This is a genomic window from Aeromonas sp. 603404, from assembly GCF_049171775.1.
GTDB lineage: Bacteria > Pseudomonadota > Gammaproteobacteria > Enterobacterales > Aeromonadaceae > Aeromonas > Aeromonas veronii_A.
Genome location: NZ_JAAKPE010000001.1, coordinates 346,030 through 576,715, shown reverse-complemented (window position 1 = coordinate 576,715; position 230,686 = coordinate 346,030). Strand labels below are relative to the sequence as shown.

204 protein-coding genes, 1 tRNA gene, 2 other RNA genes, 1 pseudogene and 1 riboswitch (1 of these 209 cut by a window edge) are annotated in these 230,686 nt (G+C 58.7%); of the genes and pseudogenes, 119 read left to right on the top strand and 89 right to left on the bottom strand.

Annotated features, from left to right (window positions below; all coding sequences use genetic code 11):
- Positions 1 to 13: 13 nt before the first annotated feature.
- A pseudogene (locus G5306_RS02520) lies at positions 14 to 1,053 on the top strand (IS481 family transposase).
- A gap of 115 nt (positions 1,054 to 1,168) precedes the next feature.
- Here G5306_RS02520 and G5306_RS02515 read toward each other — a convergent pair.
- Both G5306_RS02515 and G5306_RS02510 read right to left on the bottom strand, forming a co-directional pair.
- Positions 1,169 to 1,831: a site-specific integrase gene (locus G5306_RS02515; RefSeq protein ID WP_421312299.1), complete on the bottom strand. Its 663-nt coding sequence runs from the start codon at positions 1,829 to 1,831 to the stop codon at positions 1,169 to 1,171.
- The gene (locus tag G5306_RS02510; protein ID WP_421312297.1) at positions 1,828 to 2,175 is read right to left on the bottom strand and encodes a hypothetical protein; all 348 of its coding nucleotides are present in this window, start codon (positions 2,173 to 2,175) and stop codon (positions 1,828 to 1,830) included. Before G5306_RS02510 ends, G5306_RS02515 begins: the two co-directional genes overlap by 4 nt.
- A 366-nt stretch (positions 2,176 to 2,541) precedes the next feature.
- Between G5306_RS02510 and sbcB the strand changes: the two genes are divergently transcribed.
- Entirely contained in the window at positions 2,542 to 3,969 is a 1,428-nt protein-coding gene (gene sbcB / locus G5306_RS02505; protein ID WP_421309797.1) for an exodeoxyribonuclease I, read from the top strand.
- Positions 3,970 to 4,124: 155 nt separating this feature from the next.
- Entirely contained in the window at positions 4,125 to 4,625 is a 501-nt protein-coding gene (locus tag G5306_RS02500) for a hypothetical protein (protein WP_005360277.1), read from the top strand.
- A 90-nt stretch (positions 4,626 to 4,715) separates the two neighbouring features.
- On the opposite strand, the gene G5306_RS02495 is transcribed toward G5306_RS02500, so the two are convergent.
- Positions 4,716 to 6,425, bottom strand: a complete 1,710-nt coding sequence (locus G5306_RS02495) for a glycoside hydrolase family 36 protein (RefSeq protein ID WP_421312295.1) — start codon at positions 6,423 to 6,425, stop codon at positions 4,716 to 4,718.
- Positions 6,426 to 6,589: 164 nt separating this feature from the next.
- On the opposite strand from G5306_RS02495, the gene G5306_RS02490 reads away from it, so the two are divergent.
- From G5306_RS02490 to cdd, 3 genes are all read left to right on the top strand, one after another.
- Complete coding sequence (locus tag G5306_RS02490; protein WP_005333279.1) at positions 6,590 to 6,946, top strand: CidA/LrgA family protein; 357 nt, start codon at positions 6,590 to 6,592, stop codon at positions 6,944 to 6,946.
- Positions 6,943 to 7,629, top strand: a complete 687-nt coding sequence (locus tag G5306_RS02485; protein ID WP_108572843.1) for an LrgB family protein — start codon at positions 6,943 to 6,945, stop codon at positions 7,627 to 7,629. The genes G5306_RS02490 and G5306_RS02485 overlap by 4 nt, the downstream gene beginning before the upstream one ends.
- Positions 7,630 to 7,814: 185 nt before the next feature.
- Positions 7,815 to 8,699 (top strand): cytidine deaminase, encoded by an 885-nt coding sequence (gene cdd / locus G5306_RS02480; protein ID WP_005333283.1) that lies wholly within the window; start codon positions 7,815 to 7,817, stop codon positions 8,697 to 8,699.
- A gap of 144 nt (positions 8,700 to 8,843) precedes the next feature.
- On the opposite strand, the gene G5306_RS02475 is transcribed toward cdd, so the two are convergent.
- A complete protein-coding gene (locus tag G5306_RS02475) occupies positions 8,844 to 10,229 on the bottom strand; it encodes a tryptophanase (protein ID WP_374996716.1) in 1,386 nt (461 codons plus the stop codon).
- 460 nt (positions 10,230 to 10,689) lie between these two features.
- Between G5306_RS02475 and G5306_RS02470 the strand changes: the two genes are divergently transcribed.
- The 4 genes from G5306_RS02470 to asd all read left to right on the top strand — a co-directional run bounded on the left by G5306_RS02470 (position 10,690) and on the right by asd (position 15,314).
- Positions 10,690 to 10,854, top strand: a complete 165-nt coding sequence (locus G5306_RS02470; RefSeq protein ID WP_080741246.1) for a DUF2256 domain-containing protein — start codon at positions 10,690 to 10,692, stop codon at positions 10,852 to 10,854.
- Positions 10,854 to 12,374: a cryptochrome/photolyase family protein gene (locus G5306_RS02465; RefSeq protein ID WP_421312293.1), complete on the top strand. Its 1,521-nt coding sequence runs from the start codon at positions 10,854 to 10,856 to the stop codon at positions 12,372 to 12,374. The genes G5306_RS02470 and G5306_RS02465 overlap by 1 nt, the downstream gene beginning before the upstream one ends.
- A 157-nt stretch (positions 12,375 to 12,531) precedes the next feature.
- Positions 12,532 to 13,839, top strand: coding sequence for a D-amino acid dehydrogenase (locus G5306_RS02460; protein ID WP_421312423.1), 1,308 nt, complete (start codon positions 12,532 to 12,534; stop codon positions 13,837 to 13,839).
- 362 nt (positions 13,840 to 14,201) lie between these two features.
- Entirely contained in the window at positions 14,202 to 15,314 is a 1,113-nt protein-coding gene (gene asd / locus G5306_RS02455) for an aspartate-semialdehyde dehydrogenase (RefSeq protein WP_376896633.1), read from the top strand.
- A 105-nt stretch (positions 15,315 to 15,419) separates the two neighbouring features.
- Here asd and fdhD read toward each other — a convergent pair whose 3' ends face one another.
- The 5 genes from fdhD to G5306_RS02430 all read right to left on the bottom strand — a co-directional run bounded on the left by fdhD (position 15,420) and on the right by G5306_RS02430 (position 22,109).
- Positions 15,420 to 16,277, bottom strand: a complete 858-nt coding sequence (gene fdhD / locus G5306_RS02450) for a formate dehydrogenase accessory sulfurtransferase FdhD (RefSeq protein WP_421312291.1) — start codon at positions 16,275 to 16,277, stop codon at positions 15,420 to 15,422.
- A complete protein-coding gene (locus G5306_RS02445; RefSeq protein WP_421312289.1) occupies positions 16,274 to 18,406 on the bottom strand; it encodes a sigma 54-interacting transcriptional regulator in 2,133 nt (710 codons plus the stop codon). Before G5306_RS02445 ends, fdhD begins: the two co-directional genes overlap by 4 nt.
- Before the next feature lie 417 nt (positions 18,407 to 18,823).
- Positions 18,824 to 19,066 (bottom strand): hypothetical protein, encoded by a 243-nt coding sequence (locus G5306_RS02440; protein WP_234784138.1) that lies wholly within the window; start codon positions 19,064 to 19,066, stop codon positions 18,824 to 18,826.
- 252 nt (positions 19,067 to 19,318) lie between these two features.
- Positions 19,319 to 21,463, bottom strand: coding sequence for a formate dehydrogenase subunit alpha (fdhF, locus tag G5306_RS02435; RefSeq protein ID WP_421312288.1), 2,145 nt, complete (start codon positions 21,461 to 21,463; stop codon positions 19,319 to 19,321).
- Between the two features lie 46 nt (positions 21,464 to 21,509).
- Positions 21,510 to 22,109: a 4Fe-4S dicluster domain-containing protein gene (locus tag G5306_RS02430; RefSeq protein ID WP_421312286.1), complete on the bottom strand. Its 600-nt coding sequence runs from the start codon at positions 22,107 to 22,109 to the stop codon at positions 21,510 to 21,512.
- Between the two features lie 777 nt (positions 22,110 to 22,886).
- Between G5306_RS02430 and G5306_RS02425 the strand changes: the two genes are divergently transcribed.
- The 20 genes from G5306_RS02425 (at position 22,887) to hypA (ending at position 44,927) form a co-directional block, all read left to right on the top strand.
- Entirely contained in the window at positions 22,887 to 23,795 is a 909-nt protein-coding gene (locus G5306_RS02425; RefSeq protein ID WP_338454819.1) for a hypothetical protein, read from the top strand.
- Between the two features lie 189 nt (positions 23,796 to 23,984).
- Complete coding sequence (locus G5306_RS02420; RefSeq protein ID WP_124929552.1) at positions 23,985 to 24,371, top strand: hypothetical protein; 387 nt, start codon at positions 23,985 to 23,987, stop codon at positions 24,369 to 24,371.
- A gap of 168 nt (positions 24,372 to 24,539) precedes the next feature.
- Complete coding sequence (locus G5306_RS02415; RefSeq protein ID WP_376900277.1) at positions 24,540 to 25,121, top strand: hypothetical protein; 582 nt, start codon at positions 24,540 to 24,542, stop codon at positions 25,119 to 25,121.
- A 546-nt stretch (positions 25,122 to 25,667) separates the two neighbouring features.
- The gene (gene kup / locus G5306_RS02410) at positions 25,668 to 27,536 is read left to right on the top strand and encodes a low affinity potassium transporter Kup (RefSeq protein WP_139407696.1); all 1,869 of its coding nucleotides are present in this window, start codon (positions 25,668 to 25,670) and stop codon (positions 27,534 to 27,536) included.
- A 611-nt stretch (positions 27,537 to 28,147) separates the two neighbouring features.
- Positions 28,148 to 28,813, top strand: coding sequence for a 4Fe-4S dicluster domain-containing protein (locus G5306_RS02405; RefSeq protein WP_139411686.1), 666 nt, complete (start codon positions 28,148 to 28,150; stop codon positions 28,811 to 28,813).
- Positions 28,813 to 30,684 (top strand): hydrogenase 4 subunit B, encoded by a 1,872-nt coding sequence (gene hyfB / locus G5306_RS02400; protein ID WP_421312283.1) that lies wholly within the window; start codon positions 28,813 to 28,815, stop codon positions 30,682 to 30,684. The genes G5306_RS02405 and hyfB overlap by 1 nt, the downstream gene beginning before the upstream one ends.
- Position 30,685: 1 nt before the next feature.
- The gene (locus tag G5306_RS02395; protein ID WP_019446885.1) at positions 30,686 to 31,639 is read left to right on the top strand and encodes a respiratory chain complex I subunit 1 family protein; all 954 of its coding nucleotides are present in this window, start codon (positions 30,686 to 30,688) and stop codon (positions 31,637 to 31,639) included.
- Positions 31,640 to 31,719: 80 nt separating this feature from the next.
- Positions 31,720 to 33,438 carry an NADH-quinone oxidoreductase subunit C gene (locus G5306_RS02390; protein WP_085734896.1) on the top strand — a complete coding sequence of 573 codons (1,719 nt, stop codon included), beginning with the start codon at positions 31,720 to 31,722 and terminating at the stop codon, positions 33,436 to 33,438.
- Between the two features lie 9 nt (positions 33,439 to 33,447).
- Positions 33,448 to 34,005 carry a formate hydrogenlyase complex iron-sulfur subunit gene (locus tag G5306_RS02385; protein WP_005345227.1) on the top strand — a complete coding sequence of 186 codons (558 nt, stop codon included), beginning with the start codon at positions 33,448 to 33,450 and terminating at the stop codon, positions 34,003 to 34,005.
- A complete protein-coding gene (locus tag G5306_RS02380) occupies positions 34,005 to 34,820 on the top strand; it encodes an NADH-quinone oxidoreductase subunit B family protein (RefSeq protein ID WP_263083733.1) in 816 nt (271 codons plus the stop codon). Before G5306_RS02385 ends, G5306_RS02380 begins: the two co-directional genes overlap by 1 nt.
- The gene (locus G5306_RS02375; protein WP_263083735.1) at positions 34,813 to 35,226 is read left to right on the top strand and encodes a formate hydrogenlyase maturation HycH family protein; all 414 of its coding nucleotides are present in this window, start codon (positions 34,813 to 34,815) and stop codon (positions 35,224 to 35,226) included. Before G5306_RS02380 ends, G5306_RS02375 begins: the two co-directional genes overlap by 8 nt.
- Entirely contained in the window at positions 35,226 to 35,717 is a 492-nt protein-coding gene (gene hycI / locus G5306_RS02370) for a hydrogenase maturation peptidase HycI (protein WP_263083737.1), read from the top strand. Before G5306_RS02375 ends, hycI begins: the two co-directional genes overlap by 1 nt.
- A 213-nt stretch (positions 35,718 to 35,930) precedes the next feature.
- A tRNA-Sec gene (locus G5306_RS02365) sits at positions 35,931 to 36,022 on the top strand.
- A 316-nt stretch (positions 36,023 to 36,338) separates the two neighbouring features.
- Positions 36,339 to 37,817 carry an L-seryl-tRNA(Sec) selenium transferase gene (gene selA / locus G5306_RS02360; RefSeq protein ID WP_263083738.1) on the top strand — a complete coding sequence of 493 codons (1,479 nt, stop codon included), beginning with the start codon at positions 36,339 to 36,341 and terminating at the stop codon, positions 37,815 to 37,817.
- Between the two features lie 4 nt (positions 37,818 to 37,821).
- On the top strand, positions 37,822 to 39,717 hold the full coding sequence (gene selB, locus G5306_RS02355; protein ID WP_421312282.1) for a selenocysteine-specific translation elongation factor: 1,896 nt from the start codon (positions 37,822 to 37,824) through the stop codon (positions 39,715 to 39,717).
- Positions 39,714 to 42,152, top strand: coding sequence for a carbamoyltransferase HypF (hypF, locus tag G5306_RS02350; protein WP_421312280.1), 2,439 nt, complete (start codon positions 39,714 to 39,716; stop codon positions 42,150 to 42,152). Before selB ends, hypF begins: the two co-directional genes overlap by 4 nt.
- A gap of 5 nt (positions 42,153 to 42,157) precedes the next feature.
- Positions 42,158 to 42,409, top strand: coding sequence for a HypC/HybG/HupF family hydrogenase formation chaperone (locus tag G5306_RS02345; RefSeq protein ID WP_040065728.1), 252 nt, complete (start codon positions 42,158 to 42,160; stop codon positions 42,407 to 42,409).
- Positions 42,403 to 43,515, top strand: coding sequence for a hydrogenase formation protein HypD (gene hypD, locus G5306_RS02340; protein WP_421312278.1), 1,113 nt, complete (start codon positions 42,403 to 42,405; stop codon positions 43,513 to 43,515). The genes G5306_RS02345 and hypD overlap by 7 nt, the downstream gene beginning before the upstream one ends.
- Positions 43,512 to 44,516 (top strand): hydrogenase expression/formation protein HypE, encoded by a 1,005-nt coding sequence (hypE, locus tag G5306_RS02335; RefSeq protein WP_421312277.1) that lies wholly within the window; start codon positions 43,512 to 43,514, stop codon positions 44,514 to 44,516. The genes hypD and hypE overlap by 4 nt, the downstream gene beginning before the upstream one ends.
- A 69-nt stretch (positions 44,517 to 44,585) precedes the next feature.
- Positions 44,586 to 44,927, top strand: a complete 342-nt coding sequence (gene hypA, locus G5306_RS02330; protein ID WP_045526958.1) for a hydrogenase maturation nickel metallochaperone HypA — start codon at positions 44,586 to 44,588, stop codon at positions 44,925 to 44,927.
- Here hypA and G5306_RS02325 read toward each other — a convergent pair.
- A complete protein-coding gene (locus G5306_RS02325; protein ID WP_421312276.1) occupies positions 44,905 to 45,273 on the bottom strand; it encodes a hypothetical protein in 369 nt (122 codons plus the stop codon). The genes hypA and G5306_RS02325 overlap by 23 nt on opposite strands.
- Here G5306_RS02325 and hypB point away from each other — a divergent pair.
- Complete coding sequence (gene hypB / locus G5306_RS02320) at positions 45,154 to 45,978, top strand: hydrogenase nickel incorporation protein HypB (protein WP_421312274.1); 825 nt, start codon at positions 45,154 to 45,156, stop codon at positions 45,976 to 45,978. The two genes, G5306_RS02325 and hypB, sit on opposite strands and share 120 nt — an antisense overlap.
- 353 nt (positions 45,979 to 46,331) lie before the next feature.
- Here hypB and G5306_RS02315 read toward each other — a convergent pair whose 3' ends face one another.
- From G5306_RS02315 to G5306_RS02260, 12 genes are all read right to left on the bottom strand, one after another.
- Complete coding sequence (locus G5306_RS02315) at positions 46,332 to 46,967, bottom strand: ATP-binding cassette domain-containing protein (protein ID WP_319920651.1); 636 nt, start codon at positions 46,965 to 46,967, stop codon at positions 46,332 to 46,334.
- Positions 46,967 to 47,755, bottom strand: a complete 789-nt coding sequence (locus G5306_RS02310) for an ATP-binding cassette domain-containing protein (protein WP_421312272.1) — start codon at positions 47,753 to 47,755, stop codon at positions 46,967 to 46,969. The genes G5306_RS02315 and G5306_RS02310 overlap by 1 nt, the downstream gene beginning before the upstream one ends.
- A complete protein-coding gene (locus G5306_RS02305) occupies positions 47,749 to 48,564 on the bottom strand; it encodes an ABC transporter permease (protein WP_421312270.1) in 816 nt (271 codons plus the stop codon). The genes G5306_RS02310 and G5306_RS02305 overlap by 7 nt, the downstream gene beginning before the upstream one ends.
- Positions 48,554 to 49,564, bottom strand: a complete 1,011-nt coding sequence (locus tag G5306_RS02300) for an ABC transporter permease (protein ID WP_421312269.1) — start codon at positions 49,562 to 49,564, stop codon at positions 48,554 to 48,556. The genes G5306_RS02305 and G5306_RS02300 overlap by 11 nt, the downstream gene beginning before the upstream one ends.
- Positions 49,549 to 51,171: an ABC transporter substrate-binding protein gene (locus tag G5306_RS02295; RefSeq protein WP_421312268.1), complete on the bottom strand. Its 1,623-nt coding sequence runs from the start codon at positions 51,169 to 51,171 to the stop codon at positions 49,549 to 49,551. Before G5306_RS02295 ends, G5306_RS02300 begins: the two co-directional genes overlap by 16 nt.
- A 140-nt stretch (positions 51,172 to 51,311) precedes the next feature.
- A complete protein-coding gene (gene hybE / locus G5306_RS02290; protein WP_421208419.1) occupies positions 51,312 to 51,842 on the bottom strand; it encodes a hydrogenase-2 assembly chaperone in 531 nt (176 codons plus the stop codon).
- Complete coding sequence (locus tag G5306_RS02285; protein WP_407958744.1) at positions 51,824 to 52,354, bottom strand: HyaD/HybD family hydrogenase maturation endopeptidase; 531 nt, start codon at positions 52,352 to 52,354, stop codon at positions 51,824 to 51,826. Before G5306_RS02285 ends, hybE begins: the two co-directional genes overlap by 19 nt.
- The gene (gene hybC, locus G5306_RS02280) at positions 52,354 to 54,057 is read right to left on the bottom strand and encodes a hydrogenase 2 large subunit (RefSeq protein WP_421254872.1); all 1,704 of its coding nucleotides are present in this window, start codon (positions 54,055 to 54,057) and stop codon (positions 52,354 to 52,356) included. Before hybC ends, G5306_RS02285 begins: the two co-directional genes overlap by 1 nt.
- 8 nt (positions 54,058 to 54,065) lie before the next feature.
- Positions 54,066 to 55,253 carry a Ni/Fe-hydrogenase cytochrome b subunit gene (gene hybB / locus G5306_RS02275; RefSeq protein ID WP_421208417.1) on the bottom strand — a complete coding sequence of 396 codons (1,188 nt, stop codon included), beginning with the start codon at positions 55,251 to 55,253 and terminating at the stop codon, positions 54,066 to 54,068.
- A complete protein-coding gene (hybA, locus tag G5306_RS02270; protein WP_421312267.1) occupies positions 55,246 to 56,292 on the bottom strand; it encodes a hydrogenase 2 operon protein HybA in 1,047 nt (348 codons plus the stop codon). Before hybA ends, hybB begins: the two co-directional genes overlap by 8 nt.
- 2 nt (positions 56,293 to 56,294) lie before the next feature.
- Positions 56,295 to 57,428, bottom strand: a complete 1,134-nt coding sequence (gene hybO, locus G5306_RS02265; protein ID WP_047435203.1) for a hydrogenase 2 small subunit — start codon at positions 57,426 to 57,428, stop codon at positions 56,295 to 56,297.
- 954 nt (positions 57,429 to 58,382) lie between these two features.
- Entirely contained in the window at positions 58,383 to 62,423 is a 4,041-nt protein-coding gene (locus tag G5306_RS02260; RefSeq protein WP_421312266.1) for an ATP-binding protein, read from the bottom strand.
- Between the two features lie 535 nt (positions 62,424 to 62,958).
- Here G5306_RS02260 and G5306_RS02255 point away from each other — a divergent pair.
- The 3 genes from G5306_RS02255 (at position 62,959) to G5306_RS02245 (ending at position 69,075) form a co-directional block, all read left to right on the top strand.
- The gene (locus tag G5306_RS02255; RefSeq protein ID WP_421273083.1) at positions 62,959 to 64,575 is read left to right on the top strand and encodes a response regulator; all 1,617 of its coding nucleotides are present in this window, start codon (positions 62,959 to 62,961) and stop codon (positions 64,573 to 64,575) included.
- 238 nt (positions 64,576 to 64,813) lie between these two features.
- Positions 64,814 to 67,726, top strand: coding sequence for an HD domain-containing phosphohydrolase (locus G5306_RS02250; protein WP_421312265.1), 2,913 nt, complete (start codon positions 64,814 to 64,816; stop codon positions 67,724 to 67,726).
- A 323-nt stretch (positions 67,727 to 68,049) separates the two neighbouring features.
- Complete coding sequence (locus G5306_RS02245) at positions 68,050 to 69,075, top strand: GGDEF domain-containing protein (protein WP_421312264.1); 1,026 nt, start codon at positions 68,050 to 68,052, stop codon at positions 69,073 to 69,075.
- 44 nt (positions 69,076 to 69,119) lie between these two features.
- Here the strand turns inward: G5306_RS02245 and G5306_RS02240 are convergent, their stop codons facing one another.
- Genes G5306_RS02240 through G5306_RS02225 form a run of 4 tightly spaced genes read right to left on the bottom strand, consistent with a single transcriptional unit; the run spans position 69,120 to position 74,250 of the window.
- Positions 69,120 to 70,256, bottom strand: coding sequence for a glycosyltransferase family 4 protein (locus G5306_RS02240; RefSeq protein ID WP_421312263.1), 1,137 nt, complete (start codon positions 70,254 to 70,256; stop codon positions 69,120 to 69,122).
- A gap of 12 nt (positions 70,257 to 70,268) precedes the next feature.
- On the bottom strand, positions 70,269 to 71,540 hold the full coding sequence (locus G5306_RS02235; RefSeq protein ID WP_421312261.1) for a glycosyltransferase family 4 protein: 1,272 nt from the start codon (positions 71,538 to 71,540) through the stop codon (positions 70,269 to 70,271).
- On the bottom strand, positions 71,537 to 72,943 hold the full coding sequence (locus G5306_RS02230; RefSeq protein ID WP_421312259.1) for an O-antigen ligase family protein: 1,407 nt from the start codon (positions 72,941 to 72,943) through the stop codon (positions 71,537 to 71,539). The genes G5306_RS02235 and G5306_RS02230 overlap by 4 nt, the downstream gene beginning before the upstream one ends.
- A complete protein-coding gene (locus G5306_RS02225) occupies positions 72,931 to 74,250 on the bottom strand; it encodes a lipopolysaccharide biosynthesis protein (RefSeq protein WP_421312257.1) in 1,320 nt (439 codons plus the stop codon). Before G5306_RS02225 ends, G5306_RS02230 begins: the two co-directional genes overlap by 13 nt.
- A 299-nt stretch (positions 74,251 to 74,549) precedes the next feature.
- Here G5306_RS02225 and G5306_RS02220 point away from each other — a divergent pair, with 299 nt between their 5' ends.
- Genes G5306_RS02220 through G5306_RS02205 form a run of 4 tightly spaced genes read left to right on the top strand, consistent with a single transcriptional unit; the run spans position 74,550 to position 79,526 of the window.
- Positions 74,550 to 75,305, top strand: a complete 756-nt coding sequence (locus G5306_RS02220; protein WP_421312256.1) for an acyltransferase — start codon at positions 74,550 to 74,552, stop codon at positions 75,303 to 75,305.
- On the top strand, positions 75,302 to 76,501 hold the full coding sequence (locus G5306_RS02215; protein ID WP_216962428.1) for a glycosyltransferase: 1,200 nt from the start codon (positions 75,302 to 75,304) through the stop codon (positions 76,499 to 76,501). The genes G5306_RS02220 and G5306_RS02215 overlap by 4 nt, the downstream gene beginning before the upstream one ends.
- Entirely contained in the window at positions 76,498 to 79,038 is a 2,541-nt protein-coding gene (locus G5306_RS02210) for a hypothetical protein (RefSeq protein ID WP_216962425.1), read from the top strand. The genes G5306_RS02215 and G5306_RS02210 overlap by 4 nt, the downstream gene beginning before the upstream one ends.
- Positions 79,039 to 79,049: 11 nt before the next feature.
- Complete coding sequence (locus tag G5306_RS02205; protein WP_421312253.1) at positions 79,050 to 79,526, top strand: hypothetical protein; 477 nt, start codon at positions 79,050 to 79,052, stop codon at positions 79,524 to 79,526.
- Here the strand turns inward: G5306_RS02205 and G5306_RS02200 are convergent.
- Positions 79,504 to 79,950, bottom strand: coding sequence for a hypothetical protein (locus G5306_RS02200; RefSeq protein WP_088869109.1), 447 nt, complete (start codon positions 79,948 to 79,950; stop codon positions 79,504 to 79,506). The genes G5306_RS02205 and G5306_RS02200 overlap by 23 nt on opposite strands.
- The gene (locus tag G5306_RS02195) at positions 79,937 to 80,704 is read right to left on the bottom strand and encodes a hypothetical protein (protein WP_100645977.1); all 768 of its coding nucleotides are present in this window, start codon (positions 80,702 to 80,704) and stop codon (positions 79,937 to 79,939) included. The genes G5306_RS02200 and G5306_RS02195 overlap by 14 nt, the downstream gene beginning before the upstream one ends.
- A gap of 167 nt (positions 80,705 to 80,871) precedes the next feature.
- On the opposite strand from G5306_RS02195, the gene G5306_RS02190 reads away from it, so the two are divergent.
- Positions 80,872 to 81,717: a DUF1194 domain-containing protein gene (locus G5306_RS02190; protein WP_257690979.1), complete on the top strand. Its 846-nt coding sequence runs from the start codon at positions 80,872 to 80,874 to the stop codon at positions 81,715 to 81,717.
- A 169-nt stretch (positions 81,718 to 81,886) separates the two neighbouring features.
- On the opposite strand, the gene G5306_RS02185 is transcribed toward G5306_RS02190, so the two are convergent.
- From G5306_RS02185 to G5306_RS02175, 3 genes are all read right to left on the bottom strand, one after another.
- Positions 81,887 to 82,510, bottom strand: coding sequence for a DUF6988 family protein (locus G5306_RS02185; protein ID WP_162518306.1), 624 nt, complete (start codon positions 82,508 to 82,510; stop codon positions 81,887 to 81,889).
- 290 nt (positions 82,511 to 82,800) lie between these two features.
- Positions 82,801 to 83,730, bottom strand: coding sequence for a hypothetical protein (locus tag G5306_RS02180; protein WP_227094636.1), 930 nt, complete (start codon positions 83,728 to 83,730; stop codon positions 82,801 to 82,803).
- Positions 83,731 to 84,124: 394 nt separating this feature from the next.
- Positions 84,125 to 85,540 carry a GumC family protein gene (locus G5306_RS02175; protein WP_279496143.1) on the bottom strand — a complete coding sequence of 472 codons (1,416 nt, stop codon included), beginning with the start codon at positions 85,538 to 85,540 and terminating at the stop codon, positions 84,125 to 84,127.
- 157 nt (positions 85,541 to 85,697) lie between these two features.
- Here G5306_RS02175 and G5306_RS02170 point away from each other — a divergent pair, with 157 nt between their 5' ends.
- The 3 genes from G5306_RS02170 to G5306_RS02160 are packed head-to-tail and all read left to right on the top strand — an operon-like array spanning position 85,698 to position 88,670.
- Positions 85,698 to 86,813, top strand: a complete 1,116-nt coding sequence (locus G5306_RS02170; RefSeq protein WP_421312249.1) for a glycosyltransferase — start codon at positions 85,698 to 85,700, stop codon at positions 86,811 to 86,813.
- Positions 86,814 to 86,844: 31 nt separating this feature from the next.
- Positions 86,845 to 88,038, top strand: a complete 1,194-nt coding sequence (locus G5306_RS02165) for a glycosyltransferase family 2 protein (protein ID WP_421312248.1) — start codon at positions 86,845 to 86,847, stop codon at positions 88,036 to 88,038.
- Positions 88,035 to 88,670, top strand: coding sequence for a sugar transferase (locus G5306_RS02160; protein WP_005333398.1), 636 nt, complete (start codon positions 88,035 to 88,037; stop codon positions 88,668 to 88,670). Before G5306_RS02165 ends, G5306_RS02160 begins: the two co-directional genes overlap by 4 nt.
- A gap of 288 nt (positions 88,671 to 88,958) precedes the next feature.
- Here the strand turns inward: G5306_RS02160 and G5306_RS02155 are convergent, their stop codons facing one another.
- The 6 genes from G5306_RS02155 to G5306_RS02130 form a co-directional block, all read right to left on the bottom strand.
- Positions 88,959 to 89,960 carry a glycosyltransferase family 4 protein gene (locus tag G5306_RS02155; protein ID WP_421312247.1) on the bottom strand — a complete coding sequence of 334 codons (1,002 nt, stop codon included), beginning with the start codon at positions 89,958 to 89,960 and terminating at the stop codon, positions 88,959 to 88,961.
- An 80-nt stretch (positions 89,961 to 90,040) separates the two neighbouring features.
- The gene (locus G5306_RS02150; protein ID WP_421312245.1) at positions 90,041 to 91,531 is read right to left on the bottom strand and encodes a SpoIIE family protein phosphatase; all 1,491 of its coding nucleotides are present in this window, start codon (positions 91,529 to 91,531) and stop codon (positions 90,041 to 90,043) included.
- A 23-nt stretch (positions 91,532 to 91,554) separates the two neighbouring features.
- The gene (locus tag G5306_RS02145) at positions 91,555 to 92,223 is read right to left on the bottom strand and encodes a capsular biosynthesis protein (RefSeq protein WP_421264757.1); all 669 of its coding nucleotides are present in this window, start codon (positions 92,221 to 92,223) and stop codon (positions 91,555 to 91,557) included.
- A 1-nt stretch (position 92,224) separates the two neighbouring features.
- Positions 92,225 to 94,330, bottom strand: coding sequence for an SLBB domain-containing protein (locus tag G5306_RS02140; RefSeq protein WP_005360128.1), 2,106 nt, complete (start codon positions 94,328 to 94,330; stop codon positions 92,225 to 92,227).
- Between the two features lie 18 nt (positions 94,331 to 94,348).
- Positions 94,349 to 94,765, bottom strand: coding sequence for a hypothetical protein (locus tag G5306_RS02135; RefSeq protein WP_139442702.1), 417 nt, complete (start codon positions 94,763 to 94,765; stop codon positions 94,349 to 94,351).
- A complete protein-coding gene (locus G5306_RS02130; RefSeq protein WP_005333409.1) occupies positions 94,762 to 95,112 on the bottom strand; it encodes an STAS domain-containing protein in 351 nt (116 codons plus the stop codon). Before G5306_RS02130 ends, G5306_RS02135 begins: the two co-directional genes overlap by 4 nt.
- A 338-nt stretch (positions 95,113 to 95,450) precedes the next feature.
- On the opposite strand from G5306_RS02130, the gene G5306_RS02125 reads away from it, so the two are divergent.
- Entirely contained in the window at positions 95,451 to 95,942 is a 492-nt protein-coding gene (locus G5306_RS02125; RefSeq protein WP_005351410.1) for a molybdopterin-dependent oxidoreductase, read from the top strand.
- Positions 95,943 to 95,950: 8 nt separating this feature from the next.
- Positions 95,951 to 97,777, top strand: coding sequence for an ATP-binding protein (locus tag G5306_RS02120; RefSeq protein WP_421312243.1), 1,827 nt, complete (start codon positions 95,951 to 95,953; stop codon positions 97,775 to 97,777).
- A 317-nt stretch (positions 97,778 to 98,094) separates the two neighbouring features.
- Here the strand turns inward: G5306_RS02120 and ffs (G5306_RS02115) are convergent.
- Positions 98,095 to 98,188, bottom strand: an RNA gene (gene ffs, locus G5306_RS02115) — signal recognition particle sRNA small type.
- A gap of 344 nt (positions 98,189 to 98,532) precedes the next feature.
- Here ffs (G5306_RS02115) and G5306_RS02110 point away from each other — a divergent pair.
- Positions 98,533 to 98,802 (top strand): hypothetical protein, encoded by a 270-nt coding sequence (locus G5306_RS02110; RefSeq protein ID WP_421312242.1) that lies wholly within the window; start codon positions 98,533 to 98,535, stop codon positions 98,800 to 98,802.
- Between the two features lie 397 nt (positions 98,803 to 99,199).
- On the opposite strand, the gene G5306_RS02105 is transcribed toward G5306_RS02110, so the two are convergent.
- The 12 genes from G5306_RS02105 to G5306_RS02050 all read right to left on the bottom strand — a co-directional run bounded on the left by G5306_RS02105 (position 99,200) and on the right by G5306_RS02050 (position 111,433).
- Entirely contained in the window at positions 99,200 to 99,715 is a 516-nt protein-coding gene (locus G5306_RS02105; protein WP_421312241.1) for a hypothetical protein, read from the bottom strand.
- Between the two features lie 405 nt (positions 99,716 to 100,120).
- On the bottom strand, positions 100,121 to 100,762 hold the full coding sequence (locus G5306_RS02100; RefSeq protein ID WP_421312239.1) for a recombinase family protein: 642 nt from the start codon (positions 100,760 to 100,762) through the stop codon (positions 100,121 to 100,123).
- Positions 100,763 to 101,358: 596 nt separating this feature from the next.
- Positions 101,359 to 102,204: an OST-HTH/LOTUS domain-containing protein gene (locus G5306_RS02095; RefSeq protein ID WP_219264010.1), complete on the bottom strand. Its 846-nt coding sequence runs from the start codon at positions 102,202 to 102,204 to the stop codon at positions 101,359 to 101,361.
- Between the two features lie 91 nt (positions 102,205 to 102,295).
- Entirely contained in the window at positions 102,296 to 103,456 is a 1,161-nt protein-coding gene (locus G5306_RS02090; RefSeq protein ID WP_219264011.1) for a tyrosine-type recombinase/integrase, read from the bottom strand.
- Between the two features lie 97 nt (positions 103,457 to 103,553).
- Positions 103,554 to 103,650, bottom strand: an RNA gene (gene ffs / locus G5306_RS02085) — signal recognition particle sRNA small type.
- 102 nt (positions 103,651 to 103,752) lie between these two features.
- Positions 103,753 to 104,541: a sulfite exporter TauE/SafE family protein gene (locus G5306_RS02080; protein WP_421312237.1), complete on the bottom strand. Its 789-nt coding sequence runs from the start codon at positions 104,539 to 104,541 to the stop codon at positions 103,753 to 103,755.
- A 105-nt stretch (positions 104,542 to 104,646) separates the two neighbouring features.
- A complete protein-coding gene (arcD, locus tag G5306_RS02075) occupies positions 104,647 to 106,083 on the bottom strand; it encodes an arginine-ornithine antiporter (RefSeq protein WP_421312235.1) in 1,437 nt (478 codons plus the stop codon).
- A 358-nt stretch (positions 106,084 to 106,441) separates the two neighbouring features.
- Entirely contained in the window at positions 106,442 to 107,221 is a 780-nt protein-coding gene (locus tag G5306_RS02070) for an SDR family oxidoreductase (RefSeq protein ID WP_421312234.1), read from the bottom strand.
- A 52-nt stretch (positions 107,222 to 107,273) separates the two neighbouring features.
- Complete coding sequence (gene mmsB / locus G5306_RS02065; RefSeq protein ID WP_201953309.1) at positions 107,274 to 108,176, bottom strand: 3-hydroxyisobutyrate dehydrogenase; 903 nt, start codon at positions 108,174 to 108,176, stop codon at positions 107,274 to 107,276.
- Between the two features lie 51 nt (positions 108,177 to 108,227).
- Positions 108,228 to 109,340, bottom strand: coding sequence for an enoyl-CoA hydratase/isomerase family protein (locus G5306_RS02060; protein ID WP_421312233.1), 1,113 nt, complete (start codon positions 109,338 to 109,340; stop codon positions 108,228 to 108,230).
- A gap of 18 nt (positions 109,341 to 109,358) precedes the next feature.
- Positions 109,359 to 110,141 carry an enoyl-CoA hydratase gene (locus tag G5306_RS02055; RefSeq protein ID WP_005336930.1) on the bottom strand — a complete coding sequence of 261 codons (783 nt, stop codon included), beginning with the start codon at positions 110,139 to 110,141 and terminating at the stop codon, positions 109,359 to 109,361.
- 134 nt (positions 110,142 to 110,275) lie between these two features.
- Complete coding sequence (locus G5306_RS02050) at positions 110,276 to 111,433, bottom strand: acyl-CoA dehydrogenase family protein (RefSeq protein ID WP_421312231.1); 1,158 nt, start codon at positions 111,431 to 111,433, stop codon at positions 110,276 to 110,278.
- Positions 111,434 to 111,738: 305 nt separating this feature from the next.
- On the opposite strand from G5306_RS02050, the gene G5306_RS02045 reads away from it, so the two are divergent.
- The 11 genes from G5306_RS02045 to G5306_RS01995 all read left to right on the top strand — a co-directional run bounded on the left by G5306_RS02045 (position 111,739) and on the right by G5306_RS01995 (position 125,543).
- Positions 111,739 to 112,881 (top strand): isovaleryl-CoA dehydrogenase, encoded by a 1,143-nt coding sequence (locus G5306_RS02045; RefSeq protein ID WP_421312229.1) that lies wholly within the window; start codon positions 111,739 to 111,741, stop codon positions 112,879 to 112,881.
- On the top strand, positions 112,878 to 114,479 hold the full coding sequence (locus G5306_RS02040) for a carboxyl transferase domain-containing protein (protein ID WP_421312227.1): 1,602 nt from the start codon (positions 112,878 to 112,880) through the stop codon (positions 114,477 to 114,479). Before G5306_RS02045 ends, G5306_RS02040 begins: the two co-directional genes overlap by 4 nt.
- A gap of 11 nt (positions 114,480 to 114,490) precedes the next feature.
- Positions 114,491 to 115,345: an enoyl-CoA hydratase-related protein gene (locus G5306_RS02035; protein ID WP_128835562.1), complete on the top strand. Its 855-nt coding sequence runs from the start codon at positions 114,491 to 114,493 to the stop codon at positions 115,343 to 115,345.
- Complete coding sequence (locus G5306_RS02030) at positions 115,342 to 117,330, top strand: acetyl/propionyl/methylcrotonyl-CoA carboxylase subunit alpha (protein ID WP_421312225.1); 1,989 nt, start codon at positions 115,342 to 115,344, stop codon at positions 117,328 to 117,330. The genes G5306_RS02035 and G5306_RS02030 overlap by 4 nt, the downstream gene beginning before the upstream one ends.
- Before the next feature lie 14 nt (positions 117,331 to 117,344).
- Positions 117,345 to 118,295 carry a hydroxymethylglutaryl-CoA lyase gene (locus tag G5306_RS02025; protein WP_421312422.1) on the top strand — a complete coding sequence of 317 codons (951 nt, stop codon included), beginning with the start codon at positions 117,345 to 117,347 and terminating at the stop codon, positions 118,293 to 118,295.
- Between the two features lie 2 nt (positions 118,296 to 118,297).
- Positions 118,298 to 118,708, top strand: a complete 411-nt coding sequence (locus tag G5306_RS02020) for a MerR family transcriptional regulator (protein WP_026034924.1) — start codon at positions 118,298 to 118,300, stop codon at positions 118,706 to 118,708.
- Between the two features lie 36 nt (positions 118,709 to 118,744).
- Positions 118,745 to 119,506 carry a substrate-binding periplasmic protein gene (locus G5306_RS02015; protein WP_421312223.1) on the top strand — a complete coding sequence of 254 codons (762 nt, stop codon included), beginning with the start codon at positions 118,745 to 118,747 and terminating at the stop codon, positions 119,504 to 119,506.
- Between the two features lie 52 nt (positions 119,507 to 119,558).
- On the top strand, positions 119,559 to 122,561 hold the full coding sequence (locus tag G5306_RS02010; protein WP_421312221.1) for a DUF748 domain-containing protein: 3,003 nt from the start codon (positions 119,559 to 119,561) through the stop codon (positions 122,559 to 122,561).
- 224 nt (positions 122,562 to 122,785) lie between these two features.
- Positions 122,786 to 123,382: an acetate uptake transporter gene (locus G5306_RS02005; protein ID WP_005336948.1), complete on the top strand. Its 597-nt coding sequence runs from the start codon at positions 122,786 to 122,788 to the stop codon at positions 123,380 to 123,382.
- A 617-nt stretch (positions 123,383 to 123,999) separates the two neighbouring features.
- The gene (locus tag G5306_RS02000; RefSeq protein WP_421312220.1) at positions 124,000 to 125,010 is read left to right on the top strand and encodes a hypothetical protein; all 1,011 of its coding nucleotides are present in this window, start codon (positions 124,000 to 124,002) and stop codon (positions 125,008 to 125,010) included.
- Positions 125,010 to 125,543: a hypothetical protein gene (locus tag G5306_RS01995; protein ID WP_421312218.1), complete on the top strand. Its 534-nt coding sequence runs from the start codon at positions 125,010 to 125,012 to the stop codon at positions 125,541 to 125,543. The genes G5306_RS02000 and G5306_RS01995 overlap by 1 nt, the downstream gene beginning before the upstream one ends.
- Before the next feature lie 999 nt (positions 125,544 to 126,542).
- Here the strand turns inward: G5306_RS01995 and G5306_RS01990 are convergent.
- Both G5306_RS01990 and G5306_RS01985 read right to left on the bottom strand, forming a co-directional pair.
- Complete coding sequence (locus G5306_RS01990; RefSeq protein WP_421312421.1) at positions 126,543 to 127,301, bottom strand: zinc-dependent peptidase; 759 nt, start codon at positions 127,299 to 127,301, stop codon at positions 126,543 to 126,545.
- Between the two features lie 76 nt (positions 127,302 to 127,377).
- On the bottom strand, positions 127,378 to 127,815 hold the full coding sequence (locus G5306_RS01985; protein WP_421312216.1) for a GNAT family N-acetyltransferase: 438 nt from the start codon (positions 127,813 to 127,815) through the stop codon (positions 127,378 to 127,380).
- Positions 127,816 to 128,163: 348 nt separating this feature from the next.
- On the opposite strand from G5306_RS01985, the gene G5306_RS01980 reads away from it, so the two are divergent.
- Complete coding sequence (locus G5306_RS01980; protein WP_005336959.1) at positions 128,164 to 129,663, top strand: alanine/glycine:cation symporter family protein; 1,500 nt, start codon at positions 128,164 to 128,166, stop codon at positions 129,661 to 129,663.
- A gap of 183 nt (positions 129,664 to 129,846) precedes the next feature.
- On the opposite strand, the gene G5306_RS01975 is transcribed toward G5306_RS01980, so the two are convergent.
- The 5 genes from G5306_RS01975 to G5306_RS01955 form a co-directional block, all read right to left on the bottom strand.
- Positions 129,847 to 130,833 carry a phage integrase gene (locus G5306_RS01975; protein ID WP_421312214.1) on the bottom strand — a complete coding sequence of 329 codons (987 nt, stop codon included), beginning with the start codon at positions 130,831 to 130,833 and terminating at the stop codon, positions 129,847 to 129,849.
- 339 nt (positions 130,834 to 131,172) lie between these two features.
- Positions 131,173 to 131,544, bottom strand: a complete 372-nt coding sequence (locus G5306_RS01970) for an ASCH domain-containing protein (RefSeq protein ID WP_103260156.1) — start codon at positions 131,542 to 131,544, stop codon at positions 131,173 to 131,175.
- A complete protein-coding gene (locus G5306_RS01965) occupies positions 131,522 to 132,574 on the bottom strand; it encodes a hypothetical protein (RefSeq protein WP_411599948.1) in 1,053 nt (350 codons plus the stop codon). The genes G5306_RS01970 and G5306_RS01965 overlap by 23 nt, the downstream gene beginning before the upstream one ends.
- A gap of 13 nt (positions 132,575 to 132,587) precedes the next feature.
- On the bottom strand, positions 132,588 to 133,343 hold the full coding sequence (locus G5306_RS01960; RefSeq protein WP_421312212.1) for a hypothetical protein: 756 nt from the start codon (positions 133,341 to 133,343) through the stop codon (positions 132,588 to 132,590).
- 108 nt (positions 133,344 to 133,451) lie between these two features.
- On the bottom strand, positions 133,452 to 134,147 hold the full coding sequence (locus tag G5306_RS01955; protein WP_139390532.1) for a LexA family protein: 696 nt from the start codon (positions 134,145 to 134,147) through the stop codon (positions 133,452 to 133,454).
- A gap of 123 nt (positions 134,148 to 134,270) precedes the next feature.
- On the opposite strand from G5306_RS01955, the gene G5306_RS01950 reads away from it, so the two are divergent.
- From G5306_RS01950 to G5306_RS01905, 10 genes are all read left to right on the top strand, one after another.
- Positions 134,271 to 134,468 (top strand): Cro/CI family transcriptional regulator, encoded by a 198-nt coding sequence (locus G5306_RS01950; protein WP_139390533.1) that lies wholly within the window; start codon positions 134,271 to 134,273, stop codon positions 134,466 to 134,468.
- A 21-nt stretch (positions 134,469 to 134,489) separates the two neighbouring features.
- On the top strand, positions 134,490 to 134,759 hold the full coding sequence (locus G5306_RS01945) for a DNA-binding protein (RefSeq protein ID WP_108570490.1): 270 nt from the start codon (positions 134,490 to 134,492) through the stop codon (positions 134,757 to 134,759).
- Between the two features lie 37 nt (positions 134,760 to 134,796).
- Positions 134,797 to 135,306: a phage regulatory CII family protein gene (locus G5306_RS01940; protein ID WP_236345836.1), complete on the top strand. Its 510-nt coding sequence runs from the start codon at positions 134,797 to 134,799 to the stop codon at positions 135,304 to 135,306.
- Between the two features lie 10 nt (positions 135,307 to 135,316).
- Positions 135,317 to 135,775 carry a hypothetical protein gene (locus tag G5306_RS01935; RefSeq protein WP_421312210.1) on the top strand — a complete coding sequence of 153 codons (459 nt, stop codon included), beginning with the start codon at positions 135,317 to 135,319 and terminating at the stop codon, positions 135,773 to 135,775.
- A gap of 65 nt (positions 135,776 to 135,840) precedes the next feature.
- Complete coding sequence (locus G5306_RS01930) at positions 135,841 to 136,029, top strand: hypothetical protein (protein ID WP_041204794.1); 189 nt, start codon at positions 135,841 to 135,843, stop codon at positions 136,027 to 136,029.
- 2 nt (positions 136,030 to 136,031) lie between these two features.
- Entirely contained in the window at positions 136,032 to 136,292 is a 261-nt protein-coding gene (locus tag G5306_RS01925; RefSeq protein WP_421312208.1) for a helix-turn-helix domain-containing protein, read from the top strand.
- Positions 136,289 to 136,486: a hypothetical protein gene (locus G5306_RS01920; protein WP_408774796.1), complete on the top strand. Its 198-nt coding sequence runs from the start codon at positions 136,289 to 136,291 to the stop codon at positions 136,484 to 136,486. Before G5306_RS01925 ends, G5306_RS01920 begins: the two co-directional genes overlap by 4 nt.
- The gene (locus G5306_RS01915; RefSeq protein WP_234799760.1) at positions 136,483 to 136,932 is read left to right on the top strand and encodes a hypothetical protein; all 450 of its coding nucleotides are present in this window, start codon (positions 136,483 to 136,485) and stop codon (positions 136,930 to 136,932) included. Before G5306_RS01920 ends, G5306_RS01915 begins: the two co-directional genes overlap by 4 nt.
- Positions 136,929 to 137,174: a hypothetical protein gene (locus tag G5306_RS01910; RefSeq protein WP_075115566.1), complete on the top strand. Its 246-nt coding sequence runs from the start codon at positions 136,929 to 136,931 to the stop codon at positions 137,172 to 137,174. The genes G5306_RS01915 and G5306_RS01910 overlap by 4 nt, the downstream gene beginning before the upstream one ends.
- 3 nt (positions 137,175 to 137,177) lie before the next feature.
- Positions 137,178 to 139,433 (top strand): replication endonuclease, encoded by a 2,256-nt coding sequence (locus G5306_RS01905; RefSeq protein ID WP_421312205.1) that lies wholly within the window; start codon positions 137,178 to 137,180, stop codon positions 139,431 to 139,433.
- Between the two features lie 150 nt (positions 139,434 to 139,583).
- Here the strand turns inward: G5306_RS01905 and G5306_RS01900 are convergent, their stop codons facing one another.
- The 3 genes from G5306_RS01900 to umuD form a co-directional block, all read right to left on the bottom strand.
- Positions 139,584 to 140,432 (bottom strand): hypothetical protein, encoded by an 849-nt coding sequence (locus G5306_RS01900; protein WP_421312203.1) that lies wholly within the window; start codon positions 140,430 to 140,432, stop codon positions 139,584 to 139,586.
- Positions 140,433 to 140,755: 323 nt separating this feature from the next.
- A complete protein-coding gene (gene umuC, locus G5306_RS01895) occupies positions 140,756 to 142,033 on the bottom strand; it encodes a translesion error-prone DNA polymerase V subunit UmuC (protein ID WP_421260273.1) in 1,278 nt (425 codons plus the stop codon).
- The gene (gene umuD / locus G5306_RS01890; protein WP_421312201.1) at positions 142,030 to 142,440 is read right to left on the bottom strand and encodes a translesion error-prone DNA polymerase V autoproteolytic subunit; all 411 of its coding nucleotides are present in this window, start codon (positions 142,438 to 142,440) and stop codon (positions 142,030 to 142,032) included. The genes umuC and umuD overlap by 4 nt, the downstream gene beginning before the upstream one ends.
- 260 nt (positions 142,441 to 142,700) lie before the next feature.
- Between umuD and G5306_RS01885 the strand changes: the two genes are divergently transcribed.
- The 3 genes from G5306_RS01885 to G5306_RS01875 all read left to right on the top strand — a co-directional run bounded on the left by G5306_RS01885 (position 142,701) and on the right by G5306_RS01875 (position 144,874).
- A complete protein-coding gene (locus tag G5306_RS01885; protein WP_421312199.1) occupies positions 142,701 to 143,126 on the top strand; it encodes a GIY-YIG nuclease family protein in 426 nt (141 codons plus the stop codon).
- A gap of 226 nt (positions 143,127 to 143,352) precedes the next feature.
- Positions 143,353 to 143,523, top strand: coding sequence for a hypothetical protein (locus tag G5306_RS01880; protein ID WP_421312197.1), 171 nt, complete (start codon positions 143,353 to 143,355; stop codon positions 143,521 to 143,523).
- Positions 143,524 to 143,794: 271 nt separating this feature from the next.
- Positions 143,795 to 144,874, top strand: coding sequence for a PIN domain-containing protein (locus G5306_RS01875; RefSeq protein ID WP_421312195.1), 1,080 nt, complete (start codon positions 143,795 to 143,797; stop codon positions 144,872 to 144,874).
- Between the two features lie 141 nt (positions 144,875 to 145,015).
- Here G5306_RS01875 and G5306_RS01870 read toward each other — a convergent pair whose 3' ends face one another.
- The 3 genes from G5306_RS01870 to G5306_RS01860 are packed head-to-tail and all read right to left on the bottom strand — an operon-like array spanning position 145,016 to position 148,153.
- Complete coding sequence (locus G5306_RS01870) at positions 145,016 to 145,267, bottom strand: ogr/Delta-like zinc finger family protein (protein ID WP_421312193.1); 252 nt, start codon at positions 145,265 to 145,267, stop codon at positions 145,016 to 145,018.
- Between the two features lie 58 nt (positions 145,268 to 145,325).
- The gene (locus G5306_RS01865; RefSeq protein WP_421312191.1) at positions 145,326 to 146,339 is read right to left on the bottom strand and encodes a phage portal protein; all 1,014 of its coding nucleotides are present in this window, start codon (positions 146,337 to 146,339) and stop codon (positions 145,326 to 145,328) included.
- Positions 146,336 to 148,153: a terminase large subunit domain-containing protein gene (locus G5306_RS01860; RefSeq protein WP_421312190.1), complete on the bottom strand. Its 1,818-nt coding sequence runs from the start codon at positions 148,151 to 148,153 to the stop codon at positions 146,336 to 146,338. The genes G5306_RS01865 and G5306_RS01860 overlap by 4 nt, the downstream gene beginning before the upstream one ends.
- Before the next feature lie 174 nt (positions 148,154 to 148,327).
- Here G5306_RS01860 and G5306_RS01855 point away from each other — a divergent pair, with 174 nt between their 5' ends.
- The 24 genes from G5306_RS01855 to G5306_RS01740 all read left to right on the top strand — a co-directional run bounded on the left by G5306_RS01855 (position 148,328) and on the right by G5306_RS01740 (position 165,861).
- A complete protein-coding gene (locus tag G5306_RS01855) occupies positions 148,328 to 149,200 on the top strand; it encodes a GPO family capsid scaffolding protein (RefSeq protein WP_421312189.1) in 873 nt (290 codons plus the stop codon).
- Between the two features lie 9 nt (positions 149,201 to 149,209).
- Entirely contained in the window at positions 149,210 to 150,259 is a 1,050-nt protein-coding gene (locus G5306_RS01850; RefSeq protein WP_421312188.1) for a phage major capsid protein, P2 family, read from the top strand.
- A 3-nt stretch (positions 150,260 to 150,262) separates the two neighbouring features.
- Complete coding sequence (locus G5306_RS01845) at positions 150,263 to 150,988, top strand: terminase endonuclease subunit (protein WP_421312187.1); 726 nt, start codon at positions 150,263 to 150,265, stop codon at positions 150,986 to 150,988.
- A gap of 116 nt (positions 150,989 to 151,104) precedes the next feature.
- Positions 151,105 to 151,566 (top strand): head completion/stabilization protein, encoded by a 462-nt coding sequence (locus G5306_RS01840; RefSeq protein ID WP_421312186.1) that lies wholly within the window; start codon positions 151,105 to 151,107, stop codon positions 151,564 to 151,566.
- Positions 151,567 to 151,574: 8 nt separating this feature from the next.
- The gene (locus tag G5306_RS01835) at positions 151,575 to 152,087 is read left to right on the top strand and encodes a phage tail protein (protein ID WP_124928288.1); all 513 of its coding nucleotides are present in this window, start codon (positions 151,575 to 151,577) and stop codon (positions 152,085 to 152,087) included.
- Positions 152,084 to 152,770: a phage virion morphogenesis protein gene (locus tag G5306_RS01830; RefSeq protein ID WP_421312184.1), complete on the top strand. Its 687-nt coding sequence runs from the start codon at positions 152,084 to 152,086 to the stop codon at positions 152,768 to 152,770. Before G5306_RS01835 ends, G5306_RS01830 begins: the two co-directional genes overlap by 4 nt.
- Positions 152,771 to 152,774: 4 nt before the next feature.
- Entirely contained in the window at positions 152,775 to 153,899 is a 1,125-nt protein-coding gene (locus G5306_RS01825; protein ID WP_421312183.1) for a DUF2586 domain-containing protein, read from the top strand.
- Between the two features lie 3 nt (positions 153,900 to 153,902).
- Positions 153,903 to 154,358 (top strand): phage protein, encoded by a 456-nt coding sequence (locus G5306_RS01820; protein ID WP_236287696.1) that lies wholly within the window; start codon positions 153,903 to 153,905, stop codon positions 154,356 to 154,358.
- Positions 154,359 to 154,367: 9 nt separating this feature from the next.
- Entirely contained in the window at positions 154,368 to 154,577 is a 210-nt protein-coding gene (locus G5306_RS01815) for a TraR/DksA family transcriptional regulator (RefSeq protein WP_203975780.1), read from the top strand.
- Between the two features lie 21 nt (positions 154,578 to 154,598).
- Positions 154,599 to 154,922, top strand: a complete 324-nt coding sequence (locus tag G5306_RS01810) for a phage holin, lambda family (RefSeq protein ID WP_021229391.1) — start codon at positions 154,599 to 154,601, stop codon at positions 154,920 to 154,922.
- The gene (locus G5306_RS01805; RefSeq protein ID WP_421312181.1) at positions 154,912 to 155,373 is read left to right on the top strand and encodes a glycoside hydrolase family 104 protein; all 462 of its coding nucleotides are present in this window, start codon (positions 154,912 to 154,914) and stop codon (positions 155,371 to 155,373) included. Before G5306_RS01810 ends, G5306_RS01805 begins: the two co-directional genes overlap by 11 nt.
- Positions 155,370 to 155,813 carry a hypothetical protein gene (locus tag G5306_RS01800; RefSeq protein WP_421312179.1) on the top strand — a complete coding sequence of 148 codons (444 nt, stop codon included), beginning with the start codon at positions 155,370 to 155,372 and terminating at the stop codon, positions 155,811 to 155,813. The genes G5306_RS01805 and G5306_RS01800 overlap by 4 nt, the downstream gene beginning before the upstream one ends.
- Positions 155,695 to 155,940: an Rz1-like lysis system protein LysC gene (gene lysC, locus G5306_RS01795; RefSeq protein WP_421312178.1), complete on the top strand. Its 246-nt coding sequence runs from the start codon at positions 155,695 to 155,697 to the stop codon at positions 155,938 to 155,940. The genes G5306_RS01800 and lysC (G5306_RS01795) overlap by 119 nt, the downstream gene beginning before the upstream one ends.
- Complete coding sequence (locus tag G5306_RS01790) at positions 155,937 to 156,200, top strand: putative phage tail assembly chaperone (RefSeq protein ID WP_029299933.1); 264 nt, start codon at positions 155,937 to 155,939, stop codon at positions 156,198 to 156,200. Before lysC (G5306_RS01795) ends, G5306_RS01790 begins: the two co-directional genes overlap by 4 nt.
- On the top strand, positions 156,197 to 156,385 hold the full coding sequence (locus G5306_RS01785) for a DUF6890 family protein (RefSeq protein WP_374956614.1): 189 nt from the start codon (positions 156,197 to 156,199) through the stop codon (positions 156,383 to 156,385). The genes G5306_RS01790 and G5306_RS01785 overlap by 4 nt, the downstream gene beginning before the upstream one ends.
- 6 nt (positions 156,386 to 156,391) lie before the next feature.
- Positions 156,392 to 158,164 carry a phage tail tape measure protein gene (locus G5306_RS01780; RefSeq protein ID WP_421312177.1) on the top strand — a complete coding sequence of 591 codons (1,773 nt, stop codon included), beginning with the start codon at positions 156,392 to 156,394 and terminating at the stop codon, positions 158,162 to 158,164.
- Positions 158,164 to 158,487, top strand: coding sequence for a DUF2590 family protein (locus G5306_RS01775; protein ID WP_421312176.1), 324 nt, complete (start codon positions 158,164 to 158,166; stop codon positions 158,485 to 158,487). Before G5306_RS01780 ends, G5306_RS01775 begins: the two co-directional genes overlap by 1 nt.
- A complete protein-coding gene (locus tag G5306_RS01770; RefSeq protein WP_421312175.1) occupies positions 158,484 to 159,671 on the top strand; it encodes a baseplate J/gp47 family protein in 1,188 nt (395 codons plus the stop codon). The genes G5306_RS01775 and G5306_RS01770 overlap by 4 nt, the downstream gene beginning before the upstream one ends.
- Positions 159,664 to 160,263 carry a phage tail protein gene (locus G5306_RS01765; protein WP_421312174.1) on the top strand — a complete coding sequence of 200 codons (600 nt, stop codon included), beginning with the start codon at positions 159,664 to 159,666 and terminating at the stop codon, positions 160,261 to 160,263. The genes G5306_RS01770 and G5306_RS01765 overlap by 8 nt, the downstream gene beginning before the upstream one ends.
- Positions 160,263 to 162,275: a phage tail protein gene (locus tag G5306_RS01760; protein WP_421312172.1), complete on the top strand. Its 2,013-nt coding sequence runs from the start codon at positions 160,263 to 160,265 to the stop codon at positions 162,273 to 162,275. Before G5306_RS01765 ends, G5306_RS01760 begins: the two co-directional genes overlap by 1 nt.
- 19 nt (positions 162,276 to 162,294) lie before the next feature.
- Positions 162,295 to 162,819 (top strand): tail fiber assembly protein, encoded by a 525-nt coding sequence (locus G5306_RS01755; RefSeq protein ID WP_421312171.1) that lies wholly within the window; start codon positions 162,295 to 162,297, stop codon positions 162,817 to 162,819.
- Entirely contained in the window at positions 162,816 to 163,697 is an 882-nt protein-coding gene (locus G5306_RS01750) for a hypothetical protein (RefSeq protein ID WP_421312169.1), read from the top strand. The genes G5306_RS01755 and G5306_RS01750 overlap by 4 nt, the downstream gene beginning before the upstream one ends.
- A complete protein-coding gene (locus G5306_RS01745; protein ID WP_421312167.1) occupies positions 163,694 to 164,254 on the top strand; it encodes a hypothetical protein in 561 nt (186 codons plus the stop codon). The genes G5306_RS01750 and G5306_RS01745 overlap by 4 nt, the downstream gene beginning before the upstream one ends.
- Positions 164,251 to 165,861 carry a hypothetical protein gene (locus G5306_RS01740; RefSeq protein WP_421312165.1) on the top strand — a complete coding sequence of 537 codons (1,611 nt, stop codon included), beginning with the start codon at positions 164,251 to 164,253 and terminating at the stop codon, positions 165,859 to 165,861. The genes G5306_RS01745 and G5306_RS01740 overlap by 4 nt, the downstream gene beginning before the upstream one ends.
- Positions 165,862 to 165,874: 13 nt before the next feature.
- On the opposite strand, the gene G5306_RS01735 is transcribed toward G5306_RS01740, so the two are convergent.
- The 3 genes from G5306_RS01735 to G5306_RS01725 form a co-directional block, all read right to left on the bottom strand.
- Positions 165,875 to 166,417, bottom strand: a complete 543-nt coding sequence (locus G5306_RS01735) for a hypothetical protein (protein ID WP_421312163.1) — start codon at positions 166,415 to 166,417, stop codon at positions 165,875 to 165,877.
- Positions 166,414 to 167,466 carry a type VI secretion system PAAR protein gene (locus G5306_RS01730; RefSeq protein WP_421312161.1) on the bottom strand — a complete coding sequence of 351 codons (1,053 nt, stop codon included), beginning with the start codon at positions 167,464 to 167,466 and terminating at the stop codon, positions 166,414 to 166,416. Before G5306_RS01730 ends, G5306_RS01735 begins: the two co-directional genes overlap by 4 nt.
- Before the next feature lie 832 nt (positions 167,467 to 168,298).
- The gene (locus G5306_RS01725) at positions 168,299 to 169,105 is read right to left on the bottom strand and encodes a crotonase/enoyl-CoA hydratase family protein (protein ID WP_216953774.1); all 807 of its coding nucleotides are present in this window, start codon (positions 169,103 to 169,105) and stop codon (positions 168,299 to 168,301) included.
- Positions 169,106 to 169,273: 168 nt separating this feature from the next.
- Here G5306_RS01725 and G5306_RS01720 point away from each other — a divergent pair, with 168 nt between their 5' ends.
- The 5 genes from G5306_RS01720 to G5306_RS01700 all read left to right on the top strand — a co-directional run bounded on the left by G5306_RS01720 (position 169,274) and on the right by G5306_RS01700 (position 175,516).
- Positions 169,274 to 171,061 (top strand): putative nucleotidyltransferase substrate binding domain-containing protein, encoded by a 1,788-nt coding sequence (locus G5306_RS01720; RefSeq protein WP_421312160.1) that lies wholly within the window; start codon positions 169,274 to 169,276, stop codon positions 171,059 to 171,061.
- 2 nt (positions 171,062 to 171,063) lie between these two features.
- Positions 171,064 to 171,690, top strand: a complete 627-nt coding sequence (locus tag G5306_RS01715) for a 3'-5' exonuclease (protein ID WP_421308799.1) — start codon at positions 171,064 to 171,066, stop codon at positions 171,688 to 171,690.
- A gap of 105 nt (positions 171,691 to 171,795) precedes the next feature.
- On the top strand, positions 171,796 to 172,107 hold the full coding sequence (locus G5306_RS01710; RefSeq protein ID WP_040068110.1) for a DUF485 domain-containing protein: 312 nt from the start codon (positions 171,796 to 171,798) through the stop codon (positions 172,105 to 172,107).
- The gene (locus tag G5306_RS01705; protein ID WP_047434904.1) at positions 172,104 to 173,756 is read left to right on the top strand and encodes a cation acetate symporter; all 1,653 of its coding nucleotides are present in this window, start codon (positions 172,104 to 172,106) and stop codon (positions 173,754 to 173,756) included. Before G5306_RS01710 ends, G5306_RS01705 begins: the two co-directional genes overlap by 4 nt.
- A gap of 167 nt (positions 173,757 to 173,923) precedes the next feature.
- The gene (locus G5306_RS01700; protein ID WP_040068106.1) at positions 173,924 to 175,516 is read left to right on the top strand and encodes an ABC-F family ATPase; all 1,593 of its coding nucleotides are present in this window, start codon (positions 173,924 to 173,926) and stop codon (positions 175,514 to 175,516) included.
- A gap of 221 nt (positions 175,517 to 175,737) precedes the next feature.
- Here G5306_RS01700 and ppiD read toward each other — a convergent pair whose 3' ends face one another.
- From ppiD to tig, 6 genes are all read right to left on the bottom strand, one after another.
- The gene (gene ppiD, locus G5306_RS01695; RefSeq protein ID WP_421312159.1) at positions 175,738 to 177,651 is read right to left on the bottom strand and encodes a peptidylprolyl isomerase; all 1,914 of its coding nucleotides are present in this window, start codon (positions 177,649 to 177,651) and stop codon (positions 175,738 to 175,740) included.
- A gap of 150 nt (positions 177,652 to 177,801) precedes the next feature.
- A complete protein-coding gene (gene hupB, locus G5306_RS01690; RefSeq protein ID WP_005315375.1) occupies positions 177,802 to 178,074 on the bottom strand; it encodes a nucleoid-associated protein HU-beta in 273 nt (90 codons plus the stop codon).
- Between the two features lie 240 nt (positions 178,075 to 178,314).
- Positions 178,315 to 180,669, bottom strand: coding sequence for an endopeptidase La (lon, locus tag G5306_RS01685; protein ID WP_421204792.1), 2,355 nt, complete (start codon positions 180,667 to 180,669; stop codon positions 178,315 to 178,317).
- A 141-nt stretch (positions 180,670 to 180,810) separates the two neighbouring features.
- A complete protein-coding gene (clpX, locus tag G5306_RS01680; RefSeq protein WP_005336977.1) occupies positions 180,811 to 182,085 on the bottom strand; it encodes an ATP-dependent protease ATP-binding subunit ClpX in 1,275 nt (424 codons plus the stop codon).
- Between the two features lie 70 nt (positions 182,086 to 182,155).
- Positions 182,156 to 182,779, bottom strand: a complete 624-nt coding sequence (gene clpP, locus G5306_RS01675; protein WP_005336979.1) for an ATP-dependent Clp endopeptidase proteolytic subunit ClpP — start codon at positions 182,777 to 182,779, stop codon at positions 182,156 to 182,158.
- A gap of 86 nt (positions 182,780 to 182,865) precedes the next feature.
- Entirely contained in the window at positions 182,866 to 184,176 is a 1,311-nt protein-coding gene (gene tig, locus G5306_RS01670; RefSeq protein WP_005345092.1) for a trigger factor, read from the bottom strand.
- A gap of 441 nt (positions 184,177 to 184,617) precedes the next feature.
- On the opposite strand from tig, the gene G5306_RS01665 reads away from it, so the two are divergent.
- Positions 184,618 to 185,052, top strand: a complete 435-nt coding sequence (locus G5306_RS01665) for a YccF domain-containing protein (protein ID WP_005336982.1) — start codon at positions 184,618 to 184,620, stop codon at positions 185,050 to 185,052.
- Positions 185,053 to 185,144: 92 nt separating this feature from the next.
- Positions 185,145 to 185,735 (top strand): 5'-deoxynucleotidase, encoded by a 591-nt coding sequence (yfbR, locus tag G5306_RS01660; protein ID WP_047436789.1) that lies wholly within the window; start codon positions 185,145 to 185,147, stop codon positions 185,733 to 185,735.
- A gap of 87 nt (positions 185,736 to 185,822) precedes the next feature.
- Here the strand turns inward: yfbR and lolE are convergent, their stop codons facing one another.
- The 3 genes from lolE to G5306_RS01645 all read right to left on the bottom strand — a co-directional run bounded on the left by lolE (position 185,823) and on the right by G5306_RS01645 (position 189,086).
- Complete coding sequence (gene lolE, locus G5306_RS01655) at positions 185,823 to 187,064, bottom strand: lipoprotein-releasing ABC transporter permease subunit LolE (RefSeq protein WP_005336986.1); 1,242 nt, start codon at positions 187,062 to 187,064, stop codon at positions 185,823 to 185,825.
- Positions 187,064 to 187,762 (bottom strand): lipoprotein-releasing ABC transporter ATP-binding protein LolD, encoded by a 699-nt coding sequence (gene lolD, locus G5306_RS01650; RefSeq protein WP_421249221.1) that lies wholly within the window; start codon positions 187,760 to 187,762, stop codon positions 187,064 to 187,066. Before lolD ends, lolE begins: the two co-directional genes overlap by 1 nt.
- Positions 187,763 to 187,850: 88 nt before the next feature.
- The gene (locus G5306_RS01645; RefSeq protein ID WP_421312157.1) at positions 187,851 to 189,086 is read right to left on the bottom strand and encodes a lipoprotein-releasing ABC transporter permease subunit; all 1,236 of its coding nucleotides are present in this window, start codon (positions 189,084 to 189,086) and stop codon (positions 187,851 to 187,853) included.
- Positions 189,087 to 189,162: 76 nt separating this feature from the next.
- On the opposite strand from G5306_RS01645, the gene G5306_RS01640 reads away from it, so the two are divergent.
- Complete coding sequence (locus tag G5306_RS01640) at positions 189,163 to 189,738, top strand: hypothetical protein (protein ID WP_005351323.1); 576 nt, start codon at positions 189,163 to 189,165, stop codon at positions 189,736 to 189,738.
- A gap of 56 nt (positions 189,739 to 189,794) precedes the next feature.
- Complete coding sequence (mfd, locus tag G5306_RS01635; RefSeq protein ID WP_421312420.1) at positions 189,795 to 193,262, top strand: transcription-repair coupling factor; 3,468 nt, start codon at positions 189,795 to 189,797, stop codon at positions 193,260 to 193,262.
- A gap of 247 nt (positions 193,263 to 193,509) precedes the next feature.
- On the opposite strand, the gene fbp is transcribed toward mfd, so the two are convergent.
- Positions 193,510 to 194,544: a class 1 fructose-bisphosphatase gene (gene fbp / locus G5306_RS01630; protein ID WP_005351317.1), complete on the bottom strand. Its 1,035-nt coding sequence runs from the start codon at positions 194,542 to 194,544 to the stop codon at positions 193,510 to 193,512.
- 382 nt (positions 194,545 to 194,926) lie between these two features.
- On the opposite strand from fbp, the gene G5306_RS01625 reads away from it, so the two are divergent.
- Complete coding sequence (locus G5306_RS01625; RefSeq protein WP_421312154.1) at positions 194,927 to 196,543, top strand: peptide ABC transporter substrate-binding protein; 1,617 nt, start codon at positions 194,927 to 194,929, stop codon at positions 196,541 to 196,543.
- Between the two features lie 104 nt (positions 196,544 to 196,647).
- Here G5306_RS01625 and G5306_RS01620 read toward each other — a convergent pair whose 3' ends face one another.
- The 3 genes from G5306_RS01620 to sixA all read right to left on the bottom strand — a co-directional run bounded on the left by G5306_RS01620 (position 196,648) and on the right by sixA (position 198,537).
- On the bottom strand, positions 196,648 to 197,565 hold the full coding sequence (locus tag G5306_RS01620; RefSeq protein WP_266133916.1) for a DMT family transporter: 918 nt from the start codon (positions 197,563 to 197,565) through the stop codon (positions 196,648 to 196,650).
- Between the two features lie 164 nt (positions 197,566 to 197,729).
- On the bottom strand, positions 197,730 to 197,936 hold the full coding sequence (locus G5306_RS01615; RefSeq protein ID WP_005336998.1) for a DUF1107 domain-containing protein: 207 nt from the start codon (positions 197,934 to 197,936) through the stop codon (positions 197,730 to 197,732).
- 133 nt (positions 197,937 to 198,069) lie between these two features.
- Positions 198,070 to 198,537, bottom strand: a complete 468-nt coding sequence (sixA, locus tag G5306_RS01610) for a phosphohistidine phosphatase SixA (RefSeq protein WP_021230584.1) — start codon at positions 198,535 to 198,537, stop codon at positions 198,070 to 198,072.
- Between the two features lie 162 nt (positions 198,538 to 198,699).
- Here sixA and G5306_RS01605 point away from each other — a divergent pair, with 162 nt between their 5' ends.
- Positions 198,700 to 201,486 (top strand): insulinase family protein, encoded by a 2,787-nt coding sequence (locus G5306_RS01605; RefSeq protein ID WP_279485641.1) that lies wholly within the window; start codon positions 198,700 to 198,702, stop codon positions 201,484 to 201,486.
- Positions 201,487 to 201,817: 331 nt separating this feature from the next.
- On the opposite strand, the gene G5306_RS01600 is transcribed toward G5306_RS01605, so the two are convergent.
- From G5306_RS01600 to G5306_RS01590, 3 genes are all read right to left on the bottom strand, one after another.
- Complete coding sequence (locus tag G5306_RS01600; RefSeq protein WP_005337003.1) at positions 201,818 to 202,465, bottom strand: thiopurine S-methyltransferase; 648 nt, start codon at positions 202,463 to 202,465, stop codon at positions 201,818 to 201,820.
- Between the two features lie 198 nt (positions 202,466 to 202,663).
- Positions 202,664 to 204,034, bottom strand: coding sequence for a leucine-rich repeat-containing protein kinase family protein (locus tag G5306_RS01595; protein WP_421312152.1), 1,371 nt, complete (start codon positions 204,032 to 204,034; stop codon positions 202,664 to 202,666).
- Positions 204,035 to 204,285: 251 nt separating this feature from the next.
- Positions 204,286 to 205,077 (bottom strand): alpha/beta fold hydrolase, encoded by a 792-nt coding sequence (locus tag G5306_RS01590; protein ID WP_216978623.1) that lies wholly within the window; start codon positions 205,075 to 205,077, stop codon positions 204,286 to 204,288.
- Between the two features lie 117 nt (positions 205,078 to 205,194).
- Between G5306_RS01590 and G5306_RS01585 the strand changes: the two genes are divergently transcribed.
- From G5306_RS01585 to G5306_RS01575, 3 genes are read left to right on the top strand one after another with little or no spacing between them, the layout of a single operon-like run.
- The gene (locus G5306_RS01585; protein WP_216978622.1) at positions 205,195 to 205,578 is read left to right on the top strand and encodes an MmcQ/YjbR family DNA-binding protein; all 384 of its coding nucleotides are present in this window, start codon (positions 205,195 to 205,197) and stop codon (positions 205,576 to 205,578) included.
- Positions 205,575 to 206,051, top strand: coding sequence for a GNAT family N-acetyltransferase (locus G5306_RS01580; protein ID WP_421312151.1), 477 nt, complete (start codon positions 205,575 to 205,577; stop codon positions 206,049 to 206,051). The genes G5306_RS01585 and G5306_RS01580 overlap by 4 nt, the downstream gene beginning before the upstream one ends.
- Positions 206,052 to 206,108: 57 nt before the next feature.
- Positions 206,109 to 206,444 carry a DUF3802 family protein gene (locus tag G5306_RS01575; RefSeq protein ID WP_216978620.1) on the top strand — a complete coding sequence of 112 codons (336 nt, stop codon included), beginning with the start codon at positions 206,109 to 206,111 and terminating at the stop codon, positions 206,442 to 206,444.
- A 245-nt stretch (positions 206,445 to 206,689) separates the two neighbouring features.
- Here the strand turns inward: G5306_RS01575 and msrA are convergent, their stop codons facing one another.
- On the bottom strand, positions 206,690 to 207,322 hold the full coding sequence (msrA, locus tag G5306_RS01570) for a peptide-methionine (S)-S-oxide reductase MsrA (protein ID WP_005352745.1): 633 nt from the start codon (positions 207,320 to 207,322) through the stop codon (positions 206,690 to 206,692).
- Between the two features lie 268 nt (positions 207,323 to 207,590).
- On the opposite strand from msrA, the gene argA reads away from it, so the two are divergent.
- Together argA and lysC (G5306_RS01560) are read left to right on the top strand one after the other, a co-directional pair.
- Complete coding sequence (gene argA / locus G5306_RS01565; protein ID WP_005345063.1) at positions 207,591 to 208,919, top strand: amino-acid N-acetyltransferase; 1,329 nt, start codon at positions 207,591 to 207,593, stop codon at positions 208,917 to 208,919.
- Between the two features lie 107 nt (positions 208,920 to 209,026).
- A riboswitch (Lysine riboswitch) is annotated at positions 209,027 to 209,250 on the top strand.
- Between the two features lie 90 nt (positions 209,251 to 209,340).
- On the top strand, positions 209,341 to 210,693 hold the full coding sequence (gene lysC / locus G5306_RS01560; RefSeq protein WP_216953808.1) for a lysine-sensitive aspartokinase 3: 1,353 nt from the start codon (positions 209,341 to 209,343) through the stop codon (positions 210,691 to 210,693).
- 82 nt (positions 210,694 to 210,775) lie between these two features.
- Here lysC (G5306_RS01560) and G5306_RS01555 read toward each other — a convergent pair whose 3' ends face one another.
- Entirely contained in the window at positions 210,776 to 211,861 is a 1,086-nt protein-coding gene (locus G5306_RS01555; protein WP_421254786.1) for a hypothetical protein, read from the bottom strand.
- Between the two features lie 255 nt (positions 211,862 to 212,116).
- Between G5306_RS01555 and G5306_RS01550 the strand changes: the two genes are divergently transcribed.
- Positions 212,117 to 214,372: an LTA synthase family protein gene (locus G5306_RS01550; protein ID WP_421204784.1), complete on the top strand. Its 2,256-nt coding sequence runs from the start codon at positions 212,117 to 212,119 to the stop codon at positions 214,370 to 214,372.
- 92 nt (positions 214,373 to 214,464) lie between these two features.
- On the opposite strand, the gene aroG is transcribed toward G5306_RS01550, so the two are convergent.
- From aroG to G5306_RS01525, 5 genes are all read right to left on the bottom strand, one after another.
- Positions 214,465 to 215,520, bottom strand: coding sequence for a 3-deoxy-7-phosphoheptulonate synthase AroG (aroG, locus tag G5306_RS01545; protein WP_144713523.1), 1,056 nt, complete (start codon positions 215,518 to 215,520; stop codon positions 214,465 to 214,467).
- 220 nt (positions 215,521 to 215,740) lie between these two features.
- Positions 215,741 to 217,024 (bottom strand): 3-phosphoshikimate 1-carboxyvinyltransferase, encoded by a 1,284-nt coding sequence (aroA, locus tag G5306_RS01540; RefSeq protein ID WP_005351267.1) that lies wholly within the window; start codon positions 217,022 to 217,024, stop codon positions 215,741 to 215,743.
- Between the two features lie 227 nt (positions 217,025 to 217,251).
- Entirely contained in the window at positions 217,252 to 218,340 is a 1,089-nt protein-coding gene (gene serC / locus G5306_RS01535; RefSeq protein ID WP_216978615.1) for a 3-phosphoserine/phosphohydroxythreonine transaminase, read from the bottom strand.
- A gap of 225 nt (positions 218,341 to 218,565) precedes the next feature.
- Positions 218,566 to 219,492 (bottom strand): electron transfer flavoprotein subunit alpha/FixB family protein, encoded by a 927-nt coding sequence (locus G5306_RS01530; RefSeq protein WP_216978614.1) that lies wholly within the window; start codon positions 219,490 to 219,492, stop codon positions 218,566 to 218,568.
- Positions 219,489 to 220,241 (bottom strand): electron transfer flavoprotein subunit beta/FixA family protein, encoded by a 753-nt coding sequence (locus G5306_RS01525; protein ID WP_069553891.1) that lies wholly within the window; start codon positions 220,239 to 220,241, stop codon positions 219,489 to 219,491. The genes G5306_RS01530 and G5306_RS01525 overlap by 4 nt, the downstream gene beginning before the upstream one ends.
- Before the next feature lie 169 nt (positions 220,242 to 220,410).
- Here G5306_RS01525 and G5306_RS01520 point away from each other — a divergent pair, with 169 nt between their 5' ends.
- From G5306_RS01520 to G5306_RS01485, 8 genes are all read left to right on the top strand, one after another.
- Positions 220,411 to 222,054 (top strand): electron transfer flavoprotein-ubiquinone oxidoreductase, encoded by a 1,644-nt coding sequence (locus G5306_RS01520; RefSeq protein ID WP_421312150.1) that lies wholly within the window; start codon positions 220,411 to 220,413, stop codon positions 222,052 to 222,054.
- 505 nt (positions 222,055 to 222,559) lie between these two features.
- Positions 222,560 to 223,507 carry a magnesium/cobalt transporter CorA gene (gene corA, locus G5306_RS01515; RefSeq protein WP_266133904.1) on the top strand — a complete coding sequence of 316 codons (948 nt, stop codon included), beginning with the start codon at positions 222,560 to 222,562 and terminating at the stop codon, positions 223,505 to 223,507.
- A gap of 150 nt (positions 223,508 to 223,657) precedes the next feature.
- Positions 223,658 to 224,134: a DUF2919 domain-containing protein gene (locus G5306_RS01510; protein ID WP_216953818.1), complete on the top strand. Its 477-nt coding sequence runs from the start codon at positions 223,658 to 223,660 to the stop codon at positions 224,132 to 224,134.
- A gap of 299 nt (positions 224,135 to 224,433) precedes the next feature.
- Positions 224,434 to 224,883: a hypothetical protein gene (locus G5306_RS01505; RefSeq protein ID WP_005352687.1), complete on the top strand. Its 450-nt coding sequence runs from the start codon at positions 224,434 to 224,436 to the stop codon at positions 224,881 to 224,883.
- A 4-nt stretch (positions 224,884 to 224,887) separates the two neighbouring features.
- Entirely contained in the window at positions 224,888 to 227,878 is a 2,991-nt protein-coding gene (locus G5306_RS01500; protein WP_421312149.1) for a YncE family protein, read from the top strand.
- Positions 227,878 to 228,717, top strand: coding sequence for an FTR1 family iron permease (locus G5306_RS01495; protein ID WP_247822640.1), 840 nt, complete (start codon positions 227,878 to 227,880; stop codon positions 228,715 to 228,717). The genes G5306_RS01500 and G5306_RS01495 overlap by 1 nt, the downstream gene beginning before the upstream one ends.
- A 102-nt stretch (positions 228,718 to 228,819) precedes the next feature.
- Positions 228,820 to 230,244 (top strand): NAD(P)/FAD-dependent oxidoreductase, encoded by a 1,425-nt coding sequence (locus G5306_RS01490; RefSeq protein ID WP_270656758.1) that lies wholly within the window; start codon positions 228,820 to 228,822, stop codon positions 230,242 to 230,244.
- 34 nt (positions 230,245 to 230,278) lie between these two features.
- On the top strand, positions 230,279 to 230,686 hold the 5' portion of the coding sequence (locus tag G5306_RS01485) for a hypothetical protein (RefSeq protein ID WP_146061297.1). It continues 153 nt past the right edge of the window; 408 of the gene's 561 nt are visible here — the first part of the coding sequence; the start codon lies at positions 230,279 to 230,281; the stop codon falls past the right edge of the window.

The following is a 230,686-nucleotide window of genomic DNA, read 5'->3' as shown; positions in this document are numbered from 1 at the left end:
CTTGAGTCACCATATGACCACCAACGAGAAAGTAGCACGTCGTAAACTCAGCCTGCTAGAGCTTGCCAAAGAGCTCAATAATGTCAGCAAAGCCTGCAAGCTCATCGGCTACAGCCGTCAGCAGTTCTACGAAATTCGCCGTAATTACCAGACCTATGGCGCCGAGGGATTGCTCGACAAATTGCCCGGCTGTAAAGGGGCTCATCCCAACCGGGTTGCGCCCGAGAGTGAACAGGCCATCCTCGATTACTCCCTCACCAGACCAACTCATGGCCCGCAGCGGGTCGCACAAGAACTGGCTCTGCAAGGCATCAACGTCAGTGCGGGCGGTGTGCGTGGCGTGTGGCAACGGCACGACTTGCTCTCCAAACACGACCGCTTGCTGCGCCTTGAGAAAACGCACCGGGAGCGGACCATTGAGCTCAATGACGAGTAAATTCGCCTGTTCGAGCGTCTCAGCCCAGAGTTTCGAGAACATCAGATTGAGGTCCACTACACCGGAAAACTGGTGGCTGTCGACACCTTCTTCGTCGGCGCGATCCAAGGGGTTGGCAGGTGTATCTGCAAACCGTGCTGGACTGCTACAGCCGCCACGCCTGGGGACGGCTCTACATCAGCAAGCTGCCGGTGACCTCGGTCTATGTGCTCAATGAAACGGTACTGCCGTTTTCCGAGGCCCACGAGGCACGGGTCTATACCATTCTGTCGGATAACGGGCGCGAGTTCTGTGGGCGCCCAGACCATCATCCCTACGAGCTGTTCCTGCAACTGGAGGGGATTGAGCACCGGACAACCAAGGTACGCAGGCCGCAGAGCAACGGCTTTATCGAACGGCTGCATCGCACACTGCTGGATGAACACTTCCGTATCAAGGGGAGGACGACCTGGTATGAGTCGGTAGAGCAGATGCAGACAGACCTGGGTAGCTACCTGGCGCACTACAACACCCAGCGGCCGCATCAGAGCAGGATGATGGAGGGACTGACGCCCTACAGCATGTTCAAGAAGGGTCTGAAATTGATACCGAAGGAAGTGCGCTCTAAAGTAGCGTAAACAAGACACCGGCTTGAGGCCGGTGTCAGGTGATAACTAGATCTGTACACACTTGCGCATGAGGGATACCACCTTTCCCAAACCCATCGACCACCAGCCACTGCGCTGGATAAAGTCACACATCATGGCCTGGATTGACAGCCACAACCGGATCAGTGGCAACGCCTAGCTCCCGCTGGATCACTGTCCACCAGCACTCATAGGCAGCCGCTTGATCCTCAAGCCAGTCATGTTTGTTGTAAACAGCCATCACGCCAGTCAGGGTGTGCCCCAGCATCACTTCGGTGATATGGGGCGACACCCCCAATTCCGATAGCCTGGTCGACAGCGTTCGACGAGCATCATGAATCCGCCAATGGGGGATCCCTAGGCTGCTGCGCAAGCGGCTCACCAACCGATTACATGAGTGGATCTCTAGCGGACCATTCCCCTCCCCCTGACCTGGGAACAGATAGACCGGGTCCACCGACGCCATGGCGGCTCGTTCGAACAATTGCTTGCCCACCGATGTGATGGGGCGGCGGATAGGCCTGCCGGTCTTGCTGATCTCCGCCGGCACGGTCCAGACCATAGACTCGTAATCCAGGTCCTGACGCCTGAGCGTTCTGGCCTCGGAAAGCCTGCCCCCATAGACCAGGCAGAGCAGATGAATCACCTTGTTGCCGGTGCCAGTCCGACTGGCCTCAATGGCCCGCCAGATCTTCGCAACCTCTGGCACCGTCAACACCCGGTGACCGGTCTTAGCGGGAGCGCCAACATCCCTGGCCCGCAGACTCATCTGTTGGGCATGTAGATCGTGCCGCGGCGAGCCTGCCAGTTGAAGCACGCCTTCAATGCCGTGATCACAGCCCGGGTTACCCCTGGTGCCCGCTCACTGATGGTATCGAAATAGCTCAACCACATGTCCATGGTGATCTGGTTGATTGGCCGGTCAGGCAAGCGGTTCTTCACTGACGAGAAGGTATAGCGATAGTATTTCTGGGTGCCTTCTCGGCACTCCCGCATCACGTACTTCTCGAACCACTCATCAAACAAGGCTGCAGGCGTAGGCTCGTCGCCCGAGGCACTGATCCGCGCAACACCGCTTTTGAGCTTATCGGCCTTTATCCGGGCCTCTCGCAAGGTCAGAACCGGGTACCGACCAAGAGAGGTCCGAACCCGCTTCCCGTCGACCACATGCCGAACTTGGAACGCAACTACCCCTTCGGTGAGACCTGGACACTCACCCCATCACCGTCGCTCACTTCGCTCGGGCCAGCATATGGTTTACCATTCACCCCTCGAAGCCAGCTATCTGATAACGCCATTGCTACCCCATTAAAATTTTGTACCACTCTCATGGGGTATTTTGTACCAGATAATGTACCAGCAGGCCATTGAACAACGTCAGGTTTGGGTGAACGATGAAAGTGTCTTCGGAATTTTCACCTCACCAGAACGGCACTAAACCCTGAAAAATCAATCAGAAGCGCGAACACACAAGAACACATGAGCACATCAGCGAAGCAGACCACCCAGCCCACTTACTACTTCCACGACTACGAGACCTTCGGCATCAGCCCCGCCAAGGACAGGCCGTCGCAGTTTGCCGGTATTCGTACCGATGCGGATTTCAACCTCATTGGCGAGCCACTGGTCATCTATTGCAAGCCTCCGGCAGACTACCTGCCGGATCCGGAGGCGTGCCTGATTACCGGTATCACGCCGCAAAAGGCGATGAAGGATGGGCTGTGCGAGGCGGATTTCATTCGCCAGATCCACGAGCAGTTCGCCACGCCGAATACCTGTGTGCTTGGCTACAACAGCATCCGCTTCGATGATGAAGTGACCCGTTATACCCTCTATCGCAACTTCTATGACCCCTATGCCTACAGCTGGCAGAACGGCAACTCCCGCTGGGATATTCTCGACATGCTGCGGGCCTGCTACGCCCTGCGCCCGGAGGGGATCGAGTGGGCGTTTGATGATGAAGGCAAACCGAGTTTCCGGCTGGAGAAGCTGACAGTCGCCAACGGCGTCGCCCATGCCAATGCACACGATGCGCTCTCCGACGTACTGGCCACCATCGAGATGGCCAAGCTGGTGAAAAAGGCCCAACCCAAGCTGTTTGGTTATCTCTTTGACCTTCGCAACAAAAACAAGGTGAAAGCGCTGATTGACGTGGTGACCATGAAGCCACTGGTGCACGTCTCCGGCATGTTCTCTCCTTGGCAAGGTTGTGCAAGCTGGGTCTCGCCACTCGCCTGGCACCCCACCAACCAGAACGCGGTGATCATGGTCGACCTGACCCGCGACCCCACCCCGCTTATAGAGCTCACGAGCGAGGAGATCCGCGAGCGCCTCTATACCAAAAAAGAGGAGCTGGGGGATCTGGCGGGCATTCCGGTGAAACTGGTGCACATCAACAAGTGCCCGGTGCTGGCGCCGGCCGCCACCCTGACGGCGGAACGGGCCGACGAGCTCGGCATCAATCGGGAGCAGTGCCGCAAGAGCCTGGATCTGCTGCGCGCCCACCCCGAGGTACGGGAAAAACTGGTGGAAGTGTTCAATCAGGAGTTCGCCGGCAGCAATGAGAGCGACCCCGATACCCAGCTCTACGCCGGATTCTTTGGCCACGGCGACAAGTCCACCATGGATCTGGTGCGCGCCACCCCGGCGGATCTGCTGGGTGAGCGGGAATTTGCCTTTACCGACGCGCGGCTGCCGGAGATGCTGTTCCGCTACCGCGCCCGCAACTGGCCACACACCTTGAGCGAAGCAGAGCAGAAACGCTGGCGCCTGCACTGCAGCGACTACTTCAGCCGCCGTCTGCCGGACTATGTGCCCCGTCTCGAGGCGCTGGCCGAGCAGAACCAGAGTAACGAACGGAACTTCGCGATTCTAAAGAGTCTCTATCACTATCTGGAAGATTTATGAGTTGTGAGTAGTTTCACAATAAATCCTCCCCGCTCATCCCCTTCTTCAGGTCATAATGACGAAGGGGATTTCCCCAAAAACCAATATCTTGCAACATCCTGAGCGGATGTCTCACAAGCAAGAGATCTCTTTGGCCGAACGGAAGCCATTTGCTGATGCCTCGTCACCACGCACTGCTCGGATTACTGGCCCTGCTGCCGCTGGCAGCCAACGCCGCATACCGGTTCGATGTACCGGATTATCTTGCTCGCCTGCCCGAGCAGACCTATCGCATCGTAGAACAGAACTTCAACACCCTTTATCAGCAGACTGATTTCACTCCTCTGATCACCAACAGCTACTTCAACGGTTCCCATCTCTACAAGTTTGTCGGGGTACCGCTGGCCATCAGCGCCCAGTCAGGTTTCCAGCTGGAGGTGTTTGGTCAGGTCTATAACCGCGCTTCGCAAGCCTATATGCACCTGAGCGAGGATATGTCCCTCTATCGGGTGATGCGGGTCGATCTGATGGGGAACCCCAATGATCAGTTGGCCATCGGTTTTGGTCTGGGGGTGCCCATCACCCCGTTGCTGACCCTCAAGGCGATCGCCTCCGGCAGTGATATCCCGGGCTATGGCTCCGCCAAATACGCCGTCGGTTTTGAGTGGCGTTACTGACTGCGTTACTGAAAAACGTGACTGATAACCGCTGATTGAAACAATTCAGGCTCCGTGATGGAGCCTGAATTGTTTATGGTGACGTTGTGATCAGGCGTAGCGGATCACCCGCCCCTCGCCCCCTTGCAGGGTCACAGCCGTGCCGACTGCCTGTCCCAGCCAAAAATCGCTTCCCCCTTCCGGCAGCAGAAACTCCTGTGGTTGCCCCTCCCAGTTGAACAGGCAGAGCAGAGTGCCGCCCTCGGGCAGGCTTACTTCGCCGCAGGCAAAGTCCATCGACTCGAAACGGGCAGAAGGTGTCCGGGCCGCACAGAGCTCAAGCAGCTTGCGCAGTTGCGCCGCCTGCTCCTCATCGAGATCTTGCAGCCGATCACCGGCCAGCATCATGCCGCCACTTGCCACCAGCGCTGCCAGATGGAAACTGTAATCCGCCTGGCTTGCCTGCTGGCTCGGTAGATCCCGCAGGCAAATGCAGTCGGGGTCGAGGGCCCAGAGCTTGTCATTTTGCCAGGCGCGGCAGAAGGCTTCACGGGCAATTTGGCGGTAGCGGTGGCCATTGCGCTCCACGTCATCGCTCACCCGCATGCCGTGCACCAGGCCAAGGCTGGGCCAGATGGGCGCGTTGCAACCGAGCAGGAAAGCGCCTTCACCTGCACCACGCAGGATGGCGGCCATACCGCGCCGATAGGCTTCAACCCGGGTGGCAGCCGGATCGTGGAAACGGCCACCGTGGATGGCGCCCCAGAAGTTGGCATCGAGTTTGAAGTAGTGGATACCCCACTGTTCGCGCAGGGTGCGGAACACCTGCTCAAGGTGCGCCTGCACCTCGGGGTGGGTACCATCCAGCACATACCAGGGGGTACAGCGCCAACCACCATAGGTAACCCGCTCTGAGGGCAGCGGCAAGCCGTCATCCCCCTTCACAAACCAGTCGGGGTGATCCTGAAACACCTGCGAACCGGGCTCTGCAATAAAAGGAGCGACCCAGAGGGCAGGCTCGCAGCCAGCCTGTTTGATCTCCTCAGCCAGTGATGCCACCCCCTGCTCGAACTTGGCCGACGGGGTGAGCCAGTCGCCCATCTTGGCCTGATAGCCGTCATCGATCTGCACGTAACGCAGGGCTGGGAAACGCTCGGCACGCACCTGCAGATTTTCGCGAATATCGGCAGCACTCACCTCGGCGTAGTAGTGATACCAGGAGCACCAACCGCTCGGGCGATCACTCACCTTGCCGATCAGCGAGCCATGCTCGGCCTCGATCAGCCGTGCCAACTCAGCCAGCAGATCTTCGCGCTCCGGCCCTTCGAGGCAGATCAGCGCCTCACTCTGCCAATGCTCACCGGCCGCAAGTTTTCGCCCTTCGCAGTTCATCAGGATCTGCAAGCGACCATCGGGGTAGAGGCGAAACTCCCCGCCAAAACGGTGGCAGCTGGCAAAGGCGAGCAGCAGCCACCCCTTGCCATGCTCCACCAGCAACAGGTTGTGAATGGTGTGATAGTCATTGTCATCAGTGATGCGATAAACGCTGGCATCGGGACAACGGCCGACATGTTGCGGTGATTGCCAGCTACCCATGGTCTGGGCCAGCATCTGGAATCCTTCGCCATAAATGGCGCTCTCCACCGGCAGGCCAAGCTTGCCGTCAAACAGCACCCAGCGCTCGACCGGGGTGGCATCAGAACCGGTGTTGTCGAGTCGCACCCGACACAGGGGCCCTTCCCACTGACGGGTTTGCAGCAGATGGGGTGGCAACGCATTATCGTTCGCCAGCTGGCGAACTCGGGACAAGAGGGATGTCATCACTACTCCTTGTAGTTCGAAAAGGGTTCTATCAGACGATGTTCAACAGATAATCTGCATACAAATCAGCTTCAAATGAACTGATTTCAGTTGTTATTGTTTTAATGCCGCGACCCGGCCTCTCTGGTAAACTGCGATTTTTCTTCCCAGTCGATGAGGTTCACGTGATCGCGCAACGCGCCTTGCTGTACTTTCGTGACTTTATGGTCATCGTCGCCTGCCTGCTGGCAGGCAAATCCGTGGCAGCCATCCTGCCTTTCGCCTTTCCCGGCAGCATCATCGGCATGCTGCTGCTGTTTGTGCTGCTCTCCCTGCAACTGATCAAGCTGCACTGGGTCGAGCTGGGCGCTGGCTTGCTGCTGCGCCACATGGGCGTTTTGTTCGTGCCGGTCGCGGTCGGACTGGTGGCCTGGCTAGAGCCCCTGCGCCAATCCTTCGGCGTCATCATGCTCTGCATCGTGCTCGGGATTGTGCTGATCCTCGCCACCGTCGGTCGGCTCTACCAGAGGATGAACAAATGATCTTCTGGCTAGCCATTCCCCTGACCCTGGCGCTCTATTTCGCCACCCGCGCCCTCTATCGCCGCCTGCCCTGGCCCATCATCAACCCTGTGCTGGTGCCGACCGCGGTGATCATCGGCCTGCTGCTCTGGTTTGATCTGCCCCTTGAGCAGTACGAGCGCGGCAGCAGCCCCATTACCATGCTGCTGGAGCCCGCCGTGGTGGCGCTGGCGCTGCCGCTCTATCAGCAGGCGCGCCAGATCCAGGCCAAGCTCAAGCCCATCCTAATCTGTACCCTCGCCTCCGTCTTGATCTCGGTGTGCACAACCCTGCTGATCGGTCATTTTATGGGCACAGATCCGGCGCTACTCGCCTCATTGGCGACCAAATCCATCACCACCCCGCTCGCCATGAGCGTCAGCCAGTCTATCGGCGGCATTCCCGCCATCGCGGCGGCCGTTGTTGTTGTGGTGGGAATTGTCGGCGCCCTGATCGGCTACCCGCTGCTCAAACTGCTGAAAGTGACCGACCCGGAAGCGCAAGGGCTCGCCATGGGGGCCTGTGCCCACGCCATCGGCACCGCCACCTCCGCCGAGAAGGGGATCACCCAAGGGGCCTTTGCATCGCTCGCCATGGTGGTATGCGGGATCCTCACCGCGGCCGTTGCGCCCCTCCTTTTTGCCATCTATCACTGGCTCACCTGACCGATGATTAACCACTCCGACGGCTCTGCAGCGCTGTCGGGGTGCGACCTGCCGCACAATTTGCACAAGACAAACGTTTCCATTACCATCCCCCTCCGTTTGCCCGTCAGGGCGTGAGCCTGCTCACACATTTACCCGAGCTTGCTCCCTACAATGGCCGCCCAATTGGCCTTTGAGGACACACTATGCATCCCCGTTTTGCCAAGCCATTCGATACCCTCTCTGCCCCGCTCAAAGCAGCCGTGCAGCCCATGCTGGATAGTGCCGACTTCAACGCCCGCTTCACGCCGGAGCAAGTCGCCACCCTGAAAGCCGCCACAGGTCTCGATGATCGCGCCCTGCGCCTCGCCCTGTTGCCGCTGGCTGCTGCCTGCTCGGTGGCGCCCATCTCCAAGTTTTATGTCGGTGCCATCGCCTGTGGCCTGAGCGGCACCTGGTACTTCGGCGCCAATATGGAGTTCGCGGGGCAAGGTCTGTTCCACTCGGTTCACGCCGAGCAGTCCGCCATCTCCAACGCCTGGCTGGGTGGCGAGACCGGGATATCTGAAATCACCGTCAACTACACCCCTTGCGGCCACTGCCGTCAGTTTATGAACGAGCTGAGCACCGCCAAGATCCTGAAAGTCTCTCTGCCCGATGACCTGAGCGCCCTGCAATCCTTCCTGCCCCACTCGTTTGGCCCAGCGGACCTCGACATCACGGATGCGCTGATGAGCCCGCAGGATCACGCAGAGCTTGAGCTTCAAAGCGAAGACCCGCTGTGGCAAGCCGCGCTGGCCGCCGCCCGTCAAAGCTATGCCCCCTATAGCCAGGGCTATGCCGCGGTGGCGCTGCAATTTGCCGATGGCCGCATCTTCTCTGGCCGCTACGCCGAGAACGCCGCCTTCAACCCCAGCCTGCCACCGATGCAGATGGCCTGTGCCCATGCGGTGCTTAACGGCGAAGATCTCGCCACCATCCGCCGCGCCGTGCTGCTGGAGAATAAAAACGGCCAGATCAGCCAGCGTGACTCCGCCCAGTCCACCCTCAAGGCGCTGGGCTCGGTCGAACTGGAGTATCAGGCAGTTTGATCCCGGCTTTGTGTCGATATTTGTGTCGATAAACGAAAGCCCCCGCACCTTGGTACGGGGGCTTTTTACTTGGCCGTTTAATCGGGGGCAGCCCTTGATCTCACGGCTTGGCGCGGTTGATCACCCCGTATAACCGATTGCTGATCAGACCGGTTTTAGCCGCGCCGTGAAGTGGCGCAGCAGCGGCGGCTCGTAGTCAAAGGTGAGTCCGCGAATGTCGCTGGCCCGCGCTTTCACTGCGATCAGGCAGTCGGCCACATAGTCCATGTGATCCCGGGTGTAGACCCGGCGCGGAATGGTAAGACGCAGCAGTTCAAAGTCCGCCGCCTCCTGCTTGCCGGTGGCGGGATCGCGCCCCAGCAGCAGGGAGCCAATCTCCACCCCGCGCACGCCCCCTTCCAGATAGAGCTCGCAGGCGAGCGCATGGGCTGGGAACTGCTCGGCCGGAATATGGGGCAGCAGCTTTTTGGCATCGACAAAGACCGCATGGCCGCCGGTGGGGGTCTGGATCGGGATGCCCGCCTCGGCCAGCCGCTCGCCGAGATAGGCCACCTGACTGATGCGGTAGGTGAGATACTCCTCATCCATCCCCTCACGCAGGCCGATGGCAAGCGCCGCCATGTCCCGCCCGGCGAGGCCGCCATAGGTGACAAACCCCTCCATCGCCACGCAGCGCACCTGCACGGCGCGGAACAGGTCGAGATCCTCTTTAAAGCAACACAACCCGCCGATATTGACCAGTCCGTCCTTCTTGGCCGACATGGTGAAAATGTCCCCCAACGCGAACATCTGGCGCACTATCTCCTTGATGCTGTGCTTGGCATAGGCCGGATCCCGCTCCTTGATAAACCAGGCGTTCTCGGCAAAGCGAGCGGCGTCGATCACCACCGGAATATGCTGGCGACGGGCCAGTTCGGAAACCGCCTCCATATTGGCCATGGAGACCGGCTGACCACCGGCGCTGTTGCAGGTGACCGTGATGATGATGCCGGCCACGTTGTCGGCCCCCAGGGTCTCGATGGTGTCGGTCAGGCGAGGGAGATCAAAATCCCCTTTCCAGGCGTAGGGCGCCGTGGTGTCGAGGGCTTTCGGGTTGAGCAGGTTGATGGCCCGCGCGCCAGCCAACTCCACGTGAGCCTTGGTGGTGTCAAAGTGGTAGTTGGAGATAAAGACCGGCGCCTTGCCCTTGCAACGCTTGACCAGCTCGGGGAAGAGGATCTGCTCGGCCCCGCGCCCCTGGTGGGTGGGCATCACATGCTGGTAGCCAAAAATCTCGCGCACCGTGCGCTCCAGCTCGACGAAGTTGCGGCTGCCCGCATAGGCCTCATCCCCCATCATGATGCCAGCCCACTGACAGTCGGACATGGCACCGGTACCGCTGTCGGTCAGCAGGTCGATATAGACATCTTCGGCCAGCAGCAGGAAGGGGTTCCAGCCAGCGGCCTCGAGGGCGGTGCGGCGCTCGGCGCCAGTGGTCTGTTTGATGGGCTCGACCATCTTGATACGAAACGGCTCGGGTATACGACGCATAAAATACTCCTCACCGGCGCTAGGCCAGTGTGTTTGAAATCGGGATTGGCAAAGAGGCCGGGGCGATCGGGGTCGTCCGGCTGACAAATTCAAACGGCGGGTGCCGCCAATCAGCGGTGAGGAAAGTCGAAGGTGAGAATGGGATCCCGGGTATACCAGTGGGCGAGCAGGCAAGCTGCCCGGGGCGTAGCTGTCATGATTGGCATCACTCCCCTCCATATCGGTTGTAGACAGTCGGTGGCCAACAAGATCCATTGATGGATGCTGCCAACGGGCAGCCTCGCCACGTTAACGGCTGGTTAATTGGCAAACAAGGGGCGCACCGACGGGCTGTGCGCCCGCTCACAAAGTGGGCATCTGCGCGGCAAACCGGCAGCGAGGTTGATCCGCCCGCGCTCCCGCTTCGTTATTCTCCCTACCCACACGCCACATCCCCCATCAGCCAAGGCCGGAAGCCATCATGCATCGCAAACCCCATCTGCCCGAGAAGATCTGCCCCGTCTGCCAGCGCCCCTTCAGTTGGCGGCGCAAGTGGGCGCGCAGCTGGGAGGAGGTTCGCTACTGCAGCGAACGCTGTCGCCACGCTCGTCACCGCAGCCAGCAACCTGAGGGGGAGCGAGTCTGATGGAGCTGCGCCTTGTTCTCGGCGATCAGCTGAACGCCGGTCACAGCTGGTTTCGCACCCCGGATCCGGCGGTCTGCTATCTGATGGCGGAGCTGCGTCAGGAGACTGACTACTGCCACCACCATCGTCAGAAGGTGTTGGCCTTCTTTGCCGCCATGCGCGCCTTCGCGGCAGCCCTTGGCAAGGCGGGCCACCGCGTCTGTTACCTGACCCTTGATGAGAGCGCCCGCTGGCCCGACTTACCCGGCTTGCTGGAGGCTCAGCTCGAAGCACATCAGGCCAGCAGCTTTGCCTGGCAGAGCCCGGATGAGTGGCGCCTCGCCAGCCAGTTGAAAAGCTGGGCGGCGGGCCATGCCATCCCTGCCACCGAGGTGGAGAGCGAGCATTTTCTCACCCCCCGCGATGGCTGGCAGCGCTATCCCCATAGCCGGATGGAGTTCTTCTACCGTGCCCTGCGAAAGCAATACCAAGTGCTGCTCGATGAGAACGGCCAACCCCTTGGTGGGCGCTGGAATTTTGATGACGAGAACCGCGCCAAGCTGCCGGCGAGCCAGCCCATCCCGGCCCCCCTCACCTTTGCCAACGAGGTGAGCGAGATTGATGCCATGCTGACCCGCCACGGGGTCAGCACCATCGGCGAGGCGGATGCCAGCCAACTGCCGTGGCCTATCACAAGGCGCCAGAGTCGCGAGCTGCTGGCCCATTTTCTGGCCCACTGCCTGCCTCACTTTGGCCGCTATCAGGATGCCCTGAGCGAGCGGGGCTGGAGTCTGTTTCACAGCCGTTTGTCGTTTTCCCTCAACAGCAAGATGCTTCATCCGCTTGAGGTGATCCGCGCCGCCGAGACCCACTGGCAGGCCAATCAGGCCACCATCACGTTGGCGCAGGTGGAGGGCTTTATCCGCCAGATCCTCGGCTGGCGCGAGTTTGTCCGCGCCCTCTACTGGGAGAAGATGCCCGACTACCAGCAGACCAATTTTCTCGGGGCCAACCGGCCGCTGCCCGGTTTCTTCTGGAATGGAGAAACAAAGATGGCCTGCGTGCGACACGCCATTGGCCAGTCCCTCGAGCACGGTTACGCCCACCATATCCAGCGGCTGATGGTGACAGGCAACTTTGCCCTGCTGACGGGGATCCATCCTGACGAGGTGGATGCCTGGTATCTCGGCATCTATGTGGATGCCATCGAGTGGGTGGAGCTGCCCAACACCCGCGGCATGAGCCAGTTTGCCGATGGCGGCCTGATGGGCAGCAAGCCCTACGCCAGCAGCGGCGCCTATCTCGAGCGGATGGGCCACTACTGCAAGGGGTGCCACTATCAGGTCAAAGCTCGCCACGGCGAAGGGAGCTGCCCCTTCAACAGCCTCTACTGGCACTTTCTCTGGCGCAATCGGGACACACTGGGCGGCAATCCCCGCCTCGCCCTCCCCTATGCCAACTGGGATGGCCAAGCCGCGGAACAACAGCAGGCCATTCTGGCCACTGCGGAGCACTACCTGATCAAGCTGGAGCAGTTGTAAGCGGGCCATGTCCCCTGGCACATTCACACTGACAAGAGCGCAGCGATTTACGCTGGCAATCAGGCTCACCATCGCACCAAACACCAGCCTGTGACCGGCAAGCAGACGGAGATCCCAATCCTGCGCAGAGCAGTTGAATATCCTGTGGCGGCTGATTATGGTGGTGGCCACATCAGGAGATCAGTCAAGGAAAGACGATATGGAGATAGTGGTTCTCGGTGGTGGCGTGATTGGGGTAACCAGCGCCTGGTATCTGGCCAAAGCGGGTCACAACGTAACCCTGCTGGAGCGACAAGGTGGCGTCGCCCTTGAAACCAGCCATGCCAACGCCGGGCAGATATCCCCGGGTTATGCGGCACCCTGGGCGGCCCCCGGCATCCCCCTCAAGGCCGCCAAGTGGATGCTGCAAAAGCATGCCCCCTTCACCGTGCGCCCCACTGCCGATCCCTTCCAGCTACGCTGGATGCTCAGAATGCTCGCCAACTGCACCCCGACCGCCTATGCCACCAACAAGGGGCGCATGGTGCGTCTGGCCGAATACAGCCGCGACTGCATGAAGCGGCTGCGTGACGAGCTGAACATCGATTACGAAGGGCGCCAGCTCGGCACCCTGCAGCTGTTTAGAAGCCAGTCCCAGCTCGATGCCAGTCAGCGCGATATCGAGGTGCTGGAGGAGTATGGCGTCCCCTACCAGTCGCTGGATGCCAGCGGCTGCGAATCGGCAGAGCCTGCGCTGGCGCGAGTGCGTGGCAAAATCGTCGGCGGCTTGCGTCTGCCCGGCGACGAGACCGGCGACTGCTTCCGCTTCACCAAGGCCCTTGCCCTTGAAGCCGAGAAGCTCGGGGTCAAGTTCGTCTTCAACTGCGACATCGACGAGATTGAGCAAGCCCGTGGCCGAGCCGTGGCGGTGCGGGCGGGCGAGCAGCGCTATCGCGCCGATGCCATCGTCTGTGCGCTCGGCAGCTATGCCACCGGCTTTTTGCGGCCGCTGCTGCGCCCGCTCGGGCTGGAGCTGCCGGTCTATCCGGTCAAGGGCTACTCCCTCACCCTGCCGATGATCAACGCCGAGGCCGCGCCGCGCAGTACCGTGCTCGACGAGACCTACAAGGTGGCCATCACCCGCTTTGACGAGCGGATCCGGGTCGGCGGCATGGCGGAGCTGTCGGGCTACAACCTCGCCTTGAATCCGAGACGCCACGACACTCTGGCAATGGTGGTGGGCGATCTTTTCCCCGAGGGGGGCGATATCAGCCAAGCCGAGTTCTGGACCGGACTGCGCCCCATGACGCCGGACGGCACCCCGCTGGTGGGGCCAAGCCCCATTCCCGGCCTCTGGCTCAATACCGGCCACGGCACCCTGGGCTGGACCATGGCGGCCGGTTCGGGTCAGCTTCTGTGCGATCTCATCAGCGGCAGCGAGCCCGCCATCAGCGATGAGGGGCTCACTCTGGCTCGTTACGGCTAAGCACCTAAGCTGTCGGGCTGTTTCACACGCCAACTGCGCCCCCCAGACAGCAGCAGAGGACGTCCTCAACCGTTTTATTGACAGGCCACCGCCATAAACGGTGGCCTTTTCATCTGATGTTGACCTTCTCCCTCCCCGTCTACCTGAGCGGTGCTCTGGCTGCCGGTTAATGCAGCAAACGGCACAGAATATTGCGCAATTCGACTTGCGCAAGCCGCCACAATCCGTAATGTGGATAGACGCATTTTTCGCAGCGCATATTTTTTAAATGGCCTGTAAACCGCTTGTAAACAGGCGTCGCCAGACAAGGGGTTACGGGTGTCACCACGAGTTTCTTTAGCAGCAATCCAGGGTAGGACAATATGAAAAAAGTAGGTTTGGTCGGTTGGCGTGGCATGGTGGGATCGGTTCTGATGAGCCGGATGCAGGAAGAGCAGGATTTCGCCCATATTCAACCCACATTCTTCACCACCTCCCAGGCCGGTGAGGCCGCACCCAACTTCGGCGTCGATGCCGGTACTCTGCAAGACGCCTTCGATATCGAGGCGCTGGCCAAGCAGGATATCATCATCACCGCGCAAGGCGGCGACTACACCAAGGATGTCTATCCGCGCCTGAAAGCCGCTGGCTGGCAGGGTTACTGGATTGACGCCGCCTCCTCCCTGCGGATGGAGAAAGATGCCGTCATCATTCTGGATCCGGTCAACGGCGACGTCATCGAGCAGGCCCTGAACAACGGCATCAAGACCTTCGTTGGCGGCAACTGCACCGTCAGCCTGATGCTGCTGGCCCTCGGCGGCCTGTTCAAGGCCAATCTGGTGGAGTGGGTGAGCGTGGCGACCTATCAGGCGGCCTCCGGTGGCGGTGCCCGCCATATGCGCGAGCTGGTTACCCAGATGGGGATGCTGCGTGACGAAGTGGCGGTCGAGCTGGCGGATCCCGCCTCCGCCATCCTCGACATCGAGCGCAAGATCACCGAGAAGACCCGCTCCGGCACCCTGCCGGTAGACAACTTCGGCGTGCCGCTGGCCGGTGGCCTTATCCCCTGGATCGACACCAAGCTCGACAACGGCCAGAGCCGTGAAGAGTGGAAGGGTCAGGCTGAGACCAACAAGATTTTGGGTATCGAGAACGCCGTCATTCCGGTGGATGGTCTCTGTGTGCGGATCGGCGCCCTGCGCTGCCACAGTCAGGCCTTTACCATCAAGCTGAAAAAGGATGTGCCGCTGGCGGAGATCGAAGCGCTGCTGGCTGCCCACAACGACTGGGTAAAAGTGATCCCCAATGATCGCGATATCACAGCCCGCGAGCTGACTCCGGCGGCCGTTACCGGCACCCTCAGCATTCCGGTGGGTCGTCTGCGCAAACTCAATATGGGCCCTGAGTATCTGGCCGCCTTTACCGTGGGTGACCAGCTGCTGTGGGGCGCCGCCGAGCCGCTGCGCCGCATGCTGCGTATCCTGCTGGCGCGTTAATCCGCCACAAAAGCAGAGACAACAAGGGCGGGGAGTCACACTCCCCGCCCTTTTTTATTACCAGTTTTTATAAGCCCTTTAGCAGTCTCTCACTCTTGCTGTCACTTAAAGCAGAATGCGCTGGCAGCCGCTGTAGATCTCGGCCCGCCCGGGACGGCAAAAGCCCACCAGCGTCAGCCCGGTCTGCTCGGCCCGCGCGACCGCAAGCTCGGTGGCAGCGGAGATGGCGAGCAAGATCTCCACCCCGGCGCTGGCGCACTTTTGCACCATTTCGAAGCTGGCGCGGCTGGTCACCAGAATGGCACCGTCACGGCGACCCGTGCGGCACAGATGGCCCACCAGCTTGTCCAGCGCAATATGGCGCCCCACATCCTCGCGGATGGCGAGAATATTGCCCTCACCATCCAGATGCACAGCCGCATGGGTGGCGCCGGTGCGCTGGCCCAGCAGCTGGAGCGGGCGCAGCGCGGTCAATACCTTGTCAATATGGCCCACAGCCAGACGCTGGCTGTCAGGCAGCCTTGGCTGGGTGCGGATCACCTGCTCCAGACTCTCGCTGCCGCAGATGCCGCAACCGGTGCGGCCCGCCATGGTGCGCCGCTTCTCTTTGAGGCGATGAATGCAGCGATTGGCCAGGGTGATATGCAGCTCAATCCCCTGACAGCCGTCGATCTGCTCGATATCGTGGATATCGAGCAGACTGTCGATGATCCCCTCGGATAGCGAAAACCCGATGGCGAAATCCTCCAGATCGGAGGCCGAGCACATCATCACGCTGTGGGCGATGCCGTTGTAGACCAGCGCCACCGGCGTCTCGGAGGGGAGCGCCATCTCGCTGTCGCAGGTCAAGGTATCGGCGCGGTAGTGCACCACCTCGCGATGGATGGCGCAACGGGCCAGCTCGTTCTGTTCGCTCTGCTCGCTAAGCTCGTCACGCGCCTCAAGCTCAAGTAGCTCTCTCATGGTGCGACCCCGTCAATGATCTCGGGATCTCTGGCCGAGATGCCGAGCCGCTTCATTTTGGAGAGCAAGGTGGTGCGCTTCATACCAAGGCGGTTGGCCGCCCCACGCTCACCAGCGACGATGCCGTTGCAATCGCGCAAGGCGGCGATGATCGCCTCTCGCTCATCGGTCGGCCCCTCCTCGGCAAAGAGCGGCGTGGCGGGCTCGTCATAAACCAGGGTCTCAATCTTGTGGTAGCCCTTGAGGGGCATCAGCTCATCGGGCGAGAGGTTGAGCACATGGCCGCGGGTCATCACCACTGCGCGCTCGATGACGTTCTCCAGCTCGCGGATATTGCCGTACCAAGGGAGCGACACCAGCATCTTCATGGCATCGGCGGGGATCGAGGTGATGGTGCGGCGCATCCGCTTGGCGATCTTCTTGATAAAGAAATTGACCAGCAGCGGGATATCCTCGCGCCGCTCCCGCAGCGGCGGCAGCTCGATGGGAAAGACATTGAGGCGGTAGTAGAGATCGCTTCTGAAACGCTTGTTCTTGACCATGGAGAGCAGATCGCAGTTGGTGGCGGCCACCAGCCGCACATCCACTGCGATGGGGTTGCTGTTGCCCACCCGCTCCAGCTCGTGCTCCTGTAATACCCGCAAGAGTTTGGGCTGCAAATCCAGCGGCATATCCCCCACTTCGTCGAGGAACAGGGTGCCCTTGTGGGCCCGCTCGAAGCGGCCGATGCGCTGGGTCAGGGCGCCGGTAAAGGCCCCCTTCTCGTGGCCAAAGAGATCGCTCTCGATAAGGCCGGTGGGGATGGCGGCGCAGTTCACCTTCACCATCTCGTGGTCGTGGCGGGCACTCAGGGCGTGAATGGCCTGGGCGATCAGCTCCTTGCCGGTACCGGTCTCGCCGAGGATCAGCACGGTACTATCGCTCTCGGCCACCAGCCGCACCTTCTCCAGCACGCTCTCCATCACAGCGCTCTGGTAGATGATGTGGGGGAACTCCCCCTGCATCTGCGGCTCGTTGATGCGAATGGTCTTCTCTTTGGCGCCGTTGGTGTTGGAGATCTCCTGCTGCGCCTGCACGTTGTTCATGGCAATGGCCGTGCGCGCCGCCACCTGCTCCAGCAGAGAGATATCGATATCGGCAAAAAAGTCGGCGTTGGGGTGCGAGAGGATCAACACCCCCAGCAGGTTGCCCCGATAACGCAGCGGCAGAATGCAGGAGCTGTCAGCCTCGGGGGGCAGGATCTGGGAGGTAAAGCGGCAGCGATTGCTGCAGCCGTGGCCGTGTTCGCGATAGACAAAAAACGGCTCGCTGTGGCCAAGGGCCCCCTGCAGGCACTTCTTTTCGAAACAGGAGTGATCGATGATGCCCGGCTGATCGCTCTGGTGCTGATTGACCAGATAGCTCTTGAAGCTGTCGGAGGTGGCGTTGTATTCGGCCAGACACAAGCTGCTGATGCCGAAGTGGTGGTGCAGGATGGCAAACAGGCTCTTGGGCAGCTCGGCGATGCGCACCAGCTTGATCACTGCGTTGGTTACATCCACCAGAATTTTGCAGCTGTCGCGCTCAAGGCGCAGGGAGTTGGCCTGCTCCAGAGTGCGCTCCTTGTCGAGCACGTTCTCCAGCGCAATGGCGATAATGGCCGCCAGCTGGGTCAGTTTGGCAAGGGTCTCCATGGTGAAGCTGTCGAGCTGGGTGTTGATAAACTCGACCCCGCCAAGGTGGCTGCGGGCGGTGGTGATGGGGAGCTGGCAGTAGGAGCGCAGCCCCCCGTAGACCCCTTCGCGATCCAGCGCCGGGCAGCGATTCTCAAAGCGGGCGGCAGCGAGAATGATGGCCTGTTCCGGGGTCTCTTTGGTCGGACGGGGGGAGAGGTGCAGCTCTGCCTTGGAGCAGACCAGATGCTTTGGGCCGGAATGTCCCATGAAGTAGAAGATGGCCTCCTCATCCGCACCCATGTTGAGGATCAGGTTGACCCGGGTTACGCCGCCGAAGCTGGCATCTATCTTGTTGAGTTTGTGGATAAAATCATCGAGCGTCACGGCCGACAGGAGGGATTTGGAGAGCAGGAGGAAACCGTCGTCCCAGATGGGAGAGATCTCGTCCAGGGGGATGGCACTCACATTTAGCATTGCGGCCTCACGTTATATCGATTTAGTCACCAGTCAGGCTGTCCATGCCATCGCATCACGACAAGCCCCCGTCACCGAAATAAATAGCCACAGCCCGTAAAAACGGCTGCCAATAAGAAAAGCGGTGACGAAAATTGTCGCATGTTGCAATTCCAGAGTTGTTATTAACGAACGACAACAAAAAGTAACATCGTTATCGGGGGATATATTGGAATGGCGACTCATCATAGATGAGCTCAATTTTCATTACAATCCGATTTAATATATCTGATGGCCATATTTAACCGGTTATTTCATCAGTTCTTGATCTCAATTAAGGCGCCCGAAAAGTGGGCTGCCGTCAACTGTCAGATCTGCCCTTTCCTCTTCGCTGGCTGCGGGTTTCAAGATGGCGTTTGCAACCCATCCATCAGCAATTTACGAGGTGATGATCCGGCTGTGGCAGCACTTCAGGCCACCGAAGATAAAGAGGGCCGACAGGCTCTGGAAGGCCATCAGCAGCCAGCTGGCGTTGTCGGCAAGCTCGGCGGTGACGCTCTGGTGCGTGAGGTAGATCAGCAGGGTGATCACCCCCAGCAGCAGGCCGTTGATCAAGGTGGTGGAGATAAACCCGATCAGCCAGGCACTGGAAATACTCAAGGCAGAAAATACGCTGCTCATGGCAAGCCTTGCTGCCATAAAACAGCCGAAAAAACCGAAGCCGAGCAGAAATATCATCTCGTCGCGCCAAATATAGCAGCCTATTCCCAGCAATATCGCCGCCAGATAAGTGCCAATATAGAAAAGTCCGAATAAGCGACCAATTTCATGTTGCATCATTTACTCCCCTTTTTTTGGGTAATAAAAGGGTGCCCGACTCGATAAATCCGAGTCGGGTTCCCTTATTTGTGCAGAACCTCTTTTTTAGGGCGATCAGCCCTTGGCGGCGCTGCGCAATTTCGCCTTGAGCGCGCTGTATTCAGTCTGGACGTAGACTTCCGCCTCAGGCTGATTGTCGATACGCTCAATTTTCACCGCGCAGTACTTGTACTCCGGCGTGTGGGAGACGGGATCGACGTGCTCGATGGTGAGCTCGTTGCAGGCCCCGATCCACCACTGGTAGGTCATGTAGACCACCCCGGCGTTGACCCGGTCGTTGTAGTTGGCGCGGGTGATCACCTTGCCACGGCGCGACGAGATCCAGACCAGCGCCTGATCCTTCACCCCGAGCTTTTTGGCATCGCTCGGGTGGATCTGCACATAGCCCGGCTCATCGGCCAGGGTCTGCAGCGCCGAGCAGTTGCCGGTCATGGAGCGGCAGGAGTAGTGACCTACCTCGCGCACGGTGGAGAGCACCAGCGGGTACTCGGCACAGGGCTGCTCCAGCGGCGGCCGCCACTCGGAGGCGATCAGCTGACCCTTGCCACTCGGGGTGGTGAACACATTCCCCTCGAACAAGGTGCTGGTGCCCGGGTGATCCTCGGTCGGGCAAGGCCACTGCACGCTCTTGAGATCGGCCATCTTGTCGTAGCTGACCCCGGCATAGAGCGGGCAGAGCGCACGCATCTCGTCCCAGATCTCCTCAGTGTTGTGGTACTCCATGGGATAACCCATGGCGGTCGCCATCAACGAGAAGATGGCCCAGTCCGGCTTCACGTTCTCGGGGGGCGTCACCGCCTTGTAGAAACGCTGGAAGCCGCGATCCGCCGAGCTGTAGACCCCTTCATGCTCGCCCCAGCTGGTGGCGGGCAGAATGACGTCGGCCATCTCGGCGGTCTGGGTCATGAAGATATCCTGCACGATCACCAGCTCCATCCCCGCCAGAGTGCGGCGGAACTGACCCAAGTCAGCCTCGGTCTGGGCCGGATCTTCACCGAAGATGTAGAAGGCCTTGCACTTGCCCTCCTCCACCTTGTGGCCAAGCTCGGTCAGACGATAGCCTGGCTTTTGAGAGAGGGATTCCACGCCCCACGCCTTGGCGAACTTGGCGCTGATCTCGGGATCGGCCACCGACTGATAACCCGGGAACTGGTGGGGCAGCATCCCCATGTCACAGGTGCCCTGCACGTTGTTCTGACCGCGCACCGGCCCACAGCCGGTGCCGCGGCGACCGAAGTTGCCGGTCAGCAGCGCCAGACCCGCCAGCCCCTTGACCACGTCCACCGCCTGACCGTACTGGGTCACCCCCATGCCCCACAGGATCATGGAAGCAGGCGATTCGGCATAGGTGCGAATGGCGGCGCGGATATCGGCGGCCTTGAGGCCAGTGATCCCCTCCACATATTCCGGGGTGTACTTGGCCACCGTGGCCTTGAAGGTGTCGAATCCTTCGGTGTAGTTGGCGACGAACTCCTTGTTGTAGAGCCCTTCATTGATCAACACGTTGGCGAAGGCGTTAACCAGCGCCATGTTGGAACCGTTTTTGAGCGGCAGCCACTGATCGGCGATGCGGGCGGTCTCCACCATACGGGGATCACACACAATCACCTTGGCCCCGTTTGCCTTCGCCTTGAGGATATGGCGGGCGACGATGGGGTGAGAGTCAGCAGCATTGTAACCAAACACCAGCAGGCACTTGGTCTCTTGAATTTCGGGAATGGCGTTGCTCATGGCGCCGTTGCCTACAGTTGTCTCCAGACCGGAGACTGAGGGTGCGTGTCACACCCTCGCGCAGTGGTCGACGTTGTTCGTCCCAATCACCGCACGGGCAAATTTCTGCATCACATAGTTGGCTTCATTGCCGGGGCCACGGGCAGAGCCGGTGGTCATGATGGCGTCCGGGCCATATTTCGCCTTGATGGCAGAGAGACGGCTGCTGGCGAACTCGATCGCTTCGTCCCAGGAGACGGCCTCGAACTTGCCACCGCGCTCGCGGCGGATCATCGGGCTCTTGAGACGGGGGGTCAGCAGGTTGGTGTCGTTCAAAAAATCCCAACCGTAATAGCCCTTGAGGCAGAGCTGCCCCTCGTTGGTCCGGCCGTTGGCGCCTTCGGCCCCCACCACCTTGTCGTTTTCAACCAGCAGGTTGATTTTGCAACCGGTGCCGCAATAGGGGCACACGGTAATGACTTTTTTCATGACTCACACTCTTGTTTGTTAACGAAAAATGGCTCGGCAAGCCCGCTCACACCCGCGCCGGCATCGCCAGCAGTGCCTCGGCACTGGCCAGCTGCTTCTGCCGGTTCAGGGTTTCAAGATGCTCCGGCGTGACCAGCCGCAGCGCCTGGGTCGGACACACCTCGACACAGGCCGGGCCCGCCTCGCGGTGACGGCAGAGATCGCACTTGAGCGCCTGCGCCTTGGTCTGCGGACGCTTGAAGAGCGAATCGGCAGCGGGTACCACCTCTTTGAGCACCACCGCCATGGCGCCGTAAGGACAGGCCACCACACAGGACTTGCAGCCGATGCAGCGCTCCTGCAACACCTTGACGCAGCCATCCTCGCTGACAATGGCATTGTTCGGGCAGGCCATGGCGCACGGCTTGTCTTCACACTGGCGGCAGAGCACCGGCGTGGTCACCTTGCTGCCCACAATCACCTTCAGGCGCGGCTGAAAGTAGCTGTCCCTGGAGACCAGATGTCCATCCTCGATGGCAAGATGCAGGCCGCCCTCCCGCTCAAGGGTCCCGCTGCAAGACCCTGACTGGTGTGAAACGGCGCAGGCCACCTCACAGGTACGACACCCAATACAGAGACTGGGATCTGCAATCACGAAGCTGTTCATAGAGAGGGATCCTAAATGGTTCGTTACACCGGGCCGCCCGCCGACAGGCAAAGAGGCGGCCAGCCCCCACAAAGCATTTATCAGACCAAAAAGGGCCAAGGGTGCGATAAAAATTCACAACCATCTGAAAATAAAGGAGTAATCAGCAAGAACAGCGTGCTATTTACCGCTACTGACGAGGGTGACGACGGGGTGGGAAGTGTGATCGACACGACAAAAGTGACGAGCTCGACACCGGCTGACCAGCCCCTGCCCCAGCCGTATAACGGAGCCGTTTGAAGGAGTTTGCAGCCAGGATCGGCCGCCCCAAACCGGGCAAGCGGAGGAACGAAATCCCGGGAGAAAAGCCATACCAAGGGCCAAAAATGGGCTGTACAGCACGCCAAAGCCGCTTTGGGCGACGGCAAGTTGTTTGGTTTTACTATCGAGCTGGCAGACAATCATCAAGTCAAACAGAACAAAAATGAGCCACTTATTGACTGATTTGTTGAGCCAGAGCCGGTTTTAGGCCCCTGCCTCTTCAGTTTTCTATCCCTCCGGTTAATATGTGCCACTTGGCAACCAGCTCCGTTGGGGTCGTTTCCATGCAGATAAGCAATACAAAACTACAGGTAAAAAGCAGCAGACTAGGGGCTGGAACTTAGGGGCGGTAGCGATGACATAACGCAACTCTAAGATGGACTTCAACCAAAAATTATTTCTACTTTTTTAGCCAGGACATCAAGCAGATAACAGCATATGTCCAATTGATATGCACAAGATACTTTCAGGAAAAAAATGGAACTTGTTAACTATCACCCCGTAATGGTCAGTTATGACGGGAACGGAGACAGAATAAAATCTCATCGGATGAAAGCAAGTTATGTATCATCTAGCATCAATGGTTTAGACACCATATACAAAGAGGCTTTTAAAGAAGCGAATAAGATCTATAAATCTCAAGTTAATATTGACACGTTGTTAGAAGGTGGATTCAAAGAGGGATCTTTATGGTGGTTACTACAGCTTTTTACACGGGAAAGTGAGTCACAAATACAGATCAATAAAACATCTATAATAAATTCTGTGATTCAATCCATCCAATCTGCAATAAATTTATTGAAGCAAATGGATATGAGCACAACAGAAATATTGATAAAAGAGACTCATGATGGCTATGAGATAGATATAAATGGTGAAAAAGTTGTTTTGAATGAACTTCAGTGTGCAATTTTGACCAACCCAAAAATTCGCTCTGCAATTAGTGATGTTGCGGCTCCTCTAACCGAGGATGGTATTGATTCCTTAACAATTGACCATGGTTCATCCATTTGTCAAAAAATAAAAATATCAAAAGAAGACAATAATAACTTAGTAGTAAAAAGAAATCATAGGCATATTATCGAAGAAGGAAAAATATCCGGCTTTTACTACGTTGAAACACTAAGCTATAACCCCAAAGCAAAATGGAAGTTAATTTCTAAAGACAACCCAGCCAATAGCATTACCGTTGTTATTACAGATTCTGTTTTTTTAAAACGAGTCTCAGATAACCAAGAACGTTTTTCAAAAGATGACTTACTTAAAATTGAGGGTGTATGGTATAAGGAGAGAGTGAAGTTGACAGGTAAAACCTTTATAAACTATACGGTAACGGATGTAAGGGAACATATACCTGCCGAGGAACGACAATGGAAACTTCTATAATAATATCTATAGCAATCGTGTTTGCTATCATCCTTAACTATATTAAGCCGATTATTATTCATCGAATTAGAACTAGAAAAGTACGTGTAATTGTAATTGATCGTCTTGGCCATAAAAACATTAATACTTTATATTTATATCCTGATGACCCTCTATGGGAAGTCATCCAAGCTCATAGAGGTGATAAGCATGTCTCATGAGTTACAACCTCAACATACAAAAGAAATTCAAAAAACTGATATATTAAGTAGTGCTGCTATCACCGCACTAATAACTTTTATTGTCCTAACTTGGTCAAAAACAATTCCTTCTGATTCAGCTATATTTCCATATGTTACAGAGCAAACTATATCATTCGTTGCTGGTCTTGCCTCCTATCTTGTCACAATCACTTTAGCTTACCTAAGATATGAAGTGCGCTTATTGTTATATCGGAGAGACTACACAAAGAAAATTAAATATTTAGACCAAATCATCGACACTACCTCTTGTCCAAAAACCAAAGCCGATTTGGAAAGACAAAAGAACACTCTATTGATTGCTGCCGCCAAGGCTATTTCTGAAGAAAAGGTGTGATAATAAATTTGATTTTACACACATTAGCTCATTCTATCACGATTGTTGAACTTGACGTCTTCAACATCCATAAAATGGAAATCACTCAGAATTCATTAATAGCCAACATTAATGGGCAAATAAAAACCTAGTTAAAATTAATTACGTGGCATAAATATAAGAACCATTATGGAATATATTTTCGAATCATTAAACAAAGCACGACATATTATAGCGTATATATTTTCTATATCAGCCAAAAGGTTATGGTCAAGACTACTTGTTATATGCATGTTTTGCGTTACTCCTATTCTTGCATATTATGCATTATTCAACTACCTCTTATATCAAGCACAAGTTGAAGAATCCGATAACAAAGACGTAATTGAGCTCACAACAAGTATAAATATATACAGAAGTGTTTATGAAGAACTAAAATTATGTATTGCTTCGGAAAACGAAAAGCATAGATTAACAGACTGGTATTGCAATGAAGCTATTGATGCATACAAAAACATCTCAAATGGATGGCCACCAGAGAGAAGAACTGCGCTTATAGATAAAAAAGCATACGAGGGGATGCTTATTGATATTTCTTACTACACATCTGCCCTTGAATATAGATTGGTCGAAGCTAACCGAAAAAAAGACAACTACCTTTCAAAATTAAACTTGATTGTCAATGGCTGGTCATTTTTATTTTTAATTTTCTCCAGCATTATAATCTCGATTTATACTTTTTATAAATTTCACACTATGACTAAAAATTAGCTAAATAATTACCACTTTTATCATTGGTAGCCATAGGGTGCAATAAGCGCAGCGCATTGCACCTCTTGCCTCTTTTAATATTTGGTGCAATTCACTTCGTTCATTGCACCCTACCCCCCAAATAAAGACTCCATTGCTACCCAACACCCTCCCCCTTGCCATCCTGCCAGCAATTAATTAGTCACTATTTTATCGTCTGTTTTTCGCTCGCCTCGGTAAAAAATAGTGGCCAAACCACTTACCCAGATAAAACAAACGGTTGCCCACAGAGCGAGTGAATATTTCAATCAACGGCCAATTAATACCTTGCTCAAAAGGGCGTTTTGATTATTTATACCTGAGCATGAACCCGCAGAGTGTGTGTCATTATAAGCTTAACGACAGATGAACAGACTGTGTCCCATGAAACGCATCTTTATATCCGATTAGCTCCCTTCCCATCGCAATCCTTTGATTTCCCCCCGATGTTGTATCCACACATACCTGATGTGTTCGGGGCGATCTGCTGTGGCAAACGTGTAAACATCAAACTGACAAGATGAACTCATGAACTGTGATAAACAACAAGCCATGTCCGGCGTCATGCTGGCGGCGATTGGCGTAGTCTATGGCGATATCGGCACCAGCCCGCTCTATACCTTGCGCGAGTGCCTGTCAGGTCAATTCGGGTTCGGCGTCGAGCCGGCCTCCATTCTCGGCTTTCTCTCGCTGATCTTCTGGCTGCTGATCCTGGTGGTGTCGGTCAAGTACCTCTCCTTTGTGATGCGGGCCGACAACGCCGGCGAGGGTGGCATTCTCACCCTGATGTCGCTGGCGACCCGCAACGCCTCCACCCGCTGGACGCCGCTGCTGATCATCCTCGGCCTGATTGGCGGCAGCTTCTTCTATGGCGAGGTGGTGATCACCCCGGCGATGTCGGTGATGTCGGCCATCGAGGGTCTGAGCATTCTCACCCCCGCCCTCGACCCCTATATCGTCACTCTCTCGGTGCTGGTGCTGACCCTGCTGTTCGCCATCCAGAAACATGGCACCGCCATGGTGGGCAAGCTGTTTGCCCCCATCATGCTGATCTGGTTTATGACGCTGGCGGTGCTGGGGCTGCGCGGCATCATCCACAACCCCGAGGTGCTGGGTGCGCTCAACCCCGTCTGGGCGGTGCGTTTCTTTATCCAGTACCAGACCACCTCCTTCTTTGCCCTCGGCGCCGTGGTGCTGGCCATCACCGGGGTGGAGGCGCTCTACGCGGATATGGGCCACTTTGGCAAAAATCCCATTCGCCTCGCCTGGTTTATCGTGGTGCTGCCCTCTCTGGTGCTCAACTACTTCGGTCAGGGTGCGCTGCTGCTGAGTAACCCCGCCGCCATTGCCAACCCCTTCTTCCTGCTCGCGCCGAAATGGGCGCTGGTGCCGCTGCTGCTGCTGGCGACCATGGCGACGGTGATCGCCTCGCAGGCGGTGATCTCCGGGGTCTTTTCGCTGACCCGGCAGGCGGTGCGCCTCGGTTATCTCTCCCCCATTCGCATCGTTCACACCTCCGAGCAGGAGTCCGGCCAGATCTATATTCCGGTCATCAACTGGATGCTCTATATCTCGGTGGTGATCGTCATCATGAGCTTCGAGCACTCCAGCAATCTGGCGGCGGCCTACGGCATCGCGGTGACCGGCACCATGGTGCTCACCTCCATCCTCTCCTGCTCGGTGGCCAAGAACAGCTGGCACTGGAACAAGTATCTGGTGGCCATCCTGTTTGCCGCGCTGCTCTGTATCGACGTGCCGCTCTTTGCCGCCAACCTCGCCAAGATCTTCTCCGGCGGCTGGCTGCCGCTCACCCTGGGCGCGGTGATGTTCACCGTGATGACCAGCTGGAAGAGCGAGCGTTTCCAGCTTATTCGTCGCCTGAACGAGCACGGCAACTCCCTTGAGCCGATGATCGCCTCGCTGGAAAAGTCCCCGCCGACCCGGGTAGCCGGCACTGCCGTCTATATGTCGCGGGTGGTCAATGTGATCCCCCATGCGCTGCTCCATAACCTCAAGCACAACAAGGTGCTGCACGAGCGGATCATCCTGCTCACCCTGCGGGTGGAGGATGTGCCCTACGTCCACAATGTGCGCCGGGTCTGCATCGAGCAGCTCTCCCCCACCTTCTGGCGGGTGGTGGCAAGCTACGGCTGGCGCGAGACCCCGAACGTGGAGGAGATCTTCCACCGCTGCAACGCCGAGGGGCTCAGTTGCCGGATGATGGAGACCTCGTTCTTTATGGCCCACGAGTCGCTCATCATGAAAGACCGCCCCTGGTATCTCTATCTGCGCGGCAAGCTCTTTATGCTGCTGCAGCGCAACGCCCTGCGGGCCCCGGATCAGTTCGAGATCCCGCCCAACCGGGTTATCGAGCTGGGTTCGCAGGTGGATATCTGATGGCGGGTTGATGGCCTCTTGCTGGCATAGAAAACGTCAGCAAATAGAGAGGGAGGCATTGGCCTCCCTCTTCTTTTCCGTTAACCCCGATTACCGCCCCCTCATCCCCGGCCCTTCTCCCGCAAGGGGAGAAGGGAGCAAACCACGGCAATTCGAACCAGCTCATTTCCTCTCACACAACAGCCGTAGGGTGCAACAAGCGCACCGCCGTGCACCGCGAACATATGGCTGACCTCCCCCCTCATCCCCAGCCCTTCTCCCGCAAGGGGAGAAGGGAGCAAACCACATCGCCCCCTCAGACATCCCACCGTAGGGTGCAACAAGCGCAGCGCCGTGCACCGCGAACATATTTGAAAGCGGTGCAATTCACTGCGTTCTTTGCACCCTACTTATGCTGCGTTTTCCAAGGTGACGAACCCTCCGGGCGGCTTCGTCACAAGTGACGAACGTCACAGTTCGACAGCCACATCAGCGCGTTCACTCAACTACGATAAAATTTTTATTTATTTAAAAACAGCCACTTAAAACCAAATTCGCTGCAAAAACCATTCTGGCCCGTATCTTGCCAACCTGCCCCTACTTTCTCCGTTCGCGACACGACAAGGTAGGCTATGAACCGCTTCGTTATCGCTGACCCCAAGCTTTGTATCGGCTGTGGCACCTGTATGGCGGCCTGCAGCGAGGTACACAAGGCGCAAGGTTTGCAGCAAGCCCCCCGTTTAACCGTTATGCGACACGAGCAGGCGACCATGCCGGTTCAGTGCCGTCACTGTGACGATGCCCCCTGCATCAAGGTGTGCCCGGTCGAGGCCATTCGCCAGACCGGCGATTGCGTGCAACTCAACGAGTCCCTCTGCATCGGCTGCAATCTCTGCGCCGTGGCCTGCCCCTTTGGCGCCATCCAGAGCGGCGGCAGCCGTCCGGTGGCCGTGGCCACCAGTTACGACACCTATATCCCCTGCTCCATCCGATCCAGCAACCCCTCCACCTCCGCCGGCCTGCGCTGCTTTGGCGAGGATCTGCTGAGCTGGGAACCGGGGGTGCGCAGCATCGCCGTCAAGTGCGACCTGTGCGAGTTTCGCGCCGAAGGCCCGGCCTGTGTCGGTGCCTGCCCCTCCCAGGCACTGAAGCTGGTCAATGACGGCGACACCGAACGCGCCGCGCGTATCCGTCGCCAGCAAGCGGCCGACACCAACCCGCAAGGGGCCTCTGCCTTCTCGGCGCCTGCCACGGCGCTCCCTGCATCCGATTTATCCACCACAGAGGGAGTTCGCTGATGTTGTCCCCCCTTGTTATGGCCACGCTCCTGCTCTTTTTGCTGGGCGCTGCCGCCGGTTTGCTGCTGCAAAAGCTGCCCGCACTGGCCAACCGCCTCAATAGCGGCTTTGCCCTGCTGGGCTCGCTCGCGGGTCTGGTCGCCGCCATCCAGATCTTTGCCCAAGGCGCCCCCGTCGACGGCCAGCTCTGGCTGCTGGGCTCGGTGCACCTCGACATGCTGGCCGCGCTGATGCTGCTGGTGATTAGCACCGTCGGCGTTGCCGTCGCCCTCTACTCCTTTGCCTATATCCGCGAATATCAGGGCAAGGGGGATGTGGCCATCGGTGCGCTGATGAACCTCTTCCTCTTTGCCATGGTGGGCATGGTGCTGGCCGACAACGCGCTCGGTTTCTTGCTCTGCTACGAGCTGGTGACCCTTACCACCTACTGGCTGGTCAAGAGCAATCCGGATGCTGCCAAACAGAGCCGTCTCTACTTGGTGATGAACCATATCGGCATGGCGCTGGTGCTGATCGCCTTCTGGCTGCTCTGCCGCGAAAGCGGTTCGCTGGAGTTCGCCGCGCTGCGCGATCACCATCTGGCGGGCGCCCTGGCCTCCCTGGTGTTCCTGCTCAGCTTCTGCGGCTTTGGTCTGCGCGCCGGTTTCGTGCCGCTACACGGCTGGCTGCCGGTGGCCGAGCCCGTTGCGCCGTCCCATATCTCGGCGCTGATGTCCGGCGTGATGGTGAAGCTGGGTCTCTTTGGCATCTTGCGGGTCAGCATCGATTTTCTCGGCGCCAGCCAGCTCTGGTGGGGCTATGTGGTGCTGATCTTCGGTGCCTGTTCGGCAGTGCTCGGGGTGCTGTTTGCGCTGGCCGAGCATGACCTCAAGCGGCTGCTCGCCTACCACACGGTGGAGAACATCGGCATCATCCTGATGGGGATGGGGATCGGCATGATCGGCATCGCCAACCAGCAGCCGGCGCTGGTGGTGCTGGGGCTGCTCGGCGCGCTTTATCACCTGCTCAACCATGCCATCTTCAAGAGCCTGCTCTTTATGGGCACCGGCTCTGTGATGTTCCGCCTGCACACCCGCGACATGGACAAGATGGGGGGGCTGGCCAAACTGATGCCCTGGACTGCGCTGGCGTTCCTCATCGGTGCCATGGCCATCTCGGCGCTGCCGCCGCTGAACGGCTTTGTCAGCGAGTGGTTTATCTATCAGTCGCTCCTTTCCATGACCAAGCTCGGCACCTCTGTCGTTGCGCCGCTCGCGGTAGTGATGCTGGCGGTGACCGGCGCCATGGCGGTGATGTGTTTCGTCAAGGTCTACGGCATCTGCTTCTGCGGCGCACCGCGCAGCGAGAAAGCGAGCCACGCCCGAGAAGTGCCGGGAGCCATGGTGGCTGGCACCCTGCTGCTGGCCGCGGTCTGTCTGGTGCTGGGTCTGGGCGCCCCCTGGATTGCCCCCCATATCGCCAGCTATGGTCAGGCACTCGTTGCCAGCCAGATGAGTGTCGCCACCGGCGCGACCCTGCTGCCACTCGATAGCAGCCAGGCGATCCTCTCCCCGCCCGTTATCGCCATCACCCTGCTGGGGTTGTTCCTCATTCCGCTGCTGGTACTGGCCATCTTCAAGGGCCCCAAGCTCGGTCGTCGTCACGCCGGCACCCCGTGGGCCTGTGGTTACGCCTATGAGGAGCGCATGAGCCTTACCTCCGGCGGTGTCACCCACACCTTGCGCCAACTCTGCGCGCCGCTCTATCGCAAGCAGCCGCAGCTCGATCTGGCCAGCGCCCTGCACGGGGTGAGCGATACCAGCGGGACAACCGGCTGGCTGCTGCACGGTGTGGTGCTGGCGCTCTTTATCCTGATGGCTGTAGGAGTCTGATATGCCTGTTCTTGAAATGCCGAGCTGGGGCATGGTTGCCCTCGCCCTGACCCAAGCCATCGCCATGCTGGCGCTGGCGCCGCTCGCCACCGGTTTCAACCGGGTGCTGCGGGCCAAGATGCACTCCCGTCAGGGGCCGGGTCTACTGCAGGATTACCGGGATATCGCCAAGCTCCTGCGCCGTCAGGAGGTAACCCCCGAGCCTGCCGGCATCATCTTCAACCTGATGCCTGCGCTGCTCATCGCCGCCCTCTTGCTGGTGGGGATGGCGCTGCCAACCCTGACTCATGAGTCCCCCTTCCCCATCGCCGGGGATCTCATCACCGACATCTATCTGTTCGCCATCTTCCGCTTCTTCTTCTCCCTCTCGGGGCTCGACAGCGGCAGCATGTTTGCAGGGATCGGTGCCCGCCGCGAACTGACCCTCGGCATTCTGGTGGAGCCCATTCTGGTGCTCGCCTGCTTCATCATGGCGATGATGGTGGGCAGCTCGGATCTGGGCAACATCAGCAGCTATGTAGCGACCCAGCCACTGGCCGCGCCGGTTGCCACCCTCTTGGCTGGCGCCGCCTGCGCCTTCGCGGTGTTTGTCGAGATGGGCAAGCTGCCCTTTGACTGCGCCGAAGCCGAGCAGGAGTTGCAGGAGGGGCCGCTCACCGAGTACTCCGGTGCGGGCCTCGCCCTGCTCAAGCTCTCCATCGGCCTCAAGCAGCTGGTGGTGGTGCAGCTCTTTCTGGTGATTTTCCTGCCCTTCGGCAAGGCGGCCAACTGGAGTCTGCCGGCGCTCATCGGCGCGGCGCTGATCCTCGCCTGCAAGCTGCTGGTGGCCTTTTTACTGGCCGGCATCATCGAAAACGCCATGGCCCGGACCCAGTTCGTGCGCACCCACAAGCTCACCCGCTACGGGTTGGGGCTCGCCCTGCTGGCGCTGCTCGCCTATCTGGTCGGGATCTGAACCATGCCCGCCAACACAGCAACTTTTTCCGATTTCATCATTTGTGAATGCTCATTCCCGAACATTAAAGTGAGAACTGCATGACCATCGCCATTTCGGATCGCATCGGCTGCGACTACATCCAGCAGGTGCGAGCACAACTGCCCCACGCCATCGTCGACGAGGAGTGGCAAACTGCCGATCAGGCCACCATTACCGTCAAGCCCACCAGTCTGGTCGAGACGGCCAGCCTGATCTTCCACCAGCTGGGGGGCTGGCTTCCGCTCTCCTTTGCCAATGACGAGCGCAGCCTCAACGGCCACTTCGCCGTCTACCACGTCTTCTCCATGGAGGGCGACACCAAGTGCTGGATCACCGTCAAGGTGCTGGTGGATGCCGATACCCAGGAGTACCCCTCCATCACCCCGACCATTCCGGCGGCGGTGTGGGGCGAGCGGGAGATCCGCGACATGTACGGCCTGCGCGCCATCGGCCTGCCAGACGAACGCCGTCTGGTACTGCCGGACGACTGGCCGGAGGATATCCACCCCCTGCGCAAGGACGCCATGGATTATCGCCAGCGCCCGATGCCCACCACCGACACCGAGACCTACCCCTTCGTCAACGAGCTGGGCAGTGATGCCAACCGCATCGTGCCGGTCGGCCCGCTGCACATCACTTCGGATGAACCGGGACACTTTCGTCTGTTCGTCGATGGCGAAGACATCATCGATGCCGACTACCGCCTCTTCTATGTCCATCGCGGCATGGAGAAACTGGCGGAAACCCGCATGGGCTATAACGAAGTGGCGTTTCTGACCGACCGGGTCTGCGGCATCTGCGGCTTTACCCACAGCGTCGCCTACACCACCTCGGTAGAGAACGCCATGGGTATTCCGGTGCCGGAGCGGGCCAAGATGATCCGCGCCGTGCTGCTGGAGGTGGAGCGCCTGCACAGCCATATCCTCAACATCGGCCTGTCGAGCCACTTCACCGGTTTCGACACCGGCTTCATGCAGTTCTTCCGGGTGCGGGAGAAATCCATGACCCTGGCCGAGCTGCTGACCGGCGCCCGCAAGACCTATGGCCTCAACCTGATTGGCGGGGTACGCCGCGATATCTTCAAGGAAGATCGCATCAAGGGTGCCCAGCTGGTGCGCGAGCTCCGTGATGAGCTCAAACCCCTGGTGGCCATGCTGCTGGATACCGCCAACATCTCCTCCCGCCTCATCGGTATCGGCAAGCTCGAGCCGCAGATTGCCCGCGATTTCAGCTGTGTCGGCCCCATGGTACGGGCGAGCGGCTTCAAGCGTGACGTGCGCCGGGTCCACGACTTTGCCGGCTACCGCGAGTTGCCGATGGAGATCCAGACCAAGGCGGGTTGCGATGTGCAATCCCGGGTGCTGGTACGCATCCACGAGCTCTACGACTCCCTCGACATGATTGAGTTTGGCCTGGAGCACCTGCCGGAAGGGCCGCTTTTGACCGAAGGGTTCACCTACCAGCCGGGCAAGTTTGCGCTGGGCTTTACCGAAGCGCCCCGCGGCGAGAACGTCCACTGGAGCATGACGGGAGATAACCAGAAGCTGTTCCGCTGGCGCTGCCGCGCCGCCACCTACGCCAACTGGCCCGCCCTGCGCTACATGCTGCGCGGCAATACCGTGGCGGACGCGCCGCTCATCATCGGCAGTCTGGATCCCTGCTACTCCTGTACCGACCGGGTCACCCTGGTCGACCCCAAGAAGGGCAAATCCACCGTGGTCTCCTACAAGGAGATCGAGCGCTACGGCATCGATCGCAAACACTCTCCGCTGAAATAAGGGGTCATCATGATCAAGCTGTTCAAGACCATCCTCAAGGCTGGCACCCCGACCGCCAAGTACCCCTTCGCCCCTTACGAGGTGAACCGGGATTTTCGCGGCAAACCCAAATATCAGGCGGATCAGTGCATCGCTTGCGCCGCCTGCACCAAGGCCTGCCCGGCCAATGCGCTGGTGATGGAAGTGGACATGGAGACCGGCGAACGGCGCTGGGAGATCTCCATGGCGCGCTGCATCTTCTGCGGCCGCTGCGAAGAGGTCTGCCCGACCCGCGCCATCGCCCTCTCCCCCGAGTTCGAACTGGCGGTGACCAACAAGGCGGATCTCTATGAGGAGGCCCGCTTCGCGCTGGCCCCCTGCACCCTGTGCGGCACCTACTTTGCCCCGAGCAAGCTGGTGGCGCTGGTGGAGGACACTCTCAAGCAGGCGGGCACGCCGCTGGCCACCCCGGAGCGGCTGCACCACTGCCCCGACTGCAAACGAAAACAGAGCATGCTGAGCCAGCCTGACTCGGCCCTGATCACACCGATAGCCACACCGATGGCCGCACAAAAGGAGTGGATGTGATGAGCAAGATCAAAGGCATAGAACCGGTTGTCGGCCATGCCCATACCCGCGCCGTGCCGCTGGCACAGGATCCCGAGATCACCAAACTCAAGAAGACCCTGCTCAAGGACATTCGCCGCTCGGCCTATGTCTACCGGGTCGATTGCGGCGGCTGCAACGCCTGCGAGATCGAGATCTTCGCCACCATCACCCCACTGTTTGATGCCGAGCGTTTCGGCATCAAGGTGGTCGCCTCCCCCCGCCACGCCGACATCCTGCTCTTTACCGGCGCGGTGACCCGGGCGATGCGGGTACCGGCCCTGCGCGCCTACGAGGCGGCGCCCGATCCCAAGATCTGCATCGCCTACGGCGCCTGCGGCTGTGACGGTGGCATCTTCCACGACCTCTACTGCGTCTGGGGCGGCACCGACAAAATCGTGCCAGTGGATGTCTATATCCCCGGCTGCCCCCCCACTCCGGCAGCCACCATCTACGGCTTTGCCGTGGCGCTCGGTCTGCTTGAGCAGAAACTCAAAGCCACCAGCCACGAGGTGCAACCGGGTGAGCGGGTCGAGCTGCGCCACACCGGCATCCCCAATGAAATCCGGGTGATGATCGAGCGCGAAGCGCGCCGCATGGCCGGTTATCGGCAGGGGCGGATCATCGCCGACGAGTTTATGGCCCTGCTCGAAGGGGCGACCCAGCAGGATGTGGATCTGCGCATCCAGAGCTACCTCGATCAGCACGACGATCCCCGCTTGGCTGAGATCGTCAACAACCTCGCAAACGCCTGCCTCAACCGGGCGGCCAGCAAGGGAGAGGCGGTACATGGCTGACGAGGTTTTCTTCTATCGCCTCTCGCGCAAGTTCGTCGACGAGCAGTTCGACGTGCCGGAAGAGGCCAGGGAGGTGATGTACTACAGCCTCGCCATCGGCCACCACCTCGGCATCGTCGATTGCCTGCGAGCAGACCTGGTCTGCTCGCTGACCGGTTATCGCGACTGGGTGGCCAAGCTGCCAGAGGGGAGCGAAGCGCGCCGCAAGATGGAGGGGTTTCTCACCTTTGGCGAGATCACCATCTATCGCGAGCACTGCCATATGCTGGCCTGCGCCTTCGACCGACTGCGCAAAGCCGACAATCTGCTCGATGAGCAGGAGCTGGGCTGGGCCAACACCTTTATGGATCAGCTCACCGCCCTCTTTAACGACCCCCATATGTACCTGATGGTAAGGAGCCGCTGATGGGCTGCAATCTCGTGTTGACCGTGGGCAATACCATGATGGGGGACGACGGTGCCGGCCCCTATCTTGCCGACAAACTGCAAGCCGCCCCCCTGTCCGGCTGGATCCATATCGACGGCGGCATCGCGCCGGAAAATGTGGTCTACAAGGTGCGGGAGCTGCAACCGGAGCGGGTGGTGCTGGTGGATGCCGCCGAGATCGGCGAGAAGGCGGGAACCCTGCAGGTGATCCCCCCCGAGACCATCGCCGAGATGTTTATCTTCTCGACCCACAATATGCCGCTCAATTTCCTCATCGACGAGCTCAAGACCTTTGTCCCCGAGGTGATCTTTGTCGGGGTACAACCGGCCATCGTGGCGTTCTCCTTCCCGATGACCGAGATGGTGAGCGAGGCAATGGATTATCTTTATCAGCATCTTGATGCCGCCAGTGACACCAGTCTGTTAATAGATAAACTGGATCAGTGGAATATTGCCAACGCCAACCGGTGATTATTTGCCGAGTTGTTAACGACCGTTATTGAACGACGGTTCCGGCAATGTGATCGAGGCCCGATGTTAAATTAAAAACATCGGGCTAATTGTGCTGAACTTGATATAAAACAAGGTTCTTTGATTTTTTCAAAAAATCGCTAACTCTCGCTTTTTTATGACAAAAAAAGCGTTGCCAGTCACAGAAATTTGCCACAAAATGGCGACCGTTACGGAAGTTGATGGGGTCTGGTGGCCTCCTCGGTCTTCAAAACCGATGTGAGCCGAGAAGGCTTTGGCAGGTTCGATTCCTGCCTCTTCCGCCAAATTTATCTATTGAACAAATACTCTCTCGCTGAGTTTGTCGGCCTGAACGTTATTTCCATCACTTGTTCAATATGTTTGAAATAATACCTTAGCAAAAGGTGCTTGCCGCTTGCCAATATAATCCGAAGTCAGGTTATCTCGCTGGCCAAAAATTAATTTATCAGCATCGATGCAGCATTAATTTATACCCGCATCATTGATGCCCCCAGTTTGCACTCATCCGCAAATCGCCAGCAGTGCCATAACCCGTCAGCTCGGCCTCTCTATCGGCAAACCGGTGCGCATCCCGAACCCACGCACTGCACTGGTAATCCCATGCCGAACTCGTCTCACGCGCCAGCCATCTCCCACCGCCAGCCCGCATCAGGTACGGCTGCCGACGATTCACCGCCAGATTCACAGCCACAGCCCAGCCAGCAACCAACGCGCCGTCTGCCACAAGTGGAACAGCTGCTGCAGCAACCCTTTCTCGCCGGTTTTATCGAGGCGCTGAGCCGCCCGCTGGTGACCCAGGCGGTGCGCGACACCCTTAGCGAGCTGCGCCAGAGCGAATATTTTCGCCAGCATGGCATCGCCCCCGAGCAGATCGAGGCGCTGATTGCCAAACGCTGCCGACAGCAGTTGCGCCAGCGTCAGACCCGGGTGATCAACGCCACCGGCACCCTGGTGCACACCAATCTGGGGCGCTCGCCGTTAAGTGCCGATCTGTGGGACGAGGTGCGTGACCTCAACACCGGCTACAACAATCTGGAGCTGGATCTCGCCACCGGCAAACGCGGCGGGCGCAAGGGGCTGATCGCCCCCCTGCTCCGTTGCCTCACTCAGGCTGAGGATTCGCTGGTGGTGAACAACAACGCCGCCTCGCTCTTCTTGCTGCTGCAGGAGGTGGCCAAGGGGCGCGAGGTGATCGTCTCGCGCGGCGAGCAGATCCAGATTGGTGGCGGCTTTCGCATTCCCGATATTCTGGCGCTCTCCGGTGCCAAACTGGTGGAGGTGGGCACTACCAATATCACTACCGCCAAAGATTACCTCGATGCCATCACCGATCAGACCGCGCTGGTGCTGATGGTGCACAGATCCAATTTCGCCATTCGCGGCTTTACTGAATCCCCCGATATCGGCGAGGTGGCCCGCGCCCTGCCCGAGCATGTGGTGCTGGCGGTGGATCAGGGGTCGGGCTTGACCACCGAAGAGTTTGCACCGGATGAAACCTCGGTGCGCCAGTACATCAAGGCGGGGGCGGATCTGGTCTGCTATTCCGGCGACAAGCTGCTTGGTGGCCCGCAATCGGGCATCATCAGCGGCCGCAGCGACCTTATCAAGCGGCTGGAAAAACACCCCATGATGCGCACCTTCCGCCCGAGCCGCATCGTCTACTCCCTGCTCGAACGTCTGCTCATCCACAAGCTCAACAAATCTCCCGTCGGCGAGGGTATCGCCCAGCGTACCTTGAGCAACCCGGCTGCCATGGAGGCGAGAGCCTCCCAGCTGATGGCCGCCCTGCCTGGCTCCTTTGTGCCGGTTCCCGCCCAGCTGGTGGTGGGCGGCGGCACCTTGCCGGACGAGTTCTACCCGGCCCCTGCGCTCGAATGCACCGACCCACGTCCGGCCCAGCAGTTGCTCGACGCCCTGCGCGAACTGCCGGTGCCGGTCATCGCCACGGTGCGCCAGCAGAAGGTGCTGCTCAATATGGCGACCCTGCTGCCGACCGAGATGGAACTGCTGATCGCCCAACTCAGGGAGTTGCTGCTCCCCGCCCCGTTCAATGCAACAAATGCGACCGAGGAGCCCTGATCCCATGACCCCCTATCGCGCCGTTATCGGTCTTGCCGGCCACGTGGATCACGGCAAGACCCTGCTGATCAAGGCCCTCACCGGCATCACCACCGCCCGCGCCCACGAGCAGGCCATCGGCATGACCCAGGATCTCGGCTTTGCCCACTTCGACGACGGTCAGGGCAACACCATAGGCGTCATCGACGTGCCCGGCCACGAGCGCTATATCCGCAATATGGTGGCGGGGCTCTGGAGTCTGGATCTGGTGCTGCTGGTCATTGCCGCCGACGAGGGGTGGATGCCGATGACCGGCGATCACCTGCGCCTGCTCAAGGCGATGGGGGTACCGCGCCTCTTGGTCTGCATCAACAAGTGCGATCTGGTAACGCCCGACGAGCTTTTGCTTTTGGAAGAGAGCCTGCTGGAGCGGGTGATGGACGAGAGCGGCATGGTGCCCGATATCGTCAGCGTCAGCGCCAAAACCGGCGCCAATATAGCTGCCCTGCACACCGCCATCGTCTGCCAGCTAGGAGATATGGCTGAGCATCATGCTCCCCTCGAACAGGCCGCCCCGCGACTGTATGTAGACAGGGTCTTTACCGCCAACGGCACCGGCACAGTGCTTACCGGCACCTTGCAGCAGGGCAGCCTCAAGGTGGGGGACAAGCTGCGCCTCTACCCCGCCGATCGGGAGGTGCAGGTGCGCTCCCTGCAGGCCTATCACCAGAGCGTCGACGAGATCGGCGCCGTCTGCCGGGTGGCGGTGGGCCTGAAAAAAGTGCCCCACAAGGAGGTGGCTCGCGGCCACTGCCTGACCAGCGCAGCTGGCCAGTGCGAGGCGGCAACCCACCTTATTGTGCGGCTCAACACCGAGAGCCTGAGCGGCAAGGCACTACGCCCCTCTCTGCACAACAAGGAGGTCGAAGTAGCCCTCGGCAGCTGGCATGGCCGGGCCCGTTTCGTGCCGATCAAGGACTCCCGGCTGGCGCGGCTGATCTTTGCCAGCCCCATCCCCTGCTTCTTTGGCCAGCCGCTCGCCATCATTCGCCACGGCAGCAGCGAATTGCTGCACGGCGCCCGCATCGTCTGGTGCGGCGACATCCATCCCGCCAGACGCAAGGCGCTGCACACCCTGCTCGGTGAGCTGCCTGATGAGCTCGAGCACTACAACCCGGCCACCCTGCAGCTTGGCCTCAATGGCTATGTGCTGGCCAGCCGCTTTGACCAGCGGCCCGAGCAGGTCACCCCCCTCGGTGAGTGGCTGCTGGATAACTGCTGGCTGGCCCAGAGCCGCGACCAGCTGCTCGGCACGCTGGCCAGCGAACCGCTGAGTGCCGCCGAGCTGGCAACCCGCTTCGGCATCGCCCTGCCGGTCACTCAGGCCCTGCTCCAGCAGCTCAAGAGCGAGCAGCTGATACGCCTGCACCATGACAAGTGGCAGCAAGGCAGCGGCGAGTCAGAAGATGATTTGGGGGAAGAAGCACAGCTGGTGCTCAAGGTGGTGCGAGATCAAGGCAAGGAGGGTTACGAGCCCGGTAAACTGGGCCCCGGCGGCGTGGAGCTGGATCCCTTTATCACCCGCAAGCTGCCCGCCGCCCTGCAGCAGGGCTTGCAGCAAAAAGGCGCGTTGCAAAAGCAACTGCGCAATCTGGCGCGACTCAAGTATCTGGTGCAGCTCGATGGCCCCATCTACTACGACGCCGAACTTTACAACCAGATGGTCGCCGAAGTGCTGGCGGGCCAGCAGGTGGGAGATCTGATCGACATGGCATCCCTCAAGGAGATCACCGGTTTGTCGCGCAAATACGCCATTCCGTTCTGCCTGCGCATGGAGATGGATGGCTGGGTGCGGCGCGAGGAGAACGAGCGCCGGGTGCTGCGTTTGCCGCAGACTCAAGATGAGATGGAGCCGGCATGAGCACCACCATCGCCCCCTCTGTCTCTGCCAATCCGGTCGCCAACCGGCTGCGCCGCGAATTTCATATCGACGGCATAGTACAGGGGGTCGGCTTTCGCCCCTTCGTCTATGGGCTGGCGCTGCGCCACGGCCTTGCCGGTTATGTCTTGAACGATGCCAACGGCGTCACCATCGGTGCCGAAGGATCGCCTGAGCAGCTGGCCGCCTTTGCCCGCGAACTGCGGGAATTGGCGCCGCCGCTGAGCCGTATCGATCATTTCAGCGAGCGGGAACTGCCCCTTGCTCATGATCCCGACTTCGATGACCAATTTCATGGCCAGTTTCGAATTAAAGCGAGCCAGCAGCAGAGCGCGGCCACGGTCGCCATCTCGCCAGATCAGGGGATGTGCGAGGCATGCGCCCGGGATGTGGCCAACCCCGCGGATCGCCACCATCGCTACCCCTTTACCAACTGCACCCACTGCGGCCCGCGCTACACCATCATCCGCCGCCTCCCCTACGACCGCCCCCACACCGCCATGGCGGGCTTTGCCATGTGCCCGCGCTGCGCGGCGGCCTATGAAAACCCGCTGGACAGACGCTACCACGCCCAGCCGGTGAGCTGCCCCGAGTGCGGGCCCCATCTCAGCTGGCGAAATGGCTATGGCGATACGCTGGCCGAGCGCGAGGATGCCCTGCAAGAAGCTGCAAGCGCCCTGCAAGCAGGCAAGCTTATCGCGGTCAAGGGGATGGGGGGCTATCACCTGATGTGTGATGCCCGCAATGAACAGAGTGTTGCCAGATTACGAATGCTCAAACGGCGCGAACGCAAGCCGCTGGCGGTGATGATGGGCTCCCTTGCCGAGGCCAAATTGCATGTCACCGGCAGCGAAGACGAGTGGAAGCTGCTCGCCTCTCAGGCCAGACCCATCACCTTGCTGCGCAAGCGCAAAAATGATGATCGGCTCTCAGAATCCCGACACTCGGCCATACCGCTGGCCGAGGGGATCGCCCCCGGCATCCCCTACCTTGGCATCATGCTCCCCTATACCCCGCTCCATCAGCTGCTGCTGGACGCCTGTGCCATGCCGCTGGTGGCCACCAGCGCCAATGGTCGCGGCAGCCCGATCCTGATCGACTGTGAGGCGGTGGTCAGGGAACTCGGCAGCGAGATTGACGGCATCCTGGATCACAATCGCCCCATCCTGCACCCGTGCGACGACAGTCTGGTGCAGTGGGCAGGCGGGCGGCGCCAGACGTTGCGCCTCGCCCGGGGCTATGCCCCCTGCACCCCCAGCCTGCAAGAGGCGGTCAAGGCGCCGCTGCTGGCGGTCGGGGCGCAGCAGAAGAACCAGCTGGCGCTCGCCTTCGGCCGCCAGCGCATCTACAGCCCCTATATCGGCGATCTGCACAGCCTGCCAATGCAGGAGCACTTCGAGCAGACCCTGGCCACCTTTCGCGAACTCTACGATCTCAAGCCAGAACTGCTGGTGTCGGATCGCCACCCGGGCTATCTCAGCCACCAGTGGGCCAAATACTATTGCCAGGCTCAGGGTGCCACCCATCTCGAGGTGCAACACCATCACGCCCACCTGCTGGGGGTGATGGCCGAGCACAACATCACGGGCCCGGTGCTGGGTGTTGCCTTCGATGGCACCGGCCTTGGCGATGACGGCACCCTCTGGGGGGGCGAGCTGCTGATCGCAGACGTTCAGAGCTTTACTCGCGTTGCCCACCTCAAACCCTTCAAGCTGATCGGCGGCGAGGCGGCCATCCGCGAGCCGGTACGTCAGTTGCTGGGGCTGCTGTTTGAATCGCACACTCCTGAGCAGATCAGCGCCCTCGATATTCCGTTGATCAAGCAACTGCCTATAGAGCGGATCCGCAACCTGCACCAGCTCTGGCAGCTGGGTCGCAACGCCCCCTACACCAGCGCCATCGGCCGGCTGTTCGATGCGGTAGCGGCACTCTTGGGGGTGATCAACACCCCGGATTACGAGGGCGAAGCGGGACTCCTGCTGGAGGCGGCCGCCTTGCAGCTGGCCCCCGATGAACAGCCCTTATCCCTTGCCTTTGATCTCAGCCAATCAGCGGAAGGGCCGCTGCAGATCCAATGGGCAGAGCTCATCAATACCCTTGTCAGCGAGCGGCATAAAGGCACCTCCACCGCCAGCCTGGCCGCCGGTTTTATCCGCGCCATCAGCGCTCTGGTCATCGCCCTTGCCGAGCGCTTCCCCGGCTATCCGGTGGTACTCGGGGGCGGCGTCTTTCAAAACCGGGTGCTGATGGACCAGCTGGTGCCCGCGCTCGAAGCAGCCGATCGGCAGGTATTGACCAGCGAAACCCTGCCACTCAATGACGGTGGCATCGCCGCCGGTCAGCTCTGGTTTGCCATCCACCATCTTGCCACGCACCAGCCTGTCACAACCGGTTGTGCCACCTTGTCGGAGTCCTGAAATTCATGTGTCTATCCATCCCCTCTCAGGTGGTGCAGCTGCACCCCGAAGATAACTGCGTCACCGTCGATACCCTGGGGGTGCAGCGGCGCGTCAGCTGCATGCTGCTCGAAGAGCCTCTCCAGGTGGGCGACTATGTGCTGCTCCATATCGGCTTTGTGATGAGCAAGATTGACGAAGAGGAGGCGCAGGCCAGCCTCGAGAGCTTCCGCCAGATGGTGGCCCTGATGCCCAAACAGGATATCTTGCCATGCTGACCTTGAATGATCTCTTTCAGGGCTTTCGCCAGCCCGAGGTGATCCGCGCCCTCGCCGCCCAGATCACCGAACTGGCCAAAGATCTGTCCGAGCCGCTGCGGGTGATGGAGGTGTGCGGCGGCCATACCCACACCATCATGAAGTACGGCCTGCACCAGCTGCTGCCCGCCAGCATCGAGTTTGTCCACGGCCCCGGCTGCCCGGTCTGCATCATGCCAAAAGAGCGCATCGATCAGGCCATCGAGCTCGCCCGCCAGCCCAACGTCATTCTGGTCACCCTGGGGGACATGATCCGGGTGCCGGGCTCCAAGGGCACGCTGGCCCAGCAGCGCGCCAAGGGGAGCGATATCCGCCCGGTCTATGACCCCCTCGATGCCCTGCGCATCGCCAAAGAGAACCCGGAAAAAACCGTGGTCTTCTTCGCCATCGGTTTCGAGACCTCTACTCCGATGACCGCCGCATTGCTGGCTGCAGCTGAAGCTGAGGGGATTGAGAACCTCCTGTTTCATATCAACCATGTGCTGGTGCCCCCCGCTATTCATGCTGTGATGGCCGACGGGGTGGCCAAGGTGAACGCCTTTATCGGCCCCTCCCACGTCAGCGTCATCACCGGCGCCGATATCTACCTGCCCATCGTCGATCGCTATCAGGTGCCGGTGGTGGTGAGTGGCTTCGAACCGGTGGATGTGATGGAGGCACTCTTGATGATGGTGCGCCAGAAGTTGGAGGGTCGCTACGCGCTGGAGGTGCAATACAGCCGCGCCGTCACCGCCAGCGGCAATAAAGCCGCCCAGCGGCTGGTCGAGCGCTTTTTCGAGACCCGCGAGCACTTTCGCTGGCGAGGTCTGGGGGATATCAACGCCTCCGCCCTGCGCCTGCGCGATGCCTTTGCCAAGCGCGATGCGGAGCGCCACTTTGCGCTCAATCAGACCCCCATCGATGACCACAAGGCGTGCCAGTGCGCCGATATCCTGCGCGGCCTGGCCAAGCCAAACCAGTGCAAAGTCTTTGGCCGGGGCTGCACCCCGACCCAGCCCATGGGCAGCTGCATGGTCAGCTCCGAGGGGGCCTGCAATGCCTACTACCGATATATGGGGATCCAATGAGAGAAATTCAGTTAAGCCATGGCGGCGGCGGCGTGGAGATGAACCAGCTGATCAACCAGCTCTTCTTTCGCCACTTTGGCAACGAGATCCTGTTGCGCGGTGAAGATGCCGCCCTGCTGCCGGTAGAGGGCCCCGTTGCCTTCACCACCGACAGCTTTACCGTCTCGCCGCTCTTCTTCGAGGGAGGGGATATCGGCAAGCTGGCCATCGCCGGCACGGTCAACGATCTCGCCATGATGGGGGCCAAGCCCGAGTATCTGAGCTGCAGTTTTATCATCGAGGAGGGATTCCCCTATGCAGACCTCGCCCGCATCGTCGAGTCTATGGCAGCAGAGCTTGCCAAAAGCGGTGCCCGCATCGTCTGCGGCGACACCAAGGTGGTGCCCAAGGGGGCTGCCGACAAGATCTTTATCAACACCAGCGGGGTCGGCACTTTCCCCCTGCCCGAACAGAGCCGGGGCATCTCGGTGCGCAACCTCAAGGCCGGTGACGCCATTCTGGTGTCGCGGGATATTGGCAGCCACGGCGCCTGCATCCTGATGGCCCGTGACGCCCTGCAACTGGGATCCGATCTCAAGAGCGACTGCACCACCCTCTGGCCGCAGGTAGAAGCGCTGCTGCAGGCGGGCATTACTCCTCACGCCCTGCGCGATGCCACCCGCGGTGGCCTTGCCGCCGTGCTCAACGAGTGGAGCACCGCCTCTCAGGTGGCCATCGAGCTGGAGGAGTCCACCATTCCGGTGTGCGATCCGGTACGCGGTCTGTGCGAGCTCTACGGTTTCGAGCCCCATGATCTCGCCAACGAGGGGACCATGGTGCTGGCCCTGCCTGCCGAACAGGCACAGGACGCACTGGGCATCTTGCGGCAATTCAACCCCACCGCCAGCCAGATCGGCGTGGTGCAGGCGAGCGATCGCCACAAGGTGATCCTCAACAACCCCTGGGGCAGCCGCCGTTATCTGGAGCTGCCGCAAGGGGAGCTGCTGCCGCGGATCTGTTGAGCGGCCATGCCGTTCCGTCAATTACAGGGAGGAATCACTGCTCCTCCCCATATCGGTTAAGGAGTCACCATGCACGAAATGTCTCTGGCCATGGCTGCCATCGATCTGGCGGCCGAGCAGGCCACCCAGCGGGGCTTTACCAGGGTGACCGCCCTCTGGCTCGAGGTCGGCAGCTTCTCCTGCGTCGACCCGGACACCATTGCCTTCTGTTTCGAGGCCGCCGCCAAGGGCACCGCCGTCGAGGGGGCCCAACTGCACTTTCAGCACCAGGCGGCAGAGGCCTGGTGTTACGACTGCAACCAGACGGTCACCCTCACCGAACGCGGGCAGGCCTGTCCCGAGTGTGGCGGATACAAATTACGAGTCGCGCAGGGTGATAGCCTGCGCATCACCGACATCGAGGTAAGTTGATATGTGTAGCGTATGCGGATGCGGCCAGGCGCGGATCGCCGGCCATGAGCACGATCATGAGCATCATCACGAACATGAACATCACCATGAACATGGTCATGAGCACGACCATCATCATGCCCATGACGCCCATCACCATCATGACCACGAGCAGAGTGCGCCGCGCACCCTGATCATTCACCACCACTATCACCATCAGGGGGATGTCCATCACCACTACCACGGGGTGCGGGCTCCCATAAGCCACGAGGGTCATGATCACCCCCACGACCATCATCATGATCATGCCCACTCTCATGACCACGGCCATTCCCATGATCACAGCCATGACCATGACCATGACCATCAGCAGGGTGATCTGCACTATGGCAAAGGGGAAGCGGGATTGTCGGTGCCCGGCATGGGTCAGCGCCAGCTGATCGCCATCGAGATGGATGTGCTGGCCAAAAACAATGCATTGGCCGCCCACAACCGCGAACACTTCGACGAAGCGGCCCAGCTGGTGCTCAATCTGGTCTCTAGCCCGGGGTCAGGCAAAACCACTTTGCTGTGCGAAACCCTGCGCCAGCTGGCCGACAAGCGCCCCTGCGCGGTGATCGAAGGGGATCAGCAGACCAGCGCCGATGCGGATCGCATTCGTGCTACTGGCGTCCCTGCCGTGCAGATCAACACCGGCAAGGGCTGCCATCTGGATGCCAAAATGGTTCACGATGCATGCCACCAGCTGCCCGCCAATCAAGGGGGCATCCTCTTTATCGAGAACGTGGGCAATCTGGTCTGCCCCGCCAGCTTCGATCTCGGCGAGAAGTACAAGGTGGCGATCCTCTCCGTCACCGAGGGGGAAGAGAAGCCGCTGAAATATCCGGATATGTTCGCCGCCGCCCAGCTGATGGTGATCAACAAGATCGATCTGCTGCCCTACGTCAGCTTTGACGTGGCCCGCTGCATCGAGAACGCCAAACGGGTCAACCCCTATATTCAGGTGATCCAGGTCAGCGCCACCACAGGTGAAGGGATGGATGCCTGGCTCAACTGGCTGGCCACGGCCTGAACCAGAACCGGTTAAATGCCGTTACCAACGGCGGATAGCAAGAGAGGGAGGCTGATGCCTCCCTCTCTTTTATCTGTAGACCTTGTCGGTCATGCTATCCGTCCAAAATGGCCAGCATCCCACACTCGCTTCCCCTCACCCTGGCCCTCTCCCCAGGGAGAGGGAACCGGTTTGTGGATGCCGCGGCTATACGACGCCCTCAAACCCCTCAGGGGGCTTCGAGCATAACAACCAGCCATATCTTCAAACCCCAAGGTTCTCCAAACCCTAAACCCCGAGCCTGGCGAAATGGCACCTTCTGCCCCCTTCTCCCCTTGCGGGAGAAGGGCTGGGGATGAGGGGGAAGCCAATCCTCAGGCCACGCTACGGGCCATCGCCTCCTGCTCCGGCTCACCAAAGCGCAGCACCCGATGGCAGATCTGGCGCAACAGCGCCTGCTGGTGACTGAAGACAAGCATGCCAAGCCCGCGCTGTTCGCACTCCATCATCAACTCCTGCCAGAGCTGGCGCTGGATTTGCGGATCCAGCTGGGCGGTCACCTCATCGGCAATCAGCAGACGGGTGCGTGGATCGAGGGCGCGCAGCAGCGCGATTCGGGCCAGCTCACCACCGGAGAGCTGGCCAGGTTTACGACCGAGCCACGCAGGCTTGACCATAAAGCGGGCCAGCATGGCCTCATCGGGGCGCCATACATCCCACAGCGCCTGCCCGGCGGTGCGATAGGGATTGAAGGTGAGCTCCGGGTGCTGGGGCACCAGCTGGATGGGGTTATAACCTTTTACCTGTTCAGGTACTGGCTGCCCATCCAGCAGGAGCTGCCCGCCGGCCCCAACCGGTTGCCAACCGGCCAATACCCGCCCCAGCGTGGTCTTGCCATGGCCACTCGGCGCAGAGATGCCGAGCCGTTCGCCCGCTTTCACCGTCAGCGATAACCCCTGCCAGAGGGGACGTTCCCCCTGGGCGATAGTGAGATTTCGTACTTCCAACATCAGTAAACCTCCGGCACAGAGAAGAGCGCATTGAACTCGGGTAGCGCCTGCCAGTGGGCGCGGAGCATCTCGCTCCCCTGCCCCTGGCGCAGATGGTGGCTGCTCAAGGTGTCGCTCACCTGCCCCTGATGCAGCGCCACGATGCGATCGGCAAAGCGGGCCGCCAGCGCCAAATCGTGGGTCACCCAGAGGATGCCGCTGCCCTGATTGGCCAATTCACGCAACTGGCCGAGCAGCTGGCAGGCCAACCCCTCATCGAGCCAGGCGGTGATCTCGTCCGCCAGAATGTAGCGGGCACCGCCGAGCGCCGCAGTGCAGGCCAGAATGCGCTTGGCCATGCCGCCGGAGAGCTGGCGCGGGAATCTGTCCAGGGTGGTCGCGGGCAGCTGGTAGCGCAGCAGTTGCTCGCCGAGCCGCTCGCGAGAACCGCTCTGGCCGCAGAGACGTGCCGCACGCCCCAGCTGGCGCTCCACCGTCAGCAATGGATTGAGGGCGCTTACTCCCTGTGGCACATAGCAGAGGGTGTGACCGCGCAGACGGGCGCAGCTGGCATCGCACAGAGGTGTGCCATCGAGGGAGATGCTGCCGCGCATCCTCAGGTTGTCCGGCAGCAGGGTCAGGGCGCTTTGCAACAGCAGGCTCTTGCCCTCGCCGCTCCCCCCCACCAGCGCCACTATCTCCCCCGGCGCCAGTTGCAGGCTGATATCGGTCAGCAATGGCTGCCAGCTGCGCCGTCCCAGCCAAGAGTAGTGGGCCGCCTCGATGGTCACCTGATCAAAACTCAGCATGGTTCACTCCTGTGCCACAGCAGCAGTTGCAGAGCGCGGGTAGCCTGATCAAAGAGCAGCACCAACAGCAGCAACATCAGCCCCGGGAAGAGGGCCAGCCACCAGCCGCCACCGGCCAGATAACGCAGGGCATCGGCCAGCAGCAGGCCCAGCGAGGCCTCGTGGGCCGCCAGACCAAAGCCTAGGAAGCTCAAGGCCGCGCTGTGCAGCACCGCATGGGGAAACATCAGCAGGGTGCCGATAAACCACTGGGGCAACAGCCCCGGCAGCAGGTGGGTGCGCCAGCGACGCAGCGCCCCCATCCCCTGACAGCGGGCCAGCACCACATAGTCGCTGCAGGCGATCCGCCGCGCCTCGGCGCAGAGAATGAGCGCCAGCTTGGGCCAGTGGGTGAGCGCCACCGCCAGGATCACCCCGCGCATGCCGCCCCCCACGGTAAAGCAGATCAAAATCAGCAGCAGCATATGGGGCAGCGCCAGCATGGCGTCGATCACCATTCGCACCGCCGCATCACATCTGGGATGAACGAGCGACACGCTTGCCGCCACCATGGCCAGCAGGCCACTGCAGAGCGCCGTGCTGATGCCAAGCTCCAGACTGGTGAGGGTGCCCTGAAAGGCCCGCAACCAGAGATCCCGCCCCATCTGATCGGTGCCGAACCAGTGGGTCAGCGAGGGGGCTTGCTGGCGCGCCAGCAGATCCATCGGCACATCCTGATGAGAGAGGCTCCAGCCGTAAGTGGCCAGCAGCGCCAATCCGATCAGGGCAAAACCCAGCCGCAGTATCGAGGGAAACGGATTAAACAGCATGCTCGCCCTCCCAACCCCGATTGATGCGCGCCAGCAGCAAACTGGCCACCGTGTTGCCAATAAAGACCAGCAGGGTGCAGAAGAGCACGATTCCCATCAGCAAGGGGATATCCCCCCGCAGCCCCGCATCCACGGTGGCCTGGCCGAGCCCCGGGTAGGAGAAGACCTTCTCGGCCAAGAGCGATCCGCCAATCAGTTCGCCAAGGGAGGCAAACTGCAGGCAGAGCGCTGGGGTCAGGGCATGGCGCAGCACATGAAAACGCAGCATGGGCCAGCCGCCATCGCCCTGAGCGCGGGCGTAGCGGATAAAGTCGCTATCCAGTACCTCGGCCACCCGCCCCCGGGTATGCAGGGCAATGTTGCCCACCCCGAGCAGTGCCAGAGTAGTCACCGGCAGCAGCAGATAACGCAGCCGCATGGCCCAGTCCACCTCATCGGCAGCGAGCCCCGGCGTCCAGGCGCAGCAGACTGGTAGTAGTGGCCAGTGCACCGCAAACAGGGCGAGCAGCAACAGGCCGACCCAGAAGGTGGGCAGAGAGGCGAGCAGGTAGGCAAAGCGGCAAATCAGGCGATCGGGCCAGCGGTTGAGATAGCGACCGGCGCAGAGGCCCAGCAAAATCCCGAAAAAGCCGGAGAGCAGCCAGGCACCCGCCAGCAACAGGAAGGAGGCAGCAAAGCGCTGGCCTATGACCTCACCCACAGGCGCGTTGTAGAGCATGGAGTAACCGAGATCCCCCCGCAGCACCTGGGTAAACCAGTGCCAGTAGCGCAGCCAGAGCGGCTGATCCAGCCCCCAGCGAGCGGCGATGCGGGCGTATTGCTCTGGCGGCACATGGAGCAGATCGTTGCCGATATAGGCCTTGATGGGGTCGATGGGGGAGTAACTCAGCAGCACAAAGGTGGCGACCGAGACCAGACAAAGCAGCCCTGCCAGACGCAGCAGGGCTTTTAGCAACAGATAACCTGAATGACTCAAGGGCGAACTTAACGGCACGTCCACCGCCAATCCTGCAGGTTGTTGAGGAGTGACCAGCTACCGTGGATTTCCGGCGCCCCCTTGCCAAGATCGATGCAACGGTTGGCGAGATAGGTGTGCTGCACATTGAGCAGCCAGGCCCAGGCGGCATCTCCCTGCACTCCGGCGCCGGTTTTGCCATCCCACTCCACCTGCTGCCAGAACGGCACGGCCGCCTGCCAGTTCGGAGCATCCAGCGCCTGCTTGAGGTGGCCATCCACCACAGGGTTGCTGTAGTAGCCCGGGTTGTAGAACTCCACGCCACCGGAGCCGCTCTGATAGTGGTGATAGAGCTCCATGGGATCCAGACTCCCCCACCCCATTAGCACCGGATTGGCGTGCATCTCCCGCTCCACCTGCTCCCAGCTGCCGGACTTGAGGCTCACCTCAAGACCGATGGGTTTGAGCATGGCCCGCACCGCTTCCGCCAAATCCCGGCGGGTGCTGTCGCCACTGGTGTACCAGAGGGTAAAGGCGGCTCTCAGGTCGCCCTTGTGGCGAATACCGTCACTGCCCATCTTCCAACCGGCCTGGTCGAGCAGGGCGTTGGCGTGGGCCGCATCCCCATCCTTGAAGGCGGTGGCTTTGTTTAGCCAAGGCAGGCCTTCTACCGCGCTGTAGGCGGGGATGGCGTGCCCTTCCAGCAGTTGATCGGCCAGCAGCTTGCGGTCGATGGCGTAGTTGATGGCGCGGCGCACCGCCACATCCGAGGTCACATCGTTCCCGATGGGATAGCCCTTAGCATCCTTGCCACCCGCTGGCGGAATGGGGAAGACGATGCCGCGGTTCTCCACGCTCGGCCGCACCCAGAGCTTGAGGGAGGCAGGCACGGTGGGCGCCAGCGACGGGGCAATGCGCACCACATCGAGCTGGCTGCTCTGGGCGGCGGCATAGGCGCTCTCTTCATCGATAAAGACAAAGACCAGCCGTTTGAAGTCATTGTTGCCACCGGCGTAATAGGGGTTCGCCTCCACCACCAGCTGTTGACCGGGCAGGAAGCTCACCAGCCGGTAAGGGCCGGCACCGACCGGCTTTTGGGCATATGCTTTTGCGTCGTAATCCTTCTTCGACACTATCCCCAAAGATCCCAGCACGTTGACGAAGGTGCTCTGGGGGGCACTCAAGGTGATGGCAACCTCGGTGGGCGAGAGCACCTTGGCCGAGACAAAGTTGCCCATGTCGATCTTGCCGCCGCCCTTGGCTGCGCTGTTGTAGGTGAAGGCCACATCCTCGGCGGTGAGCGGCGCGCCGTTGGAGAATTTCAGGTCAGGCTTGAGGGTAATGAGCCACCCCTTGCCATCCTTGCTTGGGGTCACAGCCTGGGTAAGTACATTCTGCCAACTGAGATCGGCACTATCGCCAGCAATCTGTTTGAGCAGCGGGCTGTGCAGCAGCAGGTAGCTGCCGTGGCTCCAGCCAAGCAGCGGGTCAAACCCTTCGGTGGGCTCACTGCCGATGGCGAGCTTGAGCTCGGCAGGCACAGGTTGGGCAGCGGCCAGAGCCACGTGAGAGGCAGTGCCCAGCAGCAGAGTCAACAGGACGCTCGCGCTGGATCTAGCGTAATGGAGAAGGGAATTGCGAGAAACAGTCATGGGGATCCTTCTTGTTTTGTACCACTCACGGATCATCACTCAAAAAAGAGGCGAAATGCGTGTCTGAACATGGGAGTGAGGGGCCAAAATGGCCCCCTATTCTAAACTTGATTTCGCGTGAAACCTAGCGACTATGCCGGTTAACCGCGCCGGGCACCGAATAGCCGTCTGCGACCCAGATCCACGCCGCCAGCCCCTTGCTGCACCGGCAAGGAGAGCAGCATCTTGAGGGTGCTGCTCACCAGCGCCCGCCCCTCCCCGGCACCGAGATGGGGATCGAGCGGCGACATCAGGGAGCAAGCCAGCAGCTGTCCCGTCTCGGGCAATTCCCCCACCATAAAGGTCATGTTGCCGCAGGGGAGCTGCAGGGCGAGCCGATCGATGCTGCTGCGAACCGGCCAAAGCTGATCCGGCCCCGGCAACACCACCACGCTCAACATCCAGGGGGTGAGCACGCAGCCGAGCCACTGACCTTCAAACAACGTGCACTCCGCCACTATAGGCATGTCCGGGTGATAGAAAGGCAACGCCTGCATCTCTTCGCGAGCGATCCGCTCGTACTGGGCTACCAGCAGAGGCGCGGGATCGCTAGCAAAACCGGCAAACTCCTGCGCCGTCTCCGGTACTATCTCCAGCACTCTCTCAGCCTCGCTTAAATGGGACTGCGCCATAGACCCTCCCGTGCTTGTTCAGCTTTCTCCTGCTCAGAGAGCGGGATGGCGGGTGCGCCAACGGCGGCCAGCAGAGTCAAAATCCGATCCGTCGCCTCCCCCATGGCAGCAGCCACCACAGGAGTGAGGCCGATGCGGGGTTCGAGGGATTCAGGCTCGACCCCGATCAGGGTGAGCCGCTTGGGCGACTCCCCCGTCATGTGCAGCGCCGAGAGCACGTCCGCCAGCCCCAGCTGGTGCGGGGATATCTTGCGACCAAACAGGGTCGGGATCTCCTCATCCTTCAGGGTCACGACGGTGCCCGGCGGATTACCGCTGCGCACCGCATCCACCAGAATGATGTGATCGCGACTGGCCATCGCTTCGAGCAACTCCATGCCGGCGGTACCGCCATCGAGCAGCTCGATGCCGGGGGCGAAACGGTATTCACGCCCCAGCGCCTCGACGATGCGCACACCGACGGCTTCGTCGCTCAAGAGCAGGTTGCCTACGCCCAGGATCAGGGTATTCATCACAACACCTTCACCTGAGTCGTTTCGCCATTCTGGGTATCCACCACGTGGACCGCGCAGGACATGCAGGGGTCGAACGAGTGGATGGTGCGCACCACCTCCAGCGGTTTGGCCGGATCGGCCACCGGGGTGCCCACCAGCGCCTGCTCGTAGGGGCCGGGCTCGTCATTGAAGTTGCGCGGGCCCGAGTTCCAGGTCGATGGCACCACCGCCTGATAGTTCTCGATCTTGCCCCCCTTGATGACGATCCAGTGGGAGAGCATGCCGCGCGGAGCCTCTTCAAAGCCCACTCCGCGAAACTCCTTGTCCGCCGGGATCTCCGCCTTGATATAGGCGGTGGTGTCCCCCTTGCCGATGTTGTCCACCAGCGCCTTCCACTGATGAGACAGGGTGTCTTTGAGCACACAGCAGCGCACCGCGCGGCCGATGATGCGGCCCAGGGTCGAGTGCAGCTGTTCAGTCTTGATGGCAGAACCGGTGAGCGTTTTGTAGAGGCCGTTCAGCTGATCGAAGTGCGCCACCGTCTCCGGGTGTTTGGCGGCGAGCTTCACCAGCAAATCGGCGAGGGGCCCCACCTCCACCACCTTGCCGTAGAAGGTGGGGGACTTGACCCAGGAGTATTTGCCGTCATCCTGCCAGCCGGTGTAGTCGGGCTCGGTCTTGCCCTCCCACGGCTTGAGGGGCTCGTCATCCTTGTACCAGGCGTGCTTGTTGCTCTCGGCGATGCCATCCATCAGCCAGCCATCCTGATGGCTCTCGATGGGGCGATAACCCGCCAGATTGCCATTCTCGATATAGCCGCCCGGCATCAGGAAGCTGCCGCCGTTGGCATCGGTGGGCAGCTCCGGCACGCTCAGGTAGTGCTTGGCACCCTGCCCCAGGTTCAGCCACTCGGGGTAGTGTGCGGCGATGATGGCGGCATCCACCTTGTAGACCTGCTCGATAAACTCGCCGAGCCGGTCGATAAAGCTCTTCACATAGAGCAGCCGCTCCAGGTTGAGCACGCTAGGTGCATCCAGATTGATGGGGTTGGCCACGCCGCCCACCGCCAGATTCTGGATGTGCGGGCTCTTGCCACCGAGGATGGCGACAATGCGGTTGGCATCGCGCTGGCACTCCAGCGCCTGCAGGTAGTGGGCCACGGCGATGAGGTTTACCTCCGGGCTCAGCTTCATCTCCTTGTGACCCCAGTAACCGTTGGCAAAGATGCCGAGCTGGCCGCTCGCCACCAGCGCGCGGATCTTGTCCTGCACCTTGGTCAGTTCATCGGCACTGTTGAGGGACCAGGTTGATACCCCCTTGAGCATGTCCGCCGCTTTTTGCGGATTGGCCTCAAGGGCCGCGGTGATGTCCACCCAGTCCAGCGCGGAGAGCTGGTAGAAGTGGACGATGTGATCGTGGATGTTGTGGGCCGCGATGATGAGGTTGCGGATGTACTGGGCGTTGACCGGCACCTTGGCGCCAATGGCGTTCTCCACCGCCCGCACCGAGGCGATGGCGTGAATGGAGGTACATACCCCGCAGATGCGCTGCACTATCATCCAGGCATCGCGCGGGTCGTTGCCCTTGACGATCTCCTCCATGCCGCGCCACATGGTGCCGGACGACCAGGCTTTGGTCACTTTACCGCCTTCGATTTCGCAGTCGATACGCAGGTGCCCCTCAATGCGGGTGATGGGGTCTATGGTGATACGTTGGCTCATACGTTGGCTCATACGTTGGCTTTCCCTCGGGCCTGATAATCTTGGTGAACACGTTCAAGTGATGGCAGTACCGGCAAGAGCCGGATCAACAGCAAATAGGCACACACCTCGATGGCAACAAAGCCCAGGGAGATCAGCACCTCCTCCGCAGAGGGGAAGTAGTGGTAGCCATTGCCGGGGTTGAAGGCGAGCAGGGAGTAATCCAGCCGCCAGAGGGCGGCGCCCAGCAGCATGCTGAGGGCCCCCAGGAACAACATGCGCGAATCCCGGCGGCTCTTGTCCCAGTGGAACACCAGCAACGGGAAGATCATCAGCGCAATCTCGCTCCAGAACATGATGGAGTAGCGATTGAACTCGGAGAGGTAGGCCGACTTGTCGTGGATGACGATCTCGGCAAAACGCAGCGCCACAAACAGGATCAGGAAGATATCGATCACCTGGGTCAGCTTGTAGAAGAGCGACTTCTCGTTGGGGCCCCGCCCCGCCAATCCGGCCTGCACCAGGGATCCTTCAAACACCACAATGGAGAAGCCCATGATAAATGCGGTCAGCAGCGAAAAGACCGGCAGCAGCTCGTAGCTTTGCCAGAGCGGATGGATCTTCTCCCCTGCCACTATCATCAATGAGCCCATCGAGGACTGGTGCATGGTGGGCAGCAACGCCCCCAGCGCCAGCACGAAGAACATGATCTTGTTGAGGCGAATAAGTGACGCCTTCCAGCCGAACTTCTCCAGCAGCACGGGAGCGAACTCCAGCGCCATCACCCCGATATAGATGGTCATGCAGACCGCAGTTTCGAACAGCACCGAGGAGGTGTTGAAGTGACCGGGCAGGTAGAAGTACGGCAGGTTCCAGTAACGGCCGACGTCAATGGTGATGGAGAGGCCGCCCAGCGAGTAGCCAAACAGGCTCGCCAACAGGGCCGGTCGCACCAGCGGGTGATACTCGCCCCGGTTGAACACATAGACAGCCCAGGCCAGCGCCCAGCCGCCACAGGCGAAACCGGTACCGATCAAGAGATCAAACGAGATCCAGAGCCCCCAGGGGTAGCCGCCATTCAGATCGGTGACCGAGCCCAGCCCGAAGACGAGGCGTTTTAAAATCAACATGCCGCACAGCACGGCAAAGGGGGCCAGCACCAGTACAGGCCAGCTGACCAGCTTGCCACCGAGGGGATACGCCTTGTGATTACTCATGATCCTTGCCTCCCTTTGTGGTGCCCTGATCCTTGATCTGCGCACTCCCCTGATCATGGCCATCGTCATGATGGTGTTCGTGACCATTCTTGGTGTTGCGGCGAATGAGCACCGAAAGGCCGGTCAGCACCACCATGGGCAGCACCATCCCCTTGTAGAGGGTGTGCTGGATATGCTCGGAGCGGGCACCGGAGGAGAGCTCCGGCAGATCGGGCATATCGAGCTTGGTATAGGGCACCCCGGCCAGCACCAGCACCTGGGTGCCGCCCCCCTCCTTCTCGCCATAGACGTAAGGCTGGTAGTGGGGTACCTCGTGCAGGTAAGGGTCGTTGGGAGAGAGGGTCTGGCGCGGATAGGCATATGCGCTGCCCGGGGTCGCCAGCAGGCGACGCTTGGCCTCGGCCATCAGCTCCTCGCGGGTGCCGAAGATGACGGCGCCGGTGGGGCACACCTCGACACACCCGGGCAATTTCCCCTGATCGATCCGCTCAAGCCCTTTCTGGTTGCAGAGCTCGCACTTGTGGATCGCCCCCAGCGGGTTGTCATAGTCATATTTGGGCACATCGAACGGGCAACCCACCATGCAGTAGCGACAGCCGGTGCAGACGCTCGGGTCGTAGTGAACAATGCCGGTCTTGGGATCTTTTTTAAGAGCCTGCACCGGACAGACAGAGACGCAGTTGGGATCGACACAGTGCATGCACTGCTTCTTGATGTAGGCGTAGCCATCCACCAGCTGATCCTTGTGCTCGCCAGTGCCGCTCTTCCACACCTGAATGATGTTGTTGGTGTAAGGGGTCAGCTTGTCGTTGTTGGACCAGGTTTGCGCCCCGGCTGGGTTGGTCGGGTTGCCGTTGAGGCGCTGACACTCCGCCACACAGGCCTGACAGCCGACGCAAAGGGTAGAGTCATACAACATACCGAGCGCGCCGGGAATGGGCGGCTTGTTCTTGGCCGCCGCCAGTGCGGTGCCGGGTACGGCTGTGCCCGCCGCCAGCGCACCGACGGAGGCAAATTTGAGGAAGTTTCGTCTGTTCACGGCTACTCCTCCCGTGATGGGTGCTGCCCGGCTTCGTGGCGTTTCTGCTGGCGACCGAGTTCACGCACCGTCATCAGACTCACCCCCACCAGCACCCCGAGGGCGCCACCGATCAGGCCAGTCGCGGTGGGCGAGGTATAGCCCCCCTCCTGGATCTTCACATCGGGTTTATCCACCCTCGGAGTCGGATTCTCTACCTTGGCGAGCTGGAAGATCCCCTTGCTAAAACCGACCCCCTGCTCGTTACAGCCATAACAGGGGTGACCGATGCCGACCGGCCAGATGCCGCCGCCCACATCGCAGAACTCCAGGGTCGAGCAGTTGCCGTAGGTCTCCGGCCCTTTGCAGCCCAGGTGGTAGAGACACCAGCCCTGCCGGTGGCCCTCATCGCCAAACTCCTTGGCAAAACGCCCTGCATCGAAGTGCGGACGGCGCTCGCAGTTCTCGTGGATCAGCCGCTCATAGGCAAACAGCGGACGCTTCTTGCTATCCAGCGCCGGCAGCTTGCCGTAGGTGATGTAGTAGGCAACCGTGGTGAGGAAGTTGTGGGGATTGGGCGGGCATCCCGGGATATTGATGATCGGGGTGCCGATATTGCCGAGCGCCTCTTCCAGACTGACGGCACCGGTCGGGTTGCCGCCGCTGGCTGGCACACCGCCCCAGGCGGCGCAGGAGCCGATGGCGATGACGGCAGCGGCATCACTGGCGGCACGGCGAATATGGTCGACGATAGGCTCACCGGCCACCATGCAGTAGACACCACCATCTTTGAGCGGAATGGAGCCATCCACTACCAGCACATACTTGCCTTTATAGCGCTTGATGGCGTTGTGCTTGTTCTCTTCCGCCTGATGACCAAAGGCCGCCGAGAGTACCTCGTGGTACTCCAGCGAAATGGTGTTGAGGATCAGGTTCTCGATGGTGGGGTGGGTGGCGCGCAGCAGCGATTCGGTACAACCGGTGCACTCCTGCGCCCCAATCCAGATCACCGGCGGCCGTTCGGGGCTGGTGAGCGCAGTGGCCATCTTGGCGACGGCATGCTGACTTAATCCCAGGGTTGCGGCCATCCCGGCACACAATTTCATAAAATCACGGCGATTAATCCCATGAGCCGATAAAAAATTATCCTCGACCATTCTACTTATTCCCGTAGTGAGCACTTGTTTGATAAATGCTTAATAGCGGAAATGCTAAGGACTCACCCACCCTGCAGTATTGATCTCTATCAATTTCGACCGACTCCCCCCTATTTTCATAGCGAGCCACATCACAAATGAAATTAATTACCCCCAAAGAGATATTTAGCAGCCCCGTAAATTTTATGAACTTAATTGGATAGTAAATAATTAATCACCGCATATCCTCTCTTTCTCTGTGAGCCAAATTAACATGATTGAAATCTTGGCTATACCGCTCATTTAACAATACTGATGCCCACCAATAAATGATCCATTGAATATATCTTTACTCATCTCATTGCATATTCCATACAGTCTCCACGGGACAACCTCCTGACTTGCCTCCCCATACCAGAACTGTCTCACGGCCAGCTACCACCGGTAGCAAGCACGGCCTGCACGGCACGATTTACCTGCTGTCGCTTGATATCTGCTTGCATCTTGCCTGCGCTGAAGGGCGATGATTGCTCCTGCTAGCCCACGCAGTACAACCCTGCTTGGCCTCCCTGCCGTTTAACACCGCTTAATGAAAAGGTGCCGCAGAGGTATGCATATCAATACGCTCCCCCCCACTCTTTATTGTCTTGGATGCTGGTGAGTAAAATATCGCACTCACGGATATGTTTACGCATCATCGTGAATCTGCATTCAAATTAATGGTAAGAGAAAAGGCAAGGTGGAAGGCTGCCTTCAACATAGTGATCATATTTAACTCGCGATACATTCGCTCATCCGGTTACAGATGTTACTGCACGTATTCACACTATTTACCTTCACGTCACCCTGCGTAATTAACCAGAGCGTAAATATCCATCTCTATCGATATAGATGATAATTGTTCTTGTTCAATGGCAACCCTAAAAAATGAGTTGGGATGACGATGAACATGACAAGCGATAAGGGTGTTAACCATCACCCAAGCAGTGGTACCAGCAACTGCAGCGCCTTATCGAACTCGAACTCGTTGACCGCCCGACTCACCTCTTGAAATGCAGCACGCAGCGGCAATGCACTGCCAGCCAGATCAGCCTCAATCTGCTGACAAAGCGCCAACGCCTGGGCATCGCTCTGTGCCAGCAAGGCCCCCAACTGCTGGAGTTGCGCCGCCAGCATCCCGGCATCGATGCCTCGGGAAGCGCCCATCGTCACAGGGGACACTGCCAGCGCGGCTTCCAGCCCAGACAGCAGGGGCTTCAGCTCGGCCATCAGGGATGGCAAGCGGGTTGCGACCCCTGCATCATCCCCCTCTTCACCGGCTTGCTCGAGCAGCGCCGCCTGCTCCGCCACACCGGTCGCCCCTATGGTGCTGGCACTGCCCTTGAGAGTGTGAACCAGACGCCGGGCCGTGACCTTGTCATCCGAGGCCCACGCCGAGTGGAAACTGGCTTCAAACCCCTGCTGCCCGTTACAAAAGCGCTGCAACATATTGCGGTAGAGCACACTGTCGCCCCCCATCACGGCCATGCCCCGCTGCGCGTCAAGGCCGGGCACGCCTTGCCAAGGGGTCGCATCGTCAGTCACCTGCAACTTGCTGGCGGCAGCCAGAGGTCTGGCAGGTGTGATCCAGTGCGAGAGGGTCGCCAGCAACAGCGGCATATTCAAGGGTTTGGCGATATGGTCATTCATGCCTGCCGCCAGCGCCTTCTCTTTATCCCCGACCATGGTGCTGGCTGTCATGGCGATAATGGGGATCCGGGCCAGCGTCGGATCGGCGCGGATCAACCGGGTCGCGGTGTACCCGTCCATCACCGGCATCTGGCAATCCATCAGGATGCCGTCAAACCCGCGATCTTGCGCCAGCAGGGCGAGCGCCTGTGCCCCATCGCAAGCATAGACCAGGGAGATCTGCTCCTTGCCCAGCAGGGCCAGCGCCACCTCCCGGTTCATGTCGTTATCATCCACCAACAGCAGACGAGCCCCCGCCAGCCCATGAGCGGGCAGCGCAACCTGATGATGGGGGCTTGCATCCGATAACGCCTCTCGTCCCACGGCATCGCCCCCCTTCGCCTTACACAATGCCTGACACAGTGCCTGCGGGGTAAACGGATGGGCCAGCACATCACACGGCGCCAACCCCAGCGCAGCAACATAGCTGGCAAGCGGTGCGGGATCGCCCGAGGTGATCAGCAAGATCGCGGGCGGCGCTGCCAGCGTGCCAACCTCCTGCAGCACCTCTGACAACCAGCTCTCCCCCTCCAGCCAGCCCAGCACAACTCGATCACAGGGTTTGCCCGCCGCGATGCCTTGATGCAGCAGTGCCAGCACTGCGGCGGGCTCGTCCGCGCAGACAAGCTCAACAGGCAGCGCCGCCAGCTGGTGGAGAATGGCCGCTCGCGAAGCAGGACACGACTCCAGCAACAGCAGACGCTGCGGCGCCAGCGGCATGGCCACACGTTGCTCTTTCTCCTTACCCTGATCCGCCAGGGTGGCGAGACAGATACGGAAGTGGAACTCGCTGCCCTGCCCCGGGGCGCTCTCCACCCGGATCTCACCGTCCATCAGTTGCACCAGATTGTTCGTGATGGCCAAACCAAGACCGGTGCCACCATATTTGCGGGTGGTCGAGCTGTCAGCCTGTTCAAAGGAGTGGAAGAGACGCTGGCACTGCTCGGCTGTCATGCCGATACCGCTATCCTGCACACTGCCCTGCAGCCAGATCTTGCCATCTCGCTCGTTACTGCGTGCCAGCCGGACAATCACCTCTCCCTGCTCGGTGAACTTGATGGCATTGCTGGTCAGGTTGAGCAGGATCTGGCCAAGCCGCAGGGGATCGCCGCACAAACGGTCAGGCAGATCAGCGGCCAGATCGAACAGCAGCGCCAGCCCCTTTTCCCGCGCCCGAAACGCCGTAAGATCCGCCAGCCACTCGAACACCTCGTTGAGCTGGAAATCCACCTTCTCCAGTTGCAACTTGCCCGCCTCCATCTTGGAAAAGTCAAGGATGTCGTTGAGGATCCCGAGCAGGTTGTTCGCCGCTCTGTCTATCTTGCTCACATAGTTGTGCTGCTCGGGGGAGAGGTTGGTTTGCAGCACCAGATGGGCCATACCGATGATGGCATTCATTGGCGTGCGGATCTCATGGCTCATGTTGGCCAAAAATTCGCTCTTGGTTCGGGTGGCATCTTCGGCGATCTGCCTAGCTTCTAGCATGGCGGCCTCAGCCTGCTTGCGGTCGCTGAAATCGAAGATGATCCCGTCCAGATAGATGGCCTTACCCTCGGCATCATAGGTGGCGAGTCCGATGGAGTAGACCCAGCGGAGCTGACCCCAGCGATCGAAGATGCGGTACTCGTTGATGTATTGCCGGTGTTCGGCAATGGCCTCGATGGTGTTGCGGTTGCTCAGTTCGAGGTCATCGGGATGGATCAAGTCACCAAAATCGCGGCTGTTATCGACAAAATCGCTGGCGGGATAGCCGGTTAATTTTTCCGCCTCGTCGCTGACGAACAACATGGTCCAGGGATGATGAGGCAAGCAGCGATAGACCATACCCGGTACGTTGCGCACCATGGACTGGATCCGCTGCTCGCTCTCGTGCAGCCGCTGGCGATCTGCCGCTATCCGGTCATGAGCCTCCCGCATGGCCTGCTCGGCGGCACGGATCGGGGTGATGTCGACCAAGCTGCCGACCGCACCGCTTCGCTCGCTCTCGGCAAGCTCGATCCCCGAGAGAAAATAGAGCATGTCCAGAGGACGGCCATCCGGCGAAAACAGGCGCACCTCATGCTGCGTTCTGGCCTGACTGCCCGCCACCCTTTGCAAGGTGTTACCCTCATCCACCGCATCCAGTCCGGCCAGTTGCGGCAACTCCGCCAGCCGCTTGCCTTCGACCGGCCGGGCGCCACCAAATGCGCTGGTAAAGGCGCGATTCACCCCCAGCAGGCGCCCCTGATTGTCGGTATAGAAGAGAGGATGTGGCAGGGTATCGATCAACGCCTGCTGGAAGGCAAACTGCTCGTTGCGCTCGCGAATGCTGCGGCGACGCAACATCCGCCCCTGCCAGAGCAGGGCCGAGCTCAGACATATCAACAGGGCGGTGCCGAACAAGGCAACTCGCCGCCATCCTGACACGGCCTGTTCCACATTGCCCAACAGCAGCAGCGTCCACTGCCCTTTGGCATCGTGCCACTCGATAGGCATGCGGCTCACCAGATAGCTATCTTTCCCTATCCGAACTTCACTGCCATCGAGTGCAGGCAGGATCACCGGTTTGCGATCCGGGGCAAAGTAGTGTCCATATAGGCGAGAGGCAAAGAGCTGCTGTTGCCTGGCGGCAGAGTTCGGTCCCACCACCGCCATTTGCCAATCGCTCTTGTTGCTGGCCATCACCACTCCATCTGGCGAGACCAGCAAACCGATGGTATCGCCCCACCCGGCCAGAAAGGTATCGAGCAGCGCCATCTCGTAACGCGCCACCACCACCCCAGTAATGTCGCTTCCTTGCGCCCGATCGTGAGAGACTGGCGCCGCCACATAGATCATCCGCTTGCCGGTATTGAGGCTAACCCCGGCATCTACTGTTTCCAGCCCCTTGAGCCCTTGCCTGAAGTAGGAGCGAAACGACACATCCTGCCCGACGACATGGCGGCCAAGCGCATCCCAATCACGGACAATCACCCCTGCTTTATTGGTAACAAAGGCATGATTGGCCTTCACCCCCTGCGCCAACACCTGCAGAGCTTCGCTCGGGCTCAGCTCCCCCCGCTCGAGCAGTGACGATTGCTGGATCTCGCGGTTGAGGCGGCCAGCCAGTTGCACCGCCCCCATCCCCTTGCTTGAGAGGGTCAGTTGCTGCAGATTGTCGCCCTCGCGCTGAATGCGGGTATCCAGCGACTGGCGATACTCCTGCCGCTCCAGCTCCAGATAGAAGGCATCGACCAGCGTGGCCAACATCAGGGAGAGCAACAGCACGGCAGTAATGTGCCAGAGACGCGATTTCATGGTTGACAGCATGCTCCATCGTTCTGCCTGACCATCATCAGCACCGCCTCACAGGAGAAGACGTGCAATAAAAGGCACTCACCGAGCAGCGTATTCATCAAATTGTGGCAGCCACTCTTATCATCAACCAGCAGCACCATAGGATGAGCCGCGCTCGGGGCAAGATGTTCCATATCTCGTGATTCTCCCTGCCAAGATGGAGGATGGCGACCCCTGCCAACCTTTCTCACACCATAACGGATCCCCCGACAGGCAGCCATGACAACCCGGTTGAAATGTGCGCACAACCCGACAGGAGCCAGCAACTCACAAGGGATAAATCGGATACAAGAAAAAAGTGGATATGGGGTAATGGCGGTTGTACACCATCAGAAGATGGGTCAGCACCAACGGTATGATGATATCGGATTGCTCTCTTTATCACGTTGGGTGATGAGCCAGCTTGCAGATTTATATTTCCAGCGCAAGGTAGCAGAGGTATCGGTTGACCAGGGTCATGCACCCTATATTATCATGCTCAAAATGAGCTGGCAGGATACAGCGACAGATGGGCACATCAGATAGCCATATGGACATAGCAAAAATAATTTCCGGGCCCACGCTGGTACTGGAAAAAGATAATGTGCACAGCGATGCGCTATGCAATCAGTTACGAGCCATTGGCATAAGCCAGATTACGGTGGTGGAGAGTGTCGAGGCGCTGGAACGTTGCGTGGCTGATGGCCCTGCCGCCATGATCATCTGCAATATCGATCTCGATTCGGCAAACTTGCTCACGCTGCTGAAAAATATTCGCAGTAGGGCACCTCATCACACACTGCCATTTTTGACCCTGACCTCAGGGACAGATCGCCCATTGATCGAACAATTTGTCCAGGCGAAAGTCTCTGACATTATCTTGACCCCGCTCAAGCCCGATACCCTTAAAACCAGGATCACTCGGCTGCTGTTGGCAACCAGCCAGTCGCAGCCCCCACTTTCACAATTTGAATTCGGTCGTTTGCACCGTTTTTCCAACAGCGATCTGGTCGCCAGCAATCAGGATAGTCCAACCATTCTGGTGGTTGACGATGTTCCAGATAATTTGATGCTGATCACCTCGGTATTTCGCAAAGAGTTTCATCTCAAGTTGGTCAAGGATGGCGAAAAAGCGATCAGGACCTGCCAATCGGATAATCCACCCGATCTGGTGCTGCTCGATATCATGATGCCCAACCTGAACGGATTCGATGTCGCCAGAATTTTGCGTGAACATCCCCACTCAGAGCACATCCCCATCGTCTTTATGACGGCACTGGATGATATCTATTCCCGTAAACGGGCGATGAAACTGGGGGCCGTCGATTTTATCACCAAGCCGATCGACATCGAGATGCTGCGTTTTCGCATTGCCAATCTGATGCGGCTGGTGCATGCCAGAAGAGATCTGCAAAAAGAGTTCGATCAGATGCTTGAGCTCAATGCGCTCAAAGAGAGCCTCGAGTTCAATATCCGCTATGAAATTCGGGAGCCCCTGCTCAACGCGCTACACCTGCTGGAAGAGCTGGCGGCCGACTCATCGCTCAACATGCTCCAAAAAACCCAGCTATCCATCACCAGAAAATCTGTAGGCGATGCACTGGCATTGACCCGGCTGGCCAGCGAGATTTACCAGATTGAAACCGGCACCTTTGTTTTGAAAGCGGGTAAAGTCCAGCTCTTTAATATTTTCAACCGGCTTTCGGTGCAATTCAAAAATCTCTATGCCGAGAAAAAGCTCGATATCAAGCTGACCAAACCCAAAAATTACCTCTATGATGAGCTATTCATCGCAGGTGACGAATTTCTCTGTTATTCCGCGTTTCAAATATTGACACGGCTCGCTTGTGAGCATGCGGCACCCTCCTCCTGCGTGGAAATTGTCTGTCTGAAATACCCCGACAGCATTATTTTAAATATTGATAGCTCGACCTTGCTGGATATCAATAATGTCCTCTCTCTGTTCGACAGATTCCCATCATCTAATAACAACAAAGAAGCACACAGTCACAATGGCTATCATGGCAAAATCATGCTGGAAGCTCATGGCGCCACCGTTACTGTGTCGCTGGATGAAGAAACCAGGCTGCTGAATATCTCGGCGCACTTCCCGCAAAAAGAGGGTTTCAATCCATATCCAGAGTGAAAAGAATCACGATCACAGAACTCTGCGGTAACATCGCCGTGGATCATTTTTGGCTACTGCGATGGGGGAATAAAAAAAGGATTTATCACCCCTTTCCATTTATCGTCATCTGGTGGTTTACGCAACGGGGTCTCTTTAATGCAAGCAGCAAGGGCGAACACCATGAAGCTACCTATTATCCTGTTGGGCTATCTCATTTATACCCCACTCAACAAACCCATCCTTTTAAGGAGATAACATGAATCTCATTCGCCGCGTTATCCCCTTGTATGTTCATATTGCCCATCTGTTTCTGGGTTTATTGCTGGTGTTTGCCTTGATCACTCTTGGTCACCAATATCGGCAAACCAAAACCATGCTGATGAAAGAGGCGGAAGACAGATTCACCCTGATTGGCCAAATCACCACTCAGGCTTTAGAAGGGCTGTTCAGCACCTCAGCTTTAAGCGTCAATCTGCTCGCCCAACAGCGCCTGACCGAAGCCAAGACCCTGTCAGAGCGAATGGCCAGCCTTCCCTACATGACAACCCTGCTCAAAGGACAACCTTCTGCCAACGCGGTGTATGCCGGTTACAACAACGGCGATCTATTCTGGCTCATGCGCTGGCCTGCCGACACCGAGGTACAACACCTAACGCCGCCCGCCAATACCCGCTGGATCGTGAAGAGCATCCGGCATCAAGAGGCAACCACTCTTACGGAGACCTTCGCGCTGGCCGACAATCTCACCATCATTGAACGGCAAGAGGAATCAGGACAATTTTTTGATCCAATAGAGCATCCATGGTTTATTCAGGCCAAGCAGAGTGGACAGCTGGTGCAATCCCCTCTCTATATCTCGCACGATACTCAGGAGATGTACCTGAGTTTTGCCGAACCAATGCAAAATGGGGCTGGCGTCATAGGGATGAGCCTGAACCTCCGAGCTATCGAGCGCCTGCTCAAATTCGCCAAGATAACCCCCAATATGCGTCTAGCCATCGTCAATGAGCAGGGCGAGCTAATGACAAGTCATAAAGGTGGGATGGTGATTCATGAACATGGCGCTTATCGACTTGCAAGAGTGACCGAAGCCGACCTGCCTATGATCCAACACTTGATGAATGCCAGTCAGAATCAGAAGGCAGATAGTCTTTCCTTTAAATCAGAGGGCAATGATTGGCAAGGAATGCGTATCACTTTACCGGAAGCCGATGGGTCAAAATTAACCCTCTGGATTGCAGCACCTGTCGATGAGTTGCTGGCCACCGCCTTCACCATTCGCAATCAGACCTTCCTTCTGTCGGGCATCTTCCTGATCTTTGCCCTGTTCGCAGCCATCAAGCTGGCCAGAACCGCCGCCAGGCCCCTCGATGCCCTGACGCAAGAGACGGAGAAAATTGCCAGCTTTGACTTCAACGACCCGGTCAGGGTCAACACCTATATTGCCGAAATCATCGCTCTCTCCCGAGCCATGGGCGACATGAAATCGACTATTCAGCGCTTTTTGCAGCTTTCCACCTCCCTCTCCAGCGAGACCAGTTTCCCCCGCTTGCTGGTGCGGCTGCTCACCGAAATGCAGCAACTGACCGGTGCAACAGGCTGCATGCTCTACCTCTCCGATAGCGGCAACAAGACGCTGGATCTGGCAGGGTTGTGCTGGAATGGCGAGGTGCAGGAGCAAACGCCGATCCACAGTATCGGAACCCTCAATCAGCCAAAACATCCACTGTTCCAGAGCTTGCAAGGGGTAGAACTGGAACCCGTTGCATTGGTCACCAGCGAATTGCAGATCCTGTTTCCCTACATTGAGGAGAGCGACACGCCGCTGACCTTCTGGCCGATTGCCCTGAAAAACCGTGATGGCCAACTGCTCGGCACCCTGGTGTTTCTGATCGATGAACGGAAGAAGTCCCTGACCCCGCAGCGGATGGCATTTGTCAACGCGCTCTCTTCCACCGCCGCCGTGGCACTCACCACCCAGCAACTGCTGGAGGAGCAGCGCAATCTGCTGGAAGCCTTTATCCAGCTCATCGCAGGGGCCATCGATGCCAAGAGCCCCTATACCGGTGGCCACTGTCAACGAGTCCCCGAACTGACCAAGATGCTGGCAGAAGCGGCATGTGAGGCCAAGGAGGGCCCCTTCCAACACTTCTCGCTCGATGAAAAACAGTGGGAAGCAATACATATCGCGGCTTGGCTGCACGATTGCGGCAAAGTCACCACACCGGAGTTTGTGGTCGACAAGGCCACCAAGCTGGAAACCCTGTGCGATCGCATTCACGAGGTCAGGATGCGCTTTGAAGTGCTGAAACGGGATGCCGAGATTGCCTACTGGCAGGCACGTCTCCATGGGGGTGATGAGGCCACGTTACAGGCCACGCTGCAACAGCAGTGGCAACAGCTGGATGAGGAGTTTGCCTTTATCGCCCGTTGCAACGAAGGGGGCGAATTTATGGCCACAGAGCATATTGCAAGGCTGCAGCAGATCGCGGGCCGCACCTGGCAGCGCACGCTCTCCGATCGGATTGGGATCTCTCAGGATGAACTGGCACGCAAACAGCGGGCCGCGGAGCCACCGCTGCCGGTCACCGAACCCTTGTTGGCCGATCGCCCGGATCACCTCTTCACCCGCAGCAACCGCGACCGCCTTGCCCCTGACAATCCTTGGGGATTTCAGGTCAACACCCCTGAATACCTCTATAACCGCGGCGAGCTCTACAACCTCGCCATCCGCCGGGGCACCCTCACAGATGAGGAGCGCTACAAGATCAACGAGCACATGATCCAGACCATCATCATGCTCGAAAAACTCCCCTTCCCCGCCAACCTGAAACAGGTGCCGGAAATCGCAGGGGGACACCATGAGAAGATGGATGGCACTGGTTATCCCAAGCGGCTGAAACGGGACGAGATGAGCATCCCTGCCCGGATGATGGCCATCGCCGATATCTTCGAGGCGCTGACCGCCAGCGATCGCCCCTACAAGAAAGCCAAATCTCTCTCGGAGGCCATCCGCATCATGGGATTCATGCAACAGGATCACCATATCGACCCCGAGCTGTTTGCGCTCTTTCTCCGCTCTGGCGTCAACCTGCGCTATGCCAAGCGTTACATGAGCCCGGAGCTCATTGACGAGGTGGATATCAGCCCCTATCTCGCCAGCCATTGATCGCCGCGAGGCACTCTGGGTTACCTGATGCCTGCAGTCTGGGGATCTGCATGCAGACCCGCTGTCTTGTCACCGGTGGTCACCCCGATGCGTAATAGAGATGGGGAGGATATGCACCGGACAGCCATGCTAATCCTCTCCATGGCGCCTTGTTCTGACTGACCTTACGGACACTTGCCAATAACGGTAATCGAATAAAAAAACGATAAAAATCAAGATAGATAGCCAAATGAAATGACATTATTGACTATAGTTCAATCGAACGTTTGAAAAACGTGACCACTTCTCATGGGCCCAGCGCAATGACCACTGAACGGGAACAGTTGATCCGCTCACTGTTTGATGAGTACATCGAGCTGTATTCATCACGGGATGATCGGCTCACCACGCGGTTTAGCGACAATTTCAGCGGTTTTGCCGGCAGCAGTGATGTTCTGGTTACCGATAGGGATGAGTGGATCCGGATAACCCGCCGCGATTTTGCCCAGATCCCGGGCAGGATCCGCCTGGAAATACTCAATGTGACCCTGCAAGATCTGGCCGCGGATGTGGTGGCGGTCACCGCCTTCTTTCATATCCATCTACCGAAATCAGAACCTATCCTCTCCCGCAGAACCGCCAGACTGGTATTGATTTTTCGACACGAAGCCATGGCGTGGAAAATTGCTCACAGCAGTATCTCCATCCCTTACAGTGCGGCTCGGGAAAGCGAAATTTACCCGATGACCAGTCTGGAGGAGCGCCAACATGAGCTGGAGCTCATTATCGAGCTCAGAACCAGGGAGCTGGCGGAAGCGAACCGGAAACTGGAAGCGCTCAGCAATACCGACGGGCTAACCAATATCGGCAACCGTCGTCTGTTCGACAACTCATTGAACCAGGCCTGGGAGCGCTGTATTCAGACAGAGATGCCGATTGCGCTCATCATGCTCGACATCGATCATTTCAAGCAGTTCAACGACCTCTATGGCCACGTTGCCGGTGACGAGTGCCTTCGATTGCTGGCCCATACCCTGGCGCAATCCGGGCGCCGCTCGGGGGAGTTGGTGGCCCGCTACGGCGGAGAGGAGTTTGTCATCCTGTTGCCACATGTCGAGCGTCAATCCGCCTATGAAATTGCCCAACATATCCAGCGGCTGATTTTTGCACTCGCGCAGCCACACGCACAAAATGCCACCGGTCTGGTGACCGTTAGCATGGGTGTTGCCAGCCTCAGACCATCGAGTCACTGGCAGCCATCTGAACTGGTAAAACTGGCTGATGCTGCGCTCTACACCGCCAAATCATCCGGCCGTAACTGCATCAGAGTGGCGGAGTCACCCAGCCTCCCGCAACCAGTCTGCCCATAAGTCCCTCATACGCCACCATCCTCCCCGTGGGGAACCACTGCGCGCTAACCATGCACGGCAAGGCTCAACGCATCCCATCGCAACATGCCTTCCCACTGATCCAGTGTGCTTTGATAGGTATCTGCCGCGTTGTAATGGACCATGGCATGCAGGCGAGCATGATGGCCAAGTCGCTTGACCACGTCGGGCATCGCATTGAGGCTGGCCAGCACCCGCGCCAGATCGCCGGGATCGTTTGGCTGATATTTGCGGCAATTCACGTCATCGGTGAGGTGTCGGTCCCACCAGGCGCCATCGGCCGGGATCACTACACATAATCCTGCCGCCATAGCCTCCAGAATGGAGAGGCCAAACGGTTCCTGATGACTGGTGGAGACAAAAATACCGCATTGAGCTCGGATCTCGTCAAGATTGGCGGGGTTGGCATACCAGTGCGTGTCTGGCAGCTGTGGCTGAGGCTGGCTACAGGGTTGCAGCGTGCCCTTGGGCTGCAGATAGCACACCATCAGCTCGGGGCGAGCATCAGGGATCATTTGATGGGCGGCCAGCATGGTCTCCAGCCCCTTCCAGCGCAGCAACGAGGCCGCCCACAAAATACGAGGCCCCCCCAGGGTCGCTTTGGGCCAATCAATCTCGCTCAAACCATTGGTAAATGGCTGCCAGTGTGACGGGAACTCGGTCTCGCCAAGCCTGGCCAGCAATGCCGCCAGGGAGCTGCGGGTTGATTCGAGATAAAAGACAAAACTCGCCCGCTGCAGGGCTCTGGCAGAGAGCCCCGAGCACCCCACAGGGCCATGGATCAGCTGAACCACCCGGCACCGCAACCAGCGGGCAGCCCAGTAACAGCAGAGATCCACCCCCGGCCCGGACGCCGCCACCAGGCACTTCACCTGCCCCAGACGCAACACCAGCCAGAGGATCAGCAGGGTCTGCCACCCCTGTTTAAGCAGATAACCGATGCCGGACTCCCGCCCCTTCAATATGTGGGGCAACCAAAGAGGATGATGCTGACAACGGGACCAGGAGTCGGGATCCTGGGTCAACACATGGCATGTGAGCCCGGGCATCCGTTTGGCCAACTCATCGAGCAGCACTTCGGTCGCAACCTTGGAGCCACCGCGAAACGGGATAGGATCCACAACGATGACCTTTCCGAACACCGGCTCAGTTTGCATGCTCATCTTGCTGCTCCCTTACTCTGGCACCTTGCGGCGGCCAAACCCCAGTTGCACTTTTTGCGCCACTCTTGCCATCCCACTCGCCAGCATATTGCGACCTCTGGCAAGGAGGCGTTGCCCCGCCCAATGCATGAGTGGTCGGAAGGGTGTGGGGGCCGTGGCGTGCCAACGACCAGCCAGCGCGGCGTCCCACACCGCCGTGACCCCGTCGACATAGCGCGCCACCGTGAACAACTGTGCGGCACGCAACTGAGCGGCCCGCCCCATTTCACATCGGCGCTGCGGATTGCTCAATTGCCGCCAGTGATCAGCCATCTCGGCCCAATCCCCCGGGGTTGCCAGCAAACCGGTCACCCCCTCTTCCACCACTTCGGGGATGCCGCCCACTCGGTAGGCACTGACCGGGAGCCCCAACATGCCCGCCTCCGCCAACGTCAGACCAAACACCTCCTCACGGGCTCCGGAGACCAGCAGATCCACCCCGCCCCGCAAGATAGCGGCACTGTCCGGCCGCTCGCCCAAAAAGTGGACCCGCTCGGCCACCCCGAGTTCGACAGCCAACGCCATCAATGCTTCCCGCTCCGGGCCGCTGCCAATGATCAGCAATTGGGCCTCCTCCCCCGATGCCATCAGGGCAGCCAGCGAGCGGATCAGCAGATCAATCCCCTTGCGTTTGATCAGGGAGCCGATGGTGGCGATGATCATATCCCCCGGGGGCAAGCCCAGCATGCCGAAGACCGGCCAGTGAGCACCGCCATTCAGGCGAGCGGCATCCACCCCGTTGGGTACCCGGATCAACCGATCGGCAGCGCAGCCATCCTGGCGCCAACCGGTCAACACCGGCTCGCTCACCCCGATCAGCACGCTTGCCTGATGAACCCGCAGGCTGAATCTGTCTCTGGGCTGGTAACGGGCATGGAGGTGGCACACCAGCGGTACCTGCAACACTCGACAGACCCCCACCAGCCACTGACAAGGGGCCGCGCTGTTGGCATGCACCAGCTCAATCTGCCGCTCGGTGATGAGCTCTCTGGCTCGCCGGGAGAGGCGCCGATGGGCCGCAAGATCAAAACGTGGCGCCTGCCATCCCAGCAGCAGGCTGAACGGCTCGACCATGGTTTCTACCCCGAGGGTGGCCGCCTCTGCCGCCAGCGTCGGGCTATTGCACCAGAGCAACGGCGTAAAGCGGCTGCGATCGAGGTGGGCCAGCAGATCCAGCAGACAGCGTTCGCTGCCGCGGATCCAGTCCTCTCCGTAGTGAACCAGCAAAACAGGGGTTGCGTTCATCCTCTTGCTCCCTTTGGTGGCACTGCCGGCAACCGGGTTGCCTCCTGATGATCCTCAGCGGTGGCCTGCACCTCTGTGGCCGCCTGCTGCACGTACTTGATGGCGGCGACGGCCAGCGCCAATTCCAGATAGATGGGCCAGGTAAACCCTTGGGTCAGGAAGGATCCCGAAATCACAAACCCCACCATGCTGGCCATCACCCCCTGCATCGCCGTGATCACTGCAGGAGGCATGCCAGCAAGCTGGCAACGCCAGCAACTACGCAGGGTCACCGTCACCATGCCGATAAACAGCGCCAGCCCGACAAAGCCGGTTTCAGCCAGCACCCCGAACCAGGTGGAGTGCACCGCATGATTGAGTCCATCCCAATGGGGGCTGTAGAAGAAGTAGTTGTAATAGAAATTGGACAAGCCCACCCCCACCAGCGGATGGCCCAGCGCCATGCCCCAGGCCGCTTGCCAGGCGTAGATCCGCCCCATGGCCGAGGCATCGACCCCACTCTCGGCGGCGCCGCCAGATGCCCGGTCGCTGATCCCGGCGGCGGCAAACAGCACCGCCAGCGCGACCATCCCCATCGAGATCAACAGGGTTTTCGACTTCACCCGCTGCCAGGCACACAGGCCGCTGACCGCACACACGCCAAGCAAACCACCGCGGCTCTGAGTGGCAATAATGGCGGCCGCAGTCAGCGCAAAGCCGAGCCCCCCCAGTAAACGCCCCCCCACCCCATTGCCATGATTGAGCAGCAAGCTCAGCGAAAAACCGGCAGGAAAGAGCAGCACCAGCGCCAGATCGTTGGGATCCCCCAGCACAGAGCCCAGCTCGCGCCCTATGGTCACCCGGGTCCCCTCCACCAGCCCAATCCCGCTCGCCTTGTTGTAGAGGGCCACCAGCGCCACCAGACAGCCCGCTACCACGAAGGTACGCACCGCCAGCGCAAAATCCCCCGGGGTGCGCACCAACCAGGCGGTGGCCAGGGTCATCAGATAGATCTTGCTGTAGCTGCCGGTCCAGGTGGCGATCGCCTCGCCCCGGTTGCTGGCAAACAGCACACCGATGGAGACCATCACAAAGAAGGCCGTCAGCCAGCTCAGGGCTGGACTCCAGTAGGGCTTGATCCGACCGGTCAGCAAAATGTGCCAGACCAGCGCGCCGATGGCGGCCAGCGAGAAGAGCAGCGGGATCTTGAGGGGATAGAGCTGGGGGAACACCTCATGCAGCCGAAAGAAGGAGAAGGTGACAAACCCCAGCACCATCAAGAAGGGCCAGCGCAGGGCAAACCAGATGGCGGGAATGGCAAGACCGAGCACCGGCAGCAGCAAGGGATGGGGCAGCCGCCACCAGAGCAGGGCCAGCACCAGACAGATGGCGCTTGCCCAGATGGCCGGCGTTAGACGAGCCATGATCCTGCCCACCATTGGCCGAGCCAGACCATCGCCAGCGCCCCAAGCGAACTGGCCCAGAGGGTGGAAAGGCGATACGGCAGCGGCAGCAACCGCTGGCTCACCAGATAAAAGGCCAGCGCCCGTACCAGATAGACCAGCAGCAGGGTCCAGATCACCCCGGCAACCCCGAAGGGGGGGATGGCGAGCAGAAAGCCTGCGACCCCAAGGGCGCTGCAGCCCAGATTGATCACCATCTGGGCATTGCTCTTCTCGCCGCTAAAGCAGCCGACATTGAGCAAGTCCGAAACATTGCGCACCGCCATACCCAGCACCAGCAGCGGAATGTAGGCGATCGCCCCGTGATAGCTCTCCGGGGTCAGCCAGCGAATAAGCAAGGGAGCAGTGAGCCCGACAATCCCCGCGGTAACAAACCCCAGTACCGACCCCATCACGCTGTAGTGGGCATTGAGCCGCAGTCCATCCGGCTCGCGCAGCAGCATGAAACGGCGGGGATACCACCAGAGAGCAAAGGGTTGCAGCAACAGCCCCACCGCAAGCGCCAGCTTGCCCGCCACCGCGTAGTAGGCAAGCAGCGCCTCCCCCACCACATCGGCCAGCAACCAGCGATCCAGTCCGCTCAGGGCAAAACCTGCCAGCCCGCTCACCACCAGGGGCAATCCATAGCGCAGCAGCGGCCGATAGTGCTGCCAGTCAAAGCGGATCCCGCTATCTCGCCACTGCCAGAGGCTCAGCAGCAGCGCCAGTGCAACGCAGGTCAGGGTGCCGGAGGCCAGCACCCCGCTCACGCCCCAACCGAGCCAGAGCCACCAGCCGGTCAGCACCGACTGGATCACCGCCTTGCCTGCGGTCGCCACGAAAAAGAGCTGCGCCTGATTGCGCATCCGCAGCCATGCCAGCGGCACGCCGATCACCCCTTCAAACGGCAGGGCGCAGAGCACCCAGCGCACATCCGCAAGGCGGGTTTCAACCGGCAGCCAGGCTTGCACCACAGGTGCCAGCAGCCAGAGCAGCACCAGACTGGCCAGGGCGATCAGCCAGACCAGACCAAACATGCGGGCCACCACCTGCTGGCGCTCCTGCTCATCTTTCGCCAGTCCGGCAAAGCGGTAGAGGGCATCAACCAGCCCGAAGCCCAAAATAAGGGAACCCAGATTGATGAGGGTCAGCAGCACCTCCAGCTGGCCGTATTCACGAGGCAGCAGCTGATGGGTCAACACCGGCAGCATCAGCAGGGAGATCCCCTTCATCAGGAGCAAGCCGCTGGCGTAATAGAGCATGGCAATCTGGTTCACACCAAGTTTCATAGGGCCTCCCAGCCACCCGAAGCATCCTGCTTCGGGTCAGCTACCGCTAATGCAAAGCCCACGCCACTCACTCCCGCCCTGAAGCGATAGCCCCTCTGTGCGGCTTAACCGGCCTGAACAAGCCCAGAATGAGACTGGCATTTGCGTTTTGCACAACACTGGCTGCAAATTGCACCAACCGGCGCAATCTGCCCCACCTCTTAGCCCCATTTGGCCCGATCACGCCGAGGTCGTCCTGTTGGCCCGATCCCTGCTTTCTGCTTAGCGAGCAACGGACTGCACCAGAGGGAGAGGTCGCTATGAACACCATCAACCTGCACCGGATGAAAAGCTGGGCCAAACAGGGGGAAACGCCACTGGCTCGCCGGGTATGGCGACTGGCCAAAAGTGCCCGCCACTGGTCATTCCCCGTGGTCCCTCCCCTGCATCGGCTGCTTTATCGGCTCTATCTGCTGGGCAGCAACGGGCTGGCAACCCTGACCCGCACCCTTTGGTGGACCCCCTTGTTTCAATCTCGCCTGACGGCCCCCGCCCCGCGCCTCTATCTCTATGGCGGCATCCCCTATATCAGCGGTCCGGTCATCATCGAAATTGGTGCCGACTGCCGCCTCAGCGCCGCCATGACCATCAGCGGCCGCGCATCGAGCCAGACACCAAGGCTGGTGATTGGCCGCAATGTCGGGATTGGCTGGCAAACCACCCTGGCGGTAGGCAGCAAGATAGTGCTGGGGGATAACGTCCGGATTGCAGGGCGTGCCTTTCTGGCGGGCTACCCGGGGCACCCGGTCAACGCCCGCGATCGCGCTCTTGGCAAACCGGATCGCGATGAACAGGTGGGGGCCATTGTGCTTGAGCAGGATGTCTGGCTCGGCACCGGGGTGATGGTGATGGCCGGTGTCACCATAGGCGCCGGTACCATTGTCGCCGCAGGCAGCGTCGTCACTCGGGATCTGCCCGCCGGTGTGCTGGCAGCGGGTGTACCGGCCACCGTACTGCGCCCGTTGCAGCCACAAGATCACAGCGACCTCGCACACGCTTCGGAGACCTTTGCATGAAACCACACTCACTGCCGCAACTGGTGGTATTGGGAGAGGATTGGGGCCAGCACCCCTCCAGCACCCAACACCTGATCAAGCGTCTGTTGCCCGATTATCAAGTGCTCTGGGTCAACTCCATCGGCATGCGTTGCCCCCGCTTTACCCTTCATGATCTCACCCGCATCGTCCGCAAACTGGGGGCCGTGCTGCGCGGCGCGCGCCATGCTGGCGGCCAGTCGGTTGCGCCAATCGACGCCAGCAGCCCCCGGGTTCTGCCGCCGCTCGCCTTACCGCTGCCCGGCAGTCGGCTGGCGGGCAAGATCAATGGCCACTGGCTAGCGGCGCAGATCCGGCGTCAGCTGCCCGAGCTGGATCGCCCCTTGCTCTGGATCTCCCTGCCCAGCGCCGTCGATCTGATTGGCAAGCTCGAAGAGCGGGCAGTAATCTACTACTGCGGCGATGACTTCTCGGCGCTGGCGGGGGTGGATCATCAGGCCATCGCTCACTGCGAAGCCCGACTGGTGGAAAAAGCGGATCTCATTCTGGCCGCCAGCCCCGCGTTGGCCAGCCGCTTTCCCCCTCATAAAACCCAGCTCCTCAGCCACGGCGTGGATCTCGAGCTGTTTATGCCCCCCAGAGAGCGTCCGGCGGATCTCCCCTCCGGCCGCCCCATTGCCGGATTTTACGGCAGCCTGAGCGACTGGATTGATATCCCTCTGCTGGCAGAGACGGCCGCCGCCCTGCCACACTGGGATCTGGTGCTGATTGGCCCGGTCCAGACCGATATCTCCCCCCTCAAGGGGCTCCCCAATATCCATCTGCTGGGGCCCCGTCCCCATCACACGCTGGCGGCCTATGCCCAGCACTGGCAGGTGAGTCTGCTGCCCTTTGTCGACAACGCCCAGATCCGTGCCTGCAATCCATTGAAATTGCGCGAATATCTGGCCGCAGGGCGACCCATCGTCAGCACCGATTTTCCGGCCCTCGATGGCTATCGGGATCAGATCCAGCTCCCCCGCAGTGGGGAGAGCTTGGCCCAGGCCATCAATCGGGCCGCCTTTGATCAACCCAATCCGGGCTGGTTTCAGGAGAGTGGCTGGGAGGGGCTCACCCGCAGCGAAGGGCGCCACACTCGCCAGCAGCAGGTGGCCCTGCAAAGCTGGGATCACAAGGCTGCCGAGCTGAACAACTGGCTAAAGGGGCTGGCCGGATGAGCAGAGGGCTCTGGCTGGTTATCCTGCTCTGCTGCCATGCAGCAATGGCCGCCACCCGGCTGGAGGGGCAGACCCCGCTGCCCCTAACCAGTAACCAGACACCCCAGCGGCTCGATCTGAGCCCCCACAACTGGCCAATAGGCAGCGATGATGAACTGGTGATCGAGGGCCATAACCCCAGCGCCCACCCGCAAACCCTGATCCTGCGTATCGACGACGAGGCCTCGGTCAACTACCGCAGCCGGGTCAATCTGGAGCGGATTGTCGCACCCGGCCCCTTCACCCAGCGCTTTGCCTTAAGCGAGTGGCGCACCAGCCAACCCAGAGCGCTGGCGTTGGACAAACTCACCAAGCTCTATCTCTTTATGGCCGATAACGCCCCCTCCATGACCATTCACCGCTGGTACTGGGTGCCCGGTCTGACCCTGCCTAAGGGCACCATTGCGCTGGATCTGGGGGCCTCCACCGCCCCCCGCTTTACCGGCTTTGAGCCCCTGAGCCCGGGGGATCCCCGGCTGATTGGCCATCCCACCCCCATCTTGCGCCCCTCCGGCGATGCCCTTGTGCGCGATGGGCTGCGCAATCTGGATGGCGTACGGCTGGAGGTCGCCAAGGGGCGCTACCAGCTCACCCTCTGGCTGGATGACCCAGGTGAATGGGAGTACCTGCCCCACCCCTTCGAGCGCAGCGTGCTGGTCAATGGCGAGCCCATCTGGGCCGAACAGTGGCAACCACAGGAGTGGCTCACGCAGCGCTATCTGGCGGGACAATCCCGCGAGGCACTGCCAAATCCGGATCCCTGGCAGCTGTTCGGGGCGCGTCAAGGCGGCCCGGTCCATGTCACCCTGAACCACCCCGGCGGCCCGCTCACTATCACACTGGTGGGCCACTCACCGGATGCCAAATACCTGGCGGGGCTGCTGCTTGCCCCCTATCCGGCCTCCACCAGCAAAGAGGCTCTCCCGAATAGTGGAAAAGATCTCGCCGTATTGGCCGACGCTACCGCCATCGTGCTGACCAAGCAGCGCCAGCTGTTTTTGGAAAAGTGGACTCTGGCCCCCTATTCCCCAACCCCAGCCCCAGCTGCACAGCAACTGAGCCTCACGCCGATTACGGATGCCGCCCCAACCCTGCAGATCGCCCCGCTATCTGCGGCCGATGCGTTGAAGCAGGCTTCACAACCCGTGCTGGCCGCCCGTGGCAGCCAGCTGCTGCTGGAGTTTGCCATCCACGCCGCCACCGACGATCCGGCCCCCTTGCTGGTGATCCACCCTCCCGAGCAGGCAGGATCGCCGCTGGCGCTGACCCCCTATTACGGCAAGTGGCATCTGGTTCGCCCGCAGGCGAGTGGCACCCTGTTGGCCCCCTCGGATCAGGAGTTGGTCGAGGGGGTCGCCGGGCTCACCCTGCTGGCAGACGTGCCACGGCGTCTGGTGCTGCAGATCACCGTCCCACGCGATGCGCCGGCGGGGCGCTATCTCGGCAATATTCAGCTGCTGAGCCAGCAGCAACTGGTGCAGCTGCCATTGACTATCGAGGTGCTGCCGCTGACCCTGCCCGCGGCCAGCAAGCCGGTCGGCATCTATGTCGAAGCGCCCCCCTATCTGAATTGGCTAAGCCCCGACCCCGAGGCGCTAAAAGAGCAGATCGCTGTGGCCAGTCGCTGCGATCTGCAGCGGCTCGCCAAGCTCGGGATCAGCGGCCTCTCGCCCGCCCTGCCACAGGATGAAGCGGGGATGCGGGAGATCATGGGAGAAGCAGCCGGGCTCGGCTTTGTGCCGCCCCTGCTGGCCTATACCCCGCTCAAACGCTGGGGGGGCGACCCTGCCAGCCAGCTCGAACAGTGGCAGGCGCGGCAACAGGGGCTGACCGCCAGCGGCTTGCCCCCGCTGGCATGGAGCCTGTTTGATGAGCCGGATCTCGCCACCCTGCCCACCATCACCACCCTGGCGCGGGAGATGAAACGGCGGGATCCGGCGGTGATCCGCGCAGGCCACTTCAACCACCCGGGTCAGGTTGGTCTGCTGGCAGAGGTGGAGATTGCCCTGATCAACGCAGGTTTTGGCGCCGACAAGGCCGATGTGGCGCGGGTGCGCCAACACAAGGTCACCCCCTGGTTTTACAATCTGGGCACCCCGAGAGCCGCCGGGTTCTATCTGTGGCAAAGCGGCGCCGAGGGCTATTTGCAGTGGCATGGCCGCATGCCCACCGCCCTGCCCTATGACCCCACCGATGGGCGGGAGAGCGACTTTATGCTGCTCGGCCCGCAAGCCTGCGAGGCGCACCGCCTCTCCCACGATCTGCTGCTGTTGCAGCAAGCCATCGAAGATCTGCGCTGGCTCGCCTGGCTGGAGCAGGAGGCCCGCTATCAGGTGGAAGCCGCCCTGCTGCTGGAGCGCCTGCGGGATCAGCTGCCGACCCGCTGGCAGGTGGCAGAGCAACTGCCCTCTGCCGCCTGGATCCAGTGGCGCCGCGAGATTGAACAACTGGCCAAGGGATTGAAAACATTGCAAACTGGTGCCAACTCATCCTCCTGAAGTGACTGCGTATGGCCAACCAGATTCCCCGCTCCACAGCCAAAGACAGCGCCCTGCGCCGCCTGTTGCCCCTGATGCTGCCGTTGCTGATCCTCACCGGTTGCGCCCGTCAGGAGCCGGTCAATGAGACCCTGCCGATCCTCAACCAGTTGCGGGAACAGCAAATGGCCGAACAGCCCCAGCTGCAACTGCAGTACCAGCAAGCGGAGACACAACTGCCAGCGGATCAGGAGCAGCAGCTGCATCAGTTTTTAGGACGCAAGGATCCGGCCCGAATTGCGCTGGTAAGCGGCCCCGGGCTGCAAACCGACATGCTGGAGAGTGCGCGGATAGCGAGCGTGCGGCTAACCGTACTCACCCGCTTGCTGGGCTCTCGCGCCATTGAGCTGGAGCCCCGCTATGACCCCATGCTGGCCCCCAATACCTTGCTGATCCGAATTCTGCCAAACGGTGAACCGGGGTCGGTCACCCCAGCGGCGGCGCAATAAGGTCAATGCAAGAAGTCGGCAAGGCCACCCGATAGAGGGGATAAGGGGCCAGCCCCCACAATTTGCGCCAACCCTGGGTCAGACGGTAAGAGAGCAGCGGCGGGCTCTGGTGCAGCTCGCCTAAAAACATCACCCCTTGGCTCATCCCTTCACCCGCCAGCGTCACTGACATCGCCTCGCTATCCGGCGCCACCAGCATGGCCTGCAGCAGACCATCACAGCGGGGATGGGCCAGCTGATAGCTGACATAGGTGCCGCCCAATACCGGCGTAGCCACCCGCAAGCGCCAGCCCATCTGGACCAGCTCCAGGAGCATGGGCTTGGCCCCCTCGTTAACTGCCCGGTTCTGATAACGCCAGCCCATGGCGGCAGCACTGAGCAGCGCCACCAGCAACAGCAACAGATATCCCCTAGATAGATGCATCACGGCGTCCCCGGATAAAGAGGATGGTCATCACCAACAACATGATGGCCCACTGGTAGAGCTGGGCCAGCGAGCCGGTATGGAGCCAGCCATACCAGCGCAGATCCAGGCTCATCAGCACCAACCGCAGCTGATTGGCCCCGATATAGAGCAGGCAAACCAGCAGCAACATGGGCCACTGCCGGTAGAGAGGTCGATCCGGCGCCAGCCAGCAGCAGGAGACCAGCCAGGAGAGCACCACCAGATAGAGTTGAGAAAACGAGGAGCACCCCTTGAGCACAATCAGGGCATGGCCCCCCAACCGCTCGATGCGATTGCCATCAAGGCGAGTCTCCCAGCCAAGCAGCTGCAACCACTGGCCCACCCCCCAGGCATCGAGCGCCAGCACAGGGCCGGAGAGCAGGGCAAACACCTGCTGCCCCCACAACACCGCCACGGTAAAGGCGAGCACAATCTGCAACACCGCCCGCTCATCGCCACTCTGATGACGGCGCCATAGCGAGGCCACCAACAGCAGACAGGCCAGCGCCTTGCAACTGGCGCTGGGGATCAGGATCAGCAGGATAAACAGGGCGAGCGCCAGTGGATGCGGACGCCAGCTCGGTGCAACCCGCGATGCAATTTGCCACCAGATAGCAATCAGCAACACCACCAGCAGGTTGAAGTGGCCCATATTGAGCCACACCATGCCCCACTGATTGGCCAAACCAAGTAGCAGCCAGTTGGGTGCCCACTGCCAGGGACGGATCTCCATCGCAACTCCTGCCGGTTATCAGCGCTTTTGACCGCTGACGCAAGTTCTCGCAAGTTCCATGCCTGCCCGGCCTCACCCGGATCAAGCCAAGTCAGAGGATGCAACAAAGCTGGCACGCTTTATTCATTCCCCCTGCTGGCACTAGCGCCAGGGAGAAGGAGTGAGCAATGAAACTCAAACCGTTGGCAGGGCTGCTGGGGATGTTGTTGGTAACCTCCCCCGCATACGCCTTGACCGAAGTCGATACCGAACTGCAACTGCTGATGGATGTGTCGGGCAGCGTCAGTTCATCGGAATTCAATCTGCAATTACAGGGGTATGTGGACGCCTTTTACAGTCAGGATGTACAAAGCGCCATCCTCGACACCAGTGGCGGCAAACTCGGGTCCATCGCCGTACAGATGATCATGTGGAGCAGCAGCAACCAGCAAAGTCTGATGACCGACTGGTTCCACCTCTACGACATGACCTCCATCAACAACTTCGCCGCCACCCTGGATGCCCTAGTACGCCCCTATGCGGGGATGACGGCCCCCGGTTCGGCCATGGCCTTTGGTGCCCAGCAGTTTGATACCAACAACTACACCGCCGCCCGCCAGGTGATGGATGTGTCAGGTGACGGTATCCAGAACAACGGGCTGGATACCTCTACCGTGCGGGATCAACTGCTCGCCTCAGGCATCGATACCATCAACGGCATCACCATAGGTCAGGACTATGCCGATGGGGTGTTGCAAGAGTGGTATGTGGAGAACGTGGCGGGCGGTCAGGATGCATTTGTGATCAATGCCACCACCTTCGCCGACTTTGGCAATGCGCTGGAGCTCAAACTGGCGGCCGAAATTGAAGGGGGCATTATTCCGGAAGGTGCACTGGCCGCCCCCATCGAGGAGATCCCGCTGGCCGCCCAGCTGCTGCTCGGTATGCCGCTACTGCTGGCCTGGCGCTATCAACGCCGAACTCAAGGCCGTCCGCAGCAAGCCAACTGGCAACAATCGCCAGCTATCGGCTAGTTAATCACCCCGTGTGTCGCGATTAGGGAGCCATGGCTCCCTGATTTTTATCTGGAAACAAGGATAAGTGGCTGAGCATATACAGCAGTTGTGCTCATGATTGGGCTGAGGCAGGCTACTCGACTAAAACATGGGGCTGGCGGCTCTTTACGACACTTCTTATTGAACTTTACAACTTTGTATCAGGTAGACAATCAGCAAACTCTCTTTGAATACGTGGGATTTTACCTACCTGCTCACCACCACCATGCAATATAACTAACAGCATGCCCACCATTAACGACACCCCGTTGGATATTCTGACCATCTGTTCAAGTAAAGGAAGTGGATAACCCTTACTGTGGCGATGGATTGCATGAAGTCCACCGTGGATGAACGAACTAAGAGGTTTCCAAGAATACTCTTTGAATTCTCTCAACATATCCAACGGTTCTTGAGGGGACTTTCCTTGTAGTTTTTCTAACATTTCGCTGAGCATAGGAAGCTTATTTGCCTTATTTGCCGTCTCCTGCGTCAGCTCGCTGGTTAACTTTAAAACATCTGTATCGGTTGCAGCGTAGAGCAGCCACATTGCCCGAACCAGTGCCTCATATTGAAGACGAACAAGCCCCGTAGCCGAGGTTAGATTACCTGCTGATATAAGCATTTTGGCACTTTCAGCATGCTCGAAAGCAATACTACACATGACTCTGCTCACCATGATTCTTTGTGAGTCATCGAAGGGAGGCAGTACTAAAAATTCCAGTAAGTTTTTTTCAAGTTCAGCAGAGCGTGACAACAGATGATTTATCAATATAGTCTCTCCTCATTACGATTTTTTAAGGGCAGTAGGTTCGATTAGCGAAGCGTAATCGGACGTTCGCGGTCTTTCTGCAACATTTCTATTTAACTCGCTAAAACCCTTCCATCTTGCCACTTCTCCCCCTCCCACAAAAAATCACCCTCGAACTGGCACCGGTCGGGGCGTAGTTACAGCATTGAAGTGGAGTGTCACAGCGAGCATCCGATTATGCCTACCACCCGCTAATCGAACCTACGAGCTGTAAACACCATACGTTGGCAGCCCCCCTATTCAAGGGCTTGTTAGGCTACCGTACCACCGAACAAATCAATGAATTTTATTGGCTGGCGCTCTTTAGAACGTTTATCAAGATACTCTTTCTGCTCTTTTTCATGCCGTTCTCTCTCAATTTGGGCACTTTGCTTAATAACAGATTTATCTAGGCTCAATAAGTATTTATCTAATGCTTCAATTGTATCAACTGAAGATATGACATCTTCGACCGTCGGCTCAAGGCGGCCATGTGCTGCCATGTTTCTTAATCGACGTGCTTCATGGAAACGGTCACTCAATCCATCAGGTACCGCTACACCGAATCGCTCCCAACGACCATTGACCAGATCTGTGGTTGCAGGGCGACGTTGGAGAAATTTTATGCCTGTTTCCTCTGCAAATACTTCAACTTCTTTTTCGAGATATGTCCAAGCCGAGAGTAATGCACCTAAAGGATGTATTTTAGCTAAATCTTTAAGCTTATCTAATTCTTGGTCATTACTTGGATCACTCAATTTATACTCAAGCAAGTCAGACTCATCTGAAAACTGCACTATAATTTCATCATACTCCTGACTGTAATATTTTTTCAGAACCTCTCGAAAAAAATTCTCTGCTATATTCATGTAAAAAATACTGGTCAATTCATTCGGAGAACCAAAACGATGCTGTAGAGCATTTCTTTCGTCAACTAACAACTCTATCTTATTTAGTAAGGGTAGACTTATAGACTTATCTTGCAATACTTTTATACAACCTTGAATAGTAATTGTTTCCTTTGGCCCTTTGTATATAGATTCACCAGAGTCAAGCACTAAATCTTTCAATATTAATTCCACTGCATTTGCCAAATGCAAAATCAACAATTTTCGGTCTAGCTCTTTCTTACCATTGTAATGTGTAATAGAGTGACCAAGTAACTCCATTGCACTCTGAAATAATGGTGATTCTATTGCCAAAGTTTATCCCTCATAATTTCAAGCCAGCCTTAATATCGCCTAACGGTAATAGGATGGAAAACACTATTAATGCCTTCGTAACGCCTTCCATCTAGCTCTGCCCTACCCTCGTCATCACAACCAATAGATAATATTAAAATCACTGTATTACCAACCAGCATCTGACTTATAAGTCCTTCTTATAGGTCTATTATCAATAGCCTTGCGCCGGTTCCACTTGTATCACTGGATAAAACCTCAGTCAAGAAACGGAAATAGAAAATGGAGCCTATCTCCTCTTTTATGGGGCTTGCCGCGATGTTTACTCCACCATCCGTACAATATAAAAAAGGCCTTATCACAAGGCCTTTTCAGAAATATCCAGATTCAGGCTGGCAGCCCGTTTTTACGGCAATCAACCCGGCTCCGGTGACAAGGGCAATACCTGCCCATCCAGCGCCTGATCACTGTGGGATGGATAGTCCGGTACTGGCTCGCAGTAGGGAATGCGGCTTAGCACCGGCGCCTTGATCAGGGCGGCCAGTTGATCGGAGCGGCGCAGGCTGGCATCCGCCAGTTCGGCCACCAGCGCCAGACCGCAGCCGAGCCCCAGTCCGCCAACAATGCCCGCCAGCAGAAACAGCCAGAGCGGGTAGTTGCTCGGCTTACTGGGGGCAAAGGGTTTGTCGATCACCTTGATCCGCTCCCCCTGCTCGAAGTTGCCCAGATCGCCGGTCACCTTGGCCTTCTCATAGCGCAGCAGCAAATCCTGATAGAGGGTGCGTTTGACCGCCAAATCCCGCTCCAGCTCGGCGAGTTGGCGCTCGGTATCGCCCTGGGAGTCGACCACCTTGTCCAGCCCATCGAGCTGGTTCTTCAGGCCGGCGGCGTTTTGCTCCGCCTCCGTCAGCTGCGTCTGGGCCAGTTGCCACTCGGGCCCGCGCGCCATATCCGGTTGGGATTTGAGCTGCTCGAACTCCTGCTGCAACTGGTCAATCTGATAGCGCAGACTCTGCACCTTGCTGTGCTCGTCGCTGTAGCGGGCCCGCAGCAACACCAGCTCGGTGCGCATCAGTTGCAGCTTCTCATCCAGTTGGCGGGCCAGCTGGCTCTCCTGCCCCAGCGAGAGCTGATCGACCCGGGCCTTGGCCTGCTGCAAGGTGATCAGGCTCTCGGCATAACGCTCCTGCAAACCATAGAGACGGGCGACGTTGGTACTCTGCTGCTGAGGCAAGGCGCTGGCATGCTCCCGTTTAAAATCGGCGAGCAGCTGCTCGGCCGCTTGCAGTTCGCTGCGGCGGCTGTCGAGCTGGCTTTGCAGGAAACGCTCGGACGACTCCGCCGACTGGCGCCCCTTGCTAAGCAGGTTGAAGAAGAAACGCCGCGAAATGGCTTCGAGCAGCCCGGCGCTGTTGGCCGCCGAATCCGCTTTTACCTTTATCTCGATCACCTCATCACCGATCAGCCGCAGCGAGACGGCACTCGAGAGCCAGTCCATAATGGCATCACGCTGGGCTGGCGGGGTCTCGTCATTGACCAGACCGCGATCCCGCGCCACCCCATCCAGTACATAACGGCTGCGCAGCAGGGCTTCGAGCACCGCAAAGCGATCCTTGAGACTCTCCTGAGTGATCAGATCCTTGAGGGTCGGGGTCTGGTTGGCATCTTGCGGCACCATAAAGGTGGTGCGGCTCTCATACTCCTTGGGGGTGAGCAGGCCGACCGTCACGCCCACCAGCGGCATCACCAGTACCGGGATCACCAGCAGATAGCGACGGCGCCAGGCGGCAAAGAGAATGATGTAGAGGTTGTAATAGAACTGGACAGGCATGGCATCACTCCCTGAGAAAAGCGCTCCCCTCGCACGATGCAAAGGCAGTGCCACCAGAGGAGCTGATCGCCTCTGTGGGTAGATCGCAAGAGTGGTACAAGATTCGCATTCTCCCGTTATCCGGGGTGTTACCCCTTCCCTTGCCGGAGCGCGAACCATGTTGTCATCAACCCCGTCGCACAGACCCCATCCCCGCAGAAGCTCCATCGTTCAAATAGTGCAGCACCTGCAGCCCGGCGGGCTGGAGACCATGGTGCTCAACCTCACGCAGGCGAGCCCCGCCGAGCAACCGGTGCATATCATCTCCCTCGAAGGGCACAAAGGGGATGTACTAAGTGCATGGCCCGCCCTGCATCCCTTCGCAGACCATATTCACTGCCTGGAAAAGCCCGCAGGCTGGTCGCTGGCGACCCTCTGGCGGCTCACCCGACTGCTGCGCCAACTCAAGCCCGTCGCAGTACATACCCACCATCTGGGGCCCATGCTCTATGGCTGTCTGGCCAGTCGGCTGGCCCGGGTGCCCACCCTGGTACACACAGAGCACGATGCCTGGTATCTCGATGATCCCCATCAGCGCACGCTGGCCCTGTGGGGGCTACGCGCCTTCAAACCCATTCTGGTGGCCGATGCCACGCCGGTGGCCAACCAGCTGCTGGCCAAGCTGGGCCAGCTTTCGCCAACCGTGATCCCCAACGGCATCGATGAGCTGCGCTTTGCCCCGGGCGCCGCCGCCCTCGCCCGTCAGGAGATGGGATTGCCGCAAGGGGTCAAGTTGATTGGGTGCGCCGCCCGCCTTGAGTCGGTCAAGGGTCACACCTTGCTGCTGGAGGCGATCCGCACCCTGCCACAGGAGGTGCATCTTGCGTTGGCAGGGGTCGGCAGTTTGCAAAATGCGTTGCAACAACAGTGTCAGCAGCTGGGGATCGCCCATCGGGTCCATTTTCTGGGGCTGGTCGAAAACATGCCGCGCTTCTATCAGGGGCTGGATCTCTTCTGCCTCCCCTCGCTGGCGGAAGGGATGCCGCTTTGCGTGCTGGAAGCGCAGGCCTGCGGGGTGCCGGTGGTGATGAGCGACGTGGGGGCGGCCAGAGAGATCGTCTGCCAGGCCAGCGGCCATATCCTGTCGGAGCGGGATCCCGGCCGCCTTGCCCAGCTTCTGGCACAAGGGTTGCTGCAGTGCCATAGCCTGCGTGCCGTCACCCGAGAGTTTGTGTGCCAGCAAAGCAGCTTGAGCCGGATGGCTCAGGCCTATCAGCAGCTTTACAGCCGCTGATCAAGCGACCCGATGACCAGAGGAGCATCCCATGGAATGGATCATGATCGTGTTCTGGCTGTGCACTGTACTGGTGGTCTACCACCATGTCGGCTATCCCCTGCTGCTCAAATTCGGTGGTCGGCAGGCGCGCAAGGTAGCCAATCCACCGCGCCCTCTGGATCGAGGGTTCAAAACAGAGGCCGCCGATGAGGCGCTGCCGACCATCACTTTGCTGATGCCGGTCTACAACGAGGCGGCGACCATCGCGGCCAAGCTGCAAAACCTCGCCAGCCTCGATTACCCCGCCGACAAGCTGTGGGTGCATGTGCATTTCGATGGTTGCAGCGACAACAGCTACCCCATTGCGCTGAGCCAGCTCGGTGATCCCGCCCTGCAGCAGTTGCAGATCAGGCTGTTTGATCACCCCCGCAATCGCGGCAAGGTCGCCGTGCTCAACGAGGCCATGACCCGGGTGCACAGCGATCTGGTAGCCCTCACCGATGTCTCGGCCCTGCTGCCCATCGACAGCCTGCTGCTGGCGGTCGCCCATTTTGCCGATCCCAAGGTAGGGGTGGTCGGGGAAGCGTACCGCTTCTGGCAACCGGGCTCTCAGGGCGAGGAGAGTTACTGGCACTATCAAAGCCAGATCAAGCTCTGCGAGTCGGCCCTTGGCGGCATGCTGGGGGCCCACGGGGCCTTTTACATGATGCGCCGGGAGTGCCTCACCCCGCTGGCTGCCGATACCATCAACGACGATTTCATCCTGCCGATGCAGGCCATCGCCAAGGGGTATCGGGCGGTCTATGACAATCGCTGCGCCGCACTGGAACTGGAAATTTCGGATGCCGCGCTGGAGGCGACACGGCGCAAGCGGATCGGGGCTGGCAACACCCAGCAGCTGCTGCGGTTGCTGCCCCTGCTACACCCCAAGTTCGGCTGGGTTGCCTTCAACTTTGCCAGTGGCAAGGGGCTGCGGGTGTTGATGCCGCTCTGCCTGACCCTGCTGTGGCTCTGCGCCATCCCGCTTGCCACCCAATCCCTGCTGTTTCAGCTGCTGCTGGGGCTGCAACTGCTGGGGTATCTGCTGGTCATCCTGATCCAGCTGACCCCTGTGCACCCCTGGCCCAATCTGTTTCGCAAGATCCACTATCTGGTACTCGGACACTGGTACAACGGCATGGGCACCCTGCGCTACTGCCTGCGCGCCCCCATACGTTTCATGTCACAGGAGAAAGCCGTATGACACACCCCATTCCAAGATTGACCCTGGTGGTCAAACGCAGCATGGATCTGCTCGGTGCCACTCTTGGCCTGCTGCTGACGCTGCCACTGTGGCCGCTGATCATGCTGGCCATCCGGCTCGATAGCCCGGGGCCTGTGTTCTTTCGTCAGCTGCGGATCGGGCGCAGCCATGCCACCCATACTGAGCTCTTTTTCATGATCAAGTTTCGCACCATGCGCGCCGACGCCGAGGCGGCCACCGGGCCGGTCTGGTGTGGCAAGGGGGACAGCCGGATCACCCGCAGCGGCGACTTCCTGCGCAAAACCCGGCTCGATGAGCTGCCGCAGTTTATCAATGTGCTCAAAGGGGAGATGTCGCTGATCGGCCCCCGCCCGGAGCGACCCGGGATCGCCAACCGGCTGGAAGATGCGGTGCCGTACTTTATCGAACGCACCTATGAAGTGGCCCCCGGCATTACCGGTCTGGCACAGGTCAACCAGGGTTACGACGAGTCGCTCGATGATGTGCGCAGCAAGTTGGCGTTCGATCTGGCCTACTCGGTCGCCCTGCTCCACCCCTGGCGCTGGCTGGTGCAGGATGTGCATATCATCGGCAAGACGATCGCCATCATGGTCGGCAAGAAGGGGCGCTAATCCCGCCAATCTCAGCCACATCTCAACCCCATCAGGCCATTGCCACTGCAATGGCCTTTTTTTATGGCGCATCCTTGTGGCAAATCAATGGTGATCACAGAGAAGTCAGCGATCTGATCGCCATCATCTGGCCCCATCCATCCAAAGGCCTGATGCCAGATTAACCAACCGCAGGAACCCAAGCGTTGCGTGATCACAGAAGCAATCCGCCCTCTGCTTCCCATAACACCGGCACATAAAAAACGAGTGGCCAGCAGCCACTCGTTTTGGCGGGTTTCGCTTTGTGATTCAGACGCCGTAGACAGCCAGAATATCGGTCACCCTGTTGTTGACGCTGTACCCTCGGGCGATGGTGTTGCGCGCCGCCTGACTCATTTTGCTGCGCACCACACCATCGCTGCGCAGCCAGTAGTTGACCAGCTCCGCCATATCCCGCACATGGCCGGGCTCCACCAGCCAGCCATTGGATTTATGGTCGATCAGATTGACCAGCCCCCCCACCGCAAAGGTACAAACCGGTATGCCGTGAGCCATCGCCTCCAGGGCCACCAGCGGCAACCCTTCAAAGCGGGAGGTGATGCAGAGCAGGTCGATGTTGTGCCACTCATTGGCCATGTTCTGAAAACCATGAAGCTGGACGCGATCACCATACTGCTGCAACAAGGCGCTTTTCATGGGGCCATCCCCGTAGAGATGAAACGCCCCGTCCGGGCAGAAGGCAGCCAGCTGGCAGAACGCCTCCGGCCCCTTTTCCGGCGAGAGGCGGCCGACAAAGGCAATCCGGTTGCCAGTTACCGTAGCCGGCGTCGCAGGCATGGGGACAAAGTTGCTGATCACCGTGCTTGGCACAGGCAATTTGCGAGCGATGGGCTCGCTTACTGCAATACACTTCGCAAAACGCGCTGTAGTGCGATCCAGCCAGCTGTAAAACTTCAGCAATCCGTCCCCGTCATCCCCGCTGTGAAAGGTCGAGACCACCGATTTACCGGTAAACCAGGCTGTCAGCCGCCCCAGCACCCCGGCCTTGTAGCCGTGGGTGTGGATCAGCACAGAAGCCGGCTGGCGGGCCAGACGGCGCATAAAGTCGCGGCTGTTGTGGCACACCTCGTAGGGCAAGCCCTGTTGTTTGAGCAGGGTCGTAAAGGGGGTCATGCCGTGGTTGCTCACCAGCACTATGGTGGGGCGAAATCCTCTGGCCAGCAGATCGTTGGCCAAGTGGATAATGTGAACTTCTATTCCACCGACCTGACGCGCATCGATGGCCAGCCAGATCTGCTGCATGGGTAACATAAGGCCCTCCTCCCGTGGCTCCATGCCACCTGAAATGAGGCGCTGCATAGAGCGGGCCAGTCAGGCAAAGAGGGGCAGGATCAGGCGCCGGGACAGGCGACCAGCAGGAGGGTCATGTCATCGAGGGCAGCATCATTGATGCGCTCATCAAACCAGCGGGCAATGCGATGAGCCAGTTGCTCAAGACCGGGCCCCGAAGTCAGGCAGATCTCTTTTAGCTGCGACTCCCAGCGCTGGCGCTCTTCTGCGTCACGGCTATCGAGCAGGCCATCGGTACAGAACAGCAGGATCTCGCCGGGCTTGAGCTGACGCTCATTGGTCACGAAGTGGGGATCCGGGCGCAAACCGGGCAAGGGGCCGGTCACGCCGACCTGACGGATGGTACCGGGCCCGACCAGCCAGGGCGCCGGGTGGCCCGCGCTGGCCCACTGCACCCGCCCCTCGTTGCCGAGCTCAATGCAGAGGGTGGTGAGCAGGGTAGCCCCAAGGAGCGGATCACTGTGAACCGCATTGGACAAGATGGTCAGCAAACGGGCGGGGGCGCGCTCCAGATCGTGCGCCGTCAGCAAGCCACGCAGATAACCGGCATAGGCATGGGCAAAGAACTTGGCTTCAGCATCGTGGCCCATCACATCCCCGAGCCACAACACCCGATCCTTGACCAGCAGAAAGTCCCCGCCCCCCACGGTGGCCGCGCGTGTTTGCAACGCCAGCTGGTATCCCCCTATGGAGGTGGCGGGCAATAACGGGCGCAGCGCCGAGGTCATGCGCTGATCCAGCTGCTCGCCCCATTGTGATTTGAGCTGCTGCGAGCGTTGCAGCACCCGCGAAACCGCCAGCAACAGGTCCTGCTTGGTGATGGGTTTGACCAGAAAGTCATCGATCCCCAGCGCCCCTGCCCGACTCTGGGTCCACTGATCCTGATGACCGGTCAGGAAGATAAAGGGCACCCCTTTCATCTTGGGATCCTTCATCAACTGCTGGCGCAGCCCAAAGCCATCGATCCCCTCCATCTCGATATCGGAGAGCACCAGCGCGGGGGGCTGCTTTCCGAGCGCCAGCAGGGCGGCATGGGAGTCGGCATAACTTTCAACCCGGTAGTGCTCATGGAGATAGGCGGTGAGCAGGGCACGCATCACCTTGTCATCGTCGATCACCGCGAGCACCGGCAGCTGGTTGACCGGGCCCTGCTGGCGAAGGGTCACGCGATTGCGCTCACCGTCGCGACAGAAGTGCACCTCGGCAAACAGCTGGTGCACCAGCGCCAGCCCGTATCCCCCCTCCTGCAGCTCATCGGGCAAGGGGGCACTGGCAAGACCGGGTTGTGGGCCGCCATCATCCTCCAGTATCAAACTCAAGCCCGTTTCATCCTCTTTCAGCGTGAGCCAGAGCCGGGTCGCAGGAGGCGCTGTGTGCTTGACGCTATTGGTGGCTAGCTCACTGAAACAAAGCAGCCAGTTGGCTTGATCCTTTGGGGAAACCTGAAACAGGGAGAGTCCCTGCGCCAGCCGGTTGCGCAGTTCGCGTACCGCCTGCAGGGTTGCCGGAGCAGATCGCAACCAGTCATCCATATCGGGCCTCCATCAGCGGGCGATCAGATCCGGAAATTGAGCAAGGCACTGCGCCGACACCAGCGCTTGAGCCATTCGGTCACCCGGTTACTGGGCAGCCGGTTGAGTTCGCGCAGGATCTCGCTGGCCAGCCCCGGGTTGAGTTTGTCGTTATAGACAGCGCCAACCAGATTGGCCTCGGCACGGGTCAGTTTATCCACCGCACTTTGTACCACGGTCGTCGGGGTCACCCCCGCCAGCACCACCAGCAGTGCCCCTTCACAGGCCCCACACACCTGATCGGCCGGAATGTTACCCCGATTGAGGGCAGTGAGCGGCGAGGTATCGAAGATCACCACATCGTAATGTTCCAGCCAGCGAACCAGCAATTGGCGCAAGGTATCCTTGTTGCGAAAGGCCATCAGATCCTTACCCGGCGCCGGGAGCAGCGACAAGGAGCGGCCATTGGCCACAGGCTCGGGCACATCATTGGGCCCCCAGGCAACCGCCGGGGCGCGGCCGGGGTGATAGAGATTGAGATCCACCAGCAGGGTGCGCAGCCCATCCGCTTCCGAGCGCCTTGCCAGCGCATCGCAGATGGAGCTCACCCCCTCTCCCCCTTCCGACGAGGTGACCGCCAGCGAGCGGATCCCCCGGGCGACCGTCGCCGCATAGAGGGATTCGAGCTCCAGATATTGAATGGGGATGCTCATATCAAAGCGTTCCGACCAGGGCCACCACCGAGATCGTGGTCAAAATGTCGCGCATACCATCCATGAAGATGGCCCAGTTGCTGCTTTTGCTATCAGGGATAAAGACGGTGTCCCCTGCGCGCAGCACCGGTAACTGGCTAAAGTCGGGCTCTTTGGCAAAGCCGTCGAGATCGAAGCTGCGGGCCTGATCCCCCTGACCACTGGTGGCCATGTTGATCACCACAATCTTCTTGATATAGGCGCTGCTGGTCGGGCCCCCCGCCTCGGCCAGCAGATCCAGCAGGGTCATGGAGGAGTCAAAACGGTAGCGACCGGGGCGGGCTATCGCTCCCAACACCCGAATGGTGTTCTCCTTCGGCTCATCGAGCCAGGGGCGATTCTTCTCCGGCAGGTAGATGGAGTCGCCGGGCAGCACCTTGGGCAGCAAGGTTTCATCGCCGGTTTCAAAGTAGAGAGCAAGGTCGAGCTTGCTGACCCGCGCAGTGCTGCCACTGCGATGGGCGATGCGCACATTGCGCAGATCCGCCGCCGCAGTCGGACCATCGGCGGCCGACAGGATGTCGATAAAGCCCATCTGCTCATTGAACGCATAGCGACCGGGGGCCCCGACCTGACCGAAGATATAGATGGAGCTATCCGGTGACTGGCGCACCCACTGGGACTTGTTGTCACTGGGATCGGTGGGCAGCTCGGGGATCATGATGGTGAATCCGGCCCGGATCTTCGGCAGGCTGGCGAGCGCCCCCCCCTGATGGAGGAACTTGTCGAGATCAAACAGGGTTGGCGTGGCCTGCCCCCCTTCGGCGGTCAGGATCTGCACCTTGGCGATATCGGCTCGCTCGTTGGGGCCACCGGCGTGGGCGATCAGATCCAGCAACGACATCTCGTCAGACCATTCATAGCGGCCCGGGATCCGCACCGCCCCCATCACCATCACCGCCCGCCCGGGTGCCACCTTCAACCAGGACTTCTCGTTGATATCGGTTTTTTCCGGCACAAAAATGGCATCACCGGGTTTGACTTGGGGAAGCGCCTTTTGCATCCCTTCGGTATAGGCCTGCAAGTCGATGGGTTCGATCGTGCCATCGGTGCGCAGCAAACGGATCTGGCGACTCTCGGCATAGCGGGTCGGGCCACCGGCATTGGCCAGAATATCGAGGAAGGAGTCCCCTTCCCGCCCCTCATAGGCGCCGGGTTTGAACACCTCGCCCATGATGTAGATGGTGCGTGCCCCCCGTTTTATCTGCTCTTCATCCTTGGGCACGAAGATGGTGGCGCCCGGCGCCAGATTGGGCAGCAGCTTGTTGTTGCCGGAGTCGAGATAGGCTTTGAGATCGAACAGCTCGGGGGCATCACCATTGATCACCCGGATCCGCTCCACTCCGGCAAAACGGGTCACCCCACCAGCTCGCATCAGCAGATCCACGATGGAGTTGCCACTCTTGAAGCTGAAGGCGCCGGGGCTGTTGACCTCGCCAAACACCTTGATCGCCTTGCCGGTATCGCCATCCCCGCCTGCCGCCAGGGTCGCCGCATCAAAATCGATCTGCACGTTGCCGATCAGCGGAGAAGCAGGTACGAACACCACATCAAGGGATTGCAATGGCGGCAACACGCTGGCATCGCCGGTATCGAGATAACGCTTGTAGTCGAAGCTCGATACCGTGCTGCCGCGCCGCACCTGCATATTGTTGAGCTGGGCACCGGGCACCAGACCGCCAGCGGCATCGAGTGCCATCTGCACGTTGCCATCAGGCGCCAGATCATAACTGCCGGGTTTCTTGACATAGCCCATCACGCTGATCAGCAGCCGCTTCTCCAGCAAGGTGACGGTCAATTGAGAGAGGTTGTTGTAAACAGGTTTGAGGGCGGTGCGGATCAGCTCATCCGCCTGTTGCAGGGTCTTCCCCCCCACCACTACGTTTCCAACTTCAGGCAGTGCAATTTCCCCCTGCTTGTTGATCTGGAAAGGCTGATCAAAAGCAGGCTCACCGGGTTGCACTATGGCCAACCGATCACCGGGAGCCAACAAGGTGGAGGCCAGTAACGGGCAGGTGAACAACAGCAAGAGAACACAGATCAATCCTTCGAGAGCGCCCCGTTTCATAGACATCCTTTTCGTCTGTTACGTCTGCCCCCATTGGCGTAAGGGGAGCCCTGACCAATCAGCACGACAGCCATCCGCTGTTGTCTGTTGCAGCCGCAAACGTACTTGTTGTAGTGATTGTGCCAACACGGTCTGACGCCAGGCTACATCCGACCAGAGCCGTCCGTGCATATCCCGTTCGATATCAATACGTTGAGATTGTAGTCGTTTCAACTCGGCAGGCATACACCCCTGCAGACTCGCTTGCTTTAATTCCGTCAGCTGCAAGTCGAGTTCCTTCTGACGCTCATCATAACGAGACCAGACCCGCCGTTCATCCTCATTGACCGGAATACGGGTGGGTCTTGCCTCGGCCATGCCACCATATCCCTCCGGCGGCCACTGCGCACAACCCGACAGCAGAATGGACGAGAGCAGGATACCAACCCGTTTCATGATGCAGCGGCCATCATGCCACGGGAACGCATATAGGCCTTGATGCTCTCATGGCAGGGGATCACCCGGTCGATATGCAGCATCTCCAGCAGGTCATGAGGTTGACCGGGTCCACAGACAAGGGCCATCTGATGCCCGTTCATAATCAATCTTTTATAGAGAAATACCAAGGCTCCGATCCCCGACGAGTCGATAAAATGAACATCGCTGATATCGGCTAGGATATCTCCCGGGTGGGTCGAGAGGGTTTCAAACAACGGGCGGAGCTCACTGACGGCCATCGCGTCAAACTCGTTTTCCAGTACCACTACCTGGATATCATTAAGGGTGTAAGTCATGCTTTCCATCGCTAGCTCCTTGTCGATTCTCAGACTATTTGCTGTCACGGCATTCAGCACGTTGCAAATGTTATGCCGGGCAGTGCCACGGCTCTTGTTATCCAAATGATACTCTTTGCGCCTTATTCGCCGACACCCACTCCTCGTTTTGATTGCCAAATTGCAATTGACCTCCCCCGCACGTTGCAAACTGCAATTCACCTGGGTCGAGATCGCCCGATAACAGGCTAAATGGCTGATAATTCAAGCCCATTAGACTGGGCCCGATTATTGCTTACCTTTGCACACAGCTCACAAGCCACCGTTGGCTCGGCCTCCATGCCGCCATATTCCAGGAAGGAGAGATCATGAAAGCAGGCCTTTACATCGCACCACTGTTGGCAGCCCTTTGCGGCACCGCATACGCAGCCCCCTCCCCTGACAGCGCCGTGTTGAAGGTTGAAGGCGCCATCAGCAGCCCCACTCATCAGGCTCTTGCCCTGTGGGACAGCGCCATGCTGGATCAACTGCCGGTACACGAAATCAAAACCCATACCCCCTGGTATGACGAAGCCAAAACCTTTCGCGGCCCGCTGCTGCAAGATGTATTGGCCAAGGTCGGGGCAACCGGCAAACAGCTCACCATTACCGCGCTCAATGACTACTCGGTACAGGTGCCGACAAGCGATGCCGAGCAGTATCGGGTCATCCTCGCCCGCACGATCAATGGCAAGCCACTGTCGGTGCGTGACAAAGGGCCGCTGTTCCTTGTCTATCCGTTCGATCAATATCCCGAACTGCAAAACAAGCTCTATTACGGTCGGGCTATCTGGCAGATCAGCGCGATAAAAGTGGAGTAAATCCCATCATGCGTTCCATGGCGGCCAGTCAACGTTTCTTGTTTGTGGTGCTCTGCGTGCTGCTCCTTGCCTTTGCCGGTATTGGCACCATCCAGTACCGGCAATTTCAGGATCTGCAGCGCAGTACCAGCCAGGGCGAAGACAACGTGATGTGGAACTATTTCCAGCTCTATAACGAAGCGCTGCGTTTTCAAAGCTCGCTGCTCCATGAGCCGCAACCGACCTTCCAGCTCAGATACGATATTCTGGTCAGTCGCATGGATCTGGTGCTGGAGAGCAAGGATCGCAGCCTGCTTCAGCAAACCGAGATCTACCAGCAGGCAAGCAAAGCCATTCGCTCCTACATCTCTCTGGCGGATATCTGGCTCGGCCCGGAAGCCACCAAGCCGCTGGACAATCTTGCCCATCAGGAGCTGCGCCAACAGCTTGCCTCCCTGCTTCCCCTGCTCCATCAGCTGACTCTGGAGGTGAACCAGCAGGCGACCCTGTTTGATGTGGCACGCCGCGACAGCGTGAGGGAGCAGATCATCACGACGACACTCATTGCGACCCTGCAATTTGCGCTGCTCTTTGTGCTCGCCCTGCTGATCTGGCGACAAATGAATATCTCGTTTCTGCAACACAAACTGATGCAGCAGCTCAATGACAAACTGCTGCGGGCAAATCAGGCGGCAGAGGCAGGCACCAGGGCCAAAAGCAGCTTTTTGGCCAACATGAGCCATGAAATTCGCACACCCATGAATGGCATTCTCGGCATGCTCTCACTGCTGGCCGACCGGGATATGGACCCGAGGGAGCGAGACTATCTGGAGACAGCGCGCGAATCGGCAAACCATCTGCTCGGTCTGCTCAACGACATTCTGGATGTATCCAAGCTGGAAGAGGGCAAGATCGAGCTGCAACTGGCCCCCCATCACTTGCCCCAGCTGCTGGAGGATATCCGGGCCCTGATGCAGAGCAACTGCGATGCAAAAGGGATCAAGCTGACCCTGGCTGTTGCCCCCGATACACCGGAGTGGTTGATGATCGACCCGCTGAGGGTGCGCCAGATCCTCTTCAACCTGGTGAGCAATGCCATCAAGTTCACCCATCAGGGGGAAGTAAAGATCCATGTTGATAGCACCCTGTTGGAGCAGGATCGCCACTCGATACGCATCTCGATCCAGGACACCGGGATCGGCATGAGCAAAAGTCAGCTAAAGAACCTGTTTCAACGTTTCGCCCAGGCGGATGTCTCGATCACCCGCCAATATGGCGGATCGGGCCTGGGACTTGAAATATCCCGTAACCTCGCACGCCTGATGGGCGGCGATATCTCGGTAGAGAGCAGCGAGGGACATGGCAGTACTTTTACCTATATCTGGCCCGCCAGAGCCACGACCCCCTCGATTGTTTGCCTGCCGTCCAAGCCGCTGGATCAGGAGAGCTATCGCATCTTGCTGGTTGATGACAATGCCACCAACCGCAAGGTGATCGGCGCCATGCTCGACTCCGTGGGCCATCAGGTCACACTGGCCGTTCAGGGAGAAGAGGCGCTGGAGAAACTGGGTCACACCAAATTTGATCTGGTGTTGATGGATGTCCAGATGCCAGTGATGGATGGCCTAGTGGCCACCACCCGGATCCGCACCTCCCAGATGCCTTGGGCAGATATCCCCATCATCGCCCTGACGGCGGATGCGATGCCGGAATCCAAGCAATACTATCTCTCCCATGGCATGAACGGGTATATCACCAAGCCCATCAATAAAGAGACGCTGCTAAGCGAGATAAACAGACATATTTCCCATGGTCGGCTCAAATACAACGCAGCCATGCGTGTCACCAAACAATAAAACCTTGGATGCCGGGCTACTGATTGCTCATGTGGGGCAACATTGACCTCTGCAGGCAACTGAATGGGCTTGGGTCTGGAACCCACGCAGGCAAGCCGCTTCGCAACAGCTGCACGGGCCGTCAGCTTGTCTCGGGTATGCAGGGATTTGTTGATCTCTTTACGACGACCACAGGGGAGCGTGGTGACTTTCCGGTAATACCAGATGCCGTGGGGACTGAGCCAGAGATTCATCGATGAGCTCCTCGTCGTCCACACAAAGTGGATGACCAAGGGCGTTAGGAAGCTAACTTATTGAATTGCAGAAACAAGTGGTGGCCCTACCAGCCACATCCCGGCACTCGAGTCCCCCGCCTTGGCTGCTACCTTCCGGTCCTGACCAGGTCGACGGGTTATCAATGCGAGCCCAAATAAATCAGGCACTTAGGGATGACGTGGTTGCCATCAACAAGATTTCTAAAGTCAAAACTTAACAACTAACCCGACCAAGGTAATCCACATGAAGTGGAGTAGCTATAGGGGCAATTGAGGAGTCCATGATAACTGCCCTCCCCTAATGCTTCAAGCCAATGAAGAACAGACGGAGTAAACCAACGTAAAATAGCTCCGCAGGTAAAGAAAAGCGGGTAATAGAAGCTCACTGGAAATCCAGTAGTTGGCCTTTGGCTCTGGTATCTAAGGGATGTTGTGAAGAGGATCAAGTAACGATGAGAGAGCATTCAGCATAATAAGCTCCATAGTGAATCGGAGACTTTTATGCGTATTTTAAGTGCTAGCTTATTTTCCCTTCTTGTCGTGTTTGGACTGCCTATTGCTGCCGCATCTGAAGATTCAGAAGAGTGCATTCAAGCAAGACAAGAGGCTGAGAGTGCGGCTGACGTTCTTGCAACAGCAGCGAGCTCATTACATTCATGCGCAACAAATCTGGATCTTGAAGATGACTGTTCGTATGAGATGAGTAATGCGCAAAGTGCACATTCTGATTATGAATCTAGTGTTGCTGATGTCAGTAGTTACTGTGAATAACTTACCATTCTTAGAGACACCTGCATTCCAAACAAATACTGTTCAATAAATAGCCATAAAAACTCGTTCCAGCTCAGACCAACTTGGCATTTCCCCAGCTTGTACAGATCTGGTCTTCATTAGACCTCCCTCTATTCCAGCAGGAATGGGGAGATCCCCAAAGTATGGAGATCACCGAGTTTGAGGGTGCTGATAGGTATCTTATAGATAAGATTATTGGGATAGTCTTTATTCGTAATCATCACTAGCCAGAACTGTCATTAATTCCCAATGAGAAAATGATGTCAGATCTGATAGAAGGTCTGGTAGAAAATACTTTTTTGATAATCATCCCAGACCAAGAACGACGGGTTCAGACTATCCCTGTAGATAATGTCAGGCTCTCCTCAACTCAAGCCTATGCTGCCTGACACTCCGACCAGACCGAAGAGTGATCTGACGGATTACTAAATAATGTCAGACTATTTCCAGTTGACCCCCTCCCGATTTGTTCCCCAAGTTCTAGCTTGGCGAGGTAGTAGTCGATTGATTTACTCGCACTAATAGCAGCATTGGCTAGCTGACTCACGTATTGCTTGCTGACAGTGTCTGCCATTCGAGACTCGAGGAACGCCTTCACATTGGCATTGGTCAGCGTGGGGAAAGCCATGAGTAGCTTGATGATGAGTGTTGTATTTAATGGTTTTCCTGTGTATTTCTCGGAATTGTTCAACCTTGCAGCTCCGACAATCACATCATTACACCAGCTTGGCAACTCGTAGATAGACGGGACTTTAAAAGGTAGCAGCAACCCATCTTCCAACGGGAGAGAAGTGCTATAGCGGTAAAGCCATTGGCGGACAAAGCGATTATCATGGGTAAATGCTGGACGGCCACGCTTAGGGGTAGCGATGGAATTAGTCAGTTCGGTCATTCAGTTTTCTCTGGTCTGGTTGGTTTATCTCATGGGCTGTTCTCCATTGGTCAGGGTTTATTGGAAGGCAATTTTACAAAGGAAGGATCACGAGGACAAGGTGGCAGGCTGTCCAAAAACAGGGGCGGTAAGAAAGAGGGTCGATAGATTTGTTCTCTCCTATGGTCAGGGTTTATTCAAATCAGCCAAGCATCGGAGGTGATAGACTGCCAGTGGATAGAGGCATCGACAGGAAGCCATCTCAATGATCCTCTGTGATTATCCATGGCCAGCACCTAAGCTACCCCATAGGCCAGTTATGCGATTGCTCAGAGATCGTTTGGTGCGTGTAGTGGTCAACTCATGGTGGAAGATTGAATAAGGAAGACGAGCGAGAGGAACCCGATTCCTCTTGATGTCTATAGGTTACTCGGATAGTTCCCCGCCCTCTCGCGCCTTTTTCAGCACTCGCATGACGGTAGCTCGTGACATACCAGTCATCTCCACAATGTCCCCCACTGATACGCCATTGCGCCTGAGATCAACCATGATTTTGTGCTTGGCAACATCGGCTTTGCTTCCCCTGTACTTGCCAGCCTCCTTAGCCTTGGCGATGCCTTCAGCTTGTCGCCTTCTGCGATCCTCATAGTCTTTCCGAGCAAAGGCAGCAAGCAGTTCAAGCATCATCAGGTTCACAGCCCCAAGGATCCTCTGAGTCATGTCTGCGGCTCCAGCCTGTCCCTTGTCCATAGCTCCCCAAGAGGTGGGTAGATCCAAAGCGACTATACGCACCCCAGCATCTTCAACGGCTCGCTTGAGTTGTTGCCATTCGGATTCAACTAGACGGCTCAGGCGATCCACTTGCTCCAGCAGCAAGACATCTCCAGGTTGAGCGTCAGCCAGCAGGCGGGTCAACTCGGGACGATCCAAGTGTGCGCCAGATACGTTCTCCGCATACCACGCCGCTACTGTATAGCCTCGCTCTTGGGCAAAGTCTGCAAGTGTCTGACGTGCCCGTTGTGCATCTAGTTCTTGTGTACTGGCCCGCAGGTATGCCCTCACAAACATCTTTTCTCCTTGTCTCTCTCAGTCGTAATGTCAGTGTCGATCATTCATTAGGTCATGTCTCAATCAAGTGGGCTCACTATAGTTGTCTCATTGAAGTAGGGTCAATGATTTCTTTATCACTTATTGGGGCACATAAACTATGTATCGTTGATGTATACCCTATTGAGATAGGCGGAAGGCAGGCAGGACAAGGGCACCAGGACAGGCTGAAGGGTGGGACACAATGGCAAGGTAACGGGCAGATCTCAGGACGGCAGGCGGTAGGGCAGCAAGATCTCAGGGTGACAGCAGGGCAGGACTACAGGCGGGCAACGGCATGATGTGAGGAACGAACGTCCCTCTCCCCCCTGGCTGGCTTGATGCCCTATAGACAGGACAGGCGACAGGCTCCCCCAGGGCAGGACAGAAGGCAGACGGGCAGGTGATCGGGAAGGCAGCAGGAGGCCCCCCAGGGGGGGACTGGGGGTGGCGCGCGCATCTTATAAGCCCTCACGGATTTTTTCAGAATTTACTGGAGATACCTGTTTGATCCATTGAAATAATCAGGTTCCCTAGAATGTGCAGAAAATCCAAATGGCAGGATTTAGCAGATTTGCTTAAGTCCGGCGTGAGCGATACCAAGTGAGCACACCACTGGGAGAAAGCCGTTTGTCAACCTCGAAGAGCTGGGAACGATGAATAACCTCCCGCCAACTGCTGCATCCGTATAGCTTGGGGGATAGCCCTGGGTGGCTTTGGCCGATACTGCGGATGGCTTCGTTTAACTGTGCCCAGTCGTCCTTGGCTATTGAACGCTCTGCAAATTTCAGCTGTTGGATGATGGTAGTGGTTTCCCAATTGACGACAGGTTCACCAGGGATGATGCCGTAGTAGAAAAGATTCTTTCCGGCGGGAGAGTTTATAAAGTCGATCAGTTCCCTCTTGCCTTTTTCAAAAGTAGTCAGGAGGGAAATCAGCGTATCCCAGTTGTTCTCGATGGTATTGGCTGCTGTGAACAGATAGCTGATTGCCTCCTGGCAACTCGCCTCCGAGTTCAGAGCAAAGCGTGACAGGAAATGATGAACCAGCTCATTTCGCAACTCGAGTAGTTGTTTGAGCTTTTCGTTCATCCATTCCCCGTCCTCCAGACCACAGCTGAAGCTGAAGTAAGCTCGACTGTTTAGAGCATCATCATCAATTTCTTGCTCATCTCCCGGCGTCGTTCTCTGGTTCCACTGGCCCACCAAATGTCCCAGCGTCTTGCCGCCTAGAAGCTGGCGATCGCGTTCTACGTTACCAGCCAATTCATCGGAGAACCCGCTCACCTTCAGAGTGGGCAGGGTTGCTTTGAGCATCAATTCAAACTGCTGCAACTGGAGGAGGCATCGCCCGTATTCCAACGCTATTTGCTCTTTTAACTCATTCAAATCAGGTAGTGCCTTATCAGGCCTCTGGTGTTCCACTGGTGCTCTTCCTTGTGCTCATCAGCATCTAGCTAAATAGTGATTTTTCTTGGATTGAAATACATACGAAATGATCTCCAAGGTAGTACGTTCATAGTGCCGCTTCGATAGCTGCTTGTAGCTTCTCGACTGCTACCCCACCACCGTACCGATCATAGCTGATGGCACCATTGGTATGGCCAAGAATGGCCGCCGCATACTGTAGCGGTACACCCTGATCCTTCAACGCTGTTGCCACGGTATGCCGCAGGCTATGGAAGTCTTTGTCTATAGGGCGATGACGACTGAACCACTGCCCCCAGAGATGGCTGTAACCGTCTTGTCGATGAGGTAACTCAGGGAACAGCCGTCCTCCTGCCCTTTCCTGCACGAAGTCGATAAAGCCACCAGCAATCAGCGAGGAATGAATAGGGATCAGGCGGGCACTATTGGCCGTCTTGAGCTTCTGGTCTGGCCGGTTATCTCTGATGTTCAGGCACCATACCTCGTCGACCTGCTGCACATCGTCTGCGTACAACTGGCAGATCTCATTGGCTCTCGCTCCGGTATACAGGCCGAGCAGCGCTATCCACTTGCGGTATGGCTCCTGCTGCTTCGCCCACTGGATCAGCCGCTGTTTCTCCGCAGATGTGTATCCACTTCGAGCATTGACTTCTTTGACCCGTTGCAGCTTGAGCCCAGCGAAGTGATTGACGATGCCTTCATGGTGATTGCCGAGCCAAACGAACAACAGAGAGAGCTTCTGGAGGTACTTGTTGATAGTCGTCGGGCTCTTGCCTGAGTTCAGCAATTCGTCCTTGAACTTGACCACATCGGCCTTGCTGTAAGCGGTGGGAGATCTATCCCCCAGCGACTTGATGAAGTAACCGATGTAGTTCTTCTGGTTGCTGAGCTCTTTGGGTGCCCAGGATAGGGCTTTCTCTTTCAGATAACGCTCACTGAGCTCTGAAAGCACAGGGGATGAAATGGCAGAAGGAGCCGCAGAGACTGCATTAGGGGCAGGATTGACCGCTGGTTGTATCTGTTGCGCTAGCTGCTGAAGCTCCGGCAGGGAGCTTGGCTGAGGTTCTGGCTGGACAGTCTCAGGCTTTACCCGAGAACGCGCACAGGCAAGCATCTTAGCCACCATGTCACGTGCGACCAGCTTGTCCCGAGTGCGGAGAGATTTCTTGATGTCTTTGCGGCGACCACAGGGGAGCACTGTCACCTTGCGGTAGTACCAGATACCTTGAGGACTGAGCCAGAGATTCACAGAGAAGACTCCTGATTCATCCACATAAAGTGGATTACCAAGAGGTCTGAAGGGGGCCATTAGCTGTAACTTATTGAATTGCAGAAACAAGTGGTGGCCCTACCAGCCACATCCCGGCACTCGAGTCCCCCGCCTTGGCTGCTACCTTCCGGTCCTGACCAGGTCGACGGGTTATCAATGCGAGAGGACCAATAGGACCACCGGCGAGGAGAATAGGCAAACTGGCCTCTCAATGCAATGGCTTTCTGCCTTCCAATAGTTCGTTTGCCTTATTTTTCAACAATCTGCCGAATGAATCAGCTAAACAGCATGAATTTGGCCCCCACCAGCAGCATCAGCAGGGCAAAGGCCTGCTTGAGGCGTTTTGGTGACAGGCGGTGTGCCAGCTTGGCGCCAATGCGGGCGAACTGGGTACTGGTCAGCACAATGCCCAGCAGGGCGGGCAGATAGATGTAGCCAACACTCCACTCGGGCAGATCGGCATGATCCCAACCCGCATAGAGGTAGCTCAGGCTCCCCGCCAGCGCGATGGGCATGCTGCAGGCGGCAGAGGCGGCCACTGCATTGCGCATCGGCACCGAGTTCCAGCTCAAATAAGGGACGGTGAGCGAACCACCGCCAATGCCAAACAGCGCGGACATCCAGCCAATCACTGTGCCTGCGATGCCGGTGCCGAGCGGTCCCGGCATATGACGCTCCGCCTTGGGCTTTAGGTTGAGCCCCATCTGCAGCGCCATGCTCCAGGCGAAACAGCCGATGATGATGTTGAGGGTACTGGCGCTGAGCAGGTTGGCAGTCATGCCGCCGAGCCAGGCGCCAATCAGCATGCCGACCCCGAGCCGACGGATCATCACCCAGTCGACGGCCCCCGCCTCCTGATGGGCCCTGAGCGAGCTAAAGCCGGTGAAGATCATGGTGGGCAGCGAGGTGCCGAGGGCCAGATGGGTAATTATTTCAGGGTCGATACCCTGAGCGCGAAAGGTCATGACCAGCACGGGGACAATGATCAATCCACCGCCAATCCCGAACAGCCCTGCCAGCATGCCGGCAAAGGCGCCCAGCAGGAGGTAACCCATAAACAGCATAAAAATTCCTGTTTTGAACGATAAACGGCCAACACGGCCGGGCAACAGTGGATATCAGCATGAAAAAAAAGAGATGGCGCGAGGGCCATCTCTTCATTGTGCCGCTCAGTTCAGCGGAATGGTACCGTCCATCACCTTGTAGAAGGCCAGCACGGCACAGCCGAGCAGAGCCGCCGTCATCCCCTGCTCCAGCCGGTTAAGGCCACGCAGACCGTGATGCTGACGCGCCTTCCAGTAGATGAAGATGCCCGGACTATAGAGCAGCGCCACCAGCAACAGGTACTCCACACCGGCAGCGTAGACCAGCCAGCAGCCGTAAACGGTCGCCACCAGAGCCAGCAGCAGGTCACGCTTGCGCTGATGAGGTTGACCCTGATAGGTCTCCCCTTTCAATGCCAGCTTCAGGCCATAGGCACCGGAGAAAACGTAGGGCACCAACGCTGCAGAGGTCGCGATATTGACCAGCGCCAGATAGGTGCTGCTCTGGAAGTAGATGATGATCAGGAAGATCTGCACCAGACAGGTAGAGCACCAGAGGGACACCTGCGGCGAGCCGTTCTTGTTCTCCTTGGCAAACCAGGCCGGGAAGACCCCGGTTTTACCCGCAATGTAGGGCACTTCAGCCGCCAGCACGGTCCAGCTCAGCAGAGCCCCCATCACGGAGATCACCAGACCGATGTTGATGAGCCAGGCGCCCCAGGGGCCGACTACAGCTTCCAGGATCATGGCGGTAGAGGGGTTCTTGAGCTGGGCCAGCTCAGGCTGGGTCATTACCCCCAGCGAGAAGAGGGTCACCATCACGTAGAGCGCCAGCGCACCCAGCAGGGCCAGCACGGTCGCACGACCGACATCCTTGCGATGGCGGGCACGGGCAGAGACCACCACGGCCCCTTCAATCCCGATAAAGACCCAGAGGGTGACCTTCATGGTGGACTTGACCTGATCCATCACGGAACCGAGATCGCTGTTGCCATGACCCCAGAAGTCCAGGGTGAAGGTCTTCATATTGAAGGCAAGCAGGATGGCCACGCTGAAAACGATGAGCGGCACCATCTTGGCGATGGTGGTCACGATGTTCACCAGGGCCGCCACCTGCACCCCGCGTAGCACCAGCGAGTGTACCGACCAGATCAGGATGGAGGCCAGCGTGATGGCCACCGGCGTATTGCCGTCGCCGAAGATGACGTGACCCGGCGTATCGAAGAAGTAGCTGAGCGCGCTAAATACCACGATGGCGTAAGAGACGTTGGCCAGCAGTTGGCAGAGCCAGTAACCCCAGGCTGCGTTGAAGCCGATAAAATCGCCGAAACCGGCTTTGGCATAGCTGAAGATACCGCCATCGAGATCGGGGCGGCGCATGGAGAGGTTCTGATAAACCAGCGCGAGACAGATCATGCCCAGACCGGTGATGGCCCAACCCAGGGCGACCGCCCCGGCACTGGCATGCGCAGCAATGTTTTGTGGCAGACTGAAGACCCCGGCGCCGACCATGGAGCCGATCACCAGCGAAATGAGGGCGCCCAGCCCTAGTTTCTTGTCCATTTCAATCCTGTTTATTTAGGCGGCGGCAGAGCGTCCGTATTCATACTGCGCGCAATATGGGAGGGGCTGGGAATCCTGACCCCGTGAAAAAGGCGGCAACTATATTGCATGACTATTCCGACCGCAATCCCTCGTCCCGTCAATCATGCACCGCCTTGACCGCGCGCAATTTTACAGCACTGACCCATATGGCCTGTGAGCTGGCTCAAATTAACCAAGACCCATTGATATTTCTCATTTTTCTGCCAACACAACCTGACTCGCATGGTTCCTATGCATCGCCATTCAGGCACTCTCTGTATAAATAATCTGCATAAAAAAGCCCCGGTGGAAACACCGGGGCCCATTATGTAAATCCCTATAAACGCAAACCGCCATCCAGTTCTATCATCCTTCCCGACAGATAGTCGTTGGCAAAAATAAAGCTCACCGTCTCGGCCAGCTGTTGCGCCTCGCCAAGGGTGCCGACCGGAATAGCCTGCTGCATCCGCGCCATCGCCTCAGGCTTCATCGCCGCCGTCATGTCGGTGGCAAACACCCCGGGGGCAATCCCCATCACCCGAATGCCATGGCGCGCCAGCTCCCGCGACCAGGTCACCACCAGCGAGGCAACCCCCGCCTTGCTGGCGGCATAGTTGCTCTGGCCAATATTGCCGGCGCGGGCGATAGAGGAGATGTTGATGATAACGCCCTCCTGCCCCCCTTGCGCCATCAGCGCCGCCCCCTCGCGACCGCAGAGGAAGGTACCTGTGAGGTTGACGTCAATCACGCTCTGCCACTGGGCCAGCGTCATCTTCTCCACCAGCTCACCCTCTTTCACCTTGATCAGCATGCCATCGCGCAAAATGCCGGCACAGTTGATAAGACCGTGCAGCACGCCAAAACGCTCCTTGATGCCAGCAAAAACCGACTCAACCTCGGCTTCGCTCGCCACATTGCAGACAAACAGCTCACACTGGCTATCTTGATCGCACTGATCATTCTGACTGCGCACCAGGGCTGCGGTCGCCTCCAGATCGGCGCGATTGATGTCGAGCAGCGCCAGCGTCGCCCCCTGTGCGCCCAGGGCCAGCGCAATAGCCCGTCCCAAGCCACGTCCAGCGCCGGTAATAACGATGACCTTATCTTTGATATCCATCAATGCTCCTTGTAGCTGGTCGAAGAGAGATGCCTTGAAGAGAGGTGGCCCGTCAGGCGGGATCCTGTTTATCCAGATAGAGTTCGACGATGCTGGAGAAATCGCGGCTCCCCTGCCCCTGAGCGGCATGCAGGTTGAACAGGTTACGAGCGAGCGCCCCCATCGGCACAGCGCTGTGGCCATGCTCGGCCAGCGCCATGGCCAATCCCAAATCTTTCACCATCAAACGGGTCATAAAGCCCCCCTGATAGTTGCGGGCAGCGGGCACATTCTCCATCACCCCGGGCCAGGGGTTGTAGCGCTCCAGACTCCAGTTGTTGCCGGAGCTCTTGCCCATGATGGTGGAGAGCACGGCGGGATCCAGTCCCTCCTTCACCCCGAGGGCCAGCGCCTCGGCGGTACCCGCCATATGGATCGCAAGCAGCATGTTGTTGCACATCTTGGCGATCTGCCCGGCACCCAGCGCCCCGGCGTGAAACAGGTTCTGCCCCATGCAGGCGAGCAGAGGTTTTGCCGACTCGAAATCCGCCCTATCGCCGCCAACGATAAAGGTGAGCGTCCCGGCGGCCGCACCGGCGACACCGCCCGATACGGGGGCATCAATAAAGCGCAAACCGCGTGCGCGGGCCGCCTCCCCGACCTGACGGGCAGAGTCGACATCTATGGTGGAGCAGTCGATCACCAGTGCACCAACCGGCAGGGCTGCCAGCAGATCCTGCCCCTCAGACAACCAAAGGTCGCGCACATGCTCCCCCGCAGGTAGCATGCTGATCACCACCTCGCAGCCGGTCACCGCCTCACGGGCATCCCCCGCGGCGATGCAGCCAGCGGCGATAGCGCGCTCAATGTTTTGGGCAACCAGATCAAACACCTGCACCCTGTGCCCGGCCCTGGCCAGATTGGCCGCCATGGGCCCCCCCATGTTGCCGAGCCCGATAAACCCTATCCTTGTCATCCCGCTTGCTCCTTGCGTTGCTGATGGCGGCGTGCGCCGGTTGCCAAGATGTTATTCCTTGCAGGCCAACGGATTGCGCCCCTGCGGCCAGCGATAGAACTCGTCCAGCCACTCCCCCTCCGGTGGCAACTGTTGCCAGCGGGGATCTTTATCCTTGTCGATCAGCAGTGCCCGTACCCCTTCCACAAAATCCCCCTTCAGCACGCAGTTGACCGAGAGGGTCAGCTCCTCGGCAAATACCTCTGCCAGTGAGTTGCGGCGAGCCTGCCAATATTGACGCCACAAAATGGCGCGGCTGATGGGGCTGCCGGTGCGGCAGAGCTGCTGCGCCTGCTGGAGTACCGTCTCCTGTTCATCGAACTGAGCTTCGAACAACCGCGCCAATACCCCTTGCAGCGTGCGCCCCGCCAGCAGGACATCGATTTTCTGTTGATGGGGTAGCAATACTGGCGCTGGCAAGCGGGCCGCTACCTCACGGTGCAATCCCCTGAGCAGCAGATCGATCTGCTCACGGGGATCACCACTAGCAGCCCAGTCGAGTACGGCGAGGCGTGACAACAGCGCACTGTGCTCGCCACTGGCGATGGCGTGATCCGCCAACCCCACCCCAAGGGCATCTGCGCCATTAAAGCGGGCGCCAGTCAGACCGAGCCAGAGCCCGAGTCGCCCCGGCATCCGGCTTAAAAACCAGCTCGCTCCCACGTCGGGGTAGAGTCCTATGGTTACCTCCGGCATGGCGAACAGGCTCTTTTCGGTCACCACCCGAAAATCGGCACCGGCAAACAGGCCAATGCCGCCCCCCATGCAGATACCGTCCGCCACGCAGATCAGGGGCTTGCGGTAAGAGTGGATGTGGTGGTCGAGCCGGTACTCCTGCTCGAAAAAGTCGCGGGCATATTCGAACAGTTCCGATCCGCTTGCCTCCTGCTTGCGGTAATAGAAGGAGCGGATATCGCCACCGGCACAAAATGCCTTCTCACCCATCCCCTGCAGCAGTACACAGACGATGGCGGGATCCTGCTCCCAACGGGTCAGCGTCTGTTGCAGGATCTGGATCATCGGCAGGCTCAATGCGTTGAGAGACGCAGGGCTGTCGAGGGTCAACACCCCGATCTGATGGCCATCTTCGGTGGGATAACAGCTAACCTTGACCGGCTCACTCATAAACGGCTCCGTATGGATTTACTCTGTTGGGCCATATTGCCAGCGCGGTAAGCGTTTCTCCAGGAAGGCGGCCACCCCTTCACGCTGATTGGCATCGCTAAAGAGATCGAGAAACAGCGACCGCTCAAGGGGCAAGGCGGCATCCCGCGGGCCACTGCGGCCCTGATTGATCAGGGTTTTGCAGGCGCGCAGGGCGCTCGGGCTCTGGCGCTCCACCAGATGGGCCATCTGGTGCGCCGCCTCCCATGCCTGACCGGTTTTCACCACCTCCTCCACCAGCCCCATCTCGTAAGCCAGCGAGGCACTCACCTTCTCACCGCAGAGGATCATCCGCTTGGCCCAGCCCGGCCCCACCAGCTCGGTCAAACGCTGGGTGCCACCGGCACAGGGAAGCAAGCCCACCGAGGCTTCCGGCAGTCCCAGCAACGCCTGCTGCTCGGCGATACGGATATCACAGGCCAGCGCCACTTCCAGGCCACCGCCCATGGCATAACCATTGATGGCGGCGATACTGACGCCGTGAAAACGGGCCAGCGCCTCGAAGGCCTTGCCAAAGGCCTCGGCTACTTCGCGGGCCAGCTCGACATTCCCCTCGACAAACATATTGAGGTCGGCACCGGCACAGAAAAATTTGTCGCCAGCCCCGCGGATCACCAGCGCCACCACATCGGGACGACTGTCGAGCTCCACCATCATCTGCAAAAAGGCCTGCAGGCTGGCGAGGGTCCAGGTGTTGGCAGGGGGATGGTCGAGGGTGATATAGGCCACGTGGCCATGATATTCGAGTCTGATCCTTGTCATAACATTGTCCTTGTCGATGAAGCTGCCGCCATGATGACAGGCTTGAATGACGCCAACCTGTGGCTGGCTCACAATGCCGAAACCGGCATGGTGCAATCGGGTGGCAGGCAACACACCCTTGATGCGACCACCGGTTAGCCCAGCGTCAAACCGGGATCGGTCAGCATGCGGCGCGCGATGATGAGTCGCATCACCTCGTTGGTGCCCTCCAGAATGCGGTGTACCCGGGTATCGCGCAGATAGCGCTCGAGCGGATACTCGCGGATATAACCATAGCCGCCAAAGAGTTGCAGAGCCTCATCACAGATTCGATAACCCACATCGGTGGCAAACCGTTTGGCCATGGCACACCAGGCACTCTTGTCGGGTGCCCCGCGATCCAGCTTGTCGGCGGCCTGACGTACCAGCAGGCGGGCGGCAGCCAGCTCGGTCGCCATATCGGCCAGGCGAAACTGCACGCTCTGGAATTCGCTGATCGGGTGACCAAATTGCTGGCGCTGCTGCACATAGACCAGCGCATCGTCCAGCGCCTGCTGGGCTGTGCCCACTGAACAGGTGGCAATATTGATGCGCCCCCCATCGAGGGCCTGCATGGCGAACTTGAATCCTTCCCCCTCTTCGCCCAACCGATAACAGGCAGGAATGCGAACCCCGTTGAAAACAACCTCCCGGGTCGGCTGGCTGTTCCAGCCCATCTTCTCTTCTGCCTTGCCATAGCTCACGCCGGGGGCATTAGCCGGCACCATAAAGGCAGAGATCCCCTTCGCACCTTCACCACCGGTACGGGCCATCACCACCAGCACGTCAGTGCTGCCCGCTCCCGAGATAAAGACCTTGGTTCCCTCGATGAGGTAGCTATCACCCTCGCGCACCGCCCGGGTCTTGAGTGCCGCAGCATCGGAACCCGCCCCCGGCTCGGTGAGACAATAGGAGCCCAGCAACTCGCCGCTGGCCAGTTTGGGCACCCACTCTTTGGCAACCTCGGTGGGTAACCAGCTTCCCAGCATCCAGCTCACCATGTTGTGGATAGTCAGATACGCCGTGGTCGAGGTACAGCCCATGGCGAGGCGCTCGAAGATGAGGCTCGCATCGAGGCGAGGTAGCCCCAATCCGCCAAACTGCTCCGGGGTATAGAGGCCACAAAAACCTAGCCCGGCCGCCTGCTTGATGGTCGGGATCGGAAACTCATGCTCCTTGTCCCAGCGCGCGGCATGGGGTTTGAGCGCCTCATCGGCAAAGGCGGCGGCCGCCTCCACATACGCCTGTTGATCATCGGTCAGGGTAAAATCCATCTTGTCGTTCGCTCCCTTGTTGCCCCGCGCTTCTTTTCCTGAGTTAGTGCTTTATGACGCGGCGCCCACACGCTGCGTCTGTCGGATCTGCCACTATGGCGCTGTTGTCGTGGCAGCTGATGACGCTTTCACTACCACCGCTTTATCAACACACAACAGATTAACAATTGATTTACGTTTACGCTAACGTAAACTTGTGGCAGAAGTGAAGTACAAAATGGACCGACCACTGCCAGCCGTAACGCCGAGTCAGCCGGTCGAACCAACCTTCCTACCCGACTGTCATATCCGCAAGGAGAGCATGGATGCAGATGGATGAGACCCTGAATGCCCTGACCGAACAGGTTGCGGCCTTCTGCCAGAAAGTGATCGCCCCGCGCGCCAGCGAGATCGATCAGAGCAACGCCTTTCCCCGTGATCTCTGGCCCCGGATGGGTGAGCTGGGGCTGCACGGCATCACGGTGGCGGAGGAGTATGACGGGGTAAACCTCGGCTATCTGGCCCATGTGCTGGTGATGGAGCAGGTGAGCCGCGCCAGCGCCTCGGTCGGCCTCTCCTACGGCGCCCACTCCAACCTCTGCATCAACCAGATCCACCGCCACGGCACACCGGAGCAAAAAGCGCGCTACCTGCCCCCGCTGGTGAGCGGCGAGCATGTGGGAGCGCTGGCCATGAGCGAGCCGGGAGCCGGGTCCGATGTGGTCAGCATGCGCCTCACCGCGGAGCGCGAGGGCGATCACTTCGTGCTGAACGGCAACAAGATGTGGATCACCAATGGGCCCGATGCCGACACCTTCGTCATCTATGCCAAGACAGATGCCAGTGCCGGCCCCAAAGGAATTTCTGCTTTTATCGTTGAAGCCGGCACTCCCGGTTTTTCTACCGCCCAGAAGCTCGACAAGCTGGGGATGCGCGGCTCCAGTACCTGCGAGCTGGTGTTCGACAACTGCCCCGTACCGCAGGAGAACCTGCTGGGCCCGCTGCACGGCGGGGTCAAGGTGCTGATGAGCGGGCTCGATTACGAGCGGGTGGTGCTGGCTGCGGGCCCCCTTGGCATCATGCAGGCCTGCATGGATGTAGTGCTGCCCTATGTGCGTGAGCGCAAGCAGTTTGGTCAAGCCATCGGCGAGTTCCAGCTGGTGCAGGGCAAGCTCGCCGACATGTATACCCGCCTCGCCAGCAGCCGGGCGCTGGTCTACTCGGTGGCGAACGCCTGCGATCAGGGTCGCACCAGCCGTAAAGATTGCGCCGCAGCCATCCTGTTTGCCGCCGAAAACGCCACCCAGATGGCCCTCGACGCTATCCAGTTGCTCGGCGGCAACGGTTACATCAACGAATACCCCACTGGCCGCCTACTGCGGGACGCCAAACTCTACGAGATCGGCGCCGGCACCTCGGAGATCCGCCGCTGGCTCATCGGCCGCGAGCTGATGGGAGAAAATGCATGAGTCGTATCCACTCCCACCTTGACACGGCGAGCCCGGAATATGCGGCCAATCGGGCCGCCATGCAGGGGCTGGTCGACGATCTCCACGCCCGCATTGCCGAGATCGCGCTAGGGGGCGGTGCGGCCAACAACGCCCGCCATCAGGCCCGTGGCAAGCTGCTGCCCCGCGAGCGCATCAATCAGCTGCTGGACCCGGGCTCCCCGTTTCTCGAGCTCTCGGCGCTGGCTGGCTGGCAGGTCTATGACGAGCCAGTGCCCGCCGCCGGTATCATCACCGGCATCGGCCGGGTCTCGGGCAGGCTCTGCATGCTGGTGGTGAACGACGCCACCGTGAAAGGCGGCACCTACTACCCGCTCACGGTGAAAAAGCACCTGCGCGCCCAGGCCATCGCCGAGCGGCTGCGCCTCCCCTGCCTCTATCTGGTGGATTCCGGTGGCGCCTTCTTGCCGATGCAGGACGAGGTGTTCCCCGACCGGGATCACTTTGGCCGCATCTTCTACAACCAGGCCCGCATGTCGGCCCAGAACATCCCCCAGCTGGCGGTGGTGATGGGGCTCTGCACCGCTGGCGGCGCCTACGTGCCCGCCATGGCTGATGAATCCATCATGGTCAGGGAGCAAGCCACCATCTTTCTGGCGGGTCCGCCGCTGGTCAAGGCCGCCACCGGCGAGGAGATCAGCGCCGAGGCCCTGGGCGGCGCCGAGGTGCACTGCGCCCACTCCGGCGTTGCTGATCATATGGCCCGTGACGATGCCCATGCGCTGGCCATCGCCCGCACGCTGGTTACTCATCTGGGTAACGAGCCGATAGAGAGCAGCCCCGGCTACGAGCCCCCCTGCTACCCAATCGAGGAACTCTACGGTCTGGTGGGCACCAGTCTCAAACGCCCTTACGACGCCCGCGAACTGATTGCACGACTGGTGGATGGCTCTGATTTTGACGAATTCAAGGCGCAGTTCGGCACCACACTGGTGACCGGCTTTGCCCGTATTTGCGGCATGGAAGTGGGCATCCTCGCCAACAACGGCGTGCTGCACAGCGACAGTGCCCAGAAGGGGGCCCACTTTATCCAACTCTGTAACCGGCGTGCCATCCCGCTGCTCTTTTTGCAAAACATCACCGGCTTTATGGTGGGGAGTAGCGCAGAAAAAGAGGGGATCGCCAAGCACGGCGCCAAGCTGGTCACTGCAGTGGCCTGCAGCCGGGTGCCCAAGATCACCCTGATCGTCGGCGGCAGCTTTGGTGCCGGCAACTACGGCATGTGCGGCCGCGCTTATGAGCCCGATTTTCTCTTTAGCTGGCCCAACAGCCGCATCTCCGTCATGGGTGGCGAACAAGCTGCCGGAGTGCTGGTGCAGGTGCGTCGCGACAAGCTGACTGCCGAGGGCAAAGATTTGAGCGAGCAGGAAGCGGCCGCCATCCGCGCGCCCGTGATCGAACAGTATGAGCGCCAGGGTCACCCCTACTACGCCAGCGCTCGCCTGTGGGATGACGGCGTCATCGACCCGGCCCAGAGCCGCACCGTGCTGGCGCTGGCGCTCGCCGCATGTCAGGGTGCCCGCATTGAACCCGAGCAGTACGGCATCTTTCGGATGTAAGGAGCAAACCCATGTCAGACCCACTTACTTCCTCAGCACTTGGCTCTTCAACACAGGGCCCGTTTCGGCTGGAGCGGCACGGCCCGCTGGCCGAGCTGGTGCTGTCGCGCCCGGCCCGCCACAACGCCTTTGATGCCGACCTGATGCTGGGGCTGCTCGACTGCCTCGATGATCTGGCCCATCTCCATGGTCATGATCTCGCCGAACGTCCTCATGCTTTGCTGCTGCGGGCCGAAGGCAAACACTTTTGCGCGGGCGCCGATCTCAACTGGATGCGCAATCTGGCCCACGCCGATTTCGAGCACAATCGCGAAGACGCCCGGGTACTGGCCCGGCTGATGCAGACCCTCGACGAGCTCCCCTTCCCCACGGTGGCGCTGGTGCAAGGGGCCGCCTATGGCGGGGCGCTCGGCCTCATCTGCGCCTGTGATCTGGTGCTGGCCAGCGACGATGCCCGCTTCTGCCTCTCCGAGGTGAGCCTGGGTCTGGTGCCTGCGGTGATCAGCCCCTACGTGGTGCGCACCATGGGAATGCGTCAGGCGCGCCGCTACATGCTTAGTGCCGAGCCGTTCGATGCCATCACCGCCTGTCGGCTCAATGTGGCACATCAACTCTGCAAGCCGGATCAACTGCTGGCGGAGGGACGGGCGCAGGCCCTTCGTCTGTGCCGCAACGGGCCGGAGGCAATGAAAGAGACCAAACGACTGCTGGCGGCGATAGAGGCCCATCCTTCCCGCCTGCACGAAGAGAAAACTGTCGAGACCATTGCCCGGGTTCGGGTGGGACTCGAAGCCCAGGAGGGGATGCAGGCCTTCTTTGACAAACGCCCTCCCGCCTGGCGTCCCCGTTTCAAGGATGAGACATGACCCATCACACTCAGATTAAACGCCTGCTGATCGCCAATCGCGGCGAAATCGCCGTGCGCATCATCAAGACGGCGAAACACCTCGGCATCCACACCATCGCCCTCTACTCCGATGCCGACGCCCATGCCATGCACACCCGTCTGGCCGATGAGGCCTGGCATCTGGGGCCCGCACCGGCCAGAGAGAGCTATCTCGACACCGGCAAGGTGCTGAAGATTGCCAAAGAGGCGCGCGCCGATGCAATCCATCCCGGTTACGGCTTTCTGTCGGAAAACAGCGATTTTGCCACCGCCTGCGAACAGCGCGGCCTGCGCTTTGTCGGCCCAAGCGGCGCCGCCATTCTCGCCATGGGCGACAAATCGGGCGCCAAGGCGCTGATGCAGACCGCCGGTGTACCTGTACTGCCTGGCTATCACGGCACGGATCAGCGGCCGGACTTTTTGCGCGATCAGGCGAGCCAGATTGGCTTCCCGCTACTTATCAAGGCGGCCAGTGGCGGCGGTGGCAAGGGGATGCGCCGGGTCGATCAGCTGGCCGACTTTGACGAGTCGCTGGCGGCAGTCAAACGGGAAGCCAACGCTGCCTTTGGTGACGATCTTGTGCTGCTGGAGCGCTATCTGCCCCGGGCTCGCCACGTGGAGGTGCAGGTCTTTGCCGATAGCCTCGGCAACGCCATCTATCTGGGGGACAGGGACTGCTCCTTGCAGCGACGCCATCAGAAGGTGATCGAAGAGGCGCCCGCCCCCGACATCCCTCCGGCTCTGCGCCGCGCCATGGGGGATGCGGCCGTGGCAGCTGCCAAAGCCATCCACTATCAGGGGGCGGGCACCATCGAGTTTCTGCTCTGCAAGGATGAGTTCTTCTTTATGGAGATGAACACCCGGCTGCAGGTGGAGCATCCGGTCACCGAAGCCGTAACCGGGCAGGATCTGGTGGCCTGGCAGCTGGCCGTGGCCGAAGGCAAGCCGCTGCCACTCACTCAGGAGGAAGTGGTGCTGCGCGGCCATGCGGTGGAGGCGCGCCTCTACGCCGAGGATGTGGCGGCCGGTTTTCTACCTGCCAGCGGGCCTATCCACTGGCTCCACTGGCCGGATGGCGTGCGCATCGACACCGGCGTTACCATAGGTGATGAGGTGAGCCCCTATTACGATCCCATGATCGCCAAACTGATCGCCCACGGCCAGAACCGCGCCGAGGCGTTCGCCAAACTGGCCGATGCGCTGGCGGCACTGGATCTCGGCCCGCTGGTGCACAACGGCCCGCTGCTGCTGCGCCTGTGTGAAGAGCCCGACGTACTGGCCATGGGCCACCATACCCAGTGGCCCATTCCCACCACAGCACAGCCCATTCCTGAGCTCGCCTGGCCGCTGGCCGCCCTCTGGCTGGCGAGCCGCCCTGTGGGCACCTCCCCCTGGCAGCAAGCCTGTGGATTTCGGCTGGGGCCGGATCGCTGCTGGACAGCGGCGGTACGGATCGGCGATGAGCGCCGGGTATTGACCCTTAACGATCATGACGGCCAGTTTGAGTGGCAAGGGGAGACCCGTTGCTACCAGAGAGGTAACGATCATATCCGGCTACAACAGGGTGGCTGCTGGCAGCAGATCCCCATTCAGACGGTCGCAGGCTCGGAGGCAACCTTCATCATGACCCTGGGGGGCCAGCGCATCCGCTTCGCGGCTGATGATCAGCTGCACAATCACCACCATGATCAGGTAAACGAGAAGGCGCAGGGCGCCATCGCCCCTATGCATGGCATCGTAGTCGCGGTGCTGGTCGAGCAGGGACAAGCAGTCAACAAGGGGCAACCCCTGCTGGTGCTGGAAGCGATGAAGATGGAACACCAGCTACGTGCAGAGCGGAACGGGGTAATTGAAGCCCTGCATTGCAAACAGGGTGATCAGGTGAGCCAAGGGGCCGTGCTGGTGCGCTTTGCCGATGCCGCCCTAGAGGAGAACGCCATCAACCAACAAGCGAGTAGATCATGAACAGAGGAGCAGCCATGCCGGATGACAAGGTCAGTCTGGTGGAGATGGGGCCGCGCGATGGCCTGCAAAATGAAACCAACCCGCTGACACTGATCCAGCGGCTGGAGCTGATCCAGCGACTGGCCGACAGCGGTCTGCAGCGCATCGAGGTTGGCGCCTTTGTATCGCCCAAAAAAGTGCCGCAGATGGCTGACTCCGCAGCGCTGTTCGAGGCACTGCCGCGCAAGGGCTCAACCCGTTACGGCGCTCTGGTGCCCAATCTGCAAGGCCTGCAGGCAGCCATTGCCGCCCGCGCCGATGAGATTGGCCTCTTCACCGCCTGCTCCGACGGTTTTACCCGCGCCAATATCGGCATCAGCGTGGAGGAGTCGCTGGTGCGCTTCGCCCCGCTGGTGCAGGAGGCGCGCCGCCTCGGCATCAAGGTGCGCGGCTACCTCTCCACCGTCATCGCCTGCCCGTTCGATGGCCCGACCCGCCCGAAACGGGTCGCTGCCATGGCCGAGCAACTGCTGGATCTCGGTTGCCACGAAATTTCGCTGGGGGACACCATCGGCGTCGGCACTCCGGGCACGGTGGCGCCCATGCTGGATGCGGTGCTGCACGAGATCCCGGCGGGTCGACTCGCGGTCCATTTTCACGACACCTACGGCCAGGGGTTGGCCAATCTGCTACCCGCGCTGGAGCGCGGCATTCGCACCATCGACTGCTCGGTGGCGGGGCTTGGCGGCTGCCCCTATGCGCCGGGCGCCTCCGGCAATGTGGCGTCAGAAGAGGTGGTCTACCTGCTGCACGGCCTTGGCATGACAACCGGGGTGGATCTCGACAAACTGGCGGCCACCGGCCAGTGGGTGAGCGAGCAGCTCGGCCGCGCCAACGGCTCGCGGGTCGGTCAGGCCTTGCACGCCAATGCCGAACGGCTGCGTGCCCGCCTCTGCCAGCCACACGCCCAGCAACAGGAGTCATGATCATGTCCCGTTCCCTGCCCGGCAAGGAGATCACCTACAGCATTTCGGAGCTGGCCCACGAGTTCGATGTCACGCCGCGCACCATCCGCTACTACGAGGATGAGGGGCTGCTCACCCCGCTGCGGGAGGGGCAAACCCGCATCTACAGCCATCGAGACAAGATCCGGCTCAAATTGACCCTTCGCGGCAAACGGCTGGGGTTTAGCCTGGCCGAGATCCGCGAGCTGTTCGATATGTACGACACCGACAAATCGAGCAAAACCCAGCTTCACTCCATGATCCAGCTGATCGAGGCAAAACGCGGCGTGCTGCGCCAGCAGCTGGAGGATATCCAGATGGTGATGGCCGAGCTGGAAGCCGCCGAACAGCGCTGTGTTAATTCCCTTAACAGCTTGAAAACTGGCGCAGATTAACCGAATCTGGGAGCAAGCTATTGCCCTGGGGATCCCATGAGATATTGGTGCTGGTTTTTGCTCTTGTTCAGCCTCTCTGGCTGGAGCCATCCCCTCATCAAGGTTGGCGGATACCCCTATGCCCCCTTTGTGGTCAAACTCTCCGATTCCCGCTATGAAGGGCTGACGCTGGACCTCATCGCCAAGCTAAACGAGATCCAGCAAGAGGTAAGATTCGTGTTTGTTCCCACCTCGGCCGCCAACCGTTACAAGGCGCTCGATCTGGGCCGTTTCTCGCTGATGCTGTTTGAAGACACCAAATGGGGCTGGGACACCGATAAATTCAAGATGACAGCCCCCTTCCTCGGTGGTGGCGAGGTCTATGTGGCCCTGAACAAAACGGGCCGGGATCAGCGCTTTTTCGATGACCCCTCTCGGCATCATCTCATCGGGGTGACCGGCTACCACTACGGCATCGGCCAGTTCAATGCTGATCCCCTCTACCTGCAGCGCAAGCTCAATATCACCCTGGTCAAAGACAACATCAGCGCCCTGCAAGCGCTACTCAAAGGGCGTGGTGAGGTAGCCATTCTCAACGTTTCCTACCTTAACCAATATCTGCTTTCCCACCCCGACACCGCCGACCAGCTGCTGATCTCGCAAAAATGGGATCAACAGTATCAACACCGAGCCATCCTTCACCCTGAGGCTCCCATTACCCCTGCCCAGCTGGAACAGTGGTTGGCAGCGCTGCAACAAAAGGGTGAACTGGATCGCCTTTGGACAAAGTACGGCGTACAACAGCACGCAACCCCATGATTACTATCCAGCTTTTCTGTACCATGGCGGGAACCAAATGGGAGTGCACCAAATGAACACCACCGAGCCCGCGTCCCCCAAGCTCCGCTTGCTGCGCTACCTTGCCTACGCTTTTCTGCTGCTTCTTATCCTGATCACCCTGCTGCTGTGGCAAACCCCCCGTCTGGTCCAGCGCTATCTGCCCGGCTGGCTGGCCGAACACTATGGCCTGCAACTGACGCTGGGGGAGATTGACGTAGGGCTGCGCAACCCATCTCTCACCCTCGGCGCGACCGCCCTGCTCGATGCCAAACAGCAGCCCATCATCCGTTTTGAGCAGCTCTTTATCACCCCCGACCTGCAAGCCAGCTGGCAGCAGAAAGAGGTCGTGCTTTCCGCCGTCACCCTGACCAAACCCGTGGTGCTGCTGCAACGGCTGGCAGACAAAAAAGGGGAGGTTCGACTCAATCTGACCGATGCGCTGGCGACCCTGCTCGCCCCTGCCCCCTCCCCCAAGCCCGAAACAGCCAGCGCCCCGCTGCTGGTCGATATTGCAAGTGTCAATGTCACTGACGGCCATGTGCGCTATCAGGATCAGCGCAAGGAGAGCGAACCCGGCTGGTTGCCGCCCCTCAATCTGGAAAAAGTGACCCTCAAGCTCGATAACCTGCGCACCGAGGCAAATCACCCGACCGCCTATCAGCTGAGCGCCGCCATCAATGGCAAAAGCAGCCTCGCCGCTCATGGCAAGCTCGCTGTGATGAGCGGCATGGGTCAGGGCAAAGTGAGCCTCAAGCAGGTAGAGCTGAAACCCTTTGCCCCGCTCTGGGCACCCTACCTCAAGCTGGATCTGGCCAAGGGCCACGCCAATGCAGAGGTGGAGTACCAGCTTAAAGAGGGCAAGCAAGGGGTACTGTGGCAATTGTCCAAAGGCAAGCTGACGCTGGACAACTGGCAGCTTAAAAAACACAAGGGCGACGAATTTGCCCGCTTCGGCCAGCTGGCCCTGAGCGATCTGGCTGTCGATGGCCAGAAACAGTCGCTCCAGATCGGCAAGGTGACCCTGCAACAGCCCCTGCTCAAGGCCACCCTCAACCCACAGCAGGAGCTGGATCTGGCTGACTTGCTGATTGAACAGGCCCCCGCCAAGCCCGTCAAAGGGGCCCACGCCGCAAACGAGGTGGCCAACAATGCGGCGCCCAAGTCGGCACAACAAGCAAAGACAGCCGGTAACGGCAAGAAACATGCGCCAGACAAACCCTGGCAGTGGCAGATCAAGCAGATCCTTATCGACAAGGGCGGTCTCACCCTCACCGAATCGAGTAGCGGCAAACCGCAGGCACGCCAGTTATCCGGCCTCAAGCTGGCGCTGGGGCCACTGGGCAGCAAGGGGGAGCAACCGAGCAAACTGACTCTGGCCACCCAGTTCAACCAGAGCAGCCCCCTCGCCTTTGATGGCCAACTGACCCTGACTCCTTTCACCTTAAGCGGCGACATCAACCAGCAGGGGCTACCCCTGACGCTGGCACAGCCCTATCTGGCCGATCTGATACGCATCAAGGTGCAAAACGGGCTGCTGAGCAGCAAGACCAGACTTGATCTCGCCACCACCGCCCAGGGAGATCTGAGCAAGCTGACCCTGCAAGGGGGGCTCGATGTCAACGGGCTCAAGGTGGTCGATCGGGCAGACAATCAGCGGCTGCTGGAGTTCAACACCCTGGCTCTCACCGGTCTGACGTACGACGGCATCAGCCAGCAGATGCGGATCAAGGACATTGCTCTGAACAAGCCCTTCGCCCGCATCGAGATCAACGAAGATGGCACCACCAACCTGCAACAGCTGCTGTTGCCACAACCGGCGGCAGCAAAAAGTACTGAAGCAAAGGCAGGCCGCAAGGCTCCCGACTTTCGTTTCACCATCGACCAGCTGCGCACCGATCAGGGCAACCTGCGCTTTGCCGACCGCAGCCTGAGTCAGGATTTTGTGGCCGATATCGCCTCGCTGGGCGGCCAGAGTCGCCATATCAGCAATATTCCGGGGCAACGCTCCGATCTCGCCTTCAACGGCAAGGTGGATCGCTATGCGCCAGTTACCATTCGCGGCGGCACAAACCTGCTGGTGGCCAACCCGATCCTCGACATCGCGGTCGCTTTCCACAATCTGGAGCTCACCACCTTCACCCCCTATTCGGGCACCTATGCCGGTTATGCCATCGACAAAGGGCAGCTCTCCATGAAGCTGCACTACAAGCTGGAGGGCAATCGGCTGGAGGGGGATAACGACATCACCATCAAGAAGCTGCAACTGGGCGAGAAGATCAAGAGCGATCAGGCCAAGGATCTGCCGCTGGGGCTGGCCATCGCCCTGCTAAGCGATGCCAACGGGGTGATACAGATGAACCTCAAGGTGAAGGGCGATCTCGATCAACCGGACTTCAGCATCGGCAATATCTTCTGGGATGTGCTGGGCAACACCCTGAGCAAGGCGATCACCTCCCCCTTCTCCCTGCTCGCCTCGCTGGCCGATGGCACCGAAGATCTCGACGAACTTCCCTTCCTGCCGGGGGATCCCGATCTCACCCCCACCCAGCAGGAGAAACTGGTCAAGCTGGCGCAGGCCCTTAAGGATAGACCCAAGCTCAGCATGAACATTCGCGGCAAGGTCAACTTCAACGAGGAGCGCCCCATCCTGCAACGGCAAAAGCTGGAGCGGGTACTGGCCAAGCTCACCGGCAATCAGGCGGATCTCGACCTGCTGGAACAGGACCCCGCCCTGCAAGAGGCGCTGGCCCAGGCCTATGAAGAGCGCTTTGGCGAAGATCTGGATGATCTGGCGGACCGCCTCCATCTGGATGAAGAGAGCGCGGCACTGCGGGCCCAGGCGGTGATCCTGCTGCGGGATCAGCAGCTCATCACCGCCAAATCCCTGCGCAATCTCGCCATGCGCCGGGCGCAAAATACCAAGGAGTTTCTGGTCGACAGCCAGGGGATCGCCCCGGAGCGGCTGTTCGTGCTCGACAGCCAGGTCAAGGAAGAGGACAAGGAAGCCAAAGTGATCCTGACACTGGATCAGTGACGCCGCCGCACTTCGTAAAAAGCGTAATAAAAATACAACCCCTCAACTATCTTGACACCTTTTGCTCACCAAACAGCCTGCCTTGGTGAGCATTTGGCCTCTGATGCAAATAATCACGTAGTTTTTTTACGATTTATCCCCCTTGCCCCCTTGCGGGCGCGCCGCAGCCTGCCTAAAATCGCGCGTCTTTTGTTAACCCCACCTCTATTTTTGGAGAACGCCACGTGAGCGAAAAATTGGCCAACCCTGCCCCTCTGGGTCTGATGGGTTTCGGTATGACCACCATCCTGCTGAACATCCATAACGCAGGTTTCTTCCCCATCAGCGCCATGATCCTGGCCATGGGCCTGTGCTACGGCGGCATCGCCCAGATCATCGCTGGCATCATGGAGTACAAGCGTGGCAACACCTTCGGTGTAACCGCATTCACCTCCTACGGCCTGTTCTGGCTGAGCCTGGTGTTCCTGCTGATCATGCCAACCATGGGTCTGGCCGAAGCCACTCCGCACGCCTACATGGGTTGGTATCTGCTGATGTGGGGCATGTTCACCCTGTTCATGCTGGTTGGCACCATCAACTACCCGCGCGCCAAGCAGTTCGTGTTCGCCTCCCTGACCGTGCTGTTCTTCCTGCTGGCCGCCCGTGACTTCACCGGCAGCACCCTGATCGGCACCATCGCCGGTTTCGAAGGCATCATCTGTGGCGCCAGCGCCATCTACCTGGCCATGGCCACCGTGATCAACGAGCAGTTCGGCCGCACCGTGATGCCGATCGGCGATCACAAGAAAGCCGCCGCCGTACAGCTGAAAGCCGCTGCCTGATAGGCAACCCATTCAAATTGTAAAAAAGGCACCCTCGGGTGCCTTTTTACTATCTCGCAAAGCTGATCTGCCAGCGAATACGCCACACACTCTTCCTTTTCAGCCCCACAGCCGAATATTCGCCGCTTTGGATATTGCCGCATCCCTCGTTATCCCCTCCCCTCATTAACCTCTTTTGGTCGCTCCGATTCGGTCATATCCGCGGATTAACAGCAAGCTTGGAGAATTGGTGATCCGGTTGGTTGGTGTGGCCGCTGGCAAGTCCATCAAGACAACTTGCCTTGATGGCTGGGTACTTGAGACACCTGCAGCGGGCACGGTGGAGAGGTTGAGCGAGCATAGCGAAACAGGGCCGAGCAAGTTGCCCTCAGGCAGCGCCAGCTGCGCTCCTTGGAGCTCTTGTAATAACTCTACGCTTAGTATCAACCAGCAGAAAACATAAGGAAAAATAAAAGGTGCAGTGGAAATACATAAAACCAAGCCGAACTATCTAAGGTGTAATCGGTTGATAACTAATGACAAATCTATAATCTAATCTTTCATCAACCTACTATCCCATGATAGAGTTTCAATCAAAACTCATGAATCATGCATTTACAAAATGTTAGGGATAGCTAATGGCGAGCAAACAAGCAGAAAAAAGAAACCGTACGATTTATTACCTCAGAGCTAGTTATATGTGTGTAGATGATTTTGTTATCAAACATTCTCTAGAGCACATGGTTAATCAAGCATGGCAACGTCTTCCTTTGTCAGCAAATAGAACTTTTTATGCTGGCAACAACAAAAATAGCGTAGGAATGAAGCATAGTATCAGACGAGTGCCTTTAATGGGGGGAGACTTTGATTGTACTCTGCTATCTGTTGGTCTTTATGAGGCAGGTGCTGCAGCGAATACAATACCCAAACCGTCAGAGCAAGATGTAGAGATTAACGTAGATATTCACGATGCCCCTTTACATCAAGAGTATTTGGATGGTGAAGGTTTCATTTGCCTATTTGGTGACCATGTCATTTTAAGTCCAACTGATTCATTTCGGCACCCCAAAATTAGCGACTTTATTAAAAACCTCATAGGGAAAGCAGGCTTTAGAGATGAAGCTTCTCGGCTGGATATACAGCAAATAGCCGACATAAACATTGTTAATACAATTCACAGAGATGGCGTGAAAAGCATTTTAATTAATGCCAGTGCGTATCTTTCCTCTTTCGATTATATCAAGAGAGTGAATCCAGAATATAAAGTTAATGGTGTTGTTTCTAAGATAATGAATATGGCATCATCTATGCTGGATTCTTTAAAGGATGATGATGATCCGCAAGCCATTTTAGATAATGAAAACCTTAGTGCCAGAATAACACTGACACACAATGGTAAAGTAAAATCTGAAAACGCACGGGTCGGTGCAGATAGACTGAAAGACGCGGCAGCAGCTTTGGCAGAGACAGATCTTTCAGGGTATACTATAGTAACCAAAACGGACAAAAAGATTACTCATGATGAAATTGTCCTAAGGAATAAAGTTTTGGTAAAAGCGCATGGAAAATCAGTTCAGCGAGATGATATGTGGAATAAACTGGTTGACGTATTGGTACGATATGATAGGGAAAGGATACTGGAGCATTAATGGCTGAATGGCATCAGTACGTTAGAAAGACTTTATTCTTGCTACTCTCGATTGTGGTCAGTGGTCTTTTTTCTTATGCATTTCAACCATTGGTGAAAGAATCATCTTTAGATGTATTGGTGAATATATATTCTATATTGGCGGGTTTCCTTGTTGGTGTCATTGCATTGATTGGAGATCCGTCATCACTTCCAACAGGCTCATGGAGAATTGCAGAGTCAGCCTCTAAAAATACATTCCGCAGCCTTCACAGTACAAAAAATCTGTTGTATGCCTATTTAATTACACTGTTATGTATATTCATATACAAACTATTTTTTGTGGATGGCATTGAGGTCATAAAAACAATATCCATTTGGGGTTTTGAATTTTCCTCTCATATTCAAGCAGCTAAAGTATATATGGAGTATGCGATATTGTTTTTATCTTCAGTTGCTTTCATATATTCATTCAAGCTCCCAGGGAAATTATTCTCCATTCAAAAAGACAGAGTATCTAAAGAGATTGAAAGTCGCCGAGAGCCTCAAAAATAAACCTCACCACCTATTGTAAGATAGCTATTCATTATTTTAATCAAGAGTAATCTTTAGCCTAAACAGTGATGTGTTCACTGTTCGTTCATCTTTATCTCAGAGATTCCTATCTCAAAGCTACCTGAAACTAATATCTCACTAAATTTTAGGTCTCCCCCTCACACTTACGAGATCTGAATAATATCGTTTATTGACATACTCAGCGCTTGAAAAGTAAGTTACTTCAAACACCCAAGCAGCGTACGAACGAGTAGGAAGACCTACGGAGAGAACAGCCTCACGGAAACCGCGCTCATACGCTCCGTGAGATAATTTCTTTGCAAAAATACATTCCAGAAATAGCCCCCTATCAGGGTGTGTTGCATCTAGGATTTTCTTGTTGAAGGCGAGCTTCATAGAGTGCACTCTTTTACAAAAAATCGTATTTTGTAAATATTTTCCTGCGAGAGATAAAAATGTAAGTCACTGTTATAAAAAGAAAACTTCATTTCTCACATGGCAAAAAACTGAAGTGATAAATGTTGATTTCCCAGTTGAGACTGTGATGTGTAAACTTAAACATATATCGATATTTATTTTGGAGGATGTTTCAGTATGATGCGTATTGTTGTAGTAACTCTCATTTTTTTGGCATTATTATTCCTCTCGATACTCACAATCACCAAGCCACTATTTCATTTATATGAAGAATATATACTGAATGGGCACTATGTTGGCGAAACATATGCCGCATACTATTTTGATGTTATCCTTTATTTAATTACTCCCTTGTGTTTCATCTTTTCGATATTTCTTGTCACTTACATCTACAGACGGAAAAAGAAGAACGTGGAGCTATAACATGCCATTTCTTTGAGTATGTCCGGAGCGAAACCGTATGTTGCGTTTTACGCTTCTTACAGGATGGCAAGCGAAGCGCGGCAATTGATAGCCATAAATAGCAAAACCCCGACAATATGGGGTTTTGCTATTTCGAATAACCGTTCAACAGATCTGTTATCAGGCAAGTGACCTTGTGTCCCCCGCCAGCAAGCGGGTTGCGGGGAAACGCAGTGCGGGATCCTGGCTAAAGAACTGGCTCAGTTGCCGGTATACCGCGGGATAAACCTGCTGCAGCCGCAGCGGATCGGTAAAGAAACACTCGCAGCTGACGGCGAAAAACTCCGCGGGATGTTCGGCCGCATAGGGATCGATGGCGGTTACCTCATCCCGGTCGAGTTGTTGGCAGAGCGCATCGAAGGCGCTCTGAAAGGCCTGTTGCCACAGCTGGCTGCTCATCGGCCCCGGCAACGGCGGCGCACCGTCCGCCTCACCGCCCAGCATATCGAGTTTGTGAGCCAGCTCGTGGATCACCAGATTAAAGCCGTCCCAGTCACCATCCTGCTGCAGTTCGCTCCAGGCCAGCACCAGCGGCCCTTGCGGCCAGGATTCACCGGCGTTCTCCTCTTCAAACTCGCTCACCAGCCCGAACTCATCCTGCACCTCCTGACGCCGGGTCACAGGCTCGGGAATGATGATGATTTCGTGAAAGCCACGATACCAGTCAAGGCCGAGGTGCAGAATAGGCAACGCCGCCTGCAGCGCCAGCACCGCCTGTTGACGGCGGCTGAGCTCTACCCCGATCAGGGTCAGGGTCTTGCGCTTGAGCAGCTGTTGCCCCAACCCGATAAGCGTTGTCTGCTCGGTGTCGCTGAGCCCCAGCAAGATGGGCACAGCCGCCAGCGCTTGACGCCACAGTGCCAACTCATCCTCACTCATGGGCGCTTGCGGGCGACCACCCAGCCATTTGAACCATCCCAGCACGCCTACTCCTTCTTTTGATGCAAACAACAGGTCACAACAGTTTAACGAACCGTTTCGGCCGCTCCTGATAATCCTGCGCCAGATAGAAACGGTGGGCCGCCTCGCGCTTGAGGCTACTGGATAGCTCGAGCTGGGCGCAACCTGCGGCCCGCGCCATCGCTTCGGCGCCCTTGAGCAAGGCTGCGCCCACTCCCGCCCCTCTTGCCCCTTCATCGACAACCAGCGCCGAGATCAGGCCCCAAGCTGGTGCAACATGCAGCGGTGCCAGCTTGTGCCACACCAGCACGCCGGCCACCTTGTCGCCTTGGGAGGCGAGCAGCACAACGCTCGCGGGATCCGGCGTCAACAGGCGCGCCGTCACGTCAGCGCCTTCGGCAGGATACCCCAATTGGGTGAACAGGTGGGCGATGGCGCTCCCGTCGTCGGCCTCAGGGGGACGGATCGTCAACGTCTCAGGGGCATTTTTCATTGTTGGCCTCATGTTTGCTTTCCATTGTGTTACGCCCGTCACATTGTCTGGCGCAGATCAACAAGGAGGATCTCATCTTTACTCATAGAAAACGCTGCCTGCCATTATCCCCCCACCCTTGTCAATTCACAAATTTGCAACAAGGCAACATTTTTCGCTGGGAAGCACCGATACAACTCGATATGTTACAAGCCATGCATGGCGCGTGTTTGCGCTCTGCTTAACCCCTCAACCTCGCGCTCATTTGTTAACTGGATTGTTAACAAACAGGGCCAAAAACAGTGACAGAGAGCGAGGCCAAGATCTCGCCAAGACAGCGCCACAAACACAACAAAGGAGTTGTTGTACATGAATGAAATCGTCAATGCCATCAATGGTGTAATCTGGAGCCCTGCGCTCATCTACCTGTGTCTGGGGGTCGGTCTTTACTTCTCCCTGCGTACCCGTTTTTTGCAACTGCGTCATATCAAAGAGATGGTGCGCCTGATGTTTGATGGCAAGAGCACCGATGCCGGTGTCTCCTCCTTCCAGGCGCTGGCTATGACCCTGGCCGGTCGTGTGGGTACCGGTAACATCGCCGGTGTGGCCACCGCCATCACCTTCGGTGGCCCGGGCGCCCTGTTCTGGATGTGGATGGTCGCCTTCCTCGGCGCCAGCTCCGCCTTCGTGGAGTCCACCCTGGGGCAGGTTTACAAAGAGAAGATCAACGGTGAATACCGCGGCGGCCCGGCCTTCTATATCGAGAAAGGGCTTGGCATGAAGTGGTACGCCTGGACCTTCGCCATCGCTACCGTCTTCGCCTGCGGCGTGCTGCTGCCGGGCGTGCAGGCCAACTCCATCGGCTCCAGCCTGCAGACCGCCTTTAATATCGATCCGAACGTCACTGCCGCCGGTTTGGCGCTGCTGCTCGGCTTTATTATCTTCGGCGGCGTCAAGCGTATCGCCAGCTTTGCCAGTACCGTGGTGCCCTTTATGGCGCTGGGTTACATCATCGTGGCTTGCGTCATCATCGCCCTCAATATCGGCCAGCTGCCGGGCGTGATCCTGCTGATCTGGAAGAGCGCCTTCGGTCTGGATGCCGGTTTCGGTGCCATTTTGGGTCTGGCCATCATGTGGGGGGTAAAACGCGGGGTCTACTCCAACGAAGCGGGTCAGGGTACCGGGCCGCACGCCTCCTCTGCGGCGGCAGTGAGTCACCCGGCCAAGCAGGGTTTGGTGCAGGCGTTCTCCGTCTATATCGACACCCTGTTCGTCTGCTCCGCCACCGGCTTTATGCTGCTGATCACCGGTCTCTATAACGTACAAGGGCCGGACGGCGCCGCCATCTACACAGGTATTGCCGGTATCGCAGCAGGCCCGGGCTATGTGCAGACCGCCATGGAGAGCATGATGCCGGGCTTTGGCAGCATTTTCGTGGCCATCGCGCTGTTCTTCTTCGCGTTCACCACCATCGTTGCCTACTACTACATCGCCGAAACCAACATCGCCTACATCAACCGCAAGATAAATCGCCCCTGGCTCACCTTCTTGCTGAAGATTGCGCTGATGGCTGCCACTGTCTACGGCACCGTCAAGACGGCAGATCTGGCGTGGGGCATGGGTGATATCGGGGTTGGCCTGATGGCCTGGCTCAACATCATCGCCATTCTGCTGCTGCAAAAGACCGCCTTCACCTGCCTGAAGGATTATGAAGCGCAGCAGGCACAAGGGATTGACCCCGTATTCCACCCGGAGAAGCTCGGCATCAAGAACGCCGATTACTGGGTGGGCAAACGCTCCGAAGAGAACCTGGAGCTGGAGAAATCGGGCCATCAGTTCGAGCCGGATCAGGATCGCAAGACCTCCTGAACCAGAACGACATAAGACATCAATAAAAATGGCAGCCTCGGCTGCCATTTTTATTTCTTTTACTTCAATAATTTACATTTAAATCAAGGAGTTAAGTGCCACACAAGGGGACACTTTGGGACGTGAAAAGACACCAAAGTTGGCAAAATGTGGACACTTTTTTCGGCCCATTCTCGGGGAAGATCAAGCTGGTTGAAGATGGTTTTCCAGCGGGTTAAAGCGGACCGCGTCATTGAGATAATCCGGTGCAAAGTGGGCATAGGTCATCGTCTGATGAATGTTCTGATGCCCAAGAATTTTTTGTAGGGCCAGGATATTGCCACCCGCCATCATGAAGTGAGAAGCGAACGTATGGCGCAGCACATGCACCGCCTGTCCTGCTGGCAGATCTGGGGCAACTTGCTTGATCACGTCACGCACCAGCAGATAGTCAACGTCTTTGAATAACAGGCCACGGTGAATACCCTGGGTGATCTCCTTCGCCAGTGCGGCCGAGATGGGTACAGTCCTGTTCTTGCCGTTCTTAGTGTTGATGTAGGTAACCCGGCTGGCAATCACATCATCCCGCCGCAGTCCTGTCGCCTCGCTCCAGCGGGCACCGGTGGCCAAACACAACTTGACCACTTTCAGGTTGTCACCAGTCAATGCTGCCAGCAGGCGACCAATCTCCTCATGGGTGAGATACCCCATAGCTCGGTCTACCTGTTTGACCTTTTTCAACCCTTTAAGCGGGTGCTCGTTGTGGTAGTGCCCCAATGCGATCAACACCGAAAAGACGCCGCTGAGCCTATCCTGCTCCCAGTTGAGCGTACTGGGCTGGCAACCGGCCTGCAGGCGCTGCGCCCGATACTCAGCAAACAACAGGCGGTTTATTTGCCGAGCTTGAGGATAACCCAACGCCGCATCCAATTTGCGCAATCGGGTAATGGCATGTACCCCCGACTTCAGCGTCTGACCATGGTAGCGCCACCAGAGCTCGATTAGCTCGGAGAGCGTCCGGTTATCTGCTGGCCGCTCCACCCACTCTTTGTTGTGTTCGGTGGCTATTACCCAGCGCTCGAACTGCTGGGCTTCGGACTTGGTCTTGAAGCGCTTGCGGATCCGCTTGCCCTCCCTCCCCTGCGGACGGATATCGACCAAGTAACCTTCGGGAATAGACTTGATACTCATCGTCCCTCCGTATAACGGTGGGCACTCAGCCATCCCCACGACGCACACATCCACATAGCTCCCAACCACTGAACTCTCACCGTCATAACTCCCCCATCAAAACACTGTTATTTTATACAGCATAGAGTGATGGTTAGTAGTGTTTACCTGAGGCAGCTGCATACATGTGGGGACTAGAGGAGATTGGTACTGTTATTGAGGCAAGTGTTGGGCACTTTAGATGAAACTAACAAGACAATCTCTCTAGGTCGATCAAGTCAGTGGCAGTGATTATGAAGGGAACTTGGATTAGTGGATTACCGAAAAACAGAGGCCGCGATAACGCGGCCTCTTGGTTCATCACAGATAACGATATGATTGTGGTGGCGTAGAGCCGATTCCAAGCTCAACAAGAGGCATCGGCTGTTCATAACGACGAACATTGCCAATTCCAATTGCAACTGCCCGTTGACGGTTGTCGTAGTAGCTGTCAAAGAATTTTTTATCAATTCCTGCATAGGAGTGAGTTTTCTCCCATACAATTTCGGGAAGATCAGCAATGAGCTCTGACACGTCAAACTCACCGACTACACGGCCTACTGGCATAGTTGAGTAAATCACGACAGATTTTATCCCATCGCGTTTAAATAGATTCTTACGGAACTCAAACTTCTTCGTTCCATCAAAAATCTTTTCAACATATTCAGGCTTAATTGATAACAAGACCTTCATCTACTTCACCTAACTGAACAATTCGAGCGAACTGGGTGTCACTCAATGACATGAACCCCCAATAGTCACTTTCATTTAGACCAACATCTTCTATTAGAGTAGCACGATTAGGCCTTTTATTAAAAGCTATATTATATGTGAATTTGATAATAAATGGATACCTTTGTGTTTTATAAAATGAAATCAACTCATCTTGAGTAAAAATAGAAAATTTTGAACAATAATAAATGAACTCTTCTAATGAAGAAAATTCTCTAATACTCTTAACCTCCTCAATAACACAAACTGAAGTAGCTACAGCTCTAAACCTAGCTGGCCCCATATTATCAGAGGTTCGATATATCACCATCACATCACCACGATGCATGTTCATTACACCACGCATGGCACATAAATATACCTTGTGAATACTATTTGCATGAGAAACATCTTCAACTATGCTGGCATTTTCATTTTTTAGTATGGAGTCTGGGAAAAGACGTGTATGGAATTCTGGATAAATACCCAACATGTATTTTTGCTTATCTGTAGCGACGACCAACGGATAATCTTTCATTACATCGCCAGTAATATTATGCAAATTTCGCACAAATACACACTCGGTGCCATTCGCAGTCTCTTTCATTCCATGCAACTGAAAACCGTACGCTTTAAACATGCCGATTAAGCTCTCGTGCTCAGCAAATACAGTTACATAGATATCATCAACTCTTTCCCTTATCGCAAAATCAAATGCTTTCTTTAGGAAACGTTGTCCTCGCAAGGTACCTCTTGCATTAAACTTGAAGGTACCGATCTTGAGATGACGGCCGAGGGGAAGCGGGGGGGAAACATCCTCAACCGAATTCTCAATCTTTAAATACATAAACCCGTCGATGCCCTGATCACCATAGAGAACATATGCGAACTCATTGCTATCAGCTTTTTTATTTAACCAATCGCTAAACTCTGCATATTTCATTTTGAGAGAATCAAAAAACACATCATTATGATCAAAGCTAGCAAAACTGATATATTTTAAATTATCCACACCTACCCCCAAATTATAAATATGCTAGAGTCTCATTTTTAAAAGCGAGTGTTAGTATTTTATCATCTATTGGATAATGCATTCTTAGGTTAGCGACGATATCGCTATTCAAAAAACTGGTTAAGTTTCCGATTTCACCTGATGTTTGAATAAATTCGTTAGCAGCTGCAGCCGCTAACTTACTTAAATCTATAACATCCTCTGATAAAACATTACCTGCCCCGGAGAACCTTTTATTCAGATTACTAATATCTCCCCTGATATCAGCCAAACTTTGAATTATAAACTCATAGGGGTCGACTTCCCTCGTTTCAATCCTAGCTATTTCCGTGATGGCAAAATGTTTCAAGAAAGTTGTATATTCTGGCCTACCCGATGCTTCAATAGTTCCGAGCACCTTGTGTCTAAGTTTTTCTTTAAATGTAACGATTGAGTTATAATGCAAATCTCTAGGATATTCCAAATGCTCGATAACCGCGATATCAAAAGAAAATGTTGTCGTGCTATCTTTTATAATTACAACGGGTTTATCAAATGCTAATCGCATCCCCAACTCGAACATTACATTAGGGTTTTTCGCGCTAACGTCGCAGATAACGATATCAGAATCGAATAGATTTTGTACTATCCTGCTTTGAATTACACCACTATCATTCGAGTCACTGACCAATTTTATTTCAAAATTTAGCCCCGACAATGACTCTTTTATAATATCTCTAATGTTATCCCAGTGCTTTTCAGTGTATGTATCTATAGCCGAGATAGGCATAACCAATCCACACTTAACGATCTCGCCAGCCTCGGATGGTGTCCACTCATTTATTCCCTCTGACACGTTATTCCCTCATCGTTCAGCATTAAAAAATAACAGGACGCATTAGCGCCCTGTTTGTCTTTTTCGATATGACCTGTGTTCTACCATCACGCCGATGATCTGGATGTGCTGTCGGTCGGAGTGCATGGTGGGGTAATCATCATTGAGGGGGACCAGTTCAAACACCTCTTGGCCGTTCTCGTCGATACCGCGGGGTCGGTATTTTTTGAACGTAGCCTCGTTGCTGCCGTTCTTGGCCACGACATAATCCCCTGGTTGGGGTGACTCATCAGGATCAACGATGATGAGATCCCCTTCCTTGAATAGTGGCACCATGGAGTCACCACGTAACCACAGGCCAAAGCCGTATGGGCCGATCTCGCCACCTGCCGATACATATTCGACATTGCCATCGAAGGCAGTGGCTTGCTCGCACATCTCGCGCCAGTTGCCCGCCTGCACGTAGCTCAGAATCGGGATCCGCTTACCCTGATAAATCACTGCTGGTTCGACGTTGTGATAACCAGGTATCCGTTGGTCCCCAGATGAACTGGATGCTTCTCCTTCACCAGTCAAGAGCCAATCAACAGTGACTCCCAACGCAGCAGCTAACTCATTGAGATAGCGACCATTAGGCGTGTTTTCTCCCCGCTCCCATTGACTAATGGAAACGCGTGATACACCTACCCGTGAGCCAAGAATCTCCTGGCTATACCCGAGTCTCTTACGTGTCTGCTTGATGCGTTCATTTATTTTCATGTAAGCAATCTTACAAGTTGCTTTCGTAGAATTTCTTGTCTTTTTTGTAAGTTTTTCCTTGCAATCATGATTCACCTAGCTTTACATTTGCTTTCGAAAGTAAACCTTACAAGGTGGAGTGTGATGAAGAAAAAAGACGCAATTGACCACTTCGGTGGCACTAACAAATTGGCACAAGCACTGGGCTGTAAGCCTCAAGCCATTTCTCAGTGGAGTGACTTTGTTCCCAAAGGCCGCGCCTACCAGATCGAGGTACTCACTGGCGGCAAGTTAAAGGCCGATTCGCGCAGCACCCCGCAACAACCCACTCCTTGTGTTTGAACCCCCTAAGAAGGATTCATCATGACTACTCGAATCAAACCTATCCGCATCCCCAGTGATGTAAGCCAATTACCGCTTGATTACCCCTTTGGTAATCGCGTCAGCGAAAGCCTGAAGGAGTACGCCGACCGCCAAGGTATTAGCCTGGAAGCGGTCAAAAAGCGTGCCGACCGCGGTCAGTTGCCCATTTTGCAAGACGGCCCGGGCGCACCTCGCGAGGTCAATCTTTACGCCCTGTTCCTGAAAGCCCGTTATCAGGCTGAGCGCTACGTCACCATGACGCTCGCGTGAACCTGCAAACACCATAACGGGTCAAGGAGAACCTAGCATGTTTACCGAATACGCCAGCAAACATCCGCACTGGATCAGCGCCTGCCAACGTTTTGCGGCCAGTCACAACATGGCCGAGATCGCCCAGCGAGTTGGCATGAATCCGCAGCTCCTGCGCAACAAGTTAAACCCCGACCAACCCCATGAGCTGACGGTGGCCGAGTTGATTGCCATCACCCAGGCGAGTGAGGGGGATGAAACCCTGTTCGATGGAGCCCTGTTTGGCTGTGGTTTGACGGCCGTGGCCATCCCACAGGCTGAGCGAGCCCCTTCCCTGCCCCACCAGGCCATCGATCTGAACGCCAAGATCGCCAGCATTGGTCAGCGAGCGCTGGAGCTGACCGACCGCGGCCGGATCACCCGCTCGGAGCGCAACACCTTGGTGAGCGTGGCCACCTCGGCCATGGGGTCACTCGCCATCTTGATCCACGACATTGAGGCCCGCTTTCAAGCGGTGCCGACCTTGGCCTGTGCGTCAGACATCCTGATGCAAACCATGACCATGTAAGGGGGAACCCATGCAAACCCAACGCATTGACCATCAACAACGCAATTTGGCTGGCCTGACGCCAGAGGAACAGGTGGCCATGAACACCGCCGGCTGCATGTTGCTGCGCGAGATGTTCGGCAAGAAGCGCTCGAGCCTCGACACCGACTGGCTAGCACTGAGCCAGGCCAAGAAAGCGGCCATCTGTGCCATCGCCCGCCAGCCTCGGGGTGAACTGATGAGCGCCACGCTGTCGGCATTGCCGCATGCGCAGCGCGAAGCGATCCGCCTTGCGGTGATTGCACTGGAGTACCAAAGCGAATTTCGCGGCGGCTGTGACACCAAGGTATGGCACCCGGCACCGGTCACCAGAACTATCCGGGATATCGAGAGGGAGAAAAAAGAGAGAGCAGCAAAGCTGCGCATGAAACGCGCGGTGCTGGCAGCAAGCCAGATGACCGGGCAAGGCCCACGTCCTATTGGGCAATAAAAAAGCCCGCATTACGGAGGTGCAACTCCAAGCGGGCCTTATCAACAACGTATGAGGAAGTCGACATGGCAACTTTAGCGATCCCCTGCGCCCTGCGCAACCTTCGCATCCAACAACGCAAGCTGACGGGCCGCTATGGCGCCCGTCTTAGCCAACACCCCGACGGGGTTGCGCTTATGGAGCGGTCAACCGCACTGGCTTGGGCTTCTCTGTTCAGCCGCATCAACCCCTGCACCACTCAACAAGGAGCCTGACCATGAACGCACAGCCGACCCAAATCAACCTGCTCAATCACCATGCCGCCAAGCGCCTGCGCCTGTTGCGGGAACAGTTGAAACTGAGCCGTCCCAAGTTTGCCGCCCTGCTCGGCATTCCGCCCACCACGCTCAAGAACTACGAGCTGGGATACCGCGAGATCGGTGGTGGCCTGTTCCTGCTGATCGCCAACCACCCGGAGCTGAAGCGCCATGTCGATTGGCTGCTGACCGGTATCGCCACGCCGGAGGTGCAGGCATGAGCAAGATCTTCCATCCCATATCCGAGCAGGAGGCGCTGGCCGAGTTGCCACGCCTGCGCCAGCGGCTCACCGCCAAAGCCCGCCACTCCTCATGCCTAAGAGGAACTGAGGGTAAAACCTTGTTAGCCCAGGCACAGCGTGCCCTGCGCTGGCATCAGCTGTTTCTCAGCATCAACCGGAGGGCCTGCCAATGAGCGACATCATCAAGATTGCCCGCCAGGCGCCCAAGGTGGTCGAGGGGCTGCTGGCCGATATGTTCGCCGCCAATGCCGAAGATAACCGCATCGCCCTGGGCGGGGTTTACTCCGGCCAGCAATACATCCAGCTGCAGCTGGTTGCGACCAGCAACCCGGCTGATCTGCTCGATGATGACGGCGACGAGGACGATGAAGAATCCGCACCACTCCCCGCACACAACCCGCTGACCACCCACTGGCTGGCAGCTCGCGCTGAGTTTATCGCTGCCGGCGGTGAGGCCAGAGGCGATCGGGATATCCCTCGGGAGCTGCTGGCGCTCGGTGCGGTGCGCTCTGTCTATTGGCTGGCACTGGGTCAGGGCGCGACAGCGCTGGCCAAAGAGATCGGCGAGTGGTGGCAGGAGTGCGCGCCACTCCATGGGCAAGGTGAGGTGATCAAGTGACCCATCACCTGCAGCAGGAACTGACCAGCCTGATGTATCGCTGGCAAGAGGCCTATCGGGAAGACGCAGCGCGGCTGCGTCTTTATCAACGAGAGCTGGCCCATGCGCGCCAGCTACCTGCCCGCCCCCACGTCAGCATCAAGCTGTTGCTGCGTCAGTGCGCGGCCGCTCGGCGAATGAAAAACCATGCCCAGCAGCGCATCAGTGGATGCCTGTTTCGCATCAAGACGTTATCCGCTTAACGCATGACCAAGCTCACCACCCGGCTGCCGCTGTCGAGAAAAGCACAGCTGCAGCGCGTCAACACCCTTTGCAACTCTCTGCCCGGCGTCAACTTTGACGCCGTTTTCGGCGGCCCACGCGGTCAATACGATCTGCTGTGGGCCATCCAGCTGCTTGATGGCCTCTCCCCCGAGTTAACCCGCGACCTGTTCAAGCAGTATGCACGGCGCCGCAAGGATTGCAGTTTCATCCATTGCCGAGCGGCCAATATCTGGCTGCGTGAGCGCACACGCTGGGTGCGCCAGCTGCTCCACTCCATCCCGGTCAACCCAAGGGAGATGCGCGATGAAGACGGCCGCAAGAAGGTGGCCCACCAATTCGCCAACCAGACCGCAGCCATTTACAAGAACATCGAGCAGGACATCAAAGAGGGCGCCGAGCCGGATCTGCTGCAGACCTGGGAGCTGATGCGCCAGCCGGCCGATCAGTGGGGCTTTATCGGCAAGATGCCCAAGTTCAAATCCAACGAGGTGCGGGATAACTGGATCCTGAGCGTGCTGGTGCGCCTGCTCTCTGCCAAGTGGTGGGAGAAGCGCGTCAACCGCTGCTGGGATCGGCTGCAGGAGCAGATCAACATTCTGCTCGGCAAGGTGCGCAAAGGGGTGTCGGCCTATGTATCGAACGCCACCATGAAGGTGGTACGAGAGCGCAAGCGGGCCATGATGCGCTGGCTGGCCGAGTCGGAAGTGGTCAACGAGCAGTATAACCTGGTCGTGTCCATGAAGGATTGCTGGGAGGCCAGCAACGCCAACCCGGTGAACCGCCGCAACGAAATGATGGTGCGTGCGCGGGGGTTCAATGACTATGCCGAGGAGCAGGGTCATGTGGGGGTCTTCTTCACTTGGACAGCCCCTAGCCGCTTTCATGCCTGGACACAAAAGCACAACGGCAAAGCAGTAGAAAACAAGCGATACCAAGGGGCCACGCCGCGGGAGACCTGCGTCTATCTGGCCAAACTCTGGAGCCGCGCCAGGGCGGCCCTCAAGCGGTGGAACGCGCCCGTTTATGGATTTCGCGTGTGCGAGGCTCACCACGACGGCACCCCGCACTGGCACCTGCTGCTATTTATGCGCCCGGAAGATCGCAACCGGGTGATCGGTATCCTGCAACGCTATGCCCTGACCGATGACCACGACGAGCTGGTACGGGATATCAAGGGCGCCCCACCCTTTACCGACTTTACTCCCCGCTTCGACTGGAAAGAGATAGACCCGGCCAAGGGTGATGCCGCGGGCTATATCGCCAAATATATTGCCAAGAACATCGACGGCGCCTATCTGGACGATGACGAAGAGGCCGGCACCGCCGCCGATGAGGGCGCCCTGCATGCCGTGGCCTGGGCCAGTTGGTGGGGCATTCGCACCTTCCAGCAGATCGGCGGCGCCCCGGTCGGGGTATGGCGCGAGCTGCGCCGCATCAGCAACGCCAAGAAGCATGCCGAACTGGTGGGCCCACCCAAGCCAGTGCTGCAAGACCCACGCTTTGAGGCCGCCCGCTTTGCCGCAGATAACGGCATCTTTCGTTGCTACCTGCACGCCATGGGTGGCGCACTGGCGACCCGCGCCGAACACCCCATCAAGCTGGCCCACCTTATCGAGGAGCAGGCCAACAGCTATGGCGAAGACATCAAGCGCCTGATGGGCATTACCTCCGCTCGCTTGGGCATCAAGACCCGCCTGCAAGGGTGGGAAATTGTGCCCGCCGGCACCCATGAAGCCAGGAAAGCCGCCGAGGCTGCAGCGAGGGGGGTTGGGGTTAAGACGGGCGACAGCCCGGCACCTTGGAGCTCTGACAATAACTGTACGCGGCCAGATCCTGATGTCTTCACAGAGCAGATCATGAGGGAACAATGGGGTTTGTCACCCTTTTCCATCGACCGTTTGCGGGCTGGGGCCAGTGTCACGGTGGACGGTTTCAGCCTCTGGCTTGAGAACGGCCAGCTGCAATCGACTAGATCGCTCCCCAATGAACCGGATTGGGGGCTCGATGGCCAGCCGCCCGCTGAACAGAGCCTGCTGGATGAATTCGCGGTACCACAAGGGGATCCAGACTGGCGGATGCTGGTTGAGCTGTGCGGCAAGGTCTATGAGGCACAAGGCCACGCCGGGGCGCACCGCTGGATAGAGATATTGCCGGAGCCCTATCAGTCAGAGATGTGGCGCGTGCTGGAGGGGCTGGACACACCGGAGTGGATGCATGAACAAAACGACTACAGCTAAAAGAGGCACTGTGATATCTATTCCTAGAGATTTTTCCCCACAATTAGGTTGATACCTCAAAAGTGAGCTCTCCAACACAGAGCTCATTGATAAGTTGAAAATCGCGGGTCAACGTCACTCTGCGAGATAGAGACTATTATTAGCCTTTGGTTATCCCCTTAATCTATAGCTTCCCTCCACCAAACTAACTATATCATCAATTGTTATAGGTATTTTCTTACCAATCAAAAAGCTATCAACATATCTATTCAACAACTCCTGATTTGGAGTAATGTATTCCTTTATGACTCTCCTCATTTCTTTCAGTGAGTCGGGAGTATCAATTACCCCGCCAGATATGGCTTTAGATATCAACTCTTCCTTTCTCATTTGCTTTTGCTTACCTTTACAATTATGGAGTATATACTTGGCGAGGGAAATCGTTAACATTTTCTCACTATGATAAAAGTCAAAAGCATCTTTAATTTCATCATGTGCAATAATCAAATCCCCATATTTCAGTAGGGCGTTGTAAAATTTTGATGCGAAATCATCAATATAACCATATTTTACTTCATTATGTGAAGCTATAAGGGAAAAGTATGGTGATGGCTGTGTGATAGTAATCTCATTGATCATGTTAAATGCATAACACGCTGTGGATATGACACATAACTCGTTCAACATAGATATATTTATCTGTCTAAGAGTTTCAGTAAGTTCTGACCAAGATATATACTCTCTGGTATTGCCAATCTCTAAGCCCAATTCACTTCCACCATGCATATGAAAATGAATCACAGGTTTTAAATTATTGCTAACAACAAAAAAATTTATATTGCCCATGAACTGGATAAATTGCTCTCTACTAGAAACTGCCTCATGATAGTAAATAAGTTCATAGGCAGTAGTAATAGTCCGCAGGTCTTCGTCTAAACGCTTGGTTACACCACCATCATCTGGGCGATCAGAAGTAATCAGGATTATGGCATTCATACTGAATGAAGAATCGAATTGCATATGAGAAGTCTCTTCAATTTACTCTAATGGATTTTTCCAATCATTAACCATCATCAGATATTCATAATCTACCTTTGGCAATCGTAGGATTGCTCTAGTAAGTAAATATTATCTATCATACCGTATTTGATGTATTTTTACACGGGTTAGAAATTGAAGTTGTGTTTGGTAGGATTACCGTCCAGAACTACCAACTCAATTGTATTCCAGCACTTTCAGTACCAACTGATTCATGCTCTTGGCTGAGAGTCTTAAGGTGTGAACGAACGACAAGGTTGCCACACCAAAGACCTGAGTACCGGTGTAGAATATTATCGAGTAAGTCACTTCACCACCGGCAGTTCGTCAAGCGCGGTGGTATAGCGGGGGCTTAACTGCTCCCGCTTCATCATCCACTCCCGGGTGTCGCGGCCACGGGCCGCGAAGTAAACCTTCCCCAACCGCCCATGATTGATCTTGTCGATGACCTGCATCAGCGCCTCGCTGCGCGGGGATTGCTGCTGTGCGGCGAACAGGTCGCCCTGCTGCATGTTGGTGGGGGTGAAGTCGGCCAACATAACGCCCCCTTTCTGGTATCGCTGCTCATCGCGCCAGATGCGGGGGAGCAGCTCGGGGATCAGGGCCAGCAGCGCCCGGGTGTCATGGGTGGGCATAGCCAGCTTGGTGCTCACCTGGTTGCCGTAATAGGGCTCCCGGTCGCTGAACGGGCTGGTGCGAATGAACAGGGTCACATGCCGGCAGCACATCCCCTCCCCCCGCAGCTTCTCGGCGGCCCGCTCCATGTAGCCTGCCAGCGCCTGGTGCATGGTGCCGATCTGGGTGATGCGCTCCCCAAACGAGCGCGAGCAGATGATCTGCTGCTTGGCCTGTGCCTCTTGTTCCAGCTCAGCGCAGGGAATGCCGCGCAGTTCCTGCACAGTGCGCTCGACCACCACGCCATAGCGGCGGCGCAGGTTCTTGGGGTCGGCGGCGACCAGGTCGGCCACGGTCTTGATGCCCTGCACCTCCAGCTTGGCGGTGAGCCGTCGGCCAATGCCCCATATCTCGTCCACCGGGGTGATCGCCATCAGCCGATCGCGCCGTGCCTCATCCCGCAGATCCACCACGCCGCCGGTGGCGGGCCACTTCTTGGCAGCGTAGTTGGCGAGCTTGGCGAGCGTCTTGGTGGGGCCGATGCCGACCCCCACGGTCAGCCCGGTCCACTGCTGCACCCGCTCGCGGACTTGGCGGCCATAAACCACCAGGGCGCCCGCCCAGGACTCGCTCAGTTCGATAAAGGCCTCGTCGATGCTGTAGACCTCCACCGCCGGCGCCATCCCCTCCAGAATGGTCATCACCCGGTTCGACATATCACCATAGAGGGCATAGTTGCTGGAGAACCAGACCCCGCCCATCGCCTCGAAGAACTGGCGGATCTGAAAGTACGGTACCCCCATCTTGATGCCCAGCGCCTTGGCCTCTGCCGAGCGGGCCACCACGCAGCCATCGTTGTTAGAGAGCACCACGATGGGCCGCCCCTTCAAGTCGGGGCGGAACAGCCGCTCGCAACTGGCGTAGAAATTGTTCACATCGACCAGGGCGACGGCGCAGCGCTTGTTCATGGGGTATCCATCTTGTGTACGACAAAGGCCACGACTCCGAAAATCTCCAGCTCCTGCCCATCATTGAAATGGATGGGACGATAGGCCGGGTTGCCAGGAAGCAATGCGACGGTGGGCTCAAGCTGCAGTTTCTTCACCGTGAACTCGCCATCCACCGCGGCGACCACCACGCTGCCGTGGCGCGCCTTGCGGCTGCGGTCGACAACCAGCAGGTCGCCATCGCGGATTCCGTAGTCGACCATGCTCCGCACGAAGTAGGTGGCCGCCGGATGCGCCACGCACAACTGATTGAGGTCGATGGTCTGCTCGGTGTAGTCCTGCGCCGGCGACGGAAAGCCGCAAGCCACCGGGGAGAGGAACAGGGGCAGCTCCAACAAGGGGGCATCGGAAGTGGGTTGAGCAAACATGCTGACAATCTCTGCGTTACTGTATGAATGAACAGTATAGCAAGCCACCAAAAGCGGATCACCGTTCGGCGTTTGGCTCCTCTATTCGCTTACAACCCTGACTCTAATGGTCACAATGACCGCAAGCCTCAATAGAAAACACATTCTGTGACCGAGCACACAGGACTCATAAATGACCAACACATCATAAAGAGGTAGCCTATGCACGAACCAAGCAAGCCATCTTGGGTCATAACCTATGTCTCATAAGGAAAAGAGTAATGGTAAAAAAATATGAAATTGAATTTGATGGTTATTGGACAGATGCAGAAAAAGAGAACATTCCCACCGAGTCTGGTATCTATTGTGTGTATAGCTATCTGCACAACACTGAAACCGGCAAAGGTACGATAAACAATCTCATTTACATAGGTCAGGCTGAGGACGTGAACTCCAGACTCGCCAACCATGAAAAATTGGAAAAATGGAAAGCACAACTCAATGAAGGAGAGAAGCTCTGCTATTCCTTTGGTGCTCTTCCCAAGGGTGATTTGGATCGCTGTGAATCCGCATTAATCTTCTACCATCAGCCACCTGTCAACATCGAGTACAAAAAGGAATTTAACTCCCCTGAGACATCTATTGTTCTCACCGGAAAAACTGCCCGCCTTACCTCGAGGTTCACTGTTGAACCTACCACCGCTTAAGAGTGGCTCATGACAAGTTGTTCAGGGCGCTCAGTGCGCCCTGTGTATGTTTCCTGCCGAAACTAACGTCCCCTGCCCTGTGTAGAACCGGTATCATGCCGGCTGTGTTGTGCTGCTGGGTGGGGTGGTTATTGCTTATCCCGTATTATTGTGGGTTGCTTAGTGTCGCGCGGTTGTGCGCTGCCGATGACATGATGGGGGGCGCTGCATCTATCACCTGCTTGAGGTGGCCAAACACCGCGAGGCCAGCACCTACTACTCCATCATCCACAAATACCCGATGGCCCTAGCCGACACCCAGCACATCCTAGCCGACAAGACCCGCCATATTCAGCCCCCCCCCACGGCGATCGCGACTGGAATAAGTTGCTCCCCCACCTGGACCAACTGCCACTGACGAAAAGTTGGTAAATGTAACCGGTCCTGCTAGCACGATTAACAAAAAGGTTAAAATAGAACAGTGAGTGTCCAGCATTTCTGGCAAACGCCGCACCGCATCAATGTATCAGACGATACACAGCTAGACAGCAGTGATAGGCTAGTAATATCATGATAAGCAATTGATTTTTCTCTGTAAGTTACGATGGTAGAACGAGGTCATACGAAGACTATATTATCGAAATAATACCGTATTCCATCTAATCACTATTAAAAATAAAAGGTAGTAAATGAAAGTATTTCTAGATACAAACGTATTTTATAACGACTGGTTTATGAATAATGCGAACTTTAAGTATCTATTTCATTTCCTTAACAATGAAGGGCATGAATTGATCTTGTCAGAACTTGTTGTCCAAGAAGTTGAAAACATTCGACGTAGAGAAGTAGCTAGTTGTCTCGCAGAAATAAAAAAACAAATTCGTAAAATTCAAAAACTTAACCAAAATAAGATTGCCTACAAGGAAAGTGAACTAGGAGTAGAAGAGTATGAATTACTGCCTATAATAAAGAGCCGGGTAGAGAGTGTTGAGGTTTTTGATTATGAAAACATTTCACATGTTGATGTGGTAGAACGAGCCCTTACAAATAAGAAACCTTTTCTTGAAGGAGAAAAAGGGTACAGAGACACTCTTATATGGCTATCATTCTTAAACCACATCAGCGATATCAAAGATAACGTTATCTTCATAACCGAAAACAAGTCTGATTTTTTTAAAACAAAAGATAAAACCATTAGCTTTCATGACGACTTACAGACAGACATAAAAGATAAAGGTGTTGAAGCAAAAATTGAAATTTATACGTCATTATTTGACTTTGTAAACAGTACAATTGATAAGGATGACCATGCTATTGACAAGATCAATGCTGAAGAATTATTCGAGGATTTTTTAGAAGAAAGTGGTTCTAGATTTATTGAAAACATGTCCCACAAAGATCTTTCTTATCACTACGAAGCCTCCATATTCGACTCCAAGGTAAAAGACATCTTAGATATTCGTACAGATGTTTGGGAAGGTATTGAAGACCTTGAGTTAATAAATACAACCAAGCTTGATGGCAATGATATTTATGTGAGCTGTAGATACAATCTACGAAGAGTAACTGTTGAGATTGATATTCCTGAATCAGATTACATGGAAAATAAGGATGAATTACATAGACTATTCATAGATATTGATGTCTCATCGAATACAGCTATTTTAAGTAGTTATGTAAGGCCCTATTTTGACGTTAGCTTTATTTACAATGATCGAGATGAGTCCTTTAAGGATTATGAAGTGGCGGATTTATATCTCAGACAATAGAAATAGCTAACAATCGCATATTTCAGGACTGGTTTTCTACTGTGCTCCACAACAAACCGAAAACGCAGGAGTTAGGTCAAGATGAAATCACACGAGTAATTTATGTCGGTATCGATTGAATAGGGGTCATAACCGGGGGCGCTATTGCGTCCCCAATCCTTTCAGTACCAACTGCCGACCTTCTGGTGTCAGCGACCCCATCAAGCTCAGCACCAGCTGGTTGGTGGTCTTGGCCGAGGGGCTTAGGGTGTGAGCGAACGACAAGGTGGCCACCCAGCTGTGGCTACATTCTGCATCGGTACACTGACAGTAGAGATCCGAGACATCATCGCTCAGTCGGTTGGTCTTGGTAATGCGGCCCCGCTGGCCACACACTTTGCAATAAACCCGCATTACGCCCCCTTTTCTATCCAAATCAACAGCCTATCTTGCCACAGCAAGCACTGTTTGTTTATACAGTTGAACCGATATTCTCCCGAAAATCGACCCAGAGGGAGCGAGGGAGTCCCGCACTGTTGATGGCGTCCTGGATAAGCTCGCACAGTGGCAACACCTCGTTGCGGGCATAGGTGGCATCGTACTTCTCGGGGTCTCCTAGACCTCCCCCGCCATTGGTCGGAATGATGCCGGCCAGCGCCGCCGGAAAGCGGTGGCTGGTCAATACATCCTGGGCGGTGATCCCCTTGATGGCCGCAAACTCGTCCTTGGTGGCAATGTCCCCCACTGGAATAAGCTTGATGCCATCTGGCTTGCCGTCCGGGATGTTCACGAACATGGAGCGGAAGTTCCCCACCCCCTTGCTGCTTGCGATCATCTCCTTCATCTCCTCCTCGGTGTCGTCATCCATGTTCGGGTCGGTGGCGTAGAAGATGAACCCCATGTGGGCACCGTTGAGGAAGTATTTGCGCCGAAACAGGGTGGCATCCTGGTTGAGCAGGGCCGACTGCAGGCCGCCAAGGTAGTCGGGCATGCCATAAATCTGCTGCTCGGGGTCGTACTGGGCCAGCCAGATGACATCCTCCGGCCGGTAAATCAGGTTCGGCTTGCCCTGCTGCAGATAGACAAAGCAGCCATCCTCGCGCCGGCGCAAATAGACGCTGGAGAGCGGCATCAGCCCCACCACCTGGTTAAACCCGTTGCGCAGTTTGAGCAGTCCCGCATCCCCGAACTGCAGGTAGTTGTGAGCAAAGGCGGTGACCGTGGTGCGCTGGTTGGTAAAGCGCCCCGCCACCATATTGCGGCGCGCCATCAGGATGGCCCCGTGGTGGGCATTGACCCGCACCACCTTGGCCAGCCCTTTGCGCTCGATAGGCGGCTGGTAATACTCGCCATAGGGGTTGTAGAACACCCCGGTGTAATCGGTCATCCAGGCCGTGGGGTCGATGGCCTCCGGCATGCTGAACGCCACCGCACTCTTTGCTGGGGTGGCCGCCCGGGCCGGTTGGGATTTGTGTCGCTTGGTCATGCTGCCTTTCTCTCCTGGCTGGTTGCCCAGGTGGATTTACGTTTGCGGGTGGGATCGAGCGGCTCGTTAGCCACGGCGTGGGCGATGGCAAAAAAGACGTCAGCGTGGCCGGTCACGTTGTCGCGGGCCGCGCGGAACGTCATCTGACCGCCACCAGTGGTGCTGCGCTTGATGGCGAGAAACGCCAGCGGGATATCCCGATCCGCGCTATCCCACTCGATGCGGTTGGCCTCCACCACGTCGATCATCTTGAGTACCAGCCGCGATTTGCTCTCGATGCTGTAGTTGATGGGGTGACACACCCCTTTGAAGGTGGGCTTCAAGAGGTCATAGACCCCGGCACCAATGCCGGAGACATCGACCCCGAGATACGTGACCCGAAACTTCTTGGCGATACGCTCAATCTCCTGTGCCTGGTACTGGAAGTTAAGCCCGCGCCAATAGTGCTTCTCGAGCACCCGAAAGCGCTCACCGGCGACCATGGGCGGTGCCACCACCACCAGGGTGGCGTTGTCGCGGGTGCGGCTCGGGTCGTAACCCAGCCACACCTCGCGCCGGCCGAACGGGTCGGGCCGCCCGGGCTTGTAATCCTCCCACCGACTCGGGTCTACCCCTGCCCGCTCCATGTCCTGGAACTTGAACACCGACAGGGCATCGTCGATAAACCGGCACATGTAGAGGCGATCGAACACCTCCTCCGGGTACTCGTCTTTGAGCTCCTCGATGTCGATGAGGTTACAGCCAAGGCGAATGGCATCTTCGATGGTGATGACGTAACGCCACTGCCGATCGGGGCAGACGCGGCCACCATCGCGCAGGTCATCTTCACCCGGAAAGTCGATGGCCACCCGGCTCGGGCGCTGGCCTTTCCAGCGATCCCCGGTCCAGAACCGATAGGCTTCGTGCACCTTACTCGACGGGGTCGAGAAGTAGGTCTTGCGCCAGCGGCTCTGGGTCGCCATGGCGCTGGCCACGTCGGAGAGCTTCTCGAAGTTGGGGATCCAGAAATACTCGTCGATGTAGACGTTGCCGGAGCGGGACTGGGCGCTGTTGGAGTTGGTCGAGCAGAAGTGCAGCTCGGCCCCGTTCGACAGCACGATGGGGTTGCCGGTCAGGGTAACGCCCAGGAAGGTCTGGGCAATCTTGCAGATATAGGAGCGAAACACCTCCGCTTGGGCACGAGTGGCGGACAGGAAGATCTGGTTGCCGCCGGTCAGCACCGCATCTTCCAGCGCTTCGCCGGCAAAGTAGTAGGTCATGCCGATCTGGCGGGATTTAAGGATATTGCGAGTGCGCGGCAGTGCCGGGTCGTTCTTGGCCTCCCGACAGCGCAGCTGATAGCCAAACAGGGTGCCCAGCCACTCGGCAAAGTCGTCGGCCGTCAGGTGGCAGACCTCGTTCTTGCCCTTCTTGCCGCCCTTCCCCTTGCGGCCACCATCCTGGCCACTGTGCCCGCGTTGGGTTCGCGGCGGGGCGGGTTCCTCTCCCGCTTCACTCTTGGCCTTGAGGGCCTGTTGCCGCTCGGCCCACTTGATGGCCTTCTCTTTGAGGCTGACGTGGTGGCCGATAAGCCGATCCAGTTCGTCCAGTTCGGCGCTGGTTTTCTTCTCTCGGCCGAGCAGCGATTGCACCCGGCGGGCAATGGCATCCTCCACCGCCTCTTCGGTCAGTAGATCCCGCCAGCCGTATTTCTCGGCCCAGAAGTAGACCACGCGACAGGAGTTAAGCCCCAGCTCGTCCTTGATCTCCTGGGGTGTCCATCGTTTAAGGTAGAGTCCCCGCGCGGCATTGCGGATCTCTTCGGGATACGCCACTGCGCCTCCATCAGGTGAATGATGGCGCCATCATAGCCAGCCCCTCCCCTTGCTTATCTCACTGATGTTCCAAGCAATTCGGATATCCCGCTGGATCCGAATCACGACGAACACAACTGGATGAAACCCCCTTGCCGACCCGATAGCCTGACCCCGCATCTATTGGGAGCAGGCATGAACGAATCAACCTTGAGAACTGGCTGGGTCTGTATCGCCACCGAAGGCAAAGCGGTGGATGGGCGAGATATTACCCGCGACTGGCTCACCGACATGGCCGAGACCTACGATCCGACCTATTACACCGCCGTCATCTGGCCGGAGCACGATCGCTGGTCCAGCTATGGCACGGTGCAGGCGCTCAAGACCGAAGAGGTGGATGGCAAGCTCAAGCTGTTCGCCATCCTCTGCCCGAATCGCGATCTCATCTACTACAACCAGAACGGCCAGTATCAGTTCTGCTCCATCGAACCCTTCGAGAACTTCGCCGATCTGGGGCGTACCTACCTGCTGGGCCTCGGTGTCACCGACGAACCGGCCAGCACCGGCACCACCCATCTCAAGTTCAGCAACAGCAACAAGGGACAGACCGTTGGCACCAGCGAGCCGCTTGACCTCTCCATGTTCAAGCTCCCCAAGCACGAGAAGGCCGATGGCCTGATCGCCAAGTTTTTCAGCTTCCTGGCCAGCCATGGCGAGCAAGCGCCTATGACTCCCCCCAGCCAACCCGAGGATGAGGAAATGAAACCAGAACAGTTCGATCAAATGCTGGGGGCCCTTAATGGCCTTGGCACCAAGATCGATGCCTTCAGCGCCAAGCTGGACGCCAAACCGGCCACCGACGACACCACCCAACCGGTCACCGAGCCCGCAAAGGTGGAGGAGCAACCCGGCATCACCACCGAGCAGTTCAGCAAGCTGGAACAGACCCTGGCCAGCCTGACCGACAAGTTCGGCGAGCTGAACAGCAAGATCGACCAGTTCTCTGTCGAGAAGCCGGGCCAGCGCCCGGACGCCCTCGGCGGTGACGATACCCCCGCAGTCTATTAAGGAGCGACCGTGAGCCAGACCCTTACCGTCCAGGCCATGCAGCGCCTGGAGCAATACAGCAATGCCCTGGCCAAGGCCTATGGCATCCCCGTCAACGCGCTGGCCAAGCAGTTCAGCGTCACCGGTCCGGTGGAAACCGGCCTGCGCGCCGCGCTGCTCGCCTCCGTCGAGTTCCTCGGACTCATCACTTGCCTCGACGTAGATCAGATCAAGGGCCAGGTGGTGCAAGTGGGCATCGGCAAGCTGTTCACCGGCCGCAAGAAGGATGGCCGCTTTAACGGCAAGATCGGCGTCGCCGGCAACACCTACGAGCTGACCGAGACCGATTCGTGTGCCTCGCTCGACTGGGCAACCCTGTGCGTCTGGGCCAACGCCGGCAGCGAGGGCGAGTTCCTGCGCCTGGTGGGCGATTTCATCAACAAGGCGTTTGCCCTGGACATGCTACGCGTCGGCTGGAACGGCGTGAAAGCCGCTGACACCACAGATCCGGAGAAGAACCCGCTCGGCGAAGACGTCAACAAGGGCTGGCACCAGCTGGCCCGCGAGTGGAACGAAGGCAGCCAGATCATCAAGGCCGAGACCGGCAAGAAGATCTACTTCGACCCGGATGGCAAGGGGGATTACAAGACCCTGGACGAAATGGCATCCGACCTTATCAACACCACCATCGATCCGCTGTTCCGCCAGGACCCGCGCCTGGTCGTGCTGGTCGGCACCGACCTGGTGGCCTCTGCCCAAGCCAAGCTCTACAGCGAGGCAACCAAGCCGACCGAGCAGATCGCCGCCCAGAAGCTGGCCGAGTCCATTGCCGGGCGCAAGGCTTATATCCCGCCCTTCTTCCCGGGCAAGCGGATGGTGGTGACCACCCTGGACAACCTGCACATCTACACCCAGCGCGGCACTCGCAAGCGCAAGGCCGACGATAACCAGGACAAGAAGTGCTTCGATAACCAGTACTGGCGGATGGAGGGCTACGCCATCGGCGAATACCTGGCCTATGGCGGCTTTGAAGAGGCCGACATCGAGATCGGTGCCGCCCCCACTGCGCCGAGTGAGTAACCCATGAGCTCACCGGGTCAACGCCACAAGCAACGGGTGCAAGCCATGCAGGGGGCCGCGCAGGCCGCCTGCACGGGCATGGCCACCGGCGCGGTGGCGGACAGCTTGCACCTGCAGATGATTGCCCTGGAACAGGACATCGTCCGCCTGCGCAAGCTGGCCCGCATTGGGGATCGGGTGAACATGAAGCGCGGCGAGCTGATGCCCAAATACCGCCCCTATGTGGAGCGCTATCTGGCCAGCGTGGCCGACTCCGGCCAGCCCTATCAGAACGAGCTGTTTCAGCTGCTTACCGTCTGGGCCTTTGATGTAGGCGACTTCGACACCGGCATCGCCTGGGCCGAACTTGCCATCACCCAGGGCCAGCGCACCCCGAGCAACATCAAGCGGGACTGGGCCCACTTCGTGGCCGACACCGTGCTGGAGTGGGCCGAGAAGCAGGCCGCCGAAGGCCATGCGGTCGAGCCCTGGTTCTCCCGGGTGTTCGACAAGGTGCGGGGTGACTGGCGCCTCAACGAGCGACTGACCGCCAAGTGGTTCAAGGCCGCGGGCTGTCTGCTGCTACGTGACCAGGACGGCCAGCCGCGGCCGAGCGCCGTGGGGGACTCCGCCACGCTGGAGCAGGCCGACCACTGGCTGGCCCAGGCAGAGAAGCTGCACAACAAGGTGGGGGTCAACACCTTGCGCCAGAAGATTGCCATGCGCCTGCGGGTGCTCAATCCCGAATAACAAACCGACTCTCCGCGCCGTCGCACCCCGGCGCGAATGCCATGGACCGCCTTTGGCGAACCCAGTGGCAATTGCGTGGCTACAGGGGTGCACCTATTCAACCAGCGAGGTCACTGATGTTTGCAGGCAAGGATATCGACTACAGCGCCGCCACTATCCGCAATGACGGGTTTTGGCCCGATGTGGCCGTGGCCGATTTTGAACGCCGCCGCGCCCTGCCTGCCGACCTTGACCAGCAGACCACCGGCGCCGCCCTGCTGGCGGCCATCTCGGAAATCAACCTGCAGCTGGCGATGCGCCAGGCCGCGCTGATGGCCGAGGGCTATGCCAATGCCGCCGAGGTACCGGGGCCAAGTCTTGAGGGTGGCACTAATGCGTTAACCGAACAGTATCTGGCCGCGGTGTTTGCCCGCGCCAAGGCCGCCCTCTTGCCGGAGTTCGCCAGCGTCACCGAACGGCCAGCCGCCAACAACCTGGCCGAGCGGGCACCGGAGCAACGGGCCCAACTGCTGGCCGAGAGTCAGCAACTGGTGCGCAGCATCAAGGGCAAACACCGGACGGGGGTCTCGTTGATATGAGTAAAGAGATGAGTGAACAGCAGGCCCAGGGCTATTTCCTGCACGCCCTCCACGCCGAGCTCAACCGGGTGCTGCCGGCCAAGTGCCGCAAGTCCCTCGACAGCTGGATGGAGAACGGAACGATCCGGCTCGAATCCCGCAACATGGGCCCGACCGGCGTAGACGTGGCCTGGCTCACCTATCAGGCGGTGTTCATCGTTGAGCAACTGCCCTTTCGTGAGCTGGATCCGGCCATCGTGCTGGCCGCAGTGGCCGCCTGGGTACAGGAGCACGACTCGTTTCGCGAACAGTTCGCGCTGGCCGACCCCGAATACGCGGTGACCCCGAACGATGAGAAGAGTGCCGATCTCGAGATCCAGCTCGCCTTTACCGAGCCGCTGCGCCTTATAGAGCACCCGAGCGGCCCTATCAACTGGCTCGGCAAGTGCTGGCAGGTGGCCCCCTATGAGATCTGGGTGGCCGACCACATCGACATGAACGTCGGTGACACCGGCCATCACCAGGTAGGTGGCCCGGCATGATCACCATCACCCTGGACGCTCGCCGCAGCCAGGACCAGCTCAACCTGCTGGCCCTGCCGCCCCAGAAGCGCAAGCGCCTGGTGTGGCGCGCCGCGGCCGAGCTCAAAAAGCTGGCGGCCCGTCATGTGCGCCAACAGCAAGACCCCAACGGCAAGCCTTGGGCGCCGCGCAAGCGGGGCAAACGCAAGATGCTGCGCGGCCTGCCCAAACTGCTGGAGATCCACGCCCCCAGCCAGGACGTGGCCGAGCTCGGGTTCAAACGGGGGACGATGAACGCCCATGCCGGGGTTATAGCCAACACCCACCAGAAGGGACACACCTATCAGGTGACCGCGGCCAGCCGGCGCCGCATCGCGAGCAGCGAGGGAAGCAAGCTCAAACCCGCGACCAAGGCGCAGGCCCGCAAGCTGCGCGAGCTCGGGTTCAAGCGCCCGGGGGCGCGCAAAGGGTCATACCGCTCGGCGTCGCTTGGCTGGATCACCGGCAATCTCAACTACGCCCTGGCGGGATTGCTCATCAGGAAGCTCAAGGATGAACCGGTGAAAGCGAGCTGGGAGATTGAGCTCCCTGCCCGCCCGTTCCTCGGCGCCAACGCCAAACAACGGGAGCAAGCCTTTGCCCGCGCCCTGCAGAGCATCGACTACGGCTGGGACGTCAACAAGCAAGAGATGAAGGGGAAATAACGCCATGTGGCCTTATGTACAGATCAACAACTTGAACCAGATGCAGGGGCCCGTGACGGAAGTCGAGCGCCACCTGCTGTTTGTCGGCTCGGCGCCAAGCAATACCGGCAAGTTGCTCTCCCTCAATACCCAGAGCGACTTTGACAAGCTGCTGGGCGAGCCCGCCAGTGAGCTCAAAGCCAACCTGCAGGCTGCCATGGCCAACGCCGGCCAGAACTGGACGGCCGCCGCCTTTGTGCTGCCCACCGACATGGACTGGAAAGATGCCGTCCGTGAGGCACAGAAGACCCAATCCTTTGAAGGGGTGGTGGTACTGGGGCAAGAGTGGGACGAGGCGAAGATCAACGCCGCCCACGCCCTGAGCCAGGAGCTGATCGCCAAGTGGGGTCGCTGGCAGTTCATGCTGCTGGCGGTCGCGGGGATCAATGCCGCCGAGCAGGATGGGCATAGCTGGAGCGACTACGAGGCCGCCCTGGTCACACTGCAAGATGGCATCAAGGCCGAGTCCGTTACTCTGCTGCCGCAGCTGTGGCCCAACCTCGCCGGCGCCTATGCCGGACGCCTGTGCAACCGGGCGGTGAGCATTGCCGATACCCCGTGCCGGGTCAAAACCGGCGCCCTGGTCGGCCTTGGCAACAAGCCCAAGGACAAGGACGGGGTCGAGCTGCCGCTCGCCACCCTGCAGACCCTGGAGCAGAACCGCTTCTCGGTGCCGATGTGGTACCCGGACTATGACGGCATCTACTGGGCCGATGGCCGCACCCTGGACGCCGAGGGCGGTGACTACCAGGTGATCGAAAACCTGCGGGTGGCCTACAAGGTGGCGCGCCGGATGCGAGTGCGCGCCATAGCCCGTATCGGCGATCGCTCGTTCAACTCCACCCCGGGCAGCACGGCCGCCGCCATCCTCTACTTTGGCAAAGACCTGCGCGAGATGGCCAGGACCACCACCATCAACGGCCAGCCATTCCCGGGCGAGATCACCTCCCCCCGGGATGGCGATATCGCTATCCAGTGGACCGACAAAAACCACGTCTCCATCTACGTGGTGATCCGCACCGTGGACTGCCCCAAGGGGATCACCATCAACATCATGCTCGATCTGAGCCTCACCAATGGGGAGGGCTAACCCATGACCAGACGCATTTCAGGGCAGAGCTTCGACATTGAACTGCTGGGCACCATGGTGCACGTCGAGAAGGCCAGCCTCACCATCACCGACAACAGCGCCGTGGCGCAAACCCGCGGCATCCCTGACGGCTATGTGGATGGCGAGGTATCGGCCGAGTGCGAGTTCGAGCTCGATGCCAAGAACTTCAAGCTGCTGAGCGATGCCGCCAGACGGGCCGGCAGCTGGCGCGGGCTGAAACCGGACGATGTGCTGTTCTATGCCGACACCGGCGACGAAACCATGAAGGTGGAGGCCTTCGGCGTGAAGCTGCAGATCGCCGACCTGCTCGACATCGACCCCAAAGGGGGCAGCAAGGGGGTGCACAAGCTCAAAGGCATCGTCACCTCCCCCGACTTCGTTCACATCAATGGCGTGCCGTACCTCTCGGATGACGACACCCGCCACCTCAAAGGGTAAGGAGGCCAGGTGGACGATATCGACCGCGCAAACAACCACGCCGCCCGGATGCTGGCCGTGCATCTGGCCAACCAAGTGGGCAAAGGGCGCTACCAGGGGGAGAGCCGGCACCACTGCGAAGAGTGCGACGACCCCATCCCGGCAGCACGCCGTCAACATGTGCCAGGGGTGCGGCTGTGCGTCCCCTGCCAGAGCCGCGCCGAGCGACGCGGGCAATAACGAGAACGGGATATGAACCCTATGCCGAACAAAGACCCCACCCTCTGGGCCGCTCTGATGGCCTGGCTGATGGACAACTGGCCCGCCGTGTCCGGGGCATTGCTGGCGCTGAGCATCTCCTTCATGCGCATCACCTATGATGGCGGCAGCGGGCGCCGCCGTCTGATCGAATCCACCCTGTGCGGCCTCATTACCCTTGCCGCGGCGTCGGGCACCACCCTGCTCGGCGTCCCCTATGAGGCCGCCCCCTTTATCGGGGGCGTGGTGGGACTGCTCGGGGTGGACATCATCCGCGAAAAGGCCAAGACCGTGCTGAACAAAAGGGGGAACAACGATGCCGCGTAGTCACTGCCACCCGCAGGTGGCCGCGTTTCTCGACATGATTGCCTATGCCGAAGGCACCAAGGGCCGGGGCGATGACGGCTACAACAAGCTGGTCAATCCGGCGGGGTTCTTCGGTGACTACAGCACCCACCCCAATGTGTCTGTCATCGTCCGCCCCGGACTGGTCAGTACCGCCGCCGGCCGTTATCAGCATCTGTCCAAACACTGGCGCCACTATCAGATGTTGCTGGCCTTGCCGGACTTTGGCCCCGAGTCGCAAGACACCTGGGCTATCCAGCTGATTCGCGAGCGCAAGGCGCTGGACGATGTGCTTAAAGGGCGCATCCGCGAGGCGGTGGCCAAGTGCGCCAACATCTGGGCCAGCCTGCCGGGGGCCGGATATGGCCAGCGCGAGCACAAGCTGGCCGACCTGCTGGCCAAATTCACCGAGTTCGGCGGGGTGCTGGCATGAGCACCTTCAAGGCACTGCTCTCCCATGTGCTGCTGGTCCTGGTGCTGGTGATGGGCGCAGCCCTGTTTCTTGGCAACCGGATGCTGGAGAGCCGGGGCAAGGCGCTCGCCACCGCCAACGAGACCATCAACACCTTGCAGCAGACCAACGAGCTGCAGGCCAGCCAGCTGGCGACGCTGCAGCGCGATGCCGCGGGGCTGCGCAAGTTGCTGGGCACCCAGAACGCCGCCCTGGCCGAGCTCGACCAACAACAGAGGAAGACCGCCGATGAACTGCAACAAGCGCTGGCCACACCGCCGGCGGGCCGCCCGGACTGCGCTAGTGAGCCTCTGCCTGACGCTGCTCTGCGCCTGCTCCAGCCAGCCACAGGCCGTGGTGCAAACGCAGCTGGTAAAGCGGCTACCACCGCCGGGGCTGGTGCCCCACTGCCCAGAGCCTGATTTCACGGGGCGTACCTACGGCGATGCCGTGCGGTTTATCCCCACCCTGCAGATGGCGCTGCGCCGCTGCCAAACCCAAATCAACACCCTGAACCACTGGATTGAACAAGAGGAAACCACCCCATGACCACACCCATCATCACCCTGGACGTTGCCGGCAAAGAGCTGAAATTCGCCCCCACCATGGTGGCCTACAACGGCTTTATCAACGACATGATGCCAAGCGACAAGGTTGCGCCGGCCCACAACTACCTGAAAAAGATCGTCTGCCAGGAGAGCAAAGAGGCACTTGATGAGCTGCTCAAACGCCCGGGGGCGGCGCTGCAGTTGGCGGGCGCCATTAACCAGCAGTTCGCCCCCGATCTGGAGATCACCGTAAAAAACTGACGGCGCGCGCCGAGGCTATCGAGCGCAATCACCTGGAGCAGGCGCTGGCGCTGCGGCGCCACTACCTGCCCCATGACGAAGACGACATCGACAGCCTGGCCCGCGCCCTCTGGTTAGACCGACACGCCCGGGAGTCCTACGCCGCTGCAGTGGCCGAGGGCATCGCCAACGCATTTAACGGATAACGACCTATGGCCTGGATGGAAAAATTGATGATGCAGGTGGCTTTGGTGGATCAGGTCACCAAACCCCTTGCTGGCATCAATGCCCAGATGGACAAGGTCAGCAAGGCTGGCCGTCAGGGCTGGAGCAGCATGGCAATGGGGGCCACCACGGTGGCCGCCGGTGGCCTGGCGATCCAGTCAGCCCTGGGCCCGGCCATCGAGATGGACCGGGCACTGGCCGAGGTGGCCTCGCTCGATGTGCAAAAGGAGGTGCTCGGGGCGCTCGGGCGCGAGGCGTTGAAACTCTCTATCCAGTACGGGGAGTCGGCCACCGAGATTGTCCGCTCCTCCTACGATATCCAGTCGGCGATTGCGGGGCTGGAGGGGAACGAGCTGCCCGCCTTCACCCGAGCATCGACCACCCTGGCCAAGGCGACCAAGGCCGACACCGCCACCATCACCAACTACATGGGCACCATGTACGGCATCTTCGAGCAGCAGGCCAAGCAGATGGGCAAAGCCAACTGGGTCGAGGATGTGGCCGGCAAGACCGCGCTCGCGGTGCAACTTTTCAAGACCACCGGCCAGGGCATGGCCGACGCGTTCGGGGCAATTGGTGCCAACGCCACCGCCGCCGGCATTGCAATGGATGAGCAGTTTGCCGTGCTCGGCCAGCTGCAGGCCACCATGAGCGGCGGCGAGGCCGGTACCAAGTTCAAGGCGTTTCTGGCAGGCGTCGGCAATGCCCAGAAGGCGCTCGGCATCCAGTTCACCGATGCCGCGGGCAACATGCTGCCGGTGCTCACCATGCTGGACAAGCTCAAGGCGCGCTATGGCGACACCCTGAGCGTGGCCGAAGGGGACGAGCTCAAGAAGGCATTCGGCTCGGATGAGGCGGTCAGCATGATCAAGCTCCTGATGACCAACACCAAGGCGCTAGCCACCAACATCAATGCGCTGGCCAACACCCACGGCATGGGCAAGGCCGAGCAGATGGCCGCCGCCATGACTGACCAGTGGCAGCGGGTCGAGCAAGCCTGGTTTGCCATCCGCGCCGCCGCGTTCGGGGTGGTGCTACCTGCCATCAATGCGGTGGTGGGGGTCTTTGCCGACGGTGCCAACGAGGTGCTGCGTTGGACGCATCTTTTCCCGAACCTGACCAAGGTCATCAGCTATGCCCTGCTGGCCATCGTGGGTTTGAGCATGGTCACCGGTACCTGGATGCTGATCGCCGGCTTGGCCAAGCTGGCCACCCTGGGGCTCGGCATCGCCTGGTCCATCATCACCGCCCCGCTTGCCTTGCTCAATGCCGGGATGGCGACCTTTCGCGCCATCCTGCTGGCGGTCAACATCGCCATGTATGCCAACCCTGTAGGCCTGATCGTGGCGGGCATCGTGCTGCTGATCGGTACCGTGGCGGCGGCCATCTACTACTGGGACGACCTGAAAAAGAGCATGGCCGACTGGAGCGTGTTCAAGCTGCTCGGGCAGGCAGTGGATTGGCTGGTCGAGAAGCTGAACATGATCCCGGGCGTCAATATCGAGATGGGCAGCATGCCGGATCTCAACCTGCCCAATCAGGAGAACATCAACGCTCCCCTCGCCCGCTTTAGCCAGGGTAGCCAAAGCCGCGTACCGGCGGGCGGGCTGGGCCAGCAGTTGATCCAGGCCAACGCGGCCGCGACCACCGCCAACCAGAAGCCGCCCAAGTACCTGAGCATCGGGGAAGTGCACATGCACAACCAGAACCCGATGACCCCTGAGCAGATGGCCGAAAACGCCTGGCTGGAGACCCCGTGATGAGCGACGCCAAGTACATCGACATTTTGGTGGTAAACGGGGCCTGGCAACTCGATGCCGGCGGCCAGCCCCGTTACACCCGGGACCGCCACAGCATCGGCCAGGACATCAAGCACCGGATCATGGAGTCGGGGCTGGCCCGCAAGCTGATTGGCGAGCGCAGCCCGACCTTGCGCGCCGATGTGATGACCGAGATCGAGCTGCTGGTTGAGAACGACGAGCGACTGGTGCCCGGCACCATCGTGATCCGCGAAGAGGCCCCCGAGCGGGTGCTGGTCACCGCCCGCACCTATGAATTTGGCGATCTGGAGGTAACCCTGTGAACCTGCGCCCCAACGTGGATTTTATGGCCCTGCTGGCCGAGACCGGCGTACCGACCACCGAGCAGGCCATGGAAGCCGAGCTTAAAAAAGAGGTCGAGGCCGCCGGATCCCTTATCACCAACGACAGCGATGTGAGCCCCTTCTGGCGGCTGGTACGCGGCGTGGTGATCACCCCGGCGCTCTGGCTTATCCGCACCCTCTTGGCCGGCCATGTGCTGCCCAACACCTTTGCCGCCACCGCCACCGATGCCTATCTCGACCTCAAGGCATGGGATGTGGACTTGACCCGCAAGGGCGCCCAGAAGACCCGCGGGGTGATCAACTTCGTCAAGGCCAACCCGAGCGAAGCGGTCACCATCCCGGCCGATATCTGGGTCAGCACCGAGCGCATCAACGGCACCATCTACCGGGTCAAGCCGTTGCAGGCGGTGGTGAGCCCGGCCGGTGAAGCGGTGGCTCGCGTGGTGTGCGAGGCCGAGTTCGCGGGCGCGGCCTGGAATCTGGCCCCGGGCTACTACAACCTGCTGAGCGAACCGGTCACCGGCATCTTGTCGGCCCGCAACGATGACAAGGAGTGGATCACCACCCAGGGCGCCGATGCCGAGAGTAACGATGCCCTGGGCCTGCGTATTCAGAACCAGTTCTCGGCGGTGGGTCGCTATCACATTGATGCCATTTACCGCTCCATGCTGGCGAGCATCGCCGGCATTCGCGCCGATCACATCTTCTTCGAGCATGAAGCGCCGCGGGGCCCGGGCACCGCCAACGCTTACATCCTGCTGGAGGTGGGCGCTACCCCGGCCAGCCTGATTGCCCAGCTTAACGACTACGTGGGCCGCCAGGGCAACCATGGCCACGGCGACGACCTGTTCGTGATGGCGATGCCAGAGACTCAGCACAGCCTCACGCTGGAGCTGTGGCCAGTGGCCAACCTCACCGACGAGCAGAAGGCTGCCCTCAAACAGGGCGCTGAATCCCTGGTCAAAGCGGCGTTTCGTCAGTCGGGGGATTTTCCGAGTGTCACTCGCACCTGGCCGCGCTCACGTTTTTCCCTCTCGCAGCTGGCCCGCGAGCTGCACAGCCAGTTCCCGCAGCTGCAGAGCCTCAAGTTTGCACAAGATGACATCGTCTCGGGGCTGGCCATCCCGCGCCTGAACACGCTGGAGGTGACCCTCTATGACTAACCCGACCCCGCTTGAACACAATAGCCAAGCGCCGCGGCTCCCCGATGCCAGCGCCCCTTGGTGGGAGGATGGCTACACCATCAGCCCGGCCCACGCCGAGCCCGGGTTTCTGGCCAAGGGCATCAACGCCTTCTGGCTACGGCTCAAGGGGTGGCTGTTGCTGCCGCTCGCCCAGCAAGACCCGCTCACCTGCTCGGAGTCCCTGCTGGCACTGCTCGCCTGGGAGCGGGACATCAGCCGTTTTAATGGTGAGCCGCTGCCGCTCTTTCGCAAGCGGGTCAAGTTTGCCTTTGTAAATGCCCGGGACGCCGGCGAGGTAGCAGGCTTTAAGCGCATCTTCGAGCGCCTTGGCATCGGCTGGTGCGACATCCACGAACGGCAAGAGGGAGCGCCCTGGGACGTCATCACCATCGAGGTGACCGACAGCGCCCTCGCCGGCAACCAGCAACTGATGGAAACCCTGATTCAACACTATGGCCGCACCTGCCGCCGCTATCGGTTTCAGGTGGTTTACCCAGTAACCAGCACCCTGCGCTTTGGTCGCATCGACATGAGTCAGCAAGTGTTTGGCGCGACGCTTAAGAGGAACTAATGAGCCAGATCATTACCAACGCCTTCTCCCGCTACTGGCAGGAGTGCCTGACAAACCAGACGCCGGTGGTGCTCGATGAGTTCGTGCTGGCCAATGTGCCGGATCTCGATCCTGCCGCTCCCATCAACCCGGATAGCGGATTACCGCCGGCGGGCCAGATTGTGCACCGCCATGAGGTGGATCAGCGCGGGCGCATCAACAACGATGCGGTGGCCTACACCATCGTGATGGATACCACGGTCGGCGATTTCAGCTTTAACGCCATGTACCTCATCAACAAAGCCACCGGTGTGGTGGGGATGATTGTGTACAAGGGGCTGGAGACCAAGCTCAAGACCAATGAGGCCACCGGCCAGACCGGCAACAACCTGGTCAAATCCATGTTGATGGAGTACGACCGCGCCGCCGAGGCGACCGCTACCCATGTGGACGCCAGCACCTGGCAGATTGACTATGCCGCACGCCTACGCGGAATGGACGATGATCTGCGCCTGCAGGCGCTGCAGTTCTTCGGGCCTGCCACCTTCTACGGGGATGGCTTTAACTTGGGTTACGCATCGGGGGTCTACAAGGTACAACCCGGGGTGGCCTATGTCGGCGGCCTGCGTGCCGAGCTCAACGAGGTGAAGAAAATCACCCCGGGCGCCAAGCCAGTGGGTCTCTGGCTCGATATCTACCGGGCGGGCTCGCTGCTCGATGCCTGGGTGAACCACTTCACCCTAACCTTGAGCGTGCCGGATATGGTGGATTACCTGGACAGCAACGGCTATCAGCACCATGTGGCCAAAGTGGCGATCATCAACGCCGATGGTAGCGTGACCGACGTGCGCCGCAAGCGCACCATCGAGCTGACCGGCGATGTCACCGGCAAAGGCATTCTGGAGGATGCCAAGGGCGTCACCATCGCGGTGGAGATCAAGGACGGCAGCCATCGCCACAAATGGGGCGATCTGGACGATGTGCCGGAGCTCGCCCTCAAGCGTCACCGTCACCCTTGGGAAAATATCGACGAGGTACCGGCCGGTCTTGGTACCTATGCCGCGGCCACCACCAATGTGGCTACCCAGTTAAGAGAGAAGAGCGGGTTTTATAACGCGTCGAACGCCGCCAACGGCATGCCGTTTGGGAGCGAGTGGAAGTATTACTTCAACGCAGCCCACGCCAATGCCAGCGGATACAACGGCATGGTCGGGCTCGATTTTGCCGGCTCAGAAATGGGGTTTGCCACGGTTGAGAACGGCATTTTCAAAGGCTGGCGCCAGCTGTGGCACTCCGAAAGCAAGCGGATCCAAGTCAAGGCCGATGCCAACCCCATGTTCGAGATGCACATCCCGGGCAGACACGCCAGCGCGATGACTCTCCAACCAGATGGCTCTATTCATTGGTGGGGTACCGATGGTGCGGGGGGATGGGCAAATACAAGAGCCATCATGGCTTCAGGTTCCTTCCAGGTTGTCGGGTCTCATTGGGCGGCCAGTAACTCTCACGCCTATGCTGCCCAATGGGCAAACAATGCACCTTTTCACGTCGATTTTGGCGAAGTGCCGGGCGTGTCGGATTACTACCCGATCGTGAGGGGACGCAGCAGTGCAGCCAATGCCGGTTATCGAACCCAGGTTGAGCTCGGCATGCTGCGCTCGGGGAACGTTTGGGGGCAAGGCGTCCTTATGGTCGGAAGTGCTGAGCGAGCCACACCACAAGCAGTCTACACCTTTGACATCAACGGCAAATTTTATGCGCCGGGTGGAGTGCATGACGCAGGCCAGCGAGTCTACAGCCCAAATAATCCGCCCTCATGGTGGTCTATTACCAACAGGCCCCAGGTTGTTGAAGATATCCGCTTTACCGCCATGGTCATCAGGCAATACCCCGAAAGCGCCTCTATCTCCGAGTTTGGCAGTGGCGTCATTGTGACTGCAGCGACCTATGCCGAATTTGCCGATGTGTGTACTCAAGCGACGCGCCAGTTACAAAAGCTCATTAATGGCACTTGGGTGACGATCGCCTACTAAACCAAGGGGGAGTAAAAAATTGAAAGTTATTCACCATTACCTCGGATTTGAGACCTACCAGATTGAGCAAGGCGTGATGTTTTGCCGAGACAGTCAAAACAACGACTGGTACGACATATCCCGCACCATGTCCAACGATGTAAAGGTGCTTCATATGTTACTGGACGACAACCGGGTGTGTTCAACGTCTCGAGACCACTCCATGCTCTATCCGGCTGGTTTTGACGTAGTGAGCGTTCGGTTAAACAAGTCAGACAAAGAACCTGTTTGTGGCGATTTCATTGAAATCGTCGGTGACGAGCTAACGATTGTCCCGCCGCCAATCCACATCGTTGAAGCTACCGCCAATAACGAACGAGCGCGTTTACTCAACATTGCTGATGCGTATATCGGACCACTACGGGATGCAAAAGAGATGGGACAGGCAAGCGAAGAGGAATTGGCTCGCCTGTTTGCCTGGCAGGAATACCGCATTGAGCTGATGCGCCTCCCCCAATCGGAGGGATGGCCTAGCGATGTGACTTGGCCGGACACCCCGCAATGAGTTGGACGAAAGGCATGCTGCACTGGCCTGCCAGCACCGGGGCGATACACACCAGCGCCAGCGGGGTGCTTGGCCAACTACCTGACAGCCAAGGTGGCGCCGTGGCTCGCTTACAGGCTCTGGCACCCAAGGCGCACTACCGCCCCACACCCATCAGCCGTGCCGCTGCCGTGCTGGCAGGACTGCGGGCAGAGCTCGACAGGCTGCTGGTCACCGGTCGCTGCCTGACCGTGACTCCATATCAGCATGGGGTGGGCCAGCACCAGGGCAACCAGTACAGCCTCGCCGCCCCCAACGCGGTGGCCACCCTTGTCGCCAAGCTGCAGGACGGCGCAGATCCACTGCTGCCAACTGGCCAGCTGTACGCCATCGCGTGGCTGGTCACCGGTAACAGTGAGCCCGCCTTGGCCGATGCCTTGTCGCCACTTTGTGCCATCCTGCCGCTGCCGGAGTGGTGCGCTACTCTGCGCCGCCTCACGGCCAACAACGATTCCATGAGCAAACCCACCGCCGCCAAGGTGCCACGCTGGAAAGCAGATGAACCGCTGGTATGGGATCCGCTGCGCTCGGCTCGCTCACTGCTTGGGGCCGAGATCGCCCAGCTGGAGAGCCTGGCACAGGGGGCCACCACCCCGATCGCCATGCTGGCCACATTGGCAGAACGCCGCGCGGCCAAGCTAGCCGAGCTGGAGAAGGCTCTCGACCAGCTGGCGACCATCAGCGGCCAGCTGTGGCACTGGCAGGGACGAGGCGATGCGGCAAGCCTGGCCGCCCAACTGGGCCAGAGCAGCCCGCCAGACCATAGCCACAGCATGACGGTCGGCGCCCTGCTGCTCTCCCCCTCCACGCCCACCTTCTGGCAGGAGTTAACCCGATGAGCAGAACAGCCATGCTCACCCTGGACGGTGAGCCCATTGTGATGAAGTCGATGCGGATCACCGCATCGATGAAGTTTCAGGACAAGGACAGTAGCGGCCAGACCAGCTCGACCAGCAGCTCGGAGCAAGGGGCCAAAGCCAAGGAGCTCGATATCTCGGGCCTTATCCCCTTCAAGGATGAGCAGACCCTGAGCCGGTTGTTTGAGCTGGCCGATGCCAAAGGGGATGGCGGCAAGCGCCATATCTACCGGGTCGGGTCGCTCCTGGCCAAGTCAGTGAAGGTGCGTCAGGCCAAGTTCGCAGGGCGTATCACCGCCAGCGAACAGGAGGGGCTGCTGGCGTGGCAAGTGCAGTTCACCCTGCGCGAACACAACTCGGTACCCGAGAAGCGGGAACAGCGGATGCCAAAGGCGCCCGCTACCGTGGGCCAGGGCAGCGCCAACACCAAACCGGCCAAGCCATCAGAGGGAGCGCCCGCCTCCGAGCAGGAACAGCTGAGCTCGTGGGAGCAAGCCATCAAGGGGCTGGATAACAAACTGGGAGACCTGATGGCATGAAACTCTCGACCAACCTCACCCTGGGCGGGCAACCGGCCAACCTCATCGACCACGATATCGTGCTGGATCTCTGCGCAGGCGGCCGCGCCGCCCTCATCATCGAGGGGAACGCGGAGAAGGGACAAACCCTGACCGTGGATCTGGGCTACAACAGCGAGCTGCGCCGCTGGTTTACCGGATACGTCTATGACGTGCAACCCGCCAGCAATGACGCCAGCAAGCTTCTGTGCCGAGAACTGGCTGGGATACTGGGGAGTGCATTTCCGGTCAGCCTTCAGCACGCAACCCTGCGCGGCCTACTGGCCTGGTTAAGCGATCAGACCCAGCTCACCTTTTTGCTGCCTGACGGGACCGACTATACCGATCGGCCTATCCCAAACTTCACCAGTGCCGGTACCGGCTATCAGCTGCTGAACAACGCCGGCCGCGCCTTTGCAGTTCCGGACTTCATCTGGCATCAACAACCGGATGGCGCCATCTTTGTGGGCAGTCACGCCCACAGCCGCTGGGCTGAACGGGCGGTAGAACTGGATCCGGCCTTCTCCGGCCGCCAGGCGGGCAACACCCTCACCACGGCGCCGATCCCGGCCATGCGCCCGGGCGCTATCGTCAACGGCAAACGGGTGGTGCGGGTACGCCTCAAGGGTGATGAGATGACCCTCACCACGGCAACCCCCGGCAAACCGGTGAAGTCTCCGGAGCGGCGCAAGATGGAGGGCGAGTTCCCGGAGCTGGCCGACCAGATGCACCTGCCCAAGTTCGGACGGGTCGAGGCCATCAGCGACAGCGCGACCGCTGGCCAGCTCAATGATCCGTTTCGCCCACGCTATGCGGTGGACGTGCAACTGTTGGGGGAAGATGGCCAGCCGGACAAGGCCGCCCCACTCTATCGCGCCGTGCCGCTGCCGGTGATGTTCGGCGGGCCAGAGCAGGGACTGCTGCAGTTCCCCATCGAGGGAACCATCGTCGAGCTGGGGTTTGCCTTCGGGCGAGCTGACCGGCCATTTATTCGCACCGTGCTGGGCTCGGGCTGGCCGCTGCCGGACATTGCCCCGGGCGAACAGCTCCAGCAGCTGCGGGCCGAGGTGTTCAGCCGCACCGATACCGTGGGCAACCAGAGTCGCCACACCGACCGCCGCCAACATGACAAGGCGATGCGGATGCACCGCGAGGCGGACGACTACCAGGGCGAGTTCGGCCAACACCGGCTAACAACCATGCAGCACAGCGTGGAGCAGATAGGGGCGATGAAGCGCATCGAGGCGCTCGGGGCCATCGAGCTGCTGGCCGGTGATGACTTGGTGGCGGGGTGCCTGGGTAACATGAACCAGACCGCAGCGGGGGACCTGGTGGAGGTGATCGGGCAACTGCGCCGCAGTGTGGCCGGAGAGCTGCAGCACTTTGAGGCGCCACGTTCGTGGATGGGCAGCGAGGAGGTAAACATCTTCGGGCTGCTGCTCCAGCTGATGAACCTGGTGGAGCAACTGGCCGCAACCACCGCGAGCCATACACACGGCGGGCCAGCCCCCACCAATGCCGAGACGTTCAATGGCCAGAGCAAGCAAGCCGGCCAGTTGGCTGATGTCCTATCACCTATGATCGAATAAAAAGAAAGGGCCATTAAGGCCCTTTCTTTTGCTCAAACATTTCACTGTTTAGCTTATCTTTCAGCTCCTCAAAAGACAGTTTGTCCAGAGCCTGATCCAGTTTCATGAGGCCATGGGCCGCACAATTTTGTGAATAGAGTTCTTTTCCAAAACGCCAGCTAGTCTGTTTGACATAGCACTGCTCCCAACCTAACCGCTCAATGCTCGACATACTGACTTTCTGTGTCAGATAGCCGAAAAAACCAGCGAGAACGACTAGCGACATGATAATCACCAGTCGCTGCTTGCCAGCTTTAGAGGAGAGATTAGGCTCGGGGATATTCTTAGATAACATCAGCTTTCCCCCCGCATAAAGCATGAAGGGAGCGGCAAGCAAGCCAATGAAGATTGCAAACCATCCTCGCCAATCATTCATTCTGAATGGATCATCTGGTGTCTGTGCTAATAGAGCAGTGAATTCAGCACCAAATACCATGGCCATCCAGAGACTCGCACACCCAAAGAGGAACACAACCAAACCACTGGCCCGCATTTGCCATAAGACCTTTACTGTCATTCGAACTTCGCCTTAACCGCTTGCTTCATCATGTCTGAAAGTTTCGCCTCTTCATCAACAAAGTCGATTACTTTGCCTGCGGTGATAGTGGCTAAAGCAAACACTGTCCCTGTTAGCAAAATACCTGGGCCGAAAATTGTAGCAACAACGCCAGCCGCAATGATACCCACACCATTCGCCAGCGTCCCCTTCACGAGATCAATCCCTACATTACTGAAAAGATCCACCATCGTGGCTTCATCCCGAACAATGTAGTCAATGACATTAATGGAAACAGAGAATACAACATCAGCTAAAAAACCCATCTTGACCAAGTGAGCATTGGCTTTTGCACCTACGCCCAATCTAAGGATTTTCGGATTACTCGCCTTCCAGATATTACCCGGGATCGTTTTGTGAACCTGTTTGTAATTCTTGATGATCGTATAGGGCTCACCGTTAATAACCTTGGTATACGCAATTACCCCCATACCACCTAACCCCTTGGCGGTGGAATGAGCAAGACGAATTCTCTCACCTGCATCTTTAATAGACTTGGCATTACCCAAGTTATCTTTGGCATTGAGTTCTTTCCAAAGAGCTTGGAGTTCCTCGAATGTCAGGACTGCAACCGTTTGGGATGGCTGCGTATAGATAACATCGAGATTCTCACCAGTTAACGGATTGTAGGGGGGCCAAAAGCCAGGGGATGAGGCCGGTATCTCGACGGGAGCGGGTTGGGTCGTCATAGCGGACATGGCTGCTGCCCGAGCTGATGGAGCTCCATCACCAACAGTGACAGTCCCCCCACCAATGATCACCCCACCACAACTGACACTCTTTCCGGTAAATGCGAGTGGCTTTCCGTTTACAAAAACTGTTGCCGAGCCTTCTGCTATAGCTCTTGGATGTTCAGGTGTATTTGGCTTGTCATGAGGTTCAAGGGGATCGCCGACTCGCGCGGCAGGGATACCATCAATAAAGACGTCTGGAGAACCTGAAAGAATCTTGGTTGGTGGAAAACCATCATGGTCGGTGCCAATATCTCCGACCTTAGCCGCATTCCCCATAACTCAACGCTCCTATTCATTTCGACAAGAGCGAGCCACTCTAAGGAGTTACAAAAGACTCCGTCAAAGTTATAAACCGGAAGTTTTGAGTCAAGTCTCAAACCTAACCAACTCACGACACGATCTGACCAATAAAATGAGACTGCCTGACAGCACCAAAGCATGGCCAGGGAAAGGCGCCGCATGTATGGGCACCGTCAGGCAGGCGCACATCATACGCGAGGCACAGATCTAGGCACAGCAGCCAGAGAGCCGCGGACACCCCACGGCGGCGTCTGCGCCACGGAATCCGCGCTCATCCGCTCCCGCCTTCGGGCTTCACCAGGAAAATTTTTTGCAAAAGTGGATTACCGCAAAACCATATGCCCAGACCGCGCCAGATAAAGGATCTCTGGCGCGTTGAGGATCTGCAAAGAAGGATCTTTTTTGCAGGGTTTTGCAGTTTGAAGGCGGTGTGGATAGCCCCAATGAAAGCGTAAGTCATTGAATAAATTAGGATGGTCGTATTTTTCGTGGGGATCGGGCCTATAGGAAAGGATCCGGTTTGCTGCAGGAAAACAGCTCAAAGGCTTTTTGTTTCAGAAGGTTAGGTGCAAGAAGTGGTTCTTTGAGAACTGAAATTTTGAAGGGGAATGTGACCCAGATGTACTTGTTGGCTTATCTCACGGAAAATAGCAGCCTGTAAGATGTGGTTGGCCCTCTAAGCGTGGTCAGTTTGTCATAGCTGTGGGCACTTTGTGGACAAAGTAAAATTAAAACACTTACAAAACAACACATTATCAATGCATAAATGGCAGCCTCGGCTGCCATTTCTTTTTCCTGTCACCTCATCTCAGAGCGGATTGCGGCGCGGCCCGAAGGGCAGGCGCCAGCGAAACAGGCTGTTAAGGGTGGCCCGCCACTGATTGGGTCGCCCCAGGATCTGCTTTTGCAAGCGGGTCTCTTCCTTCAGCATCGCCTCATCGCTGCGGGCCCAGGCCTGACTGTAGAGCTGCTTGATCCCCGCCAGTGCATCCGGCGACTTGGTGATAAGAGTGCGGGCAAACTCCCGCGCCTCCACCAGCGGATCGGCGCAGACCCGACTCACCAGCCCGAGGGATTTGGCCTCGATGGCATCCAGCTCGCGCCCGCTCATGGCCAGCTCCATGGCGGTATCCACTCCCATCAGGTTGCGCATGGTGACGCTACCGCTCATATCGGGAATGATGCCCCACTTGATCTCCATCACCGAGAAGCGGCAATCGGGGGTGCTGAAGCGAAAATCGGCGCCGAGCGCAATCTGCAAGCCACCGCCAAAACAGACTCCCTGGGTCACCGCAATCACCGGCACCGGCAGCTGGTGCCAGCCATAGGCAACCCGCTGGGCCAGATTGGTCGCCTCGTCTGCTTCACGCTTGAGAATATCGAGCGCCGCTACCGGCTGTCTCAGCATGGATTTCACATCCAGCCCGGCGCAGAAGGCTCGCCCCTCGCCATGCAGGATCACCGCCCGCAGCCCCTTGTGCCGGGCGAGCTGCGTCAATGTCTCATCGATGGCGCTGAACATGGCGCGGTCCAGCGCATTGAGTTTGTCCCCCCGCGTCAGCATCACTTCGGCAATCCCGTCGTGGATCTCGCACTTGATCCTTGGTTTTTCCATCTCCCTTGTCCTCCCCTTGATCCCTGAAACTGACTCACTGGTCATACCACCACGTTATCAGAGTGTGAACAGGCGGTACAGCTGAGACTAAAGTCGGCTGGTCGCCTCCCCCTCCCTTTGTCACACTGGGAGCTGCATGAGTGCCGCAAGCCAGCAGAGGACGCTGTCATGTCAACCCTGTTCAATTTTGCCAGACCACCGTTCGACCGACTGGATGAGGAGGCGCGCGAGCAGCTCTCCCGCTACCTCTCGCTCTGCTATTTTCGGGCCGGGGATCTGCTGCTCAAGGAGGGGGACGAGCCTCCCGGCCTCTATCTCATTATCAAGGGGGCGGTGGAAGAGTCGGCCCCTCACCACCAGTTTGGTGATTACGGGGTCGATGACCTGTTCGATGTGCGCGCCCAGTTTGACGGCCGCTGCCGCAACCGCTTCACCGCGCTGGAAGATAGCCTCTGCCAACTCATTCCTCGCCACACATTTCTGACGCTCTGTGAGCAGGATCCGCAGTTTGCCAGCTACTTCACCGCCAATCTGGCCGAGCGCCAACGCCAGCAGGAACAACGCGAACAACTGGGGCAGAAGAATCTGGCGGAGTTTATCCTGACACGCATCGAACCGGGCCACCTGCAGGCACCGCTTATCGTCGACAGCAAGTTGTCACTGCTGGCGGCGACCGAAGCCATGGTGAGCAAGGGGACCGATTGCCTGCTCTACCCAGCCCACGACGGCTCCCTCACGCTGGCAACCCGCAAGACCTTGCTCCATGCCCTGACCCTCAAGGGATTGCCGCTGACGGCCCCCCTCTCGGTGCTGACCCCCACGCCGCTCATCGGTCTGCCGCTGGAGAGCTATCTGTTTGATGCCCTGCTGCTGATGACCCGCCATCGCATCAAGCGACTGGTGGTGTGGCGCGGCAACGAGGTGGCGGGGATCCTGCAACTGACCCAGGTGCTGGGGCTCTTCTCTACCCACTCCCACGTGCTGACCCTGCGCATTGCCCGCGCCGACAGCCTGCCGGCGCTGGAGGCGGTCGCCCGCGAGCAGCAACAATTGACCCGCTCGCTGTTTGCCCAAGGGATCCACACCGCCTTTTTGATGAAACTGATCGCCACCATCAATGAACAGCTGATCGCCAAAGCCTTTGCGCTGGTGATCCCCCCCGAGGTGCAGGATAAGGTCTGCCTGCTGATGCTGGGCTCGGAGGGGCGCGGCGAGCAGATCCTCAAAACCGATCAGGACAACGCCCTGATCCTGCCAGAGGGGCTGACATGGCCCACCCAGACAGCCGATCTGGCCGAATTCAGCGGCCTGCTGGAGCGACTCGGCTACCCGCTGTGCCCCGGGCAGGTAATGGTGAACAATCCGGCCTGGGTAAAAACAGGCGATGAGTGGCAAAGCGCCATTGCCAGCGCCTGCACCACGGCCAGTGAGGAGGAGCTGCTCTGGCTCGCCACCCTGGCCGATGCTCACCCCATCGCGGGGGATCTACAGCTGCATCTGCCTGTTGCCAGAGCGCTGCGCGAGCAGTTGGCGGACAGGCGGGATCTGCTGGCGGAGATGGTGCGACCGGCGGTGGCCTTCCATGCCCCACTCACCCTGTTTGGCAGGCTGGAGCAGCCACCGGAAGGGCTGGATCTCAAGCGGGGCGGCCTGTTCCCGCTGGTGCACGGCATCCGGATGCTGGCCCTTGAGGCAGGCATTCTTGAGACTTCAACCCTGGGGCGTATCGACGCACTGGTGGCCGCCGATCGGCTCAGTGCCGACTATGGCAGCAATCTGGCAGAGGCGTTTCGGCTCTTTATCCGGCTGAGGCTGCGTAGCCAGCTCAAGGGGGGCAATAGTCGGGTGCAGACAAGCGAGCTTAGCCACAGCGAACGGGATCTGCTGCGCCAGGCGCTGCATCAGGTGAAGAAGTTCCAGCAGTGGCTCACCTTGCACTTTCGTCTGAGACAATAGCCATGTTGAGCCGCGCTCGACGATACTGGTATGGCCGTGCGTTCCGAACGGGCGAGTTCGCGCCGCTCTTTGCCACCCCACCGGAAGATGAACGGATCGCCCTCGATTTCGAGACCACCAGTCTCGATCCCGAGCAGGCCGAGATCGTCTCCATCGGGGCGGTGCGCATTCAGGGCAACCGGCTGCTGACCGGCGAGGCCCTCGCCATCAAGGTACAGCCACCGGCCAGCCTGACCAGCCAATCTGTGGTGATCCACGGTCTGCGCCATCAGGATCTGCAACAGGGAATGGAGCTGGAAGCCGCGCTGCGCCTGCTGCTCGACTTTATCGGCCCCTGTGAACTGGTGGGCTATCACATCGCCTACGATCTGCGCATTCTCAATCTCGCCTGCCAGAAATTGTGGGGATTGACCCTGCCCCAGCGAGGGATCGAGGTGAGTCAGCTTTATCACGACCACCTCTATCGCCGCTACCCCGATGCGGCCATTGACCTACGTTTAAGTTCCATCTGCGGCCACCTTGAACTGCCATCCCTGCCCGCCCACGATGCCCTTGCCGATGCCACCACGGCCGCGCTCATCTACCTGCGCCTGACCTGCGGCTCGCCGCTCACTTATCCCAAAGTCTAATTGTCGAGAAATAACACCTAATTCACATTTTGATTACATGAGCAGATTACCTGCTCGTCGGGGTTACCCCATCCACCGCTGACACTCATGTCATGGAGAACTGCAATGGAACAGCAAAGCTATCTGAGGATCCAGCAAGATCCCAACTTCCAGGAGCTGGTCGCCAAGCGCCAGCGTTTTGCCTGGGCCCTCTCGGCTCTGATGCTGGGACTCTACCTGGCGTTTATTCTGCTCATCGCCTTTGCCCCCGGTTGGCTCGGCACCCCCTTGAGCGAAGGGTCGACCATTACTCGCGGCATTCCTGTCGGGGTAGGATTGATCCTCTCCTCCTTCGTGTTGACCGGCGTCTATGTCTTTCGCGCCAACGGCGAGTTTGATGAACTGAACCAGAAGATCCTCAAAGGGGTGCAATCATGAAAGGCAAGTTGCTGCTGTTGACCTCACTGGCCTCCTCTCCCCTGCTGGCGGCCGATGCAATCTCTGGCGCCGTGGAGCGTCAGCCCCTTAATGTCGCAGCCATCGTGATGTTTCTGGTGTTTGTGGCCGCTACCCTGTTCATCACCTACTGGGCCTCCAAGCGCAACCGCTCGGCTTCCGACTACTATGCTGCCGGTGGCCGTATCACCGGCTTCCAGAACGGTCTGGCCATCGCCGGTGACTATATGTCCGCCGCCTCCTTCCTCGGGATCTCCGCGCTGGTCTACACCTCCGGCTATGACGGCCTCATCTACTCCATCGGCTTTCTGGTGGGCTGGCCCATCATTCTGTTCCTGATCGCCGAACGGCTGCGCAATCTCGGCAAATACACCTTCGCCGATGTCGCCTCATATCGTCTCAAACAGACTGAAGTGCGCACCCTCTCCGCCTGCGGTTCGCTGGTGGTGGTCGCCCTCTACCTGATCGCCCAGATGGTCGGTGCCGGCAAACTGATCGAGCTGCTGTTTGGCCTGCAATACCATGTGGCCGTGGTGCTGGTCGGTATCCTGATGGTGCTCTACGTGCTGTTTGGCGGCATGCTGGCCACCACCTGGGTGCAGATCATCAAGGCAGTGATGCTGCTCTCCGGTGCCAGCTTCATGGCCATCATGGTCATGAAATCGGTCAACTTCGACATCGGCGCCCTGTTTAGCGAAGCGGTCAAAGTGCACGAGAAAGGCTCCGCCATCATGAGCCCGGGCGGGCTGGTCTCCGACCCCATCTCCGCCATCTCGCTCGGTCTGGCATTGATGTTTGGTACCGCCGGCCTGCCCCACATCCTGATGCGCTTCTTCACTGTGAGCGATGCCAAAGAGGCGCGTAAATCGGTGTTCTACGCCACTGGCTTTATCGGTTACTTCTACATTCTCACCTTCATCATCGGTTTTGGCGCCATCCTGCTGGTCAGCACCAATCCGGCCTTCAAGGATGCCACAGGCGCCCTGCTGGGCGGCACCAACATGGCAGCCGTCCACCTGGCTGATGCAGTGGGTGGAAGTCTGTTCCTCGGCTTCATCTCTGCCGTGGCATTTGCCACCATTCTGGCGGTAGTCGCCGGATTGACCCTGGCCGGTGCCTCTGCGGTCTCCCATGACCTCTATGCCAGTGTGTTGAAGAAGGGCAAGGCCAACGAGACCGATGAACTGCGCGTCTCCAAGATGACGACTCTGGTGCTGGGTGTGGTTGCCATTGGTCTGGGGATCCTGTTCGAGAAGCAGAACATCGCCTTCATGGTGGGTCTGGCCTTCTCCATCGCCGCCAGCTGCAACTTCCCGGTGCTGTTCCTCTCCATGTTCTGGTCACGTCTGACCACCCGTGGCGCCGTCTACGGTGGCTGGCTGGGACTGGCGAGCGCAGTGACCCTGATGATCCTGGGTCCGACCGTGTGGGTGAAAGTGCTGGGCCATGCCCAGGCCATCTTCCCCTACGAATACCCTGCCCTCTTCTCCATGGGGTTGGCCTTCGTCGGGATCTGGTTCTTCTCCATCACCGACAGCTCCCAGAACGCCGCCGACGAGCATGCCAAGTTCCTGCCGCAGTTCGTTCGCTCCCAAACCGGGCTGGGGGCCTCTGGCGCCACCTCCCACTAACAGATCAAGTTCATCCTTCCAAGCCGGCTTCGCGCCGGCTTTTTTTATTGCCCATCAATCGGCTGCACGCCCCGCTTGCCCCGATCAAGATCACACTTCTCGCTAAAACTTTCGGGGGATCTGTGCCATAATGCGCGCCATTTGACAGACCAATCGGGACACATACCTTGTTAAGTAGCAACAACATCACCATGCAGTTCGGCGCCAAGCCGCTGTTTGAGAACATCAACGTCAAGTTTGGCGGCGGCAACCGCTATGGCCTTATCGGCGCCAACGGCTGTGGCAAGTCCACCTTTATGAAGATCCTCGGTGGTGATCTGGAGCCCACTGGCGGTAATGTGAGCCTGGATGTCAACGAGCGCATCGGTAAGCTGCGTCAGGATCAGTTCGCCTACGAAGATATGCGCGTACTGGACGTGGTCATGATGGGTCACACCGAGCTGTGGGCGGCTATCGCCGAGCGCGATGCCATCTACGCCAACCTCGAAGCCACCGACGAAGACTATATGAAGGCCGCCGAGCTGGAAGGTCTGGTTGCCGAGTATGACGGCTACACCGCCGAAGCGCGCGCAGGCGAGCTGCTGCTGGGTGTCGGCATTCCGCTCGAGCAGCACAACGGCCCGATGAGCGAAGTGGCGCCGGGCTGGAAACTGCGGGTGCTGCTGGCACAGGCGCTGTTCTCCAACCCCGATATCCTGCTGCTGGACGAACCGACCAACAACCTGGATATCAACACCATTCGCTGGCTGGAGCAGGTGCTCAACGAACGTGAAAGCACCATGATCATCATCTCTCACGACCGTCACTTCCTGAACTCCGTCTGTACCCACATGGCGGATCTGGACTACGGCGAGCTGCGCGTTTACCCGGGCAACTACGACGACTACATGCTGGCCGCCACCCAGGCGCGCGAGCGTCTGCTGGCCGACAACGCCAAGAAGAAGGCCCAGATCGCCGATCTGCAATCCTTCGTTTCCCGTTTCAGCGCCAACGCCTCCAAGTCCCGTCAGGCGACCTCCCGTCTCAAGCAGATCGACAAGATCAAGATTGAGGACGTCAAGGTCTCCAGCCGCCAGAACCCCTTCATCCGCTTCGAGCAGGACAAAAAGCTCTATCGCAACATCCTGGAAGTGGAAGGTGTATCCAAGGGTTATGGCGACGGTCCCCTGTTCAAGGGCCTCAACATGATGATGGAAGTGGGCGAGAAGGTCGCCATTCTGGGTACCAACGGTATCGGTAAATCGACTCTGATCAAGACCCTGGTCGGCGCACTGGCTCCGGATACCGGCACCATCAAGTGGTCCGAGAACGCCCAGATCGGTTACTACGCTCAGGATCACGCCGAAGACTTCGACACTGATCTCAACGTGTTCGACTGGATGGCCCAGTGGAAACAGGAGAACGAAGACGAGCAGGCTGTACGCTCCATACTGGGCCGTCTGCTGTTCTCTCAGGACGACATCAAGAAGCCGGTCAAGGTGCTCTCCGGTGGTGAACAGGGTCGCATGCTGTTCGGCAAGCTGATGATGCAGCGCCCCAACATCCTGATCATGGATGAGCCGACCAACCACCTGGACATGGAATCCATCGAATCCTTGAACATGGCGCTGGAGCTCTACCAGGGGACCCTGATCTTCGTCTCCCACGACCGCGAATTCGTCTCCTCTCTGGCGACCCGCATCCTGGAGCTGACTGAAGATGGTATCCGCGACTTCGGCGGCACCTACGAGGATTACCTGCGCACCCAGGGCGTGGTGTAACCCCCGCCTTGCAAGCTCGCAATGAAAAACCGGCACACACGTGCCGGTTTTTTTATATTCCGTATTTAGACGACTGAGATGGCGTATAGCAGTGGTGTGACTACACGCCACAGAGCAGAGGGCAGAGAGCAGAGAGCAGAGCTTGAATATCCCCCCTCTTGCCCACAGATAAAAAAACGGCTCCATCACGGAGCCGTTTTCAATGGGTTGCGCAGTGCCGATTACTCGACGGTCGCTTCCACACTGGTGAAGTACTCGATCTTGGCTGCTTTGCGCAGCTCGTCGATCAGAGACTTGTAATCCACTTGGGCTTTGCCCTGACCCAGCTGAGCTTGCAGCATGGCGGCCATGCCGGATGCGGCGGCAGGTACGTTGACCTTGTCCAGCGCAACTACAACGCGGTCACCATTGGTCTCGGCAACCAGAGCAACGCTCGGCTTGCCGTCGATCGGATGGGGCAGCGTGAACGCCTGGGCAATCAGGTTCTGATCCAGCTCGCGATCGAAACGGGCAACCCCTTTGTGGGTCTCCACTTTCAGACCGAGTGCAGTCAGATCGGCGGTGATGCTCTCACCTACCTTCAGCTTATCCAGCAGGCCCTGGGCCTTGCCACGGGCCACTTCGCTAGCCTTGTCATGCTTGATGGCGGCAATCACCTGCTCTTTCACCTCGGCCAGCGGCTTGACCGCTTTGGGCTTGTGACCAGTGATGTGCAGCACCAGCGCCTTGCCGTCAGCCAGCTCGATCACGTCGGAGTTGGTGTTGTCATCGCGCAGCTGTTCGGAGAACGCTACGGAAAGCACCTTGGGATCGTTCAGCGGAGCCGGAGCAGTCGCCTGGGTGAAGAAATCGGAAGATTGAACCTTCATCCCCATGGCATCAGCGGTCAGATCCAGCGAGTCCGGGTTTTCGAAGCTGTTGTCAGCCATCTTCTGCTGCTCGGCGAAGAATTTCTCCTTGGCCTTGTCAGCTTGCAGACGAGTGATGGTCTCTTCTTTCACATCGGCAAACGGCTTGGTCTGGGCTGCTTCAACCCCCAGCAGCTTGATGATGTGGAAACCGAACGGGCTCTTCACCACGCCGGAGAGATCGCCAGCCTTGTTCAGGGCGAACGCGGCTTTCTCGAAGGCCGGATCCATCACCCCTTTCTCGAACCAGTCCAGCTCGCCGCCTTTTTTGGCAGAGAAGGTATCGGAAGAGTCAGCCTTGGCCAGCGCAGCGAAATCATCACCTGCCTTGGCTTTGGCCAGCACGGCTTCTGCTTTCTGCTCGGCCGCTTTCTCGTCCTTGCCAAACGGGATCAGGATGTGAGCCACGTGGCGACGCTCGGCACGCTGGAACAGATCCTGGTGCTGATCGTAGTAATCCTGGGCATCCTGCTCGGTGACCTTGATATCCTTGGCGAGGTTGGCGGCGTCCAGCAGCAGATAGTCGACCTTGACCTGCTCGTCGTTCATGAAACGGGCGCCATTGGCCTTGTAGTACTGCTCCAGCTCGTTGTCGGAGACCTGAACGTCAGCCATGTAGTTGGCGGCAGCTAGACGCACCAGACGCAGATCGCGAGTCTGGTTGTAGAGCTTGTCGAGCTGCTCCGCTTCACCCTTGAGGGAGAACTCGGTGCCCAGCAGGGCGCTCATCAACTGTTGACGCACCATGTCCTGACGCAGGGAGTCACGGAACATTTCGGGAGTCATGCCGGCACGACGGATCAGCTGCAGATAGCGGTCATTGTTGAACTTGCCGTTCTCGGCAAACTCGGGCATGGCAACGATGGCCTGCTTGATCTGCTCATCGCTGACGCGCAGACCCAGCTCGCGAGCCTTGCTGTCCAGCAGCGCCTGATCGATCAGCCGATCCAGCACGCCACGGCGGAACTGTTTCATGTAATCGGGGTTCGCTGCCAGCTGGCTGAATGCCTCTCCCATCTGGGATTCCATGCGGGCGCGCTCGTTACGGTAGGCATTTTCCAGTGCCGCAGCACTGATCTCGGTGCCATTGACGGTGGCGGGGGCGGTACGGGCCGGGCCGTTCAGGTAACTACCTACACCAGCCAAGGCAAAGGAGAGGATGATCAGGCCCAAGATAACCTTGGCTACCTTGCCCTGCGCCCCTTCGCGTAGTTTATCCAACATCATGTTTGTACTTATGCTCCCGAACTCGATGGGCGTAAACAATAAAAAGGCGCACCGATTGCGATGCGCCTTGGTCAATCAGTATGAGAGAAGACTCTCTAACTTGTCTGGTCTGCGACCAAGGACGGTAGCCGACGGATATCAGCGACCGACTTAGTTAACAGCGTCTTTCAGGGCCTTACCGGCTTTGAAGGCAGGAACTTTACCAGCAGCGATTTCGATGGTCGCGCCAGTCTGCGGGTTACGGCCTGAACGGGCAGCACGCTCGCGTACAGCGAAAGTACCGAAACCAACCAGAGCAACCTGGTCACCCTCTTTCAGCGCTTCACCAACAGCATCAATGAAGGCATCCAACGCACGGCCAGCGGCAGCTTTGGAGATATCGGCACCGTCTGCAATCTTGTCAATCAGTTGAGATTTATTCACTCTTATATTCCCCTTTTATCGAACACCGCTGCGGCGCTGATTTCCCTGGCCACAACAAGTGGAGGTTTTATAGCAAGCCTCCTGATCAGTTGCAAGTGACAATCTGGCGCAAACCCGCGCCACACAACGCATTGCGACTCATCACGAGTACCCGATCGGTGGTCAAGGCTACTTCCGTTATCGGGCGCATGCAAGCCTTAACCACCCGTCGAATGCGCCAAATTTGCGGCGCATCAACATTTACACGACAGAAACGCGCTCAAACCCCTGCGGATTGTCCTGCAACGCCAATTCCAGCACCTCGTCAATCCAGCGAACCGGATAAATTTCAAGGTCTTGTTTGACGTTTGCCGGGATCTCCTCAAGGTCACGCTCGTTCTCTTTCGGAATAAGCACTCGCTTGATGCCGCCACGATGGGCTGCCAGCAACTTCTCCTTGAGACCGCCGATGGGCAGCACTTCGCCGCGCAAGGTGATCTCCCCTGTCATCGCCACATCAGCACGAACCGGATTACCGGTCAAGCTGGAGACCAGGGCAGTACACATGGCGATACCGGCGCTCGGACCATCTTTGGGGGTGGCCCCTTCCGGTACGTGCACGTGGATATCGCGCTTCTCGTAGAAGTCAGCATTGATCCGCAACTTCTCGGCACGGGTACGCACCACCGTCATGGCCGCCTGAATGGACTCCTGCATCACTTCACCGAGAGAACCGGTATAAGTGAGCTTGCCTTTGCCCGGCATGTTGGTGGTCTCGATGGTAAGCAGATCGCCCCCCACTTCGGTCCACGCCAGACCACATACCTGACCAATCTGGTTCTGGTCGGTGGCTTTGCCGTAATCGAAACGCTGTACCCCGAGGAACTCCTTGAGGTTGGCCTGATTGACCTGAACATGCTTGATGCTCTTGTCCAGCAGGATGCGCTTGACCGCTTTGCGACAAATCTTGGAGATCTCGCGCTCCAGACCACGAACCCCCGCCTCGCGGGTGTAGTAACGGATCACCCCGACCAAGGCAGAATCCTCGATGGTGATCTCGGACTCTTTCAGGCCGTTGCGCTGGATCTGCTTGGCAACCAGATGCTGCTTGGCAATGTTGAGCTTCTCATCTTCGGTGTAACCGGAGAGACGGATCACCTCCATCCGGTCCAGCAAGGGGCCCGGGATGTTCATGGAGTTGGAGGTAGCCACGAACATAACGTCCGACAGGTCATAATCCACTTCCAGATAGTGATCGTTGAAGCTGTTGTTCTGCTCCGGATCCAGCACTTCCAGCAAGGCGGATGCGGGATCGCCGCGCATGTCCGAGCTCATCTTGTCGATCTCGTCGAGCAGGAACAGCGGGTTCTTCACGCCGACTTTCGCCATCTTCTGGATGAGTTTGCCGGGCATGGAACCGATATAAGTACGGCGGTGACCGCGGATCTCCGCTTCGTCACGCACCCCACCCAGAGCCATCCGCACATATTTGCGGCCTGTCGCCTTGGCGATGGATTGGCCCAACGAGGTCTTGCCCACACCGGGAGGCCCAACCAGACAGAGGATAGGGCCCTTGAGCTTGTTAACCCGTGCCTGTACCGCCAGATATTCGAGGATGCGATCCTTGACCTTCTCGAGGCCATAGTGATCGGCATCCAGCACCTCTTGCGCCTTGCCAAGGTCTTTCTTGACCTTGGATCGCGCCTTCCACGGCACCTGTACCATCCAGTCCACATAGCTGCGCACCACGGTAGCCTCGGCGGACATGGGAGACATCATCTTCAACTTGGAAAGCTCGGCCTGGGCCTTTTCACGGGCATCTTCCGGCATGCCAGCCTCTTCAATCTTGCGATTGAGGGCTTCAAACTCATCCGGGCTATCTTCCAGCTCACCCAGCTCTTTCTGGATGGCCTTCATCTGCTCGTTGAGGTAATACTCGCGCTGACTCTTTTCCATCTGCTTCTTGACGCGAGTACGGATGCGCTTCTCGACCTGCAGCAGGTCAATTTCCGACTCCATCATCGCCATCAGGAATTCGATGCGCTCGGAAACCGAGACGATCTCCAGCACCTTCTGCTTGTCTTCCAGCTTGAGCGGCATGTGGGCCGCCATGGTATCTGCCAGACGCGCAGCATCGTCGATCGCCGAGATCGAGGTCAGTACCTCGGGCGGGATCTTCTTGTTGAGCTTGATATAGCCTTCAAACTGGCCGATGGCGGAGCGAACCAGCACTTCCTGATCCTTCTCCTCAATGGCTTGGGAGGGGATGTATTGGGCCTCGCAGACAAAGAAATCCTTGTCGTCGATCATCCGCTCCAGGCGGGCACGCTGTCCCCCCTCTACCAGCACCTTGACGGTGCCGTCCGGCAGCTTGAGCATCTGCAGAATATTGGCCACTGTCCCGACGGTGAAGATCTCCTCCACAGTCGGCTCATCGGTTGACGCATCCTTCTGGGCCACCAGCAGAACTTTCTTGTCCTGCTCCATGGCCGCTTCCAGACAGCGAATGGATTTTTCCCGCCCCACAAAGAGTGGAATGACCATGTGGGGATAAACCACCACGTCACGAAGAGGCAGGACGGGAATCTCGATGCGTTCTGAACGCTCTAGGTTCATATATGTCCTCTCGGCTTGTTATACCGTTGGCAAAGCGCTTGGCTGAGTATATGGGGGCGCTGAGATGAGATTCAATCGCCGAAACCGCAAAAAGCATGAAAGGGGCAAAAAGCCCCTTCCATTCGATTAAAAATCAGACATTTACTCTGATGCAGCAGCCTGGGTTTCGGGATTTTCGTAGATCATCAAGGGCGCGGAGTCCCCTTTGATCACGGTCTCGTCGATCACCACCTTGCTGACCCCTTCCAGAGAAGGCAGGTCATACATGGTATCCAGCAACACGGCTTCCACGATGGAACGCAGACCACGAGCACCGGTTTTACGCTCCATCGCCTTGCGGGCAATGGCGTTGAGTGCGTCGTCACGGAACTCCAGCTCGACCCCTTCCAGATCGAACAACGCAGCGTACTGTTTGGTCAGCGCGTTTTTCGGCTCTTTCAGGATCTGGATAAGCGCAGACTCGTCCAGCTCGGTCAGGGTCGCGACCACCGGCAGACGGCCGATGAACTCGGGGATCAGACCATACTTGATCAGATCTTCCGGCTCTACCTTGGCGAAGGTCTCGCTCAGGGTGGCCTTGGCATCCTTGGATTTCACCTCGGCGCCAAAACCGATACCGGTTCCCTTCACGGAACGCTGCTCGATCACCTTGTCCAGACCGGCAAAGGCACCGCCACAGATGAAGAGGATCTTGGAGGTATCAACCTGCAAGAACTCCTGCTGCGGATGCTTGCGACCACCTTGCGGCGGCACGGAAGCGATGGTCCCTTCGATCAGCTTGAGCAGTGCCTGCTGTACCCCTTCCCCGGAGACATCGCGGGTGATGGAGGGGTTGTCCGACTTGCGGGAGATCTTGTCGATCTCGTCGATATAGACGATGCCACGCTGAGCTTTCTCTACGTCGTAGTCGCACTTTTGCAGCAGCTTCTGGATGATGTTCTCCACGTCCTCGCCCACATAACCGGCTTCGGTCAGGGTGGTCGCATCGGCCATGGTGAACGGCACATCCAGCAGACGAGCCAGAGTCTCGGCCAGCAGGGTTTTACCGCTACCGGTCGGGCCAATCAGCAGGATGTTGGATTTGCCGAGCTCCACACCACTGTTTTCGCCGCTGTTGCGCAGACGCTTGTAGTGGTTGTAGACGGCAACGGCCAACACCTTCTTGGCGTACTCCTGCCCGATCACATAGTCATCGAGATGAGCGCGGATCTGATGAGGGGTCGGCAGCTCGTTACCATCGCGCTTGGGCGAGATCTCGCGGATCTCTTCGCGGATGATGTCGTTGCACAGCTCGACGCACTCATCACATATGTAGACGGAAGGGCCAGCGATCAGCTTGCGCACTTCATGCTGGCTTTTGCCGCAAAAAGAGCAGTAGAGCAGCTTATCACCCTCACCCTTGCGTTTCTCTGTCATTCAGCAACCTCGTTTTATCAATAGAGGATGGATCGGCCTGTTGAGTTTACAACAGACCGGGACACCCTGCTCAGCTACGCTGGCTCAGGACACCGTCTACCAGACCATAGGCCACGGCCTGCTCGGCGGACATGAAGTTGTCACGATCGGTGTCACGCTCGATGGTAGCCATGTCCTGACCGGTGTGGAACGCCAGGCGCTCGTTCAGGGTATTTTTAATCTTCAGGATCTCCTGGGCGTGGATCTGGATATCAGATGCCTGACCCTGGAAGCCACCCAGCGGCTGGTGGATCATCACACGGGCATTAGGCAGGCAGAAACGCTTGCCCTTGGCGCCACCGGCCAGCAGGAAGGCACCCATGGAGCAGGCCTGCCCCATGCAGACGGTGCTGACATCCGGCTTGATGAACTGCATGGTGTCGTAGATGGACATGCCCGCAGTCACCGAACCACCCGGCGAGTTGATGTAGATATAGATGTCCTTGTCCGGATTCTCGGACTCGAGGAACAGCAGCTGGGCAACCACCAGATTAGCCATGTGATCTTCAACCTGACCAGTCAGGAAGATCACCCGCTCTTTCAGCAGACGGGAGTAAATATCGTAGGAACGTTCACCCTTGGCAGTCTGTTCGACCACGATGGGGACCAGCGCATTGCTGGGAGAATCGGTCATATCGTTATAGTTCTTGTACATAAGGCATTGTCCCTAAAATAAAATGGCCCGAGTGGAGATCACACGAGCCATTATACTTAACAGTCTTGACCTTAAGTCAAATGTTCTTAGGCAGCGGCGCCAGACTTGTTGATCACTTCGTCAAAGGCAACTTCTTTTTCGGTCACTTGCGCTTTGGACAGGATCAGGTCGATGGCTTGATCTTCTACTGCCAGGTTACGAACGCCGTTCAGCATCTGTTCGTTCTTCTGATAGTACTCGATCACTTCCTTCGGATCTTCGTAGGCAGTCGCCATGGACTCGATGATGCTGTTTACACGGGCATCGTCAGCCTTGATCTCGTTGGTGCGGATCACGTCTCCCAGCAGCAGGCCTACGCGTACACGACGCTCGGCTTGAGCCTGGAACAGTTCAGCCGGCAGCTCGGGAGCGTTACCGCCCTGGAAACCACCGAAGCGCTGCAGAGCCTGCTGACGCAGAGCATCGATCTCTTGAGCAACAGCTGCTTTCGGCAGGTCGATTTGGTTGGCTTCAACCAGACCGTTCAGAACCTGCTCTTTCACGCTGTTTTTCAGGGCTTGAGCCAGTTCGCGCTCCATGTTCTTGCGCACTTCGGCTTTCAGCTCTTCAACAGAACCGCTCTCGATACCGAAACGCTTGACGAACTCTTCGGTCAGCTCAGGCAGGATCTGCTCTTCAACCTTGATCAGCTTGGAAGCGAACTTGGCTTCTTTGCCTTTCAGGTTTTCAGCGTGGTAGTCAGCCGGGAAGGTCACTTCAATGGTGAACTCGTCGCCCGCTTTCTTGCCCAGGATGGCGTCTTCAAAGCCCGGGATCATGCGGCCAGCGCCCAGCACCAGGTTGAAGCCTTCAGCTTTGCCGCCGTCGAACTCTTCACCGTCGATGGAACCGACGAAGTCCATGGTCACACGCATGCCATTGGCAGCGGCAACATCGGCATCAGCCCAGGTAGCGTGCTGCTTGCGCAGGGTGTCGATCATGTTGGCCAGATCTTCATCCTTCACGGTCGCAACCGGCTTCTCGACCTTGATGGTCTCGAGACCTGCAACTTCGAACTCCGGGTACACTTCGAAAGTGGCGGTGAACTCGAAATCCTGACCTTCTTTGATCTCTTTCGGATCCATGGTCGGGGCACCGGCCGGGCTCAGTTTGTTTTCGATGATGGCTTTGATGAAGTTGCTCTGCATCATTTCATCAGCAACGCGGGCGTGAGCCATGGCGCCGAACATCTTCTTGATGATGGCAACCGGAGCCTTGCCAGGACGGAAACCGTCGATGCGACGAGTTTTGGCCAGGCCATTCAATTCTTTACGCACAGCGGCGTCTACGGTAGCAGCCGGTACAGTGATGGTAAGACGGCGTTCCAGACCCTGGGTTGTCTCTACAGAAACTTGCATTCTTCTACCTCGTTCAACTCAGCACTGTGTGCTGACCCTTTATTGCCCCTGGGCAAAGCCCGGAGTCTTCCTGTTTATAAAGACAACGATATGTCTTTGTGATGAGAAAATATGACGCGGCATTATAGCGGCGCACTTTGGTCGAGTCGAGCCACACATCCCCCACATTGAGCGGCGTGCAAGCACAATTCGTGCAAAACTGCCCTTTATATGGGGAGAGAGGTGCCCGACTTCAACTATCCGATGGCAATAATTTTGCGTTTGTTCACCTTTTTTCATCCGAACGCCGCTTTATTGCCCATTTTTCACCGAAAAACAGCCCACCGTTGCGGGCGGCGACTCAATTTGTCCAGCCAAATGGCGATTGGGCCAATCAACCATTGCGTCCCTACCCCTCCCTCGTTATGGTGGCAACCAAATTGATGATCTGGAGTCACTCACATGGCCTTTTTCCGCTTCTTGTTCAATCTGCTCTGGTTTGTACTGGGAGGTGTCTTTATGGGCCTGGCCTGGTGGCTGGCCGGTCTTGTCTGCTTTATCTCGCTGGTCGGCATCCCCTGGGGACGTGCCTGCTTCGTGATCGGCACCTTTACCTTCTTCCCGTTTGGCAAGCAGGCCGTCAATCGCAAGACCATGACTGGCCAGAGCGATATCGGCACCGGCACTCTGGGGCTGATTGGCAATATCCTCTGGTTCGTGCTGATCGGTGTCTGGCTCGCCATCGGCCACATCGCTTCCGCGCTGGCCTGCTTCGTGACCATTATCGGTATCCCGTTCGGTATCCAGCATCTCAAGCTGGCACTCATCAGTCTGGCGCCTATCGGCCAGATGATTGTGACCAATCAGGAGGCTGAATCGGGCCGCTATATCCGCTAAACACGGGAAATGCGCGGGCAGACGCTGCCCTGCAACGAAAAAAAGGGCAGACTAGGGTCTGCCCTTTTCTATTCTCTTTTGTTGAGGCCGTCATGTTACCCAGCCACTTTTTCGCCAATCTCGCCCGCATGAAACTCATCTACCGCTGGCCCCTGATGCGCAACATCCAGCCGGAAAACATTGCCGAGCACAGCCTTCAAGTGGCCATGGTGGCCCATGCCCTCGGCATCATCAAAAATCGACTGTTTGGCGGCAGCGTGAATGCCGACCGCGCCGCCGTGATGGCCCTCTACCACGACAGCAGTGAGGTGCTGACCGGCGATCTGCCTACCCCGGTCAAATACTTCAACCCCGAAATTGCCCGCGAGTACAAGAAGATAGAACTGGCCGCCGAGCAGCGTCTGCTTGGCATGCTGCCGCCGGAACTGGTGGAGGACTTTCGCCCCCTGCTCGATTCGGCAGCCCAGGATGACGAGCTGGCCAGGCTGGTCAAGGATGCCGACACCCTCTGCGCCTATACCAAGTGTCTGGAGGAGATCAACGCGGGAAACCGGGAGTTCGAACCGGCTCGCAAGCGCCTCGAGGCCATGCTGGCAGCCCGGATGAGCGATGAGATGCGCTACTTTATCGACACCTTTGTGGCCAGCTTCTCCCTGCCGCTCGATGAGCTTAATGCTCACTAAGCCAAGCCACGCGACCTGAAAACAGAAGGGCCCGCCGGTTTGCACCGGCGGGCCCTTCGTTCTTGATTCCGGATCAGATGCTGCGCATCAGTGACCCAGCTCGCGAGAGGGCACCAGACCGCTCGCCCGCCAGGCGGGATAGAGGGTCGCCACCAGACTCATCAGGATGGCGGCGCCCGTCACGATAAGCAGATCCTGCATATGCAACTCGGTCGGCAAGAAGTCGATAAAGTAGATATCCGGATTGAGGAAGCGGTGGCCGATGAGCTTTTCGACAACGCTCAAGATCTGGGTCAGCTTGCTCGAAAGCAGCCCGCCCAGCAGGGCACCGAGCAGGGCACCGGCCACGCCGTTGACCATCCCCTGAATAACGAAGGTAAGCCGGATCTGACCGGGGCTCGCCCCCATGGTCTTCAGGATGGCGATCTCGCTGCGCTTCTCGTTCACCGCCATCACCAGGGTGGAGACGATGTTGAAGCAGGCCACTGCCACCACCATCAGCATCACCACATACATGACGGTACGCACCATCTGGATGTCCTGATAGAGATAACCCTGGCTGTTCATCCAGCTGCGGATGTAAACATGATGAGGGAACTGCTGCGCCGCGGCGATCGTAATATTTTGTGCATTAAGCACATCGCTCACCCGCAGGCTGAAGCCCTCCACATCGCTGCCCATGCCGGTGATCGCTTGCGCATCGGCCAGATGCATAAAGCCGAGCAGGCCGTCGAGCTGACCGCCGATCTCCAGCAGCCCTACCACGGTCAGGGCTTCGCGGCGGGGATTCTTGATCCCCGCCTGATCGCCCCCTTGCGGCAACAGCAGGGCAACAGAATCCCCCACCTTGACCCCCAGCTTGTCGGCGATGGTCTTGCCAAGGATCACCCCACGTTCACCCGGTTGCAGCTCACGCAGACCACGGCCCGTCATGTATTTGCCGGCATCCGACAGATTGGCTTCCAGATCGGGCAGCACGGCGCGCAGTTGCACCCCCTTGAGGGCAGAGCCATGCTCCAGCAGGCCATTGAGGCGAATGACCGGCGCAGCCGCCTCAACGCCCGGCTGGGCCAGCAGATAGTCACGCAGACGTGGCCAATCCGGCAGCGGCCGCTCGACGGCGTCCAGCTCACCTTGCGGCACGACCGAGAGCACCCGATCTTTAAGCTCCCGCTCGAAACCGTTCATGGCGGAGAGGCCCAGGATCAACGCCATCACCCCGAGGGCAATACCGATCAGGGAAGAGGCAGAGATAAAGGCGATAAACCCGTTGCGACGGCGGGAGCGGCTGTAACGCAGGCCCAGAAAGAGGGGCAGCGGTTTGAACATCAGGCAACCTCCGCCATCACGCCGCTCACCAGGGTCACCCGGCGATGGAGCTTGGCCGCGAGGCTCAAGTCGTGAGTCACTACCACAAACGCAGTGCCCAGTTCACGATTCAGTTCACACAGCAGTTCGTACACCGCGGTGGCACTGGCGTGATCCAGATTGCCGGTAGGCTCATCCGCCAGCACCAGACTCGGTTCGTTGACCAGCGCCCGGGCGATCGCCACCCGCTGACGTTCGCCACCGGAGAGCTCGGAGGGACGGTGATTCAAGCGATGGGAGAGCCCCACCCGCCCCAGCATCTTGGTTGCCTTTTCGGTGGCAACCGCCACCGACTCACCGGCGATCAGCAGCGGCATGGCCGCATTTTCCAGCGCACTGAACTCGGAGAGCAGGTGGTGGAACTGGTAGACAAAGCCCAGCTCGCGGTTGCGAAAACGGGCCTGGCTACGGCTGTCCCAATGGTGGATATCCTCCCCTTTGAACAGCACGGCGCCGCTGGAGGGGTTGTCCAGCGCCCCCATCAGATGCAGCAGAGTGGTCTTGCCGGAGCCCGAGCTCCCCACCACCGCCAGCATTTCACCGGGCGCGACGCAGAGATCGATCCCCTTGAGCACCTGAGTCTCCAGCTCCCCCTCTTTATAGACATGATTGAGCGCCTGGCAGCGCAGCAGAGGTTCACGGGATACGGCTTCATTCATAACAGGGGCTCCACTTGCCTCGGTAACAACGCTGGCACCCGCAACTACGGGGGCACCAGTCACAACAGAAGATGCATTATTCACGGCATTACTCATAACGCAGCGCCTCGGCCGGTTTCACCCGTGCGGCGCGTGCCGCCGGGTAAAGGGTGGCACTGAAGCTCAGCAGCACGGCGCCCAGCAAAATGGTGATGACCTGAGCCGGCTCGACAATCACCGGCAGGCCACTGCCGCCCGCCGCCATATAGAGGTTGAGCCCCACCGCATTGAGCAGAGGGTTGAGACCCAGGGAGAGCGCCAGGCCCGCCAGTCCGCCAAACAGGGCGCCAATCACCCCGCTGGAGGCGCCAAGCACCATGAAGATTTTGACGATCCCCGATTCACTCATGCCCATGGTGCGCAGGATGGCCACTTCGCCCTCCTTGTCCGTCACCACCATCACCAGCGCGGAGAGGATGTTGAAGGTAGCGACGGCGATGATCAGCACCAGCATCAGCCCCATCATCCGTTTTTCCATAGCGACCGCCTGGAACAGCTCGCCCCGCTCGCGGCGCCAATCCTGCCACAGCAAGCCATCCGGCAGCGGCGTCTTGATCACCTCGTCAGCGGCAAACGGATCATCGAGCCAAAGGCGAATGCCACCGACGGTTTCTGGCGGCAGGCGCAGCAGCCGCTGGGCATCCCCCAGCGCGATCAGCGCAATCTGGTTATCCACATCGGCGCCGACCCCGAAGATGCCGGAGACGGTAAAGAGGCGCTGTGCCGGTACCCGACCAAACGGAGTGAAGCGGGTCCCCTCGGTCAGGATCAGGCGAACCTGATCGCCGATGGAGACATTGAGGCGGCGTGCCACCCCCTGCCCCAGCACGATGCGGTAGTGGCCAGCCTGCAGGGTATCGAGGCGCCCCCCCAGCATCTGGTTGTGGAGGATGTCATCCTTGGGCCACTTCGCAGGGTCGATCCCCTGCACACTCACCCCGGTCAGCTGGCCGGGGCTTTGCAGCATCCCTTCGCTGTCGAGCATGGGGGCCGAGGCAACCACATGGGGTAATTTGGCCAGATCCGGCAAGCCTTGCGGGTCGGCATCAATACGGCCAGCCTGATTGGTCACCACCACATGGGGGATCACCCCGAGGATGCGCCCTTTGAGCTGCCCTTCGAAACCGTTCATCACCGAAATGACCACCATCAGGGCGGCGACCCCGATGGCAATGCCAAAGGTAGAGAACAGGGAGATAAATGAGACGAAGCGATTGCTGCGCTTCGAGCCTGCATAACGCAGGCCGATGGCCAGCGAAAGGGGCTGAAAAAGTCCGGTCTTCAAGGATATGTACGTTGCCAACAAAATAAGATACCGGATAATAAAGGGAAACCGTCCATGACAACAAGGGATAGCCTCCATGCAGGAACAGTTCTTCAGCGTCACTCATGCCACGCCGGTCAATGTGATCCCCATGCCGGCCGACTTCCACCTCCCCTCGCTGGAGGAGCTGGACGCTGAGCTGCCGGAGCCCTTTCGGATCTCTTCGGCCATTACCTCCATCGATCTGGTGACCACCCGCCTGCTGCGCAACCAGAACGAGTCGATGCACGATCTGATCGAGATCGTCAATCAGCAGTCCCGCAAGATCGACATGATCATGGGCTATGTGCTCTCCCTGCAGGACCATCCGGAGCAGCGCTTCCACACCCTGCGCTTCGGGGCTGGCCAGCTCACCTACCTGCACCCCTATCATGATCACGGGGATGCACCGCACCTGCACCAGATCGTGCGCCTCAAGATCTTCCTGCGGGAAGAGGCGGCAGCGATCTACTGCTATGGCCAGGTCAAACAGCTCGACGGCGGTGAACATGGCACCCATGTGCAGCTCGACTATGTGCGGATCCGCGAAGATGACCGTGAACTGCTGGTTCGTGCCAGCCTCCACGTGCAATCGAAGCAGCTCAAGCTGCGCGCCCAAGAACGTCAGCGCTAACCATAGCGAACGTCAGCGATAGATAACGTCAACGTTAAAAGAATCGAACCATGCCAATGACACTCCCCGCCTTGCCCGCCAAAGCGGGCCAAAAGATCACGCTCGGCCAGCTGGTCGGCAGCAGCCTCTCGCTGATTGCAGCCCGTCTCACCAGTGAAGCCAAGGGGCCGGTACTGCTTATTACCGCCGATACCCCGAGCGCCCTGCGCCTGGAGCAGGAGCTTCAGTATTTGCTGGCAGGCAAGCAGCAAGCCGATCAGTCCGTCCCCGTATTGCTGTTCCCCGATTGGGAGACCCTGCCCTACGACACCTTCTCTCCCCATCAGGACATCATCTCCCAACGGCTCGAGACTCTCTACAAGCTGCCGCAGATGAGCAAGGGGGTGCTGATTGTCCCCATCTCCACCCTGATGCTGCGCTGTGCCCCCCGGGTCTATCTCGACAAATACAGCCTGATGGTGAAGGCCGGTCAGCGCCTCAATCTGCAACAGTTGCGCGGGCGCCTGGCCGAAGCGGGTTACGTGGCGGTGGATCAGGTGCTGGAACATGGCGAATTTGCCGCCCGCGGCTCCCTGCTCGATCTCTTCCCCATGGGCAGTAGCAGCCCCTATCGCATCGACTTCTTCGACGATGAAGTGGACTCCATCCGCCCATTCGATCCCGAAACCCAGCGATCCAGCGAACCGGTCAAGACGGTCAGCCTGCTGCCCGCCCGGGAATACCCTACCGACGAGGCAGCCATCGAACTGTTTCGCGGCCAGTTCCGCGAGCAGTTCGAGCTGTCGCGGGCCGAGGGCTCCGTCTATCAGGAGGTGAGCAAGGGGCGTTGGCCCGCCGGCATCGAGTATTATCTGCCGCTCTTCTTCAACCAGACTGCCAGCCTGTTTGACTACCTGCCGGAAGAGACCCTGCTGCTCACCGTGGGGGATATCTACCCCGCCGCCCAGCGTTTCTGGAACGATATCGGCCAGCGCTATGAAGACAGACGCTGGGACAATACTCGCCCCCTGCTACCCCCGGCCCAGCTCTATCTGCCGGTGGAGCAGCTCTTTGCCTCTCTGGGCCAATATGGCGCGGTGCGGCTGCAAGAGGCCGCCACTGCGGGCGATGCTGGTAAGCACGATCTGCCTATCTCGGCCCTGCCGGATCTGCAACTCGATCACAGCAAGGAGCAACCCCTGCTGGCGCTCAACCAGTTCCTGCAAGGCTTTGCCGGGCGCACCCTGTTTGCGGTGGAATCCGAAGGGCGACGGGAGGTGCTCGGCGATCTGCTGGCGCGTATCTCGCTGCAACCCAAGGAGTTCCCCTCCCTTGACGCCTTTATGGCAAGCCCGGATCGACACGGCTTGCTGGTTGCACCCCTTGAGCGTGGCTTCCTGTGGCAGGAGGTCGGTCAGGATCCACTGGCGCTGATCACCGAGACCGAGCTGCTGGGCGGCAAGGTGCGCAGCAAGCGAGCGCGGGAGAAGAGCAAAAACTTAAGCTCCGATGCAGTGATCAGAAACCTGGGCGAGCTGACCCAGGGCCAGCCGGTGGTCCATCTGGATCACGGGGTCGGCCGCTATCTGGGGCTCGAAACCATCGACGCCGGTGGTCTGCCCACCGAGTTTTTGACCCTCGAATATGCCGGCGGCGACAAGCTGTTCGTGCCGGTCACCAGTTTGCACCTTATCAGCCGCTACACCGGTTCTGATAACCCGCCCAGCCACAAGCTCGGCGGTGAAGCCTGGAGCAAGGCGCGGCGCAAGGCGGCGGAGAAGGTGCGCGACGTGGCAGCCGAGTTGCTGGATGTCTACGCTCATCGCGCCGCTCGCGCCGGTTTTGCCTTCAAGCACGACAAAGAGGCCTATCGCCAGTTTGCCGCCAGCTTCCCGTTCGAGGAGACCGACGATCAGCTCAACGCTATCAATGCGGTGCTGGGGGACATGTGTCAGGCCAAGAGCATGGACCGACTGGTGTGTGGCGACGTAGGTTTCGGCAAGACCGAAGTGGCTATGCGGGCGGCGTTTGTGGCCGTGCATGGCGGCAAACAGGTCGCCGTGCTGGTGCCCACCACCCTGCTGGCGCAACAGCACTACGACAACTTCCGCGACCGCTTCGCCAACTGGCCGGTGCGGGTCGAGGTGCTGAGCCGCTTCCGCTCCGCCAAGGAGCAGAGCGCTGTGATGAAGGAATTGGCCGAAGGCAAGGTGGATATCATCATCGGCACCCACAAGCTGCTCGGCTCCGAACTCACCTTCAAGGATCTGGGACTGCTCATCGTCGATGAGGAGCACAGATTCGGGGTGCGCCAAAAGGAGAAGATCAAGGCACTGCGGGCCGATGTGGATATCCTCACTCTCACCGCTACCCCCATTCCGCGCACCCTCAACATGGCGATGTCCGGCATGCGGGATCTCTCCATCATCGCCACCCCGCCTGCCAAGCGACTCGCCATCAAGACCTTCGTGCGCCAGCACGAACCGGCGGTGGTGCGCGAGGCGGTGCTGCGGGAATTGAAGCGTGGTGGTCAGGTCTACTACCTGCACAACGATGTCGAGAGCATCGAGAAGTGCGCCGCCGATCTTGCCGAATTAGTGCCGGAGGCCCGCATCGGCATCGCCCACGGCCAGATGCGCGAGCGCGACCTTGAGCGGATCATGTCCGACTTCTACCACCAGCGCTTCAACCTGCTGGTCTGCACCACCATTATCGAGACCGGCATCGACGTACCAAGCGCCAACACCATCATCATGGATCGGGCGGATCACCTCGGTCTGGCCCAACTGCACCAGCTGCGGGGCCGGGTTGGCCGCTCCCACCATCAGGCCTACGCCTACCTGCTCACCCCCCATCCCAAGCTGATGACCAAGGATGCGGCGAAGCGGCTGGAGGCGATCGCCTCGCTGGAAGATCTCGGTGCCGGCTTTGCGCTGGCGACCCACGATCTGGAGATCCGTGGCGCAGGCGAACTACTCGGCGACGATCAGAGCGGTCAGATCGAATCGGTCGGCTTCACCCTCTACATGGAGATGCTGGAGCAGGCGGTCGAGGCGCTGAAAAATGGTAAGGAGCCATCGCTGGAGCAGCTGATGAGCCAGCACACCGAGGTGGAGCTGCGCCTGCCTGCGCTGTTGCCGGATGACTATATTCCGGACGTCAATATGCGCCTCTCCATGTACAAGCGGATCGCCAGTGCGGCGGACGAGCAGGAGCTGCGCGAGCTGAAAGTGGAGCTGATCGACCGCTTTGGTCTCTTGCCGGAGGCGACCAAAACCCTGCTGGAGCTGGCCGCCTTCCGCCAGCGTGCCACCGCCCTTGGCATTCGCCGGGTGGAGATGAGCGAGCGTGGCGGCTATCTGGACTTCACCCAGGAGACCAAGGTCAATCCGGCCTATCTGGTCAAACTGCTCTCCAGCCAGCCACGGGTCTACAAGATGGACGGGCCGACCCGATTGCGTTTCCAGGTGCCAACTCAGGACAGAGCCATGCGCCTGAAACTGGTGGATGGTTTGCTGGCTGATCTGGCCAACAACAGCCTGTGAATATCTGCAACCCTGGCGGCGAGCCAGAGAGAGAATGCCAACTAAAACGGGAGCCAAATCGGCTCCCGTTTTGTTTACGTTGGCTGGTGACTAGCGTCTCCCTTCTCCCCTTGTGGGAGAAGGGTCGGGGATGAGGGGGGCAGTGAAAACCATTCCTCTCACCCTGCCCTATCCTAGGGGGGAGAGGGAATCGCACCGGTAAATGTTGGGCTTCGCTGCGCTCAGCACCAACCTACACCTCTGACGATCAGCACTGGTTGGCTGGATCCTCATGGGCGGAGAACTCTCGCATAAAGGCCTCTGCCCGCTCCACCATCTTGGTCGAGCCAACAAAGTAAGGGGTACGCTGGTGCAGCGCGGTGGGCTGGATATCCATGATGCGGCCAAAGCCGTCGGAGGCCTTGCCACCAGCCTGCTCTACCAGAAACGCCATCGGGTTGCACTCATAGAGCAGACGCAGCTTGCCGTTCGGCGAGTTGGTGCCGGACGGATAGATGTAGATGCCACCCTTGAGCAGGTTGCGATGGAAATCGGAAACCAGGGAACCGATATAACGGGAGGTGTAAGGTCTGTGGGTCGCCTCGTCGCGCTCCTGACAATATTTGAGGTACTTCTTCACCCCGTCCGGGAACTTGATGTAGTTGCCCTCGTTGATGGAGTAGATCTTGCCCTCTTCCGGAATGCGGATGTTCTCGTGGGAGAGGCAGAAGCAACCGATGGAGGGGTCGTAGGTAAAGCCGTTGACGCCAAAGCCGGTAGTGTAGACCAGCATGGTGGAGGAGCCGTAGACCACATAACCGGCGGCGACCTGACGGTTGCCCGGTTGCAGGAAGTCCTCCAGCGTCACCGGCGAACCCTGCGGGCTCAAACGGCGGTAGATGGAGAAGATGGTCCCGACCGAGACGTTGACGTCGATATTGGAGGAGCCATCGAGCGGGTCGATCAGCACCACATACTTGGAGTTTTTGGAGAGCGGTGAGTCAAAGGCGACGAAGTCCTCTTCCTCTTCCGAAGCCATGCCGCACACCTCGCCGCGCGCTTCGAGCGCCGCCTTGAAGCGTTCGTTGGCATAAACATCCAGCTTCTGCTGCACCTCGCCCTGTACGTTTTCAGCGCCCATGGAACCGATGATATCCGCCAGTCCCGCCTTGTTGATCTCCCGGTTCACCACCTTGGCAGCAAGGCGGATCGAGCTCAGCAACGAGGTCAGCTCGCCGGTCGCGGTAGGATAATCCGCCTGCTTTTTGACGATGAACTCACCCATGGTGATCATGTTTCGCATTTTTGTTCCTTTAGATCGCATCCGTTGGCATTGAAAACGTTTGCAGGCATCGGCAAAAAAAATGCCGATCACCGGCGGCCTTGATTTGTAACCTAATGTAACGTCTGTTTTTTGTTTTTGCAGCGAATTAAGCGGCCTATTAAATAGGCTATTTTGCTTCACGTTATGGTAAAAGGCGCGTTTTATTCGGTTTCAATCGATAACTTTCAGCCCCTTAATTCGTGGCAATAACCTGCTGCAAGCCATGAGCTGACTGGCCTTGGGCCATTAAAAATGGAGTCTGATGGGCCTGCCGTTCCCTCAGCCATTGCCTCTTGAGATCCGATCGCCAATCCAGCACACTGATTTCGCTTTGGAAGCAAATAAAACTCAAGGATTATCAATGAACAAGACTCTCATTGCCGGCATGGTAGCCGGACTGTTTGCCCTTCCCGCCTTGGCTGCCCAGGTGCCTGCCGGTACCAAGCTGCTGCCGGATGCCCAACAAATCTACGTGACCAATATCGGCACCGAACCCACCACCATCGACCCCCAGCTGGTAGAAGAGACCGCTGGTAGTGCCATCGTCAACGATCTGTTTGAAGGGCTCTATGAGCTGGATAATACCGGCAAGATCAAACCAGCAGGCGCCGTCAGCTACGAGGTCGACAAGACAGGTACCGTCTACACCTTCAAGCTGAGGCCCGAGGCCAAGTGGTCAAACGGTGAACCGGTCACCGCCGCCGATTATGTCTACGGCTGGCAACGGGCGGCCGATCCCAAGACGGCCTCCAACTACGCCTGGTTTATCGAGCTGACCGGAGTGGTCAATGCAAGCGAGGTGACACAGGGCAAGAAGAGCCCGTCAGAGCTCGGGATCAAGGCGCTCGATGACCACACCCTGCAGGTTACCCTGAAAAATCCGGTCCCCTTCTTCCTGAAGACGCTGGCCCACTACACCACGTTCCCGGCCCCCAAGGCCACCATTGAAAAATACGGCAAGGATTGGGTCAAACCGGGCAATATCGTCTCCAACGGTGCCTTTGTACTCAAGGAGTGGACCCCCAACGAGCGGCTGAGTGCCGAGCGCAATACCCACTACTGGAACAACCAGCACACCGTCCTGAACAAGGTGATCTATCTGGAGATCGTCTCCGAAACCGCCGCCTACAACCGCTATCGCACCGGTGAACTGCACTACACCACTTATCCGCTGGAGCAGTACAAGCAGCTCAAGAGCAAGAGCCCAGAAGAACTGGTCAGCGTACCCACGCTGGCCAGCTATTACTATGTCTTCAATACCCAGCGCAAGCCGTTCGATGATCCGAAAGTACGCAAGGCGCTCTCGCTCGCCATCGACCGGGAGACCATCACCGACAAGATCCTGGGACAGGGACAAATTGCCGCATATAGCTTCACGCCCCCCATTGTGGACGGCTTTGAATTGAAAAAACCGGCCAGCCAGCTGCAGAGCAAAGAGGAGCGGATCAAGCAAGCCAAAGCGCTGTTGGCCGAAGCGGGATATGGCCCGGACAAGCCACTCACAGTGGACATTCTCTACAACACCAACGAGAGCCACAAAAAGATTGCGTTGGCCGTCTCCTCCATGTGGAAACACAACCTGGGGGTCACTGCCACCCTCAACAACATGGAGTGGAAGACCATGGTCTCGGCACTCAACGAGGGGGATTTCGGGGTTAGCCGCTATGGCTGGAACGGGGATTATAACGATGCCTCCACCTTCCTCGACATCATGACCTCCAGCAGCAGTGCCAACAGCGGCAAGTGGTTCAACAAGGAGTACGACGCCCTGCTGGCCAGGGCCCACGACTCGCTGGATCCCGCTGAACGCAATGCCCTGTATCAACAGGCAGAGGCACTCATTGATGCGGATGCCCCCATCGCCCCCATCTATTTTTCGGTCAAATCAAGGTTGCTCAAACCTTTCGTGAAAGGCTATCCCCACCTTAACCCGCAGGATGTGGTCTACAGCAAGGAGCTCTATCTGGTTGCCCAGTAACCGGCTCGGCAAGATGTGACCATAAAAAAGCGCCTGCATTGCTGCAGGCGCTTTTCATTGGCGGCCAAGCGGGCCATTGGGCCCATCTACGCTTTCACGCAAGATTACTCTTCGGGACAAGGAGCCAACACCTCCCGGCGACGACCCATCACCACCGGACGCACCAACAACTGAGCCAGCAAAACCCCCAGCAGAGTCAGACCGCCCCCGATCAGGTGATAGCTGGTCAGCCGCTCTCCCAGCAGGGTGATGGCAAGGCCAGCCGTCATCACTGGCAGCAGATTCATAAAGATGGCGGTACGATTGGCACCAAGCAGGGTGATCCCCTGCATCCAGAGCCAGGGACAGAGGGCCGACGCGGGGATCCCCGCATAGAAGATCAGCCAGATCGCACGCCCCTCTGGCAGCTGACCATCCACCAGCAGAAAGAAGGGGGTCAGGATCAGCACACTGCAGAGCACCTGACCGTAGAGCAGCGACCAGTTGTCGAGCCCCAAATCCCACTTCTTGAGCAGCACGCTATAAAGGGCATAAGTGCCCGCCGAGAGCAGCATGTAGACAGAGCCGATATGAATACCCTGGGTAAACAGTCGGGTCGGATCCCCCTGCCCCAGCAAGATAGACAAGCCAAAGATGGAGAGCAGCGCCCCCAGCACGGCGCCCCAGGTGGGCCGCTCACGCAGCAGCCAGATGCTGAGTAACACGGTCAACAGTGGCGTCAGCCCCATCATCAATCCCATCTCGGTGGCCCCCATGGTCTGTGCGGCGTAGTACCCAAAGGTCTGATTAAGCACCATGCCCAGCGAGGCCAGCATGGCGATCTGCCAAAGGCCGGCACGAATGCGGGCACGCGCACGCCATACTCGACGGGCCAGAAACGGGCTTAATACCAGCGCAGCCACCACCCAGCGCGACCAGGCCAAGGCTGCCGGGGACAACACACCAACCGCCAGTTTGCTGACGATGCCATTGCCAGCCCAGATGGCAATGCAGGAGAAAGGAAACAGAAAGGCAAAGGGCATGAGAGGATCCAGACCGAAGAGACAACAGCGGGCCAGTATAGGGGGCGATGGAAGATAAACAAAGGTGTGGGCTTGAACAGCCACATAGTGAACGCCAGTAGCCAGAAACAAATATGCCCGCAAAAGTGCGGGCATATCAGTGCAGAAACAGGTTCAGAAGCGCATCACGCGGCATCCATGTGCAATCTTGAGATCAGCTCGTTGACCTCAGTGACTGTCTGGCGGTGGGGAATATCCGCCGGATTTGGCATCAGCAACAAACCGGATTGGAAATCAAACCGCCCCCGACCATGAATGTAAATCCGACCTTTAAAGAAGGTTTTGACATGCTTTGCCACCATCAGTGGCAGGTACTTCTTGAACACTCTCATCGTTTGCAACCTCTTGCAGTTGTATCCGTATGACAGCAGCTTCTGCGAATTAATTCCGAAAAATATTTATAAAAATCCGGAAAACTCGCCCATCTCTTCCCAAAAAATTCAATTTATAACTTTTTATTAACTTTCAGCCTATTGTATGCGGCCCTTCGAGCCAGAGCAAGGCTCCTTTGCCATCATGCCACTCGATACAGGCAATCCCCGAGGTGGCGAACATGGGTGCTCCTGCGGCCGGGCAGAGGCTTTGCACCAGATAACCCACCAGAGGCAGATGGCTGACCATCAGGATCTGGTCATGTTGCTCAGCCAGAGTAGTGAGGTAGCTGGCCACGAAAGCCGGATCACCGTACGGGGTAATGTCGCCACTCTCTTCAACGGCTGCTGCGTCAGGTAACTCACTGCATATAGCTTGCCAGGTCTGGCGTGCCCGCAGATAGTTGCTGTGGATCACCCGATCCAGCGGGCCAATCAGCTGAGGCGCCAGCCAGCGAGCCATCTGGATAGACTCTTCAATACCCTGCTCGGTCAATGGACGCTGTTCATCTGTTTTCGCATTCATGCCAGCTTGGCCATGACGCATGATATAGATCTTCATTACAACCTCGCCCAACGGGCCTGTTTTGATAGCCGGGGGATCTTACCCCGCCACGGGTGTGGAAACAATTGCGCTACCTCTCAGAAAAGGGTTTGCCTGACGGGATAGCGGGGTCGATAATCATGTTTAAATTCAAATAAATCCAACGTGAGTCACACGCCAATGAGCCCATATGCCAGTCCCAATGACCATCGGCAATACCATTTTCTGGAGCTGGCCAACCGGCTCAGGGTCTTGTTGATTTGTGATCCCGACACAGACAAATCTGCCGCCTCGCTGGCGGTCAATACCGGCCATTTTGACGATCCCGCCGACCGGCAGGGAATGGCCCATTTTCTAGAGCACATGCTGTTTCTCGGCACCTGCACCTACCCCAAACCTGGTGAGTACCAGCAATTTATGAGCCGTCATGGCGGCAGCAACAACGCCTGGACCGGCACCGAATTCACCAACTTCTTCTTCGAGATCGACAACGGCTTCTTCGAAGCAGGGCTGGATCGCTTCTCCCAGTTCTTTATCTGCCCAACCTTTGATCCGGAATGGGTGGACAAGGAGCGCAATGCGGTCGACTCCGAGTATCGCCTCAAGCTGCAGGACGACATGCGCCGCAGCTATCAGGTGCATAAAGAGACGGTCAACCCGGCGCACCCCTTCTCCAAGTTCTCGGTGGGCAACCTCGATACCCTGGCCGACCTGCCGGGACGGGATCTGCGCTCCGACCTTATCCGTTTTTACGAAAGCCATTACAGCGCGGATCGCATGGCGCTGGTGATGATCTCGCCGGAATCCATCGATACCCAGTTGCAGTGGTGCTGTCGCTACTTTGCTCCCATTTTGAATCGCAATTTGGGAACCCCGACCCTCACCATGCCGCTCTACCGGCTCGATGATCTCGGCGTGCGCATCCACATCAACCCGGTCAAGGAGACCCGCAAGCTGTCGCTCTGCTTCCCCCTGCCCAATGTGGACGAGTTTTACGACAAAAAGCCCCTCACCTTCCTGAGCCATCTGATTGGCTACGAGGGGGATGGCAGCCTGCTCTCCCTGCTCAAGGCGAAAGGCTGGGTCAATCAGCTCTCGGCGGGCGGTGGCATCAGCGGCGCCAACTTCAAGGATTTTGGCGTCAACTTCGGCCTCACCCCTCTGGGTCTTGAGCATGTGGATGACATCCTCGCCGCCCTGTTTGGCTATCTGAAACTGATTGGCCGCGAAGGGCTGCAGAGCTGGCGCTATGACGAAAAACGGACCGTACTCGAGTCGGCGTTTCGCTTTCAGGAGCGCGGCCGCCCCCTCGATACGGTGTCGGGGCTGGTGCTCAACCTCTTTAGCTACAAACCTGAGGATCTGCTCTACGGCGACTACATGATGCGCGAATATGACGAGGGGCTGATCCGCCGCTTCCTCGCCAAGCTCACCCCGCACAACCTGCGTATCACCATCACTGCGCCGGAAGTGGCAACCGATCGGCTGGCCCGCTGGTATCAGACCCCCTACAGCGTGGCAACCATTACCGAGGCCGAGAAAATTCGCTGGCAGCAGAGCGAGCCGGATCCGGCGCTGGCGCTGCCCAAGCCCAACCCCTTTATCAGCAGCCGACTCGATCCGCGTACGCCAGAGCTTGCCGCCGACATGCCCGCCTGCCTTATCGATCGCCCCGGTTTTCGCCTCTGGCACCTCCATGAGCACCTGTTCAGCGTGCCCAAGGGCAATCTCTATATCTCCATCGACAGCGAACATGCGGTAAAAAATCCGCGCAATATCGCCATGGCGCGCCTCGCCGTGGAGCTGTTGGCCGACCACCTCAACGCCCTCACCTATCCGGCGGAGCTGGCGGGGCTGGGTTACCAGATCTATGCCCATCAGGGGGGCTTTACTATCAACCTGAGCGGTTTTGCCGACAAGCAGCCGCTGTTGCTCGACATGATCCTCGGCAACCGCACCCTGGGCTATCCGGATCCGGGTCGCTTCGCCGAAATCAAGGAGCAGCTCATTCGCAACTGGGACAACCAGTCCAAGGCGCGCCCCATCTCCCAGCTCTTTAACCAGCTCACCAGTTTGCTGCAACCGAACAACCCGCCGTTCGAGCAGTTGCTGCGCCACCTGCGCACCGTCGAGCTGGAAGAGATGCCCGGCTTCGTGGCCCAGCTGTTTGGCGAGGTGCATGTCGAGGCACTGGTACATGGCGACTGGACTGCCGCCGAGGCGCTGGAGCTGGCCGCCCTGATGGAGCGCCACCTGAGCGATATCAATGGCACCAGCAGCAAGCCGAGCGGCGAGACCCGCCGCCCGCTCATCTCCATTCAGGACAGAGGCACCCTTATTCGCGAGCAGGGTTGCGATCACGAAGACTCGGCACTGCTGGTCTACTACCAGTCCCGCACCACCCGGGCGCGGGATCTCGCCTGCTTCACCCTGGCAAACCACATCATGTCCTCCACCTTCTTCCACGAGCTGCGCACCCGCCAGCAACTGGGGTATGTGGTGGGAGCCGGCAACCTGCCCCTCAATCGCCATCCGGGCCTGATCTTCTATATCCAGTCGCCGGTGGCGGGACCGCAGATCCTGCTCGATGCGGTGGAGGAGTTTATCGACCTCTTCCCGCTCGCCATGCTCGAATTCACCGAACAGCAGTGGCAGGAGAGCAAGGCGGGGCTGCAAGCCCAGCTGAGCGAGCGGGATGCCAACCTGCGCAGTCGCGGCCAGCGGCTGTGGGTCAGCATCGGCAACAAGGATCTGGGGTTCGATCAACGGGAGCGGGTCTGCGACGAGGTGGGCAAGTTGAGCCGCGCCGATCTGGTGCGCTTTATCACCCAACTGCGTTCGCGCACCTCCGACCGGCTGATCCTCTGCAGCTATGGTCAGGGGCACGAACATGACGAGCGGATCACCGGCCAGTTTATCGACGATCCACGGGCATTTCGGCTCAATGCCGCCACCTTCGAGGCCTGATCAGGCCTCGACATCCCCCGTTTTTCCTGCCCACAGCAAATCGCAGGCAATAAAAAGCCGACCCATCAGGGTCGGCTGGAAAAACCATAACAATTGCGACCAAAGCCGCCAAAAGTGAACATGAGCGTGAAAATCAGACACTGAGTTGCTGATCAGCAAGCGGGAAAGACCCGATACTCGCTTTGCAATGCCAACAGTGATTGAGAAACAGCCTCATATTAGGCACTCCCCCCGCCAATCACGTTGATCTACGTCAAAGGAGGTAGCGAAGAGCGCGTAGCCCGATGATTTGTCGGCGCAGATCACTCTTTGGCCGCCCGTTAGCTGCCCGTTAACCCCGGCGAACCAGCCGGTAGGCCACCTCATCGAAGTAGGAGAGCTGGCCCGACAACACCCGCGGGTGATCCACCTCGGCAGCGCGCCCCAGCACCTCGATACGAAAATCGCGCTCAAACAGGGCCCGCACCTCCATCTCACCCACCGAGAAGGGGGGCTGACTCTGCTGCTCAGGCTGATATTCGAGGGTCACCAGCAGGATCTGGCCACCGGTCTCGACCAGCGAACTGATCAGGGCTGCATACTGGCGACGCATCGCGGTCGGCAGGGCGATCAGCGCCGCGCGGTCATAGACCAGCCGGTAACGGCGACCCAGACTGGGGGCGGCGAAAAAATCCCCCTGAAAAATGCGCAGGCTGTCCACTTGATGGCACTGATAAGGGCCCACTTCGCTGACGGTAGCGGCGAGCTGGTTTTCACTGAAGAACTGGCTGACGGCAAGGCTCGATAGCTCGAAACCGTCGACCGGATGGCCCTGAGCGCTCAGCCAGAGCATGTCACGGGACTTGCCGCACAGGGGAACCAGCACCGGCTCGTCCGCTTGCTGGGCTGACCACCAGGATTGCAGCCAGTGGTTGAAGTCCGCCTGATGAAAGCCAATCCGGTTCTCTTCCCAACGCTGATGCCAAAACGCAGCTTCCATCGTTATTACCCTTCTGTACTAAAGATGCCTCAATATCACAACTTAACCGGCACCGCGCAACCCTCTGCCCTCCCCTTTTTGCCGCGCAGCCTCGGCGTGTTATCGGGAGAATGGCGGGACGTCACCTTGCCGTGCGCCTCGCTGTCGCAATGAGCGCTATTGGCTGCGTTTATAACGTGCCTGCCAACGTCAATTAGATCACGACAGCGTGGCGCGAGCGGCCGCCAGCTGACGCTCTATATAAGCAAAATCGGGGCGTTCGGCGGGGAGTTCCGAGAGGCAGGCCGCTTTGAGCTGATGCAACCCATCAAGCGGTGAGTCTTGCGTATCGCAATGGGCCAGCAGCTCCTCCAGCAGGCAACCAAAGGCGCGCACTTCCAGTCGCTCAAGGCCCATGGCCCGCTCGCGGTCGCAGCGGTCATATAAGGAAGCGGCGCCAAAATCCCCCAGCAGGGCGCGAGCCGGCGCGTCAGAACCGCGGGCAAACAGAATATTGTGGCCGTAGAGATCCCCGTGCATGATGCCCGCGCGATGCAGATGGCCCTCCACCGAGGCGATGCCGTGGGCCATCGCCAGCGCATCCGGCACACTCAGATGCAGCCCCTCTGGATAGACATCCCGGGTGCAGGAGTCCAGGCTCGGCGGCCCGGCCAGATTGACAAAGGCCGGGTCGATCAGCTCCATCACCAGCGCCGGAATACCGGAGGGGTGATCAGCCACCTTGCCTATCACCTTGATAAGGTTGGGATGAGTGCCCGCCGCCAGCGATGCCGCCATCTCGCAGCGGGGCAACCCGTCGCTGGTCACCGCCCCCTTGAACAGCTTGACCGCCACCTGACTGGCATCGGCTCCGCCGCTGGCCTGAGTCACTTCATCAGCAGGATTACCCACAAGGGTGGCGCGATGGATAACGCCGGATGCTCCCTGCCCCAGCAGCTCGCCCAGCGCCAGCGTCTCCCAAGCAATCGGCGTGACATGGGCATCATCGATGGCCCGCGCCTCCGCCCCTTCGCTAAAGGGGTTGCCGGAGTAGGCGAGCCATGCAAGGCGCGGCAGCGACAGCAGCCACTCGGGGAAGCGTTCGATGCGGTTGGCGGCGATGCGCAGCAACTCCAGATTGCGGCAGTTGGCAAGGCTCCTCGGCAGCTCGCGCAGGCGGTTGCCCGCCAGCATCAGCTTTTGCAGGGCGTCGCACTGGCCCAGCTCATCAGGCAGCTGCTCAATTGCGTTATCGGTCAGGATCAGCCAGCGCAAACCGGCGGGCAACGCCCTGGCCGAGACGGTGGCAATCCGGTTGGCCTTAAAGCCCACCATGGTGAGCGCCGGGCAACGCCCCAGCACCTCGGGCAGCTCGGTAAAGCGGTTCTCGGAGCAGAAGATGATGCGCAGTTTGCCAAACCCGGCCAGCTCGTCGGGGAGCGCGCTTAGCTGGTTGCCGGTGAGATCCAGCACCTCCAGCGTCTCTTTCAGGCTCAAAATCTCGGTGGGGAACTCCGTCAGGTTTTCACAAAGCTTCAGATGGCGGGCACCGCACAGTTCACCTGCGCGCAGCTGTTCCAGAGTATGCATAACCGTTTCTCAATCCTGATGATCTGCCTGATGACGTAGCCAGCCATCAGCGCGCGCCGAACCCGGGTCCGGCGATTTTAAAGGGGGGCATTATAAAGAATCAGAGGGGCAGATCACCCCTTGTAGCTTGAAAGTATGCGGCTTATACGATCGCCAAGACAGCGACATCTATTGCACGTTGGCAGCGCTTTGCTCACGGCCTGCTTGCAATGCCGCTGTAGCATGACCTGAATGCACAGCGTAACGAATCCTTATTTCCGTCCGCACCCCAGCGATTGAATAAATGCCAGCGTACGACGATTAAACTGTTCCGGCTGCTCCACATTGCAGACATGGCCGCACCGCTGGATCACCGCCAACGAGGAGCTGGCATCGATGGCCACCTGTTCGCGCACCGGTGCCAGAAACATATGATCCTCCTCCCCCATCACATAGAGGGTGGGAATGGGCAGGGAGCGTTCGCGAAAATAGCGCATCAGCGGGTTGACCTCGGTGGCGAGGCGGAACCAGCGCTTGAACTCTTTCTGGCAGAGCTTGCGGGCCTCGCGCACAAAGAGATTGCGCGACTCCTGATGGTGCTGGCGCGGCATGATGATGAAGGCAAACAGCCGGTAGAGCCACATATAGGGCAGGAAGTGCTGGCCGAGTCGGCCCAGCTGCACCAGCACCCGCGATCGGATATCGAGCCGCAGGATGGCGCCCCCCAGTACCATGCTCTTGACCCGCTCCGGGCAGAGCTCGGCCAGATGGCGAATCAGGATGGTACCAAGGGAGATGCCGACAAAGTGGGCGCGGCGGATATCGAGATGATCGAGCAGCCGAACGATATCTTCGGTCACTTCCCGAAAGCTGTAGTGGCCCTTGACCACCTGTTGCAGCTGGTGGGACTGGCCGTGGCCGCGCAAGTCCAGCAGCAGCACATTGAAGTGCTCGCGATAGGCGCGCAGCTGCTTGAACCAGATGGAGGAGCTGCCACCGGCGCCGTGGACAAACACCACCCAATCCCGCTCGGGACCCAGTTCGAAAGTCTTGTGATACAACATCCAATAGGCTCCCTTGGTGATGGGGGGTATACTCGGCTGGCGCATATTAACAGAACAGGCCCGCCGATAGATATGCGCCTGACATGACCCGGATCACCCCTTGCGCGAGAACCCACCATGGATTTGACCCGTTTGCGCCACTTTCTGCTCTCCCTGCCGGGCACCACCGAAGATACACCGTTTGGCCCGGAGATCCTGGTCTACCGCATCGCGGGCAAGATGTTCGCGCTGGTGGATTGGCAGGCCGAGCCGCTTACCATCAACCTCAAGTGCGAGCCCGAGCTAGCGTTGCTGCTGCGCGAGATCCACCCCGAGGTCAAACCGGGCTGGCATATGAACAAACAACACTGGAACACAGTGACCCTGAACAGCACCTTGCCGGATGATCTCTGGCAAGGCTGGGTGCTCCACTCCTATGAGCGGGTTGTCGCGGGTTTGCCCAAAGCCAAACGGCCACAGGCGCCGCGCACCCTCTCCCCCACTGACGACCCAACCTTATGACGCCAGCACTGCGTATTATCCCCCTTGACGAGACACATATCCCCGCCCTCGTGACCCTGTTTGAGCAGGCGGTGCGACACAGCGGCCCCGAGCACTACAGCGCAGAACAGGTGGAGCAGTGGGCCCTCGGTTCACAGCATCCGGGCTTTGTCGGCCAGCTGCGTGAACACCACGGCTGGGTGGCAGAGCAGGCAAATGTGCCCCTCGGTTTTGTCACTCTGAGCTCCGATGGCCACCTCAGTCTGCTCTATGTGAGCGCCGACCATCAGCGCCAGGGACTGGGCAATCTGCTGCTCACCACGGCGCTCGCGGGAGCCAGAGGGCTCGGTCTGACGCTCATCACCACCGAGGCCAGCGCCTTCAGTTATGAGCTATTTTTACGACATGGCTTTACGTTGACCGGGCTGGAGTGCGTGGATCGGGGCGGAGTCAGTTTTACTCGCCATCGCCTGCACTGCAGCTTGCCAAGCTAGAGCAAGCCACTAAAATACGCTCAATTTTCGTATTGTTACTGTATTGAGGCAGCAACCATGGTGGTAGAAAGTGAAGGCTATATCTCGCTGATCGAGTATCTGGTGGAGAGTTTGGGATTGTTTGAATCCCAACAGCAGAGCGATGGTGAAGAGACCATCGAAGACCTGGTCAGTGGCCGTGTTGCCAGCAACCTGATGGCCATTTGCGAACAAAACCCCCAGCTCGATCCCAAGGTGCGTTTCGCCATCATGCAGGAGGCCGACGCCGTGGTCGCCGATCTGGAAGAGGTGCTCTCTGCTGTCTGGCTGCGCGCCCCGACCCCGGAACAAAAAACCTTCCTCATCGAATTTATCGATCTCATCAAGAACCTGTTCGACAGCGCGATCGCCTGACCGATCGCCCCTCCCGAGCGAAAACAAGCAGATATGAAAAGGGCCGCCTTGGTGGGCAGCCCTGCTTGCTATCATTTTCAACCCGCCAGTGCGTTCATTCATCAGGCGGTTATCAAGGCAAGAAATGTGTCTGGACTTTGCATCCGATCCCTGGACGCTACCTAGTTAGTCCCGACTGGTCGCAATAAGTTCCCTCCTCCGACCATTTATTTTCACTTTTATTAAGAAATCGACTACAAACCTGTTCAGCGGTTCAGGCTTGGCGGCAAACAGACTCCAATGCCACCCAATCCGCAGTAGCCATCCGGATTTTTCTCCAGATATTGCTGATGGTAATCCTCGGCGTAGTAGAAGGGCGCCAGCGGCAGAATGCGGGTGGTAATGGCACGGCTGTCGCCGCTTGCCGCCATCGCCTGCTGATAGGCCGCCATGCTCTGCTGGGCAATGATCTGCTGGCTCTCATCGCCATAGAAGATCACCGAGCGATACTGGGTACCAATGTCCCCGCCCTGACGCATCCCCTGCGCCGGATCGTGCTGCTCCCAGAACAGTCTGAGCAGATCGCCGTAGCTGATCACCGCCGGATCAAACACCACCTGCACCGTCTCGGCATGACCGGTCAGCCCGCTGCACACCTCTTTGTAGGTGGGGTTTTGGGTCACACCGCCCTGATAACCGGCCGCGGTGGAATAGACGCCCGGCTGCTGCCAGAACAGGCGCTCCACGCCCCAGAAACAGCCCATACCAAACCAGGCGATCTCCATGTTCTCGGGCCAGGGACCCTGAGTCGGGTTGCCATTCACCGCATGCTGCTGACCAATCACCATCGCTTCGCGTCGTCCCGGCAGGGCATCTGCCGGTGAAATAATCTGTTCCATGAATTCTGTCCTTGTATAAAACCCTGTGAAATCACACAGCTGACGAAAAGGAGCATCGAAGATAGCAGTTTATCGCGCCGGATCAACCGGCGGGCCCCTCCCCGCTCGCCCCGGCGGCCGTCTGCACCGTCCGTCACCCTTTCCCGATCCGCACGGCCAACCCGCCCCTCGTAGACCAGAAACGGCCAAAATCAATATTTAGTCTTGATTTGTGAATTAATTTTCATATATTGAGCCAATCGCTGTTTTTTTATGGAAGAAATATCAAGTGCGTGAACGCGAACCCAGTCTGGTCAATGCCTTCCGGCAATCCACCCCCTATGTCAATGTGCATCGGGGTGCCACCTTTGTGCTGATGATGGGGGGAGAAGCCATCTGCCACCCCAACTTCGCCAATATCGTCAGCGATATCGCCCTGCTGCAGACACTGGGCATACGCCTGGTGCTGGTGTTTGGTTCACGTCCGCAAAACGATGAAGCGCTGGCCCGCGCCGGTATCGAGGCCCAGTATCACAAGCGGATCCGGGTCACCGATGACGAGAGTTTCACCATCATCAAACAGGTGTGTGGCGGCCTGCAATACGACATAACCGCCCAGCTCTCCATGGGGCTCGCCAACACCCCCATGCAGGGAGCGCGGATCAGCGTGGTGAGCGGCAACTTCGTCACCGCCCAGCCGCTGGGTGTGGATGATGGCATCGACTTTTGCCACAGCGGCCGGGTGCGCCGCATCGACGTGGAGGGGATCACCCGCCAGCTCGATCAGAAGAGTCTGGTGCTGATCTCCCCCATCGGCTGCTCGGTCACCGGCGAGAGCTTTAACCTGAGCTCGGAAGAGGTGGCCCGCCGGGTGGCGGTCGACCTCAAGGCGGACAAGCTCATCTGCTTTAGCAGCACCCAGGGGGTAATGGACAGACGCGGCGAAGCCATCTCCGAGCTCTTCCCCGAACAGGCCGAAGAGCTGCTGGTGGAGCTGGAGCAGGCGGGCGAAGAGATGTCCGGCACCGCCCGCTATCTGCGCGCGGCCATTGCCTCTTGCCGTGGCGGCGTGCCCCGCTCCCATCTGGTGAGCTATCAGGATGATGGCGCCATGCTGCAGGAGCTGTTCAGTCGCGACGGCCTCGGCACCCAGATAGTGCGGGAAAGTGCCGAGCAGGCCCGCGCCGCTACCATCGAGGATATCGGCGGCATTCTTGATTTGATCCGCCCGCTGGAGGAGGAAGGCATTCTGGTGCGCCGCTCCCGCGAGCAGCTGGAGATGGAGATCGACAAGTTCACCATCATCGAGCGCGATGGCCTCATCATCGGCTGCGCGGCACTCTACTGCTTTATGGAAGAGGCGATGGCGGAGATGGCCTGCGTCGCCATCCACCCCGACTATCGCAACTCAAACCGGGGGGATCAGCTGGTGGCCAAGGTGGCCGAGCGGGCCAAACGGCTCGGCATTCGCCGCCTGTTCGTGCTCACCACCCGCTCCATCCACTGGTTCCGGGAGCGGGGCTTCGATCCGCTGGAAGTGGAAGATCTGCCGGTGGCGCGCCAGCGTCTCTACAACTGGCAGCGCCGTTCCAAGGTTTTGTCAAAGACCATTGCCTAAGCCATTGATTCTGTGTTGAGTTAGCTGACAATTTGAACTTTTTCACAAACTCGATTGACAGTGCAATCCAACGCAGGGTATTTCTAAATGCACTCCACCGCCCTGGTGGAGCCAGAAGAGGAGCGCTGCCCAGGCAGCCCAAGGGAGGACGCCAGCGTCCGGTGAACTTGGGTCAGGGGGAGCAGCGCCGAGACGAGTGAGGAGACTGGTGACCTCAACGTCGGCTGCGGGGGCTGAATCCCCCGGGTTGTCATCGGTAGTGATCATCCCCCACCGCGCCCTGTCAGGGGCGGTACGGGATGGGCTCTGCAGGTGGAGTGCTTCTGGCCGGGATAGTTTCGTTCATTCCTGCCATTTTCAGCCTCCTCCTCTCTTTTTTGCCCGATGGAACCGGAATCTTAAAATAAGACAGGAGTAAGCAATGAGCCCGATCAATGTCGCCAAGTTTGGCGGAACCAGTGTCGCCAACTTCCCGGCCATGAATCACTGCGCCGATATCGTGCTGGCCAATCCCGCCACCCGGGTGGTGGTACTGAGCGCCAGCGCCGGTGTCACCAACCTGCTGGTCGCCCTGGCACAAGGGGAGCTGGACGAAGCGGGCCGCGACGAGCAGCTGGCCAAGCTGGCCGGGATCCAGCAGGCCATTCTGGCAGATCTCGGCAACCCCGTTGATGTGAGCGCCCTCATTCATGGCCAGCTGGACGAAATTCGCCTCATGGCCCAGCAAGCTCACCAGCATACCGATGCGGAGCTGGCCGATCGCCTCATTGCCTGCGGCGAGCTGATGTCTACCCGCCTCTTTACCGAGCTGCTGCGCCAGCGCGGCGTCAAGGCCCACTGGCAGGATGTGCGCCAGCTGATGCGCACCGACAGCCGCTTTGGCAAGGCCACCGTCGATCTGGCCACCACCCGTACCCTCTGCCAGCAGACGCTGGGCCCGCAGCTTGGCGACAGCCTCATCATCACCCAGGGCTTTATCGGTGCCGATGGCGATGGCCGCACCACCACGCTGGGGCGCGGCGGCTCTGACTACAGTGCGGCCCTGCTCGCCGAAGCGCTCGATGCCGCCAGTATCGAGATTTGGACCGATGTGCCCGGCATCTACACCACGGATCCGCGCCTCGTCACCCGCGCCCGCCCCATTCCTGAAATCAGCTTTGTCGAAGCAGCCGAGATGGCCACTTTCGGCGCCAAGGTGCTGCACCCCGCCACCCTGCAACCGGCGGTGCGCCAGAACATTCCGGTGTTTGTCGGCTCCGCCAAGGATCCTGCCGCCGGTGGTACCTGGATCCGCGCCAGCACAGATTCAAGCCCGCTGTTTCGCGCCATCGCCCTGCGCCGCCAGCAGGTGCTGGTGACCCTGCACAGCCTCAACATGTTCCACGCCTACGGCTTTCTGGCCGAAGTGTTCGGCATTCTGGCCCGTCACCGCATCTCGGTCGATCTCATCACCACATCGGAGGTGAGCGTGTCACTGACGCTGGATCACACCGGCAGCCAGAGTAACGGCGAACCGATCCTGAGCGACAAGGTACTGGCCGAGCTGGGCCAGCTCTGCAAGGTGGAGGTGGAAACCGGTCTGGCACTGGTGGCGCTCATCGGCAACCGGATGAGCGAAGTGAACGGGGTGGGCAGTCAGGTCTTTGACGCCCTGCGCGAGCACAACATCCGGATGATCTGCTACGGCGCCAGCGCCCACAACCTCTGCTTCCTGGTCAAGGAGAGCGAGGCGGGCAATATCGTCAACCGCCTCCATCAGGAGTTGCTGGACTGACCCTCACCGCGAGGCAATTCCGGCCATGCAACAGGGCGCCAACACGGCGCCCTGTTCATTTGTACTCCGCAAAGGTATTGGCTCAGGCAAGGCTGGTGGCTGGCAACTGACAGGCGACGGCTTCCCGGCGCAGCTGCTGTAAGCGGGCCAGCAGCCCGGTCTGGCCCAGCTCCGTCTCCTGAGGCGAGAGATTGTCCACCAGCAGCGAATAGTGATCCGTCACCGCCTGCATCAGCCAGTCGAGGCGACGCAGGGTGAGCGGGCCGCAGCTCTGGCCGCTCAGATCATCGGCCACATCGAGCCGGTGGCTGCGATACATGTCCCGCCACCAGTTGGCAACCAGCGCCTCGTCGCTCACCAGCGCGGCGCTCCACTCCCCCTGCAGGGCGTGCAGGCGGGCCAGCACGGGCGCGCTGGCCCCTTCGCGGATCAGGTGGTGGATCTCCCGTTTGACCCACTTGAGGCAGAGTTCACGCCAGTAGCGAAATTGCGGCAGAGGATCGGCCTCATCGAGCCAGAGTCCAGAGAGGGTGCGGGTCTCCAGCCGCTCCGGTACATGGAACTGCGGATCGACCAGACCGTTGGAGTTGTATTCAAAGCGGGGATCGAAGGTCCACATATAGCCAAAGTCGAACACGCAGATCTGCTCGCCATCATCGAGCAGGTTGCCCGGACTCGGGTCCCAGTCAAACCAGCCCCAGCGGGCCAGCTCACCCTGCACCTCCAGAATCTGGGCCAGATTGCGTTCGTTGAGCTGATGGACCGGCACACCCCGCAACCAGGGGGAGACCAGTACCCCGGCCCGCGCCGAGCCGAAACTGGTGCAAACCACGTGGGAGAGGACGGTGGGATGCAGCTCGCGCAGCGCCTCGATTTCACGCCGCCGCTCCAGCTCGGTCAGAAAGGCGGTCTTGCCATCGAGGTTGGCCACCAGTGAATCCTGACGTCGCCGCTTGAGGCACCAGTGATGCCCCTCCACCTTGAGGTGAAACACCTCGGCGGTGAGACCGTGGCGATAGACCTTGACCACTGCGGGATGAGTATCCTTCAGCTTGACCAGTTGGGCCAGCGGCAGCGGGCAGTCGCGCTCGCGTCCGATCCGGATCTCTTCCTTGCTCTCCAGCATGCGCAGCAATCTGGCCTGACGTGCCATCACTTTGGGATTCATACATGTACCTCCAGTCGCTATCGAGAGACTAAACAGCAGCTCCCTCCCAAGCCAGTGGCAAAACCCCATGATGACGCTTTCATCACATATTCCGAACAACCCCTCGATCGGGATCACAATTTGCAAGGTTGAGCTGTAACCAAATATTCATTAAGTGGTCATTAAATTGACAAGCTGAAACAAGGCCCGCACCATCGGGTCAAACTCTATGCGGATGAACGATCTCTCCCTTACTCGCTCAAAGGATGAGCTTATATGAATCGCCCCTCCTCAGGCCGCCCCCGTGCCCTGAGTCTGCCCTCTGGGCTACTGGCCCTGCTGGGCGGATTGCTGCTGCTGACTCTGTTATTACCGCTGATCAATCCCGGCAGCTGGCTGGGCCGTGCCCAACCGCTGGTGCTGGGCCCCGCCGACAATCCGCTGGCCACCCTCACCCGCCACGCCCTGCTCTATAAAAGCGACAGCCGCGGCCTCTATCTGGTGGTGCGCAGCCAGTGGCTGTTGCGGGGGCCGCTGCAAGCGGGGGACAAGGTGCGAGTGGAGCTGCTCAACGACAAGGGGGAGCGGATCGACCAGCTCAGTCAAGCGGTGGATAAGCGTCAGGTGTGCCGCAATAACCGCTGCTCGCTGGATCTCAACAGCACCTTGCGCGCACCGGACGATGCACTGGCCAGCCGTTATCAGCTGCGCATCGGTCTGCTGCTCAAGGATCGCCCCGAGAGCGGTGATTTCAGCCAGATCCTGCAAACCCTGCCGGAGCAGGGCTTCAACCTCACCTATCTGGTGGTGAGCCTGACCCTAGTGCTGGCCCTGAGCGCCGCCGTGCTCAAAACGGTGCTGCCAAAGCTGCGCCGCAGCCTGCGCTGGCGGATCATCGGCAGCCTGCTGCTCGGCAACCTCACCTTCGTGCTGCTGCACGGCTTCGTGGTGTTCAAGCTGGGGGAGTTTCTGCTCTGGTCAGGCTTTCGGCCGGAGCACTACTATCTGGCCTGGGGCAGCATGGTGCTGGGCTGGAGCCTCTGCGCACTGGCGGGCTTCAACCTCTATATGGGGCTGGTCTTTACCGCGCTGTCAGGCATAGGTCTGCTGGCCAACTTTATGAAGATCGCCATCTACGGCGTGCCGCTCGGCGGGGACGATTTTGGCAACCTGCTGGCGCTGCTGCGGATCCTGCTCGACCAGCACCCCATCCTGCCCATCTTCACCGTTTTACTGGCACTGTTTCTCTGCTGGCGCTTTGCCCTGTCGCGCTGGGTGTTGCGCACAGCCGCCGCCACCGTCGCCTTCTTTGCCCTGTGCGTCTTTGCCACCCAGACCGGCAACAAGCTGCTGGGGGCCAACATTCGCTACGTGGACCGTGCGGTCAACTACCACAGGGACATCATCCGCTCAGGTCCTGGCCTCTATCTGTTCAATCTGGTGGACGAGATGCTGCAAAGCGGCAGCGTGTTTCGCTACCCCTTGCAGATCAACGAGCTGGCCCCGCAGCTGAGCTATCCGCCCCAGGGCATAGCGCCGCGCTGGGATCTGGTGATCGTACTGCAATATGAGTCGCTCTGGCTCGACTGGAAGGGGCGGATCTGCGCCCCGGCTCCCACCCTCTCCCTGCCCGCCAGCGTGCAGCAGTGGCAAAAAACCATCCACTCCCCCACCACCGGCGGCATGACGGTGCTGGCGGAGTTCGAGATGAACACCGGCCTGCCGGTGGGCTTGCTCAAGCAAGGGGTGGTGCCCTACTACTACCTCTCGCAGCAGGTGCCGGGGCTGGCCCAGAGCGCCAGACAGAGCGGCTACCAGACCCTGTTCGCCCACCCTTATGTGGAAAAATTCTGGGGCCGCGCCAAGGCGATCCCGGCGCTCGGCTATGAGGAGCGCTGGTTCGACACACGCTTCACCACCCTTGAGCACAAGGGACTCTATATCTCCGATGATGCGCTGATCGACCACCTGCTCAAGCGCAGCGAACAGGATGACAAACCGCTGTTTGCCTATGCGGTCACCATGCAGGGGCACGGCCCCTTCGATGGCCCCCGCTATCAGGGGCAGGAGCGCAGCGGCGCCTGCCCGAACCAGAGCGAGAGTGACACCCAGCTGCTCAACACCTACTACACCGGGGTGGTGGATGCCATGGCCTCGCTGGAGCGGCTGCTCAAGACCCTCGACCAGTCGGACAAGCACTATCTGGTGGTGGCCTTTGGCGATCACCAGCCGTTTTTGATGTCCGCCGGCAAGGGGATTCACGGTGACAAGCCGGCACGCGATGCCACCTACCAGATCCCCATGATGGCCTTCACCCGCGCCGATGATCCCCTCAATCTGGCGACCCAGTTTGCGCCGGTGCGCCAGCTCTACCAGATGGGTCAGGCCACCCGCCAGCTGCTGGCGGGGGATATCACCCCCATCGAAGAGAAGCCCCTGCTCCATCCGGTGCTGGGCGAGGAGAAAGGGTTCGACCCATCAAGCCTGGTGCCGCAGATCCGCGCCAGCTTCCGGCCCGATGCCCTGCCCTGAGCCTTAAGCCCCGCAACACGAATAGATGAGGCCGCAATAGCGGCCTCTGGTTATCACTTTCTCTTTGTCACTGCGACTGCGAAATCCGGTCTTTAGCGGGCGTTACGGGTTGCAACGGCATCCGCCAGGTTGCGCAGCAGCACTTCGGTATCGGCCCAACCGATGCAGGCATCGGTGATGCTCTGGCCGACGGTGAGTTCACACCCTTCCACCAGATCCTGACGGCCTTCCACCAGATGGCTCTCCACCATCACACCAAACACCGCCTTGCTGCCGGCACGCAGTTGGCCGGCCACATCCTCGGCCACCAGCATCTGGTTCTTGAACTGCTTGCTGCTGTTGGCATGACTAAAGTCGATCATCACCTTCTGGGGCAGACCGGCCTTCTCCAGCCCCTTCACCACCTCGTCCACGTGGGCGGCGCTGTAGTTCGGCTCACGACCACCACGCAGAATGATGTGACAGTCCGGGTTGCCGCGGGTCGCCACGATGGCGGAGTGACCGTATTTGGTGACCGACAGGAAGTGGTGCGGCGCACTGGCGGCACCGATGGCATCGATGGCAACCTTGATGGTGCCGTCAGTGCCGTTCTTGAAGCCCACCGGACAGGAGAGACCGGAGGCCAGCTCGCGGTGTACCTGGGATTCGGTAGTACGGGCACCGATCGCGCCCCAGCTCATCAGATCCGCCACATATTGCGGGGTGATCATGTCAAGGAACTCGGAGGCAGTCGGCAGCCCCATGTCGTTGAGATCCAGCAACAGCTTGCGACCAATGCGCAGACCGTCGTTGATCTTGCAGCTGTTATCGAGGTACGGATCGTTGATCAGCCCCTTCCAGCCCACTGTGGTGCGCGGTTTTTCGAAGTAGACCCGCATCACGATCTCCAGCTGACCTTTCAGCTCGTCGCGCAACGCCTTGAGGCGCTTGCCGTACTCCAGCGCGGCAACCGGATCATGGATGGAGCAAGGACCAATCACCACCAGCAGACGATCATCTTCGCCAGCCAGGATATTGTGAATGGCCTGACGGGATTCAAAAACGGTGGACGAGGCCACCTCGGTAGCCGGAAACTTCTCAAGCACCGCAACCGGAGGTAATAACTCTTTGATTTCACTGATACGAACGTCGTCGGTTTGATGCTGCATGACAAGGCTTCCTGCTAGATGACTGCGATTAGGAAATCTCAACATAGCCCGCGACAGGGCATGTGTAAATAGGAAATTACAGCAATCACAAAACTATTTTATATGGCAATCTTGCAAGTTATTGAAATGATGCTAGGAGAAATGACGATGCTGGTGAGGAAGGCAAAAAGGCCCGCTCAGCGCGGGCCCGAAGCGTCGGTGATGACGGGTTTGTCAGTGATCAGCCACGCTGGCTGATACTGGCCAGCTTGTCGAAGTAATCCGGGAAGGTCTTCGAGGTGCACTTGGGATCATTGATGGTGACCGGGGTATCCGACAGCGCCACCAGCGAGAAGCACATGGCGATACGGTGATCGTTGTAGGTATCGATCTCGGCATGCTTGAGCTGGGTCGGCGGGGTCACGGTGATAAAGTCATGCCCCTCCTCCACTTCGACGCCCAGCTTGCGCAGCTCGGTCGCCATGGCGTGCAGACGATCGGTCTCCTTCACCCGCCAGTTGTAGATATTGCGAATGGAGGTCGGCCCCTCGGCAAACAGCGCGGCAACCGCGATGGTCATGGCCGCATCGGGAATATGGTTCATGTCCATATCCACTCCGTGCAGCGGCGCCTGCTCCGCCTCGATGAAATCATCACCCCAGGTGATGCGCGCGCCCATCTTCTCCAGCACATCGGCAAAGTGAATATCACCCTGAATGCTGTGCTTGCCGATACCGGTGACCCGTACCTTGCCCTTGATGGCACCCGCCGCGAGGAAGTAGGAGGCGCTGGAGGCATCTCCTTCCACCAGAAAGTCACCCGGGCTGATGTAGGTCTGGTTGCCCTTGATGTAGAACAGCTTGTAGTTGTCGTGCTCGATGACCACCCCGAACTGCTTCATGATGTGCAGAGTGATGTCGATGTAAGGCTTGGAGACCAGCTCCCCCTTGATGTGGATCCGGGTATCACCGGCCGCCATCGGCGCCGCCATCAAAAACGCGGTCAGGAACTGGCTGGAGACGGAGCCATCGACGTGCACATCGCCGCCCCACAGCCCCTTGGCATCCACCACCAGCGGCGGATAACCATCGTGTTTCAGGTACTGGATATGGGCACCCGCTTCACGCAGGGCATCCACCAGATGGCCGATGGGACGCTCTTCCATGCGCGGCTCGCCGCCCAGAGTATATTCACCGGAGCCCAAGCACAGCGCGGCGCACAGCGGTCGCATGGCGGTACCGGCGTTGCCGAGGAACAGATTGACCGGCTCTTTCACCGCAAAGCTGCGACCCAGACCCTGCACGGTACACTCGGTCTTGTCGGCGGAGAGCTTGTACTTGACCCCGAGCTGGGTCAGCGCAGCCAGCATATGACGAATGTCATCGCTGTCGAGCAGGTTGGTCAGACGGGTGGTGCCACGAGCCAGCGCCGCCAGCAGCAGCGCACGGTTAGAGACACTCTTGGAGCCGGGCAGATTGACCTCACCGGCCACACGAGAAATGGGTTCCAAACGCAACGAATTCATAGACTTCCTGTGCTATCTCAAAAATAAACGCCTGTCCGGACGTTAACAGCCTGCGTCCCGCTCGGCAAGGGCACTTTCAGGGGAAATCGCACGGCAAACGCCAGCGCGCTGGTTCTGTTGAAAAAAAGACGCCGGGGTATCCCCGGCGTCTTGAATCACTGCAATAGCTGGAAGCGGCTCACTGGTTGTCACGAGAGGCCGCCGGCAAGCACGTGGGTACTATCTTCTCAGCCGTGGCGCTTGGCAAAGCCATCCATAAAGCTCACTAGGGCCTTCACCCCCTCCAGCGGCATGGCGTTGTAGATGCTGGCGCGCATGCCACCGACAATACGGTGCCCCTTGAGGGCCAGCAGGCCAGCGGCTTCCGATTCGGCCAGGAACTGCTTGTCCAGCTCGGCATTTTTCAGCTGGAACGGGATGTTCATCCGCGAACGGCAGCTGACATCCACCTGATTGCCGTAGAAGCTCGACTGATCGAGATAGTCATAGAGGAAGTCGGCCTTCTCCTTGTTGCGCGCTTCCATCGCCTCGAGGCCACCCTGTTCCTTGAGCCACTCGAACACCAGACCGGCCAGATACCAGGCGTAGGTGGGCGGCGTGTTGAACATGGAGTCGTTCTTGGCAGTGAGCTTGTAGTCGAAAATCGAGGGGACATCGGCTCTCGCCTGATCCAGCAGGTCATCGCGCACGATGGCAATGGCAAGCCCGGACGGCCCGATATTTTTCTGGGCACCGGCATAGATGATGCCAAAGCGGCTCACCTCGAGAGGACGGGAGAGAATGGTGGAGGAGAGATCCGCCACCAGCGGCACCTCGCCGGTAGCCGGGATGTCAAACATCTCGATGCCGTCAATGGTTTCGTTCGGACAGTAGTGAACATAAGCCGCATCGGCGCGAAACGCCGGGGTCGGCAGCAGGTGAGAGATCCCCTGCTCGTTCTTGGCAACCCCCTGGAAGGTCTGGATATCGCCATACTTTTTGGCTTCATCCACCGCGCTCTGGGACCAGACGCCGGTCAGCAGGAAGTCCGCCTTCTTGTTGGCGCCGCCCAGCAGGTTCATGGGCACGGCGGAGAACTGACCGCGGCCGCCACCATGCATGAAGAGCACCTTGTAGTTGTCCGGCACCGCCAGCAGCTCGCGCAGATCCGCTTCGGCCTTCTCGGCCACCGCCATGTAGGGCTTGCCGCGATGGGAAAGCTCCATGACCGAGGCTCCCAGCCCCTGAAAATTACAAAATTCGCGCTGGGCGCGCTCCATGACTTCAACCGGCAGCATGGCGGGGCCGGCGCAGAAGTTGTAAATCTGTTTGCTCATGACGCTTTCCGTGAGTGGATGAGAGTAATCGATGACTTGTCAGGTTTTACACAAGAGCAGCCAGCGGATCAAAGGCTTTTTGGGAGCTGGCTCAACCTTTTACCGTCACTCTGCCTCCCCCTTGCAGTAGAAAAAGCCCTGAACGGGTCAGGGCTTGCAGGGAACATGCACAGAAATGGCGGGCAGAGCGCATAAACGACCACAGCTCAGCCATTTCTGACAAATTTACAGTTTGGCGGTGAGCTCCGGCAGCAGAGTGAAGAGATCCCCCACCAGCCCGTAGTCCGCCACCTGAAAGATGGGGGCATCGCTGTCCTTGTTGATGGCCACGATCACCTTCGACTCCTTCATCCCCGCCAGATGCTGGATGGCGCCCGAAATACCGACCGCGATATAGAGCTCGGGTGCCACCACCTTGCCGGTCTGCCCCACCTGCAGATCGTTGGCGACATATCCTGCATCAACGGCGGCTCGCGATGCCCCCACCGCCCCACCCAGCTTGTCGGCCAGCGCCTCAATCAGGGCAAATTGCGCCTTGGAGCCCAGTGCCCGGCCACCGGAGACCACCACCCGGGCGGCGGTCAGTTCGGGCCTGCTGGAGCGCACCGCGCGGCGCTCGACCAACCGGGTACGACCAGCGAATTCGGGCACGGCCAAGCGTTCGATGAGAGCCTGCCCGCCCGTCGCCGCCTTGGCAAACGCGGTGGCCCGCACCGTCATCACCTTGACGGGCGCCGAGCTTGCCACTCTGGCGATGGCATTGCCCGCATAGATGGGGCGCAGGAAGGTGTCGCTGCTCTCGATAGCCGTCACCTCGGAGAGCATCTCCACCCCGAGCCGGGCCGCCACCTGTGGCAGCAGCGCCTTGCCCATGGCACTCGCCGCCATAAGGCAGTGGCTGTAACCTTCGCACCAGCTGGCCAGCAGCTTGTCCACCCCATCCAGCAGCCCGTCGGCCAGCAGGGGATGTTCGGCAAGCAACACCTTGTCGACGCCGCTGAGGGCTGCCGCCTGTTCACCCGCCTCGGTCAGCCCCTGACCCAGCAACAGCAGGTCAACCTGACCGCCGATGGCTCCGGCGGCGGTGACCAGTTGTGCCACGTTGTCGGCCAGATGGCCCTGATGATGTTCGGCAATGATCAGCACGCTCATGGCAGCACCTTCGCTTCGTGTTTGAGTTTGTCCACCAGCTCGTCCACCGAGCCCACCTTGATCCCGGCGCTGCGGGCTGGCGGCGCCATCACCCCGAGCAAACGGGTCTGGTTGGCCACCTCAACGGCGAGTGTCGAGAACGGAGCGCTATCAAGCGGCTTACGCTTGGCCTTCATGATGTTGGGCAGCGAGGCAAAGCGCGGTTCATTCAAACGCAGATCGGCGCTCACTACCGCAGGCAACGGCATGCCGAGGGTCTCGAGGCCACCGTCGATTTCGCGGGTCACCAGCAGCTCCCCAGCTTCCACCTTGAGGGCGGACGCACAGGTCGCCAGCGGCCAATCATTGAGGGCAGCCAGCATCTGGGCCACCTGATTGTTGTCTGAATCGATGGACTGCTTGCCGAGCAGCACCAGATCTGGCTGCTCCTGCTCACACACCTTGTGCAAGGCGCGGGCGACAGTCAGCGGGGTGAGCGTCTCATCGGTGACATAATGCAGCGCCCGATCCGCCCCCAGCGCCAGCCCATGGCGCAGTTGCTCGGCGGCAGCGTCAGGGCCGAAGGTCACCACCACCAGCTCGCTGGCAACCCCGGCTTCCCGCAGCCTGACTCCCTCCTCCACCGCAATTTCACAAAAGGGGTTGATCCCCATCTTCACATTGGCGAGCTCCACGTCGGAGCCGTCTCCCTTCACCCGGATCTTGACGTTGTAGTCGACTACCCGTTTGATTGCGACCAGCAGCTTCATGGGGTCATGCCTCGTCTCTTTGGATTGAATTCATTAGTGTGCCTCTGCGTTTGTTGCAGTACGCTCTTCCCTAATTTTTTGCTTTTTCTTGCTCAGTTTTGCTTACAACTACTTTACGTTTACGTAAACTACCAGCATTACCCTAGGCCAACCAGAGCGCAGAGGCAAGATGGAACGGGAAGCAATGGAATTTGATGTCGTCATCGTCGGCGGCGGTCCGGCGGGGCTCAGTGCAGCCATCGCCCTGAAACAGCAGGATGCCACTCTCTCTGTCTGTCTGCTGGAGAAGGGAGCGGAAATTGGCGCCCATCTGCTCTCCGGCGCCCTGTTTGATCCCGTCGCCTTGCAAGAGCTGCTGCCGGATTGCTGGCAGCAAGCGCCGCTCGGCGTGCCGGTCAGCGACGATCAGGTTCATCTGCTGCAAAGCGAGCAACGCTCCCTGCAACTCCCCGCCTGGGCGGTGCCGCCCCGGATGCACAATGAGGGTTGCCACATCATCAGCCTCGGCAATCTCTGCCGCTGGCTTGGCCAACAGGCGGAAAAACTGGGAGTCGAAATATACCCGGGATTTACCGCCAGCGAACTTATCATGGAAGCGGGCCGGGTCAAGGGGGTCATCACCGGCGATCTGGGGCTGGATCGGGTGGGCAATCCGAAAGCAGATCATGTGCCCGGCATGGCGCTGCTCGGCCGCTACACCCTCTTTGCCGAAGGGGCCCGCGGTCATCTCGGCAAGCAGCTGATCGCCGACTTCAACCTAGCAAGCCCTGCCCAGCCCCAGCACTATGCCATCGGCTTCAAGGAGCTGTGGCAACTGCCTGCTGGCCAAGGCAAGGCGGGACAGGTGCTGCACGGCAGTGGCTGGCCCCTTGGCAAGCAGGGGGGCGGCAATAGCCACGGTGGCTTCTATCTCTATCACATGGAGGGGGATCAGGTGGCGGTCGGGCTGATTGTCGACCTCAACTACCAGAATCCCTGGCTCAGCCCGTTCGACGAATTCCAGCGCCTCAAGCATCACCCGCTTATCGCCGGCGTGTTGCAAGATGGGGAGCGCATCAGCTATGGCGCCCGCGCCATCACCAAGGGGGGCTGGCACGCCCTGCCCCGCATGCACTTCCCGAGCGGCCTGCTGATCGGTTGTAATGCGGGCACTCTCGACTTTTCCCGGATCAAGGGGATCCACACCGCCATGAAGTCCGGCATGCTGGCGGCAAAAACCGTCGCGATGGCCCTGCGGGGGGGCGATGAAGGGGGCCGGGATCTGGCCCAGTATGGTGACGAGCTGCACCAGAGCTGGCTGGCCCGCGAACTCAAGGCGGCGCGCAACTTCGGCGCGGCTCTTCATCGCTATGGTCCCTGGTTGGGCGGTGCCTTCAACTGGCTGGAGCAACGGCTGTTTGGCGCAAACTCGCCCTTCAAACTGCTCGATAAGGCTCACGATTACCGTCAGCTGCGCGTGGCCAGCCGCTGCGAGCCCATCCATTACCCCAAACCCGATGGCAGACTGAGCTTTGACAAGCTCTCGTCTGTGTATCTGGCCAACACCAGTCACGACGAGGATCAGCCTTGCCACCTCAAGCTGCAGGACGAGCGCATTCCGGTCGAGGTCAATCTGCCCACCTGGGCCGAACCCGCCCAACGCTACTGCCCGGCAGGGGTGTTTGAAGTACTGGAAATGGAAGGCGCGGCCAAACTGCAAATCAACGCAGCCAACTGTATTCACTGCAAGACCTGTGACATTAAAGATCCCAGTCAAAATATCATCTGGACACCGCCACAGGGGGGCTCCGGGCCCAATTATCCGAATATGTGATGGAACGGCAATGCCAAGATGCGGTGACATCAAAGATACTCAGTCCCAAAACATCGTCTGGACACCGCCACAAGGAGGATCCGGGCCCAACTATCCCAATATGTGATGGAATACGGCGATGCCAAGATGCGGTGACATCAAAGATACTCAGCCCCAAAACATCGTCTGGATACCGCCACAGGGGGCTCCGGGCCCAACTATCCCAATATCTGATGAAGCGGGGTAGCGGCAACAAGCAGCCCCAGCCATCCCTCCCCCCGCCAAAGGCTGGTTCTACACCGCATGGCTGCTAAGGTGATCCGACCTCGCTGTTTTTTTGGACAAACAAGCTGAATCCCTGATGAATAGCCCCTGACAAGCGGGGCCCACCCCTGTATAGTTCGCCGCATTCAGGTTTTCCATCGGCCCGATCTGCTTATCCACGGGATCGCCTTCTTCAGCGATCTAAGGCCGCATGACCTGTGCAACCATCCCTGATTACCCATGACTTTTTAAGGGGGGACAGATGATCACCGCCTACATTCTCAATAACAAGGTGCTGGACATAGTCACGCTCGGGCCTGACGACATAGTACCTGACAACACGGTCTGGCTGGATGCCTACAAGCCGGACACGGCAGAGCGAGAATGGTTGACGGGCCTGTTCCTGGAAGAGGTTCCCGACAAGGAGGAGCTCGACGACATCGAAGCATCCGCCCGTTTCTACTGGGATACCGATGGTCTGCACATTCACTCCCTGTTTCCCCAGCGGATCGGTCGTGACACCAAGGGTGTCCACGTCTCCTTTACCCTGCGCAACAACCTGCTGATCAGCATTCGTGAAGATGACATCGGGCTGGTGCGCCTGCTGCGCCACTATATGCGCCAGGATCGGCTGGAGGTGGAGGATGCCCTCGATATCCTGCTGGAGGTACAAAACCTCAAGGTGGAGTACCTCTCCGATCTTATCGAAGATGGTTACAAGACGTTGGAAAACACCGCCGATCAGATCTTCGAGCCGGATCAGATCAACCCTATGCTCAAGGAGCTGTTGGCACAGGAAGAGGCCAACGGCCAGATCCGTCTCTCCCTGCACGATACCCGCCGCGCCCTGCGTTTCCTCAAACGCAGCCTGCGCCAGCGCATGAGCCTCGAGCAGAACAAGTGGATCGACGAGATGCTGCACGACGTGGAGTCACTGCTGCCTCACACCCAGTTCCTGTTCGACAAGATCAACTTCCAGCTGGAGGCCTCCATGGGGGTGACCAATCTAGAGCAGAACAAGGTGATCAAGATCTTCTCGGTTGCCGCCGTGATCTTCCTGCCGCCGACCCTGATCGCCAGTATCTACGGCATGAACTTCGGCCGCATGCCTGAACTCGCCTGGGAGTATGGCTATCCCCTCTCGCTGGTGCTGATGGTGATGTCATCGCTGGGCACCGGGCTCTTCTTCAAGCGCAAGGGGTGGCTGTAACGCCAGCCGCTCGGCACAAGACAACTTTTCGCGGATTGGGGGGCATGGCCCCCCGATTAATTCCCGCTCTCTCCCGCGCCTTGCAAAGGGCTCGCCTTCGCCCCATATCCCTTGCATCACTTGCACTCTATGAATGGATATCGGGCAACCATGACCCTCTACCCCGAACACCGATATGACGATCACGGCCAGTTGCGCCCACCCCTCTGGTTCTGGCCCATCGCCCTGTTGTTGACCCGCTCGGTCTGGCTCTTTCTGATGGCGGGAGTGACCCGCGAGAGCGGCAGCGAGATCCTGACCCTCTTTTATCCGGACAAGATCACCCTCTACATCAGCCTGCTGACCGACGTACCCGCCATGCTGGCGTTGCTCGCCTGCGGGGGCACCTATCAGCAGACCCAGAGCATTCGCGCCAGACTCCGGCGCCACAGCCCGCTGCTGCTGCTCTGCTCTGCCGTCAGCGGCCTGCTGATGCAGTTGCACAGCCTCAATCTGCAGAAGTGGTCATTCAGCTGGCCTACCGCACTGGTGCTGGTCGCCAGCCTCTGGTCACTCTGGTATCTGCTGCGCAGTCGCCAGCTACGGGAATATGCTGCTGATGATCCTCATCAGGAGTCGAACATCTAGCCAAGTTTTAGCTGCAATCAATTGAAATAAATATAAAAAGCCTCTTGGTGAGTTGAACGCCCGACGCGCGGCCATAACCCCGAGCCGCAAGCTGCCCCGCTGTCGAGGAGCGGCTGCGCCCGCACTCTCGCCCCATAGGTGGCGGCCAAGCGGATAAGGAATTATCAATCGTCGTGTTAGGTCACCCCGTTCATTCAGGCTTGATTCATTATCAATGGAATTGATAACACTTTTCATTACTCTTACTGCGTTATAAACTTGCTCCCCCCGGGCGGCTCCGCCCGGGTGCTGGAGCCTTTATGACAAGCCTTTCTCTCTCACCCCGACAATTCTGGCAGTGGCTGGCCTACCACCATCAGGCCGCCGAGGGCACCCTCTATCTGATGTTCTTCTCCGGCCTGCTGCTGTGGGAGCCGCTGACCCCGCTCTGGTCGCTGGCGCGCTGGAATCTGTTTTTCCATGTGATGCTCTCGCTCACCCTGTTCCCCCTGCTGTTTGGCGCCTTCTGGCTCTCCCATCGCAGCTTGTTGAACCGCAGCAACAAACCCTTTTTGCGCACCACGGGGCGAATTATTGAAGCCCTGCTGCTGATCTGTCTGGCCAGCGGCCTGCTGCTGGTGCTGCACGGCACTCCGGGCGATGCCATGGGCAACCTCGCCAGCTGGGCCCACTGGTTGAGCGCATTGGCGTTAACTCCTCTGGTGCTGCGCCACGCCTGGCGCTGGACCATCTTGAAATGGCGCTCCTGATCCCATGTTGAAGTCATCGTTCTCTGCATATTTGTCACTCCTGCTGGCCCTCCTCCTGCTGCTGGCCAGCCCCTTTGCGTTGGCCCAACAGATGGGCACAGGGATGCTCGCCTATAAGGAGGGAAGCGCCCCGCGCCTCGTCACCGCCAACCTGAGTGCAGGTTCCGTCACCTTGCTTGAGCGCGATAGCGGAAAACGCCTGAAAGAGGTGCCGCTGGGCGGCGATCTGCGCCAGCTAGCCCGCGCCGATGATGGCACCCTGCTGGTCACCGACTACAGCGGTGATCGCCTGCTATTGCTGGATGATGATCTCGATCTGGCAAAGGCGATCGCCACAGGCCATCGCCCCTACGGGGTCATCTTCGATGCCAAGCGGCAGTGGTTCTGGGTCACGCAGTTCGAATCCGCTCGCCTGCAGGCCTATGACACCACAGGCAACCTCAAGCTGGATGCAGAAACCGCCGAGACTCCCCGTGGACTGGCCCTGACCGACGACGATCGCCTGCTGCTGACCCACGCCATGACCGGACAGCTCGCCATCTATGATCTCGCCAAGCTTGGCCACGGCGCCAAGGGATCTTCGCTTCCCAAGCCCAAACTCATTACCCTGGCCGAGACCCATAGCGACACGCCGAGCGACTCCCAGGGATTGCCGCGCCTGCTCGACGGCATCGCCCTCTCCCCCGATGGCAGCGAGGCCTGGCTGCCCCATGTGCTGTGGAGCTTCGATCACCCCTTCCAGTTTCAGAGCACCGTCTTTCCGGCCGTCTCCATCATCGATCTCGATGAGGAGAAAGAGCGGGTCGATGAAAGAAAACAGCTCTTTTTGCAGATCAACCTGCCAAGCGTCGGCAACCGCAGCCAGATCGTCTCCAACCCCTTCGCGGCGCGCTTCACCGCCGATGGCAAGCGGGTCTATCTGACGCTGGCGGGCTCGGAAGATCTGCTGGTGTTTGATCTCTCCCGCAGCGGCAAGTCCAACAACAACCGCCACCGCCGCAAGAAGTTTCAGGGGGGCGCCAAGGCGACCCAGCTCTTGCGCCACCTGCCGGGCCAGAATCCGCGGGACTTGCTAATCGATGGCGACCATATTCTGGTGCACAACGCCATGGGGCAGGATCTCACCCGCCTCAATAGCGGCGGCAGCGGCCCGTTTGCCCGGGTCACCGTCGATGTGCCCCACTTTGCCAAGCTGGTAGAGACAGATCCGCGCCCCGAGCCGCTTCAGCGCGGCGAGCTGCTATTCAACCTTGGTAACACAGCGTCCAACTCACGCTTCCCCATGGCGGGGGACAACTGGATGAGCTGCAACTCCTGCCATCTGGATGGGTTCAATTTCACCAACCGCTATCTGATGGCGGCCCATCGCCAGAAGAGCGGCGACAACGCCATCAACGGCCACGCCAACCTCACCAACATGGTGGCGGGGGATTTTGTCGGCGAATACCTGCGCATGACCCAGCAGACCCAGGGCGGCATGGGCCATGACACCCGCGATGGGGCCGAGGCAGTTGACCCCGCGATGCCCCAACCGGAAGTGAAAGCGATGATGGAGGACTTACACGCCTTCGTCACCGCCGATGGCAACCTCCCCTATCTCGCCAACTGGCTGCGACTCGATGCCCTGCGCACGGATCCCGCCAAGGCGCCGACCACTCACCCGAAAGAGTGGCTCAACTCCGCCTCCTGCCAGAACTGCCACCAACAGGCCTTCAAGGACTGGAGCGAGAGCAACCACCGGCTGATGGGCAACTCCCACCCCTACTACAAGGTGGTGCAGGCGCTGGCCCGCGAAACCGAAGGGGAAGCGTTTGGCCAGTGGTGCCAGGGCTGCCATATGCCCCAGCAGGTGATGACAGGCCAGCTGGACCTGCCCAAGGGCTCCCACATGTTCGAGCAAGGTGGCGCCTCGCTGATTGCCGCCCACAAGGCGGGCGAACCTGTGGTTGAGGAAGGGACCGGTTGCGTGCTCTGCCATCGCATCACCAAGGTAGAAGACGCGGGCGGCAACAGCGCCTTTACCGTGAATTTGAAAGACCGCGAGAGCTATGTGTTCGAGGATGCCCCGGGCGGCAGCCTTAAGCACTGGCTGGCCGAGCGGCAGATCAACGCCCGTCCGGCGGCCCACAAAGCCTCCTATCAGAAGGATTTCTACCGCGACGCGGCCCTGTGCAAGTCGTGCCACAACGAGTTTGCCCCGGGCACCGGCGCCAATATCGTCAACACCTGGGACGAGTGGGAAAAATCCAGCTTTGCGAACGCGGAGGATCCCGCCAAACGGCGCACCTGCATCGACTGCCATATGAACCCGGAGCCGGGTAACGGCGGTGCGCCGGTCGCGGGTCAATCCACTGAAAACGGCACCATGAAAGCGCGGCTCTATCGCCACAACTTTACCGGCGCCCAGCACCAGCTGGTGGGGCTGCGTAATCCTGCACTTGAACAGGAGAGCCTGGCGCTCTTGCGCTCCAGCGCTACCCTCTCCGCCCGTATCGAACAGGCTGCCGATAGCCAACAGCTGGTGGTGCGGGTCACCAATACCGGCGCAGGCCATGCCCTGCCCACCGGAGTGGCCGATTTTCGTGAACTCTGGCTGGAGCTGACCGTCACCGACGCCAGCGGCAAGCTGGTGCTTGCCAGCGGCCAGCCGGTGGATGGTGCCGTCCCTGAAGATGCGCGACTGTTTCGCAAAGTGTTCGGTGATGCCGAGGGCAAGCCGGTGGGGCTCAAGTTCTGGCGCTACGCCAAACTGCTGGAAGATACCCGCATTCCGGCCGATGGCTGGCGCGATGAAGTCTGGTCGCTGCCCGCAGAAGCCCAAGGGCCCTTCAAGGCCGATATCAAACTCAATTTCCGCACCTACCCCAAGTGGGTCAATGATGCGGTGCGCGCCGCCGAGCCCAGCTTGCCGGAGCCACCCATAGTGCAACTCAATCGGCTGCAACTGACCCTGCGGCCTCTCCCCGTCACGCCTGCAACGGAGCCTCAATCCTGATGTTTGCAAGTTTTCTCATTACCCTGCGCGAGGGGCTGGAAGCCTTCCTGCTGGTCGGCATCTGCCTCTCCTACCTCGCCAAGCTGGGGGCGAGCCGCTACAACAAGTTCATCTATCTGGGGGTGGGGCTCGGCCTTATCGCCTCCCTTGTCGTCGCCTTCCTGTTCCAGGTGGTGGTGAGCCAGTTCGAGAGCGAGCGCTACAACCACCTCTTGATGGCGGGGATCCTCATCTTCGCCACGTTGGTGCTCACATATATGGCGATCTGGATGCAAAAACAGGCCAAATCCCAGGTGGGGGCCATGACGGCGCGCATCGATGCAGCCATCGATGGCGGCAACCTGTTTGGTCTGGTGCTGCTCGCCTTCCTAGCGGTGATGCGCGAAGGGTTTGAAACCGTGCTCTTCTTCTCCGCCCTGCTCTATTCGGGGCAAGGGGTGGATCTGCAATCCGGCATGATTGGCGCGCTGGCGGGGCTGCTGGTCTCCATCGCGCTGGTGTGGGGGCTGCTGCGCTCCACCCGCAAGGTGGCGCTGGCTCCCTTCTTCCGCTGGACGGGCCTGCTTATCATCATCATCGCCGCAGGCTTGCTCTCGTCCGCCGTCAACATGTTGCAGGCGGCAGATATCATCACCTTCTGGACCACGCCGGTGTTCGACATCAGCCACATTCTCGACGATCAGGGGGTATTTGGTACCTTCCTGCGCGCCCTGTTTGGCTACAATGCCTCACCCGCTGGCTTGCAGCTGCTGACCTGGGCCCTCTATCTGGCGATCTTCGTTACCCTCTGGCAGCGCAGCTATCACCCGCAGGTAAGTGCCGCGACTGGCAAGGGCTGAGCCAACACGCCCTGTGGCAACAAGGCCACGGGGTAACAACACTATTCGGGGGCCGCGCCTTGGCGCGGTTTCCTGATCTATCAAGTAGTTTTGGAATAGGTCATGAGCGATAACAACAAGAAAAGCATTGCAGTGCTGGGCGCTGGCCCCGCCGGTTTGATGGCGGCCTGGCGCCTGCGCTGCGCCGGTTTTGCAGTCACCCTGTTCGAGCAGGAGCCGGTGGTCGGCGGCATGTGCGCCACCCAGACCTTCAAGGGGCGCGACGGCGAGTATCGCTTCGACTACGGCGGGCACCGCTTTATCACCAAGAACCCCGAGCTGCTCGCCTTTATCGACGAGCTGATGGGGGACGACCTGCTCCACGCCGAGCGCAAGAGCGTTATCCGCTTTGGCGGGCGCACCTATGACTACCCATTGAACCTGCCCAACCTGCTCAAGACGGCGCCGCTCGCCCTGATGGCCGGGGCGGTAAAAGACTTGCTGCTGTTGCCCTTTAGCAAGAAGCCGGATGATTTTGCCAAGGCGAGCTTTGCCGAGTGGATCCAGAGTCACTTCGGCCGCACCCTCTATCGCCAGTTCTTCGAGGGCTACACCGGCAAGCTGTGGGGTATCAACCCGGACAAGCTCTCCGCCGACTGGGCCGGTCAGCGCATCAGCCTCATCGATTTGAAAGACGTGGCGCGCCGCCTGCTGCCAAGACGCAACGGCAGTATCTCGGTGCGCACCTATGCCCGCAAATACCGCTACCCCAAATATGGCTTCGGCCAGATCTTCACCACTCTGGGGGAGCGGCTGGTGGCAGAGGGCGTTGAGCTCAAAACCGGCGCAACCATCACCCGCCTTGAGCAGGCTGATGACCGCATCGAGCGGGTGTATTGGAAACAAGATGACATTGAGCAGAGCGAGCGCTTTGATCAGGTGATCTCCACCCTGCCGCTGCCGCTCACCTGCCAGCATCTGGGCTTACCGTGCGATCTGCACTACCGGTCGCTTCGCTTCGTCAATATGCCGTTGAAACAGGAGAACCTGTCGGACAACACCTGGCAGTACCTCTCCGACCCCCATATTCTGGCCACCCGCCTGCAGGAGCCGCGCCGCCGCAGCCCCTTTATGGCGCCCCAGGGCCAGACCTCGGTGATGCTGGAGATCCCCTGCAATCCGGGGGATGCCACCTGGCAGGCGCCGCTCTCTGATCTGCGCGGTCGGGTTACCGCTGATCTCGCGAGCCTCGGCGTCGATACCGCCAAGCTTGGCGATGAAACTTTTGAAGCGCGTAGCGAATACGCCTATCCGCTGATGGATCTCGGCTATCAGGCGCGCCGCAACGAAGCCATCAAGGCGCTGATGCCCATCACAAACCTCATCATGACCGGCCGTCAGGGGACATTCCGCTACATCTTCACCGACACCGCCATGGAGATGGGTATGATGGCCGCCGACATGGTGATCGACGGGGTGGACAGACGTCACGCCATCTTTAACCATCGCAACGAAAATACCGTGATCGAAACCCAGAGCGTGGCCTGAGTGCCGCGCCATTGGCATAAGTAAGGAGAACAGGATGACCATCCGCCCGGGTTTACTCGCCCTCACCCTGCTGCTGACCCTGAGCGGGCAGGCGCAGGCTTACTCCTACGCCGCCGCCGGCAAGGAGCCACTGATCGACGCCCGCGAAGCGCTGCTGGGCGCCGCCACTGACGGCAAGGATGCCAGCGCTACCTTGAGCGAGATTGCCGAGGAGCTGACCTATCTGGAACAGCACCACAAGGTGGAATTGCAAGCACCGCTGGCCGCCGCCATCAAGGCCAAAGACGCCGCGGCTACCGCGGCCCTGCTCAACCGCGCCTACAAGGCGGAGATCGAGCGCCGCCTCGAAGGGGCCAGCCAGAATCTTGGCGACTACCAGACCGCCAAGGTGCTGGTGGTCAAGAGCAAGCGCTTCCTCGACTTGATCCTCCCCTCCCTCAGT

What these genes read in the sequence shown, in the direction of transcription:
- asd (WP_376896633.1), top strand. Translation starts at nt 14,202, where the DNA reads ATGAAAAAAGTAGGTTTGGTCGGTTGGCGTGGCATGGTGGGATCGGTT.
- G5306_RS02515 (WP_421312299.1), bottom strand. Translation starts at nt 1,831, where the DNA reads ATGAGTCTGCGGGCCAGGGATGTTGGCGCTCCCGCTAAGACCGGTCAC.
- hycI (WP_263083737.1), top strand. Translation starts at nt 35,226, where the DNA reads ATGGGCTGCAATCTCGTGTTGACCGTGGGCAATACCATGATGGGGGAC.
- G5306_RS02145 (WP_421264757.1), bottom strand. Translation starts at nt 92,223, where the DNA reads ATGAGCATCCCCATTCAATATCTGGAGCTCGAATCCCTCTATGCGGCG.
- G5306_RS01990 (WP_421312421.1), bottom strand. Translation starts at nt 127,301, where the DNA reads ATGAGTGAGGATGAGTTGGCACTGTGGCGTCAAGCGCTGGCGGCTGTG.
- hybO (WP_047435203.1), bottom strand. Translation starts at nt 57,428, where the DNA reads ATGGTCGAGGATAATTTTTTATCGGCTCATGGGATTAATCGCCGTGAT.
- G5306_RS02380 (WP_263083733.1), top strand. Translation starts at nt 34,005, where the DNA reads ATGAGCAAGATCAAAGGCATAGAACCGGTTGTCGGCCATGCCCATACC.
- G5306_RS02015 (WP_421312223.1), top strand. Translation starts at nt 118,745, where the DNA reads ATGAGATATTGGTGCTGGTTTTTGCTCTTGTTCAGCCTCTCTGGCTGG.
- G5306_RS01705 (WP_047434904.1), top strand. Translation starts at nt 172,104, where the DNA reads ATGAAAGGCAAGTTGCTGCTGTTGACCTCACTGGCCTCCTCTCCCCTG.
- yfbR (WP_047436789.1), top strand. Translation starts at nt 185,145, where the DNA reads ATGTTACCCAGCCACTTTTTCGCCAATCTCGCCCGCATGAAACTCATC.
- G5306_RS02175 (WP_279496143.1), bottom strand. Translation starts at nt 85,540, where the DNA reads ATGCCTGTCCAGTTCTATTACAACCTCTACATCATTCTCTTTGCCGCC.
- G5306_RS01980 (WP_005336959.1), top strand. Translation starts at nt 128,164, where the DNA reads ATGAATGAAATCGTCAATGCCATCAATGGTGTAATCTGGAGCCCTGCG.
- G5306_RS01820 (WP_236287696.1), top strand. Translation starts at nt 153,903, where the DNA reads ATGACCAGACGCATTTCAGGGCAGAGCTTCGACATTGAACTGCTGGGC.
- G5306_RS01725 (WP_216953774.1), bottom strand. Translation starts at nt 169,105, where the DNA reads ATGGAAAAACCAAGGATCAAGTGCGAGATCCACGACGGGATTGCCGAA.
- aroA (WP_005351267.1), bottom strand. Translation starts at nt 217,024, where the DNA reads ATGAATTCGTTGCGTTTGGAACCCATTTCTCGTGTGGCCGGTGAGGTC.
- G5306_RS01935 (WP_421312210.1), top strand. Translation starts at nt 135,317, where the DNA reads ATGCAAACCCAACGCATTGACCATCAACAACGCAATTTGGCTGGCCTG.
- G5306_RS01865 (WP_421312191.1), bottom strand. Translation starts at nt 146,339, where the DNA reads ATGACCAAGCGACACAAATCCCAACCGGCCCGGGCGGCCACCCCAGCA.
- G5306_RS02305 (WP_421312270.1), bottom strand. Translation starts at nt 48,564, where the DNA reads ATGCTGTTTAATCCGTTTCCCTCGATACTGCGGCTGGGTTTTGCCCTG.
- hypF (WP_421312280.1), top strand. Translation starts at nt 39,714, where the DNA reads ATGAGCACCACCATCGCCCCCTCTGTCTCTGCCAATCCGGTCGCCAAC.
- arcD (WP_421312235.1), bottom strand. Translation starts at nt 106,083, where the DNA reads ATGGACAAGAAACTAGGGCTGGGCGCCCTCATTTCGCTGGTGATCGGC.
- G5306_RS02135 (WP_139442702.1), bottom strand. Translation starts at nt 94,765, where the DNA reads ATGAAACGGGTTGGTATCCTGCTCTCGTCCATTCTGCTGTCGGGTTGT.
- G5306_RS01520 (WP_421312150.1), top strand. Translation starts at nt 220,411, where the DNA reads ATGGAACGGGAAGCAATGGAATTTGATGTCGTCATCGTCGGCGGCGGT.
- G5306_RS01800 (WP_421312179.1), top strand. Translation starts at nt 155,370, where the DNA reads ATGAGCACCTTCAAGGCACTGCTCTCCCATGTGCTGCTGGTCCTGGTG.
- hybE (WP_421208419.1), bottom strand. Translation starts at nt 51,842, where the DNA reads ATGGCGCAGTCCCATTTAAGCGAGGCTGAGAGAGTGCTGGAGATAGTA.
- G5306_RS01775 (WP_421312176.1), top strand. Translation starts at nt 158,164, where the DNA reads ATGAGCGACGCCAAGTACATCGACATTTTGGTGGTAAACGGGGCCTGG.
- G5306_RS02405 (WP_139411686.1), top strand. Translation starts at nt 28,148, where the DNA reads ATGAACCGCTTCGTTATCGCTGACCCCAAGCTTTGTATCGGCTGTGGC.
- G5306_RS01495 (WP_247822640.1), top strand. Translation starts at nt 227,878, where the DNA reads ATGTTTGCAAGTTTTCTCATTACCCTGCGCGAGGGGCTGGAAGCCTTC.
- G5306_RS02295 (WP_421312268.1), bottom strand. Translation starts at nt 51,171, where the DNA reads ATGACTGTTTCTCGCAATTCCCTTCTCCATTACGCTAGATCCAGCGCG.
- G5306_RS02100 (WP_421312239.1), bottom strand. Translation starts at nt 100,762, where the DNA reads ATGTTTGTGAGGGCATACCTGCGGGCCAGTACACAAGAACTAGATGCA.
- msrA (WP_005352745.1), bottom strand. Translation starts at nt 207,322, where the DNA reads ATGGAACAGATTATTTCACCGGCAGATGCCCTGCCGGGACGACGCGAA.
- G5306_RS01525 (WP_069553891.1), bottom strand. Translation starts at nt 220,241, where the DNA reads ATGAAGCTGCTGGTCGCAATCAAACGGGTAGTCGACTACAACGTCAAG.
- G5306_RS01490 (WP_270656758.1), top strand. Translation starts at nt 228,820, where the DNA reads ATGAGCGATAACAACAAGAAAAGCATTGCAGTGCTGGGCGCTGGCCCC.
- G5306_RS01760 (WP_421312172.1), top strand. Translation starts at nt 160,263, where the DNA reads ATGAGCCAGATCATTACCAACGCCTTCTCCCGCTACTGGCAGGAGTGC.
- hybC (WP_421254872.1), bottom strand. Translation starts at nt 54,057, where the DNA reads ATGAGCCAACGTATCACCATAGACCCCATCACCCGCATTGAGGGGCAC.
- G5306_RS01710 (WP_040068110.1), top strand. Translation starts at nt 171,796, where the DNA reads ATGGAACAGCAAAGCTATCTGAGGATCCAGCAAGATCCCAACTTCCAG.
- G5306_RS02110 (WP_421312242.1), top strand. Translation starts at nt 98,533, where the DNA reads ATGCGTATTTTAAGTGCTAGCTTATTTTCCCTTCTTGTCGTGTTTGGA.
- G5306_RS01825 (WP_421312183.1), top strand. Translation starts at nt 152,775, where the DNA reads ATGTGGCCTTATGTACAGATCAACAACTTGAACCAGATGCAGGGGCCC.
- G5306_RS02495 (WP_421312295.1), bottom strand. Translation starts at nt 6,425, where the DNA reads ATGACATCCCTCTTGTCCCGAGTTCGCCAGCTGGCGAACGATAATGCG.
- G5306_RS01995 (WP_421312218.1), top strand. Translation starts at nt 125,010, where the DNA reads ATGGCTGAATGGCATCAGTACGTTAGAAAGACTTTATTCTTGCTACTC.
- G5306_RS02035 (WP_128835562.1), top strand. Translation starts at nt 114,491, where the DNA reads ATGTCAGACCCACTTACTTCCTCAGCACTTGGCTCTTCAACACAGGGC.
- G5306_RS01715 (WP_421308799.1), top strand. Translation starts at nt 171,064, where the DNA reads ATGTTGAGCCGCGCTCGACGATACTGGTATGGCCGTGCGTTCCGAACG.
- G5306_RS02485 (WP_108572843.1), top strand. Translation starts at nt 6,943, where the DNA reads ATGATCTTCTGGCTAGCCATTCCCCTGACCCTGGCGCTCTATTTCGCC.
- G5306_RS01605 (WP_279485641.1), top strand. Translation starts at nt 198,700, where the DNA reads ATGAGCCCATATGCCAGTCCCAATGACCATCGGCAATACCATTTTCTG.
- fbp (WP_005351317.1), bottom strand. Translation starts at nt 194,544, where the DNA reads ATGCGAAACATGATCACCATGGGTGAGTTCATCGTCAAAAAGCAGGCG.
- G5306_RS02260 (WP_421312266.1), bottom strand. Translation starts at nt 62,423, where the DNA reads ATGCTGTCAACCATGAAATCGCGTCTCTGGCACATTACTGCCGTGCTG.
- G5306_RS01530 (WP_216978614.1), bottom strand. Translation starts at nt 219,492, where the DNA reads ATGAGCGTGCTGATCATTGCCGAACATCATCAGGGCCATCTGGCCGAC.
- fdhD (WP_421312291.1), bottom strand. Translation starts at nt 16,277, where the DNA reads ATGAGAGAGCTACTTGAGCTTGAGGCGCGTGACGAGCTTAGCGAGCAG.
- G5306_RS01830 (WP_421312184.1), top strand. Translation starts at nt 152,084, where the DNA reads ATGATCACCATCACCCTGGACGCTCGCCGCAGCCAGGACCAGCTCAAC.
- G5306_RS01805 (WP_421312181.1), top strand. Translation starts at nt 154,912, where the DNA reads ATGCCGCGTAGTCACTGCCACCCGCAGGTGGCCGCGTTTCTCGACATG.
- G5306_RS01735 (WP_421312163.1), bottom strand. Translation starts at nt 166,417, where the DNA reads ATGACAGTAAAGGTCTTATGGCAAATGCGGGCCAGTGGTTTGGTTGTG.
- G5306_RS02055 (WP_005336930.1), bottom strand. Translation starts at nt 110,141, where the DNA reads ATGACAAGGATCAGACTCGAATATCATGGCCACGTGGCCTATATCACC.
- G5306_RS02235 (WP_421312261.1), bottom strand. Translation starts at nt 71,540, where the DNA reads ATGAACGCAACCCCTGTTTTGCTGGTTCACTACGGAGAGGACTGGATC.
- G5306_RS02190 (WP_257690979.1), top strand. Translation starts at nt 80,872, where the DNA reads ATGAAACTCAAACCGTTGGCAGGGCTGCTGGGGATGTTGTTGGTAACC.
- G5306_RS01885 (WP_421312199.1), top strand. Translation starts at nt 142,701, where the DNA reads ATGGTAAAAAAATATGAAATTGAATTTGATGGTTATTGGACAGATGCA.
- hypE (WP_421312277.1), top strand. Translation starts at nt 43,512, where the DNA reads ATGAGAGAAATTCAGTTAAGCCATGGCGGCGGCGGCGTGGAGATGAAC.
- sixA (WP_021230584.1), bottom strand. Translation starts at nt 198,537, where the DNA reads ATGAAGATCTATATCATGCGTCATGGCCAAGCTGGCATGAATGCGAAA.
- G5306_RS02310 (WP_421312272.1), bottom strand. Translation starts at nt 47,755, where the DNA reads ATGCTGAGTTTTGATCAGGTGACCATCGAGGCGGCCCACTACTCTTGG.
- G5306_RS01920 (WP_408774796.1), top strand. Translation starts at nt 136,289, where the DNA reads ATGAGCAAGATCTTCCATCCCATATCCGAGCAGGAGGCGCTGGCCGAG.
- G5306_RS01970 (WP_103260156.1), bottom strand. Translation starts at nt 131,544, where the DNA reads ATGAAGGTCTTGTTATCAATTAAGCCTGAATATGTTGAAAAGATTTTT.
- G5306_RS01925 (WP_421312208.1), top strand. Translation starts at nt 136,032, where the DNA reads ATGAACGCACAGCCGACCCAAATCAACCTGCTCAATCACCATGCCGCC.
- hypD (WP_421312278.1), top strand. Translation starts at nt 42,403, where the DNA reads ATGCTGACCTTGAATGATCTCTTTCAGGGCTTTCGCCAGCCCGAGGTG.
- G5306_RS01720 (WP_421312160.1), top strand. Translation starts at nt 169,274, where the DNA reads ATGTCAACCCTGTTCAATTTTGCCAGACCACCGTTCGACCGACTGGAT.
- lysC (WP_216953808.1), top strand. Translation starts at nt 209,341, where the DNA reads ATGAGCCCGATCAATGTCGCCAAGTTTGGCGGAACCAGTGTCGCCAAC.
- G5306_RS02345 (WP_040065728.1), top strand. Translation starts at nt 42,158, where the DNA reads ATGTGTCTATCCATCCCCTCTCAGGTGGTGCAGCTGCACCCCGAAGAT.
- G5306_RS01945 (WP_108570490.1), top strand. Translation starts at nt 134,490, where the DNA reads ATGACTACTCGAATCAAACCTATCCGCATCCCCAGTGATGTAAGCCAA.
- G5306_RS02045 (WP_421312229.1), top strand. Translation starts at nt 111,739, where the DNA reads ATGCAGATGGATGAGACCCTGAATGCCCTGACCGAACAGGTTGCGGCC.
- G5306_RS02030 (WP_421312225.1), top strand. Translation starts at nt 115,342, where the DNA reads ATGACCCATCACACTCAGATTAAACGCCTGCTGATCGCCAATCGCGGC.
- G5306_RS01550 (WP_421204784.1), top strand. Translation starts at nt 212,117, where the DNA reads ATGAATCGCCCCTCCTCAGGCCGCCCCCGTGCCCTGAGTCTGCCCTCT.
- G5306_RS01590 (WP_216978623.1), bottom strand. Translation starts at nt 205,077, where the DNA reads ATGTTGTATCACAAGACTTTCGAACTGGGTCCCGAGCGGGATTGGGTG.
- umuD (WP_421312201.1), bottom strand. Translation starts at nt 142,440, where the DNA reads ATGTTTGCTCAACCCACTTCCGATGCCCCCTTGTTGGAGCTGCCCCTG.
- G5306_RS01985 (WP_421312216.1), bottom strand. Translation starts at nt 127,815, where the DNA reads ATGAAAAATGCCCCTGAGACGTTGACGATCCGTCCCCCTGAGGCCGAC.
- G5306_RS02130 (WP_005333409.1), bottom strand. Translation starts at nt 95,112, where the DNA reads ATGGAAAGCATGACTTACACCCTTAATGATATCCAGGTAGTGGTACTG.
- G5306_RS01615 (WP_005336998.1), bottom strand. Translation starts at nt 197,936, where the DNA reads ATGAGAGTGTTCAAGAAGTACCTGCCACTGATGGTGGCAAAGCATGTC.
- G5306_RS02160 (WP_005333398.1), top strand. Translation starts at nt 88,035, where the DNA reads ATGACACACCCCATTCCAAGATTGACCCTGGTGGTCAAACGCAGCATG.
- G5306_RS01940 (WP_236345836.1), top strand. Translation starts at nt 134,797, where the DNA reads ATGTTTACCGAATACGCCAGCAAACATCCGCACTGGATCAGCGCCTGC.
- G5306_RS02200 (WP_088869109.1), bottom strand. Translation starts at nt 79,950, where the DNA reads ATGCATCTATCTAGGGGATATCTGTTGCTGTTGCTGGTGGCGCTGCTC.
- G5306_RS01600 (WP_005337003.1), bottom strand. Translation starts at nt 202,465, where the DNA reads ATGGAAGCTGCGTTTTGGCATCAGCGTTGGGAAGAGAACCGGATTGGC.
- G5306_RS01950 (WP_139390533.1), top strand. Translation starts at nt 134,271, where the DNA reads ATGAAGAAAAAAGACGCAATTGACCACTTCGGTGGCACTAACAAATTG.
- G5306_RS02375 (WP_263083735.1), top strand. Translation starts at nt 34,813, where the DNA reads ATGGCTGACGAGGTTTTCTTCTATCGCCTCTCGCGCAAGTTCGTCGAC.
- G5306_RS01930 (WP_041204794.1), top strand. Translation starts at nt 135,841, where the DNA reads ATGGCAACTTTAGCGATCCCCTGCGCCCTGCGCAACCTTCGCATCCAA.
- G5306_RS01780 (WP_421312177.1), top strand. Translation starts at nt 156,392, where the DNA reads ATGGCCTGGATGGAAAAATTGATGATGCAGGTGGCTTTGGTGGATCAG.
- G5306_RS02385 (WP_005345227.1), top strand. Translation starts at nt 33,448, where the DNA reads ATGATCAAGCTGTTCAAGACCATCCTCAAGGCTGGCACCCCGACCGCC.
- G5306_RS01765 (WP_421312174.1), top strand. Translation starts at nt 159,664, where the DNA reads ATGACTAACCCGACCCCGCTTGAACACAATAGCCAAGCGCCGCGGCTC.
- G5306_RS01665 (WP_005336982.1), top strand. Translation starts at nt 184,618, where the DNA reads ATGGCCTTTTTCCGCTTCTTGTTCAATCTGCTCTGGTTTGTACTGGGA.
- G5306_RS02040 (WP_421312227.1), top strand. Translation starts at nt 112,878, where the DNA reads ATGAGTCGTATCCACTCCCACCTTGACACGGCGAGCCCGGAATATGCG.
- G5306_RS01505 (WP_005352687.1), top strand. Translation starts at nt 224,434, where the DNA reads ATGACAAGCCTTTCTCTCTCACCCCGACAATTCTGGCAGTGGCTGGCC.
- G5306_RS01960 (WP_421312212.1), bottom strand. Translation starts at nt 133,343, where the DNA reads ATGCCTATCTCGGCTATAGATACATACACTGAAAAGCACTGGGATAAC.
- G5306_RS02415 (WP_376900277.1), top strand. Translation starts at nt 24,540, where the DNA reads ATGGAATATATTTTCGAATCATTAAACAAAGCACGACATATTATAGCG.
- G5306_RS01790 (WP_029299933.1), top strand. Translation starts at nt 155,937, where the DNA reads ATGACCACACCCATCATCACCCTGGACGTTGCCGGCAAAGAGCTGAAA.
- G5306_RS01900 (WP_421312203.1), bottom strand. Translation starts at nt 140,432, where the DNA reads ATGCAATTCGATTCTTCATTCAGTATGAATGCCATAATCCTGATTACT.
- G5306_RS02080 (WP_421312237.1), bottom strand. Translation starts at nt 104,541, where the DNA reads ATGCTGTTTATGGGTTACCTCCTGCTGGGCGCCTTTGCCGGCATGCTG.
- G5306_RS01575 (WP_216978620.1), top strand. Translation starts at nt 206,109, where the DNA reads ATGGTGGTAGAAAGTGAAGGCTATATCTCGCTGATCGAGTATCTGGTG.
- G5306_RS01555 (WP_421254786.1), bottom strand. Translation starts at nt 211,861, where the DNA reads ATGAATCCCAAAGTGATGGCACGTCAGGCCAGATTGCTGCGCATGCTG.
- ppiD (WP_421312159.1), bottom strand. Translation starts at nt 177,651, where the DNA reads ATGATGTTGGATAAACTACGCGAAGGGGCGCAGGGCAAGGTAGCCAAG.
- G5306_RS02470 (WP_080741246.1), top strand. Translation starts at nt 10,690, where the DNA reads ATGCATCGCAAACCCCATCTGCCCGAGAAGATCTGCCCCGTCTGCCAG.
- hypA (WP_045526958.1), top strand. Translation starts at nt 44,586, where the DNA reads ATGCACGAAATGTCTCTGGCCATGGCTGCCATCGATCTGGCGGCCGAG.
- G5306_RS02465 (WP_421312293.1), top strand. Translation starts at nt 10,854, where the DNA reads ATGGAGCTGCGCCTTGTTCTCGGCGATCAGCTGAACGCCGGTCACAGC.
- G5306_RS02230 (WP_421312259.1), bottom strand. Translation starts at nt 72,943, where the DNA reads ATGGCTCGTCTAACGCCGGCCATCTGGGCAAGCGCCATCTGTCTGGTG.
- G5306_RS02460 (WP_421312423.1), top strand. Translation starts at nt 12,532, where the DNA reads ATGGTGGTGGCCACATCAGGAGATCAGTCAAGGAAAGACGATATGGAG.
- lon (WP_421204792.1), bottom strand. Translation starts at nt 180,669, where the DNA reads ATGAACCTAGAGCGTTCAGAACGCATCGAGATTCCCGTCCTGCCTCTT.
- mfd (WP_421312420.1), top strand. Translation starts at nt 189,795, where the DNA reads ATGACACTCCCCGCCTTGCCCGCCAAAGCGGGCCAAAAGATCACGCTC.
- umuC (WP_421260273.1), bottom strand. Translation starts at nt 142,033, where the DNA reads ATGAACAAGCGCTGCGCCGTCGCCCTGGTCGATGTGAACAATTTCTAC.
- lolD (WP_421249221.1), bottom strand. Translation starts at nt 187,762, where the DNA reads ATGAATGAAGCCGTATCCCGTGAACCTCTGCTGCGCTGCCAGGCGCTC.
- G5306_RS01640 (WP_005351323.1), top strand. Translation starts at nt 189,163, where the DNA reads ATGCAGGAACAGTTCTTCAGCGTCACTCATGCCACGCCGGTCAATGTG.
- G5306_RS01745 (WP_421312167.1), top strand. Translation starts at nt 163,694, where the DNA reads ATGAGCAGAACAGCCATGCTCACCCTGGACGGTGAGCCCATTGTGATG.
- G5306_RS02250 (WP_421312265.1), top strand. Translation starts at nt 64,814, where the DNA reads ATGAATCTCATTCGCCGCGTTATCCCCTTGTATGTTCATATTGCCCAT.
- G5306_RS01580 (WP_421312151.1), top strand. Translation starts at nt 205,575, where the DNA reads ATGACGCCAGCACTGCGTATTATCCCCCTTGACGAGACACATATCCCC.
- G5306_RS02215 (WP_216962428.1), top strand. Translation starts at nt 75,302, where the DNA reads ATGAAACCACACTCACTGCCGCAACTGGTGGTATTGGGAGAGGATTGG.
- G5306_RS01730 (WP_421312161.1), bottom strand. Translation starts at nt 167,466, where the DNA reads ATGGGGAATGCGGCTAAGGTCGGAGATATTGGCACCGACCATGATGGT.
- G5306_RS02390 (WP_085734896.1), top strand. Translation starts at nt 31,720, where the DNA reads ATGACCATCGCCATTTCGGATCGCATCGGCTGCGACTACATCCAGCAG.
- G5306_RS02070 (WP_421312234.1), bottom strand. Translation starts at nt 107,221, where the DNA reads ATGGATATCAAAGATAAGGTCATCGTTATTACCGGCGCTGGACGTGGC.
- G5306_RS01975 (WP_421312214.1), bottom strand. Translation starts at nt 130,833, where the DNA reads ATGAGTATCAAGTCTATTCCCGAAGGTTACTTGGTCGATATCCGTCCG.
- G5306_RS01750 (WP_421312169.1), top strand. Translation starts at nt 162,816, where the DNA reads ATGAGTTGGACGAAAGGCATGCTGCACTGGCCTGCCAGCACCGGGGCG.
- selB (WP_421312282.1), top strand. Translation starts at nt 37,822, where the DNA reads ATGACCCCCTATCGCGCCGTTATCGGTCTTGCCGGCCACGTGGATCAC.
- G5306_RS02445 (WP_421312289.1), bottom strand. Translation starts at nt 18,406, where the DNA reads ATGCTAAATGTGAGTGCCATCCCCCTGGACGAGATCTCTCCCATCTGG.
- G5306_RS02020 (WP_026034924.1), top strand. Translation starts at nt 118,298, where the DNA reads ATGTCCCGTTCCCTGCCCGGCAAGGAGATCACCTACAGCATTTCGGAG.
- G5306_RS01510 (WP_216953818.1), top strand. Translation starts at nt 223,658, where the DNA reads ATGACCCTCTACCCCGAACACCGATATGACGATCACGGCCAGTTGCGC.
- G5306_RS02430 (WP_421312286.1), bottom strand. Translation starts at nt 22,109, where the DNA reads ATGAACAGCTTCGTGATTGCAGATCCCAGTCTCTGTATTGGGTGTCGT.
- G5306_RS02395 (WP_019446885.1), top strand. Translation starts at nt 30,686, where the DNA reads ATGCCTGTTCTTGAAATGCCGAGCTGGGGCATGGTTGCCCTCGCCCTG.
- G5306_RS01585 (WP_216978622.1), top strand. Translation starts at nt 205,195, where the DNA reads ATGGATTTGACCCGTTTGCGCCACTTTCTGCTCTCCCTGCCGGGCACC.
- G5306_RS02440 (WP_234784138.1), bottom strand. Translation starts at nt 19,066, where the DNA reads ATGAGCAGCGTATTTTCTGCCTTGAGTATTTCCAGTGCCTGGCTGATC.
- G5306_RS02420 (WP_124929552.1), top strand. Translation starts at nt 23,985, where the DNA reads ATGTCTCATGAGTTACAACCTCAACATACAAAAGAAATTCAAAAAACT.
- G5306_RS02125 (WP_005351410.1), top strand. Translation starts at nt 95,451, where the DNA reads ATGAAAGCAGGCCTTTACATCGCACCACTGTTGGCAGCCCTTTGCGGC.
- G5306_RS01740 (WP_421312165.1), top strand. Translation starts at nt 164,251, where the DNA reads ATGAAACTCTCGACCAACCTCACCCTGGGCGGGCAACCGGCCAACCTC.
- kup (WP_139407696.1), top strand. Translation starts at nt 25,668, where the DNA reads ATGAACTGTGATAAACAACAAGCCATGTCCGGCGTCATGCTGGCGGCG.
- G5306_RS01955 (WP_139390532.1), bottom strand. Translation starts at nt 134,147, where the DNA reads ATGAAAATAAATGAACGCATCAAGCAGACACGTAAGAGACTCGGGTAT.
- hybB (WP_421208417.1), bottom strand. Translation starts at nt 55,253, where the DNA reads ATGAGTAATCACAAGGCGTATCCCCTCGGTGGCAAGCTGGTCAGCTGG.
- clpP (WP_005336979.1), bottom strand. Translation starts at nt 182,779, where the DNA reads ATGTACAAGAACTATAACGATATGACCGATTCTCCCAGCAATGCGCTG.
- G5306_RS02315 (WP_319920651.1), bottom strand. Translation starts at nt 46,967, where the DNA reads ATGTTGGAAGTACGAAATCTCACTATCGCCCAGGGGGAACGTCCCCTC.
- G5306_RS01595 (WP_421312152.1), bottom strand. Translation starts at nt 204,034, where the DNA reads ATGCATACTCTGGAACAGCTGCGCGCAGGTGAACTGTGCGGTGCCCGC.
- corA (WP_266133904.1), top strand. Translation starts at nt 222,560, where the DNA reads ATGATCACCGCCTACATTCTCAATAACAAGGTGCTGGACATAGTCACG.
- G5306_RS01855 (WP_421312189.1), top strand. Translation starts at nt 148,328, where the DNA reads ATGAACGAATCAACCTTGAGAACTGGCTGGGTCTGTATCGCCACCGAA.
- G5306_RS02150 (WP_421312245.1), bottom strand. Translation starts at nt 91,531, where the DNA reads ATGGATGACTGGTTGCGATCTGCTCCGGCAACCCTGCAGGCGGTACGC.
- G5306_RS01620 (WP_266133916.1), bottom strand. Translation starts at nt 197,565, where the DNA reads ATGCCCTTTGCCTTTCTGTTTCCTTTCTCCTGCATTGCCATCTGGGCT.
- hyfB (WP_421312283.1), top strand. Translation starts at nt 28,813, where the DNA reads ATGTTGTCCCCCCTTGTTATGGCCACGCTCCTGCTCTTTTTGCTGGGC.
- G5306_RS01870 (WP_421312193.1), bottom strand. Translation starts at nt 145,267, where the DNA reads ATGCGGGTTTATTGCAAAGTGTGTGGCCAGCGGGGCCGCATTACCAAG.
- G5306_RS02220 (WP_421312256.1), top strand. Translation starts at nt 74,550, where the DNA reads ATGAACACCATCAACCTGCACCGGATGAAAAGCTGGGCCAAACAGGGG.
- G5306_RS01845 (WP_421312187.1), top strand. Translation starts at nt 150,263, where the DNA reads ATGAGCTCACCGGGTCAACGCCACAAGCAACGGGTGCAAGCCATGCAG.
- G5306_RS01875 (WP_421312195.1), top strand. Translation starts at nt 143,795, where the DNA reads ATGAAAGTATTTCTAGATACAAACGTATTTTATAACGACTGGTTTATG.
- G5306_RS02195 (WP_100645977.1), bottom strand. Translation starts at nt 80,704, where the DNA reads ATGGAGATCCGTCCCTGGCAGTGGGCACCCAACTGGCTGCTACTTGGT.
- G5306_RS02225 (WP_421312257.1), bottom strand. Translation starts at nt 74,250, where the DNA reads ATGAAACTTGGTGTGAACCAGATTGCCATGCTCTATTACGCCAGCGGC.
- mmsB (WP_201953309.1), bottom strand. Translation starts at nt 108,176, where the DNA reads ATGACAAGGATAGGGTTTATCGGGCTCGGCAACATGGGGGGGCCCATG.
- G5306_RS02210 (WP_216962425.1), top strand. Translation starts at nt 76,498, where the DNA reads ATGAGCAGAGGGCTCTGGCTGGTTATCCTGCTCTGCTGCCATGCAGCA.
- G5306_RS01840 (WP_421312186.1), top strand. Translation starts at nt 151,105, where the DNA reads ATGTTTGCAGGCAAGGATATCGACTACAGCGCCGCCACTATCCGCAAT.
- G5306_RS02010 (WP_421312221.1), top strand. Translation starts at nt 119,559, where the DNA reads ATGAACACCACCGAGCCCGCGTCCCCCAAGCTCCGCTTGCTGCGCTAC.
- lolE (WP_005336986.1), bottom strand. Translation starts at nt 187,064, where the DNA reads ATGTTCAAACCGCTGCCCCTCTTTCTGGGCCTGCGTTACAGCCGCTCC.
- serC (WP_216978615.1), bottom strand. Translation starts at nt 218,340, where the DNA reads ATGAGCAAACAGATTTACAACTTCTGCGCCGGCCCCGCCATGCTGCCG.
- G5306_RS02120 (WP_421312243.1), top strand. Translation starts at nt 95,951, where the DNA reads ATGCGTTCCATGGCGGCCAGTCAACGTTTCTTGTTTGTGGTGCTCTGC.
- G5306_RS01500 (WP_421312149.1), top strand. Translation starts at nt 224,888, where the DNA reads ATGTTGAAGTCATCGTTCTCTGCATATTTGTCACTCCTGCTGGCCCTC.
- cdd (WP_005333283.1), top strand. Translation starts at nt 7,815, where the DNA reads ATGCATCCCCGTTTTGCCAAGCCATTCGATACCCTCTCTGCCCCGCTC.
- G5306_RS02000 (WP_421312220.1), top strand. Translation starts at nt 124,000, where the DNA reads ATGGCGAGCAAACAAGCAGAAAAAAGAAACCGTACGATTTATTACCTC.
- G5306_RS01810 (WP_021229391.1), top strand. Translation starts at nt 154,599, where the DNA reads ATGCCGAACAAAGACCCCACCCTCTGGGCCGCTCTGATGGCCTGGCTG.
- G5306_RS02325 (WP_421312276.1), bottom strand. Translation starts at nt 45,273, where the DNA reads ATGGTCATGGTCATGGTCATGGCTGTGATCATGGGAATGGCCGTGGTC.
- G5306_RS02165 (WP_421312248.1), top strand. Translation starts at nt 86,845, where the DNA reads ATGGAATGGATCATGATCGTGTTCTGGCTGTGCACTGTACTGGTGGTC.
- G5306_RS02425 (WP_338454819.1), top strand. Translation starts at nt 22,887, where the DNA reads ATGGAACTTGTTAACTATCACCCCGTAATGGTCAGTTATGACGGGAAC.
- G5306_RS02475 (WP_374996716.1), bottom strand. Translation starts at nt 10,229, where the DNA reads ATGCGTCGTATACCCGAGCCGTTTCGTATCAAGATGGTCGAGCCCATC.
- G5306_RS01835 (WP_124928288.1), top strand. Translation starts at nt 151,575, where the DNA reads ATGAGTGAACAGCAGGCCCAGGGCTATTTCCTGCACGCCCTCCACGCC.
- G5306_RS02140 (WP_005360128.1), bottom strand. Translation starts at nt 94,330, where the DNA reads ATGAAACGGGGCGCTCTCGAAGGATTGATCTGTGTTCTCTTGCTGTTG.
- G5306_RS02500 (WP_005360277.1), top strand. Translation starts at nt 4,125, where the DNA reads ATGCCTCGTCACCACGCACTGCTCGGATTACTGGCCCTGCTGCCGCTG.
- sbcB (WP_421309797.1), top strand. Translation starts at nt 2,542, where the DNA reads ATGAGCACATCAGCGAAGCAGACCACCCAGCCCACTTACTACTTCCAC.
- G5306_RS02240 (WP_421312263.1), bottom strand. Translation starts at nt 70,256, where the DNA reads ATGAGCATGCAAACTGAGCCGGTGTTCGGAAAGGTCATCGTTGTGGAT.
- G5306_RS02025 (WP_421312422.1), top strand. Translation starts at nt 117,345, where the DNA reads ATGCCGGATGACAAGGTCAGTCTGGTGGAGATGGGGCCGCGCGATGGC.
- aroG (WP_144713523.1), bottom strand. Translation starts at nt 215,520, where the DNA reads ATGCAGCATCAAACCGACGACGTTCGTATCAGTGAAATCAAAGAGTTA.
- G5306_RS02050 (WP_421312231.1), bottom strand. Translation starts at nt 111,433, where the DNA reads ATGGATTTTACCCTGACCGATGATCAACAGGCGTATGTGGAGGCGGCC.
- G5306_RS02155 (WP_421312247.1), bottom strand. Translation starts at nt 89,960, where the DNA reads ATGTTACCCATGCAGCAGATCTGGCTGGCCATCGATGCGCGTCAGGTC.
- G5306_RS02170 (WP_421312249.1), top strand. Translation starts at nt 85,698, where the DNA reads ATGTTGTCATCAACCCCGTCGCACAGACCCCATCCCCGCAGAAGCTCC.
- tig (WP_005345092.1), bottom strand. Translation starts at nt 184,176, where the DNA reads ATGCAAGTTTCTGTAGAGACAACCCAGGGTCTGGAACGCCGTCTTACC.
- G5306_RS01905 (WP_421312205.1), top strand. Translation starts at nt 137,178, where the DNA reads ATGACCAAGCTCACCACCCGGCTGCCGCTGTCGAGAAAAGCACAGCTG.
- G5306_RS01625 (WP_421312154.1), top strand. Translation starts at nt 194,927, where the DNA reads ATGAACAAGACTCTCATTGCCGGCATGGTAGCCGGACTGTTTGCCCTT.
- G5306_RS02205 (WP_421312253.1), top strand. Translation starts at nt 79,050, where the DNA reads ATGGCCAACCAGATTCCCCGCTCCACAGCCAAAGACAGCGCCCTGCGC.
- G5306_RS01915 (WP_234799760.1), top strand. Translation starts at nt 136,483, where the DNA reads ATGAGCGACATCATCAAGATTGCCCGCCAGGCGCCCAAGGTGGTCGAG.
- G5306_RS02285 (WP_407958744.1), bottom strand. Translation starts at nt 52,354, where the DNA reads ATGAATACCCTGATCCTGGGCGTAGGCAACCTGCTCTTGAGCGACGAA.
- G5306_RS02060 (WP_421312233.1), bottom strand. Translation starts at nt 109,340, where the DNA reads ATGAGTGAGCCGGTCAAGGTTAGCTGTTATCCCACCGAAGATGGCCAT.
- selA (WP_263083738.1), top strand. Translation starts at nt 36,339, where the DNA reads ATGCCGAACTCGTCTCACGCGCCAGCCATCTCCCACCGCCAGCCCGCA.
- clpX (WP_005336977.1), bottom strand. Translation starts at nt 182,085, where the DNA reads ATGACAGAGAAACGCAAGGGTGAGGGTGATAAGCTGCTCTACTGCTCT.
- G5306_RS02255 (WP_421273083.1), top strand. Translation starts at nt 62,959, where the DNA reads ATGGGCACATCAGATAGCCATATGGACATAGCAAAAATAATTTCCGGG.
- G5306_RS02105 (WP_421312241.1), bottom strand. Translation starts at nt 99,715, where the DNA reads ATGACCGAACTGACTAATTCCATCGCTACCCCTAAGCGTGGCCGTCCA.